The sequence below is a fragment of the Pantoea sp. GM_Pan_3 genome, from assembly GCF_026541045.1.
Lineage (GTDB): Bacteria > Pseudomonadota > Gammaproteobacteria > Enterobacterales > Enterobacteriaceae > Pantoea > Pantoea anthophila.
The window spans coordinates 794,449-1,025,134 of sequence record NZ_JALNVA010000001.1 but is presented as its reverse complement, the minus strand read 5'-3'; the positions used below and the strand labels follow the sequence as shown (position 1 = coordinate 1,025,134).

Below are 230,686 nucleotides of genomic sequence, written 5' to 3'. Positions count from 1 at the left end.
CCAGTGTGCGTTTGGCTTCCAGATCGATGGCGCGCAGTTCCGCTTTTTCCTGCCGGTAATATTGCACCAGCGGGATGTTACTCGGGCAGACATAGGCGCAGGCACCGCACTCAATGCAGTCATCGATATGGTGAGCGCGCGCTTTATCGTGATCGCCGCCCTGGCTGAACCAGTAGAGCTGCTGTGGCAGCAGCTTCGCCGGACAGGCATCGGCACAGGCTGAACAGCGAATGCAGGACTGCTCTTCGTCGTTGTTGCCCATCTCACTGGCAGAAGGCGCCAGAATACAGTTAGTAATCTTCACCACCGGCACATCCAGCGACGGCAGGGTAAAGCCCATCAGCGGACCGCCCATGATCACCATCTGGCGCGGCGCAGGGGTGAATCCCACCTGATGCAGCAGATGACTGATAGGCGTACCCAGACGGCTCCAGACGTTACGCGGCTGAGCAATCGCCTCACCGGTCAGGGTGACCACGCGTTCGGTAATCGGTTCGCCGTTGATAATGGCGCGCTTCACCGCCCACGCGGTGCCAACGTTCTGCATCAGCACGCCGATATCGGTTGAGCGCCCGCCGTGTGGCACTTCCTTGCCGGTCAGGATGCGGGTCAGCTGCTTGGCACCGCCCGAGGGGTATTTGGTCGGGATCACCCGGATTTGCAGATCTCGCTCACTGCCCAGCGCCTGCTTCAGGGCGGCAATCGCTTCGGGTTTGTTGTCTTCGATGCCGATCAGCACCCGCTCAGCCTGCAGCACCCAGCCGAGAATGCGACTGCCTTCCAGCACCTCGGCGGCATAATCCTGCATCAGGCGATCGTCCGCGGTGATGTAAGGCTCGCACTCTGCCGCATTGATAATCAGGGTTTTCACCCCGCGCAGGCCACCTTTCAGTTTCGTGGCGGTCGGGAAGCCCGCGCCACCCAGGCCCGCCACGCCCGCATCGTGAATGCGCTGCACGATATCGGCGCGCGGATGCTGGCGATAGTCAGGCAGGGGATCGAGCGGCACCCAGCGATCTTCGCCATCGGGCGTCATAAAGATGCAGAGTTCGGACAGACCGGAAGGATGCGCGGTCATGTGCTGGCCAATCGCATCAATCACCCCGGAGGTGGGCGCATGAACCGGCAGCATACGGCCGGTTCCAAACGTCAGCGGCTGACCGCGCAGCACCTTATCGCCAGGCGCCACGCAGATCTCGCCTTCATGGCCGATATGCTGTTTTAACGGAATAACGAAACGGTCCGGCAGGGGCAGTTCGCTCAGCGGCGTGCCGTTGGACTGGGTTTTCATTTCGGGCGGATGAATGCCGCCCTGAAAATCCCAGACCTTCTCTTTTTTCAGGAAGTTAAACAGATTAAGCATGAGTTTCTACCGGGATCACCCGTACAGGAATGGTATTCAAATCCCACTTCCAGTTAGCTGGCGTGGTGGCAACCGGACGCATTTCGATGCAGTCAGTCGGGCAGGGGGCGACACAGAGATCGCAGCCGGTGCAGACATCGCTCAGCACGGTGTGCATGGCGCGGGTGGCCCCGACAATCGCATCCACCGGACAGGCCTGAATACATTTGGTGCAGCCAATACAGTTGGCTTCATCAATAAAGGCCACGGTGCGCACCGGCTCTTTCGCCGTTTCGTCGCCATCGATGGGCTGCGGTTCAACGTTAAGCAGGGCCGCCAGCTTGAGCATGGTCTGCTCACCGCCCGGCGCGCACTTGTTGATCGCTTCACCGTTGTTTCCGACCGCATCGGCATAGGGACGGCAGCCAGGATAGCCGCACTGGCCGCACTGGCTCTGCGGCAGAACGGCATCAATCTGCTCAACAATGGGATCTTCTTCCACCTCAAAGCGGCGCGAGGCGTAACCCAGCAGGCCGCCGAACACCAGGCTCAGCGCACTCAGTACAGCAATAGCAATCCAGATCGCGGTCATCAGAATTTCACCAGCCCGCTGAAGCCCATAAAGGCCAGTGCCATCAGGCCTGCGGTAATCAGGGCGATGGAGTTACCTTTGAACGGGGCGGGAACATTGGCCAGCACCAGCCGCTCACGCATACCGGCGAACAGCACCATGACCAGCGAGAAGCCGATAGAGGCGCTGAAGCCATAGAGCGCGGCCTGCATAAAGGTGTGGTTGAGGTTGACGCTCAGCAGGGGCACGCCCAGCACCGCACAGTTGGTGGTAATCAGCGGCAGAAAGATCCCCAGCAGACGATAGAGCGACGGGCTGGTTTTACGCACCACCATCTCGGTGAACTGCACAACGACGGCGATCACCAGGATATAGGCCATGGTGCGCAGATAGACCAGATCCAGCGGCAGCAGGATCAGATGGTTGACCAGCCAGGCGCAGATCGAGGCCAGCGTGATCACGAAAGTCGTGGCGAGGCCCATGCCAATCGCCGTTTCCAGTTTTTTGGAAACGCCCATAAAGGGACAGAGGCCGAGAAACTTCACTAAAACGAAGTTATTTACCAGCACGGTGCCAACAAAGAGAAGCAGATAATCGGTCATTTTTTCGCCTGGGAGCCAGAAAGCGGCTTATTATCATTGATAGCGCGGCGTATCTCAACACCCGCGCCATCGGCAGAGCGGCAGACCGCACTCAGAATTAAATTCCTGACATAACTCACAGCGTTACGGCGCAATGAAGGTCGCTTTCACCCGTTTTGAACGTTTGAAATAGGGCGCGAAAACCGCCGCGGCCAGCAGCGATAACAGCAGCGTCTGCAGCGCACGGCTGTCGGCAACCGGCGTGAACGCAAAGGTTTTCAGCGCTAACAGCACCGTAATCAGCAGCCAGAGCAGGTAGTGACGCGGCAGGCGATGCGATCGCTTAAAGAATAGCCAGCTGATCCAGAGGCTGTAGGCCCAGACCGCCACGGCCGTAAGCAGGGAAATGGCCCAGTAGGAGAAGAGCGTGCTGCCGTGCGAAAACAGCGCCACACGCCATTCAGCATTGAACAGCGGGGTGAGATACATCGCCAGCACCAGAACGGTGGTTAACAGAGTCATTATCAGCCAGGCCAGCGGCAGCAAAAGCCAGCCGCCAATACGTGGCGCAGCAACCTGTTCATTCATCGGGAGTTATTCCTGTCTCGGAGAGTCGAAGCGCAGCAGGATAACATGTCCGGAAGGGCTCGCCCATCCGGACAGGTCAGGGGGTAAAAGAGCGGTTAACAGCAGAAAGTCAGACCACGTAACGCCACACTGTTTTCGGGACACAGCCGAGATCGTACAGGCGTCCGCCGGAGACCAGCTCAGCACGCCGGTGGTCGGCAGCCCGATACATGTTGATGATCTCGATATCATTCGTCAGTGAGTAGTTGAGGTGGTCGAAAAGCTTTTCCAGACTGTCTGAATTATTTACTTTGCGGAATTTAAGCAGGTAATCGTGCGCAGTCATCATTGCCATAACAGATAGAAGTAACAAAGGAGTGCTCAGTATAGGGGGCGGGCCTTGACTGTCCAGATCGGGCAGGTAAGAAAAGGTGAAAATCAGACTAACGCACCGTAAACGTAATGAAAATTCGTAGTTTTATTTTTTTACCACTGTCCACAGCCATTATCCCGTCTCTGGCTGCGCGTGAATGTTTCATCCTCAACGGCAGAACCGGCAAAAAACCGCTTTGCCTGCCACGATAAAAGCCGGTTTTTGCGCTCCCGGCGCGAATCGCCCGTCAGTGGCTTTTTTTCGCGGTTTTTACTGCAGCGTTATCCTGAACCTCTTCGCTGTCGTCAGAGAAACGTTTCGCTCCCGGACAGTGTCAGCAGGCGACTGTGCGGACAGTCACAAAACCTGTTTTTTGTTGCGGCTCAGCGTCATAACCCGTTTTGTACGCCTGGCTGTAATCGTTTCCAGCACCATTACACATAAGCGATTCTGTTTATTACAATTATTTAACCGCAAAGTTTTTATTTCTCAGCAGTTCTCTCCATAACGCCACGGCCAGCAACCCCCTCTCGTTACACGTAACTCCTTTAAATTGCTCTGTTTTGTGAGGCGCGTCGCCATTATGCACCCTTTTTTAGTCCAGGCTAAGCGTGCTCTCTACCCTAAACAGCAAACGCCCTTCAGAGGAATGAAAACTATGTGGAAACGTTTACTTCTGACCACGCTGGTCAGCGCCGCATTAACCGGCCCGGTGCTCGCGGCAGACATGACGGTCGGCTTCTCGCAGGTCGGTTCAGAATCTGGCTGGCGCTCGGCGGAAACCAATGTGGCGAAAAGCGAAGCGAAAAAACGCGGCATCACCCTGAAAATCGCCGACGGACAGCAGAAACAGGAAAATCAGATCAAGGCCGTACGTTCATTCATCGCGCAGGGCGTGGATGCCATCTTCATCGCGCCAGTGGTGCAGACGGGCTGGGAACCGGTGCTGGAAGAAGCCAAAGACGCCAAAATTCCGGTCTATCTGCTGGACCGGGCCATCGTCGTGAAAGACAAGTCGCTTTATCAGGCGGTGGTTACGGCGGATAACGTGCTGGAGGGCAAGCTGATTGGTGACTGGCTGGTGAAAACCGTCGGCGACAAGCAGTGTAACGTGGTTGAGCTGCAGGGCACCGTCGGGGCCAGCGTCGCGATCGATCGCAAGAAAGGCTTTGCTGAAGCGATCAGCAACCATCCAAACATTAAAGTGATCCGTTCTCAGTCCGGTGACTTTACCCGCAGTAAAGGTAAAGAGGTGATGGAGAGCTTCATCAAGGCGGAGAACAACGGCAAGAATATCTGCATGGTCTATGCGCACAACGATGATATGGCGATCGGTGCCATTCAGGCCATTAAAGAGGCAGGTCTGAAACCGGGCAAAGATATCCTGACCGGCTCGATTGACGGGGTGCCGGATATCTACAAAGCGATGCTGGCGGGTGAGGCAAATGCCAACGTGGAGCTGACGCCGAACATGGCTGGCCCGGCGTTTGATGCGCTGGAGAAATTCAAAAAAGATGGCACGCTGCCGCCAAAAGTGATCAAGACCGAGTCGAAACTGTTCCTGCCTGCTGACGCTGAGAAGGAGCTGGAGAGGAAAAAAGGCATGGGCTACTGATCCGCAGACCAGCCGCAGACCGCCCTGTGGGGCGGTTTTTTATGACCAGGCGGAGTGAGCAGAATGACCACGCAAAATGAAGCACCGCTGCTGTCCATCAGCGGCGTCAGCAAAGGGTTTCCCGGCGTCAAAGCGCTGAACAACGTCTCCTTCGATATCCGCAAAGGGGAGATCATGGCGCTGCTGGGTGAGAACGGTGCCGGTAAATCGACCCTGATCAAAGTGCTGACCGGCGTCTACAGCCGGGATGCCGGCACCATCATCCTGAATGGCGAGGCGATTACGCCGCACAACACCGCGCAGGCGCAGGAGATGGGCATCGGCACCGTCTATCAGGAAGTGAATATGCTGCCGAACATGTCGGTGGCGGATAACCTCTATATTGGCCGTGAACCACGGCGTTTCGGTATGATCGATCGCCGCCGGATGGTGCGTGATGCCGATGCACTGATGCGCAATTACGGTTTTTCGCTCGATGTCACCCGTCCGCTGGGCCACTATTCGGTGGCGATGCAGCAGATTATCGCGATCTGTCGGGCGGTCGATCTTTCGGCGCAGGTGCTGATCCTGGATGAGCCAACGGCCAGCCTGGACGCCAGCGAGGTGGAGATGCTTTTTACCCTGATGGCGCAGCTGAAAGCCCGCGGGATGAGCCTGATTTTTGTTACCCACTTTCTCGACCAGGTGTACCGCATTACCGATCGGATTACCGTGCTGCGCAACGGGCAGTTTATTGCCACCCGCGATACCGCCACGCTGCCGCAGATTGAGCTGATCAAGCTGATGCTGGGACGCGAACTGCTGGAGACGGCGCTGCAGCGGCAGGGCAGCACGCTGCGCAGCAATCAGCCGATCGTCTCGTTTGAAGATTACGGCAGAAAAGGCACCATTGAACCCTTTAACCTGGCGGTCCGCCCCGGCGAAGTGGTCGGGCTGGCGGGGCTGTTAGGATCCGGACGCACCGAAACCGCTGAAGTGCTGTTTGGCATCCGGCGCGCCGATCGCGGCACGGCGAAGATCAAAGGTAAAGTGCAGCGCATTACCAACCCGGCCAGAGCCTCACAGCTGGGAATGGGTTTTTGCCCGGAGGATCGTAAGACCGACGGGATTATTGGCGCGGCCTCGGTTCGCGAAAACATCATCCTGGCGTTGCAGGCGCAGCGTGGCTGGCTACGCCCGATTAAAAAACGCGAGCAGCAGGCGATTGCCGACCGTTTCATTAAAAGTCTGGGCATCCGCACACCGCACGCGGAGCAGCCGGTAGAGCTGTTATCGGGCGGCAACCAGCAGAAGGTGCTGCTGTCGCGCTGGCTGGTGACAAAACCGCAGTTTTTGATCCTCGACGAGCCGACGCGCGGCATTGATGTGGGCGCGCACGCCGAGATTATCCGTTTAATCGAATCCCTGTGCGCCGACGGTCTGGCGCTGCTGGTGATCTCCTCTGAACTCGAAGAGCTGGTGGGCTATGCCGATCGGGTGTTGATCATGCGCGATCTGAAGCAGGTGGCAGAAATCCCCCTGGAGCAGCTTTCGGTCGCGTCGATTGTCAATGCCATCGCTGACGGAGGAGTAAAACATGCTTGAGTCTCCTATGACTTCTGAAAAAACGCCGCGTCGCAAACTGAAGCTGCCGCAGGGGATGCCGCAGATTGCGGCGCTGCTGCTGGTGCTGTTGATTGACAGTCTGGTGGCGAATAACTTTTTTGCCGTGCATCTGCAGGAGGGTCGTCTGTTCGGCAGCCCGATCGATATCCTGAACCGCGCGGCGCCCGTCGCCTTGCTGGCGATTGGTATGACGCTGGTGATCGCAACCGGCGGCATCGATCTCTCCGTGGGTGCGGTGATGGCGATAGCCGGCGCAACCGCCGCGACGCTGACCGTAGCCGGTCACAGGGTGCCGTTTATCATCCTTGCCACATTGGGAACCGGGCTGGCCTGCGGCGTGTGGAACGGGGTGCTCGTGGCGTTGCTGCGCATCCAGCCGTTTGTCGCCACGCTGATCCTGATGGTGGCCGGACGGGGTATCGCCCAGTTGATTACCCAGGGGCAGATTGTGACCTTCGACAGCGACAGTCTGGGCTGGTTTGGCAACGGCGCGCTGTGGATGTTGCCGGTGCCGGTCTGGATTACGCTGGTGGTGGCGCTGGCGGTGTGGCTGCTGACGCGCAAGACCGCGCTGGGTCTGTTCATTGAAGCGGTCGGGATTAACCTGCGCGCGGCCCGCAATGCCGGGGTGACAGGCTGGCTGGTGGTGATGTCGACCTACGCGATCAGCGGTGTCTGTGCTGCCGTGGCGGGGCTGATTGTGGCGGCGGATATTCGCGGAGCGGATGCGAACAACGCCGGTTTATGGCTGGAGCTGGATGCGATTCTGGCCGTGGTGATCGGCGGAGCCTCGCTGATGGGCGGTCGCTTTAATCTGTTGCTGTCGCTGATTGGGGCGCTGATCATTCAGTCGATGAATACCGGGATTCTGCTCTCCGGTTTCCCGCCTGAGCTGAACCAGGTGGTGAAAGCGGTGGTGGTGATGTGCGTGCTGTTGCTGCAGTCACCGCGATTTATTGCGATGTTGAAACGGAGACGGCCGACATGATCAAACGTCATCTTCCGCTGATGATCACCTTGCTGGTGTTTGTGGCGGGTTACCTGTTTTGCCTGACGCAGTTTCCGGGCTTTGCCTCAACCCGGGTGATTTGCAACATTCTGACCGACAATGCGTTTCTGGGCATTATCGCGGTGGGAATGACCTTCGTGATTTTATCGGGGGGTATCGATCTGTCGGTCGGCGCAGTGATCGCCTTTACCGGCGTCTTTCTGGCGCGCGCAATTGGCGATTTTCATGTCAATCCGCTGCTGGCGTTTGCGCTGATTCTGGCGCTGGGGGCGCTGTTTGGTGCCATGATGGGCTGGCTGATCGATGCGCTGAAGATCCCGGCTTTTATTATTACGTTAGCAGGGATGTTTTTCCTGCGCGGATGCAGCTATCTGGTGTCCGAGAATTCGATTCCCATCGATCATCCGTTTTACACAACGCTGTCGGGTCTGGCGTGGAAAATACCGGGCGGTGGGCGCCTCAGTCTGCTGGCGGTGATTATGCTGCTGGTGGTGGTAGGCGGGATTATTCTGGCGCACCGCACCCGCTTTGGTAATCGGGTTTACGCCATCGGCGGCAATCTGACATCGGCGCAGCTGATGGGGGTGTCGACGCGCGCCACCACCATTAAGATCTATATGCTTTCCACCACGCTGGCCACGCTGGCCGGGATTGTGTTTTCGATCTATACCTCAGCAGGCTATGCGCTGGCCGGGCTGGGGGTAGAGCTGGATGCGATCGCGTCGGTAGTGATTGGCGGCACGCTGTTGTCAGGCGGTGTCGGCACGGTGTTAGGCACGCTGTTTGGTGTGTTAATTCAGGGGCTGATTCAGACATGGATAAATTTCGACGGCACGCTGAGTTCCTGGTGGACCAAAATCGCCATCGGGATTCTGCTGTTTGCCTTTATCGCCCTGCAGCGGTTACTGACGGTGATCTGGGATCGTCAGCAGAACGCGCCGGTTAAGCGATTGAGTTCCTGAGATGAGAGGGCGGTTCACAGGAGCCGCCCGTTACTGCGCAAGGTTAAGCACCATCACGGTCACCTCTTCTCCGGCTATGTGCCGCTGCTCCACCGCCTGCCATCCTGAACGCTGATAGTACGCCTGCTGATCGGGAGTATAGAGCCAGAGTTCACCGATCTGCTGTTGTCTGGCGCGTGCAATCGCCCGCTGAATCAGCGCCTTTGCCACGCCCTGGCCGCGGAATTTTTTGTCTGTCACAACCTCACCCAGCCAGTATTCCCTTGCCGCAATGTCATCCAGTTCATAACGAATAACGCTACAGGTCGCTGCCACTGTTTCGCCATCTGGCGAGGCAATGAGGGTAAATTCCGCTGAGGTTGTCTGGTTCCGTTGTAATAAACGCTCAAGGATGGAGGGCTGATGCGACCATGCAGGGAGGTGTGGCCATTCGGCGTGCAGCAGCTGTGCGGTTTGTCTGGCGTAGTCGGGATGCTGGTTCAGATCGGCAATTTGCATAGTGCTGGTATCTTTGTTTTGTAGGGCATTAAGGAATACAGGCTGTTGGCTTGAGGTGCAAGGTCAGGAAAGGTATGCCTGATCGCAAAGGATTCCCGCATCCATGCGGATCGGCCGCGCCATCCCTGGCGCGGACGCTTTGCTCTTCAGGCATACCATTCCTTCCCGGTCGGGCTTGATCATTGCTGAGAGAAACCCGTGCGGAATCATGCGGCGTGAGGGGATGACGGATAGCGAAGTTAAGTGTCCACCATATGATGTTTTGCTTAATCGCCAGATGAACCTGGTTTTTAAATATTCGCTCAGGAACTGAAAAAAGGAGGGAATGATGGGCAGTGGAGTAAAGCGTCCGCCGCATGGATGCGGCGGCCGAGCCTACAGGGATGTATTTACGGCGACTTTACGGAGCGCCCATTATTTCCGACTGAAAAGCACGGGATTGTGCGTTTGTTGCACAAAAAAGGTGTCGCTGTTGGTAGCAGGTGAAAGGTCAGGAAAGGTATGCCTGATCGCAAAGGGTTCCCGCATCCATGCGGATCGGCCGCGCCATCCCTGGCGCGGACGCTTTGCTCTTCAGGCATACCATTCCTTCCCGGTCGGGCTTAATCATTGCTGTAATAAAATCGATCGGAATGTGAGGCAGGAGGAACGGGTGGGAAGTGGATCTGATTCAGCGTTTTATTCACAGTTCTGTATTCACCGAGCGCTGAAATATTCGCTCAGGCGCTACAAAAAGGAGGGGATGGCGGGCAGTGGAGTAAAGCGTCCGCCGCATGGATGCGGCGGCCGAGCCTACAGGGAGGTATTTACGGCGACTTTACGGAACGCCCGTCATTCCCGACTGAATAGCACTATTTATTTAAAAGTGACGCAAAACTGATTTCTGCGTCACCCTTTTAATCACGCTGGTATCGCTGCTAATCACAACGAAAAGCAGCATGGCTATATCCCAGGGTGATTAACGTTTTAACCGGTAGTACGCCTCGTTCCAGCGCAGCGCGTCTTTAAACGCAGGCAGGCGGGTGTGCTCATCAATCACCAGCACCTCGATATCGTTCATCTCGCCGTACAGATACATGTCGTCGAGCGTCAGTGCCTGGCTGAACACCGTATGGTGCGCGCCACCCCCGAGAATCCACGCTTCGGATGCGGTCGCCAGTGAGGGCTGCGCTTTCCAGAGGGCACGGGCAACCGGCAATTTCGGCAGCGGTTTCGGCTGTTCAATCGCATCGACCACGTTCACCAGCAGACGGAAACGGTCGCCCATATCGATCACGCTGGCATTAATTGCACGACCGGCCGGGGTGGAGAAGATCATCCTCGCCGGGTCAGCTTTATTACCAATGCCCAGGAACTGCACATCGATCAGCGGCTTCTCTTCAATGGCGATTGACGGGCAGACCTCCAGCATGTGCGAGCCGAGCACCAGGTCGTTGCCGGGTGAGAAGTGATAGGTGTAATCCTCCATAAATGAGGTGCCACCTTTGCGATCGCCAGCCAGAACCTTGAAAATACGCAGCAGCGCAGCGGTCTTCCAGTCGCCTTCACCCGCAAAACCATACCCCTGACCCATCAAACGCTGCACCGCCAGACCCGGTAACTGGGTCATGCCATGCAGGGTCTGGAAGTTGGTGGTAAAAGCGTGGCAGCCTTCCGCTTCAAGGAACTGCTTCAGACCCAGCTCGATACGAGCCGCATCCAGCACGTTCTGACGCTTTTCACCACCGGCGGCGGCGACATCGGAAAAGCGGTAGAGGCTTTCATACTCGTCGATCAGCGCATTCACATCGCCATCGCTGACGCCATTGATCACCTCAACCAGATCGCCCACGCCCCAGCCATTCACCGAATAACCGAACTGAATCTGTGCGGCGACCTTATCGCCTTCGGTCACGGCCACTTCACGCATGTTGTCGCCAAAACGCGCCACTTTCAGCTGCTGACTTGCCTGCTTCGCCAGGGCTGCACGCATCCAGTTGCCCAGACGCTGCTGGCTGGCGCTATCCTGCCAGTGTCCGGTCACCACGCTGTGCTGCAGACCCATGCGGGCACCGATAAAACCGAACTCACGACCGCCGTGCGCCGTCTGGTTCAGGTTCATAAAATCCATGTCCATGCTGTCCCACGGGATCTCCGCATTGAACTGGGTGTGAAATTGCAGCAGAGGCTTATTCAGCACGCTCAGGCCGCCAATCCACATTTTGGCCGGAGAGAACGTGTGCAGCCAGGTAATGATGCCGGCGCACTGCTGGTCATAGTTAGCGTCGCGACACAGGGACAGCGCTTCATCCGGTGATTTCACCAGCGGCTTAAGCTCAAGGCGCAGCGGTAACCCGGACTGATTCAGGCCCTCGACGACCTGACGCGCATGCTGTTCAACCTGGCGTAACGTTTCCGGCCCGTAGAGGTGCTGCGTGCCGATGACAAACCACACGCTGTAGCTGTTTGACTGTTCCATAAAACCACTCCTTTACTTTGCGCCTACCTTAGTAGGCTAATTTATTTGTCAGTCTGAACCCGGGCAGTGCTCACACAGGCTGCTTTAGCAACCTGAACGCCCTGAAGTGCGGCCCTGAAGGGGCGAGCACAGCGAGTAATCATCACGTACTCCGTGTACGCCTGCTTGTTCCGCGCTGTCCGGGTACAGACTGCCTGCAACAATTACGCCTGCTGGTCCAGGCTCGTAGCGGAAGCGGGGCGGGCGGCGTACTGCGGTTCAGCCGTCACGCACCATTGTTGATAGCGTTGATAGAGTTGTTGATAGCGGGCGACACGCGCCGGATCGGGTTGCAGCGTGACGGCGATCGGGCTGGCCATCACCTGCTGCGCCTCGGCAACGCTGGCGTGAACACCGGCAGCGACGGCGGCGAAAATGGCCGCACCCAGCGCACAGCACTCATCAGAGGCGACAATATCCAGTGGCCGGTTCATCACGTCACAGCAGGCCTGCATAATCGCCGGAGATTTCCGCGCGATGCCGCCCAGCGTCAGAATGCTCTCGACGGGGATCTGCTGCTGCTCGAAGCACTCCATAATGGCGCGCGCACCAAATGCCGTCGCCGCGACCAGACCGCCAAACAGCGCCGGGGCATCGGTACCCAGATTCAGATCGGTAATCACCCCTTTCAGGCGCTGATTGGCATTCGGCGTGCGGCGACCGTTGAACCAGTCCAGCACCACCGGCAGATGGTCGAGCTGCGGATTAGCAGCCCAGGCATCGGTCAGATCTTTAATCAGACTCTTTTGCATCTCCGCCAGCTGAGGTTTCAGCTCAGGGTGACGCTCAGCCGCCTGTTGCAGCGGCCAGCCCAGTAACCGGCTGAACCAGGCGTAGATATCACCAAAGGCGGACTGACCCGCCTCCAGCCCAATCGCTCCCGGTATCACGCTGCCATCCACCTGACCACAGATGCCTTTAATATCGCGATCGCCGACCTTTTCGCTGTCAGCGATCAGGATGTCGCAGGTTGATGTGCCGATCACTTTCACCAGGGTGTAAGGTCTGGCACCGCCTCCGACCGCGCCCATATGGCAGTCAAACGCGCCACCGGAGAGCGTGACGGTCTGCGTCAGCCCCAGACGCTGCGCCCATTCCGGGCTGAGCGTGCCGACCGGCAGATCGGCGGTCCAGGTCTCAGTGAAGAGAGGCGAGTCCAGCTGTTGCGTTAACAGCGGGTCCAGCGCGTTAAGGAAATCAACATCCGGCAGGCCGTTCCAGTCGCCATGCCACAGGGCTTTATGCCCGGCTGCACAGCGGCCACGGCGCAGCCTGTCGGGCGCGGTCGTGCCGCTTAACAGGGCAGGCACCCAGTCGCACAGCTCCACCCAGGAGACCGCCGCGTCACGCACCGCCGCATCTTCCCGCGACACGTGCAGAATCTTTGCCCAGAACCATTCAGAGGAGTAGATGCCGCCGATATAGCGGCTGTAATCCGTGAAACGGCCGCTGTGACAGAGCTGATTGATCTCTTCCGCTTCTTCTATTGCAGTGTGATCTTTCCACAGCACAAACATCGCGTTGGGGTTGTCGGCGAACTCCGGGCGCAGCGCCAGTACATTGCCGTCGCGATCGATGGGCGCCGGAGTCGAACCGGTGCTGTCGACGCCAATGCCGACGACGGCGTTGCGCTGATCTTCGCTCAGGGCGTTCAGTACGCCGAGCAGCGCCTGCTCCATGGCGTCGATGTAATCCTGTGGATGGTGACGAAAACGATTGGTGTGCGGATCGCTGTACAGACCCTGCTGCCAGCGCGGGTAGCTGCACACCGCACTCTGCAGCTCGCTGCCGCTGTGACAATCGACGGCCAGCGCACGCACCGAATCACTACCAAAGTCCAGCCCAAGGGTGATGGCTCCAGCACGCATCGGAATCTCCTGTAGTTAGTTAACTCCTGTATCCTGGGTTCGGCGCGCCGGAACAGTTAGTCATGGCTGGCTGACAATATGCACTTTCCTGCCATCGGCAGTAATTTTGTGATCCATTGCAAAAGTTAAGCTCCGGTTAAATTTGCTGAATATATGGATCATTTTGTCGTGATTTTAAGATGTGATACCGCTCTACATTTTTCTCCGCCAATACCGCTAAAACTAGCCCAGCGTCTGGACAGGCTGACAACACATAGCAACCTAACGCACTGATTTATGGCTGTACCCTCAAAACAAGACCAACTGGTAGCGCTTACACCGATTCGTTATGAGCAGCGAAAAATAACCTGGTACCGGAGAGCATCATGCATAAATTCACTAAAGCATTCGCGGCCATCGGCCTGGCAGCGGTTATGTCACAATCCGCTATCGCCGAGACCATGAAGCTGGGTTTTTTAGTCAAGCAACCAGAAGAACCCTGGTTCCAGACGGAGTGGAAATTTGCCGATAAAGCCGGCAAAGATCTCGGCTTCGACGTCATCAAAATTGCCGTTCCGGATGGTGAAAAAACCCTGAATGCTATCGACAGCCTTGCCGCAAACGGCGCGAAAGGCTTCGTTATCTGTACGCCCGATCCCAAGCTGGGCTCCGCCATCATGGCGAAAGCGCGGGGCTACGGCCTGAAAGTCATTGCCGTGGACGATCAGTTTGTGACCGCCAAAGGCAAACCGATGGATACCGTGCCGCTGGTGATGATGGCCGCCACCAAAATCGGCGAACGTCAGGGGCAGGAGCTTTATAAAGAGATGCAGAAGCGCGGCTGGGATGTGAAAACCACCGGCGTGATGGCGATTACCGCCAACGAACTGGATACCGCACGCCGTCGTACCGGCGGATCGATGGACGCCATCAAAGCTGCGGGCTTCCCGGCCGCTCAGATCTATCAGGTTCCGACCAAATCCAACGACATCCCTGGCGCCTTTGACGCCGGTAACTCCCTGCTGGTGCAGCACCCTGAAGTCAAACACTGGCTGATTGTTGGCATGAACGACAACACCGTGCTGGGCGGCGTGCGCGCGACGGAAGGCCAGGGCTTTAAAGCGGCTGACGTCATCGGCATCGGTATCAACGGCGTGGATGCGGTCAGTGAACTGTCGAAAGACAAAGCGACCGGCTTCTACGGCTCGCTGCTGCCAAGTCCGGATATCCATGGTTATAAGAGCAGCCAGATGCTCTACAACTGGGTGAGCAAAGGCGAAGAGCCGGCGAAATTCACTGAGGTCACCGATGTGGTGCTGATCACCCGTGACAACTTCAAAACTGAACTGGCGAAAAAAGGACTGATGTAACCCTGAGCCTGCCAGGCGTTTCGCCGCCTGGCATCCTGCATAGCCTGCTTCACGTCGCCCGCCCGCACAGGCCGGCGACGTGCAAGAGTGAGGATAAACATGAACAGTGATTCAGCTTTTCTGTCGTTTCATGGCATCAGTAAAACCTTTCCTGGCGTGAAAGCGCTGCAGGATATCTCCTTCGACTGCCGGGGCGGTGAAGTCCATGCGCTGATGGGCGAGAACGGCGCAGGCAAATCGACGCTGTTAAAAATACTCAGCGGCAGTTATCAGCCGAGCGGCGGTGAGATTCGGATCAAAGGCCAGCCGATGAACTTTCAGCGCACTACCGATGCGCTGGATGCGGGCGTGGCCATTATTTACCAGGAGCTCCATCTGGTGCCGGAAATGAGTGTGGCGGAGAACATCTATCTCGGTCAGATCCCGCACAAACATGGACTGGTTAACCGCCGGCTGATGCGTTACGAAGCCGGCCTGCAACTGAAAAATCTCGGCATGGATATCGACCCCGATATGCCGCTGAAATATCTGTCGCTGGGACAGTGGCAGATGGTGGAGATTGCCAAAGCGCTGGCGCGCAACGCGCGCATTATCGCCTTTGATGAGCCGACCAGCTCCCTGTCGGCGCGTGAAATCGACAACCTGTTCCGCGTCATCCGCCAGCTCCGCCAGGAGGGCCGGGTGGTGCTCTATGTGTCGCATCGCATGGAGGAAATTTTTGCCCTCAGCGACGCCATCACCGTCTTTAAAGATGGCCGGTATGTGCGCACCTTTACGGATATGGCCAATACCCATCACGACGATCTGGTGCAGGCGATGGTGGGCCGTAACCTCGGCGATATCTATGGCTATGCGCCACGGCCTGTGGGGGCGGTGCGGCTGGAGCTGGATCGGGTCGAAGCGAAGGGCGTGCGGACACCGATTTCACTGAAAGTCCATGCCGGGGAAATTGTCGGGCTGTTTGGTCTGGTCGGCGCGGGACGCAGCGAACTGCTGAAAGGCTTGTTTGGCGGCACCCGTCTGCGCGGTGGTCAGGTGATCCTGGACGGCAAACCGCTGCCGCTGCGCGAGCCAATCGACGCCATCCGGGCGGGGATCATGCTCTGTCCGGAGGATCGCAAAGCCGAAGGCATCATCCCGGTGCACTCGGTGCGTGACAACATCAACATCAGCGCCCGTCGCCACAACCTGACCGCCGGATGCCTGATTAAAAATGGCTGGGAAAGCAAAAACGCCGACAGCCATATCCGCTCACTCAACATTAAAACGCCCAGCGCCGATCAGCTGATCATGAACCTTTCCGGCGGCAACCAGCAGAAGGCGATCCTGGGGCGCTGGCTCTCCGAGGAGATGAAAGTGATCCTGCTCGATGAGCCGACGCGCGGTATCGATGTCGGCGCCAAGCATGAAATCTACAACCTGATTTATCAGCTGGCGAACCGGGGCATTGCGGTGCTGTTCGCCTCCAGTGACCTGCCGGAGGTGATGGGCCTGGCCGACCGGATTGTGGTGATGCGCGAAGGTGCTATCGCCGGTGAACTGCTGCACGACGACGCCACGGAGCAGCAGACGCTGAGCCTGGCCATGCCCAAAACCACTCAAGCGGCCGCCGTGGCCTGACAGGAGATCATCATGGCTTCATCCACGACCTCAAATACGCCGCAGCCTGCATCACGCGGCGGCCTGCAGTTAGGTCGCATCTGGGACAACTTCGGCATGCTGGTGGTATTTGCACTGCTGTTTATTGTCTGTGCGATCTTTGTGCCGAACTTCGGCTCGTTTATCAATATGAAAGGCCTGGGCCTGGCGATGTCGATGTCGGGCATGGTCGCCTGCGGCATGCTCTTCTGCCTGGCTTCCGGCGATTTTGATCTCTCGGTCGCCTCGGTGATCGCCTGTGCAGGTGTGGTTACTGCGGTGGTGATCAACATGACCGAAAGCCTGTGGATTGGCGTTGCCGCCGGTCTGGTGCTCGGCATGATCACCGGCTTTATCAACGGCTTTGTGATTGCCCGTCTTAAAATCAATGCGCTGATCACCACGCTGGCCACCATGCAGATCGTGCGCGGTCTGGCCTACATCTTCTCTGACGGCAAGGCGGTCGGCATTGAAGATGAGCGCTTCTTTGAACTGGGCTTTGCGAACTGGTTTGGCGTGCCGGCCCCGATCTGGCTGACCCTGGCCACGATGCTGATCTTCGGCTTCCTGCTCAACAAAACCACCTTTGGTCGCAACACCCTGGCGATCGGTGGCAATGAAGAGGCGGCGCGGCTGGCGGGTGTGCCGGTGGTGCGGACCCGCATCATTATCTTTGTTCTCTCCGGCCTGGTGTCGGCGGCGGCGGGCATCATCCTGGCGTCGCGTATGACCAGCGGCCAGCCCATGACCTCCATCGGCTATGAGCTGGTGGTGATCTCCGCCTGTGTTCTGGGTGGCGTATCGCTGAAGGGCGGCATCGGTAAAATTTCCTACGTGGTGGCGGGCGTCCTGATCCTCGGCACCGTTGAGAATGCGATGAATTTACTGAATATCTCGCCATTCTCACAGTATGTGGTGCGCGGTCTGATACTGTTAGCTGCGGTGATATTCGACCGTTACAAACAGAAAAAAGCCTGATTGCGCGAGCCGTTGGCCCGCAGACGCTGACGCCTCTGCGGGCTATCTGAACAATAACAGACTGAGTGAGGACGCTATGTATCACCGTGAATTACCGGCCGGGCAGCAAAACCCCCTGTTGCCCGGCTATTCATTCAATGCCTGGCTGGTGGCAGGGCTGACGCCCATCACCGCAGAAGGACCGCTCGACTTCTTTATCGATCGTCCGCACGGCATGAAAGGTTACATTCTGAATCTCACCATTAAAGGAAAAGGGCGGGTATTTGATGGCGAGCGGGCCTTTGACTGCGAGCCCGGCGAAATGCTGCTGTTTCAGCCTAAGACCGCCCACTATTATGGCCGTGCACCGGACAGCCCGCAGTGGTTCCATCGCTGGGTTTACTTCCGTCCTCGCGCCTACTGGCACGACTGGCTGCGCTGGCAGGATGAGCAGGAGGGCGTCGGCCGCCTGCTGCTGCCGGAGTCGCTGCGCGGTGAGTTTGACCGCCTGTTTGCCAGTATCGAACAGACACATAACTCCGGCCGCCGCTTTGCTGAAGAGCTGGCGATGAACCTGCTGGAACGGCTGCTGCTGCGTGCGGTAGAAGAAGATCCGCGCAGCCATCAGTTAATCCGCGATCCGCGCGTCATTGAAGCCTGCCAGTATGTCACCAACCATCTCGCCAGCGAGGTCAGGATAGAGGAGGTGGCGCGCCACGTCTGTCTGTCACCGTCGCGGCTGGCGCACCTGTTCCGCGAGCAGATGGGCGTTAACCTGCTGCGCTGGCGTGAAGATCAGCGGGTCATCCGTGCAAAACTGCTGCTGCAGACCACCCAGGAGCCAATCGCTTCGGTTGGCCGTGAAGTGGGCTACGACGACCAGCTTTACTTCTCCCGGGTATTCCGCAAGCGGGTCGGCGTCAGTCCCAGCGATTTCCGCCGCCGCAATCAGGATGCACACGACAGTCTGGCCGCCCAGACCGCCTGGCCGCTGGCCCGAAGTGCTATCTCTTAGTTTTTTCGGGGAATTCCGCCTTGTTCTCACCTGGTTAATGGTCTTAAATCATTCAGGTTAGCGACAACGAGGAACCAAAATGAGCGATAAATTACGTGTTGGTCTGATCGGCTACGGCTTTGCCAGTAAAACGTTTCACGCCCCGCTGATCGCGGGAACGCCGGACGTTGAGCTGGCCGCCATCTCCAGTAGCGACGCCAGCAAAGTCCACGCCGACTGGCCCGCCGTTCAGGTCGTGTCCGATCCTCAGGCGCTGCTGGACGACCCGACCCTGCAGTTAATTGTGATTCCTACCCCGAACGACACGCATTTTCCACTGGCGAAAGCGGCGCTGAATGCCGGTAAGCATGTCGTCGTCGATAAGCCCTTTACCGTGACGTTGTCACAGGCGCGCGAGCTGGATGCGCTGGCGAAAGCCAAAGGGCTGCTGCTCTCCGTGTTCCACAACCGCCGCTGGGACAGCGACTTTCTGACGCTGAAATCCCTGCTGGAGGCAGGCACGCTGGGCGAGGTGCGCTACTTCGAGTCGCACTTTGACCGCTTCCGTCTGGAAGTGCGCAACCGCTGGCGCGAAATGAAAGGCGCAGGCAGCGGCATCTGGTATGACCTGGGGCCGCACCTGCTGGATCAGGCGCTGCAGCTGTTTGGTCCGCCAGTCGCCATCAACGTTGACCTGGCGGAGATGCGTCCGGGCGCGCAGACCACAGACTACTTCCACGCCACGCTGACCTATCCGCAGCGTCGGGTGGTGTTACACGCCAGCATGCTGGTGGCAGCGGAATCCGCCCGCTATACGGTTCACGGCACGCAAGGCAGTTACATCAAATATGGTCTGGACCCGCAGGAAGATCGTCTGAAGTCGGGGAACTTCCCGCCACAGGAGGATTGGGGCTACGACATGCGCGATGGCACCCTGACGCTGGTCGAGGGCGATTCTCTGACGGAAACCACCCAGCTGACTCAGCCGGGAAATTATCCGGCCTATTATGCGGGCATCCGGGATGCGATCGCCGGACGCGGAAACAATCCGGTCACCGCGGAAGAGGCGATTCAGGTGATGGAGTTGATCGAACTGGGTCTGCAATCCGCCGAGAAGCGCCAGACGATGTCGCTGAAGCGCGTCTGATTCGCAGCGTGTGACGCAGCACTGAAAACGGGCCGGATTTCCGGCCCGTTTTGTTAGCGGGAGCAACTGTGAGATCGAGACAGCGCAGGGAACAGGGTCAGATCGGAAAGTCGCAAAAGCCGCAATCCCTGGCTCGCTCGGCCCGCGCCGTCCTGGCGCGGGACGCTTTCCTCCTCTGCCCCTGTTTCCTGCGCGTTAAGCCTGTGCGTGTTTGTCATATTTTCCGGGAGTGGAGGGATGGCAGCAAAATAACGGGCCGGATTACCGGCCGGTTATTTATGGCTTACAGGCAGATTACTGCACGCGGGCGCGGATAGCCGCTTTCTCTGCTTCGCTGAGGAACGCAATCGTCAGACCGTTTTCCTGCGCCTGACGGATCTGTGCGGCGCTCAGTCCCGCTGCCGGGGCGGCATGATGATACTCGTGGGCGAGCTCAATCCCCTGAACCGCCGGGTCATCGGTGTTGATGGTCGCCAGAATGCCATGCTCCAGGAAGGTCTTCAGCGGATGCTGAGCCAGTGACGACACGGTGCTGGTCTGGATGTTGGAGGTCAGGCAGGATTCAATGCCGATATGATGCTCCGCGAGGAAATCCATCAGCGCGCGATCTTCAATGGCTTTCACGCCGTGGCCGATACGCTCCGCGCCCAGCTCACGAATAGCCTGCCAGATGCTCTCCGGGCCGGCCGCTTCACCGGCATGCACCGTGACGCGGAAACCGGCGTCGCGCGCCTGATTAAAGTGGCTCAGAAACTCACTGCCCGGGAAGCCCAGCTCATCACCCGCCAGATCGACCGCCGTGATGTGATCGCGATGGGCCAGCAGACCATCCAGTTCACTCAGGCAGGCCTCTTCGCCAAAGGTACGGCTCATGATGCCAATCAGGCGCACATCAACATCATGCTGCTGACGGCCTGCACGCACGCCGTCGATCACCGCTTCAACCACGCCGGCAATCGGCAGATTGTGGGTCATCGCCATATAGCCTGGCGAGAAGCGCAGTTCCGCATAATGAATGCCTGCACGGGCCGCATCTTCCACATTCTCCTGCGCAATCCGGCGGCAGGCATCCAGGTCGCCCAGCACTTTCACGCCCCAGTCGAGCTTTTGCAGAAAGCTCACCAGATCGGGTTCATTCTCGCCAACCTGCACATGCGGGCGCAGGGTCTCCAGCGTTGAGGCGGGCAGGGCAAGGTTAAACTGGCGGCCTAAATCGAGAATGGTTTGTGCACGAATGTTGCCATCAAGGTGGCGATGAATGTCAGTCAGAGGAATTTTAGAATCGATCATGGCGCACTCGCTGAGTTGTCGGTGAAGTGCAGAGCATTATAAAAATATCTTGCGCAACCACGCCAGTTATTTGCGCAACAGCGGCGCCGGATGCTGCTTAATTACGCACTACCGGCGTTAAACAGGGTGGCCGCGGCCTTCAGGCATAAAAAAGGCGACCCGAAGGTCGCCTCAGAGGGGCTCAGAAAATTACTGTGGCATCCCTTCGCTGGTTGGCATGCCCAGCATATAGCGGGAGAGGAACTGTTCCAGCGTCATCTTATCGCCGTTCATGTTCACCTGGCCGTTAGCGTACTGCAGGCTGGTCACGATATTGTTATCCTGCTGCTGAGTAAGACGGAACATCTGCCCCATGGCTGCCAGACCTTTCACCTGCTGATCGGCCAGCTTCTGCGCGTCATCCGCCTGATAACCTTCGGCCAGACCCACTTTATGCATGGTTTCAGTCGCCATTGGCATATTGATGGTCAGCTTGCTGTCCAGGGTTTTCAGCACCCGATCCACCATCGCGCTGAGACTCTGCGCTTCGCCGGTCACGGTCGACGGATCGTTGAAATTCGCCGTCAGGTTAAAGGTGCTCTCGCCTTTATCATTTTTCCAGCTCAGTGGCGCGATGCTGACAGAGGGCGAGCCCTTCAGCAGCAGGGGCAGATTGCTCATCAGAATCTGATGGACGCCCGCCTGATAACGCATCGGGTCCTCGGTAATCCCCGGCTGATTCAGTAACGTCTGCATCTGCGCATTGTAACGATCGGAGAAGGCTTTCACCGCCTGCGCATCAAACTGTGACAGCTTCATCTTCAGCGCCGCCTGACCAAAGTCCTGCTTCTGGAGCTGCACGCTTTCCACTTTATAGTCGATATTGCCGCCAATCTTGCCGTTGCTGTTATCGAAAGAGGAGCTGCCTTTCATCCTGTGAAGCGTCAGAGCGTCCTGACCGTTGATGCTGGCATTGACCTTCTCAATATCCACCGCCTGGTCACCAATCCGCACGCCTTCCGGGCTGAGGTGCGTATTCCCGCTCAGTTTCAGTCCATTGACGGTAAACAGAACCGGTTGGCCCATCTCATTTTTCGTGGTCAGTGCCAGGCTATCGACGTCACTGTCCAGCGAGACTTTATCGCCTTTGTTGTCCGCGCTGACATTAAAGGTTCCGCCATTGGTCGCCAGACGCTCACCGGTTTGTGCATTCTGATAATCCACGGGCAGTATGCGCAGCGCCGTATCGGTAGCACCGCTGTAGCCAATGCGGGTGTCTGCATTAATCAGCGACTTATTGCCGGTCAGCTCAAACAGCTTCTTCACCGCATCGGTGTTAGCCAGTTCGGTATGCACCGACGCCATGCTCGGGATCAGATTGAAGTGCTTAAGCTGAGCGAACGGGAAGGGGCCATGGTCGATGGTTTCATTCAGGATAACGCTCTGACCCGGCTTCAGCAGGGGATTATCTTCCGTCTGCGAGTCAGCCTGCACCACCAGGTTTACTTTACTGCTGAACACGCCGCGCTGGTAATCCTGATAGCTGATCTTCAGTCGGCTGTTTGGGGCATAAGCATTCAGCTGAGCATTGGCATTCTGTACCAGCTCATCCCTGTGACTTTCGATTTGCTTGCCGGTGAACCATGCCGCGCCTGTCCAGATCACGCCCAGTGCGATGATGACACCTACGGCAACATTAGTCTTTTTCATTGCTGATTCGTCCTTATCCTTGAGTCCGCTTATGCCGCAGGTTAACCCCGACGACCGAAGAAAAACGCCCGCAGGCGTTTAGCGCTAATAGATTGAAATAATAGCAGTTAACCGCGATGCCGTCAGCCGCTTCACCCCAACTCGTTAAATACCCGTGCCAGCCGGCCCGTTCCGGCGACCGTAACCGGCGATTCGCTGGCCGCAATAAAGCATGATTCGCCCGGCTTCAGGGTCAGCTGCTGCGCCTCGCTGGCGATCACGGCCTGACCTTCAATACAAAACAGCACCGCGGCGCTCTGCTGCGCCAGCGGCTGCGCTTCTGTACTCAGGGTATGAATGGCAAAGGCAAAATCTTCCACCGGGATTGGGAAGCGCAGCGCGTTACCCTGCTGCACCGGCTGGGTCAGCAGCGAGCTGGCAGGCTTCTCCTCAAATTTCAGGTTCGCCATCAGCTCAGTAATATCGATATATTTCGGGGTCAACCCGGCGCGTAATACGTTATCCGAGTTCGCCATCACCTCCAGCGCCACGCCGTTAAGATAGGCATGCGGGGTTTCGGCATAGAGGAACATCGCTTCGCCCGGCTGCAGGGTAATCACATTCAGCAGCAGCGGGGAAAACAGTCCGCTGTCGTCCGGGTATTCCGCCGCGATAACGCGGATGGTCTGCCAGGGCTCACCCTGTTGAGCATCAAGTGCGGATTTCAGCACGCCCAGCGCCAGCGATTTGGCATCCCCCTCCAGAGAGAGCAGCGTCCGGAAGAGGGTGGCCAGCGTCTCCCTGTCGGGATGCTGCAGGAAGTGGGCAATCTGCGGATGTGCGCCCGCCACCGGCTCCAGCAGGGAAACCATCTCCGTGATTGTACGAAAACCGTTCATCGCCTGAAACGGGGTCAGCGCATAGACCAGCTCCGGCTTATGGTTAGCATCTTTGTAATTGCGCTCGGCGGCCGTCAGTGGAATACCCGCCGCGTTCTCACGGGCAAAGCCCGCTTCCGCGGCGTGTTTGCTGGGATGAACCTGAATGGAGAGCGGCTGGTCAGCGCACAGCACCTTAAACAGGAAGGGTAACTCACCAAAACGCTGTGCCACCGCCTCGCCCAGCATGGCGTCAGGCGCAGCATTAATCACGTCGCGCAGCGAACGTTCGCGGCCCTGATCCATAACGGCAGAGGGACTTTTCGGATGTGCACCCATCCAGAGTTCCGCCATCGGCAGACCTTCAGGATTCGCGATACCGTAGAGCGCTGTCAGCGCCGTTTTACTGCCCCACGCGTAATTCTGCAGCGAGTTGTTCATTTTTTGCATCGTTTAACCCTTTCTTACGCGAAATGATTGCCGGTATTAAAGCAGAAACCGCCGGTAAAAATACATATCCAGCGCAAAAGGACGCTAAGCTCTGATAATGTTAAATTATTGTGTATTACTATCCTGAACGCCCTGGTGCCAGACGCGAAGCGCGGCCGGGCGGTCATTTTTAAAACCAAAGCTAAGGAGACGTATTCATGGCAGCCAACCGCATTGAGAAAGATTCAATGGGTCCCATCGACGTACCGGCAGACAAACTGTGGGGCGCGCAGACGCAGCGCTCGCTGGAACACTTTCGCATTTCAACAGAAAAGATGCCGACGGCACTGGTTCATGCTCTGGCGCTGACCAAGCGCGCCGCGGCGAGCGTTAACCGGGATCTGGGGCTGCTGCCTGCTGACCGCGCAGACGCGATTGTCAGCGCGGCAGATGAGGTACTGGCTGACAAACATGGTGATGAGTTCCCGCTGGCAATCTGGCAGACCGGGTCCGGCACCCAGACCAATATGAACATGAATGAAGTGCTGGCGAACCGCGCCAGTGAGATTCTCGGCGGGGAGCGGGGGATGTCGCGCCTGGTCCATCCCAATGATGATGTGAACAAGAGCCAGAGCTCCAACGACGTTTTCCCGACCGCCATGCACGTTGCCGCCGTGATCGCCCTGCGTGAACAACTGATCCCGCAGATCCACGTGCTGAAAGCTACCCTGAGCCAGAAGTCCGACGCCTTCAAAGATATCGTTAAGATTGGCCGTACCCATCTGCAGGATGCCACGCCGCTGACCCTGGGGCAGGAGATCTCGGGCTGGGTAGCGATGCTGGAGCACAACCTGAAGCATATCGAGCAGAGCATTCCGCACGTGGCAGAACTTGCTCTGGGCGGAACCGCCGTCGGCACCGGCCTCAACACGCACCCGGAATATGCGGTGCGCGTGGCGAAGGCGCTGGCCGAACTGACGCAGCAGCCGTTTGTTACGGCCCCTAACAAGTTTGAGGCACTGGCCACCTGTGATGCGCTGGTGCATGCGCACGGCGCGCTGAAAGGTCTGGCCGCGTCCCTGATGAAAATCGCCAACGACGTTCGCTGGCTCTCGTCCGGCCCGCGCTGCGGCATCGGGGAAATCGCTATTCCGGAAAATGAACCTGGCAGCTCAATCATGCCGGGCAAAGTGAACCCGACGCAGTGTGAAGCGATGACCATGCTCTGCTGTCAGGTGATGGGCAATGACGTCGCGATCAACATGGGCGGCGCATCCGGTAACTTCGAGCTGAACGTTTTCCGTCCGATGGTTATCCATAACTTCCTGCAGTCGATTCGCCTGCTGGCGGATGGCATGGACAGCTTCAACCATCACTGTGCGATCGGCATTGAACCGGTGCGCGAGCGGATCGATCAGCTGCTCAACGAGTCCCTGATGCTGGTGACCGCGCTCAATACCCATATCGGGTATGACAAAGCGGCCGAAATTGCCAAAAAGGCGCATAAAGAGGGGCTGACCCTGAAAGGCTCAGCGCTGAAGCTCGGCTATCTTACCGAAGAGGAGTTTGACGCCTGGGTGCGGCCGGAAGAGATGGTTGGCAGCATGAAGTCGTAACGTGATGCGCGATGAGGCCGGTTCGTTCCGGCCTCTCTGTTAAACCGGGCAGTCAACCCAGAGGTGCAGCCGGGGGATCAGCAGATTGAGCGGCTCAGCGGCCGGTTTATGACGATAGGTAATGTTATCGGCGTCATAGTTGAGCAACTCGCCCAGTACCGGAACCTGACTACGATCGCGGCAGATCACCAGAATCGGTGACGGGCAGGCCAGCTGAGTCTGCTTTTTCTCCTCTGCGCGCCAGACGCGCGCCACCGGCTGGACTTTCACCGGACGCTTGATCTTCAGGCGGGCTGAAGCGGGCAGGGCGCGCACGCTGGCCAGCTCCTCCTGCACTTTCTCAGCCCACTGTTCGCGCGACCACGGAGCCTGGGCGCGTCCCGCCTTCAGGCTTTTTTCCAGCTGGGCAATGACCTCTTCGCGCTTAAGATTTTTGATGATGTGTTTGTTGGCCCAGCCAAACCGCAGACTGTCCGGGGCGCTGAGCAGGGTGATGGTGCGATAGGCATTGAGGGTAATCAGCCCGCGCAGATGCTGGTGAACGAACTCGAAGCGCGCTTCACTCGGCAGGCCGGACTCCACCGTAATCAGCTGCTCCAGCCGGGCTTTCAGCTGGTTAATGAGATCGACCAGCGCGCCGATCTCCGCTTCCCGTTCTGCATCGCATTCAATGCAGAGGGCACCGGGCAGACGCACGGCGGCCTTGGTACTCAGTTGCTCTGACTGATGCTGCATAAAGAGGCGGCAGTAGTGGTCGAGCGCCATCTTCCGCGCGCTGTCGCCCAGATGCTGCTCAACGGCAATGCGGGTTATCGCGTCATGCTCGCGACCTTTCACCACCGGCGGCAGGCTGAAAACGCGGGCGATCAGCAGCGGCTGCGCTTCAATCTGCTCCCGCAGTTCACCCAGCGCCTGCTCCAGGTCGTTAACACATTGATGCATATCAGCCACTAAGTCGTAGCGCGTCATGATGAGCCTCCATAGTTACAACGTCCATAATGTGGCAGAAGCCTGCGGCAGTTGCAAGTGCATTATAGTTACAACATACTATAAATCTGTTATGCAAAAACGTGCGGACTGCCGGTCATCAGGTCAGAAGTGCGTGATGCATGCAGGCTGCCTGCGGAACATGATATAAAACGGTTTGCCTGCTAACGAAGAGAGTCGATGTGAATCAGAACATTAAACCGGGCATCGCCGCCATTTTTACCCTGGGCTGTGTGCAGATCCTTTCCTGGGGAGGCTCGTTCTACCTGATGGCGGTGATGGCAAATCCCATCGCGGCTGAGACAGGCTGGTCCCAGCAGTGGATTTACGGTGCGCTGTCGCTCGGGATTCTGGTGTCGGGCCTGCTGTCACCGCTGGCAGGCAGAATAATAGCCCGGACCGGTGGCCGTCGCCTGCTGGCACTCAGTGGGCTGGTAATGGCGGTGGGGCTGGTCATCATGGCGTTCAGCCACGCGTTGCCACTGTTTCTGTTTGCCTGGGTCATTATCGGCGTGGGTATGGCGATGGGCCTGTATGATGCACTGTTTGCCACGCTGGGCACCTGCTATGGCGGTCAGGCTCGGGCTGCCATCACCGGGATCACGCTGATTTCCGGTTTCTGCACCACGCTGGCCTGGCCGGGAACGGCTCTGCTTATCCACGGTTTTGGCTGGCGTGACGCCTCGCTTATCATTGCTGCGCTGATGGTGGCGTGCGTGCTGCCTGCTTATCTCTTTGCCTTGCCTGCCGGTCATCTCACCCGGTCATTAAAAAAGCGTCCGGCGCAGCCAGCCACGGCAGAGATCGCGCCAGCGCTGTTCTGGCTGCTCTGCGCCATTTTTACCCTGGCTTCGGTAATCATGACCGCCGTTTCCGTGGAGCTTATTACGCTGTTGCAGGCGAGTGGTCACACGCTGGCTTCGGCGCTGGCGATCAGCGCCGTGATCGGCCCGTGTCAGGTGGGCTCCCGTATTGTCGATGTTGCTTTTAAACGCAGCCATCCTATCCGTACCGCCTTTTTTTCTGTCGGGCTGGTGGCGCTGGGCCTGCTGTTGCTGGCATTAATGCCGCAGATGGCGCTGCTGAGTATGGTGCTTTATGGCGCAGGAAATGGCCTACGTGCCATCGTGCGTGGAACTTTACCGCTGGCGATGGTCAAACCAGAGTCTTACGCCATTGTGATGGGTAAGATGGCGCGCCCGGCATTGATGGGGCAGGCACTGACGCCGCTGATTGGCGGATATGTCTTTGAAAGCATGGGCGCAACGGCGACGCTGTGGTTGCTTTGCGGCCTGGCAATCTTTAACGTGGTACTGGTGATAGCGCTGAAGCAGCAGTTACCGGCGGCATCGACCCGTTCTGCGTGATGGCGTCCGGCTTCAGATTCCGCCGGTACAGGGCAGTGAACAGGCTAAGCAGCTTGTGCTATCGGGCCTTTGCCTTTGGTGAATACGTGCCTTGTGACTGCCGGTTTGCTTCAAAAAAGCAACAGTGTTTGTTATATTTATTGCTCATTGATTGTTCATTTATGCGGCAATAAAACAAGAAGATGCACCGCAACTCAGGATAAATAAATGCTTGATTACCGCTTCCCGACAGCTTTGCAAATGGTTCTGAGCGTAGCGATGGCGGAGCAAATGGGAAAACGCTCTACCAGCGCGATTCTGGCCTACGGGCTGGAAGCGAATCCCAGTTTCATACGAAAATTGATGGTCCCGCTGACCCGTGATGGCATTATTGTCTCCACGCTGGGCCGTACCGGCTCGATTCATCTGGGCCGTCCGGCTGCGGAGATTACCCTCAAGGATATCTATGTCTCTGTCATTGAGGATAAAAAAATCTGGGCTGCGCGTCCCGACGTCGCTCCGCGCTGTCTGGTCAGTGCTAACCTCTGCTGGTACTTTAAATCGATAGCCGATGAAGCCGAGCAGGCGTCACTGGATGTGCTGGCAAAACGCACCGTCGCCGATGCGCTGAATGAGCTGAAAAAGCGCGATACCAGTAACTGCACCGCCGTGCCGGAACCTGAACCCGAAGAGATTGACGATCTCTGCAAAAAAAGCCGCTGATGAGCGGCTTTTTTTATGGCTGTTTAAGAGACATTGCTAAGCTATTTTTCATCAGATCTGTCACTCAGCCACCTCTCTCCGTTAATCCCATCTTGACCTCTTGATTGATCGTAATAGAATGACTTCACTATATGAAGTCGCGGAGATCAGGATGAACGCCGCCGTCAAAAAATTACGGAAGAAACAGCGCGAAACACTGGAGCAGATTTTTCAAACGCCACCGCCGTCCGGCTTAAAATGGCAGGCAGTTGAGTCACTCATCAGGGCGCTGGATGGCGAGATTAAAGAGGGTAGTGGTTCACGGGTTCGCTTTCTTCTCAACGGAAAAATAGCGCGTTTTCATCGCCCACACCCCTCGCCAGACACGGATAAAGGCGCAGTTGTGAATCTGCGCGAATGGCTGGAAAGTATCGGAGTCGATCCCTATGAATAATCGTTCAAATTCATCAATCACTGTCGCCGGGCAACCTGCCGTCATCACCTATGTCCCTGAAATCAATATGTTCCGTGGGCGCTTTACTGGTCTGTCAGGCTACTGTGATTTTGTCTCAGACAGTGTGCAGGGTCTGCACAAAGAGGGTGAGATATCGCTGCGCGAATACCTGGAAGATTGCGCTGCCTCCGGCATCAATCCCTATGCGGAGCAGGAAAAAATTAAGACCTTCACGCTGCGCTACCCTGAATCGCTCGGCGTACGGCTGTCGCAGGCTGCGGCCCAGAATGAAACCTCGCTGAATGCCTTTATCATTGAAGCGCTCAACGAAAAATTAAAGCAGCGTTAACCGGCATGATGCCAGTCTCAGACAAAAAAAGGGGCGATCATCCGATCGCCCCTTTTAACATTGAGGGTTTACGCCGTCACGGTTTCGACATCACCTGACCGGCGCGTCACCAGCTTACGCAGGGCGACGTAGAACACCGGGGTCAGGAACAGGCCGAACAGCGTCACGCCGAGCATCCCGGAGAAGACGGTAATACCGGTCACGCCGCGCACCTCTGCGCCCGCGCCTTCACCCAGAATCAGCGGCACCGTACCGGCGATAAAGGCGATGGAGGTCATCACAATCGGACGCAGACGCAGACGACAGGCTTCCAGCGCCGCCTCTACAATGCCTTTGCCCTGAATCTCCAGCTCGCGCGCAAACTCGACAATCAGTATCGCGTTCTTACAGGCCAGCCCCATCAGCACCACCAGTCCGACCTGAACAAACACGTTGTTATCTCCACCGGTCAGCCGGACGCCAAACAGGGCAGAGAGCAGGGTCATCGGCACAATCAGAATCACCGCCAGCGGCAGCGTCCAGCTCTCATACAGTGCGGCCAGAACCAGGAAGGCCAGCAGTACCGCCATCGGGAAGACAATCAGTGCGGTATTGCCCTGCGTTGACTGCTGATAACTCAGGTCGGTCCACTCGATGTTCATGCCGTTAGGTAACAGCTGACCGGACATCGTTTCCAGCTGACGCATCGCCTGCGCTGAAGAGAGCACGCGCGGATCGGCATCGCCAATCAGATCGGCCGCCGGGTAGCCGTTGTAGCGGATCACCGGATCGGGGCCGTAGGTGGTGGTGATGTTGACCATGCTGCCAATCGGCACCATCTCTCCGCGGTCATTGCGGGTGCGCAGGTTAGCGATATCCTCGACGCTGTCGCGGAATTCGCCGTCGGCCTGCGCCATCACCCGCCAGGTGCGGCCAAAGCGGTTAAAGTCATTCACGTAGGAGGAGCCGAGATAGGTCTGCAGCGTGCTGAACAGCGCCGTCAGTGACACCCCCTGCGCTTTGGCTTTATCCCGATCCACCTGCACGTCCAGCTGTGGCACATTGGCCTGATAGGAGGAGATAGGGAAGTGCATCCCCGGCGTCTGCATGATGCTGCCCGACAGCGTATTAATCGCCGTCTGCAACGCACCGTAACCCAGACCCGCGCGGTCCTGCACATAGAGCGAATAGCCTGAGCCCTGACCCAGCCCCAGAATCGGCGGTGGCATAATCGAGAAGCCAAAGCCCTGCTGGATTTGGGCAATCTTCGCATTGATCTCCGCGTTAATCTCCGCCGCGGTGTGCTTACGCTCGCTGAACGGTTTCAGGCCGAAGAACACCGTGCCGCTGTTAGGCGTATTGGTGAACTGCAGGGCATTCAGGCCGGGGAACGCCACCGCATAGGCGACGCCTTCGGTCTGCATCCCGATTTCGCTCATCTTACGGATCACTTCATCGGTGCGCGCCAGCGAGGAGCCTTCCGGCATCTTCACGCCACCAATCAGGTAGAGCTTATCCTGAGTCGGAATAAAGCCGCCCGGCACGGTGTGGAACATAAATCCGGCACCGGCCAGCAGCAGCAGGTAAACCGCGAACACCGCGCCACGCCGACGCAGCGTCCGGCCAACCAGCGACTCATAGCCATGTGCGCTGCGCTGGAAGAAGCGGTTGAAGGGCCGGAACAGCCAGCCAAACAGCGCATCAATAATCCGCGTCAGCCGGTCTTTCGGCGCGTGGTGATCTTTCAGCAGCATCGCCGCCAGCGCCGGAGAGAGCGTCAGGGAGTTAATGGCGGAGATGACCGTGGAGATCGCGATGGTGGTAGCGAACTGCTTATAGAACTGCCCGGTCACGCCGGAGAGGAACGCCATCGGCACAAATACGGCACAGAGCACCAGCGCAATGGCGATAATCGGGCCGGAGACCTCACGCATCGCCTGATGGGCTGCCGCGCGCGGCGACAGGCCCATCTCGATGTTACGCTCAACGTTCTCCACCACCACAATGGCGTCATCCACCACGATCCCGATCGCCAGCACCAGCCCGAAAAGGCTCAGGGTATTGAGCGAGAAGCCGAGCAGATAGAGCACGCTGAATGTTCCGACCACCGACACCGGCACCGCCAGCAGGGGAATGATAGAGGCGCGCCAGGTCTGCAGGAACAGAATGACGACCAGCACCACCAGAATCACCGCTTCCAGCAGGGTCTGCACCACCGCTTTGATCGAGTCACGAACAAACACCGTCGGATCGTAAGGAGCCGCCCATTTCACATCATTGGGGAAACGGGTTGCCAGCTCATCCATTTTGGCGCGCACCGCATTGGAGAGATCGATAGCGTTGGCACCCGGAGCCTGGAAGATACCGATGCCGACCGCATCTTTGTTGTTCAGCTGTGAGCGCAGGGCGTAACTGCCGGACCCCATCTCAATACGCGCCACATCACGCAGGCGCACCAGCGAACCATCTTCTGAGGTTTTCAGGATAATGTCGCCAAACTGCTGTTCGCTCTCCAGCCGTCCCTGCGTGTTGATCGACAGCAGAAAATCGCTCTGCTTTTTCAGCGGCTCGGCGCCGAGCTGACCGGCAGAAACCTGCACGTTCTGCTCCTGCATCGCGGTCACTACGTCTGAGGCGGTTAAGCCACGCGCCGCCACCTTGTTCGGGTCCAGCCAGACGCGCATCGCATATTCGCCCGCGCCAAAAATCTGGATCTGACCGACGCCCGGCAGACGCGCCAGCTCATCTTTCACCTTCAGGGTGGCGTAGTTACGCAGGTAGAGTGAATCGTAGGTATTGTTGGGTGAGAACATGTGGACGACCAGCGTCAGGGTCGGCGACATCTTCTGGGTGGTGACACCCAGACGCCGCACATCTTCCGGCAGACGCGCTTCAGCCTGCGCGACGCGGTTCTGCACCTGAACCTGCGCCTGATCGGGATCGGTGCCGGGACGGAAGGTGACGGTCGTCACCAGCACGCCGTCAGAACCGGCCACAGATTTCATGTACATCATGTTTTCGACGCCGTTAATCGCCTCTTCCAGCGGCGTCGCCACGGAATCTGCAATCACTTTCGGGTTAGCACCGGGATACTCGGCGCGCACCTGCACGCTGGGTGGCACCACGTCGGGATATTCGCTGATCGGCAGCAGCGGGATAGCGATCACCCCGGTCACGAAGATCAGGATTGACAGCACCGCCGCAAAAATAGGCCGGTCGATAAAAAAGCGGGAAAAGTCCATAGCGGCCTCGAATTAGTGAGCGGCTGCCGCACGCATGGCGACCTGCTGAGCAGTGACCGGCATGCCGGGCATAAACACTTTCTGCAGTCCGGCGACGATCACCCGGTCGCCCGATTGCAGACCCGATTTGACGATGCGCAGACCTTCCACCATCGCGCCGGGCTGAATATCGCGCCGCTGAGCTTTGCCTTCCCCATCCACCACGTAGACATATTTGCGATCCTGGTCGGTCAGCACCGCCTTATCATCGATCAGCATGGCCTCGAACTGCGCGCTGCCTGGCAGACGCACGCGGGCAAACAGACCGGGCGTAAACTGACGCGCCTGATTGTCGAGCAGGGCGCGCATACGAATGGTGCCGGTGCTGGCGGTCAGCTGGTTATCCAGGAAATCGACCTTGCCCTGATGCGGGAAACCCTGATCGCCGACCAGCGCAATCTCAACCGGCAGCGCATGACGCTGCTGGCCCTGACGCGCCATCGCCTGATAGTGCAGGAAGGTGTTTTCATCGACGTCGAAATAGACATACATCTGCTGCTGCGATACCAGCGTGGTCAACACACTGGCGCTGTCACCGGCGGTCACCAGATTGCCGGGGGTGATCATGGCGCGGCTGGCGCGACCGTCAATCGGCGCGGTGACGCGGGTAAAGTCCAGGTTCAGCTGCGCCATATCGACAGCGGCTTCGGCGGCCAGTACATCCGCCTGCGCCTGACTGGCGGCAGCGCGACGCTGTTCCCACACCTCACGCGAAATCGCCTGGGTGCCAATCAGCTTCTCGCTGCGACCCGATTCGCTGCGCGCCAGACTCGCCTGGCTGCGCGCCCGGGCCAGCTCCGCGCGGGCCTGTTCCAGCGCCGCACGATAACTCCGGTCGTCGATGGTGAAGAGCACCTGACCTTTTTTAACCTCATCCCCTTCGCGGTAGTTCACTGACTCGATGTAGCCAGAGACGCGCGGACGCAGCTGTACGCTCTGCACCGCTTCAACGCGACCATTGAAGTTGTCCCACTGGCTCACCGGCTTGATGAGCACCGGCGCGGCGCTTACTTCAGGCGGTGGCGGCGGGGCGTTCTGCGCCACACCCTTATCACAGCCGCTAAGCAGGCTGATAAACATGACCATCCCTGACAGGGTCAACCCCTGACGAACCCGGTTCGTAATCATTGTTGTTATTCCGCGATAAATAGAAAAGACGACCTGCAGGCCAATATTTGCAACTTTTAAGATTGCAATTAATCGCAGGGAGTGTAGGCTTGCGTCGCGGGCAACTGCAAGAATAACAGATACACTTTATGTGCGGTTTAGCACGAGGCGATGAAAGCCTGAGCAATCCGGGAAAAACCCTGAAAAAAGTGCGGCATTTAATGTACCAATAAAACTTGCATTAAATGGCATAGTCAGCCACCCTTAAGTGTAACTGCAACTGATACTAATACTTTTCGCTACAGCGACAGGAGAGACTGGAATGATGAGTGACGCCTTTATTCACGATTTAATCGACTGGATTGATAACAACATCGAAGCACGTCTGGACCTGGATACCGTTTCAGAGCGCGCGGGCTACTCCAAGTGGCACCTGCAGCGCATGTTCAAAGAGCACACCGGCTATCCACTGGGTGAGTACATCCGTGTGAAGAAGCTGAAAAAGTCTGCCGATCGCCTGACCAGCACCGATGAACCGATTCTGAACGTCGCGATTTCCCTGGGCTTTGACTCTCAGCAGTCTTTCAACCGCAGCTTTAAACGCCAGTATGGTGTGGCACCGGGTGCATGGCGTCGTCACAGCGGTGATTCGCACGCTGCATAACTTCGCCAGGGCCAGCCTGTCTGGCCCGCGCTTTCCTCCGGGCGCAAAACTGGTATCATCTGCATCCTGTCGTCACGGATGCCATCATGTCAAAAAAACTCTGGATTGGACTTTTCTTTGTCCTCGCGGCCTGCTTTTACGGCCTTAAACCTTATCTCAACACCGTTTCTGCGCCGGCTCAGGCCGATATCGCCACCCTGACCGATGCCCACACCGTGGCGCGCTGGGTGCTGCAGCATCAGCAGTTACCGGACTACTACCTGACCAAAAACGAAGCGCGGCAACGCGGCTGGAATCCGGCCAAAGGTAACCTGTGTGAGGTTCTGCCTGGCAGGGCCATCGGCGGTGACCGTTTTGCTAACCGCGAAAAGCGGCTGCCCCCGCGTGCGGGTCGCCAGTGGTATGAAGCGGATGTGAATTACCGCTGCGGACATCGCGACGCCGATCGTCTGGTCTATTCCTCTGACGGGCTGGTGTTTCTCTCCACCGATCACTACCGCAGCTTCAGACAGGTGCCCTGATGCTTGAACTGAACTTTGATCTGCGCGAACTCACCACGCGCGCGGCTTTTTATCGCGAGTTTGCCGGGCAGAGCGGCTGTCCGCCGACCTTTGGTCATAACCTGGATGCGTTGTGGGACTGGCTGACGGGCGGCATGGCGCTGCCTGCCACACTGCGGTTGCAGCATTACGCGGCGCATCAGGCTGATTTAGCGCCGGTGCTGGCGCTGCTGGAAGAGGCGGCGCAGTCGCTGGAAGGCGAACTGCACCTGATCGTGGAGTAAGACGGCAACGGTTTTTATTGCCGTCTCAGTCTCAGGTCGGCCGGGAAACGGGGGCAGTCGCACAGAGGCGAACTGCACCCGATTATCGATTACGTGCGCAGCGGCTTCAGCAGCGCAATCAGCGCCTCACGGGCCGCAAGCGGCAGATCGCCACCGCCCGTATAGCCGTTGTTCTCAACGATCACCTGATTCAGTCCCACCAGCCAGTCGTAGATGTAATAGGCGGTGTGATTCGCCGGTGCCGCTGAGAGTCGGGTCAGGCGCTGACCGGCACCGAAGCTGACGCTGGGAGCGGGCGGGCGCGAGAAAATCACCTGGCCGCGGTTGACGCGGCTGGCGGGACGTTCTGATTCCGGGCGCTGTAAAAAGCCGAGCCAGGCCACAAAATCGCCCAGCACCGTCATCGCCCGCGTCACCTGCCGGTCGGCGCGGGATTCGTGCGTCACGCTTTGCGTGTCAGGTTCGTGCAGCGCCTGCTGCAGTTTTTGCGCAATATCGGTGCGGAACCCGGCGGTGATCAGCTCTTCTACCAGCCACTCCATCGTCGCCTTATCCACGTTAAGCAACGCCAGCAGGCTGCGGTTTTCCGGCAGCTGACGCAGGTGATCCAGCCACAGCAGCAGCACCTGGCGCGGAAACTGCTGGCTGCTGTGCAGGCTCTGACGCGGCTGAGCCGGTACGTCAGCGGGTGCGTCACTGAACAGGTCAAATTCAAACCCGATGCCGAACTGATTCTCCGGCGCCTGATGGGCCGGTTTGCTGCCCGGCAGGGTCGTCTGATTGAGCCACAGCTGACGCAGGGCTTCACGCGGCGGCTGCAGACGCTCCAGCAGCTCGCCATGCAGGCCGGTGCGATGCTGTAAACATTTCAGCAGCGTGTCGGCGATGTTCTGCTTGCGTGCCGCCTGTTCCGCGCTGGCACCCGCTTCGGTCCACGGCAGTAAACGCCGCTCTACGACGGTGTGCTGAATCTGCGCGAGCTGGGCCAGCAGCATGTCGCGGCGGGCGTCAGGCTGCATCTCATCCTGCAGCCAGCTCGCCATGCGATCGACCCCCGCGCGATCCAGGGCCAGCATGGAGCCCCAGTGCTGACCGGGCTGTCCCATCTGCCGCTGCACCGCCTCATCCACATTAATCTGCTGATGACGGGCGTCGAAGGGGGTGATGGCCCAGATGAGGCGCGGTTTCTCTGCGGCCTCCTGAGCAGGCTGCTGGCGCTGCCATTCGCGCAGCGTTTCGCTCACCCGATCCGCATCCTGACGCTGGCTGGCCGCCGTGCAGACCAGCAGCAGATCGATCGCCTGTCGCGCGGCATAAAAGCCCGGCAGCAGGGCGCGTTTCTGTTCCAGCAGCTGTGCGCGCAGCGGGTCCTGCTGCTGCAGGCGCTGACGATCTTCCTGGGTCGCCACATCGCTGGCGTGACCGGGCGCAGGCAGCTCCAGCATATCAGCATCATCATAGAGCGCGGTGCGCGGAGTGGAGCTCAGCGGCACCAGCACTTCCAGCGTCAGCAGGGCCAGCAGGCCCAGCGGGACGCGCTGGGCCTTGCCGATGCGGTTGCCGTTCAGCGGGCAGACTTCCACCGGCTGCTGCTGATCCTGTTCGCTGGCTGGCACAATCAGCTGCCCGGCAGGCAGCAGGGCGTTATCGACCAGCAGGCTCAAGGGGGCGAGCACCCGGCTGCTGTTACGCAGCTGATGGCGCAGATGCAGCAGCGTGCGCAGCATCTCGCTCAGCGCCGGTTCAGCGGGCCAGAGCAGGGAGAAAAGCTGCACCCGATCGTCGACGCTCAGCCAGGGCGCCAGTTCAACCGCCTGTGGCCAGAAGTGCCGATCCAGGCGCGCATCGTAGTGCGGACGGCGACGGCACCAGGACCAGAGCGTGACCAGCGCATCACTGTCCAGACCGGCCAGCGGCGAGGCGAGGCGATGGCGCTGCAGACGCTGCAGCCCGCTGTCGATCTGCGCCACGTCGGGTGTGCCCGCAGCAGAACAGGCGAGCATCAGACGGATAACTTCCGCGTCATTCAGCAGGGTCAGTTCAACCGGCCACTCAGTCGAGAGCGGCTCGCGCTGATGGCTGAAGCGGGTGGCGGTGGCAAAATCCAGGTTGCCGGGATTGACATGCTGGAACCAGTAGAGCTGTTTGTCGCCCATGCGGGTCACCAGCTGGCCCTGTGCATCGGCCACCATCTCGTTAAGCAGCCAGGCTTTGCCGGCCTGCGACTGACCAAACAGGGCCAGCGTCACCGGACGGGCGACCTGCTGAGCCAGCGCCTGGGTCTGCACGCGCGCCTGACGCAGTTGCAGCGTCAGCGTTTCCGCCTCCAGCGCCAGACGCGGCGACTGCTCACGGCTGTTCTCAATCCATTCCAGACTGTTGTTCAGGGCGTCCTGTAACAGGCCCAGACGTTTTGCCAGCGTCTGAGGCTGGCGGGGTTTCAGGGCTTTCATCGTTTACACACGCTCCCGCTGTCAATCCAGTATTGCGCATTGGCGTTGCCGGTCGCCGACAGGGTATTCAGCTTCAGACTCAACTGCTCCAGCGGCACTCGGGTGCCATCATCCAGCTGCGCATCGCTCAGCACCAGGTTTTCCGGGCCGGACGCACCGGGGCCGGCTTTGACCGCCAGGCGGATGCGCAGCACGCTTTCGCCCGCGACTTTACGCGCCAGCGTCGGGTCGTTCAGCGTCAGGCTGTAAAGCGGTGAGGCGGGCCAGCGATCGTTATCGAGCTGGCGGAAGCCCAGACAGACGTTACCCCGGATACGGAAACTGCGTTTCCGGTCCAGCGCAAAGCCGGGATCGTCGAGGTCAATGTCGCTGTAGCAGAGATTCTCATCCGTCAGGGCCTGGTTTTCATCCAGCATGCCCAGATAGCGGATGGTCGAGTAAGGTTCAAAATCGCCCGCGCGGAACCAGAAGCTGCTGAGACGCAGATCCAGCGCCAGCAGGCAGAGCATCGCGCCGACGGCGGCGGTCGATTTCGGGTTGTCGATGCGGCCATGCTTGTTAAACGGATACCAGTCGCTGGTGTGATAGCCTTCCAGTGACAGAATGCGGCTGCCCGGCAGCGGCTGCAGATGGCGCACCAGCGCCTGAATGCCAGGGAAGCGTGACGGACGCCCGGTCAGCAGCAGCACATCGCACTGGTAGAGCGAGACCACCTCACACATGGAGCGCAGCGCCGGGATGATGGCCATCCGGTGCTGCATAAACTCGCCGTGCAGCTGCGCGAGGCTCACGACCAGCGGCACCTGCAGCAGATCAAAGCGGCTGTTGCCGCCCAGCTCACGCTGGATCTCGCCGTTGACAAAGGCAAGTACCGCCTCGCCAGGCGTCTGCTCAACCAGTTCGCCGAACAGGGCGTTGATTTCCGCATGGCTCTCCAGCGGATCCCAGTTCTCATAGCGTTCCAGCACCGCCTGCGCCAGCGGAATAAACAGCTGCAGCGTAACCTGCTGACGCAGCGTGGCCTGACCGTCCATGCGGCTGTCGTGACCAAACAGCTTGTTCATCAGCGGTTCCGCCAGCGTCAGGCCCGCTTTCTGCAGGTGCTGCTGCAGCGCCGGTAAGATCCACAGCTGAATCACATCCAGCAGGATGTCATCGCCCGCCACCTTAAAGCCTTCGCGAAACAGCAGGCGCGGCGTGATTTTAACGTTGTTGCCCTGACCATCATCCAGACGATACTGGGTAATCGCCAGGTCGGTGGTGCCGCCGCCGATGTCAATCGAGGCGATGCGCAGGCTTTTACCTGGCAGTTCGCCCTCATCGCGCGGCCGATCGGGACGCGCCATGCTGCTGAAAAAGTCTTCAGCGCGACCGGCAAAGTTGACCTGCGTCTCATTGAACAGCCAGACCATCTGCCCACAGGTGGCTTCATCCCACTCCATCTGCACATCCGGCAGCGGTTTCGGGTTCTGACGCGAGACGGCCGGCGCCAGGTCATCCTCATCCGCGAGCCAGCCTTCGGCTTTCCAGACCAGCGCCAGCGCCTCCTGCATCCGGCGACGGAAGATTTCACGCTCCGGCTTGGGCATCGCGGACGGCAGCGTCAGGATCACATGGCGCAGCTGACGCGGCGCGTGACTCTGTGGCATACGCTGACGCTGAGCCGCGCTGTTCATCTGCATCAGCGCCTGAGCCAGCAGCTCACAGAGCATAAAGGTCATCAGCGAACTGCGGCTGTAGTGCGGTGAAAAGACCGGCAGACGATCGTCCGGCGCCAGCGTCGACAGCGGCTGGCCTTCATCGTTCAGCAGCGTGGTAAAGGGGGCACCATAAGCCAGCGGTTCCGCCTGCTCGCCCGGCGTGTTAAAGCGCCAGCCCGGCTGATAGCGTGCCTCATCCCACAGATAACGGCGCGGGCTGGAGAGGCCGGTGCTGCCTTCCAGTCCCGCACGCTGCAGGGCCAGACGGCTCGCCTCACGACCGACACGCGTCAGCGACGGCCACATAAACGCCTGTTCGCGCCCGCTCTCCAGCGAAAAGTTCGCTTTACCAAAGCGGGTTTCGGCAAATTCCAGACGGCTGTCAAACAGCTCGTTGTAGACCTGATGCGGCTGAGAAAGGTCGCGCAGCTGCAATTCATAGGTCTGCTTCAGGCCGTTGCTCTCTTCCGGGTGATCTTCCACCAGGATGCCGCAGGTGTGGGAGTTGCCCACATCAAGGATGATATCGACGTTAACCGCCGGGGTCTGCAGTGTGGCGGCCTGAATGTGGATCTCGCTGAGGTCGAGTTGCTGGCCCAGCAGCTCCAGCAGATTCAGGTAGTGCGCCTGATACTCAAATTCACGCAGCGCCTGTTTGATCGCCTGCTCGCGGCGGTCGCTGACGCGGTCGGTAAAGGATTCGCGCAGCCAGCCATCGACCCAGGTCAGATCGAGAAAGTCGCCCAGCTCGTAGTTGTGCCAGGCGAGGGCAAAGGTGACCCCATTCTGCGCATCCGCCGGGGTAAGGCCCAGCTGCTCGCCGCCATCCTCTTCCGCCACGCAGCGGGTATCAAAGGCAAGGGTAACGCGATGGGTATTGCCCGCCGCGTCCGGTGCGGGCAGGGCAACCAGACGCATCCGTGCCCAGTTTTCAGGGCCACCGATAAAACGACGTCCGCTGGCACAGCGCAGCATGGGCAGCGGCAGCCAGCAGGCTGACAGCAGCGACAGGGAGTCCGCCAGCGCGATATCGGATTCCGGGCGCACCACTTCGGCAGCACCACCATCTTCCGGATAGAGCAGGAACTTTCCGCTGTTGCCATCGACGTTCAGGCGCAGCAGCGGGCCGTTGGCCGTCTGGCGCACAAACTGACGGCGCGCCGGGGTATCTGAGAGTTGCAGGCCAAAATCCAGGAACTGCACGCCGCTGTTTTCAATCAGCGAAATTTTTTGTTTGTCATCGATCAGGGGAGCCAGCATCGTTATTTACTCTCACGCTTAATCGTCATCGGGAAGACCCGGTCTTCAGCAAACTGCGCTTCGCACTGCGCGGCGCCAATGCTGGCGTGGCAGACAAGCAGCGGCATACGGTAGCGCGAATTGTTCTGGCATTTCGCGGTGTAGCGGCTCTCAATCACCAGATTACCGGCGCTGGTCATGGCGGCGCTGACATCGGCTTTACAGCTGGTATTACCCTGAGTGACCTGCACGCTGCCTTTACCATTTTTAAACTGGAAGCGCATCACGGGTGGCTTACCGGTTGGCGTCGGCATCTGGTTGATGGTGACCCGCCAGCGGCCATCGATCACCTGCACCTGACCGTCACGCACCGCATCCGGCGTCACAATCAGATCGTCTGGCTTCGCCGGTACCGTCGGGGTCGCTTCACTGGCAAGGGTAGCAGACGCGGCGGCAGGCGGGGTCTCGGTGGTGCTGGCCGCTGACTGCGGCTGTGTGTCGGGGCGCGCTTCAGCCGTGGCCGTCACCGCTGGCGGGGTGAGGGTGGCCGGCGTCGTCACCGCGGGCGCGCTGGCGGCCTCGGTCGGTGCAGCAGCCACCGGAGGCTGGCTCGCCGTGACTGCCGGCGTGGCGGGAGCAGGCACCGTCGCCGGGGTCGCCGCTGGCTTCGCCGTTGCCACCGGGATGGACTCAGAGGGTTGACGATGCAGCAGCACGGCCACCATGACGGCGGCGGCAATCGCGACCGGTGGGAGCAGATACCAGACGCGGAAACGGCGACGCGCCGGGAGAGGCGCAACGGGCTGAGCGTCGACAGGCACAGCAGGCTGAGGTTCCGGTTCAGGCAGGATCTCAGGTTCCGGAACCGGTGGCGGCGCGAGGGTCTCCGGCTCTGCCACGACAGGCGCGGCAGGCAACACAGCCGGTGGCGGTTCAACCAGCGCCACCGGCAGATTCTCTTCCAGGGTATCACGCAGGCAGGCCAGCGCGTCATCGCGGCTGCGCGCCTGCGCGTCGACAAAGCCCCAGAACGTGATGACGGGTTTGCCATCGACCAGATAAACATACTGCTGGTCGGGAAATTGCAGGGTTTTGCTCAGCAGCGCGCCAAACAGGCGCATCGACGGGTTCTCTGCCGCGCGCGCGCGCGTACTGAGATCCTGCATATCCTGCTGGCAGGCGGTAAGGTGCTGCAGCGCCGCGCGACGCTCATGATCGCTGGCGCCCAGCCAGGATTTCACCCGGCCGCTGAAAGGGGCATACCAGTCGAGGCGGTCGCCCCGGTCGTTGGCCTGGGGAATGGCCAGGCAATCTGCCAGTGCGCTTTGACGGCGCAGGCGCAGGGTTTCACGAATTTGCAGTGCTGAGGCGTAGACCGGCTGGCCATTTTCACCTAATGCCAGAACTGCATCTAAATTACCGCTGCGCAGAAAAGTTTTTGCCACCTGTTGGGCCCTTATCGGTCGTTGTCTGAGGCAGAAAATCGCGTGTTATCGACGATTACGTTGATTTTACGCGGGGCAATGACAAATCAAACGGCAGAAAAGGGGCTAAATCCAGCGTTTTTTTCACTGGCTGGCGGAAAAACAACCGCCAGTTCAGTGAGATCAGCAGATTCAGGCGCGTCTGCGCACCAGCAGCAGATGGGCGACAATGCCGCCCACCAGGCCCCAGAAGGCCGGACCGATACCCAGAAGCGAGACGCCGGAAGCGGTGATCAGAAAAGTGATCAGCGCGCTGTCGCGTTCAGCAGGCTGTTCGAGCGCGCGCTGCAGGCTGCCGCCCAGCGTGGCAAGCAGAGCCAGTCCCGCCAGCGCTTCAATCAGTACTCCTGGCAGGGCGCTGAACAGCACGGCGATCAACGCCCCGGACGCACCCGCCAGCAGATAGAAAATCCCGGCCAGCACCGCCGCGCGCCAGCGTTGCTGCGGATCGGGGTCGACCTCATCACTCATGCAGATCGCCGCGGTAATGGCCGCCACACAGACGGAAAAACCGCCAAACGGTGATAACAGAAGCGCCGTCAGGCCAGTCCAGCTCATCAGGGCAGACACCGGCGCACGATAACCGTGCGCCTGTAAGGTCGCGATACCAGGAGCATTCTGCGACGCCATCGTGACCAGGAAATAGGGCACACCGATCCCCAGCAGGGTGGTCAGGGTAAAGTGCGGCATCACCGGTTCGGGCAGCATTACGCTTAAGGGCTGCGGCGGAAAGTGAATGGCGTGCTGCGCCAGCGCGACGGCGATACCGATCAGCAGGGTGACCAGAATGGCATAGCGGGCCAGCCAGCGGCGGGCCAGCAGCCAGGCGAGACACATGCTGCCGCAGAGGACAAAGTTGGTCTGCAAATCGGCAAATGTCTGCAGCCCGAAGCGCAGCAGAATCCCGGCCAGCATCGCCGCCGCCAGCGAGGCGGGAATGTGATTCATCAGTCGGGCAAACAGTCCGGTGACCCCGCACAGGACGATGAGAAGATTGGAGAACACAAAGACGCCCACCGCCTCGTTCAGCGAAATGCCATGAAAGCTGGTGGCCAGCAGCGCCGCGCCGGGTGTTGACCAGGCGGCCAGCACCGGCATGCGGTAGCGCAGCGACAATCCCAGCGAGGCGATCCCCATCGCGATGCCCAGAACGGAGAGCCAGCCGCCGATCTGCGCCGGTGTGGCGCCCGCCGCCTGAAACATCTGATAAATAATGGCGCCGCTGCTGCTGTAGCCCACCAGCACGGCGACAAAGCCGGAAACCACCATCGGCAGGGTAAAACGGGGATGTTCCACTCTTTTCATCATCGCTCTCTCTCACCCTCAGCGAAGGTGAATCTGTATTGTGCGTTATAGCGCACATGATTGCATGATACGCTATAACGCACAAGTGCTACACTGGCAGCATAACGTCAGCTCATTGACGAAAAATGCAGGAGAAAAAATGGCAGATTTTCAGCAACACCTGAGCGCCGCGCTCAGACAGTTGCGCCAGGCCAACGGCTGGAGCCTGACGCTCACGGCGGAGCGAACCGGCGTCAGTAAAGCGATGCTGGGGCAGATTGAGCGCGGCGAATCGAGTCCGACCGTGGCCACGCTGTGGAAGATCTCCACCGGTTTCAGCGTTCCCTTTTTCTTTTTTATCGACGGACGGGTGCTTCCCTCTGGCGCGCTCGCCGGGTTCAGCCAGGCCAACGCCGAGATGACGGTTCATCCGCTGCTGCCTTACGATCCGCAGCTGCGTTTTGATCTGCTGGCGGTTGAGCTGGCAGCGGGCGCGCAGAGCCAGTCGTCCCCCCATGAAGCGGGCTGTGTCGAGCAGGTGGTGGTGATTGAGGGCGAGCTGCTGCTGGGCGTCGGTGATATCTGGCGACGACTGGTGGCGGGAGAGGCGTTCCAGTTCAGGGCGGATGTGGCACACAGCTACCGTAATCCGCTGGCGACGCCACTGCGTTTTCACAGTCTGATCCACTATCTGCAGCGTCCGGACGTTACAAATTGATACCTGAGCAAACTACACAGTTTACCTTCGTATCTCTATACTTTCGCCTGGCTATGGAGACCGGCAATGAGCGATCTGACTGAATCGGCAGCCCTGCTGCGCATGCTGGTGGGTAAGCTGAGTCGCCGCCTGCGCGAATCGGCCCCACCCGGTGAGTTAACCTGGTCACAGGTGGCGGTACTGGGCCATCTGGTGCGGGACGGGGCGATGACGGTGACGCAGCTGGCCGCGGCGGAAGGCGTGCGCAGCCAGTCGATGGGTAGCAACGTTGCGGGGTTACTGGCGGCGGATCTGGTGACAGGGGAACCCGACCCGCACGATGGACGCAAGACCCGCTACCTGCCGACCGCGGCCAGCCTGGCGGTGATTGCTTCCAGCCGCGCGATGCGTGACGACTGGCTGGTACGGACGCTGGAGGCCCGGCTGACGCCGGCTGAACAGCAGCAACTGACCGATGTTCTCCCTTTACTGCAGCGACTCGCTGACCATTCACTTTAAGGATTTAATATGGCTGTAACCACACTTGATGCAAAAACGGCGCTGATTGTTATCGACCTGCAGCATGGCATTGTGGCGCTGCCACTGGTTCATGAGCCGCAGCCGGTGATCGAACGCTGTGCCGCGCTGGCGGCGGCATTCCGCCAGCATAATCTGCCGGTTGTGCTGGTTAACGTGGCCGGTGGTGCGCCAGGCCGCACTGAGCAGGCCCGTCACAGCGGTGAACTGCCTGCCGACTGGGCGACGCTGGTTCCGGCAATGACGCCGCAGCAGAATGACATCACCATCACCAAAAAGAGCTGGGGCGCGTTTCAGGCCACGGCGCTGCACGAGGAATTGCAGCAGCGCGGTATCACCCAGGTGGTGATCTGCGGGATCGCGACCAGTATCGGCGTGGAGTCCACGGCGCGACAGGCCTATGAGTCAGGTTACAACGTCACGCTGGCGACCGATGCGATGACCGATCTCAACATTGATACGCACAACAACAGCATCAATCTCATTTTCCCGCGCCTGGGTGAAACCGGCAGCAGTGAGGAGATTGTTGCGCTGCTGCCGCAGGCCTGATCTGACTGAGTATCAGGCATAAAAAGTCCTGCCACGGAGGGCAGGACAGGGATGGCTGAACGTGCCACCTTCAGTTAAAAGCTAAAACGGTAACCGGCATTGAGCTGGCGTTGATCAAAGCGCTGACCGGTCGTTAAATCGGCTTCCAGATAAAGATGATGTGCGGTGTCTATATCGGCACTGACTCCCAGTCCGTTGCGCAAGGCATTTCCGCTGAGATCCGCTTTCTCCGTTGAACCGTTCAGAGCATATTGCATGCTGGCAGAAAACTCGCGTTCCACGCCGGTTTTGAAATAGACATTGTAATTCGTTGCTCCACTTTTCTGACTGTATCCTGCCAGCGCGCCTGCCCGACCGTTAACGGAATGATAATCTTTAAACGCAATAACCAGACCGTTGCTGGCCCGGGTCTGCGACCCTTTCTGCCGGCCTGCGGTAATCTGAGCCTGAGGTTCGAGATAAAAGCCCTGGTCATCAGGAGAGAAGTGAAAACGCCTGCCCGCCTCAACGGAAAATGTGAATCCATTTGATTTGGCCTGACCGGAGACCGGATTCTGCTGGCTATCTTTCACCATGAACTGATTGCGGATGCGGTTGATCTTAACGACCTGATCAACGTAAAAACCGTTGTCAGCGACCCAGGTCAGATAGCCCCCCACATGTTCTGATTTGGCCGTACCATCGCCCCCGCGGTAGTGAGGTGAGGCGTGGGTGGTCCCCATAAACAGGCCGCCTGACACGTTTATATCGTCGGCCAGATGCTTATCTGCGCCAAACTGATAGCCGCTGTAGCCCATTTCAAAGTCACTCAGTCTGCCGCCTGAGAAGGCGTTCAGTTTACCGCCGAAGCCCCGCAGCCAGACATTCCCTTTCGCATGGTCCTGACGGATGTCGCCCAGTCGCTGAAACAGGGTTTGCGTTTCGACATAGTTCATCAGGTAACTAACATGCAGGAAATTACCGCCTGCATCTGCCGTGGTGGTAATCGGGGGCGCTGGCGTCGGTGCCGGTTCAGGTTCAGGTTCAGGTTCTGGTTCTGGCGCAGGCTGCGGAGCAGGGGCTGGCTCTGGTGCCGGATCCGGAGCAGGATCCGGAGCGGGTTCTGGTTCCGGTGCTGATGCGGCGCCGGAAGAGTAGAGTTCCCAGTTCGTGCCGGTTTTACGCACTGAGTAGAGATAGCCGCCCAGTTCAATATCTGATGCTGTGGTAAAATTTGCTATCCCGTCAGGAGTTTCTGCCACGGTTAATAACTCATGGCCTGTTGTCGCCAGACTGCCCTGATTAACAAATGACAATGTGAAGTCACCCTGGCTGCTGTTGGTGACAACCAGCTTATCGCCATGGTTATTAATGCCATCACCTTCACCTGCCAGATCAACACGCATATTAAAATTACCATTACCTGACAGATCGGCAACGGTTAAGGTGGAATAATCGGATGCAGAGATTGACCGGGTAAAATCAATCCGCCCCTTATTCATGTTTAACCGGTCCACATTTGAATTTGCGCTGACATACCAGTCACTTTTATTTAAGGTCGTATTCAGATACCCCTGATTGAGACCGTCGCTGATGGCTGCGCCTTCCCAGACCGAGCCGGGCTGCAGCGCTAAATCAACGAAGCCGCTGCGGGAATAAACGGATCCTGTCATATTCAGTTTGCCGTCGATATTAACCACGCCCTGTGCGTAACCTGCATTATATTGCGTGGCGATGGCGAACTGATCTGGCGAGGCCATGGTGATATCGATATTACCGGTCAGATTGATCTCGCCGCCTGTCATTGCGTAAAGCGCCGCTCTGGGAGTCACTGAACTACTGATGGAAACATTATTCGCCGAGATATGACCCGCGTTCAGCGCCCACAATGCCATGTTGGCGCTGGTAATATCTGTCTCATCAAGCGTAACAGAGGAGCCAGACGTCTGGGCAGAAGCGGCATAAGCACCGCCTGAATGAAGGCTGTTTCGCTGTTCTGCTGTTCCTTTGAAGTTAATGATTGCTGACGTGCCGCTGGCGACGATGCTGCCAGCCTGTGCTGACGTCACATGGCTGCCGGGACCAATATCAGCAACGCCATTCTGACGCACCTCAAGACCAACAGAGCCGCTTCCTGTCGCGTTAATGGTCAGATTATCAGCGGTAAGTTCACCAAAGTTCCAGATACCAAAGGCGTTCGCGCCAGTTGTCGTGATGGTGCTTCCGGATCCCAGATTCGCGAGCGAATCGGCCTGCAGATTGAGGCCATAAGCAGAATCGCCTGTCGTGTTGAGCGTCAGTTGATTTGCGGTCAGTGATGTGCGGCGGGATGACTCTCTCCCATTCAGGGCATGGACCCTGATAGCGTGGCTTCCTCTGCCCTGAGTCGATAGGGTGCTGCCACTCCCCAGGTCCACGCGGGTGCCCGCATTGCTGACGCTGAGGCCAAAACCACCGTCTCCTGTCAGATTCACCGTAAGGGCTTCCGCTTTCAGCGATGACGCTCCCCGAATCAGGATACCGGAAGCGGTAGCGGTTCCGGTCACATTGACAGTGGTTCCCGTCCCCAGATCGGCAGTAATATCCTGACCCGTAATATTAATGCCCAGGGCACTATTTCCACTGATATTGAGAGTAAGTCCTTCCGCAAACAGCTGGCTCTCATTCCCCCAGATGACTACGCCGCGTGCATAATTATCGGCATCAGTAACGTTTATAAAAGCGCGACGACCCAGATTAACAATTCCGGTCTGATTGTAGGGATTGACGACGCCATATAGCCCGCCTGAATAGGTGGCGTCTCCGGTCAGAATGTCGCCATCATTCAGGGTTATATTCGCCCCTGTCTGGCTTCCGATATTCTCACCCGCCACGTTACCGCTCATCATAAATCCTGTCAGTAACGCCAGCGGCGTTAAACGACTCATTATCTTGTTCATCAGCAAAACATTCCCTGTGTAGCACGAAAAATCAACGCGCACACAGAAAGATTAATTATTCAATGTGCGGCTAAGCAGATACGTTTGAGCTGAGGATAATTTATCAGGGAAGGCGTATTCTATTTTTGATTTATCCCAAATGTGCCCCGGTTTCTATTATCAAAAGAGGGTTCTGGTTACAATAATGTTACGGGGGTGGGTAAATAAGGGGCTTTTCTTATGAGTGCGGGCTTGTGTGGGTTATTAATTAACTAAGAAGGTTACGGATATTATTAATTGGCAATACAGGGTTGGGCGGTAATAAGTGGCTTTATAAAAGCCACTTATTAAATTAGTTAAATGCGTAACTCACCGTGAATCCAGCGCTGTAATTACGACCGGGCGCAGACTCGAAATAACGGCCATTACTCTCGTTCACAATCACCGACCTCACGTAATGCCGGTCAAACAGGTTATCGACCCGCCCAAACAGATCCAGCGTCCACGCGTCCAGTTTCCATTTATAGCCACTGTTCAGTGCGGCCACCGTGTAAGAGGGGGTGTTAACGCTGTTTTGATCTTCAGCGGCAATCTGGCTCAGGTAGCGCACTTCACTTCCCGCATAGAAGCCCTCTTCGGGCAGGTAGCCCAGGCCTGCGTAGGCCATGTTGCGGGCAATGCCCGGAATACGGTTGCCGTCACAGCTGTCACTGCCGCAGGCATTGCTGGGATAGCGCGCTGATTTTTGTGATATTGTACTGTGTTAATTGTGGGTGGCTTAACCACACATAATACTAGGCAACATTATGTCTTTGAGAAGTATCAATTACCTCTGTTTTCCTGGCGTATCTATCGAACGTGGATAGAACAAATTTCCTGCATGGACGTTCAATGATTATCCATGCTGCAAAAGAAGCCGCAAGGCTCAAAGCCCAGAAAATCAGGCATCCTAACCAGTAGCTTTCTCTGAATAACAACGATGGAGCATAGTTAGCAATACAGCGAGCAATGATTTCATGCGTCATATAAAGTGAAAAGCTCGCCTCCCCCAGCAGAACCATCCACTTGCAACCAACAAATCTCGATGGCATGCCTCTTCCAAATGCGAAAACTGTAATAATAACAGCAAATATTGGAGCAGCCAGGGGTTTTATTAACCAACTGCCTAACACATGACCATCAAAATTGCTTAAAACCAGGTGGGGTAATTTTGACAATGCAAAAATGCCCAACAGAATTGCCGCCACCTCTAACAATGTGAAAACATATACATTAACAATCACCCGGTTCTTTATTTTTAACCAGAATGCACAAGCCAGGATTCCGGTTAAAAATTCAGTCAGTCTGACTAATGGCAGTGTTCCTGATGCCCACAAGTTGGGCCCCATAAGAGGATCGCCATAACTGAGAATAGGGAAGTTCATCTTCTGCAAAACAATAACAATTGACAGGCCAATCGCAATACTCAGTGTCAGCTTTAAGTGCCAGTTATGTTTCAATTTATAAGTCAGGAATGGAAACAGCACATAAAAGAACAACTCGACCGATATGCTCCATGAGGGGCCATTGAGAGAAAAGAAATATTTTGCGTATGGAATCCATGCATGCATCAAAAAAAGATTTGTCAGAATTTTTAACCATGCTGATGACTCACCCGGATACCCCCACGGAGATGGGAATATGCATAGAACCACTAAAAGGCAGGCAATATGCAAAGGCCATATTCTGGCAATTCTCGCAACAATAAACCTTATGGACTCTTTTTTATCAGAGATATTATTGTGAGTGTAATAGAGAATAAATCCAGATAAAACGAAAAAGAAGGTAACACCTAAATCAGCATCAATGCGAGCATCAATACTCTTACTTAAAGGATACATCCATGCGGTGTGATGGAAGGCAACCAGTGCAGCAGCAATGAACCTCATGCCAGAAAGCGATTTTAAAAGTTCCCGCATCAAAGTATGTCCGTTAGGTTTGAAAATTTGACGGCATTGTAGATGAACAAATCATGACTTAGAATAAATTATTGAAATAATCGAACAATTATTTATCAAAGCATAACCGTTATTAAGTTTAACTTTTAACCTGTTTCATATTTGCATAGTTTGGGGCGGGTCATTCGACATCTGAATTTCAGAGAAAAGGTTTACGCGCGGGGCGGCCTGGCGCATATCGTCGCCGCTGACCACGCTCAGGGCCGCGGGGGTATCGAGTTCGTTGAGCCCCTGTTCTGACGGTGCGGCGGTGACGACCAGGGTCGCGTCGTTATCCGCCGCCAGCAGCGGCAGCGGCAGCATGGCGGGCAACATGACCAGCGTCATCTGACGCAGAGAAATTATTTTCATTATAAGTCGCCTGGAAAAGAGAAGAGGTATTGAACCAGATGGAATAATTGTCGCGTATGGTAAGGGTTTGCCCGGTTGGGGTACACCGTTTCGGGCTGGATTTTTTCTCTGTTTACCGCCAGGCTGAAACGCAACTTTACTGGTCACGGGCATCCACCGTTGTGGGGTGCCGTCAGATAACTCAAGGGAGTCAGCATGAAACAACCTGAAGTAGCGGTTCTGGGATTAGGCGCAATGGGGCACGCATTTGCCGCTAATCTGCTGAAGAAAGGCTTTACCGTGCACGGCTGGAATCGCACCCGCGCACGCGGCGAAGATTTGCTGGACGCGGGGTTGCAGCTGGCTGACTCGCCGGACGAGGCGGTGCGGCAGGCGGATGTCGTGATCGCCATGCTGGCGGACGGTGATACCACTGAGCAGGTGCTGCATCAGGTTAAGGAAGCCCTTAAACAGGGTGCAACGCTGTGCCAGATGGGCACCATCGGGGTGGAAAAAACGGACGCGCTGATCGCCTTTTTCGCAGAGACCCGTCCCGATCTGCTGTTTATTGATGCGCCGGTTTCCGGCACCAAGGCACCGGCCGAAAACGCACAGATTCTGGTGCTCGCCAGTGGCGATCAGAGCCGGGCGCAGGCGGCAGAAGCGGTGTTTGCCGCCATCGGTAAAGGTACGCAATGGCTGGGCGAAGCGGGTAAAAGCAGCCGTATGAAGCTGGTGATCAACAGCTGGCTGATTGGCATGATGCAGAGCCTGGCAGAGAGTACCCAACTGGCAGCGCAGTTCGGCTTCTCCACCGACGATCTCTGGCAGGTGCTGGAGGGCGGTCCGCTCGCAGCCCCTTATGCAAAAATGAAGCTGGAGATGATGGCCCGCGATGACTACACCCCGCAGATGCATCTGGTCTGGGCGCTGAAGGATGCCCGACTGGCGCTGGATGCTGCAGAAACGCCGCTGCCGGCGCTGGAAAATATTTCCCGGCTCTGGCAGCAGGCGGTTGATGAAGGACACGGTGAAGAGGATCTGGCGGTGATCTACCGCTATCTGAAGGCGCAATGAGCCAGCAGCCGGTTGACTTCAGCCATCGTCCGCTGGTGCCGCTGGCGCACGACTACCTGCACGGTGCCAGTGAGCCCTGGCACCACCATACCTGCGCACAGCTGATCCACACGCTGAGCGGCGTGGTGCGGGTGGAAACGGAGTATGGCAGCTGGATCGTGCCACCGAGCCGCGGCGTCTGGCTGCCCGCGTTTACCCGTCATGCGTTGCAGATTACCGGCAGCGTCGCGGCGCGCACGCTGTTTATCGATCCGCTGGCACGCGCCGATCTGCCCGCCAGCTGTCAGGTGGTGCAGATTTCGCCGTTGCTGCGTGAGCTGATTGTTACCGCACTCGCGCTGCCGGTGCATTACGAGGCAGGCAGCCGGGCTGAGCGGGTAATGGAGTTGATTCTGGATGAAATTCGCGGCATGGATGTGCTGCCGTTTGCGCTGCCGACGCCACACAGCGCCCGGCTTCAGGCGCTGTGTGAGCAGATCCAGCAGACCCCCGGCGAAAACTGGACGCTACTGCGCGCCAGTACCCACCTGAACGTCTCGGGCCGGACGCTGGCCCGCCATTTTATGCGCGAAACCGGATTGCAGTTCAGCGACTGGGTGCGACGCGCCCGGCTGGCGATCGCCCTGACGCGACTGGCGCAGGGCGATGCGGTGCTGCGGGTGGCGCTGGAGCTGGGCTATGAAAGCCCCAGCGCCTTCAGTGCGATGTTTCGTCGCCTGCTGGGCGTGTCACCGACGGACTACTTTCCGCCGCCAGAAAGCAGCCCGCCGCGCTGAGCAGTGCCTGCAGGGCCGCACGGGTTGTGTCGTTGTCGATGCTCACACCCCATGCCCGCACCCCACGCGCATCCACACAGCTGATATAGGCCACGGAACGGCTGTCACTGCGCCGCCCCAGCGTATGTTCATGATAATCCTCAATGGTCAGATGAAGATCGAACGCGCCAGCGAGGGCATTGACCGCCGCCGACAGCCAGCCATTGCCCCGGCCGGTGAGCGTCACGGGACGCTCCTGACAGCGGACGCTGGCGCGCATCTGCGTCTGTCCGGCGCTGTCGCTCTGGCTGTCAGCCTGCTCCAGGGTGATTGCCGGCTGCGTCACACCGTAGCGGCGGCAAAAGAGCTGCCACAGCGCGTAGTGCGTCATCTCGCCACCGTGCCGGTCTGTCTCCTGCTGCACACAGCGGCTGAAATCCTGCTGCAGGGCACGCGGCAGCTGTAAACCGTGATTCTGTTCCAGCAGCCAGGCGGCTCCGCTTTTGCCTGACTGGCTGTTGACACGGATCACCGCCTCATAGCTGCAGCCGATATCGGCCGGGTCAAGGGGCAGGTAGGGCATCTGCCACAGCGTCTCCTGCTGTTCGGCGCGAATGGCGAACCCTTTTTTGATCGCGTCCTGATGCGAACCGGAGAAGGCGGTGAAGACCAGCTCCCCCGCGTAGGGATGGCGGGGATGCACCGGCAACTGGTTGCAGCGGGTCACCACCTCAATCACCTCCTGCATTTTGCTGAAGTCGAGCTGCGGCGAAACGCCCTGCGTGTAGAGATTCAGCGCCAGCGTGACCAGATCGACATTGCCGGTGCGCTCGCCGTTGCCAAACAGGCAGCCTTCAACCCGGTCAGCGCCTGCCAGCAGAGCCAGCTCCGCGCAGGCGACGCCGGTACCGCGATCGTTATGCGGATGGACGCTGATACAGACGGCATCGCGGCGGCTGAAGTGGCGGCAGAAATACTCGATCTGATCGGCATAGACATTCGGCGTATTCACCTCCACCGTGGCGGGCAGGTTGATGATCATCGGCCGCGTGACATCAGGCTGCCAGACATCCGCCACCGCCTCGCAAATCTCCAGAACGAACGCCGGTTCGGTGAAACAGAACGTCTCGGGTGAATATTGAAAGGTCCAGTGGGTTGCTGGCTGTGCCTCGCATCCGGCGCGGATCTGCCGCGCGCCTGCGGTGGCGAGGGCGATAATCTCCGCTTTGCTCTGTTTAAAAACCCGTTCGCGAAACAGCGGCGCAGTGGCGTTATAGAGATGCACAATGGCGCGCGGCACCCCCAGCAGCGATTCGAAGGTGCGGGCGATCAGATCGGCGCGCGCCTGTGTCAGCACCTGCAGCGTTACATCCTGCGGAATGCGCTGCTGTTTAATCAGATCGCGAACGAAATCAAAATCTGTCTGCGATGCTGAGGGAAAGGCGACCTCAATCTCCCGGAAACCGCAGCGCAGCAGCAGATCCCAGAAGGCCATCTTGCGCTCGCGATCCATCGGCTCTGCCAGCGCCTGATTGCCATCGCGCAGATCGGTAGAGAGCCAGCGCGGTGCCTGAGTGAGCTGGCGTGAAGGCCACTGACGATCGGGCAGCGACATCAGCGGGGCGGGACGGTATTTATCAGCGGGTTGCGTCAGCATCGGGTTCTCCTTGTTTTTTTATCAGTCTGCCGCCAGCGCCTCTCCGCCGCGCGCGCAATGCTGACAACCTGATGCGCAAAAGTGACAACACACAGCAAGGTGAATATGCAAGCAGCGCTGTTCCGCCTGAAGACGCAGAAGGCTGAAAAGGGAAGGCTCTGAGTTGATGTCAGACAGGTGAGCAACAGGCGCTGTAGTCAAAGACGATGCCTACAGCGTGGGCTGGTAAGATTACGTCGGGATCAGTGACGTTCTCACCTGAGGACAATCAGAGTCAGAACAGCGAGCGCTGTGCCGAGATAGCAGATTCCTGCAAACATCCACAGACGCACTAACGAGATCATCCAGCGGCTGACAGTGAGTCTGTTTTCGCCGAAAAAGGAGTAAGCAGGACTCTCCTTGCTGAGGGAGGCTATTGGTTTATTCCTGCTGAGATTAATGAAAAATCTGCACACCTGATAGGCGCCAAAAAAACCGGCCATGTGATAGAACGAACAGGGTGGCGGAAACTGATATTTCTCCAGGAACAGGGAAATGAGTCTGTCATACGCTTTTCTGTTAAAAGCGTACAGAAAGAAAGAGACGAAGATCAGAAAGCTACCAGCCAGGCCAGAAATCAGCCCCGCTCTTGAGATATAAAACTCAGTCACCTGTTGACCCCAGTAAATAATCCACTGCTTTTTCGCCTGCCATACTGCCAACATAGCCCCCCATCAGCGAACCCACTGCCGCACATGCAACACCTCCCGCCCCAGCGGTTGCTATACCAATGGCCGTACACGCCGCTAACGCAGCAGAACCTCCCCATGCACCGGCATACATTGCACCACCCGTCCCGATTGCAAATTTTGTGTAATCTCTTACAGCAATTTTCCTGCATTCACCTTCTCGCCCTATTGAACACGCATTCACTACTTCATTACTAGTCCCGACGAAAGCAAATCCGATTCCTATGTATCCTCCCATCTTAAGGAAACGGGCTGCTCTTGCTGCATTGCCAACATAATACGAATATCCAGGTATCCCACCTAATCCAACGGTGGACCACTCATGCACAATAGAACGGCTAGAGAGGTTCAGTGCTCGCTTCATATTTTCATACTGTTGGAACTTCACAATATGTCGGGTGAGCGATTTTAATAGCGGTTTATTGACCAGCTCCTTTAATTGATTCAGCAACTTATTACGTTCCACAAAAAATTGCTGGCTGATTAACGTGCCCTGAGTACGAAATTGATTCTGATAGCTGGCTTCAATTTTTTTTAGTGTCTGCTCAATGGCACTGAAATACTTTTCTCCTGCATCGCCCGTGATTCCAAAAACTTTATCTCCGGCACCTGTTAGCGCAGCGATCATTCCGTAATGTTTGTGCATAAATCCGGCATCGTCGTTATCTACGCCTATAAGTGCTGAGTTGGTTTTATTTTTAGCCTGCCGAAGTGCTTTAAGCATCTGCATTGTTAAGTGATCAGGCGTGTCAGGATCGGCAACGATTAATATCTGGCCCGGTTTCAGATAGCGCGTATCCGCATTGTGTTTCATAAATAGACTTGCAGCCGGAGAGCGAACATCCCTGAAGAGTTCGCGTGCCTGATACTCGAGCGTGCCAGGCCTTTCCACAACACAATATCCGGGGGATAAGTTACGCACCATGCCTCCATTCTCCTTCATTATTAGTGCAAAAAGTAATAGCACTTCAGATTCCTGAAAACTAAAATAAAGATAAATAATTTTGCTGAGTTACACAAAACTTTTATAAATTGTTGTGGTACTGTTTTAGGCCGTTTTCTTCGCTTTATACATCAGAAACTGCTTTTAAATCTTATTCATAAACTGATGCTCTCCAGCATCCGCCTGATTCCTGAATGTCGCTGAAATTCAGATCGGCGCATAAGACATGTTCTCTGCACTCTATCCTGAAATATTCAGGACAACACCCTGCGTGCGCTCCGGTTTGATGAATCTGCCGGGCGGGGGTAGCATGATCGCCTGTTTCTCCGGGTGAACACTTATGCTGATTTTTGACGGTCACAACGACCTGCTGCTTAACCTCTGGCTGCACCATCGCGATGCGCCTGCGCAGGCGTTTTATCAGGGTATTGAACGGGGCCACCTCGATTTCCCGCGCATTCAGCAGGGCGGCTTTGGCGGCGGGCTGTTTGCGATTTTTGTGCCGCCGCAGGAGTACATTGCCCGCACCGTGCCAGCCCGTGCCGGTGAATCCTGGCAACCGCTTGAGATCATGTGGCAGCAGCTGCAGATCCTGCAGCAACTGGCCGATGAATCAGGGGGCCGGGCGCGTCTCTGCCGCAGCGTGGAGGAGATTGCAGAGTGCCGGGCGGCGGGTGTGCTGGCGATGGTGGCGCATATCGAAGGGGCCGATGCGCTGGATGAAGAGGGCGAACAGCTGCACGCCTTCTGGCAGGCGGGGGTGCGCAGCATCGGGCCGTTCTGGAATCTGCCTAACCGCTTTGGTCAGGGCGTCAGCGGCAGCTTCCCCGGCTCACCCGATACCGGGCCGGGGCTGACCCCGGCCGGTGAACGGCTGATCCAGCAGGCCAGCGCGCTCAATATGATGATCGACGTCTCTCACATGAATGAAAAGGCCTTCCGGGACACTGCCCGGATCGCCGCTGCGCCGCTGGTCGCCAGCCACTCTAACGCGCACGCCCTCTGCCCGCAGCCGCGCAATCTCACGGATGCGCAGCTGATGGCGATCCGCGACAGCGGGGGGCTGGTCGGCATCAACTTCGGCAACGCGTTTCTGCGGGCGGACGGTAAACGCGATGCCGACACGCCATTAACAGAAATTGTTAAGCATTGTGATCACCTGTTGAGGATAATGGGCAGCGACCATGTGGCCTTTGGCTCCGATTTCGATGGCATCACCCCGCCGGATGCGCTGGGGGATGTCAGCGGGATGCCGCGTCTGCTCGCGGCTTTCCGGGAAGCGGGCTATGATCAGACACTGACAGAGAAGCTGGCATGGGGAAACTGGCAGCGGGTTTTACGTCTGACCGGGCTGTGATAACAATTTCCTTACGTCCGGACTTGATCCCGACGCGCCATTGGCGCACCATCTGCCTGGAAATTGTGACAGTGCTCTCATTTAATCGCTGTCACGCTGATTCCAGGCAGCTAAATTACTGTTAATAAAGAGGATATAAATTATGTGGAAAAAACCAACCTTCGTTGATCTGCGTCTCGGTCTGGAAGTGACTCTCTACATCTCCAACCGTTAATCGTTATGCCCGCCTTCTGAGCGGGCATTTTTTCAACTTCTGGTTTTCCTCTATGTTTATCAAAATCCTCGGTTCGGCCGCGGGTGGCGGGTTTCCGCAGTGGAACTGCAACTGCGCCAACTGCCACGGCGTGCGAAACGGCACGATTCAGGCCAGCATGCGTACACAGTCGTCGATTATCCTCAGCGATAACGGCGAGGACTGGGTGCTGTGCAATGCCTCTCCCGATATCAGCCAACAGATCCTGCATACGCCCGAGCTGACACGCAAAGGGGTACTGCGCGGCACCGCGATAGGTGCCATTATCCTGACCGACAGTCAGATCGATCACACCACCGGGCTGCTCAGCCTGCGTGAAGGCTGTCCGCATCAGGTATGGTGCACCCCTGAGGTGCATGCCGACCTCAGCACCGGCTTCCCCATCTTTCCGATGCTCAGCCACTGGAACGGCGGCTTACAGCACCGGCCCATTGCGCCACTGACGCCGTTCAGCGTTGATGTCTGTCGCGATCTGGTGTTTACCGCGATTCCGATCATCAGTAACGCGCCGCCATACTCGCCCTATCGCGATCGGCCGCTGCCGGGTCACAACGTGGCGCTGTTTATCGAAAACCTCGTCAGCGGCCAGACGCTGCTCTATGCACCCGGTCTGGGAGAGCCTGATGACGTCATCCTGCCGTGGCTGCACAGGGCAGACTGCCTGCTGATTGACGGCACCGTCTGGCAGGATGATGAGCTGCTCGCCACCGGCGTAGGCCACAACACCGGCAAGGCGATGGGCCATCTGGCACTGGCAGAAGAGCAGGGGCTGATGGCGCTGCTGGCGTCGCTGCCGGCAAAACGCAAAATTCTGATCCACATTAACAACACCAATCCGATCCTTAACGAGCAGTCACCCCAGCGTCAGTTTCTGACAGAGCAGGGCATAGAGGTGAGCTGGGACGGAATGGCGATCCACCTTCAGGGCTAAATCATGCAGATCACCGAAACGCTGTCGCCACAGGCTTTTGAACAGGCTCTGCGCGACAAGGGTGCGTACTACCACATTTATCACCCCTATCACATTGCGATGCACAACGGTCAGGCGACCCGCGAGCAGATTCAGGGGTGGGTGGCCAACCGCTTCTATTACCAGACCACCATTCCGCTGAAAGATGCGGCGATCATGGCGAACTGTCCCGATCCGGCCACCCGGCGCAAATGGGTGCAGCGCATCCTTGACCATGACGGCAGTAATGGCGAAGAGGGCGGCATCGAAGCCTGGCTGCGGCTGGGCGAGGCCGTCGGTCTGACGCGTGAGGAACTGCTGTCGGAGCAACACGTGCTGCCCGGCGTGCGTTTTGCGGTGGATGCCTACATTAACTTTGCCCGCCGCGCCAACTGGCAGGAGGCTGCGTGCAGTTCACTGACCGAGTTGTTCGCACCGCAGATCCATCAGTCGCGCCTCGACAGCTGGCCGCAGCACTATCCATGGATCAAAGAAGAGGGCTACTTCTACTTCCGCAGCCGCCTGGGTCAGGCGAACCGCGATGTGGAACATGGCCTGGCGCTGGCGCTGGACTTTTTCACCACCGCAGAGAGCCAGAACCGCATGCTGGAAATTTTGCAGTTTAAGCTCGATATTTTATGGAGCATGCTGGATGCGATGACCATGGCTTACGAGCTGAAACGTCCGCCTTATCACACCGTCACTGACAAGGCGGCGTGGCACACCACCCGACTGGTATAACAGATGAATGAGAACTCGATTGCCGCGTTTCGTCGCGGCTACCGCATGCAGTGGGAAGCCGCCCAGGAGAGCCACGTCGTGCTCTATCCGGAAGGGATGGCGAAACTGAATGAAACCGCCGCCGCCATTCTTGAGCTGGTGGATGGCAAACAGGATATCGCCGCGATTATCGCGACGCTCGACAGCCGTTTCCCGGAAGCGGGCGGCGTGGGTGCAGACGTTTTAGAGTTCCTGCAGTCAGCCTATGAACAGAAGTGGATACAGTTCCGTGACCCCGCATAAACCTGGCGTAAATCCGCCGCTCTGGCTGCTGGCCGAGCTGACCTATCGCTGCCCGCTGCAGTGTCCTTACTGCTCGAATCCGCTCGACTTTGCGCAGCAGGAGAAGGAGCTGACGACGGCGCAGTGGATTGAGGTGTTTCGCCAGGCGCGCGCCATGGGCAGCGTGCAGCTCGGCTTTTCCGGCGGCGAGCCGCTGACCCGTAAAGATCTGCCGGAGCTGATTAAGGCCGCGCGCGATCTCGGCTTCTATACCAACCTCATTACTTCCGGCATCGGCCTGACAGAGAAAAAGCTGGATGCCTTCAGCGAGGCGGGTCTGGACCATATCCAGATCAGCTTCCAGGCGAGTGATGAAACCCTGAATGCCGCGCTGGCAGGCTCGAAAAAGGCGTTTCAGCAGAAGCTGGAGATGGCGAAGGCGGTGAAGGCCCACGGCTATCCGATGGTGCTCAACTTCGTGCTGCATCGCCACAACATCGATCAGATCGATAAAATTATCGACCTTTGTATTGAGCTGGAAGCGGATGACGTCGAGCTGGCGACCTGTCAGTTCTACGGCTGGGCGCAGCTGAACCGCGAGGGCCTGCTGCCTACCCGTGAGCAGATCGCTCAGGCGGAAGCGGTGGTAAACCGTTACCGTGAGCGCATGAGCGCCAGTGGCAGCCTGACCAATCTGCTGTTTGTGACCCCGGACTATTATGAAGAGCGGCCCAAGCCCTGCATGGGCGGCTGGGGTGCCATCTTCCTCAGCGTCACGCCGGAAGGCACTGCGCTGCCGTGTCACAGTGCGCGCCAGCTGCCGGTGGAGTTTCCGTCGGTGCTGACGCAGAGTCTGGACGATATCTGGTACAACTCGTTCGGTTTTAACCGCTATCGCGGTTTCGACTGGATGCCAGAGCCGTGCCGCTCCTGTGACGAGAAAGAGAAAGACTTCGGCGGCTGTCGCTGCCAGGCGTATATGCTGACCGGCAACGCCGACAACACCGACCCGGTCTGCAGCAAATCACCGCATCACGGAAAAATCCTCGAAGCCCGCCGCGAGGCGGATTGCAGCGACATCAGGATTGGTCAGCTGCAGTTCCGCAACCGCAGCAACTCACAGCTGATCTACAAAACCCGGAACCTCTTATGATAACGCGCGGCCTGACGATCAATGGCCTGACGATTGAGCTGGTGCATCACGCCGACGCCAGTCAGGCCGCGGCGCTGATTCAGGTGGCGGCAGGCAGCCACGACGAGCCTGACCGCTGGCCAGGCCTGGCGCATCTGCTTGAGCATCTGCTCTTCACCGGCAGCACCGGCTGGCCTGATGAGGGGCGGCTGATGAGCTGGATCCAGGCGCAGGGTGGCAGGGTTAACGCCACCACGCAGGCCCGCCGCAGCGCCTTCTTCTTTGAGGTTACGCCGTCGCTGCTGGCTGACGGGCTGCTGCGATTGCAGGATATGATTGCCCATCCGCTGCTCGACAATCAGGCGATCGGGCAGGAAGTGGCAGTGATCGACGCAGAGTATCAGCTGTTACAGCGCCATCAGCCGACACGCACGGAGGCGGCACTGCTGCACGCCGCCACATCACCCCCCGCATTCCGCCGCTTCCAGGCAGGGAGTCGCGCCACCTTTGGCGATGATCTCCCCGCTCTGCAGCGGGCGCTGCGCCAGTTCCACCAGCGCTATTACGTTTCCGGCAATATGCGGCTCTGGCTGCAGGGACCGCAGACGCTGGATGAGCTGGAGCAGCTGGCGCGGGATTTCGCCGCCGGGCTGCCGTCCGGTCGCGCGCAGCAGGATCTGTCGCCGCCCGGACTGACAGGTGAGGCTGTCTGGCAGCTGGCGGAGGGCGTACCCGCGGCGCTGTGGCGCAGCTGGCTGCTGGACAGTAGTGACGGTGTCACGTTATGGCGTGAGTTTCTGCTCGATGAAGCGCCCGGTTCACTGCTGGCGACGCTGCGCGAGCGGAAGCTGGCGGAGGCGCTGGATCTGCAATGGATCTATCAGGCCGATGACGCGCACTGGCTGGCCCTGAAGGTGGAGACCGATCAGCCTGAGCTGACAGACAGCGTGATCGATGACTATCTGGCCGCGCTGCACCAGACCACTGAACCGCAGCATCAGCACTATCAGCGGCTGGCACAGCAGCGTTTTGCCGCGCTCGCGCCGCTGGATCAGTTACGCCAGCGCGCCTTCGGCTTTGCGCCGGATGAGGCAGAGTCTGCGTTGCCGCTGCTGCTGGCGTCGTTCTGCCGCGCGCCGCAAAGCTGGCTGATCTGCTCGCCGCAACCGGCGGCGGAGAATCTTGTCACGCAGGGATTCAGCCTGGCGCTCTCCCCACGGAATGCGTTTCCCCGCACAAAGCCATCCCCGGCCTCATTCACCTTTTATCCGCTCAGCAGCGCTGCCACCGCTGAACCGCTGCCTGCCACAGCGGTAGCCTTACCGCATCATCAGCCTGACGACGGGGACGCTACGCTGATCCTGCGCCCGGAGTTCTGGACAACCTTTACGCCGGAGAGGGGCCTGGCGCTGGAAAAACGGCTGCGTCCGCTGTTTGCCGCGCTGCGCCATCAGGGCGGTCATGGGCGCTGGCAGGAAGTGGAGGGGGTGTGGCAACTGACGCTGCAGCTGCCGCCGGATGCGGCGGTGGCCGACAGGGCGCTCAGCCTGATTGTGCCTGCTCTCACGCCGCCTGCCGAATCCGGGCCGACTCCGCCTGCGGAGAGCATCGCCATTCGTGCGCTGCTGCAGCAGTTACCCTATGAGCTGGCGGTAAACGTAGCGCCCGGCAGCTGGCGGGCGGCACTGAAAGGGGGCAACGCGGCGCTGCACGCCCTGATCGCCCGGCGGCTGAGTGCGCTGTCGCTGCCGGTCAACCCGGCCGCGCCGCCGACGCGCATGACGCCCCGGACCGGTCTGACGCGTCTGCCCCATGCCAGCACCGATAATGCGCTGCTGCTGTTTATCCCGCTGCAGCAGAGTGAACAGCTGGCTGCGCTGCGGGCGCTGGCCCTGATCTACGAGCCGCGCTTTTTCCAGCGCTATCGGGTCGAACAGCCGGTGGGCTACGTGGTCAGCAGCCGCTATCTGCGCTGCGCCGACGAAGACGGGGTGCTGTTTGCGTTGCAGTCACCCGACTACAGCGCGCTCTCCCTGCTGCGCTACTGCCGCAACTTCCTGCGCTCGCTGACGCCGACGCTGGCCGAGTGCGATCTGGTGGCACTGAAAACCCGCCTGCTCAGCCGAGAAAGCGACCAGCCGCTGGCACGGCTGCGTCAGGAGAATGGCCTGGCCGAACCCGATGCGGCGCAGATCCAGGCGCTGGATCTCAGGGATCTGCAGCAGCTGCATCGCACGCTGATGCAGGATCGCCGCCGCTGCCGGGTGCTGTTCACGGACGGAGAACGGACGCAGGCCTGGCAGAGAGTTGCTGAATTTATTTGAAAATTACCGACAAATCTCTTCACTGTCTAAAACGGGAAATTTGCACCACACTTAGTGCACTTTTGTCCGCATAAGGAATTGACCGTGAAGAACTTCAAACGTATTGCACTGCCCCTGTTAGCCGCTGCGACCCTGTATGCTCCCCTGTCCCAGGCTGAGGCGATGCACTACCAGCTGAACCCTGAGCATACGTCCGTCATCGTTGCCTGGAACCACTTCGGCTTCTCCAACCCGACCGCGGATATCCCGGATGCCACCGGTACGCTGGTGTTTGACAAAGATCATCCGGAAGCTTCACGCGTTGACGTGACCCTGCCGGTCAGCAAAATCGACAGCCACGTTGCGGCACTGACGAAAGAATTCAAAGGCGCGGACTATTTCGATACCGCGAAATACCCGACGGCCACCTTCCACAGCACAAAAGTGGTCGCGAAAGGCGACAACAAATTTGATGTTGAAGGTAACCTGACCCTGAAAGGGATCACCAAACCGGTTACGCTGCACGCTACGCTGAACAAGCAGGGCGAGCATCCGATGGTGAAGAAGCAGGCGATTGGTTTTGATGCCACCGGCACCATCAAACGTTCTGACTTCAAACTGGATAAATATGTGCCAGCGGTCAGCGACGAGGTCACCCTGACCCTGTCTACCGAAGCCTACGCGAAGTAACAGGCTGGCGGCGCAGCCCGTGCGGCTGCGCCACGTTTCTCACGCTGTCAGCCAGCCCTGCAGGCTCTCCAGCGTGACAGAAGCCCCGCCACAGACGATAACCAGCACCTTCTCTTCCGGCTTAAAGCTAATCTTCCCGTCATAGAGCATCGACAGCGACACGCCACAGGCGGGTTCTGTCAGAACACGATGATCGTCCAGAAAGCGGCGACAGGCGTTCACGGCTTCATCATCGGTCACCACCATCCCCCGGACGTCTGAACGGCGCGCCACCGTAAACGCATTTTCACACACCTGGCTGGCCGCCAGCGTCGTGGCAATGCCGCTGACGCTCTCCAGCGTGACCCGCTCGCCCGCTTTCAGCGCGGCGTTAAGGGAGGCGGTTCCCTCTGTTTCCACCGCATAAACCGGAATATGGCCGAGCTGATGTTTTTCCAGTCCCTGCATCACGCCGGAGAGCAGGCTGCCACCGCCTGTCGACAGGATGACGGCATCCGGACGCAGCCCTTCGTCGATCACTTCATCCACCAGCGTACTGATGCCATCCCACAGCAGCGGGTTGTCAAAGGGGTGAATATAGATATTCTCCGCTGTCGCCAGCGACAGGGCATACGCATTCGCTTCACTCCAGACCTTGCCGTGGACGATGAGCCTGGCGCCTTCCTGTTCAATAAGCTGTCTGGCGCGCGCCGAGGTGGTTTCAGGCACCACCACCGTGACCGGCAGCCCCAGCCGGCGGCCACTGTGGGCCACGGCAATACCCGCATTGCCGCCGGAGGAGCTGATAAAGGCTTTTGCGCCCTGCGCGGCGTAATGGCGGCAGATGTGGGCCGCACTCCGGAGCTTAAATGATCCGGTCGGCTGCGCTGATTCCATTTTCAGCCAGACATGGCTCCCGCTGAGCTGACTGAGTGGCAGGGAGTAAATGAGCGGGGTGTGGATACTGATTTCCATGCGTCTTATCCTGGTCAAAGGCGTTGATGACAAACCGGCTGACTGTCAGGCCGGGGGTGCGGAAGAGCAGCGTCGGACAGAGGAGGCGTCCGCCTCGCCGAAGATAAGGCGCACGATTCTCCTTACAAATCATCATGCTTCTGCTGCATTTTCTGTCGGCTTTAATCGTTATACAGAAGAGTGTTACCTGTTCGCAACAGCGATGCTGAATCTGATTAACATGACGATGGGCAGGGGATATCGGCATCCTTTTATCCGCCGGCCGGCGGCGAAACCCGAAAAAATGAGGTGAAAGTCACAAATTCGCAACATCACTGTCTCGCCTGATTCCGGCTTTTTCCGCCGTTCTCCCCATCCCGCCAGCCCGCACGCTAACCCGATGATTTATATCGATTCGTCTCAGGCGTAATAAGTCGGAATAGCGTGATTCACATCACAAATCATGCGCCTCACAACCCGCTGTCAATATTCCGGCCAGTGAAAAACCGCTCATAAATGTGACCTCACCTGCAAAGTGCAACTCCGCTAACCGGAAGAATGACCCTCAGCAGATTCAGCCAGCGAGGAGAGGATGATGCGGATTGGAATGGTCATCAGTGGCGGCGATGTCACCGGGATTAATAATTTTGTTTTTCAGATTGGCCGTCTGACCCAGGCCGGGATGGTGATATTTGACGGCGGCATTCCCGGCCTGCTGGCCAATAACCACCGTGAAATCAGCCAGCGCGATCTGCTGGACTTCTCCATCGCCGCGATTCCGGTCATTCAGTCGGGACGCACCGAAAAAAAACTGGTGCAGAGCGAGTACGAGCTGATTGCACGCCAGCTGAAAAACGCCCGGATTGACGTATTGATTCTGGCGGGCGGTGACGGATCGCTGCAGTTTCTTCACATGCTCTCACAGAGCGGGGTGAACTGCTTTGGTGTCGGCATGACCATCGACAACGATGTTTTCGGCAGTGATTACACCCTGGGCTTTTCCACCGCCTGCGAGCAGGTCTTAAAAGAGGTGGCGAAGCTGCGTAATACCGGGCGCGCCTTACCGGGCCGGGTATTTATGGTGGAGCTGCTCGGCGGCTACTGCGGTGAATTGACCCTGCAGTCCGCGATTAAAGCCAACGCGGATATTGCGCTGATCCCGGAGTGCCAGATCCCGGTGCCGCAGCTGGCGCAGCGCATTACCCGGCGGCTGGAGCAGCAGAACAGCGTGGTGATTCTCTGTTCAGAAGGTTACACCCGGGAATATTCGCCCGGTTTTCAGGGCGCTATCGACACCTTAATCAAACAGCTTGAACCCCTGATTGGCGTTCGGATCCGTAAAACTATTCTCGGTTACGGACTGCGTAATGGTGACCCCACCTGCGAAGAGATTTATCAGGGCACCATTATGGCCAGTGAGGTGGTGCGTTGTATTCAGTCAGGCATGCGGAATAAAGCGGTCATTATTAACGGCAGCAATAAACCGATCCCGATTGATTTAATAAGCATGCAAAAACGCCTGGTCGATATTGACGGGCACTATTACAAACTCGCTAAACAACTCAACATCGTGTGAGGAGAAGAACATGCTGAAAATATTATGTGTCTGTGGTTGTGGATTAGGCTCCAGTTTTGCCATTGAGATGAGCGCAAAGGCCGTTTTAAAAAAACTGGAAATTGAGGCTGATATCGATCACACCACCATTTCAGAAGCGAATGCGTTTAAGTCAGATATGATCCTGACGCAAAAAGCCTTTGCCGATGTGTTAAATGCGGATGCCACACCAGAGCAGATTAAACGGGTCATTATTCTTAACCGGCTCACCGATAAAGCGGAAATAGAGCAGAAGATCCTGGCCTTTTTAAAAGAACGCAACCTCAAGGTCGCCGCCCATGAATAGTGTGATTGATTTTCTGGTCAAAGATCTGCTGGGACAGGCATCGATTCTGATCGCCTTTATTGCCCTTATCGGTCTGCTGCTGCAAAAAAAATCGGCAGGGAAGGTGATGGAAGGCACCTTTAAAACTCTGCTCGGATTTTTAATTATGATGGCGGGTATCAATATTATTGTCGGCACGCTGACCTTTCTGAATACCATCTTTACCCACGGCTTTGGCATGCGCGGTTATATCACCGATGTGGCCGCCATTGCCGGGCTGGCAAACCGTGAGCTGGGGTCGGAAGTGGCGCTGACGCTGCTGGCGATCTTTATCGTCAACATCATTATCGCGCGCCTGACGCCCTTTAAGTACATCTTCCTGACGGGACAGGCGCTGCTCTGGATGGCGACGATCGGCGCCGTCATCGGTTACAAAGCGGGACTGACCGGCCTGCCGCTGATCCTGACCGGCGGCATCTTCGGCGGCATCATGGCGGTCATCATGCCTGCGCTGGCGCAGCCGGTGGTGCGGCGCATTACCGAGTCGGATGATGTCGCGCTGGGTCACTTCTGCACCATTGGCTATCTGGTCACGGCTGCGGTCGCCAGAGTGGTCGGCAAAGGCTCCCGCTCAACCGAAGATCTGAAGCTGCCGGATAACTTTAAGTTTCTGCAGGACACCTATCTGTCGATGGCGCTGGTGATGGTGCCGATGTATCTGATCCCCGCCCTGGCCGCCGGTCCGGCCTTCATCGCTCAGTACAGCAACGGCATGAACTACCTGATGTACGCCTTTATGCAGTCGATTCAGTTTGTTGCCGGGGTGTTTGTGCTCTACAGCGGCGTTCGGCTGCTGCTTAACGAGCTGGTGCCTGCGTTCCGCGGTATCGCCATGCGCGTGGTGCCGGATGCGAAACCGGCGCTGGACTGTCCGGTGATGTTTCCTTACGCCCCTAATGCGGTGATTGTCGGCTTCCTCGCCACCACGCTCGGCTCCATCGTCGGCATGCTTCTCTTCCCGATGATGGGTCTGGCGATGATCCTGCCGGGCCTGCTGACCAACTTCTTTGCCGGGGGCACCGCCGGGGTCTTTGGTAACGCCATGGGCGGGCGGCGCGGCGCGATGATCGGCGGCTTTGTTCACGGCCTCTTTATCACGTTCCTGCCCGCCATCCTGGTGCCGATGCTGGAAAGCTACGGCTTCACTGGCGTGACCTTCAGCGATTCCGACGTCATCAGTACCGGACTGGTACTCGGCCACGCTTTCCAGAATAACTGGCTGTTCGTCGCCCTGTTTATTGCCTTTGTTACCGCGCTTGCCTGGTTTGTTAATGGCAAATCCACCCGACCTCACGAGGAAAAAATCCATGAAACTTTATAATTTCGCCGACCTGCTTCAGCTGGCTAAACAGCGTGACTTTAAAGCGGTGGGATCTTTTAATCTGCACTGTCTGGAGATGCTGCCCGCCTATTTTAAAGCGGCAGAGAAAACCAGCAGCCCGTTAATGATCCAGATCTCCACCGGTACGGCGAAATATCTCGGCCATAAGCTGCTGGTCGACGCCATTAAATCGCTGTCAGAGAGCACCGGCGTGCCGACGTGTCTGCATCTCGATCACTGCTCGGATCTGACGGCTATTCAGACGGCGATCGACGCCGGCTTCAGCTCTGTCATGTATGACGGCTCTCATCTGCCGATTGAGGAGAATATTGCCAACACCCGTCGGGTGATCGATATGGCGCGACCGCACAACGTCTCGGTCGAGGCGGAGCTGGGGGCGATTGGCGGCTCGGAGGATGGCAAAAGCCTGGAGATGGAGGCGATTGCCTTTACGCCGGTGGAGGATGCGCGTCGCTTCGTGGAGGAAACCGGCGTCGATATGCTGGCAATCTCCATCGGCACCGTGCACGGGCTTTACACCGGTAAGGCGCACATTCAGCATCAGCGTCTGGCCGATATTACGGCGGCCACCCGCACGCCGCTGGTTCTGCACGGCGGCACCGGGGTCAGCGATGAAGATATGCGGCTGGCGGTGAGCAGCGGGATTGAAAAGGTCAACGTCGGAACGGAAATGAACGTTCAGTGGGTGGCACAGTGCAAATCGACCTTTGAAAAAGGCAAGGTCAATGACAGCGTGCGTAATTTCCTGGTGCCGGCAAATGACGCGGTGACCAACGTGCTGGTGGAGAAGATGCAGTTATTCCGCTGATCGCCGGATCGGTTATCAGTCAGTCGTAACGTTTTTATTTTCATGCCTTAACTGAACCCCTGAAATAATCCGGGGCAGGAGAGCCTATGTTTGGATTTCTGAAAAAGTCACCGGCGGGTGAACCGGTCAGCCCGCAGCAGCAGGACCATCTGGCGGAACTCAGCCGCGGCAAAATAACGCAGCTGGAGCAGCAGCTGGCTATTAATCCGCGCGATGGCGCAACGCAAAAAGAATTAATGCTGGAATATAACCGGGCGTTAAGCTTATTTGCGAAAAGCCCTCGCTACCGCAATGAAATCGATGCGCTGTTTGTCAAAATAGATGAATTGCGCAATGTGGTTCGCCAGTCGATCTGAGGAGAGCGGATGACCATTAAGCAGTTATTACAGGAGGCCGACGCCATTCAGACCGGCATTGACGCCACGGACTGGCGTCAGGTTATCGCCCTGGCCGCGGCTCCGCTGGTCAGCGGCGGCTATCTTCACGCCTCCTATCCGGAGGCGGTGATTGCCAATACGCTGACGCATGGCGCGTACTATGTCTTTGAGGAGGGCATTGCCATTCCTCATGCGCGACCGGAAGCGGGGGTGATCCGCGACTGTTTCAGTCTGATCCTGCTGAAGGAACCGATCTCCTTTGCGGGCAGCGATAAGGCGGACATTGTGATCATGTTTGGTGCGCGCGACAGTAACGCGCACATCGAAGAGGGGATCCGGGCCATTGTGTCGCTGCTGGAGGATGAGGAGACGCTGGTCATGTTACGCCAGGCCAGCAGCGCAGCGGAGGTCATCGATATCTTATGACGCTGACAAATACGGTAAAACGGGTGGTGCTGGTGAACGGCATCCCGGCGTCGGGTAAAAGTACCCTGACGCAGGCGCTCTCTCACCATTTTGGCTGGCCGGTGCTGACGCTCGACGCGCTCAAAGAGCCGTTTATGCGCTGCTTTACTCCGGTCGACCGCGCGCGAAACCGGCAGCTGGGCTGCGCGGCCTACCAGGCGATCTGGAACATCGTTGGTCAGGCACCGGCCAGTCAGATCTGGCTGATCGACGCCTGGTTCGGGTTTCAGCCGCGTGCGCTGCTGGAGCAGGGGCTGAAACAGGCCGGCGTGGAGGAGGCGCTTGAGCTGTGGCTGAAGATTGATCCGGAGGTGGCGGTGGCGCGCTATCAGGCACGGCTGTCGCAGCGGCTGCCGGGACATCCCGGCGCCGAGTATCTGCCGGAGCTGCGCCAGCTGGCGCGTCAGGCCAGGCCGATGGCGCTGGGGCCGGTCTGTGAGACTGACGCCTGCGCCCGGGACGACACGGCCGTTATTCACTGGCTGCAACATCAGCTGACCAGAACCCGCTACACTTCAGCTCATCATGAGCGACGTGAGGAGCGGCAGGATGACATCACCCCCCTATCTGCAAACCGGTGAAAGCGCCGTGCTCTATGACGGCGTCTGTAAGCTGTGTAACGGCTGGGTCCAGTTTCTGCTGCGCCACCGGCTGGCGCGGCAGGTTCGTTTTGCCTCGGTGCAGAGCGAGCAGGGCAAGGCGCTGCTGCGCTGGGCCGGACTGCCGGAAGAGAAGATCAGCACCATTGTCTACATTAAAGGTGACCAGCACTGGCTGCGGGCGCAGGCGGTGTTCCGCGTTATGCAGCATCTCCCTCTGCCGTGGCGCGGGCTGGCGGTGCTGCGTCACTTCCCCGACACCCTCAGTAACTTTGCCTATGACCGCATCGCGTTAAACCGCTACAGGCTGTTTGGCCGTTACAGCAGTCAGCATGCGATTGTCCCCGATTATCCCGGACGTTTTCTGCATCAGGTTGATGCCCCGCGCTGAAGTGTGAAAGGTGGCTGTAGGCGGCACTGAGATCAATGATATCCTTAGGGTTATTGTTGCTGCCCATGACCACAGCACGCCTTTGCTGCCAGACAACGGATAGAGGGATGCATGCCGGTTAACTTCGATCTCAACGATCTCTACGCGTTTCGCGCGCTGGTGGAGTTTGGTAACTTTCGCCTGGCGGCGGAATCGATCTGTCTCTCCCAGTCGGCGCTGAGCCGCCGGATCGATAAACTGGAAACCACACTGGGGATCAAACTGTTTGAGCGCACCACGCGCCGCGTAACGCTGACGCTGAAAGGGCACGCGTTTGCGCAGCGCTCAGACAAGCTGCTGACAGACTTCGAAGAGGTGATGGCCGATCTCAGTGAGGTCAGCCTCGCCCGCACGGGGCTGATTACGGTCGCCTGCGTGCCGTCAGCGGCCTACTACTTCATGCCCAATATCATCCGGCTGTTTCAGGTGCGCTACCCCAGAGTGAGGGTGAAACTGATCGACAGCAGTGCGGCCAATGTCTATGACGCGGTGATTGGCGGGCAGGCGGATTTCGGCATCAGCTTCTCCAGCCGTTCGCAGCCGGATGTCCATTTTCAGCCGCTGAGGGAGGACCCTTACGTGGCGGCCTGTCGGCGCGATCATCCGATTGCCGGAAAAAAGAGTCTGAGCTGGCAGGCGTTTTATCAGTATGAGTGGATCGGGCTGGATAAGACCTCCGGTAATCGCAACCTGCTGGATCAGGCATTGCAGGCGATCGTGCCGGAGAAGCCCTGTGTCTGCGAAACCCGGCACGTCACGACCATGCTGGGAATGGTTGAGGCGGGGCTCGGCATTGCTGCCGTCCCCGCCATGTCGATGCCGGGTTACGATCACGCCCTGCTGACGGGCGTGCCGTTAACCGACCCGGAGGTGAAACGCACCATCGGTCTGCTGCGCAAAAATGGCCGGATGCTGTCGCATATCGCGGGCGAACTGGAAAACCTGATTACTGAACAGTATCAGCTTCTCTGACCGGTTTTGAGGCCGTCACGCTGTGCAGTCCGCTGGCCAGCACGGCCTTCTGGTTTTCCGGCGACGCGAGCCAGTGGAGCAGCTTACTCGCCTCATCCGGCTGCCCGGAGGTGCGCACCACGGCACCGGCAAAGCGGGTGGTGTATTGCAGCTTCGCCGGCAGCTCCCCAATAAAGGTGACGCCTGGCACGGGCAGTAACTCACTCACCTGCTGAAACCCGATACTGTATTTCCCGGCCGCCACCTCTGACGCCACCGGAATGCGCTCAACCTTCACGGCTTTATTCCTGACCTGCTCCTCAATGCCCAGCCGGCTGAAAAGCTGGCTGCTGACATATTTACCGCTGGCGCTGTCGGAATAGGCGATGGAATCGGCCTTCAGCAGGGTGGCGCGGAGTTCACTTTCGCTGCCGATCTTAACCGGCGTCGCCCCCTGTCTGATGACCGCACCGATGCGCGAGTCGGCGAGTTCTACCCGGGAACCCGGCAGCGTCTCGCCCTTTTTCTCCAGTCCGGTCAGCGCGTCGCCGACCATAATCACCACATCGGCCGGTTCACCGCGCGCCAGTCGCGCCGGGATCGCCTGTGGAGTCTTGCCCATCGACGGACCGGCAACCGTATGGAGGGTGATCCCTTCCTGCCGGGCGAAGCGGGGCGAGAGGGTATCCCAGGCCGCTTTAAACCCGCCGGAGATCATCACCGTCAGTTCTTTGGCCTGCGCACCGGCACTGCCCAGCAACAGGGGGATTAACAGTAAAGCAGATTTCATTCTCAGTTCCTCAGCTAAAGGTCTTACCGGCGTGGGATAACGCACGGCTGGTACGGCGATAGAGGTAGAGGGTGGCCAGCAGGGCGCAGACAGCCGCAAAGCTCATCCAGTAGCCGGGCGACGCTTTATCGCCGGTCAGCTCAATCAGGCCGGTGGACATCACAGGGGTAAAGCCGCCAAACAGAGCAGTCGCCAGGCTGTAGGCCAGTGAAAAGCCCGCGACGCGCACTTCAGCCGGCATGATTTCGGTCAGGGCCGGGATCATCGCACCGTTGTAGAGACCGTAGATCATCGAAAGCCACAGCAGCACGCCCAGCATCATTGAGAAGCCCGGGGCCGCCGCCAGCAGGCTCAGCGCCGGATAGCTGGTCGCCATCGCCAGCAGGGTCATCGCCACCAGGATCGGCTTGCGGCCAAAGCGGTCGGAGAGCGCGCCGCCGATCGGCAACCAGATAAAGTTCGATACCGCCACCAGTAACGTCACCAGCAGGCTGTCAGAGGCGCTGAGCAGCAGCACTTTCTTGCCAAAGGTCGGGGCGTAAACCGTGATCAGGTAAAACGCGGTGGTGGTCATCGCGACCATCAGCATGCCGGCAATCACGACCTGCCAGTTGGCGAGCAGAATACGGAACACCTGCTTCACTTCGGGATGGCTGCGACGATTGTTGAACTCCTGCGTCTCTTCCAGCTTGCGGCGCAGCACGAAAATAAACGGCACGATCAGACAGCCGAACAGGAAGGGAATACGCCAGCCCCACTCGCGGATTTCACTTTCTGCCAGTACGGCGTTGAGAATAAAGCCCATCGCGGCGGCGACCATAATGGCCACCTGCTGGCTGCCTGACTGCCAGCTGGTGTAGAAGCCTTTGCGGCCTGGCGTGGCGATCTCGGCCAGATAGACCGACACACCACCCAGCTCGGCACCGGCCGAGAAGCCCTGTAACAGGCGGCCGATCAGCACCAGCAGCGGCGCCCACAGGCCAATGCTCTGGTAGGAGGGGATCAGCACGATCAGAAAGGTGCCCGCCGCCATAATGGAGAGCGTAACGATCAGTCCCTTACGACGGCCGACCTTATCGATGTAGGCTCCCAGCACGACCGCGCCGATAGGGCGCATCAGGAAGCCAGCCCCAAAGACGGCAAAGGTCATCATCAGGGAGGCGAACTCACTGCTGGCCGGAAAGAAGGTGTGAGCGATATAGGTGGCATAGAAACCGAACAGGAAGAAATCGAACTGTTCGAGGAAGTTGCCAGAGGTCACACGGAAAATTGCGCCAATCCTGGCGCGGTGAGTCATGGGTGAGGTGGTCTGCATCAGAAGCTCCAGTAAGGTATGACGCTTTTTGCCGCGCCTGTGACTGAAGAGTGGATCAGCGCCCGGCGCTAAATAAGTGCAAAATGAGAATCAATTGATGTGTCAGCCGCATGATTGCCCGGCGTTATCAATTTAAAGGCTTACGATTCAGAAGGTTGGACAGCCGCGCGTTTTGACTGCTTCTGTTACCGGTGCTGGCGTGAGTTTGCGGAAATGTGACAGGATTCATAGGCGTGTTACAGATGCTGGCGGGGGTATGCGCCGGTTGTCGTGCCGCCAGAAGGGGTCTGGCGGCAGGAAAAAACGGTCAGGTCATGTTATGCGTTAACGCGGGGTGACACCGAAAACCTGTTGCAGATGGCGGAGCCCCGCCACGGTGAAAGCCACTTCCCGATAGCCTGCCTGCCGGGTCAGCCAGCCCTGCTGTTCAAAGCCGGTCAGCAGCGCGGCGCCCGCGTAGCCCCCGAGATGAAACTGCCGCTCACTCCAGTCCAGGCAGCCACAGCACGCTTTGCGCCGTCCGGGTTGTGACAGGTCAATCTGCAATGCCAGAAACTGCTGTCTGCCGTGAAGCGTGACCGCGCTGCCTTCGGGCGTGATCCAGCCCTGATGCACCAGTGAGGCATAGATCTGCACCGCAATCTCACCTGCCAGATGGTCATAACAGGTGCGGGCGGTGCGAAGCGCGCGTGGCGCTGTGCTCTCAGGGGCGGCAATCCGTTGCCACGACACGCCCATCATGTTCTCAATCAGCGTGGCGATATCACTGCCATTCAGCCGGTAATAACGGTGACGGCCCTGCGCCAGGCACACGATCAGCCCGCTATTCATCAGACGGGTCAGATGTGCGCTGGCGGTGGAGGGCGCGACATCCGTGACGGCACTGAGCTCCGTGGCCGTCCATGCGCGTCCATCCATCAGCGCTGACAGCATCCTGACCCGCGAGGGATCGGCCATCGCGGCGGCGACACCGGCAATGGCGTTTTCCAGCGCGTCACTGTCGTCGGGGGCATTATGGGGTTGCGGTGTTGCCATCGGAGGATACGGCCCATTCTGTAGTCAGCCCGGCGGCTGAGAGATTGTTGTCGGTGATCAGGATCAGCCGGTTAGCGTGGTCACTGTACTGCACCAGGATATTTATCCCGGCTGCGGCCAGGCGGGTGGTAATGGCACCCAGTTCGCCGGGACGCTGCTGAGGGAGCCGGCGGATAAGTGGAACATGAACGGCTTCAACCGCGATCCCTTCCGCTTCCAGCACCCTTCGGGCCCGTTCACCCTCTGCCACCAGAAAATGGGCGTGGCTCAGTGTGCCGGACGAGAACATGCCACCGCCTTCCAGTCCAATCCCCTGATCGCCCAGCAGCGTGGTAAGCCGGGAGAGCGTGCCCGGGCTATTCTGCAGGATCACATGAATGTCGAACATATTACATTTCTCCCGGGTTAAACGCATATTCTCTGACGAGGGTGACGATGCGCAGATGATAAGCGGCAAAAAGCGTCTCACGGCCTTCGCGCTGGGCAGCCTGATGGCACAGATTGCGCTTCCAGGCCCTGATCGACTCTTCATCGCGCCACCAGGAGAGTGAAAGGATTTTTTTCTCATCGGTCAGGCTCTGAAAACGCTCCAGAGAGATAAATCCCTCGTTTTCCATCAGCAGCGGTTTAAGGTCCGCCGCCAGCTGCCTGTAACGCATCTGGTGTTCCGGCAGGGCTTCAGCTTCAAATAGTACGGCAATCATTGCGCTTCTCCTTGGGGTTGATAGCCGGAAAATAGCGGGCGGGAGACGTTAATGCTTCGGCCGGAAACGAAATAAGCGCGGCTGCTCTGGTCGCGGATAGATGTGACAGACGCACGCATCCGGCATATCCGGATATTGCAGACAAGGGTCTGGCTGAATGAGATCGAGGTTTACGGGCGGGGAGGAGGCAGAGCGAACTGCGCCTGAACCCGGAGAGGAGTCAGGCGAGAAGCAGAGAGAGGAGCGCGGAGCGGGAACAAAAACGAGCAGACATCATTTCCGCGCCATCAGCATGGTCAGCAGTTCACGGCAGCACGCTTCTTCTTCGGCACTGTCTGCGGAGGCCAGATAGCGCAGCAGCTCCATGCAGCTTTTCTCCTTGCCCGCTTCCAGTAACTCTTCGATCAGGAAATTAAGTTTGTCCTGTTCAGAGGCGGCAAAAGAGGAGCTGAACCCGGTTTTGGCCGGGAGAGTGGGATTGACCGGCAGGGTCAGGGTGTTTTGCATCGGCATATTATTGTCCTGTTTCGGGTTAAAAAATGCACTGGTGTTGCTATTAAACTTATACAGCGATCCTTATTTTGTACAGAAATGGGATGGATTGATTTTTAACCTGGGCCTAAGCGCAGCGCGGGATGCAGAGGAAATCCCGGCTAATCATTCAGTTATCCGACAACCCTTTTCAGAAATTTTTTTCTCCGTTCAGACGTAAATCCACTCCACACGACGGCAAAAAACTTTTCATTCACGCTCTTCCCCTGATCGCTGATTTGAGTGATAGTAACGCCGCTTTACATTAATAATTCTCATTATCATCTGTGTGGGTTTTTACAATGAAAAAATGGTTTTTCGCACTGGGGATGCTCACGCTGTCAGGAATGGCGTCGGCCAAAATGATTACTGATGTCGCAGGCCGTCAGGTTGAGGTGCCGCAGGAGGCAAAGCGCATCATTCTGGGTGAGGGGCGTCAGATCTATCTGCTGGCAGCCTTTGACACCGACGCGCCCTTTAAGCGGGTCATCGGCTGGCGGGACGATCTCCACAAGGCCGACTGGGATGGCTATCAGGCTTATGAGAAACGCTATCCGCAAATCAGGAAACTGCCGACCTTCGGCGGGGCGAAAGATGGCACCTTTAACATTGAGCAGGCGTTAACCCTGAAGCCCGATCTGGTGCTGATGAATCTGGAATCGAAAGCGGCCACGGATGAAGGCAAGCTGACAGAAAAACTGCAGGCGGTCGGTGTGCCGGTGGTGTTTATCGATTTCCGTGAAGCGCCGATGGTGAACGCGGAGAAAAGTATCCGCATCATGGGCGAACTGGTGAACAAACCGGCGCGGGCGCAGGAGATCATCCAGTTCCGTCAGCAGCAGATTGAGCGGGTCACCTCGCGGCTGAAGAACTTTACCGGCTATCGCCCGAAAGTGATGATCGACCGCGCCGGTGGCTACAGCGATGAGTGCTGCATGTCGTTTGGTAATGAGAACTTCGGTCAGATGGTGGAGATAGCGGGCGGACGTAATATTGCCAGAGATCTTATCCCTGGCACCTTCGGCACCGTGAACCCGGAGCAGATCATCGCCAGTCAGCCCGATGTGGTGGTGGTCACCGGGGCCAACTGGAAGAACTACAATACCGTGGGCAAATGGGTCGGCGTCGGTCCGGGCGCCAATGTGACCGAGGCGACGGCGCGTCTGAAGGCGCTGATGATGCGCGATGCGTTTAAAACCCTGCCGGTGGCGCACAATGGCAACGTCCACGCGATCTGGCATCAGTTCTACGACAGTCCTTATCAGTTTGTGGCTATCCAGGCGCTGGCGAAGTGGCTGCATCCCGATCTGTTTGCCGATCTCGATCCCGACGCAACGTTCCGCGAATTTCATCAGAAGTTCCTGCCGCTGCCTTACCAGCCAGGCTACTGGGAGACGCTGCCCGCAGATAAACCCTGACTGACCGGCGATGACAGGGATGTCATCGCCAGCATTACACTTCCCGCCGAATAAACCCGCTCTTTCCCTTCAGATTTACTAATCTTTTACAGGCGCGGCCTCGTTTGCTCTGAGCAGCATGACGTGTCGTCGTCCGCATTCACGCTAAAAATGGAGAGAAACATGCGCAATACCTCGGGAAGATCGGCCTTTGCCGTGACGCTGTACGCTCTGCTGGAGCCGGTGCCGCTGGGCTTTTTTGTTGCGGCCTGGCTGTTCGACATTTTCTACAGTCAGACCTTTGTACAGTTCTGGACTGACGCCGCAGGCTGGCTGATTGCGCTGGGACTGATTCTGGCCATTGTGCCGCGACTCATCGCGCTGGTTTATCTGTTTCGCGGCAGTGACAGTGCGGAGAAGAGCCATTTCTGGCTCTGGCTGGTGGCGGTTGTGATCGCTGTCGTTAATGCGTTTATTCACAGCCGTGATGCCGCCGCGGTGATCCCGCTGGGCGTGACGCTTTCGACGCTGGTGGTGGCGCTGCTGCTGCTGGCGAATGTGCAACTTGCGTTACGTCAGCGTAGCGCTTAAGGAGGAGCCACCATGAAGATACCGCATAAAACGCTGCTCGCGCTGACCCTGGCAGCCCTGCTGGCAGGCTGTGATGATGGTGCACAAATCGACCCCCAGAAGCAGACCGGTCCGAATCCTGAACTGCCAAAGGCGAAGAGTTTCTTTATGCCGCCGATGCAGGTCCCGGAAGGCACGCCCTGGAAGGCGGGTGAGATGCCCAAAGTGGCTGACGGGCTGAAGATTGAAAAGATCGCTGACAATCTGCAGCATCCGCGTCAGGTCTATGTCCTGCCGAACGACGACGTGCTGGTGGCGGAATCAAACGGCCCGGCCAAACCGACGACCCGGCCGAAGCAGCTTATCATGGGCATCGTACAGAAAGCCTCAGGTAAGGGCGGTGCAGGCGGCAACCGGATTACGCTGCTGCGCAAGGTGAACGGCAAATGGGAGCAGCACCGTTTTATTGAGAATCTGCATTCCCCGTTTGGCATGCAGCTGATTGGCAACACGCTCTATGTCGCTAATGCGGACAGCCTGGTGAAGTTCCCGTATCGCGAAGGGGAAACCGAGATTCGCACCGCGCCGGAAGAGGTGACTGAACTGCCGGGCGGCCCGATTAACCACCACTGGACCAAGGCGCTGCTGGCCAGCCCCGATGGCAGCAAGCTCTATGTCGGGGTCGGTTCCAACAGTAACGTCACCGAGAATGGCATTGGCGCAGAGTATCGCCGTGCCGCGGTGCTGGAAGTGGATGCCGCCACCGGCGCCAGCCGCATCTTTGCCAGCGGGCTGCGCAATCCAACCGGCTTACAGTGGGAACCTCAGAGCGGCAAACTCTGGGCTATCGTCAATGAGCGTGATGAAATCGGCTCGGACCTGGTGCCCGACTACATGACCTCGGTGCAGGATAAAGGGTTCTACGGCTGGCCCTACAGCTACTTTGGTCAGCATGTTGATACCCGCGCCGAACCGCAGCGTCCCGATCTGGTGGCGAAGGCGATCAAACCCGATTACGCCCTGAGCTCACATGTCGCTCCGCTGGGTCTGCTCTTCTATGGCGCAGATAACATGCCGCAGTATCGTGGCGGTGCCTTTATCAGTGAACACGGCAGCTGGAACCGGACACCGCTGAATGGCTACAAAGTGGTGTGGGTGAAATTTGAGAACGGCAAACCGGTGGGGCAGCCGCAGACGGTGGTCTCGGGCTTCCTGACGGATGATCAAAAGCAGGTGCGGGGATTGCCGGTGGGTCTCGCCAGCGACAGAGAGGGGGGTGTGCTGATTGCGGATGACGCAGGGAACACCATCTGGCGGGTCAGCGCCGCCAGGTAACCCGGACGGGTCCGTTTTCCCTGCCGGAAAGCAGGCATAAAAAAAGGATTTGGCATCGCGCCAAATCCTTTATTTTTTTGTTCGCTACCCGGCTGGTAACCGCGCTGCGAACGGGGTGCTCAGCACTCTCCACAGAACAGATTGTAAAATGTGCGGCTAAGGATTTCAAGTTTCGCCAAAATACTGTATGTTTATACATGTGTTGAGTGTTGAGCCTCGCCTCATTGTCGACTGGCCGCTCCCAGGGGCACGGTTTTAAAATCCCGGCAGGTATCAGGTGGTGCTGGCCTGTGGCTTTAACCTTGAGTGCCGCTCAGCCCTCTCCACAAAGATGTGCTTAGGCGCCCGGCGGGTAGAGTCAAAGCCCTGGTTGCCGAACAGCGCGCTCCTGTAAAAGGAGAAGGAAAGTGATGGAACTGACTAAGCTGATTCTGGATCTCATCCGGGTCATCTTGCAGATCATCGTTGCCCTTATGCAACTGACCGGTCACGCAGGTTAACCGGAACTTGAAACAAGGCGGAGCTAACCACTCCGCCTTTTTTCTTTGTCAATTCTCTGTCATGCACAGCGGGTAAGGTGGGGCGACAAAAGCACGCCAGCGGGGCGTGGCTTACCTGACCGGAACGATTATGTCTCTTGCCGCCGTTATGCCTGCCCGGCTTGCGCACACCTGGATCGACGACAGTGTGCGGATGCGGGAAACCACCGTGGGACAGCAGTGTGAAATTCTGGCGCATAGCCTGCTGGAATACAGCGAGCTGGGTGACTTCTCCTATGTTGGCGAACACTGCTGCCTGGCGGATACCCGCGTGGGCCGCTTCTGCGCTATCGCGAATCAGGTGCGCATCGGCGCGCCGAATCATCCGATGGATCGCGCCTCACAGCACCGCTTTACCTACTGCCCGGAGTATTATCACGCCAGCGCCCGCCGCGATCAGGGCTTCTTTGCCGCCCGCCGGGCCGACCGGGTGGTGATAGGCAATGATGTCTGGATCGGGCATGGGGTGATTGTGCTGCCCGGCGTGACCGTCGGTGACGGTGCGGTGCTGGCGGCGGGCGCGGTGGTGACCAGAGATGTCGCCCCCTACAGCGTGGTGGGGGGCGTGCCGGCGCGTCCGTTGCGGATGCGCTTTACCCCTGCGATTGCCGCCCGCCTGCAGCGCATAGCCTGGTGGAACTGGCCGCTGGAGAAACTGCTGGCGAACCTGCCTGACTTTCAGCACGGCGATATCGACGCGTTCTGCCAGCGGCACGGAGAGTAGTCAGCCGCTTCGCACGCCGATCAGGCGCGCGACACGCGCGCCATAAAGCCCGACTGCCAGCCCGGCGACAATCAGCAGCAGCGCGACAATCTTCTGCGCAGAGACCGTCTCACCAAATATTGCCACGGAACCCAGAATACCGAACACCGGCACCAGCAGGGAGAGCGGCGCAACGGTAGAGACCGGGTAGTGCTTGAGCAGCCAGTTCCACACCCAGTAGCCGAACAGGGTATTGGGATAGACCTGGAAAAGAATCGACAGCAGCGCCCGCGTGTCCAGATGGCTGAACAGTACCTGATAGCCGCGGGTGCCGTTAACCAGGCCGTCGAGCAGAAACAGCGGTACGGGCGCGAAGGCGCTCGACCAGACCAGAAAGGCGAAGACCTGTTTTGTCCCCGCTCTCTTATTAATGATGTTGGCAACACTCCAGGCCAGCGCACCCGCCAGCACCAGCAGCATACCGGAAAAAGTCACTGACCCGTCGGTGATGAAAAAGATGCTGAGTAACCCTGCACAGGCCAGCAGACAACCGGCAATCTGATAGCGACTGAGCCGCTCGCGGAATACCCAGCCGCCGAGCAGCAGCGTGAAAAAGGCGCTGAACTGCAACAGCAGCGAGGCGATGCCCGCTGACAGCCCGGTCTTAATCCCCAGATTGACCACGCCCCACAGGCCGATCCCGAAAATCAGGCCATAGCTGATGAGATAGCGCCACGGCACATCCGGTCTCCGGATAAAGAACAGGGCAGGCAGGGCGCAGAGCGTAAAGCGGATGCCAGCCAGGATAAAGGGATCGATCGCGTGCAGCCCCAGTTTGATGACGGAAAAGTTAATGCCCCAGATGGCGGTGATCAGCACGGCGAGCAGCAGATGCGGGAGTTTCATGCGTGACGTGCTCCATACCAGCAGAGAAAGGCAGAGGCGCTGACTGCACCCCCCGCATAGCAGACGGCCTGCCATCCCCAGTGGGCGTAAAGCTGCGTGGCGGCAATCGCCCCCAGCGCACTGCCCAGCGAGTAAAAGCACATATAGGCACCGACCAGACGACTTGCGGCTTCGGGCCGGGCCGCGACGATCAGGCTCTGGTTTATCACATGCACCGTCTGTACGGCGAAGTCGAGCAGGATCACGCCAGCAATCAGGAACAGCAGGGAGCTCTGAAGCGCGGCTATCGGCAGCCAGGAGAGTGTCAGCAGCGCCAGGGCGAAGCCGGTCGCAGGCGGCCCCCATCCCCGGTCAGCCCATGCGCCCGCTCGGGACGCCGCCAGCGCACCGGCCAGACCCGCCAGTCCGAACATGCCGGTGGCGGTATGAGAGGGGGAAAGCTCCGTCAGCGGCAGCACCATCGAAGACCAGAGCATACTGAAGGCGGCAAAAATCAGCAGCGCCAGCAGACCGCGCCTGCGTAACAGCGGTTCCGTGAAGAGCAGCCGGAAAACCGACAGAAACCGCTGAGCAGAGGATGTGTGCTGCGGCGGGCGGGGTGTGGCCGGCAACGCTTTTGCCAGCACAAAGCTGAGCAGCAGGAGCAGCCCGGCCGCCGTCAGATAAACCGCCCGCCAGCCCGCCAGGTCGGCAATCATCCCGGCAACCAGTCGCGCGAGCAGGATGCCGATCACAATACCGCTGGTGACACTGCCCACCACCTGTCCGCGCTGCGCTGGCGAGGCGAGCAGGGCGGCCCACGCCACCATGACCTGCGTAACCACCGCCATTAATCCTACCAGCAGCATCGCCCAGAGCAGCGTCATCAGGTCGGGTGCACAGGCCGCGCCGGTTAACGCCAGCACGGAAAGCAGCAGCTGGGTGAGCACCATTTTTTTGCGGCTCACGCAGTCGCCCAGCGGCACCAGAAAAATCAGCCCGAGGGCGTAGCCCGCCTGGGTGGCCGTTACCACCGCACCCGTCGTGCCGGGGGAAACCTGCAGGCTGTCGGCTATCGATTCCAGCAGCGGCTGAGCGGAATAGACATTGGCGACGGCCAGAGCCGAGGTGAGGGAGAACAAAAAGATCATCCGTTGCGGGAGCGGCGGCGTCGCAGCGGCAGGCAAATCTGTCACCGTTGCAGAAACCCTGTCAGTCGAAAAAGTCATATCCTTGCCCTTGTGGTTTTTATTTGAAACCAGTGTGGCAGCATAATTATCAGTAGTGGTTTTTTTTTGCAACTTCTTTTCCGGATGACTAAGCTGGCATGATGGAATGAACAGAGTGAGAGATGAGAATGGCTAAACAGGACGCCCTGAGGACCAGTGAGTGTCCGGTCGCCAGAACGCTGGAGTCGATAGGGGAACGCTGGTGCATGATGATCGTGCGCGAGGCCTTTGATGATGTGCGCAGATTTGGCGACTTCCAGCGCAACCTGGGGCTGGCAAAGAATATCCTGGCGTCACGGCTGAAGCAGCTGGTGGAGATAGGGGTATTTGAAATTGTGCCAGCCTCTGATGGCAGCGCGTACCGGGAGTATATCCTGACCGAGCGCGGCCGCGCGTTGTTTCCGGTCGTGGTGGCGATGCGCCAGTGGGGGGAGCGTTATCTGTTTGAGAAGGGCGAAACGCACTCGGTGCTGCTGGATAATGCGCAAGGGAAACCGCTGCCGCGTCTGGAGGTTTACTCCTCGCAGGGGCAGAAGCTGGAACCTGCCGACTGCCATCGTCAGCGGGTCATCGCGGAAGGATAATCGACCTGGCGGACCTGTCGTTATCATCACATTTTCGAATGACAGGTTGCCTTGTAACTTTCCGGTGCGCATGACACCATCAATACATGTATAGACATGTATCTTCAACCGTCTTACTGACTGATCCCTTTTTAATCAACGCATCTCTCACTGTTCCAGCGAGGACTCTATGTCGGTCAAACCCTCTGTATCAGACTATCCAGGCGCAGAGAAACCGCGCCTGTCGGAAACCCGCTCGATTGATTACATTCCCTTGCAGGAGCGTCACGGTCATCCCTTCAGTCAGTTCACGCTCTGGTTTGGCGGCAATCTGCAGATTACGGCGATCGTGACGGGTGCGCTGGCTGTCGTACTGGGTGGCGATGTGGTGTGGTCGCTGGCCGGTTTACTGGTGGGTCAGATCTTAGGGGCGGGGATCATGGCCCTGCATGCGATTCAGGGACCGCGCCTGGGCTTACCGCAGATGATTACCAGCCGTATGCAGTTTGGCGTCTTTGGTGCCGTGATCCCGCTGGTGCTGGTCTGTATTATGTATGTGGGCTTTTCAGCCAGCGGGACGGTATTAGCGGGACAGGCGCTGGCCAGACTGATTCACGTCAGTAACGCCACCGGCATGGTGGTGTTCAGCGTCCTGATTGTGGTCATTGCGGTACTGGGTTATCGCGTCATCCATCAGCTGGGAAAACTGGCGAGCGTGATTGGCGTGGCAGCCTTTGCCTATCTCTTCATTACCCTGTTCACAACCCATGATTTATCGGCGGTGTGGCAGAACCGGCACTTTACCCCGGCAAATTTTCTGCTGGCGGTTTCGCTCTCTTCCTCCTGGCAAATCGCGTTCTGTCCCTACGTCTCCGACTATTCCCGCTATCTGCCCGCGCAGGTTTCCGCGAAGAGACTCTTCAGTGCCGTCTTTTTTGGCACCGTGCTGGGCACCCAGGCGTCGATGACGCTGGGGGTGATCGTGGCGGCGATTGCCGGCAGCGCGTTTTCAGGCAATGAGGTCGGCTACATTGTGAGTCTGGGCAGCACGGCCACGATGGCGATGGTGATCTATTTCGCGATCTGCTTTGGCAAGATCACCTTTACCACGCTGAATGCCTACGGCAGTTTCATGTCCCTGACCACCATTGTCTCTGGCTTTCGGCAGCAAACGACGCTGAGCCAGGGCGGGCGCATCCTGTTTGTGGTGCTGATGGTCACGCTGGCCTGCGTCATCGCTCTGCTCAGTGAACCGGCCTTCCTGAAATCCTTTACCCACTTCCTGCTCTTTCTGCTGGCGTTCTTTGTGCCCTGGAGCGCCATCAGCCTGACGGATTTCTACCTCATTACCAAAGGCCGCGTCGATATCCCGGCACTTTCCCGGCCCGAGGGACGATATGGTCGCTGGAACCTCACCGGCATCGTGGTCTACTTTCTGGGCGTGGCGGTGCAGTTGCCGTTTATTGACAACCCTTTGCACCATGGCTCACTGACGTGGATTTTTGCCGGCAATGATGTCTCCTGGATCATCGGCTGGTGTGTCACCGCACTGCTATGGCTCGTCGCCAGCCGCTGGGATCGCCGCGGCACGCCCTCTGCGGGATAAAAAAAGCCGCCCTGAGGGGGGCTTTTTTGACTGTCATGCTGAGATGGTGCGGGTGCGCCCCAGCGGCTGACCTGTCAGGCAGCAGAAACGTCCGCAGTGCCGCTCCCGGCGTCAGCCACCAGCGGTTTTTCCGGCTGCAGCAGCGTCATGGCCAGCATGCTGCCAAAGGCGATAAGCGCCGTCACGGTGAACATCGCGTTATAGCCGTAATACTCCGCCAGCCAGCCGCACAGCATCGGTGAGATAATCGCCGCCAGATTGGCAATCGCCAGCGTCATGCCGCTGAAGGTGCCTACCGAGGCTTTCGGGCTGACATCGATCACCACCGACCAGTAGACATTATTCACCAGCGCATTGAGTGCGTTGCCCAGGGTCATCAGCGCAATAATGCCGGCGGCCGACTGCATATAGGGGATCGCCATAAAGCAGCAGGCGGTGCCGCAGAGCGTCACGGCGGCGAACAGGTTGCGCGCCAGCCGCAGGTTATGGAACCGCGCCAGCAGCGCGTCGGCGATGCGACCGCCCAGCAGGACCGTCAGGCAGGCACCGCTCCATGGGATCATCGCCACGTACCACAGCGAGTGCAGATCGTAGTGGAAATTATCCTGCAGATATTTCGGCATCCAGGTCACCAGCGTGAAGGTGATGTAGAGGAAGGAGAAATAGCCCAGCGCGTTGCAGACCAGCGTCCGGCTGGTGAAAAAGCGCCACCAGGGCAGCGGCACACTGTCGGCCGCGCTGCGGCGCTGCCCGGCGTGGATCAGCGCGCGCTCGGCCGGATTGGTGGCGGCGCTCTTTTCCGGGCTGTCGCTGAAGGTCCGGGCAAACAGCGCCATCGCCAGCAGGGAAAAGACCCCCAGCAGAATAAACATCATGCGCCAGTCATGGGTCAGCAGCAGCAGGCCCACGGCGATTGGGGCGGTCAGCAGCGCGCCGACCTGGGTCGAGAGCAGGCCGATGCCCAGCGCAAAGCCACGCTCGTTGTCGGGTGCCCAGTGGGCAATCGCCTTGTTCATCAGCGCGTAGGCCGGGCCTTCGGAAAAGCCGAACAGAATGCGCAGGGCGGCAAAGCCCATAATGGCTGAGCCGCCAAACAGTGCCATACCCAGCTCACCCGCCCAGGCGGTGGCGATCTCCAGTAAAGACCAGAGTACGCCCGCCAGCAACCAGACTTTTTTGGTGCCGATGCGGTCAGCCAGAAACCCGCCGCACAGCGAACCAAACAGATAACCAAAGCCAAAGTAGCCCAGCACGGCGCCGAGCTGCACCTTACTGAAATGGTACTCCGCCGCAATGGCGTTGGCTGCAAAGGAGAGGGCGCCGCGATCGATGTAGTTAATCAGCGCGATCAGGAACAGCAGTGAAAATATGGTGTAACGGTAACGGCTGGGTGTCATCTCACTTCTCCTGATTGATAGTTTCAGGAGAGCTGAAGCAAAATTGATGCCGGAAAAGCGCATCGTCCGGCAAAGCCCGGCGGGCCGGGTAGCCCGCCCGCCACATCAGGCAGTGATCGCGCTAATTATTCGCCTGCGCATCAATGCAGTGCAGCCACTGCCTGCCGATGGGGAGCCTCAGGCCGCGTTATGGTGAGTCGTGCTGACGTGCGGCAGGGGAACCACGACCGCGACCACCGCGGCATCAGAACCCGGCTTTGCCGGTGGCATTTCGCCAACGTGCTGCAGGATCTGCTGCTGATAGGTTGCATCTTCCACGGTGGTCTGTTCACCCAGCAGTACGCCCGCCTCATTCACGTTTTTGCCTTCGACTTTCATTTTATGTGTGGCGCTGGCCAGCATCCACTCATATTCAATATCAACGTGTCCGCTATCAATACAGCGAATGCCGTGCTGACTTAAATCATAAGCCAGCACGGTAGCGGTCGGGCCTAATGAAATTAAGACCAGATCAAAGCTGACCGCCTGCGCTAATACCGTGTCAAAAAGACGATCGTAAACAGAAAAGGCATTACGGTTCAGCGTGGTAATACGTTTCACCTCCAGGGCACCATCCAGTAAATCGTTGCCTAATCCCAGACGCGTTCCGCTGCCTTCGACAATTAATACCCGGCGGCCCTTATAGAGCTGTTTAAATTTATCAAATATCGTCCGGGATAACTGTTTGCCTTTATAGTCGTGATAAGGGCGGGTCACGGAAGTATTTCCATAGCGGTACTGACTATTCAGCAGCGCGTCATAATGCCTGAAATAAAAGGATTTATGGAAGAACCAGAACAGGGCCGATCCACTGCGCATGTTACGGGTGGTGCGAAAGGCATCGGGCAGACAGATCAGACAGTTCGGGTTGGCCTGCGGCTCCTGCTGCAGCAGGGCCTTGAGCCGCGCAGAGAGGTTCGGATCAAAGGGCTGAAAGCCGATGTTTTTATACCAGGTCATCTCCAGTTCACCGTCACCATAACGGGCCAGCGATAATTGAGGATTACGCAATAACAGGTCAATCGTCTCTTCAATCGACATAACAGAATAACGTTTTACCCGCGCCTGGGCGGCAGGGTAACGAATCGCGGCGTGTATAAATTTAAACGGAAAACGAAGCTTGCGATAAATCGCATTCAATGCGGACATAATTACCTGCCTGAGTTATTGCTGCATGAAAAAAATCCTGCCTGCTGGCCGGATAAACTGGAAAGATAATGCTGATATATATCACAGATAAATTAAGCGGCAGGCTGCGGAAAGTCTGAAATCGTTTTCAGCGCCGGAATGCCTTCCTGCATTAATGTATTAATTATTGCTTTCCGGCCGGTTAAACAGGGCGGTGATAAATGTCTGTCCCGAATAAACGGGCGAAAAATAATTTCGCGCTGCGCCAGTCGGGGCTCGCTGGAAAATAAAAGATGCGGAACAGTCGCGTTGCCAGTTTCAGCAATAAGATTAAACCCTGAACAGGGATTAAAAAGCATTATGATTATTTGACACTCCTTTTAATTCAGCGATGACGCATAAGTGAGCGTTACTGAAGCCCGGCTTGTCTGATATTTCTCCACTTTTGAACAAAAGGTGCGATAACCTGCGGCCTGAGGTTAATTTATTGTGATGAATATCGCGTTATTGTCCCTTCCGGAAGCAGAAAAAGCGGCAATACCGGTCTGGATCGGGTGCGGTTAAATAAAATTCATTAATGATTTACGTCTGTACACGTTTTTACATATTTCATGTGTAAGTTAAAATCTCGTTGAAATTATGTTTCACGTTTAACGTTTCTGACGCCGCTAATGACCCGAGGAAGGATCATGATCAATAAAATAACCAGTATAATCATGGTGATATTTGCTATTGCCCTGATTTACATGGGAGGACAACTCCTGCTGGCAGGAGGCAGCGCATTTTATGCGCTGATGGGTGTAGGCGTACTGCTCAGCGCAGTTCTGCTGTGGATGAAAAAACGCAGCGCGCTGACGCTCTATGCGCTGCTGATGTGGATCACGCTGTTCTGGATTATCCGGGAAGTGGGCTTCGATAAATGGCAATGGATCCCGCGCGGGGATCTGTTCGGAGTGCTCGGCGTCTGGCTGGCGCTGCCCTGGGTAGTACGTCCTCTGTTTCAGGGACAGCGCCGCTTTCATCCTTTCCTGGGCGGCTCGGTTATTGTGATGCTGCTGCTGGTCGCCGGCCTCTGCTTCTACGATCCGCTGCCGCAGCAGGGGACCATCACGACAGCCCGTAACAGTTCTGTCGCCGGTGGCGCGGATGAGGAGTGGCGCGCCTATGGCGGGACAGCAGAGGGTCAGCGTTTTTCGGCGCTGAAACAGATCACCAAAGATAACGTGAAAAATCTGGAAGTGGCGTGGACCTATCACACCGGCGATCTGCGTCAGGAGGGCGATGCCACCGAGTACACCTTTGAAGCGACGCCGCTGAAAGCTAATGGCATGCTCTACTTCTGTACGCCGCACAACGAAGTGCATGCGCTTGACCCGGAAACCGGGGCGGTGAAATGGAAAGCCGTCCCGGATAAAAACCGCTCCTGGCTGCAGCAGCATCAGACCTGTCGCGGTGTGAGCTACTTCGATGCCGGTCAGCAGGCGCAGCAGGCGACGGAAAGGGCACCGGCCCTCTGCCGCAAGCGAATTTTTAACGCCACCACCGATGCCCGCCTGCGGGCGCTGGATGCCGACACCGGCAAACCCTGCGCTGACTTCGGCAACAACGGTGAGGTGGATCTGCGCGCTAACATGGGCGAGCTGCGTCCGCACGCACTGATGCAGACGGCCGCACCGCTGGTGGCCGGTAATCTGGTGATCGTGGGCGGTTCGGTGATGGATAACGGGTTCAACACCGGCAATCCGTCAGGTGTCATCCGTGCCTATGATGCGGTCACCGGGCGTCTGGTGTGGAACTTCGATCCGGCTAACCCGGAAAAGAGCGCGCCTGTTGCTGACGCGGTCATCTATCCGCAGGATACCCCGGTCGCCTGGGCAACCCTGAGTGCAGACCTGAAGAACGGTCTGGTCTACGTACCCTTTGGTAATGCTTCACCGGATGAAGTCGGCACGGCTCGCGATCCGGCCAGCAATACCGAGAAATTCCGTGATGCGCTGGTGGCGCTGGATCTGAAAACCGGTGCTTTCAGATGGCGTTATCAGAGCTCAAATCACGACCTCTGGGACCGCGATAATCCGTCGCAGCCCTCGCTGGTGGACATCAGCTATCAGGGCAAGCCACAACCGGCGGTGATCCTGCCGACCAAAACCGGCAACCTGTTTGTGCTGAACCGTCTGACCGGCGAGCCGGTTTATCCGGTTAAGCAGGTGAAGGTCTCCACGGACGGTATCCCGGGCGAGCAGTATGCGGCAACCCAGCCGGTTTCCGGCCTGAACTTCATTCCGCAGCCGCTGACGGAGAGCGCCATGTGGGGCATTACGCCGTTTGACCAGATGGCCTGCCGCATCACGTTCCGTGAGCTGCGCTATGATGGCAATCCGTGGACGCCGCCAACGGAGAAAGGATCGCTGATCTTCCCCGGCAACATCGGTGTCTTTAACTGGGGCTCTGTCGCTGTCGATCCGCAGCGTCAGATGCTGATAGCGACCCCGGTGCGTCTGGCCTACAAATACAACCTGATTAAACGCACGCCGGAAACGGAAACGCAGCGGACCTTCACCAAAGATGGCACGCCATACTGGAATGAGAACTTCCACGGTGACTACGCGATCCATATTCAGCAGATGGCTTCCGGGCTGGGCATTCCCTGCATTGCGCCGCCGTGGGGACGGATGGTGGGGGTGGATCTCACTACCGGTAAAACCGCGTGGCTGCGCCGCGTCGGCACCACCAAAAACCTGAAGACCAGTTTCCTGCCCGGCCGCTTCCCGCTGGGATTCCCGATGGGCATGGTGGCACACGGTGGGCCGCTGCTGACGGCGGGTGATCTGGTGTTCCACGGTGCGACGGCGGATAACTTCTTCCGGGCTTACGACAGTACCACCGGCGAACTGCTGTGGCAGACGGAGCTGAGTGCCGGTGCGCAGGCCACGCCATCAACCTTTATGGGTAAAGATGGCCGGCAGTATGTGGTGATTGCGGCGGGGGGGCATGGCTCGCTCGGCACCACGGCGGGCGACAGCGTGGTCGCTTTCCGCCTGAAGTAACCTCAGAGACTGAGCGCCATACGGGCGCTCAGTTTTTTTTACTTTTCTGTCCGCCCGATTCGCCCTCTCTCTCTGCATTACAACCCGTTGTATTACCTTTCTATTCTTCCAGCAAAACCTGCCTGACCGATGATACCGTATCGAAACTATTTCGTGACAGCGCTCGCGGTTTAGCGATTTGCCTGGCCTGTCCGACTTGCGCATTGAGCCGCGAAGCGTAGAGTAAACCATAACTTCACAACTAATCGTGAATATGAAAAGTACTTCACAATACGCACTCTGAAGGATTGACGCTCATGTCGGAACTGAAATTTGCTACCCGTCTTAACTCTTTCGCCTCGGGGGCGCACCTCTACTGGCCCGGCCAGCAGGGCAAGCCCTCGGTACTGCAGATGGTGGCCCGTGCAGGTAAGGTTAAAGGTCTGACGCATCTCGACCTTAACTATCCGCAGCATCTCACCAGCGACATTCCCACGCTGCGCCAGGCGATCAGCGATGCGGGTCTGGCGGTCAACGGGATGCAGATGCGCTGGGATGCGCCCCAGTTCAAAATTGGCGCGTTCACTCATCCTGACGCCAGAGTGCGTCGCGAAGCGATCGAGCTGACCAAACGCGGTATCGACGCCGGTCGGGAGTTTGGTTCCCGGCTGATGACGCTGTGGATGGGGCAGGACGGTTTCGATTACTGCTTTCAGGCGGACTATAAGAAGATCTGGGAGGATGCCGTCAGCGCGGTGCGTGAGGTGGCGGAGTACGCCCCGGATGTGGATGTCAGCATTGAATATAAGCCCAACGAGCCGCGCGCCTACAGCATCTTTCCCAACGCTACCACCTGTCTGCTGGCGGTGGAAGAGGCGGGCTGCGCCAATCTGGGGATTACTCTGGATTTTGCTCACGTGCTGTTTGCCAATGAGATCCCGGCCTTCGCCGCCGCGATGGTGGCACGCCGCTCGCGGCTGCTGGGGCTGGACCTGAATGATGGCTGGGGCAAACGCGACGACGGGCTGATGGTCGGCTCAGTCAATCCGCGCGCCACGCTGGAGTTTCTCTGGCAGATGCAGCGCGACGGCTACCGCGGTGCCTACTACTTCGATACGTTCCCGGATGCCAGCGGCCTTGACCCGATTCGGGAAGCGGAAAGCAATATCGCGACCGTCACCCGCTTGCTGAGGTTGTGTGACCAGCTGCATGGCAACGCGGCATTACTGGCGGCCATCGAGCGTCAGGATGCGGTTGCCTCCCAGCAGATCGTCAATGACATCATGCTGGCGCGATAACAGCCCGCTTCTGCGTAACCTGAGTCTGTAGAACAAAAAACGTTACCCACACCCTGAGAATAAAAAAATGAAAAAACGCCTGCTTGCTCTTATCGCCTCCTCACTGCTCTGCAGCACCGTCTATGCGGCAGACCTGGCCCCGTTGCAGTCAGATACGGAACCGGATCGTACCGACTGGACGCAGCTCGACAGCAAATATGGTGCCCTGCCAAAAGTCGACAAGGCGCTGAAGATTGGCGGGGTGTCAAAAACCCTGACCAATGAATACTGGCGCTCACTCGGCCAGGGCTACCAGAACGCAGCAAAGAAATATGGCATCACGGTGGCTTATCAGGCGGCGGCTAATGAAGACGATCAGCTTGGCCAGCTGTCGATTGCGGAAACCCTGATCTCGCAGGGCTTCAATGGCCTGCTGGTCTCGCCGCAGACCGACATTAACCTGCAGCCTGCGCTGGAGAGTGCCAGCAGTAAAAATATTCCGGTGGTCAACGTCAATGACGCTGTGATGCCGGATGCGCGCTACTACGTCGGCAACGTCCAGAAAGATAACGGCGTGCGGGTAGCAAAATGGTTTATTCAGCACCATCCGCAGGGCGGCAAAGTGGCGGTCATTGAAGGGCAGCCGGGGGTGTATGCCGCCGGTCAGCGAACCCGTGGATTCAAAGAGACGCTGGACAGCGCCGGGAAGTTCACCATTGTCGCCAGCGTGCCGGCAAACTGGAGTCGCGAGCAGGCCTTTAATGCCGCGTCGACCATTCTGCAGCAGCACCCTGATCTTATCGGCATCTACGCCAACAACGATACGATGGCGCTGGGCGTGGTGGAAGCGGTGCGTGCGCAGAACAAAGCGTCACAGGTGGCGATTTTTGGCACCGACGGCATTTCTGATGCTTACGCCTCGATTAAACGCGGTGAACTGACCGGCACGGTAGACAGCTTTCCGGTTCTTACCGGTGAAGTGGCAATGGACGTCATGATCCGTCTGATCAACGGTCAGAAGCTGTCGCGTGTGGTTTCAACGCCTCAGGCGCTGATTACCAAAGAGAATGTCGACGCGTTCTCAACCAAAGATAACGCGCGGTTGCGTCAGCTGCTGGTTCAGCAATAAGTCAGCGGGAGCGGGTATGGAACAGTTTCGCTTAATGATGCGCGGCATCAGTAAAAGTTACGGTAACGCCGCCGCGCTGCAGGATGTCGATTTTACGGTGCGGCCCGGCGAGGTGCATGCGCTGATCGGAGAAAATGGCGCGGGCAAGTCGACGCTGCTGAACATCCTCTCCGGCGTACGCGGTGCGGACAGCGGAGAGATCAGCGTCAACGGCAACCGGGTTCAGATCCGCAGCCCACTCAGCGCCCGGCAGGCCGGGATTGCGATGATCCATCAGGAGTTGCAGCACGTTCCGGAGCTCTCCGTCGCGCAGAACATGTTTCTGGGTCGCCCGATAACCTGCGCCGGAGGCTTATGGGTGAATAAAAAAGCGCAGCTGGCGCGGGCTGCGCTGATTCTGAAGACGCTGGATCCCACTATCGATCCCGATACGCCGATCCGGAATCTCAAAGTGTCGCAGCAGCAGATTGTTGAGATTGCCCGTGCGCTGCTGGACGACGCAAAAATCATCGCGATGGATGAGCCAACCTCCAGCCTGACGCCACGGGAGTTTGACCGTCTGGCCGAGCTGATTGGCGATCTGAAGTCGACGGGCGTTTCGCTGATCTACGTGTCGCACAAGATGAATGAGATTTTCCGGGTCTGCGACCGCGCGACCATTATGCGTGACGGTAAGCAGGTCGGCGTGGTCAATATCCGTGAGGAGAATGAAGAGAGCATCGTCGCGAAGATGGTCGGACGGAAGATCGACAAACTCCATCATCAGACGTTTGTCAGCGATCGCGAAGTGCTGCGGGTCGAGGATCTGACGCGCGGCAATGAGGTGGTTGGGGCGAACTTCAGCGTCCGGGCTGGCGAGGTGCTGGGGATCGCCGGGCTGGTCGGCGCGGGTCGCACTGAACTGCTGAAGCTGATTGCCGGTATTGACCGGCGCACGCGCGGCTCAGTGAGCGTCAACGGCAACCCGGTGCAGAACCACAACGTGCGCGCCGCCATTAAGGCGGGCATTGGCCTGGTGCCGGAAGATCGCAAAAAAGAGGGCATCATCAAAGAGCGGGCCGTGAAGATGAATATGGCGCTGCCATCGATGCACCGTTTCACGTTGGCGGGGCTGATGAACCAGGCCCGGCTCGATCGGGAAGCGCTGCGCGTAATGGGCGATCTGAAGCTGCGCCCGCTCGATATCGAAAAAACCATCGGCACGCTGAGCGGCGGTAATCAGCAAAAGGTGATCATCGGCCGCTGGGTGGCGGCGGACGCCAATGTGTTTCTGTTTGATGAGCCGACGCGTGGCATCGACATTGGCGCCAAGTCTGAGATCTATCATCTGATTGAAAAGCTGGCGCAGTCGGGCAAAGCCATTGTGGTGGTCTCATCAGAGATGACCGAGATTATGCGCATCTCAGACCGGGTGCTGGTGATGCGGGAAGGGCGGATCACCCGAGAGCTTACCGGCAGCGCCATCACCGAAGAGAACATTGCCCGTTATGCCATTAAAGAGAGCGACCAGCCTGCCTGACCGCTTACCTGACATTCACTAAGGTGATAACTATGACCACTCAGACCTCTACCGGGCCGGATACCCGTCCCGCGCTGCGGCTTAAATTTAACGTACGGGATGCCGGTACCTTAATCGGCTTACTGATTATCGTGGTGACATTTTCGTTTCTGTCGCCGGTCTTTTTCACACTGCCAAATCTGCTGAATATTCTGCAGCAGTCTTCGATCAACGCCCTGATTGCACTGGGCATGACGCTGGTGATCATCTCCGGCGGGATTGACCTTTCGGTCGGCCCCACCGCGGCTCTCTCGGCGGTGCTGGGGGCGACCCTGATGGCGTCAGGTATACCGGTGCCGCTGGCGATCCTCGCCACGCTGGGCGTCGGCGCGATGTGTGGTCTGTTCAGCGGGTCACTCATCGCTTATGCCGGGCTACAGCCGTTTATTGTGACACTGGGTGGCCTGTCGCTGTTCCGGGCCATTGCGCTGATCTCGACCGGCGGAAATCCGGTTTTCGGTATTCCGCTGGCGTTTCGCAGCCTGATCAACAGCACGATTTTAGGTATCCCGACCCCCATCGTGATTGTGGCGATCATCGCGCTGCTGCTGTGGACGGTCATGAATAAAACCCCGCTGGGGGAATATATTCTGGCGATTGGCGGCAACGAAGAGGCGGCACGGGTTGCCGGTGTGCCCGTGAAGCGCACCAAGGTGACGGTTTACATCTTCTCCGGCCTGCTGGCCTCACTGGCCGCGCTGATTCTGATTGGCCGCCTGGGTGCTGCCGAGCCAACCATCGGTAACCTGTGGGAGCTGGACGCTATCGCGGCGGCGGCCATTGGTGGGGCTTCACTGATGGGAGGGAAAGGGAGCATTTTCGGGACGCTGATTGGCGTGGTGATCCTCGGCGTGCTGCGTAATGGCTTGACCTTGCTGAATATTCAGGCCTTTTACCAATTGCTCGCTACCGGCCTTATTATTATCATAGCGATGTTGATTGACCGGGCGACCCGAGGCAGGTAATGAAGCAAGATCCGCGAGCCATTGGTGCTCAGATTCGTATGCGTTTGCCCCAGCTGACGCCGTTAGAACGTCGGGTGGCTGAGGCCATCATTGCCCGAACCGACATTACCGAGCAGTCATCCTTAAAAGAGATTGCGCAGGAGAATAATGTCTCTGAAGCGATGATCGTTAAGATCACCAAAAAGCTTAACTTCACCGGCTTCAGACATTTCAGAAGTGGTCTGATCTATTACAACCAGTCTGAAGTAGCGGGGCTGCATGCGGAAATTGAGCCGGATGATTCGTCGGAGCAGTTGCTGGCCAAAGTGTTCAGAACCTCAATCCAGGCGATTGAAGAGACCCTATCAATTCTGGATGTTTCTGAGTTCAATCGGGCGGCGGACATTATCTTTAAAGCGCGTCATATCGATCTCTATGCCGTTGGCGGTTCTGCCGCCGTCGCGCGGGATCTGTCACACAAGATGCTGAAGATAGGCATCAAGTCGACCGCCTATGATGACGCCCATATCATGCTGATGTCAGCCGCCGTGTTATCTGATGACGATGTGGTTATCGCCATCAGCCACTCGGGTGCAACACGCGCAGTGAACGATCCGGTCAAACTGGCGGGAAGAAATGGTGCGAAAGTGATCGCCATTACCAACTACGCCGAATCGCCGATCGCGCAGAGTGCGCATGTGGTCCTCAATTCAACCTCTCAGGGATCGCATCTGTTGGGTGAAAACGCCGCGTCACGCATCGCCCAGCTCAATATTCTGGACGCGCTGTTTGTCGCTATCGCCAAGAAAGATCTGAAGCGGGCGGAGAAGAACCTGATGAAAACCCAGCATGCGGTTCAGGATCTGCGGGAATTCTAGCTATGAGCAAAATTGCAGTCACCGGCAGTCTTCATTACGACATTATGCTGGACGCGCCTCATCGTCCGGAGAAAGGCGAAACGGTGATGGGCAGTGCCTGTCACTATAAGTCTGGCGGCAAGGGCGGAAATCAGGCGGTGGCGGCGGCCCGGGCGGGGGCTGCGGTGCGGTTCGCCGGTTCGGTGGGACGCGATCAGCAGGGCCAGTTTCTGCGGGACTTTCTGCAGCAGGCTGGCGTCGATTGCACGGCGGTGAGTGTGATCGAGGCGATACCTTCCGGCATGAGTGTCGCGATTACCGATGCCGAAGGGGATTACGGTGCCGTCGTGGTGTCCAATGCCAATCAGCACATTCCGCTGGAGACTTTCGAACAGCCAGGCTTCTGGCAGGATGTCTCACTGCTTGTGCTGCAAAACGAGGTGCCGGAAACGGTCAATCTTTGTGCGGCCCGGGCGGCGCAACAGCGAGGGATTAGGGTCTGCGTCAATGCCGCGCCCGCACGCCCCCTGTCGGCGGCGTTTGAAGCGTGTATCGACCTGCTGGTGGTCAATGCCATTGAAGCGCGCGATATGTGCGGGATAAGCGTACAGGATCTGACGTCAGCCCGCGCGGCCGCGGAGTCGCTGGCGGGACGCTTTGCCAGGGTGGTCGTGACCGCAGGGGAACACGGCGTCGCTTTCAGCGAGGCGGGAGAGACGCACACGCTGGTGGCGCAGAAGGTGACGCTGGTCAGCACCCATGGTGCCGGGGACTGTTTTGTCGGCGTGTTGTGTCAGCGTCTGAGCATCGGGGCAACGCTGAGAGAAGCGGCAGAAGAGGCTAACCGAGCGGCTGCCGAACACGTTTCCCGGCAGCCACACTGATCGAGACGTGTGCCACGTCACTGACGTGGCACACAAATTCCATCAGCCGCCGACCTTCACTACGGTCTTGCCGAAGTTTTTGCCGTTCAGCATATCGATAAACGCCTGTGGCGCGTTCTCCAATCCCTCAATCATGTGCTCGCGATAGTGGATCTTTTTGCTCTCCACCAGCGGCGTCATCGCCTTCAGGAACTCAGGGTAGCGGTCGCCGTAATCCTGGAAGATGATAAAGCCCTGCATACGGATACGACGTTTCAGGATACCCGCCATGATCAGGGAGGTTCTGTCCGGGCCTTCCGGCAGCTCGCGCTGGCTGTACGCCGACACCAGACCACAGACCGGTACACGCGCGGCGGTGTTCAGCAGCGGGAACACGGCATCAAAGACTTTACCGCCCACGTTTTCGAAATAGATATCGATGCCATCCGGGCAGGCGTTCTTCAGCTGCTCTTCAAAGTCAGCACTGTGGTGATCGAGGCAGGCATCAAAGCCCAGGGTTTCGATGGCATAACGGCATTTTTCTTCACCGCCCGCCACACCGACCACGCGACAGCCTTTCTGTTTCCCCAGTTGGCCCACCGTTGCGCCGACCGGACCGGTTGCGGCGGCGACCACCAGGGTTTCACCGGCTTTCGGCTGGCCGATGTCCATCAGGCCCATATAGGCGGTAAAGCCTGGCATACCGAGAATGCCCAGCGCCCAGGAAGGGTTGGGCAGGTTGTTGCCCAGCTTCGCGATCTCTTTGCCATCGGAAACGGCATACTCCTGCCAGCCATTCTGCGACAGGACCCAGTCGCCTTTCTGAAACTCGCTGTTTTTTGATTCAGCCACCTGACAGACGGTGCCGCCCACCATTGGCTGATCCAGCTCTGCTGGCGGGGCGTAGGATTTCCCCTCATCCATCCGGCCACGCATGTAGGGATCGAGCGACAGGTAGATCGTCTTCAGCAGAATTTCACCCTCTTTCAGTTCCGGCACGGGCTGCGCCACATGGCGGAAATTCTCTTTGGTCGGCTCGCCGTGTGGGCGTGAAGCCAGTAACCAGGCGTGATTCTGAGGCGCGTGTTCAGTCATATTGTCATCCTTTTATGGCCTGGCAATGCACAGGGCATCGCCGTATGAATACCGGAAAAGTGTAGATGACGGAGAGGGGAATGCCTTTAGCACGATGAGCGGCAGACCGTTCCCCTCACCAGCGATTGCAGCGTTGCGGGCAGAGTGACACAGCGTCTGTCAGGCGATGACGGCCCCTTGCCCGGACGGCGTGATATTCACATTCGCTTGCAAAATCGCGCCCTGATTAAACTGCTTCGCGCGATTCTGCAGCGCATCCGGGGCCACGGGACGGGCGGATGAGTGTGATAGAACTCAGTAAACAGAGAGGAGAGAGAACCATGCACATTCAGCACATGCGAATCGCACGGCCGGTTACCAGCCTGACAGAAATGTCTCAGCGCTATTGTCACGGGTTAGGATTGCAGAAAATTGGTGCCTTTACCGACCATGAGGGATTCAGTGGCGTGATGCTGGGCGCGCCGGGTCTGGCCTGGCATCTGGAATTTACACAGTCACTTACGCATCCCCTGACGCCGTCACCGTCGCAAGAGGATCTGCTGGTGCTTTACCTGCCACATCGGCCTGACTGGCTGGCCCGTTGCGCCGCGATGGATGAGGCAGGATTCCGGCGGGTGCCTTCTTTTAATCCTTACTGGGATCAGCAGGGCGTGACATTCAGTGACAATGATGGTTATCGTGTGGTGATTCAGCATGCAGCCTGGCATGTCGAAAGCTGATCTTTTAATGAAACGGAGTGTCCCCTGAACATACTTTGCTTCCACACTGCGGCCAGTAACATTGCGATTTTCGATGCTGCTGCTGACTCGCTGGCGCGTCACACCCCGCCGCTGAATCATCTGGTCATGCCTGCACTGCTGGCTGAGGCCGAAGAGCGCGGCGGGATGGACAGTGACTTACGTCTCAGGATGGCCCGGCTGATTGAGGGCGTGCTGCCGCAGTTTGATGCCATTCTGATCACCTGTTCGACGCTGGCCCCGGTAGCCGACGATTTCCCCGTGCAGGAAAGGGTCATGCGCACCGACAGAATGCTGGCGGAGGCGCTGCATCGCCAGGCGGGGCCTGCGGTGGCGCTCTGCGCGGCAGAATCGACCGTGGCGGCCACCCGGGCGCTGTTCTGTCAGCCCGGCACGCAGGTGAACACGGAGCTGGTGGCGGGGGCATGGGATGCCTTTAAGGCGGGTAACACGATCCGCTATTTTGACCTGATTGCGGCGGCGGCAGAACAGGCCTATCAGCAGGGCGCGGTGGCGGTGGCTCTGGCGCAAAGCTCAATGACGCCGGTGGCGCAGCGGTTTCCCGCCACGCAGCGTCCGCTCACCGGCCCCGATCTGGCGCTGCAGGCCTGCTACGATCTCAGATAACCGTGACACCCTGCCGGGTCAGCGCCTGCTGTAACGGCTCATCCGGCGGCGTTTCCACGACCAGGGTTGAGGCAAGCGACAACCCGCCAATGGCAAAGGGAGAGGCGGCGTTCAGCTTCTCTGCTGATGCCAGCACCACGGTTTCCGCTGCGCGTCCGGCCAGCGCCCGCTTCACCGTAGCCTCTTCGAAATTACCGGTGGTCAGTCCGGCAGCCGGGTGCACACCGGTGACACCCATAAAGAAGAGATCGGCGTTGATGCGACTTATCGACTCCAGCATCGCGGCGCCCACCGTCACCACGGAGTGTTTATAGAGCTGCCCGCCAATCAGGATAATCTCCACCTGCGCATGATCGACCAGCGCCAGTGCCACGCTGGGGCTGTGCGTCACGGCAGTAAAGCTCAGCGTCGGCGGTAAGCGTCGCACCAGTTCCGCGCTGGTGGTGCCGCCATCAATGAGCACGATCTGCCCCGGCTGGATCAGCGAAACCGCCTTTTGCGCGATCGCCTGCTTCGATGCGGTCTGCACGTTTTTGCGTGTTTCAAAGGTGCCCAGCGCGGCAGAGACCGGCAGGGCACCGCCATGCACCCGCTGCAGCAATCCCTCTGCCGCCAGCTCACGCAGGTCACGGCGGATAGAGTCCTCAGAAAGGCCGAACCGCTGGCTGAGATCGCGCGACTGCACCTGTTTTTCACGGGCGAGCAGCGCCAGTATTGTCTGTTTCCGCTGACTGGAAAGCATCGTTGTCCTCTGCATGATTTTTCTTGAATGTGCACGATTGTGCATGATAGCGTAAAGGCTGTCTATCACTCCCGGAGCCTGTCATGCCGCAAGCCTCTTCCCGTGTGCGTATCCTCAATGAGCAGTTGCTGTCAGATAACTGGTATACCCTGAAAAAATATACGTTCTCACTGCTGCGCCGCGATGGTCGCTGGCAGGAGCAGAGCCGTGAAGCCTATGACCGTGGTAACGGCGCGGCGATCCTGCTCTACAACCGTGAAAAACGCAGCGTGGTGCTGACCCGCCAGTTCCGTTTCCCCATCTTCCTCAATGGACACGATGGCTTCCTGATCGAGGCGGCGGCTGGCCTGCTGGATAACGCGTCGCCGGAAGCCCGGATTGTGGCAGAAGCCGAAGAGGAGACCGGATATCGGGTAACCCGGGTAGAGAAAGTGTTTGAAGCCTTTATGAGTCCCGGCTCCGTTACCGAGAAGCTCTATTTCTTTATTACCGAATATGGGGATCAGCCGCGTAGCGGTGAGGGCGGCGGCATCGAAGAGGAGGGCGAGGATATTGAGGTGCTGGAGCTTGGTTTCGACCAGGCGCTCAGGGCGATTGACCAGGGAGAAATCATGGATGCCAAGACCATCATGCTGCTGCAGCATCTGCGGCTGAAGGGCATTTTATAAGTTAACCGGCAGACCCCTGTATAAGCGGTCTGCCGGGAAAGGCTTATTGATCCTGGGTCAGAATGCCTTTTACGTCATGCGGTTCGGAGCGCAGATACTGAGGTGGCACCTGCACCTTGCCATCCAGCGCGGCGGCCGCATGCCATGGCCAGCGCGGGTCGTAGAGGATCCCGCGCGCCAGAGCCACCAGATCGGCTTCGCCCTGTTGCAGCAGATCCTCGGCCTGCTGTGGCTCAGTGATCAGGCCGACCGCGATCACCGGAACGGAAACCTGCTCACGGATATCGCGGGCAAACGGAACCTGGTAATTAGGGCCGACGCTGATTTTCTGATCTTCCGACAGTCCGCCGCTGGAGACATGGATATAGGCGCAGTTCAGAGCTTCCAGCTCACGCGAGAAGGCGATGGACTGGTTGATTTCCCAGCCGCCTTCGACCCAGTCCGTCGCGGAAATGCGAACGCCTACCGGCAGTGAGGCCGGAACCGCGTCACGAACCGCTTTGAACACTTCCAGCGGGAAGCGCATACGGTTCTCCAGCGATCCGCCATACTCATCGGTGCGCTGGTTCGAGAGCGGAGAGAGGAACTGATGCAGCAGATAGCCGTGCGCGGCATGCACTTCAATAAGATCCAGCCCCAGACGCTCTGCACGCAGGGCGCTCTCCACAAAGGCCTGCTTCACCCGGGTCAGGTCATCGGCGCTCATCGCGACCGGTTTGACTTCATCCGCGCTGTAGCTCACGGCTGATGGGGCAATGGTCTGCCAGCCGCCGGCATCCGGTGCAATCTGTTTGCCGCCTTCCCAGGGCACCGCGCACGACGCTTTGCGTCCGGCATGACCCAGCTGAATGCCCACCGGAATCGAGGAGTAGCGGCGCACATCCTCCAGCACCGTTTTCAGTGCGGCTTCATTCTCATCATTCCACAATCCGAGATCGCCGGGAGAGATGCGGCCAATGTCTTCTACCGCCGTGGCTTCGATAATCATCAGGCCTGCGCCGGAAAAAGAGAGCTGACCCAGGTGGATGCGGTGCCAGGCTGTAGCATTACCGGCTTCGGCTGAGTACTGGCACATCGGCGCAATCACAATGCGGTTATCCAGCGTAAGGTCGCCCAGTGAGACAGTGGAAAAAAGTTGGCTCATGTGATCTCCATGGTGTTATGACGAATGTGACAGGCAATAACTATAGCGGGGGATTGAGGAGACCGTGGGTAATGCAACGTGACATTTTGTGATTGTGTCCCGGCGTCGGGGAGCAGAAGACCCTGCTGCGACAGCCACAGGGTCTGAAGCGTAACGTTACACCTGCGCCATTCCGCCATCGACAAACAGTTCTGTCGCATTGATAAAGCTGGCGGCATCTGACGCCAGGAAGGCAACGGTTCTGGCCACCTCCTGCGGCTCACCCAGGCGACCCAGCGGTATCTGCGCAGCCAGCGCATCAAACAGGCCCTGACGCTGATCCTCACTGACCAGCCCGCCCAGGCCCGGAGTACGGACAGGGCCGGGACTCACCACATTCACCCGGATGCCGCGATCTTTCAGATCCAGCGCCCATGAACGTGCAAAGTTGCGCACGGCGGCTTTACTGGCGCTGTAGACACTGAAGGCCGCGGTACCCTGAGCCGAGGCGGTAGAGCCGGTAAGAATAACCGACGCGCCATCAACCAGCAGTGGCAGCGCTTTCTGAACCGTAAACAGCACGCCGCGTACGTTGGTGTCGAAGATACGATCGAAATGCGCCTCTGTGATCGCCCCCAGCGGCAGCATGTCGCCTCCGCCGGCGTTGGCGAACAGGATATCCAGATGGCCCGACTGTGACGCAATCCGGGCATACACGTCGTCGAGATCGTGCAGCTGTGACGCATCGGCCCGGATACCGGTGACCGTTCCACCGATGTCCGCGACGGCGGCATCCAGTTCCGCCTGACGGCGACCCGTAATAAAGACCTGCGCGCCCTGTGACGCCAGTTCCCGTGCGGTGGCCAGGCCAATTCCGCTTGTTCCGCCTGTGACCAGGGCAATTTTTCCTGCGAGTGATGCGCTCATAAAGTCGTCTCCGGAGTCGGTCAGTGAATGAGGATAAGCTTCCCGGTCAGCGTCGCTGCCGGACAGGGGGCCACTGTAAAAGAGCGGGATTGACGGATAAATCCGCTAAAATGAAAATGACTATCCACACGGGTGGACAATAGGGGCAGAGAATGGATCAGTTGCTGGCGATCAGAGCCTTTTCACGGGTGGTAGAGAGCGGTAGTTTTACCCGTGCCGCAGATACGCTGAACATGCCGAAAGCGACGGTGAGCAAGCTGGTGCAGGAGCTGGAGGCGCATCTCTCCGTCAGGCTTTTGCAGCGGACCACCCGGCGCGTGACCGTGACTGCGGAAGGGCGCGAATATTATGAGAAGGCGCTGCGTATTCTGCACGACCTTGAGGATGTGGATGCCTGTTTTAATGCACTGCGCAGTAAGCCACGCGGGCAGTTACGCATTGATGTCGGCGGTTCGACTGCCCGGGACGTTCTGATTCCGCTGCTGCCCGATTTCTTTGCCCGCTATCCTGACATTACGCTGGATCTCGGCGTTTCGGATCGTCCGATCGACCTGATCAGTGACAATGCTGACTGTGTGATCCGCGGCGGTCCGCTGATGGACTCCTCACTGATCGCCCGTCTGATTGGGCACGCCACGCTGATCACCTGTGCGACGCCCGCCTATCTGAAAGCCTTTGGCGTACCGGCCTATCCGGATGAACTGCGCAACGGTCACCGGCTGGTGAGCTATCTCTCTCCGCAGACCGGCAGGCCATTTCCGTTTCGGTTTGAACGTGACGGGGAAAAAATCGAAGTAACCAGTGCGCATCGCATTGGCGTCAATGAGAGCAACGGACATCTGGCTGCGGGGCTGGCCGGGCTGGGGATCATTCAGACGTTCAGCTATTCGCTGTCGTCGATTCTGCGGCAGGGTGAGATGGTGGAGATCCTGCGCGACTGGCGTCCTGCCGGGTATCCGTTTCATCTGGTTTATCCGCAGAACCGGCACGTCACGCAACGCCTGCGGGTGTTTATCGACTGGCTGGTGGCCTGTTTTCCGGCGCGGATAGCGGGAGAGGCCCAATCCGGCACCTGAATGACGGATTGGGCAGAATCAATCAGTTGCCGCGATAAGTTGAGTAACCAAACGGGCTCAGCAGCAGGGGGATATGGTAGTGCTCACCGCTGGCTTCCATGTTGAACTCCACCGGGATCTCCGGGAAGAAGGTTTTCTGGCTGCTCTTCTTATAAAAATCACCGGTTTTGAATACCACGCGATAGCTGCCGGCGCTGGCCGTTTTGTCCTGCGGGAACAGGGCGCTGATGCGGCCATTGTTATCCGTCACGCCAGAAGCCAGTTTCACCCAGTTATCCTGCTGCTTCTGATCCAGCTCGACTTCAATGCCCGCGGTGGGCTGACCGGTCTGCAGGTTGAGCACGTGTACGCTCAGTGGATTTTTCGCAGCGGCAGGCTGAGCGGCGACAGCAGATGCGCCAGAGGTCATCAGTAAGGTGGCAATCAGAGCCGTTGTCTTTTTCATCAATGTTTCCTTTATTGACTGTTGGAATGCGTGTTGTTGTGCTGAAGCGTAATCGGGCTGAGGCGAAAGGGACATTTAACGGCGCTAAATGTGAAATTTCCCAGAAGCGCATGCCTTTTAGTTACATCATACATGATCTCTTTCATTGCCTGAGTTGAGCTCTGTGCTGACATCGCTAATCAGGATGAAACGGCGGCCAGAAAGTATGTAAAAGGAGAGGGCAGCAGAACCGCAGGCCGGGAAAACAGTGACATAAAGCGTGACGGCGTCACAGAAACCCGTCAGGTGTCTGGGGGGCATTCTATTGAATGCTCCGGGATTGTAGCCCCTGGCGGGTGATAAAATCCAGCTGATTCAGAGGGATGAAAAGATTCAGGGCCATGCTCACCGAACGGCCCGTAAACCACGCGGTTTGCGTCATCGGGCCGGTATGCCTGCGCGACGCACGCTGAATGATTTGCCTGTCAGGGCGTCATCTGCGCCCGTTACTGAACTGGCCGTGAAACAGGATCCGTTGCCAGCAGAAGTAGCCAGGATGCATTTACCCAGGATCTTACCGGCATCATCAGCCGCAAAGTCACGTACACACGCCAGAAGCGCTGGCTTTCAGGGAAAGCCGTGAATGATGGGGATGGCTGTGAAAGAGGAATCATCCGGGGAGGCGGGTGTTTTTGGGACGATGCCAAGGCATTGATAAGGCTTCAGTGCAGGCAGCTCAAAATAGTGGAAGCAAAGAATCGCCTGATGTTAATCAGCAGACGTGCCGGAAGATGAATACGCGGAAAGTTATCGTCGCTAAGGGAACAGCCGGTATCGGGTTGACCGGGAATCATAATTGCCTCATCAGACGGGCAGGAACGAAGTTAGCAGCAGCACGGCAGGGAACGAGATAAAGCAGCCACAGCCGTTATCAGATATCTTATTTAACATAATATACATTATGCGCATCTTTATCATTATCAGGGTTGGGCTCCGCTGTTTACCTTCCGGCACCGATCCTGGCTGTTTTTTGCCTGGCCGTGAATCTCTGTGCAACTTAGCCTCATCTTCTCACCGCCATGCATCCGCTTTTCTGAATGCCTTGTGGTTTGCTGCGCATCCGTCCGGCATTCTCTTCGCAGCCTGATTCACTCGCTCTCTTCAGTGCCCGATGCCGAAGATATCACATCCGGCTTCATCTTTACGGCTAAGTGAAGGAATTGAGCGCTCGTGACATGTTGCGCGCTCAGCTTTTCAGTTCACTCCGCTTTGCTCTGAATTGGGCGTCCGGTCTGCACGTCTCTGCGCTTTGTTCGTTTAACGCCATCCGGCGGCTTTCCGCACTCCGCCAGAGACGTCGCTACGTGAAAATTAGCGCTCTTATCAGGGCTGACGGCCACAGAAATGCTGTAAATGCGTCTCCTGAACGCCTGCTTTTTACTCTCGCTCAGCGGCACCAACAACGCCTGCTCCTGTACACGTACGCGCATCGTCATGATAAAGCCTGCCGCATCGGCTGCGCCTGTTGATGACCTGCAGAGATTCAGTCAGAGACAATCGGTTTTGATAAGACGTTTACGGGAGACAAAGCAACATAACATCCCTGCTCTGTCTGTTCAGTAATCAGCCTTACTGGTTTATTAAAACCGGCCAGAGCAGCCAAACGTCAATGCGCGGCGATTATTTTATACAAAAGCTGAATAATCATTTCCTGCGTAAAATTAAATAGAGAATTAATGACAATGCTGAAAACAGAACAGATAACACGCGCTAAATTACTGATTTAGATCAATATTTTTAGCAGATGCGTCAATTAACATCTTTGTTACCAGGACTTTTCTTAATAAAAGGATTTCCTGAGCGATAAATAGTATTTTTGAGGTTCTGACTCAACAGGATTAGAAAAATAACCAACGGGTATTAATAAGAGGATTTGCATTAAGAGCGACAAAAACAGGTATTCCTCAACCACAATCCGGCGTCAAAAATATACAAAAAATGACACTGATCAAAATTCGTGCATATTTAGCTTTGCGTGCGGAATTTTTATTGATCAAAACAGCGTTATTTGCGAAATATTCCTAACAGACGTAAAAAAATCCAGGTCTCTCAGTACGACTGAGTGGGCGGCAGACGTTTTTGTCCCGAATTTTCAATCAATATTACGCCAGGCCACAGAGGAGGTGCGTTAAGAAAAATCCGAATGCAGGAAATAGCGGGTAATTTTCATCGCCTTGAAACGCGGAGATTTTTATCGATAAAATAAATACAACTCTCGCAACAGCACCAGAATATTATGATAAAGATAACCAGAGAGGAAATTCGCTGCGCCAGTTGTAAATATGGCTGTGATCTCGCCCATCGCGCATCAGACATTTATAACCGATGTCCGCTGCAAAAAATAACCACCTGGCCCGGAGGAAATCATTTTTTCTCTTCATCCCTGCTTAGCATGGTGGCGGGTAAATATGAAAGCATCTTTTGCCGGGGATGCATATTTGTTGACTTCTCAAGAGAGAATATCAGGTATTTTACCAACAGTAACTGGATTGAATATTTAAAAAACACCGGATTGATGCTGATTATCGTCAGCGATCGCTATATGCAATCCCTTGCCGCGTTCTGGCAAAAAGAAGACCTGCGTATCCAGACCGTTATTTATGCCGATCAGTCGCGTGAAGAGATAAGCCGTCAGATTAATGGCTGCTATTTCGGCCTGAAGGGCGACGTCAGAAAAAAAGTGAATGCGTTTAAACAGGATGAAGTTCAGTTCCTTGATCTGGCAGTGAATGGACTCTCACTGCCGATTATTGCCAGAGAAATGGGAGTTGAAATCAAGCGTGTTTATAACATCAAAGAGGCTATTCGCCGGAAAATGGGCATCAGCCTCAACCAATTGCTTTCCGTATAACGATGATAAAGGAGTATGACATGAACACCCATTTCAGAACGCTTAATCTTGCGGTGTTAATCAGTGCCGCGCTGGTTTCAGCCAGCGTCTCTGCGGCTTCTGATAACACCATTAACTTCCAGGGCGAAGTGACCACCGAAACCTGTTCGGTGTCGGTGAACGGTAACAACGCTTCACCTGTCGTTCTGCTGCCAACCGTGAGTACCTCTGACCTTGCGGCCTCAGGTGCGACAGCGGGAGAAACCCCCTTCACCGTAGGCGTGAGCGGCTGTACCGGTGACAGCACCAAGACCACGAAAATCTCCACGGTCTTCGTGGGCAATAACGTCAGCGCTGCCGGCAACCTGTCGAACACCGGCACCGCGAAAAACGTTGAGGTTCAGATCCTCGACCCGAAAGATACCGTCGTCGATCTGACCAGCGGTTACACCGGCAGCGGCGATATGACGCTTCAGGCAGGGGAAACCTCAGGCTCTGCCACCTACTCTGCCCGCTACTATGCATCAGGCACACCAACGGCCGGGACCGTGACCGCATCACTGCAATACGCCGTGACTTATCAGTAATCGTTTTCGTGCGTATCCGGTATCCCGGGTACGCACGCCACGCTTGAGATCTCTGACATGTATTCACGCATTGTGCTCTACCCCTCACTGTTCGTCATTTTCATTCTGTTGATGACGTTTATTTCGGATAAAGTCCAGGCGAGCGTCACGATTCTGGGTAGCCGTATTATTTATCCCGGCAATGCTCTCTCCGTCGATGTTCAGTTAAAGAACAACGATAATATTCCGTATGTTATTCAGGCCTGGTTTGATAATGGCAATATGGATTCGCAACCGGGCGATAAGAGTGACGTGCCTTTTATTATCACCCCTCCGTTATTCCGGATTCAGCCTCTGACCGGTCAGGTGCTGAGAATCCGCTTCACGCCAGAGACCTCTTTACCGCAGGATCGCGAAACGGTCTACTGGTTCAACTCCCTGCAAATTCCGCCCGCCAATATTCAGGGCGAGTCAGGCCGTAACAGTATCGTTTTAATGTTACGTAACCGCATGAAACTCTTCTACCGGCCTACGGCGATTGGTCAGCCGGGGGATATTTTCAGCGGAATAAAAATAACGGCGAAAAAAGAGGGCCTCGAAATCAATAACACCCAGCCCTGGTTTTTTTCGCTGACCGACGTAGCCATAAAAGCAGCAGACAAAAAAATAGCCTGCGACGCCGATATGATTGCGCCCTTCTCTAAAAAAATTGTCAGGTGCAAAGCGGCAACGCACGCGTTACCCGCGAACAGCGTGGTCTCTCTTTCAGCAATGAATGACCAGGGAGCGAAAGTCAGTGAAGATTATCCGCTTGCAGCCAGGTAATATCTGCACCCTTTTTTTACCTCTCTGTGCCTCCTTCACTTTTTCAACGTATGGACACGCTGAGGAATATTACTTTGATCCTTCACTGTTTAAAGGGTCGGCTTTTGGCCAGAACATCGAACAGTTTAATCATCAGACGATTGCCCCCGGCAGCTATTATGTCGACATTTATCTCAATAATAAGCTGATCAAAAGCGGTGTCACCCTCACCTTTTTATCAGCAGAAAAAGGTCAGCCCATTGAACCCTGCCTTCCCCTGAATGTGGCGGAATCACTGCGCCTTAAGTCACTGAATAAAACCGCAGCCAGCGAGCAATGCCAGCCTTTGCGTCACTGCTCCTCCGCGGCCAGCTGGCAATTTGATCAGTCATCACTGCGGCTGCAATTGACGATTCCGGATGCGGAGTTAATCCGTCTGCCTCGCGGAACCATCCCCGTTTCCGAGTGGGATAAAGGGATCACCGCCCTTTTCATCCGGCATAACACCAACTACAGCTGGACGGAAAATACTGCCTCCGGTTACCGATATCAGTATCTCTGGAGCGGTGTCACGGCGGGCACCAATATCGATAACTGGCAGCTGCGCCATCAGGGCAATCTGCGGGTTATCGACAATAACGTCACCGGCAGCGACGCGCGTTATACCACGGTCAGAACCTGGCTTCAGCGCCCCATCGAACCGCTGAACAGTGTGCTGACCGTTGGCGACAGCTACACAGAAAGTTCGCAGTTTGGCAGCCTGTCCTATAACGGGATTAAGCTGACAACGGATGAGAGGATGCGCCCGCAAAGCCGTCGGGGTTACGCGCCGGAGATCCGGGGCGTGGCCTCTTCCAGCGCGCGGGTTATCGTCAGGCAGCTCAATCGCGTTATTTATGAGACCAGCGTGGCTCCGGGACCTTTTGTCATTAACGATTTGTACAATACCCGCAGCCAGGGCGATCTCGACGTGGAGATTGTTGAAGCGAGTGGCAAAACGTCCTCGTTTACCGTCCCCTATGCCTCGGTGCCCGATTCGGTCAGGCCGGGTAACTGGCACTACTCCGTTGCCCTGGGACGGGTGCGGCAGTTCTACTCCGTCAATAACACCTTCTTTGAAGGATTGCTGCAGCGCGGTATCAGCAACCAGCTGACCGCGACGGCGGGTTCGCGCCTGGCTGAGGATTATCAGGCCTGGCTGCTTGGTGGTGTCTGGAGCTCTGCGGCGGGCGCCGTGGGACTGAATACCACCTTCTCGGATGCAAAGGTGGCACAGAACCAGACTGCCACGGGATGGCGCGCTGAACTGAGCTACAGCAAAACCTTTACCACCGGCACCAATGTGGTCCTGGCTGCCTATCGCTACTCAACCAGCGGTTATCGCGACCTGCAGGATGTGCTGGGCGTACGTCGCCAGCAGGATGGTGGCCTCCGCTACTACTCCGACACGCTGCATCAGCGTAATAACTTTTCTGTCACGCTGAGTCAGACAATGGCTGACTATGGCTTGATCAGCCTGAGTGCCAGCACAGCGGATTATTACAATAACCGCTCCCGCATTACCCAGCTTCAGCTCGGTTACAACAACAGCTGGCATAACATCAGTTACAGTCTCAACGTCGCCCGCCAGCGCACCACCTGGAGCAGCGATCGCTTCGGGCTGAGCCTGGACGAAGGCGATAATAGCTATCGGGAAAAGTACACCGAGAATACTGTTGCCCTGAATGTTTCCGTCCCGCTGAACTGGAGCAATCACAACGCTTCCGTGGCCTATAACTACAACCAGTCTAAAGAGACGCGCAATTCCACGCTCTCACTCACCGGTTCGTCGGGCGAGAACAATCAGCTCTCCTGGTCGCTATATGGCGGAACCGGGCAGACGCAGAATAGCGGCAGCCAGCGCGCCTCGTTTGGCGGAAACGTGCAGCAGAATACCCGCGTGGGCGGCGTCAGAGCGAACTATGGCCAGGGTGATAACTACCGTCAGGCGGGTCTGGGTCTGTCGGGCACGTTGCTGATCCATTCCGGCGGTATTACAGCCGGCCCCTATACCAGCGATACCTTTGCGCTGATTCATGCGGAAGGCGCTCAGGGCGCCAGCGTGCGTAACGGCCAGGGCGCGGTTATCGATCATGCGGGTTACGCCATCCTGCCTTCGCTCACGCCTTATCAGGCGAATACCGTCAGCCTGGATACCCGCTACATGAATAGCGATGCGGAATTAAGTGGCGGCAGCCAGCGCGTGGTGCCCTATGCCGGTTCCGTGACGCGGATTCATTTTGCCACCCTGCAGGGCAAGGCGGTGTTGATCGCGCTGAAGAGTGACGATCAGGACATTCCGCCGATGGGGAGTGAAGTCCGTGACGCGGATAATACCGTCATCGGCATTGTCGGTCAGGGCGGACAGGTCTATGCCCGCGTTCCGCATGACTCCGGCACCTTAAGGGTCAGCTGGCAAAATAAAGGGCATAAAACCTGCCTCGTTAATTATCAGATAACCGGACGCGTGAATGAGAATATCGTTCGCCTGGATGCCGTCTGCCGCAAGGGTGAATAGTGTGAGAATCGAAAAATTACTCCTGTATATCGTGTTACTGCTGCTTAATGTGCCCGCCTGGGCGAACTGCAGCGTGGTCACCTCCACCTCTTCGCTCTCTCAGAGCGCGATTGCGGCGGGCTACACCGCCGCCAGCTGGACCGGTGCCTGCGACACCTGTTCCGGGAATGTCGGGCTGCCGTCTGTGATCAGCATTAACAGCGGAAAGACCTTTCAGCCCTCCGGCACCCTGCTGGCCAGCTCAGTGGGGAGCTTTCTCTCCTCGGCCAGTAACGTTCCCTACTCGGCTAATCAGATTCTCTACCGCTGCGCCGTGGCGGATGCCGACAGCCTGTATGAGATGTACGCCACCAACGGCGACAGTCCCTATGCCGGGCAATACGTTACGTCTGAAGTGGACGGCGCTTATTATGATGTCGCCGCAAATGTCGCGGTCAGGCTGACTAACCTCTCAACCGGCGAATATTACAGCCGCTACTGGAAAGCGCGTCAGCTGACGGCCAGCGACTGGTATTCCGATGGCGCCTATATCTACATCCCGGCCAGCGCCTTCAGCAATGTGCTGTATGAGATGTTTAAAATTGACTCAACCCGCTATTACGCCAGCAACAGTAATCGCTACGTGGACACCTGGACACAGCCGCGGGGTTACATCGCTTTTAAAGGTCCGGGACTCGACACCAATAGCCTCCAGGTGGGCCAGGACAGCCTCTCTTACTGGTACGGCTGGTACCGTAACTGGCCGGCAGCGTGGAGCACCTACTCTAACGTCACTTATGTGCGCGGCGCACTGTGTGAAGTTCAGGATTATCCCTCGGTGGTACTGCTGCCTACCGTGAGCGTCAGCACCCTCGCGGCAGGCGGAAAAAGCCAGGCTCCGTTTACGATCTCCATTCAGTGCGAATCGGGCGCACTCTCCGGCACCGCCACGTCGACGACCACTTCGGCCAATGTCGCCATGGGCTTTCTGGTTAACCAGTCTAATGCGGTTATACAGGCGAGAAATCTGGGGCTGACCACCTCGGGCGGCGGGTTAACCTGGCTGCTGGATACCCATTATGGCAGCAGCACTGCCGCCTCCGGCGTCGGTATCAGAATTTATGACAGCAACAATACCCCCATCAATTTACTGCCGGACCGCGCCAGCACTGGCACCGGCAACAGCCGCGGCTGGTATGCCTACAAAGATTTAACCTCGCAGGTCTCCTCCGGAGGCAGTGATATCTACAGCGGTGATTTTACCGCCTCCCTTGAAGCCATCAGTGGGCAAACCCTTACAGCAGGAGCAGTAAATGCGCAATTACAGGTTGTGGTCAGTTTTCAGTAACCTCATTGTGTTATCTGGCGTTCTGCTCTCGTCCAGCGTCTGGGCAGTGGTCAACGTGGATAAGACCCGGATCGTGTTTAATCAGGCCGATCTGACGCAGTCGATTAACGTCGTCAACAGCGGCAACACCGAGACGTTTCTGCAACTCTGGACGGATGATGGTAACGTGACGCTGTCACCGGATGCCAGCATCACGCCCGTGCTTGTCTTGCCGCCAGTGGTAAAAATGGTTCCGGGCGAGATGCGATCGCTGCGCCTGATGCTGACCTCACGCGATGCGCTTCCCGCCGGTAAAGAGAGTCTCTTCTGGCTGAATATTTACCAGATTCCGGCGCTGAAAAAAGCGCCTGACGCAGCTGAACGCAGAGTCGTGCTGCCGCTGCGAATCCGGCTGAAGATTCTTATCCGGCCTGCGGGACTTCAGGCGCCTCAGGCGACCGACCCGGAAAAGCTTCGTTTCGCCGTCACGGGAGATAAAATCACGATAACCAACCCGACGCCCTGGTTTATGAGCCTGAACGTCAAACCTCAAGGTCAGGCAGCGATTAAAAACCTGATGATCGCCCCGCACGCGGAACTGCAGGCAGAGAGTCAGGCCGCTCTCTCTCACGGAACGGCGCTGAACTATACGGTGATCAACGACCAGGGCATTCCGGTTAACTACACCACGGCTTTTAAGTGAATGTTTTGCAGGACAATGGCGTCCCGGCACGCTAAAGTTGCCTGTTTCGGTTTGCAGGCTGGATGAGGGAAAATGAAACGTTTATTTGTTTACGGCACGCTCTGCCCTGGACGTGAAAATGCGCATATCCTGGAGAATATCGGCGGAGAGTGGCTCGCCGGTTCGGTCACGGGCACCTTCTATGAACGCGGCTGGGGGGCAGCGGCTGATTTTCCTGGCATTATTCTGGATGAGCACGGCCCGCAGGTGCCGGGTTTTCTCTTTACCTCCGATAAGCTGGCGGCTCACTGGCCGATGCTGGATGCGTTTGAGGAAGGCTATGATCGCGTCGAAGTGTGCGTTTCTACCCACGATAATCAGCAGCTCAGCGCCTGGATCTATCAGCTTCAGCCCCGTGAACAGTGCTGATACCCCCTGATCTGCAATTCGCGCCCTGCTTCCGGGCGCGATTCTGTCAGCCCGCTCTGTCTGATCCCGCCTCCCTTTTCTGTCAGACCTTACAAACAGGCATGATGTTGAATCTCAGTTATAGGAAGAGATCTAATGTATGATGTAACTAAAATAGATTGCCGTTAAGACCTGTTCCGGGCCACCAGCCTCTTCAGACCACCAGCCCGCGTTTCTACCCTTTCATTCCGGCCAGCGCTGATGCGGAAACAGCGAGACCCGGATGTTAAACAGGTGGATCAGGGGCGCGACGGCTTCACTCTCCTGCCGGGCCAGGGGCTCCAGACGCAGCAGCAGCAGATCAAGCTCCTCCAGCAAATCCTGATGCGGCGTTAACTGCAGTGATTTCATCTTGCGCTTCAGATAGAGCGCAAGCTCGTGAAACATCTGCCCGCTATCAATCCCATGCCGTTCCAGCACCTCGCGATAGCGCGCATAAAAGTCATAGCAGTTCGCCCCCAGCCAGGTTTCCGTAATCAGATAGCCCCCCACCACGATATCCGGCACCGGGTCGAGCCGTTTCCGCGGCAGAATGATATTCACCCTGTCGAGCATGCGTGCAATAAACTGCTGCCGTGACAGCAGCGTGGCGGCGTTACGCTCCACCATTTTGATAAACCCTAACAGATCGCGCAGGCCGCGCTGTACCGCTCTTCGCGCTATCCATGAAGGTCGTTTGTTGCGGATCAGCGCCGTCAGCACAACGGCAAACATAATCCCCACCATCGAAGAGATCGCCGCATTCAGGGTAACGATAAGATTGGGCACGAAGTGGTGACTCAGCCCGATAAAGCCGGGGATCTGAATCGCCACGCTCAGCCCGATCAGGTTGGTGGCCGGATTCGCAATCACCAGGCTCAGCAGCATCAGACCGGGCAGCAGACAGATCATCAGCGCCTGTAAGGTGTTCGCCTGCGGGATGAGAAAAGCGATGTAAAACAGGCTCACGACCAGCGCAATCATCACCCCTTTGACGAACAGCTTCATCGGCGTCACCGGCGAATCGACACCGGCAAAAAACGAACTGATAATCGCCGCCATCAGCGGTGCATTCGCCCCGTCGGCCCAGCCGCTGCCAATCCAGAACAGACTGGAGAGAAAGGTCGCCAGAAAAGCCGTCAGCGCCGACAGCCTCAACAGCCCTTTGTCGATATGGCGATGCTCACGGATATTACGGATAGCCGCTCCGTCGCCATGACTGTAGAGATCCCCGGCACGGGCGCTGACATTCTCATAGGCATCGGCAATGCGCACAAAGTTTGCCAGCCGCTCCAGCAGACCGATCAGCAGCAGGCTCTCCTCGGTCGCCAGTTCCCCTGCCCGCCACGACTGCTCCAGGCTGGCCTGCCCGGCATTGATCGCTTCACGCAGTCCGTTGATGTCATTGACGCGATCGTGATGCAGCCACAACAGAAACTGCTGAAACACATCGGTCACGCACGCTGGAAAACGAATGTTCAGCTCCGCCAGTACGCCCAGCCGTGACTCAATCGCGGTGAGCGTCGGCAGCAGATAGGTCAGATGCTGATACTGCACGCTGACCAGACGGATGACGTTACGCGCCGCCTCCCCCTCATAGACACAGTGGGTCAGCAGCGTTTCAACGTTCAGCGGATAACCCGCCATCTGAATCAGGATATCTTCCCGCTCCAGCGATTTGTTCTTTGCCATTCCGCTGATCAGCTCATCGCATAGCCTGCGCGCATTCTGAAACCAGAGATTCACGCTCTGACCGAGCAGATGATGCATCGACACCGGAAACACCAGCCGGTGAACCAGGGTGCTGCAGAGAATGCCGAGCGTGATCTCCTCAATACGTGAAATGACCGTATTGATAATGGCTGACGGCGTATCCACGTCGGGAAAGCCCATAATGGCGGCGCTATACCCGCCCAGCATAAAGATGTAGCTCTTGGGCGTGCGGTCATGCAGGGAGAGATAGAGGCAGACCGTTACCCACAGTGACACGCAGAGGCTGAACAGAACCGGCGACTGCACCGTTTCGGGGTAGATCAGCAGAATAAAGAGGCCCCCCAGCAGCGTACCCAGCAGACGAAACAGGGATTTCGACACGGTTGAGGCCGCATAGAGTTGTGAAGTCACAAAAACGGTCGTGAGCGCCCAGGCAGGTTTTTCAAAGTTAAGAAGCAGCGCCACAGAGAGTGCAATAAACGCGGCAAGAGAAGTTTTGCAGGCAAACAAAACCGCGTTTTTGGTAAACCATTTCATCGAATGAGAGCAACCAGGAGCTTTCTGAGGCGCGTATCCTGACAGATGCGCCTGCGTTTTACTCTCAGTTAACTTATACAAATTATTACCGGCCTGACGGGGCCGGTTTCAGGTGAGACAGGTCTGTTTCGGGCGGGATGAAAAGCGGTTAGCGACGCGTCAGCGCCAGACGGATGCCCAGCCCGATAAAGGTGGCACCCACCACCCGATCGAGCGCCTTCTGCAGGGTCTGATTCTTCGCAACGGCGCCGGCGGCACCGCCTGCCAGCAGGGCAAACAGCACATCCGTTATCAGGCCCGTCAGCGCATAGGCCAGACCCAGCAGCAGAAAGGAGACGGCATGATGATCGCCCTCCACCGTCACAAACTGAGGAAAGAAGGCGATGAAGAACAGCAGCACTTTGGGATTGGTTATCGAGGTAATAAAGCCGCGCAGCAGCAGCTGACGGGTTTCAGTCTGTGCGACCGCCTCCACTCCCTCCGGCCTGACGACGTGACGGACGCGGAACGTCGCCACGATCATCTTCGTCCCCAGATAGATCAGGTAGGCTGCGCCCGTATATTTAATGACGGTGAACAGCAGCGGCGAGGCCGCAATCAGCGCCGTTAAGCCCAGCGCACTGGCAACTGCATGCGTACAGATTCCCAGCGCCACGCCCGACGCCGAGAGAACACCGGCCTGTCGCCCCCGAGCCACACTTTGTCCGACAACATAAGCGAGATCGGGGCCCGGCGTAATGCAGAGCAGCACCACCGACGCCAGAAACAGCGGAAAGTGAACAATATCCAGCATGAAAACTCCTGACAGCAATAAGATTTAACCTTTCGTTAACTTATCAGCCCGGAGGCCCTTTTCCAAATGCCATCATCCTCTTACCGGTGTGCGCGCTCTCCATCACGTTCTGTGCCGTAACCGCTCCAGCATGATCAGTGAGTGACTGAAAATGGCGTCGGCGATGTGCTGCGGAAAATCGGCGGGCAGCGCATCCCGCACCGAAACCACCGCCTGGGGAAAGGCCCGGATAAAGAAGTCAAAAATCTCCTCCATACTGGCCGGATCAAAACTGACGCGCTTTGCCGTGGCGATAAAATGGCGCGGATAGATTTTGTCGATCGCCATCTTTTTACCTTTGGTGGCGCACAGCCCCATCGCCAGCTTCAGCGCCCGCTTGTTGAGGCCGGTGCCACCCAGTACCGGGTAGGCTGAGATGACGTCATAAAATGGCGTCAGCCGGTAACTGCCGCCGCGCTCAATAAACAGGGAGAAGTTTTTTGCATGGCCATCGGTTGCGCCGATCAGCCACTGGAAAACCTGAAACTGCATAAAGCGGTAGCGATCCGCTATCGCCTGGCTGGAGCCCATCAGCAGCTGCATGATCGTCTCTATGCCCGGCCCGCCGTCTGACTCATATTTAGTTGAGGATGGCATCCCCAGCGCCTGGCAGATATCCTCCTGCGGCAGCCGGATCAGCCGGGTCTTATCGCGGGACCAGCGCCGGTCAAACCGCTCCACCGCCAGCGCCCGCATCGCCCCGGCGCGGATAATGGTCGCCTGCGGCACCGCCATTCCCAGCGCCCGGGCCAGCGCCAGACAGAGATACTCATTCTCCACGCTTTCGCGCATATCCAGGGTGGCGGCAGGCTGCTTAATCTCCCCGATGGGCAGCTTGATGATGTGGGAGGTTGGCGTCGCCCCGGCCGGAATGCTCCAGCCCTCATCGGTCAGCAGCAGGGCCGTTTTCTCCTGCGCGCCGGCCACCGAGATGCGAAAATCGGTCTCTTCACGCAGCATCCCCAGCGGAATATCGGACTGATAGGCCGACAACACCTTTTCCAGCCGCGCCTCATCCAGCACCTCATAGCGTGCCTGCAGCGGCGGCAGCGGCATCTCCGGCGGCAGCAGCATGGTCGCGCCGACGCTGTCACGTCCCACCTCCTGCAGCAGATCAAACGGCTGGCGGGATTTTATCTGATAGCGCGCCACAATCCGGTCACGGATCGCCGGGCTGTCGGGCAGCAGGTTATCGAAAAAGTTAATCACGGCGGCGGAGGTGATCGGCCTGACCTGCAGCGGCATAGAGAGGGAAAGGGGACGCGCCAGCGGACTGCGCAGCCAGCCTGCATCATACTCAAACTCATGTGCGCCGTTTCGCTGCCGGGTCAGCACCCCCACCCGCTCGCCGTTCATCCAGGCCATCAGCTTCTGCATCACCAGTCATCCTCGTCATTGAGTGGCGCTGGCGCCGGTGCCGCTTTTTCCTGAACCTCCAGGCTCAGCTCCAGCGACTGCAGCAGCTTAAACAGCGTAGCCAGTGAGGTGCTGTCAGGTGCATTTTCAAAGTGAGAGATCGTTGCCTGCTTCAGGCCCACTTTTTTTGCCAGCTCACTCTGGGTCCAGCCGTTGCGCTGGCGGATAAGTTTCAGCCGGTTTGCCAGCTGAATCGGACTATATATCATGGGTGACTCCTTCTGGATCACAGAGGGTAAGCATAGCGCAGCCGTATTATCCCCGAAAGGGTATAAATGTGCTTTTATCCTCTTTAACGGATAAATTGCTTTTTATACCTTGCAGGGGATAAAGAGAGTTTTATCCCTTGTGGGGGATAATTCAGGACGCATAATCCACGGAGAAAAGAGGAAGAGAATGAGCAGATTCAGCATCACCCATCAGATCAGCGAGCAGGACCGCGAAGCATTACTGGCGGGACTCGGCGGGTACAACCGGCAGTTTATCCAGACTGAGAACTGGGGGCCGCTGTCGGTCATGCATCGCGACACGCAGGGGACATTACGGGGCGGGTTAATCGCGTCCCGCAAAGGAAACTGGCTCTGTATCGATTTTCTGTGGGTGGATGAGACGCTGCGGGGCAGCGGTCTGGGCAGTGAACTGCTCAGCGCGGCGGAACAGGCGGCGGTGGCGGACGGATGTCTCTGTGCGCTGGTGGATACGTTCAGCTTTCAGGCGCTACCGTTCTATCAGAAGCAGGGATATCAGCAGCAGATGTCCCTGCCCGACTTTCCGCAGACCGGCATGCAGCGTCACTATCTGACGAAGAGACTCCGGCCGGCATAACCACACCGATCCGCATCGCGCTGGCGTGACAGGGTCACAGACCGGCGATGCGGCGCAGGTCGGCTTCGGCACCGGGTGCCACGGCAAGAACCTGTGCACCGCGGGTAAGGCGGTCGCCTTCAGTATTAAACGGGTGATACCAGCCGCCCGCCTCTTTCACCAGGCAGTAGCCCGCCAGACAATCCCAGGCGTGCATATAGGGCTCGTAGTAACCCACCACCCGTCCGGCGGCCACCCATGCCAGCATCAGCGCGCCGGAACCCAGTCGGATAAAGTTACCGCCTGCCGTCAGCAATGCGGCCACGATCTCGCCAACCTGCTGCGGGGTCACGTGACTGTTCGCCCCGAATCCGGTGACGTGGTTTTGCAGCGTGCGCGCCGGATCGACGGCCAGACGGCGGCCGTTGAGCGTCGCGCCCTGCCCCAGCGCCGCGACGTAGCATTCATCATAGAGGGGGGCAAAGATCACCCCGATGACCGGCAGGTCGCCGCGCAGCACGGCCACCGAAACACACCAGTTTGGCATTCCGTTCAGAAACGGGCTGGTGCCATCGATAGGATCGACCACCCAGGTGTAGTCCGATGCTCCCGGCTGCAGACCGCTCTCCTCACCCAGAAAACCGTCATCGGGAAAGGCGGCGCGGAGATGGGCCGCGATCTGCTGCTCCACGTCACGGTCAGCAATCGAGACCACATCCTGCAGATCATATTTGGTTTCCACCACCAGCGTCTCGCGACGGTTAAAGTAGGAAAGCGCGGTCGCGCCGCCTTCACGGGCAACGGCCTCAGCGACAGCCAGACGCGCCATTATTTCATCATGTGATGCCATGCCAGCTCCTCAGTTTTAATCAGATTCGTGCGCGATCAGGGCCAGCCCCTGCGCCCTGAAGTTAACGCCAACCCTGGTGGCGAGCGGGAGACGCTGCTCCATCAGCGGATCGATAATGAACAGCGCGCCCAGTTCAGTGGCCACTTCATATTCGATATGGTCACCCAGCCAGGTGCTGTGGGTGATCTCCCCCTGCAGTGCCCCCTGTCCGTCGCCGGAGAGGGTCATGAAGCGGGGCCGCACCGCCAGCTGAGCCGGGCCGGTCCGCACTCCCGCACCGGGCAGCCGGAAGCGCTGCGTGCCGAGACGGACCAGCGCCTCTTCCGCGCCGGCCTGCTCTACCTCACAGGGCAGGATGTTCGCCTCCCCCATAAAGTCCGCGATAAAGACCGAACGGGGGGAATGGTAAAGCGTCTCCGGCGTCCCCTCCTGAGCAATATCCCCCTCTTTCATGACAATAATCTTATCGGAGACCGCCAGCGCCTCCTCCTGGTCATGGGTGACATAGACCGCAGTAAAGCCGAGCCGCTGCTGCAGATCGCGGATATCGGTGCGCACCTGACGGCGCAGACGCTCATCCAGGTTCGACAGCGGTTCATCGAGCAGCAGCACCTGCGGCTCCAGCACCAGCGCACGCGCCACCGCAATGCGCTGCTGCTGCCCGCCGGAAAGCTCCGAGGGCAGCCGCTGCCCCTGATTCTCCAGCCCCACCAGCTTCAGCCCCTCACGCGCCCGGTCCTGCGCCTCGCGCCGGTTCATGCCCGCGGCGCTCAGCCCATAGAGAATGTTGTCGAGGGCGTTCATGTGCGGAAACAGCGCGTAGGATTGAAACACCATCGCCACGTCCCGCGCGTTGGCGGGCAGATGGGTAACATCCTTACCGCCTATCAGGATGCGGCCCGCGTCAGGATGTTCCAGCCCGGCCAGCAGCCGCAGCGTGGTGGTCTTGCCGCAGCCGGAGGGCCCGAGCAGCGTCACCAGCGTGCCGGGCTCCACGGTGAGTGACAGATCCGGCACCGCACTGAAGCCGGCAAAACGTTTTGAGACATGGTCAAAAACCACCGATCCGGCCTGATGTGTCGTCATACGGTGCTCTCCTGAGTCAGGGTGGATGCAGAGGGAGTGGCGGCGAGGGCCGCCGGTCGGGTGACACGGCGCAGGCGGCGTTCGCCCACCAGCAGCTGGAAGAGACCAATAATCAGCAGCATCACCAGAATCAGGACCGAGGAGTAGGCAATGGCGACGCCATATTCACCGTTCTCCACCAGCCCGACAATGTACGAGGTCGCCATGTTGTACTGCGCGCTGACCAGGAAGATCACCGCGCTGATGGAGGTAATGGCACGCACAAAGGCGTACACCAGCGCCGCGCTGATGGCCGGTTTCAGCAGCGGCAGCACCACCTTGCGCAGGGTACGGAAACTGGTTGCGCCCAGCGTGAGTGACGCTTCATCCAGGCTTTTATCCAGCTGGCTCATCGCCGCAATGCCGCCACGCACCCCGACGGGCATGTTACGGAAGACAAAACAGGCAATCAGGATCATCGCGGTGCCGGTTATCTCCAGCGGCGGCAGGTTATAGGCCATGACATAGCTCACGCCGATAACCGTACCGGGAATGGCAAAACTCAGCATCAGCATGAACTCAAAGGTCTGCCGTCCGGCAAAGCGCTGACGCACGATCAGCCAGGCGGTCAGCAGCCCGACAATCGCCGTGAGGGGGGCCGCAATCAGGGCAATCTCCAGCGTCGTCCAGAAGGAGTTCCACGCCACGCCCTGCCACACCAGCTCCCCCTGAGTGAGGGTGACACGGAAGGCGCGGATGTAGTGATCCAGCGTCAGGCTGTTGTCGAGCCCCCAGGAGTGGACAAAGCCGCCGGTGAGGATCATGCCGTAGATCACCAGAGTAAAGAGCCCCCATGGGATCACCATCCCGTATACGCCAAATCTGACCGGACGCGGCAGCATGGCATGACGGCCGCCGTCGCCTTTCCCGGTGACGGTGGTAAAACTTTTCCCGGCAAGCCAGAGACGCTGCAGCAGAAAGGCCGCCAGCGTGAAGGCCAGCAGGATCATCGCCAGCACCGCCGCGCGGCTCGGGTCGTTTTGCGCGCCGACCACTGAAAAGAAGATCTCCGTAGAGAGCACGCCGTGACTGCCGCCCAGCACCATCGGATTGCCGAAGTCCGCCATGCTTTCGATAAAGCTGATCAGAAAGGCGTTGGCCAGCCCCGGAGCCATCAGCGGCAGCGACACGCGGGAGAAGGTCCGCCAGCGGCTGGCTCGCAGCGTCTGCGACGCCTCCTCCAGTGAGGGACTGACGCCCTCGACCACCCCGATCAGCACCAGGAAGGCCACCGGCGTAAACGAGAGCACCTGCGCAATCCAGATCCCGGTCAGCCCGTAGAGCCAGCGTCCCGGCGCAATGCCGAACAGCGACGCCAGCGATTCGGTGACGACGCCAGAGCGGCCAAACAGCAAAATCAGCGCCAGACCGATGACAAACGGTGGAGTGATAATCGGCAGAACGGTGAGCATCCGCAGCGCTTTCTTACACGGCAGTGCCGTGCGCGTCGCCGCCAGCGCAAACGCCAGCCCCAGCAGCGTCGAGCCGCTGGCCGTCATCAGCGCCAGTCCCAGCGTTCGCCAGGCCGTCCCGCAGTTGCCGCCGGTAAAACAGCCGAGGCTCCAGATGGCCGGGTCCTGCAGGCTGGCGATCAGCCCATCGGGTTTGAAGCTGCCATCGCTGTCCTGCACCGCGGCGACAAACAGGCTGAGCACCGGATAGAGCACGAAGGTGGTGACCAGCGCCACCAGCAGCACAATCGCCGCCACCACAAAGGCGTCGCCTTTCAGGACACCGCGCTCTGCCAGCGCAAAGGCAAAGATCAGCAGAAAAACGGTCAGCAGCAGTAAGGCTCCCGCGCCCATGGCGGGCTGTCCCTGAGCCAGCGGCCCGGTAAGGTGCTCCAGCCACAGCCAGTTCCAGCCGCTGAAACCAATGGCATGCCCCTCCAGCAGCAGAAACAGGATGCCGGAGACGCTGAACAGCAGCAGCAGCGTGCTGCGGGTCCGGCCGGGAGGCAGAAAGGCGCAGGCGGTAACGCCTCCCCACAGCGCCACGGCGACCAGAAGCCAGGGCTGCTGAGCGAGCTGCCACAGGGCCGGTGCGCTGTTCTCCTCCGCAGAACGAAAGAGCCAGTCACCCGCAAAGAATCCCTGCTCCAGGCTGTACCAGGGCAGCAGCGTCAGGGCCACGGCCCCCGCCAGCAGCGCGCCGGTTAAACGGCGATTGTGCGCATTCATACATCACCTCGATTGGAGAAGCGGACAACTGGCTGATGCCACCGCGGTTCGGCCCGTGCCCGGCGTCTGACGGCCGGGCCGTGCCACGCTTCAGTGCGCGCTGGCACCAATCTCTCTGTCCCAGCGCCCCAGCAGCGCCCTGCGTTTCGCCGAGTCGCCATAGGTTTTGAAGTCATAATCGATCAGGCGGATGTTCTCGAAACGCGGCGCATACTCGGAGATTTCCGCCTGACGGTTGGAGGGCAGCTGGAACGATTTCGCCTCTTTCATATGGGACTGCGCATCCGCACTCAGCGCCCAGTCATACCAGGCCCGGGCATTCGCCAGGTTGCGCGCCCCTTTGATAATCGACATGGAGCCAATCTCATAGCCGGTGCCTTCACAGGGGGCGACAGGTTTGATCGGGAAGCCTTCGACTTCCATCGCGACCGCATCGTGCATAAAGACAATCCCGACGGTGGTTTCACCGCGCGCTGCCGCTTTTACCGGTGCCGAGCCGGACTTGGTGTATTGCGAGATGTTGGCGTTGAGCTTCTTCAGGTAGGCATAGGCGTCATCTTCCCCCATGATCTGCACCAGCGTCGCCAGCGTGTTGTACGCCGTGCCGGAGGAGTTGGGGTTGGCGATCTGAATCTCGCCCTTAAAACCGGGATCAAGGAGATCCGCCCAGCAGGCAGGCACCTTCAGCTTTTTCTCCGCCAGCAGGCGGGTGTTGTAGCCCCAGCCCAGCGCACCGGCATAGACGCCAACGGTCCGGTAACCGGAAATCTCCGCCACCTTTTGTGACCAGGGCTGCTGCTGGTCAAGTAAAGGGGACTTGTAGGGCTGGCTCAGCCCCTCTTCTGCGGCCTGCATGTGCGGATCGCCGGTGCCCGCCCACCAGATATCGGTGCGGGGATTGCGCGCCTCGCTGCGGATTCGGGCATAGGCTTCACCGGCTGAGAGCCGCACCATGCTGAGCCGGATATCGGGATGAGACTGGCTGAACAGCGTGGTCATCTGTTCGCACACCACCACATCGGCGGAGCAGATCATATTAAGGCTGCCCGCCGCCGTGGCCGCAAACGGCACCACCGGGCAACTGACGATAACAGCAGCGAGCAGAGAGGAATAACGCATGGGATTCTCCTTGAGGCCGGATGATGAGGGCGTGCGCCAGCTTTTGCACATGTGTGCAAAGTAGTACGGCGACCCCGCCATGCTGTCAATTCACTTGTTGAGCAATTGTCAGTCGCTGTCACAAATTTGAAACATTCGCTGCCCTGTTATCTTTTGCACACCCTTGCATTTTCAGGCAGACTCAGTGCGGTCAACGGCAGGATGAGGAGAGAAGATGCAGCAGCCCAGGGCAGTGGTGAGTGCACAGGATGTGGCAGATCGGGCGGGCGTCTCGCGCTCGGCGGTCTCCCGCACCTTTACACCGGGGGCCAGCGTATCGGACGCCACCCGGCAGCGGGTAATGAAAGCGGCGGAAGAGCTGGGCTATCACGTCAATCATCTGGCGCGTGGCCTGGTACGAAACCGCAGCGGCATTGTCTGCCTGATCGCCTCTGAGGTGGATACGCCCTACCGTGCCAGCCTGGTGCGCTGGATGACCCAGTATCTGCAGGAAGCGGGCAAGGTGGCGATGCTGATTAACACCGACCGGTCGGATGAGCGGGTTTCCGCCGCGCTGCAGCAGGCGATCCATTTCCGCGCCGACGCCTCGATCATTCTCTCCGGCATGCCTGACAGTGGCATTACCCGGCTCTGCTACCGGCACGGTCAGCAGCTGGTGCTGATTAACCGCGACGACGCCCTGCCCGGCACGCTCAGCCTTAACCTTGACTCCCGTCCGGCGGCGGAGATGGCGGTTAACGCCTTTCTGCGCGCGAGCTGCAGCCGCATCGCCTTTGTGAATTCGCTGGCGGGAACGCCGAGCCTGCTGAAACGCGAAGCCGATTTTCTGACTGCGGCGCAGCAGGCCGGCATTGCCGTGCAGGTGGAACGGTTCGGCAGCACCTCCTATGAGAGCGGACAGATTCTGGCGCAGCGTCTGCTGACGCGCAGCGTCCGCCCGGATGCGGTCTGTTGCGCCACCGACCTGCTCGCCTGCGGCTTTATGGATGAGGCGCGTCACCGTTTTGCGCTGCGTATCCCGGAGGATCTCTGCATCATCGGACACGACAACATCGCGCAGTCGGGCTGGAGCGCCTACGACCTCACCACCTTTGCGCAGCCGGTAGAGCAGTTCGCCCGCGATGCGATTGACTGGCTGGTGGCGGCGGAGGCGCAACCGGAAACTCTCCTGCCTCGAACAGAACAGCCGCAGGCACGGAAAATATATCCGGTCGATGTGGTCTGGCGGGGATCGGTGCGCGGCGGATGAGCGCCATTCTTTATTTTCAGCCGGTACGTTATTTCTCAGCGAAATAATTGAGTACCGGTTTTACGCTTCGCTTTAAATAGCGCTCTCCTGCCCGGAAAAATATTCGGCCGCTTCGCCCCGCAATCGCGATTTCCTGTCTACGCTTTATCTGCATTATTAATTTACTCTGGTTTTATCTGCTCAATGAATCAGCAGTCAGATGTGACAAACATCACATTTGTGCCAGGCTTACAGTCTCAGATAACACTGTTCAAGGAGCATACAATGGCCACACCCACTAACAAGACGCTCGATCTGGATCACTTTCCTAAGCCTCCTTTTGAGGATCAGCCCCAGCAGGCGCCAGGCCTTGCCAGCAAAATGGTTCCGGTTCCCGATCACGGTGAAACCAGCTACCGTGGCACCGGTCGTCTGACCGGACGTAAAGCGCTGATCACCGGCGGCGACTCCGGGATTGGCCGTGCCGTTGCGATTGCTTATGCCCGTGAAGGCGCCGATGTGGTGATTAACTACCTGCCGGAAGAACAGCCGGATGCCGATGAAGTGGTTAAATTAATCGAAGCGGAAGGCCGTAAAGTTTTCGCTATTCCCGGTGACATTCGTTCAGAAGAATTCTGTCAGCAGCTGGTCAAAGAGGCGGCCGACAAATTAGGTGGTCTGGATATTCTGGTTAATAACGCCGGTCGTCAGCAATTTAATGAGTCCATTCGTACCCTGAGTACAGAAGATTTTGACGCGACGTTTAAAACCAACGTTTATGCAATGTTCTGGATCACCAAAGCGGCGCTGGAATATCTGCCACGCGGCGCATCCATTATTAACACCTCTTCAGTGCAGGCGTTTAAACCCAGCGATATCCTGCTGGACTATGCGCAGACCAAAGCGGCGATTGTGGCCTTTACCAAATCCCTGGCGAAACAGCTGGGCGGCGACGGCATCCGCGTCAACGCGGTAGCGCCGGGTCCATACTGGACCGCACTGCAATCCAGCGGCGGGCAGCCTATGGAGAAAGTGAAGCAGTTTGGTGCCGACTCTCCGATGGGCCGTCCGGGCCAGCCGGTTGAGATCGCCCCGCTCTACGTCACCCTGGCCTCGACCGAGAGCAGCTACTCCTCCGGTCAGGTCTGGTGTTCTGATGGCGGCACCGGCACCCTGTAATCCCCTTCTGGTGGCCGCGTAAAGCGGCCATTTTTTTGTCCTGCCTCTCTCCCCCTCCGAATCGTTGTGCCTGGTATAAGGAAAAAGAACATGGAAAACCCGGTTTTTCATTCGCCGGTCAGAAAAGAAGGTTTTGCGGGGCTGGGCGACTATGCCGCTATTGGTGAAGGCCGTTCGGTGGCGCTGATTGCGCCGGATGGCTCCATTGACTGGTGGTGTGCGCCCAATCTCGATGCGAAACCGCTGTTTGATCGCCTGCTGGACGCCGGGCTGGGCGGCTACTTTCAGGTCGTCCCGCGCGGCAGCTATCAGGTTACGCGACGCTATCGTGACAACAGCAACGTGCTGGAGACCCGCTTTGACACCGACAGCGGCGCCGTCCTGCTTACCGAATCGATCAACAGCACGCTGGCGGGCCGTCTGCCCTGGTGTGAGCTGGCCCGCCGCATCGAAGGCGTTGAGGGCGAGGTGGAGTTGCAGATCACGCTGCGCTTCGGCACCGCCGCTGAAACCCGTTCCCCCTGGGTGGCCGACAATGAGAAAGGCAAGGTGTTTCACATCGCCGAAACCATGGCGATGTTCCGAACCAGCGACGACATCACCATTACCGAACTGGATGATGAACAGGTCTGCGCCACGCTGCGTACCACCGCCGGTTCCCGCTCGCTCTGCGCCCTGCTGATCACCGAAAAGGAGCCGCTGGCCGTACCCCCGCTGGAGGCTATCGACCAGCGGATTGAAACCAGCCACACCGGCTGGACCAGCTGGGTGGAGAGCCTGAGTTATGACGGCAGCTACCCGGCGCTGGTCAGGCGCTCTGCCCTGTCGCTGAAGTTTCTCTGGTACTCCCCGACCGGCGCGCTGGCCGCCGCTGCCACCACGTCGCTGCCGGAGGGCATCGGCGGCGAGAAAAACTATGACTACCGCTACGCCTGGGTGCGGGACGCCTGCCTGATTATCAAAGCCTTTGTCTATCTCGGCGCGCTGGAAGATTGTAAGGCGGCCTTCTCCTGGCTGTCGCAGACCATCATCCGTCACGGCGTCAGGCTGCGCGCCTGCTATACCCTGAATGGCGATGAGGTGCCCGCCGAGCGTTATCCGCCCCTGAGCGGCTATCAGCATTCTCAGCCGGTGCGCATCGGCAACAATGCCCGCGATCAGCTGCAGCTCAGTATGTATGGCGATATGCTCATGACCGCGCAGCGCTTTATTGAAGCGGGTCACGTGCTGGATATCACCACCTCACGCCTGCTGGGCGACCTGGCGAACTGCTGCGCCGACAACTGGCGACAGAAAGATTGCGGCATCTGGGAGCTGCCGGAGCTGCAGCACTATACCCACTCCAAAATGGCCTGCTGGATAGCGCTGGATCGGGCGGTGGCGCTGGCGGAAAGTAAACATATCGAACCGACCTGGCTGGGCCGCTGGCAGCGGGAACGTGACCGCATCCGCGACTGGATTGAGTCGCACTGCTGGTCAGAAACGCAGCAGGCTTACCTCTTCTACGTCGGCAGTGATGCACGCCTGGACGCCTCGCTGGCGCTGGTGCACAGCTATGGCAATGCGGTTAATCCGCAGCGGATGCTCTCCACCTACCACGCTATCCGGCAGAAGCTGGGCGACGGCAGCGCCATGCTCTATCGCTACAGCGGCGTCAGGCAGGAGGAGAGTACCTTTCTCGCCTGCGCCTTCTGGCTGGTGGAAGCCTGGGCGGAAATGGGTGACACGGATCAGGCGGAACAGGCGATGCAGGAGATTCTGGCGACGCTGGACGGTCAGGGTAACGTCGATATCTTTAATGAGATGTATGACGTCCGCAGTCAGAGCTGGCGTGGCAACATGCCGCAGGGACTGAGTCATCTGGCGCTGATCTGCGCGGCACAGGCGCTATCGGAATCAAAAGGAGAGGTGTAAGAGAGGTATAGGGGCGACTATTGCAGCCGGAAGCGCGGGTCGAAGAAAAACGGCTCCACTACCGCTTTCGCAATGATGCCCGCCGCTGCCGGATGACGGGGATTGAACAGCGCATTCCACTCACCGGTCAGCGTGCTGGGTACTTTGAGTATCAGGCCGTTCTCCGGGCTGGCGAGCCACTCATCCCCGATCTGCCGGGTGGACGCGGGCGCAGGATCGGCCTGCCACTCATCCGGCAGCGCCGTCAGTGCCAGTTCGGTGATCAGGGACTTCGGCACGCTGATCGCGATCATGCTGTAGTCGCGTGACAGATCCTGAATGGTGAGATGCACCAGCGCCTCCAGCACGCAGAGCGCCCGGCTCGACCCCAGGTAGACACAGACCGATCCCACCGAATTCCAGCGCCCGCCATACGTCCGGGCGCCAAAACCATCAAAGGCGGTCATCGCATATTCACGCTTCACCAGGCGAAAAAAGGGAACCGCCATCAGGTGATGACACCGTGCTCGAGCTGGCCGATCAGGTTTATCACCGCTTCCGCCCCTGCCACCGTGGTGGTCATCTCCGCCGGTTTTTTTCCGCCCAGCGCTTTGGCGGGCGTTTCCAGCCACTGCACCAGACGCGCCCTGTCGTCACGGAACAGGTTGCTGGCGGCAGAGAGAACGCGAATCAGCATGTAGATGCGTCCGCTCTGGTCGGGCGAAAAGGTCTGCGCCGGATCTTTGACTTTGCGGTTGTAGGTGGTGCGATCGATGCCCGCCAGACGGCACAGCCACCCCTCGTCGAAGGTGGACAACGACGCGGTGCGTTTCAGCACGCCGCTGCTGAATCCTGTCGCGATACGCTGATGCGCATCCGGCAGGGTTTCCGGCAGGTTAAGGGCATGCAGCAGCGACGCGTGGCGGCGAGGCTGAGCGGGTGTGTAGATGGCGATGGACATAGCAGCCCTCCTGTTCATTTGATTTTTATTTTAGCGCAAATGAACAGAAGGCACCACCGCAAGTCCGGCGCGTATCCGTCGTTACTCTGCTGCGCCCTGCTCCAGCGCCTGCATAATCTGCCACGCCGCCCTGATGCGCAGCGGATTGGGGTAGCTCTTGTTGGCCAGCATCACAATGCCGGTGTTCTTCTCCGGGATAAACGCGATATAGGCACCAAACCCGTTGGTCGAACCGGTTTTATGCACCCAGCTGGCGCGTCGGGAGGGCCCGATCGGTTCCACGCGGGTCACCGGTTGCGGCTTCAGCGCCACGCCATTCTCACTGTCGGCGATCAGCGTGTCAGCACTGACGGGCCAGTCATAGATCTCCCAGCCCAGCCCCTGATAGAAACTGGCGGTTCTGAAGTAGCGCGACTGCGCCGTGCGGATGGCATTGCGCAGCACGGCATTGCCGGCAGAGAGGCCGTTTGGATCGCTGTTGGCCTGCATGAAGGTGAGCATGTCGCGAGCGGTCGATTTAACCCCATAGGCTTCGGCATCCAGCATGCCGGGGGAAACTCGCACCGGCTGGCCATTTTTGTAACCCCAGGCGTAGTTAATCATCATCGACGGCGGCACGGTAATAAAGGTGCGTGTCAGGCGCAGCGGCTGAAACAGCGATTTCACCATCGCCGCCTCAAAGTCCCCCTTCACCATCAGCGCGCCGAAGAGACCGATACTGGCGTTGGAGTACTGGCGAACCGTACCGGGTGCCGCCTGCGGTTGCCACTCCTGATAGAAGCGAAGCAGCGACGCCTGATCGGTGACCGCCTCCGGCAGTTGCAGCGGCAGCCCGCCCGCCGTGTAGGTCGCCAGGTGCAGCATCCGGACCGGACGCCACTGCGCCCCCGTCAGCTGCGGCCAGACCTTCTGCACCGGATCGTTCAGGCGGAGTTCACCGTTGCGGATCAGAATCCCCGCCAGGGTGCCGGTGAAGGTTTTACTCACCGAGCCCAGCTCAAACAGCGTGTTTTCTGTGACCCGGCGGCCCGAATCGGTGTCGGCCACGCCCGCATTCACAAACTGCGTCCGGCCTTTGTAAAGCACCGCCACCGACATACCGGGGATCGCCTGCTGCTCCATCAGCGGTTCAATCGCGGCTTTAACCAGAGAAGTGACCTGCTGTGAAGAGAGATCGGCGGCGACACAGCGGACAGAAAGCGAAAACAGAACAAAACAAAACAGAGACTTTTTCATTAGCAACGAAGAGGGTTCACCGGGTCAGATTATTTACACTGGTCAGCACATGCCTGCACGCAGATCTGCGCCTGCGTACTGCAGGCACCGCTGTCGCGGGTATTACAGTGGGAGCGTTCGACATAGCAGTTGGACTGACAGGCCGCCAGATCGCAGCGGGCCGCCGCAGGGGTCAGCTGAACCAGGGGGGCACGGGCCGGAAAAGGCGAAGCGGGCTGAGCGAAAGCGCTGCTGCCCAGTAATCCGGACAGCAGCAGCGTGATGATGCGTTTCATAAGAGTTCTCCTGTAGGACGCTGCCCCTAGTATGGCCAGTCTGGCGGGCAGCGTCAGGGAAATCTTATCAAATTGAGACCACAGGCGGGTGTTGGGTGGCATTTATTACGCCACGGGTGTAGATATCGTTCAGTCTGGCGATGTAACGCTGGGTATCATGCTGCTCTTTGATGCGCAGGATCGCCGCCTCGCCTTTCTCCTGCAGCCGTTCCGGCTGCTCAACGATCTCCAGCAGCGTCGCTTTCAGCCCCTCCACCAGCGACCGGCGCAGCTGCGATTTCTGCTCCGGCGTGGTGATGCTGTATTCGCGATCGGCGTTCAGCGGACTGGCGATGACCCAGCCCGCGCTGGCAGGATTGATCTCCGGCAGGGCCCGCACATTGCTGGTGATCACCGGACAGCCGTTAGCCTGCATCTCCAGCACGGAAAAGCCGTAGGTCTCCTGCCAGGTCGGCAACAGGCCGACGTCGCTCTCGCGGAACAGCTGCATCAGTTCACGGTTATCCATCCGCGCCTGATGCGTGAAACAGCGGTAACGCGCGATGCGGCTCTCGATGCCGCGATAAAAGGCGTCATCATCCTGAAACTGGCGATGGGCGACGTTGTGACGTTTGGTGAGTTCACCGATCAACTGCACGTCCAGCTGCGACTCCTCCAGGCTGCGCTCTTCAATCAGCTCACTGATCGCCAGCACCACTTCCGCTCCGCCTTTGCGATAAAACTCATTACCGGCAAAGACCAGCTTCAGCACACCCGGCTGGCGTGGCGTCTTATGCTGCACAAACAGCGTCTGGGGCGGATGCAGCACCAGCGTTTTCCGCCGGATTTTCTGCGCCTCATCCGGGCTGAACAGCTTCATCTGAATATTCAGCGTCGCGTCGGAGATCGCAATCAATCCGAGGCAGTTCTCTTTTAACAGATGAGGAATTAAGCGCTTCAGCTCCGGGTTATCCCGCTTGGCGACGCCGGGCACCGGCAGCACGCGCGGCAGCTCGGTTTCAAACGAGGCGACCCACTTCTGGTGGGTGATCGCAACTTCATTGAACAGATGGAGGATGTCAGCCCGTGAAGCGCCTGAAAACGGCACCGGCTGAAAGACGAAGGTTTTGTTTTTCTTAAGCAGGCGGGTCCGGAGGGGATTAATAAAATAGAACAGATTGCCTTTTTTCAGATTGATATATTCATTTGCCGGATTCACTAAAATGTTACGCTGCTCCGGATATTGATTATTCGTAATTCCAATTTTCATGCACGCTCTCCAGAGTCCTTGTATACGGCATCATCTATAGCATGCAGCTGCGGCTGTTTCGTCTGAGCAATATCCTAAAAAGGCCCGCGTGGCGCGGCCTCTCCGCTTTTGCTAATGATTGCTTACGGTGATAAAGCAGGCATAACAGCGGTCTTTTCCCTGTTTCGTAACACCTGTGTTTTTTTGTGTCAGGCTAACCCCTTGTTGAATATCCCGCTATTTATACGGGCAATAAACGGACCATTTGTTATGTGAATGTTTAATTATTTGTGAAAATTAATATCGCCTGAAATGACGCATATAGTTTAAAACTTTTAAACAAACGAAACAGAAAACGGACGGTTCTCCCCACGCGCTGATGATTACGCCAGGTGGTCAGCCCGCTGCCGATGAAACAAATGATACAGCGCACGCGCGCCTGCACCACGCTGACCCGCTGCTTTGCCACATCATGGTGCAGTTTCAGGTGTCAGGCCCTGCGCCATAAACGCCTTTTACACCCTCTAACCCAATGAATTAACGATAAATTATTAACGTGCACTCTGAATGCGCCGGTCTGGTACAAAAGTTGCAAAAACCTCTCTAAGCAGACAGGAGAGCATTATGAAAGCAATCGTGATTGGTGGCGGGATTGGCGGTATGAGCAGCGCCATTGCGCTGGAAAAAGCCGGAATAGAAGTTGAGGTGTTTGAAGCCGTGCAGGAGATGAAGCCGGTCGGCGCAGCGATCTCTATCTGGCCTAATGGCGTAAAGTGCCTGAATGCGCTGGGCATGAAAGAGCAACTGCGCGCACTCGGCGGCAACATGGCCTATATGGCCTATCACGACGGCGCAACCGGCGCGCCCCTGACCCGCTTCAGTATGGCCCCGCTGGTGCAGCAGGTCGGCGAATACCCCTGCCCGGTGGCGCGTGCTGAACTGCAGGCGATGCTGATTGATACCTTTGGCCGTGAACGGGTGCAGTTTGGCAAGCGGGTCATCCAGGTCGAAGAGACCGCAGAGGGCGTCATTGCCACCTTCACCGACAACAGTCAGGCACGGGGCGACTTTCTGATTGCCGCCGACGGCACACATTCAGTGGTGCGCGAGTATGTGCTGGAGCAGAAGCTGGAGCGTCGCTATGCCGGTTACGTTAACTGGAACGGACTGGTGACCATTGATGAACGCATCGCGCCTGCCGATCAGTGGACGACATTTGTCGGCGACGGCAAGCGGGTATCGCTGATGCCGGTCAGTGGCAACCGGTTCTACTTCTTCTTTGATGTGCCGCTGCCGAAAGGATTGCCGCAGGATCGCAGCACGGTGAAAGCCGATTTAACCGGCTATTTCCAGGGCTGGGCTGAGCCGGTTCAGCAGCTGATCGCGGCCATCAATCCTGAGACCACCAACCGGGTTGAGATCCATGACATCGAGCCGTTCAGCCGTTTTGTAAAAGGCCGCGTCGCCCTGCTCGGCGATGCGGCGCACAGCACCACCCCCGATATCGGTCAGGGCGGCTGCGCGGCGATGGAAGATGCGGTGGTGCTGGCCGCGACGCTGGCGTCTCACTCACTGGGGATCGAAGATGCGCTGCTGCGCTATCAGGCGCGACGGGTGGAACGGGTCAAAGATCTGGTGCTGAAAGCCCGTAAACGCTGCGAGGTGACCCACGCGCACGACCCGGCGATCACCGCGGCGTGGTATCAGTCACTGAAAAGCGAAACCGGCGAGCGGGTGCTGGCCGGTATGTGTGAAACCATCGAAGGTGGCCCGCTGGGCTGAGATCCTGAACCGGGCTGTCAGTGAGACAGCCCGTCACCTTACTCCTCCGCCAGACCGCGATTTTTCAGCATCGGCTCCAGCTGAGGCGCGGCGCCCCGCCAGCTTTCATACAGCGTTTTCAGATCGCTGCTGTTGCCCCGCGACAGAATTTTCTGCCGGAAGATCTCGCCGTTTTCCCGCGTCAGCCCGCCATGCTCCACAAACCACTGATAGCCATCGTCCGCCAGCATCTGCGTCCAGATATAGGCGTAATACCCGGCAGCATAGCCGCCGCCCCAGATGTGCTGGAAATAGCTGGAGCGATAGCGCGGAGGTACCGCCGCCAGCGCCAGGTTGTCGCTCTGCAGCGACTGCTGCTCAAATCCCGCCACGCTTTGCGGTGCGTTGTCCGGCGTCAGGCCGTGCCAGTGCTGATCCAGCAGGGCGGCAGCCAGCAGCTCGCTCATCTCATAGCCTTTGTTGAACTGAGCGGCGCGGACGATCTTCTCATGCAGCGCATCCGGCATCGCCTCCCCGGTCTGATAGTGACGGGCGTAGTGACGGAACAGTGACGGCTCGCTGGCCCAGTGCTCGTTAATCTGCGACGGGAATTCGACGAAATCGCGCGGGGTTTCGGTGCCTGAGAGACCCGGATAGCGCTGCGTGGCAAACAGGCCGTGCAGCGTATGACCAAATTCGTGGAACATCGTGATCACGTCATCCCAGCTCAGCAGCGCCGGCTCACCGGCAGGCGGTTTTGTGTAGTTGCAGACGTTGTAGATCACTGGTTTGCTGTCGAGCAGCGTCGACTGATTTACAAAATTACTCATCCAGGCGCCGCCGCCTTTACTGTCGCGCTTAAAGAAATCGGTGTAGAAGAGCGCCAGCGGGGTCTCATCAGCATCGAAAATCTCATAGACCTGCACATCCGGGTGATAAACCGGCAGATCCTGACGTGGCGTAAAACGGATGCCATAGAGCCGGGTTGCCGCCTCGAAGACGCCATTGTGCAGCACCGCGTTCAGCTCGAAATAGGGTTTGATCTGGCTTTCATCCAGATCGTAACGGGCACGCCGCACCTGTTCGGCATAAAAACGCCAGTCCCAGGCCTGCAGGAGAAAATCGCCCTGCTGCTGATCGATCGTCTGCTGTATCGCGGCGGCTTCCCGTTCCGCACGGGCGCGCGCGGCAGGCACGATGTTGCGCATAAAGGCCAGCGCCGCCTCAGGGGTTTTTGCCATCTGATCCTGCAGCTTCCAGGCGGCATAGCTGGTAAAGCCCAGCAGCCGGGCCTGCTCCGCCCTGACCTGCGCCAGCCGTAACACCAGCTCGCGGGTATCGTTGTCATCCCCTTTTTCCGTGCGCGTCACGCCCGCCTGAAACAGCGCTTCACGGGTCGCCCGATCGGAAAGACTCTGCAGCGCCGGTTGCTGCGTGGTGTTCTGCAGCACCAGCAGCCAGCTGTTTTCCAGCCCGCGCGCCCGCGCTTCCGCCTGCGCCACCGCGAGGTCGGCCGGGGAGAGCCCCGCCAGCTGCTGCGCATCCCGGACCACCAGACCGCCCGCCTGCGTCGCCGCCAGCAGTTTATTGGTGAAGCGGGTGCTGAGACGCGCCGCCTCCTGATTCAGCGTTTTGAGCTGCAGTTTCTGCGCCTCCGGCAGGTTAGCTCCCGCCAGCTGAAAGCGCTGCCAGACCACCTCGACCAGCCGCTTTGATTCGCTGTCCAGGCTGGCGCGCTGCAGATAGACAGCGTCAAGCCGGGAAAAGAGCGGCCGGTTGAGCATGATGTCATCGTTAAGTGCGGTGAGCTGCGGCGCAATCTCCTCATCCACCTGCTGCAGCAAGGGGCTGGTATGCGCGGAGGTCATGGCGCTGAACACCAGATTGACCCGGTTGAGCAGTTGTCCACTCTTCTCCAGCGCCTCATAGGTGTTGGAAAAGGTGGGAGCCTCGCTGTTATGGGCAATCGCATCGATCTCCCGACGCTTTTCCGCAATGCCCGCCTCAAGCGCGGGCAGGAAGTCCTGCTGCTGGATCTGATCAAAAGGGGGCGCCTGATAAGGCAGTGTGCTGACGCTGAAGAAGGGATTCTGACGGGCGTTCATGGTTCGCTCCTGATGGGCATCGCAAAGACCTTTCCTGACAGGTTGCGGCTGAGGCGACAACTCAGGCGATGCGCTGCTGATAGACGCTGATTATTTCACCTGCAATCGCCACGGCGATTTCGGCGGGCAGCTTGCCTTTGACGTCAGGCAGACCGATCGGACAGCGCAGCCGCGCCAGCGGTTCCGTGCCGACGCCACGGCCAGCGAGCCGGTAGCGAAAACGCTGGTTTTTCGTTTCTGAACCGATCACCCCGGCATAGGCAAAGTCGTTGCGTTTCAGCACCGCTTCGCACAGCGCAAAATCGAGCGGATGGTGGTGGGTCATGATAATGAAGTAGCTCCCGGCGGGAGCCTCCGCCACGCACTCGATCGGCTCCTCCGGCTGCTGGGTCACCACACCGGCAGGCACGTGGCCGAACTGACCGGGACGACTGTCGATCCAGTTGATGTGACAGGGTAACGTAGAGAGCAGGTTCACCAGCGCCTGGCCGACATGCCCGGCGCCGAACAGATAGATTTCCGGCTGCGCCTGCAGCAGAGGCTCAAACAGCAGTGTGGTTTTGCCGCCGCAGCACTGGCCCAGTCGTGCGCCCAGGCTGTACTCCTCGGTGTGGGGCGCGCCTGCCCCGCTCTGCAGCATCAGCCTGGCCTGGGCGATGCACTGAAACTCCAGATGACCGCCGCCAATGGTGAGGAAGCTCTCCTGCTGCGTCACCACCATTTTGCTGCCGCTGTCACGCGGCACCGAACCGTGCTCGCTGAGCACGGTGACCAGGACGCAGCTCTGCCGCTTCTCCCGCAGCTGATGCAGGACGCCTATCCAGTCATGGTAAATCATGTTCTGCTCCTGCCAGACGCTGCACGCCCCAGAAGATCCGCTCCGGCGTGGCAGGGGCATCCAGATGAGGGTGCTGCCGGTAGTCGGCGACGCTGGCAACCGCATCCTGCAGCGCACACCAGGCGGCAATGCCCAGCATAAACGGCGGCTCACCCACGGCTTTGGAGTGGAACACCGTATCCTTTGGATTCCTGCGGTTCTCCACCAGCGTGACCCTGAGATCGGCTGGCACATCACTGATGGCCGGAATTTTGTAGCTCGCCGGTCCATCGGTCAGCAGCTGACCTTTGTCGTTCCAGACCAGCTCTTCACAGGTGAGCCAGCCCACGCCCTGCACAAATCCCCCTTCCACCTGACCGATATCGATGGCCGGATTCAGCGAAGCCCCGACATCATGCAGGATGTCGGCACGCAGCAGGCGCGATTCACCGGTTAAAGTGTCGATCACCACCTCGCAGCAGGCAGCACCGTAGGCAAAGTAGTAGAACGGCTTACCGCGCCCCGCCAGCCGGTCGTAATGAATCCCCGGCACGCGGTAGTAGCCGGTGGCGGAGAGCGGCACCTGATTCAGCCACGCCAGCTTTGCCACCTCGGCGAAGGTGTAGTGCTTATCCCCGGCGCGCACCACGCCGTTGCGGAAACTCACCGCGCTGGCATCACAATCATGCAGCCTGCAGAGCATCTCCGTCATTCTGTCACGCAGGATCTCAGCGGCATTCTGCGCCGCTTTGCCGTTGAGATCCGCGCCGCTGGAGGCCGCGGTTGGCGAGGTGTTAGGCACTTTACCGGTGTCGGTGGCGGTGATCTGGATCTTATCGACCTCAATCTGCAGCACCTCGGCGACAATCTGGATCACTTTGGTGTTCAGTCCCTGGCCCATCTCGGTGCCGCCGTGGTTTAGCTGCACCGTGCCGTCGGTGTAAATCAGGATCAGGGCACCTGCCTGATTGAGAAAGCTGGAGGTAAAGGAGATGCCGAATTTCACCGGCGTCAGCGCCAGTCCGCGCTTCAGCAGCGGGCTGCGGGCGTTGAAGGCGCTGATCTCCGCCCGGCGCGCCTGATAGTCGCTGCTGGCCTCCAGCTGCGCCGTGATCTCATCCAGCAGATTGTCCTCTACCTGCTGGTGGTAATGAGTGATGTTGCGCTCCTGCTTGCCATAGTAGTTACGCTTGCGCAGTTCCAGCGGGTCCAGCCCGCGTTCCCGCGCGATGTGATCCATAATCTGCTCGATGGCCACCATTCCCTGCGGGCCGCCAAACCCGCGATAGGCGGTGTTAGAGGCAGTATTGGTGCGGCAGCGATAGCCGGTGATCCGCGCATCGCCAAGGTAATAGGCGTTATCGGCATGAAACATGGCACGATCGACAATCGATCCGCTGAGATCCAGTGAATAACCGCAGTTTCCCGCCAGATCGATTTTGATGCCGCACAGCCGGCCATCCTCCTCCACGCCCGCCTCATAACGCACAAAGAAGGGGTGACGTTTGCCGGTGACACGCATATCGTCGCGGCGGGAGAGCCGCATCTTCGCCGCCCGCCCGGTCTGACGGGCGACAATGGCGCAGAGGCAGGCCACACCGGCCGCCTGCGTCTCTTTGCCGCCAAAGCCGCCGCCCATACGCCGCATATCAATGGTCACCTGATTCAGGCTGATGCCCATCACCTCTGCCACCAGCTTCTGCACTTCGGTGGGGTTCTGCGTTGAGGAGAAGACCTGCAGCTGGTGATCTTCGCCGGGGATCACCATCGCCGTCTGGGTTTCCAGATAAAAATGCTCCTGTCCGCCGATGTGAAACGCGCCGCTGACCCGATGCGGCGCGCGTGCCAGCGCCGCTTCCACATCACCGCGCTGATGCACGTGCGGTTCCTGAACGAAACTGCGCTGCGCCAGCGCCTGCTCCACATCCAGCAGCGGTTCCAGCACCTCATAGTCAATTACTGCGGCGGCGGCACCGAGGCGGGCCGCCTCCGGCGACTCCGCCGCGACGGCGAGGACGATCTGCCCCAGATAGTCGACTTTGTCATGCGCCAGCAGCGGATCGCCCGGCTCCAGCGGCCCGACATCATTGATACCGGGAACGTCCTGCCAGGTTAACACGCTGACCACGCCCGGCACGGCGTAGCAGGGCTGCACGTCGATGCGCACAATCCGCGCATGTGCATGCTCGCTCAGGCGCGGACAGAGATGCAGCAGACCCGGCAACTCCGGCTTGTCGTCGATGAAGCGCGCTTCCCCGGAGACATGTTTTTCCGCACTTTCATGGCGGTTACTGCGGCCCACGCCGCTCTGCAGATCGGCGGCATACTGCGCCTTGATTACCGCTTCGTTGAGTTCAGGACGGTTATGAGACATAGCGGGTCACCTCGGTACAGGTTATTTCGCCGTTATAGCGATGAAGAAAGCGGCGCAGCAGGTTACGCGCCACCTGCAGCCGATAGGTGCTGCTGGCACGAAAATCGGAGAGCGGCTGGAAATCGTCGGCCAGTGCGGCCGCTGCACGTGACACCGTCACGGCATTAAGGGGCTGACCGATCAACGCCTGTTCACAGTGCTGTGCCCGCTGCGGCGTGGTCGCCATGCCGCCAAAGGCGACGCGGGCGTCGGTCACGATGCCCTGTTCGGTGTGCAGGTTAAAGGCAGCAAAGACCGCCGAGATATCGTCATCCAGCCGTTTGGAAACTTTCCAGGCGACAAAATCAGGTGACACCGTCACCTTATCGATACGAATCGCGCGGATAAACTCGCTTTTTTCCAGCCGGGTCTGCCGGTAGCCGGTAAAAAAGTCGTTCAGCGGCAGGCAGCGCTGCTGCTCGCCGCGTTGCAGTATCAGGCTGGCGTTCAGTGCCAGCAGCATGGGCGACGCGTCTCCGATTGGAGAGGCGTTGCCGATATTACCGCCCAGCGTGCCCTGCAGACGGATTTGCAGGGAGGCAAAGCGTTGCAGCATCTCGCTTACGCCAGGGATGCGGCTGGCCAGAAAATCGCTGACCTGTTGCAGCGACGCGCCTGCACCCAGCAGATAATGGTCATCAAATTCACTGCAGACCTTGAGCGCGGCAACCTGCTCCAGGGCGATGAGCAGCGGCAGCCTTTTATGCTGCTGGGTGATCTGCAGGCTGAGATCGGTGCCTCCGGCAATCAGTACCGCTTCGGGATGCGCCAGATAGATCTCCGCCAGCTGCGCCGGGGTTTTGGGCAGGAAGCAGCGCCGCCCCGCTGCGCCCGTCTCCTGCATCTCCGGGGTCGCCAGCGCTTCAAGACGCTGCACGGTCCCCGCGGCGCTGTGATCAAACTGATCCGTCACCGGCTGCGAACAGAGCTGCTCGGCGGCCGCCATGATGGGCCGGTAGCCGGTGCAGCGGCAGAGATTACCCGCCAGCGCGGTTTCCGCCTGATGACGATCCCAGCCCGTAGCATTTTTTTGCAGCGTGAACAGCGACATCACAAAGCCCGGCGTGCAGAAGCCGCACTGCGAGCCGTGGCAGTCAACCATCGCCTGCTGCGCTGGGTGAAGCGCCCGTCCGTGACGTAAATCTTCAACCGTGATCAGCTGTTTACCCTGCAGCGTGGAGACCAGGGTCAGACAGCTGTTGACCGTTTCATACTGCATCCTGCCATCCACTGCTTTGCCCAGGGTGACGCTGCAGGCGCCACAGTCGCCTGAGGCGCAGCCCTCTTTGGTGCCGGGCCGCTGCTGGCGGGTTCGCAGATAGTTAAGGATAGTGAGATTGGGGTCGAGCGCGGTTTCGCTGACCAGCTGGTTGTTGAGCAGAAACTGGATCATGCGGCTTGCTCCTGTGCGTCACGCTGCCAGACCGGACGACCGGCCACCCAGGTCTGGGCAATATTGCGGTCGTCGCCCAGCGTCATTAAGACAAAAAGTTTTTCCCAGATATCTTTGCTGTTGCCGATGCGCAGCTGCTGCAGGGCAGAAACCGCCGGATCGAGCACCACAAAATCCGCCTCTTTGCCGGTGTTGAAATTCCCGATGGCGTGGTCGAGATCGAGTGCCCGCGCCCCGCCCAGCGTCGCGTGATAAAAGGCTTCGGCGGCGCTGAGCCGGTAGTGCTGCAACTGGCCCACCTTGTAGGCTTCGCCCAGGGTCTGCAGCATGTTAAAGGTGGTGCCCGCGCCGACATCGGTGCCCACCCCCACCTTCACGCCCTGCTGCCAGCTGCGTTTCAGATTAAACAGGCCGCTGCCGAGGAACAGGTTAGAGGTGGGACAGAAGGCAATTGAGGAGTCGGTGTCGTGCATACACTGCCACTCCTTCTCTTCCAGATGCAGGCAGTGGGCAAACACGCTGCGGCGGCCGGTGAGCTGATGATGGTGGTACACATCCAGATAGCCGTCGCGTTCCGGAAAGAGTGCTTTAACCCAGGCCACCTCCTGCGGGTTTTCGCTGAGATGGGTGTGCAGCCAGGTGTCGGGAAACTCCTGACGCAGCTGCTGCACTTTTTCCAGCAGCTGCGGCGAAGAGGTCGGGGCAAAACGCGGCGTCAGCGCATAGCTCAGTCGGCCGCGCTGATGCCAGCGTTCAATCAGTGCCCGGGTCTGCTGATAGCTCTGTTCCGGGGTTTCCGTAAGGTTGTCGGGCGCATTGCGATCCATCATCACTTTCCCGGCAATCAGCCGCATGTTCAGCGCTTCGGCGGCGCTGAACAGCGCCTCGACCGACTGCGGGTGCACGGTACCAAAGACCAGCGCGCTGGTGGTGCCATTGGAGAGCAGCTGATGCAGGAAAAAGGCGGACATCCGGGCGGCATGATCCGGGCAGTGATACTGCGCCTCCACCGGGAATGTGTAGTGATTCAGCCACTCCAGCAGCTGTTCGCCAAAGGCACCGATCATCTCCGTCTGCGGATAGTGTATGTGGGTGTCCACAAAGCCCGGCACGATCAGCCGGCCGCGCAGGTCAGTAACCGGCAGACCCGCCAGCTTCGCCTCAGCCGTCTCCCAGCTCTCCAGACCGGCCACACGTCCGTCACGCAGCAGCAACACGCCATCCTCCAGATAGCGGGCCTGCGTCGCCAGATCGTCGGGATGCTCCACCACGCCGGTGAAGTCAAAGAAGCTGGCGCGTATCGCCGTGTCGGTTGCTGGGTGCATGCTGTTTCCTTTCTGAAAGTGCGATGAGGTGGTGCAGTTAACTCTCTGTTTAACTCTCTGCAACCTGTGTGCCAGATTTACCCTGATTTAAAATCGATAAATATCAGGTATTTATAGAAACTTCCGCCTGTTGCGCAACAAAATAGCCTGTTAAAATCATAGCAACCGTTTGCTTTCATGTCGCAATCGGTTGCGAAGCGCAATTGCCGATTCTGGCGGCGTGTCTGACGCACAGGCTGGCTGCTGCCCTGCCCCTTAACGGTGCAGTGCGCCCCGAAAAGGCGCAGGACGTTGCCCGTAAAAAGGGGTTTACCCCCCTGCCCGTTTTTCTGCGCGCAGAAGCCGAAATGGCATGCTATGGTGAAGCCATCGACGTTGAAAATGGCATAAGGAACAGTGAGATGATTATTTTTGTCACCGGTGCGACGGCCGGTTTTGGTGAAAGTATTACCCGCCGCTTTATCAAAAACGGGCACAAAGTGATCGCCAGCGGACGCCGCGCCGAACGCTTAAAAGCGCTGAAAGATGAGCTGGGTGAGAATCTCTACACCGTCCAGCTGGATGTGCGGAACCGCGCCGCCATCGAAGAAGCTGTGGCGCAGTTACCGGCGGCGTGGCGCGCTATCGATATCCTGGTGAACAACGCCGGTCTGGCGCTGGGCATAGAGCCCGCGCACAAAGCCAGTGTGGAAGACTGGGAAAACATGATCGATACCAACACGAAAGGCCTGGTCTATATGACCCGCGCCCTGCTGCCACAGATGGTCGAGCGTAACGTGGGCCATATCATCAATATCGGCTCGATTGCCGGTAGCTGGCCCTATGCCGGCGGCAACGTTTATGGGGCCACTAAGGCGTTTGTGCGGCAGTTCAGCCTGAACCTGCGCACCGATCTGCACGGCACCGCGCTGCGCGTGACCGATATCGAACCGGGGCTGGTGGGCGGCACCGAGTTCTCTAACGTCCGCTTTAAAGGTGATGATGACAAAGCCGGTCAGGTCTATGAGGGTGCCACCGCCCTGACCCCGGAAGATGTCACGGAAGCTGTTTACTGGGTGGCCACACTGCCAGCGCACGTCAATATCAATACGCTGGAGATGATGCCGGTCAGCCAGACGCTGGCGGGCCTGAAGGTGCACAAGCCTTAATCCTCTGTGCGCCAGCTCTCCCGGCTGGCGCTAGCCACGTCCCCAGCCCAGAACGATAATCAGCATGCCGCTGAACGCGATCAGTGCGCCACTCCAGTCCCAGACGCTCAGCTTCACGCCATCCACCACCCGCAGCCAGAGCAGCGCGGTGAGCACATAGACGCCCCCATACGCGGCATAGACCCGGCCGCTGGCGGCAGGATGCAGGGTCAGCAGCCAGACAAACAGCGCCAGGCTGGCCGCCGCCGGCAGTAACAGCCAGATCGGGCCGCCTTTTTTCAGCCATAACCACGGCAGAAAGCAGCCCGTGATCTCCGCCAGGGCGGTGATAAAAAACAGCAAGGCGGTTTTAATCAGCACCCATACCTCTCCTGAACTTAAACAAACCACGCACCACTGGTGAGCAAAGAAACGGCGATGATATACTACCCGGACCCGCTGCAACAGCCGTCCCGGATGGCGATGTTGGCGATAACGAAAGGATAGTCTGATGAAAAAAATGATCCCTGCTCTGCTTCTGGTTCTGCTGTCTGGTTCCGCCTTCACGGCGGGTGCGACCACCAACCGCCTGATCATCGAAGATGGCAGTTCTGCGCTGAGTAACGAAGCGGCTCGCCAGAATAAAGAGCAATGGAATGACACGCGGATGCTGCGCAACAAGGTGAACAGCCGCGTAGAAAAAGAGTTTGATAAAACCGACCGCGCGTTCGACACCCGCGACAAGTGCGAGCAGAGCCTCAATCTGAACGCCTACTGGGAGCCCAACACCCTGCGCTGTCTGGACCGCCGCTCAGGCCGCCCGGTCACTCCCTGAATTTGCGCTATAGTAATGACGGACGACTAACATAAGGAAGACGTGATGAAGCTACAGAGGGTTTTGTTCACCGCAGCGTTGTTCTCGCTGCCGCTGATGGCGCAGGCTTCCTGCGAATCGGTAAAAGCCGACATCAGTCAGAAAATTGTTCAGAACGGCGTGCCTGAATCGGGCTTCACTCTCGACATCGTCGCCAACGATCAGGTCGATCAGGCGGGCGGTCAGGTGGTCGGGCATTGTGAAAACGACAGCCAGAAGATTGTTTACAAGCGCACCGGCCGGGATGACGAGGCCAGCGTGCCTGCCAGTGCCGGCAGTTCTCAGGACGCACCTGCGCAGCAATAAACCTGTGTTAATCAGGGCGACGGTCTGTCGCCCTGCCGTTTACTCCGCCTGTTCCGGCCGCTGACGCGGCATCATCCACGCCACACCCAGCGCAAACAGCGCAATCACCAGCGCCACCACAAACACCCAGTGCAGTGAGGCGGCAATCGCCTGCACCATCTGCTGCAGCGCCTGTGGCGCCAGCTGCTGACGGCTGGGTTCAGACATAATCTGCTGCACCGGATCGGCCACCTGCGGCAGCCGCCACTGCAGATTGAGATTGAGCACCGCCCCCATGATCGCCGTGCCCACCGCCGAACCGATCATCCTGCTGAACATCACCGAGGCAGTACAGATGCCGCGAATCTGATAGTCCGCCTCGTTTTGCACGGAGACCAGAAACGTGGTGCTGGTCATCCCCATGCCGGTGCCAATCAGGAAGGCGGTAAAGCCCGCCTGATAGAGTGAGCTCGCGGGCTGAAGCAGCAGCAGTAAGGCGCTGCCGCTGACCAGCAGCAGCGCGCCGAGCTGGGCGGTAAAGCGATAGGAGGTCAGCAGCATCAGCCTGCCGCTCAGGGTACTGGCCAGCGGCCAGCCAATCGACATCATCGCCAGCGCGCTGCCCGCCTGTAACGGCGTGCCGCCCCTGATCCCCTGAATCCAGGTCGGCAGAAACGCACTGATCCCCATCATGGCCGCCCCGATAATCAGGTTGCCCGCATTACCGGCAATGATCAGCCGGCTGCGCCAGATCACCAGCGGAAACAGCGGTGCCGCGGCCCGCTGCTCGTGGCGTTTCAGCTGCCAGCCTGCCAGCAGTGAACAGAGCAGAAAAGGGATCAGCCAGTATCCGAGCAGCTCCGCCTGCAACAGCGCCACCAGCAGCGCGGAGACGCAGAGCATCAGCCAGCCGCTGCCCGCGAGGTTGAGGGGAGCCGATTTCTCCTCCTGCTGATGCGCCGGTAACCAGCGCGCCAGCATCAGCATGCTGATCAGGCCAATCGGCAGATTGACCCAGAAAATCACGGACCAGCTGAAGTGCTGCACCAGCCAGGCTCCGGTCAGCGGCCCGACGATGGCCGCCACTCCCCAGACGCTGGAGAGCCAGCCCTGAACGCTGGCGCGCTCGCGCGGCGAATAGATGTCCGCCACGATGGTGGAGCTGATCGGCATGATGGCCCCCGCCCCCAGCCCCTGAAACGCCCGGAAGAGGATCAGCCAGGTCATGGAGTGGGCGAAGCCACACAACACCGATCCGAGCAGGAAAAGGGAGGTGCCGGTAAAAAACATGGTTTTACGCCCCACCTTATCCGCCAGCCGGCCATAGAGCGGCACGCTGACCGCCTGCGTCAGCAGATAGATGGAGAAGACCCAGCCAAACTGCGAAAAACCGCCGAGGTCGGCAATGATGGTGGGCATGGCGGTGGCCACGATGGTGACTTCGATAGCCGCCATAAACATCGCCAGCATGCAGGCAATCAGTATCCAGTGGCGGTGTCCGGTCCGGAGTTGTGCACTTTCAGTCATAGGGTTCCTTTTTTATCAGCAAGGCTAGCTGAAAATCAGCCCGTGCAGTTTCCTGAACGTGCGCATTTCCTGCACCATCTGTGACGGTGTCACTAAAAGTCGATGAATTTTTTTTATTGACGCATCAGCCCAGTGGCTACGCGGCCTTAACACCATTTTAACCAGTTTCTCACTCGCCGGAGAAAGGCTGAAAAGCTGGCTTGCCGGGTAAAGGGCTGCTATAGCAGTAAAGCATCTTTCTCAGTGTTCACTGAAAAAGAGTAGGTAAATACGCATTTTGTCTACATTTTATCGCAGTTTCGGTTTTGGGTGCGGCGGCCTTTTTTGCTGCATCTGTCGGACTGTTTAGCGCTGTTATAACAATTGAGATCGTTATCAGGGAGATTCTCCTATGCAAAATGCTTCACTGGCCCGACGCGCCGGTCTGGCACTGCTTGCAGTGGTCGCAGTGATTGCGGTGCTGATCTGGGGCCTCGGCTGGGATCAGCTGGTCGCCCGTAAGGTCGACCTGCTTTATCTCGGGCAACAACACCTCTTCTTAGTGTTCTGGTCAATGCTGTTCGCCCTGCTGGTCGGTATTCCCAGCGGCATCCTGCTCAGTCGCCCGTTTGCCCGCCGCTGGGCCGAGTATGTGATGCAGATTTTCAACATCGGTAACACCCTGCCGCCGCTGGCGGTGCTGGCTCTGGCGATGGTCATTATCGGGATTGGCGACCGTCCGGCGCTGATAGCCCTGTTTCTGGCCTCGCTGCTGCCTATCGTCCGCAACACCTTCTCCGGCCTGAGCGCCGTTCCCCCGTCACTGATTGAAGCCGCCAACGGCATCGGTATGACTAAACTGCAGCGTCTGCGCCGGGTGGAGTTGCCGAATGCCCTGCCGGTGATCCTCTCCGGCGTGCGCATCGCAACGGCCATTAATGTCGGAACCGCCCCGCTGGCGTTCCTGATCGGGGCCAGCAGCTTCGGCGAGCTGATCTTCCCCGGCATCTATCTGAATGACTTTCCGACGCTGATCCTCGGCGCTGTTGCTACCGCACTGGTGGCACTGGTGCTGGATATGTTGCTGGCTGCACTGGGCCGCTTACTGAGCCCGCACGCGGCGGTCTGACCACAAGGAGCTTTGCAATGCTAACGCACTGGATAAAGAAGAGCGTGGTGGCGCTTACCGCGACGCTGCTGCTAAGCCAGACGGCACAGGCGGCTGCCCCGCTGGTGATGGCGACCAAGAGTTTCACCGAGCAGCATATTCTCTCCGCCATGACCGTACTGTGGCTGAAGAAGAAAGGCTTTGAGGTGGTGCCCAAACGGAATATTGCCACCACCATCGGCCGTAACGCGCTGCTGAATAAGCAGATCGATATGGTCTGGGAGTACACCGGGACTTCACTGATTATTTTCAACCACATCAGCCAGCCGATGTCGTCTCAGCAGGCCTATGAGACGGTGAAAAAACTGGATGCAAAACTGGGGCTGGTCTGGCTTGACCCGGCACCGATGAACAACACCTACGCCTTTGCCATGACCCGGAAACGGGCCGAAAAAGAGGGTATCAGCACGATGTCGCAGCTGGTCGCAAAGATTGAGCAGGTGCGGAAGACCGACCCGGACCATAACTGGCGACTCGGGCTGGACCTGGAGTTTTCAGGGCGTTCCGACGGCATGAAGCCGCTGCAGAAAACCTACGACCTGACGCTGGATCGCCCGCAGATCCGGCAGATGGACCCCGGCCTGGTCTATAACGCCATTCGCGACGGCTTTGTCGATGCCGGTCTGATCTACACCACCGATGGCCGGGTAAAAGGATTTGACCTGAAAGTGCTGGAAGATGATAAGCATTTCTTCCCCAGCTACAACGTGACGCCCGTGGTGCGTCAGGATGTGCTGGCGAGCCATCCGGGTCTGGACACCGCGCTCAATCAGCTCTCGGCGCAGATCACCGATGAGGCGATTACCGAGCTGAATAAGCGGGTCGACATCGATCACCAGTCGCCGGAGAAAGTGGCGCGTGATTTCCTTCAATCCAAAAACATGCTGTAAGGAGGCACTGTGGATACCCTTCACTACATCATGGATAACTGGAATACCCTGCTGACCCTGAGCTGGCAGCACAGCTGGCTGGTGCTGGTCGCGGTCGGACTGGCGATTGTCATTGGCGTGCCGCTCGGCATTCTGATTGTCCGGGTCCGCTGGCTGGCGGCCCCGATTCTCGGCATCGCCACCGTGGTGCTGACCATCCCGACCATTGCGCTATTTGGTCTGATGATCCCGCTCTTTTCACTGATCGGTCAGGGCATTGGTGCGCTGCCCGCCATCACCGCTGTGTTCCTCTATTCTCTGCTGCCGATTGTGCGCAACACGCACACCGCACTGGAGAACCTGCCGGGCGGTCTGCGTGAGGCGGGTCGTGGTATCGGTATGACCTTCTGGCAGCGTCTGCGCTGGGTGGAGATCCCGATGGCGCTGCCGGTCATTTTTGGCGGCATCCGCACCGCCGTGGTGATGAACGTCGGCGTCATGGCGATTGCCGCCGTGATTGGAGCCGGTGGCCTGGGCCAGCTGCTGCTGGATGGCATCAGCGGCAGTGATATTCGCATGTTAATTGCCGGGGCACTGATGATCTGTCTGCTGGCTATTTTTCTTGACTGGCTGCTGCACCGTTTGCAGCAGGCGCTGACTCCTAAGGGGATTCGATAATGATCACGCTGGAAAACCTGACGAAAACCTTTACCCAGAAAAACGGTACCACCAATAAAGCCGTCGATAACGTCAGTCTGCATGTGCCAGCCGGTGAGATGTGCGTCCTGCTGGGGCCATCGGGCTGCGGAAAAACCACTACCCTGAAGATGATTAACCGCCTTATCCCTGCCACCAGTGGCCGGATTCTGATCAATGGCGAAGATACCAGTACGCAGGATACCACCACCCTGCGTCGCAACATCGGCTATGTGATCCAGCAGATTGGACTGTTCCCGAACATGACCATCGAAGAGAACATTACCGTGGTGCCGCGCATGCTGGGCTGGGATAAGAAGCAGTGTCACGAGCGCGCGACCGAGCTGATGAGCATGGTGGCGCTGGACCCGACTAAATTCCTGCATCGCTATCCGCGAGAGATGTCCGGCGGTCAGCAGCAGCGCATCGGGGTGATTCGTGCGCTGGCGGCGGATCCACCGGTGCTGCTGATGGATGAGCCTTTCGGGGCGGTTGACCCGATTAACCGTGAAGTCATTCAGAACGAGTTTCTTGATATGCAGCGTCAGCTGAAGAAAACCGTGATGCTGGTGAGTCACGATATCGATGAGGCGCTGAAGCTCGGCGACCGGATTGCGGTGTTTGGTCAGGGTAAGATCGTGCAGTGCGCCAGCCCGGATGAGCTGCTGGCCACACCGGCGAATGATTTCGTCGGCTCGTTTGTCGGTCAGGACCGCACGCTGAAGCGCCTGCTGCTGGTGCAGGCGGGGGACGTCACCGATCAGCAGCCCACCATTACCGTGCGTCGTTCTACGCCGCTGGAGGAAGCCTTTGGCACCATGGATGAGAACGATATGCGCTCGATTACCGTGGTCGATGAGGATGGCAAACCGCTGGGCTTCGTGAAGCGTCGCGAGGCGCGCAACGTCAGCGGCCGCTGTGAAGAGCGCCTGCACACCTTTAAGGTAACCGGCAAAGCGGAAGAGAACCTGCGCGTGGTGCTGTCAAAGCTCTATGAACACAACACGGTCTGGATGCCGATTGTTGATGAGGAGGGTCGTTACAGCGGTGAGATTTCGCAGGATTATATCGCCGACTACCTGAGTTCAGGCCGCACGCGTCGTCGTCTGAATACGTAGACTCCTCTGTAGATGAAAGGGCCACACGGCCCTTTTTTGTTACCGTGGACAGGCCCGAATTAAACCGCAATAACGTTACTTAAGGCGAAGGGAACAGGGTCAGAAGAGGAAAGCGTCCCGCGCCAGGGATGGCGCGGGCCGGGCCTGTCATGGATGACATCTTTTGCGTCTTTCCGATCTGACCCTGTTCCCTGCGCAGGTGCGATCTTACAGCAAGCCGGGCCACAGGCTGGCAACCCGTCCCGCTGGCGGATTCCTCTCAGCCGGTCATCCCTCCGTCAGCGTCTCTGCCTCAACCTCTTCCACCGTCCGCGCCTCATCCGGCAGCACCAGATTCAGCACAATGGCCAGGATGCCACCGGTAGTGACTGCATGACCAAACAGGCTGCCGATCAGCGGCGGGAACTGCTTCAGCACGTCCGGCACCGCTTCCACACCCAGCCCGATGCCGAAGGCGATCGCGACGATCAGCATCTCGCGGCGACCAAGCGGTGTCTGGGTCATCACCCGGATACCGGCCGCAACCACGCTGCCAAACATCACTACGGTCGCGCCGCCCAGTACCGGCGGTGGGATCTGCTGCAGCAGGGAGCCAACCGCCGGAAAGAGCCCCAGCAGCGCCAGCATAATGCCCAGCAGCATCCCCACGTAGCGGCTGGCAACGCCGGTCATCTGGATGACGCCGTTATTCTGCGCGAAGGTGGTGTTAGGAAAGGCCGAGAAAACCGCGGCCAGCACGCAGCTCAGGCCATCGGCGACAATACCGCCCTGCAGCCGCTGCTGGAAAGGCTTACCGGTGATCGGCTGCTGTGAAATCAGACAGTTGGCCGTCAGATCGCCCACCGCTTCAATCACCGCGATGACAGATACCAGCGCGATAGGCAGAAAAATAGTCCAGTCGAAGGCGAAACCAAAGCGGAAAAAGGCCGGCAGCACCAGCCAGCTGCTCTCCGGCGCGGCCTTCAGCTGCAGATGGCCGGTTAACGCCGCCGCCACACACCCGATGGCGATACCCGCGACCACGGCAACCAGCCGCGCCCAGCGGTTTCGCGAGCGGTTCAGCGCAACAATCACCAGCAGCGTCAGCGCACCCAGCGCCAGATTTCCCGGCGCGCCAAAGTCCGTGGCATTGTGGCCACCCGCCCAGTCGGTGATGCTCACTTTGATCAGGCTGATACCAATCAGCGTAATCACGCTGCCGGTGACGACCGGCGTCAGCACCTTGCGCAGCGCGCCGACGCAGCGGCTGATCAGCACCGGGATCAGTGCCGCCACCAGGTTGCAGCCAAACAGCATCGCCAGAATCTCTTCAGGTGAACCGCCACGCCCCTTGATCATTAACCCACCCGACAGGATCACACCCAGAAACGCAAAGCTGGTGCCCTGCAGACAGATCATCCCGGCACCGACGCCATAAAAGCGCCGGGCCTGCATAAAGGTGCCCAGACCGGAAACAAACAGGGACATGCTGATCAGATAAGGAATATAGGCCTGCAGTCCCAGCACCGAACCGATAATCAGCGGCGGGGTAATAATGCCGACGACGCTGGCAAGCAGATGCTGCAGTGCGGCAAAGAATGCCGGTACGGGACCAATGCGGGCTTCAAGCCCATATAACAAACCTTTCTCGTGCGAGTGCGACATGGTGGTGCTCCAGCTCTGTGTGGTTAGCGGAGTTAATGCATTTTCTGCGCCATCACGTCGGGGATTCGCAGTTAACGATCCAGGTCATTCAAATATAAGCGGAAATAGTTACAGAAAACGGGTCGCGAGCATGAAACTTTAGGCTCACGACCCGCTCAGATGACTTGTTTTGTTTCAGTATCAGGCGATCTTTGCACTCACAGCGTGCAGATCGGGCTGCTCCAGCAGAGAAATATCGATCCAGGAGGTCAGATCGCGCTGTTCAGGACGGGGCAGATAAGGAAGCTCACCCAGCAGCGGTGCCGCAATCTTTTCACGCAGCACCTCAATGATGTCACTGTAGTGCGCCAGCCCCGGATTGACGCGGTTAGCCACCCAGCCTACCAGCGGCAGGCCATCGTGCGCGATGGCTTCCGCGGTCAGCAGCGCATGACTGATGCAGCCCGACTGGATACCCACCACCAGCACAACCGGCAGCTGCTGTTCTGCGACCCAGCGCGAGAGCGGACGTCCGTCGTTCATCAGACTGCGCCAGCCGCCGGTGCCCTCCACCACCACCCGATCGGCCTGCTGCGTCAGATGTGTCAGACCCTGAGTCAGCCGGGAATAGTCGATTATCTGGCTGGGATGGGTGCAGATCTCCTCCTCCTCAAACACCAGCGGATTAATCGCCTCATAAGGCAGGTCGATGGATGAAGCGCTTTGCAGAACCTGTGCATCTTTGTTACGCAGGCCATCAGCGGTTTTGACCGCGCAGCGCGCGACAGGCTTATAGCCGACGGCACTGACGTTGCTCTGAATAAAACATTGCAAAAGGGCGCGGGACACCACCGTTTTGCCTGTAGCTGTATCGGTGCCGGTAACAAATAGTCTGTTCACTCCACTTCTCCTCTCAAAGCGTTGCGGCTAATCGGTGATTAGCCCTGCTGCGAAACGGCATTTTAAGGAATCCAGAATGAGAACAGATTGCGTTAGCGCAAGTTCAGGCCCGCTTAACCTTGCAACAGTTTTACTAACAGGTGTCCGTTATAGAGAGCGTCTTTGATCAGCGCGGCGGCACCGAGTGTGCCCGGTTCGCTGAATTCGGTGGGGGCCAGCTGAATGCCTGCACTGTAGGCAGGCAGGGACTGCTGCAGAATTGTGTTGCTCACCGCCGGAAACAGCACCTCTGCCGCCGCATTCAGCGGAGAACCGATAAGAATATGTTGTGGATTAAAAATATTAACCATCATCGCCAGAATCCGGCCTGCATGATGACCGACGCTGGCGATGGTGTCGCGCGCCAGGCGATCGCCCGACAGGGCGGCCTCACATAATGATGACAGCGTCAGCTCCTGACGATTAAGCAGGCTGTCGGGCTGGGCCGCCAGACGCTGCGCCGCCAGCGCCAGCAGACTGCCGGTACTGGCGACCGTCTCCAGACAGCCGTGATTGCCACAGTAGCACTGCTGACCATAAGGATCGATTTGCGTATGGCCGATCTCGACCAGCGCCCGCCCCCGCTTATGCAGCAGCTGGCCGCCGCTGATCACCCCGGCTCCGACCGTTTCATCGATTACGATCTGAATCACATCCTGCGCGCCGCGCGAAGCGCCGAACAGCGACTCCGCCAGCGTCCAGGCGGAGATATCGTGCTGCACAAACACCGGTAATCCCGTGTGCGCCTCCAGCGCATCGCCCAGCGGCATATCGCGCACCTGATAGCCCGGCAGCCGATGCACCACACCTGACGCGGCGTTAATCAGCCCCGGCAGCGTGATGGCGATGGCCGTCAGACGCTCCAGCTTTTTCTGATGACGGATAAAGAAGGCATCCACCTGTTCAATCAGGGCGGTCAGCAGCGGCTGAGCGGATTCATCAGGCAGCGGCAGGCTCTCTTCGGCCAGCGCCTGACTGCTGAGATCGCGCAGCGTAAAGGTCATGGCACCGCGATGCAGACGAATGGCCAGATAGTGCCAGGCCTCCGTGTCCAGAATCAGCCCGATGGCCGGACGGCCACGACTGCCGGGTTCCTGAAACTCCGTCTCCTGCACCAGATGCGCGTCCAGCATTTCACGCACAATTTTTGTGATGCTGGCTGGCGCAAGCTGGGCACGGCGGGAAAGTTCGATACGCGAAATGGGACCATAACGGTCAATCAGCTGATATACGACACCTGCATTGGTCTGCTTGATCTGGTCAATATGGCCAGGTTGACTGTCCGGATTCACAACCCTCCTCCCGGTTATTTTCGCGCTTCTAAATAAACATGCGCCATGGTGAGGCAGATCAGGCAACAGCGTCAAATATTTGATTAGAAATGTGATTTATCGCACATATTGGCCTCTGTCAAAGCGTGCTTCCGGGCCGGTTTTCCCGCAGTAGCGCCATCATATTCGCCATCGGTGCGGTGATTTCGCGGCTGGCTGACCAGACCAGCCACAGCTCTGAAATGGCATCCTCTTCCGTCAGCGGCAGCCAGACCAGATCGGCCAGCTGCGCCCGGCGGAAGGAGGCGGGCAGGATGGAGACGCCAAGACCGGTTGCCACCAGCCCCAGAATGGTCATCGCTTCCCCCACTTCCTGCGTGATATAGGGCTGGATCTGATAGCGATGCAGCAGCGCCAGGATATCGCTGTAGAGCGCAGTTCCGCCTTGGGCATCAAAGAAGACGAAGGGTTCGGCGGCCAGCGCGGTAACGGAGATCGCGCCGGCATCGGCCAGCGGATGCGCTTTGTGCACCACCGCACACAGCGGCTCGCTCATCAGCAGCTGATGCGCGAGATCGGCGGGCAGCGGCGTGTTGCGCATTACGCCAAGATCGAGCCGCCCCTCATGCAGCGGGGCCAGCTGCTGGCGGGTATTAATTTCCTGCATCTGAATATGCACCTGCGGCCAGCGCTGGCGAAAGCGAAACAGCGCGTCGGAGACCACCGCGGTAAAAGGCGCCGAGGAGGTGAAACCGATTCGCAGCCCGCCCTCTTCTCCCCGGTGCAACCGGGCTGCCCGGTCGGCCGCCTGCTCAACCTGCAGCAGGATGGCGCGGGCATCGTTCAGCAATTGCTGTCCGGCAGCGGTCAGCTGAACGCTGCGGTTGGTCCGGTTAAAGAGTCGGGCGCCGGTTTCTGCCTCCATTTGCAGTATCTGCTGACTGAGTGGCGGCTGGGAGATGTTCAGCCGCCGGGCCGCGCGCCCGAAATGGAGCTCCTCGGCCACCGCAATAAAATAGCGCAGGTGACGCAACTCAATATTCATATCTGAAACGTCTCATTTAAGATTATTAATATATTAGACATCATAATGATGCCTGCCTAAGCTGACGACAGGTTTTTTTACTCTTAAAGGAAAGTGTGTGAGTCACTCAACAGAGGCCGCCGCGGTAAATGACGAGACGGGTTGTTTGCCTTCAGAACCGGTGGCTGCGTCAGGTTATATCCGTCGGGGTTCGCGGCAGTTTATGCGCGTGACGCTGGCGCTCTTCTCCGCCGGTCTGGCGACCTTTGCCCTGCTCTATTGTGTCCAGCCGATCCTGCCGGTGCTCTCGCATCAGTTTGGCATCTCACCGGCAACCAGCAGCCTGTCACTCTCTATCTCAACCGGCCTGATGGCGCTGGGCCTGCTGGTGACCGGGCCGCTTTCGGATGCTATCGGCCGCAAATCGGTGATGGTAACAGCCCTGATGCTGGCCGCCATCTGCACGCTGATCTCAGCCACCATGAGCAGCTGGCACGGCATTCTGATCATGCGGGCGCTGATGGGGCTGTCGCTCAGCGGGGTGGCGGCGGTGGGCATGACCTACCTCAGCGAGGAGATGGATGCGCGGGTCGTCGCTTTCTCTATGGGGCTGTATATCAGCGGAAACTCTATCGGCGGCATGAGCGGGCGTCTGCTGAGCGGTGTGCTGACCGACCTCTTCTCATGGCGGATCGCCGTGGCGGTAATTGGCCTGTTTTCGCTGGCTTCGGCGCTGATGTTCTGGAAGATCCTTCCCGCGTCACGTCATTTTCGTCCCATCACGCTGCGTCCGCGCAACCTGCTGATTAACTTCCGGCTGCACTGGCGCGATCCTGGCCTGCCCTGGCTGTTTGCCGAAGGGTTCCTGCTGATGGGTGCCTTTGTCACGCTGTTTAACTACATCGGCTACCGGCTGCTGGATGCCCCCTGGCATCTGAGTCAGGCCGTGGTCGGGTTGTTGTCGGTGGTCTATCTCACCGGCTCGTGGAGTTCGCCGAAAGCGGGTGCGCTGACCAGCCGGCTGGGACGGGGACCGGTGATGCTGGGTGCGACCGCCATTATGCTGCTGGGACTGCTGATCACGGCGTTCAACTCGCTCTGGCTTATCCTGCCGGGGATGATGCTGTTCACCGCCGGTTTCTTTGCCGCCCATGCGGTTGCCAGTGGCTGGATTGGCCCGCGCGCACGCCGGGCGCGCGGCCAGGCCTCATCGCTTTACCTGTTCAGCTACTACGTGGGTTCCAGCGTCGCCGGGACGCTGGGCGGTCTGTTCTGGCATAACTTTGGCTGGCACGGCATCACGCTGTTTATCAGCACCCTGCTGCTGCTGGCGTTGCTGGTGGCCTGGCATCTGCACCGCAAAAAGCTCTGATTTCCCTCTCTCTGCCAGGCCCGGATGGCCTCACCGGGCCTGGCAGCACAACACGCTGACTGTCGCTCATCCTCTTCGCTGAAAATCCCCCGCGAAAAAACCCCACAATTCCCGCTATAATCGGTTTTATTGAATCATTTCATCTGCTTTGCCTCTTAACACGGCAACAAGGAACGTCTGTGGCTCTCTACTACTACGTCAATAAACAATCGGGATATAACGATAATCATGTGGTGCATGCCGCTGGCTGCCCGCATCTTCCCGACATGGAAAACCGACTGTTTCTGGGCAGTTTTTATCACGTCAATGCCGCCATTCTTCAGGCAAAAAAATATTACGTGGGGGCTATCGGCTGTGAGAACTGCTGCCCGATTAATGCCAGCCACCTGCCGGAGACGCCGCTCAGCGTCGCTCAGAAACATACCCCGGGGTCACGCTAAGCTGTCGGAGGGTGTCGGCGTGAAATTTACTTACCGCTGCGCTAATTTGTTAAGCATCAGCGCCGTTTTCCGTTATGTTACTCTTCCTGACTCTTTTTGATGGAAAGCACGATGCGGGATAAGTTTGCGCGTTCTCAGATCGCCCTTCACTGGCTGACCTTTTTCCTGGTCGTAACAGCCTACGCCACCATTGAGCTGCGCGGCTTTGTGCAGCGCGGCTCCTGGCAGGGGTACGCCATGATCATCACCCACTTCAGCGCAGGTGCGACCGTTCTGGTGCTGATGATCGCCCGCCTGTTTCTGCGTACCCGTCATCGCACGCCGCCCATTACGCCAGCCGCGCCGCGCTGGCAGACCGGGGTGGCTCATCTGACGCATACCCTGATCTATGCCCTGTTTATCACCCTGCCGATCCTCGGCCTGTCGTCGCGCTATCTCAAGGGGCGGGAGTGGTGGCTGTTTGGCATCAGTATGCCGGTTGCATCGGAGCCCAATTTTGACCTAGCGGATATGCTGATCGACTGGCATGAAACCCTGGCACCGCTGGGATACTGGCTGATCGGGCTGCATGCGGCGGCGGCGCTGTTTCATCACTATCTGCTTAAAGACAATACCCTGCTGCGCATGATGCCGCCTCGCCGCGGTCAGTAATCTCATCCCGTCGCCCCTGAACGGGGCGATAAAAAAATTTCCGCCTTAAAAGCCGGTTATCAGGTTTCGCTTCCCGCTTTATTCACTACAATGGTCTGTAATTTGTGACGCAGGTCACTTTCGCTGGATGTCTGCCACATCCGAATTCGCTGTACTGACAGATTTGACACCTCATGCAACCAACAACTGTTTCACGTAAAACTGCCTGGCTACGCGTGGTCTTGCTGGCCATCGCGGCTTTTGTATTTAATACCACCGAATTTGTACCGGTGGGTCTCCTTTCGGACATCGCGGCTGACTTTTCCATGCAGACGGCGGATGTCGGGATCATGCTGACGATCTACGCCTGGGTGGTCGCGCTGCTGTCACTGCCGCTGATGCTGCTGACGCGCAACGTGGAGCGGCGACTGCTGCTGGGAGTGCTGTTTACGATCTTTATCGTCAGTCACGTCCTGTCGACCTTCGCCTGGGACTTTCGGTCGCTGATGGTTTCACGCGTCGGCATCGCCCTCTCTCACGCGGTGTTCTGGTCGATCACGGCTTCACTGGCTATTCGCGTGGCCCCGGCCGGAAAGAAAACGCAGGCGCTGAGTATGCTGGCGACCGGAACCGCACTGGCCATGGTGCTGGGGGTGCCGATTGGCCGCGTGGTGGGTCAGTATCTTGGCTGGCGAACCACCTTCGGCGCGATTGGCCTGTCGGCACTGGTGCTGATGATCATGCTGGTACGGATACTGCCGCGTCTGCCCAGTGAACACACCGGCTCGCTGAGCAGCGTGCCGATGCTGTTTCGTCGTCCGGCGCTGGTCAGCATGTATCTGCTGGTAACCATTGTGGTGACCGCGCACTACACCGCCTACAGCTACATCGAACCCTTTATGCAGAGCGTGGCGCAATCCAGCGGCAATTTTACCACCCTGCTGCTGCTGCTGTTTGGCTCTGCGGGTATTCTGGGCAGCGTACTGTTCAGCACCCTGGGCAATAAATTCCCTTCCGCGCTGCTGATTGCCGCGATTGCGCTGATCACCCTCTGCATGGGACTGCTGATCTTTGCTGCGGTTCGTCCGACGGCGATCGCTATCCTGTGTATCGTCTGGGGCATGGCGATGATGATGATTGGACTGGGTATGCAGGTGCGGGTGCTGTCTCTGGCGCCGGATGCAACGGATGTGGCAATGTCACTCATGTCCGGCATCTACAATATCGGCATAGGCGCAGGCGCGCTGCTGGGAAGCCAGGTCAGTCTCTATCTGAATATGTCGGAAGTCGGCAACGTCGGGGGGATGATCGGTCTGGTGGCGTTACTGTGGTGTGTCTATATTTTCCGCCGTTATCCTCAGCTTCGCAGTAATGGCTAAGACCGGCGCGGAGAGGATAAAAAAGGCTTCAGATAAGCAGGTTATCTGAAGCCTGTTTCTCTTATTTATAGAGAATGGCGGTGCCATGCAGGTTGTTGCTGCCAGAGGTCGAAGTGATGCGGAAAGACTTTGCACCCGCATCGCTGGCCTTTTCTGACAGTTGCTGCTCAAGCGAGGTCAGATTGCTGCTGCCCGTCGCGCTGATGACGCCCACGCGTTGCTGATCCAGTGGCGTGCTGCTCACCTGCTGCGCCGCCACGCTGGTGAACGAGAGGCCACTGAGCAGGGCCGCCGCCACTATCATGCTGATACGTTTCATAACGAACCCCTTCTTCATTTTCTGCCGGATGCCCGGTTACTGATAAATCACCGCCGTGCCGTGCAGTTTGTTCTGACCGCTGGTTGAGGTGATGCGGAACGATTTCGCACCGGCTTCATCCGCTTTGGCGTTGAGCTGCGCTTCGACTGAACTCAGGTTGGTGCCGCCCAGCACAGAGATGGTGCCGACAGGCTGCTGATTAGCCGGTTCGCTGGTAACCAGGTCAGCGGCAGACGCGCCAAAAGTCAGTGTGGTGAGTGCCAGAACAGCCAGGGTAGTTTTGATGGTTTTCATAATCTTCTCTCTTTTTCAGTGATCGTGTTCAGTGGGTCTGAAATCGGTTGTCGCTATTTAATTAACGACCGTTAAATAAATGATAGACCCCGATTAGGCTGTCCGTCAATATTTATTTAATGAGCGTTATTTTAATCGCGAAGTGGCGTGATTATGGGCTTCAGCCCCTTTTCTGACTTAACCATAGGGGCGATAAAACCGGGCTGGCGCACAAAATGGCAACCCCGGAGGACGGCCTGCCTCTCCGCCCTTGCACATTTTTATAATGATCGGTAATTTAATAGAGTGTTCCCCAGTCAGAGAGGATGTATGAGTCAGGTTCAGGATTGCGATACCCGGAAATGCCGTGGCCGTCCCAAAGTGTTCGATCGTGAAGCCGCGCTCGATAAGGCACTGACCCTGTTCTGGACCCACGGGTACGAAGGCACCTCGCTCGCCGATCTGGTGGCCGCAACCGGTGCTAAAGCGCCGACGCTCTATGCGGAGTTCGTCAATAAAGAGGGATTGTTCCGCGCCGCAATGGAGCGCTATGTTGAGAAATTCAGCGCCTGGCGTGATGCGGCCCTGGGCGATGACAAGCTGGCGGTCTCTGAGGCGGTTGAGGCCTATTTCCGCGCTACCGCGGCCTGCTTTACCGAACGCGATTCGCCCGGCGGCTGCTTCTTTATCTGCACCTCAAGCGCCCTGTCGGCGGCTTCCGCGGATATTGCGGCCATGCTGCAAGAGCAGCATCAGTCACAGGAGCAGGTTTTAAAGGATTTCCTCTGCTCGCGTCAGCAGCGTGGTGAACTGGGAGAGTCAGTGGACATTGCTGCGCTGTCGCGCTATCTGAGCTGTCTGCTTCAGGGCATGTCAGTGCGGGCGCGGGAAGGTGCGGAGCGCGCAGACCTGGAGAGTATTATTGATACGCTGATGGCGATGTGGCCTACCCTGACAGGATTGTGTCAGGCTCAGCGGTAAGATTCAGGGCGGGATTCCCGCCCTGTTGCACGTTCAGCTGAGAAAGAAGACCGGCCGGAGCGGCTGACTGACGGGACTGTTGTCCGCATGAGAGGGCATCAGATCCTTCATGGAGGCCCACCAGCGCTGACAGACCGCCGTTTGCGCCACCGCGTTCCAGCGCGCTTCCGATTCAATCTCCACGCTGGCAAAGAGCAGATGCCGCTCCTCATCCAGCCAGATGGCATAATTACGGGCACCATGTGCTTTCAGCGTTTCAGCCAGTTCGGGCCAGATGGGTGAGTGACGACGCTCATACTCCGCATGGCAATCCGGATTGACCTGCATCACAAAGGCTTTACGCAACATGGGCAGGCCCCGCATCCAGTGCCGGTTGCCAGGGCGTGACACCAAAACGTTTACCCAGCGCGACCAGCTGTTCTGTGGTGATGCTCTGACGTATCCCGCCCATCGACAGCACCTTAACCATCACTTCGGATGATTTCTCGGCGGTGTCAATCAGCCCAAACGTCTCATCGAGCGTCGGGCCGGTGCCAAAGACGCCGTGGAACGGCCACATCACCAGCGTGTGCGACTGCATCTCCGCCGCCGTCGCGGCGCCGATCTCATCGGTGCCGGGCACCATCCAGGGCAACACGCCCACGCCATCCGGGAAGACCACCAGACACTCGGTGCTCCCCTCCCACAGCAGGCGGGTAAAGCGCGCCGAATCCATCTCAACCACATAACTCAGGGCCATAAAGTGGGTGGCATGACAGTGCATAATCACCCGATCTCTGCCGCCGCTGACTGCCTTGCGCACCGCATGCGACTGAAAATGTGACGCCAGCTCGGAGGTCGGCAGCCCGCCATTGACCAGGCCCCAGTGAATTTTGCAGGAGAGCCCCTGGCTGTCGACCTGCAGCAGCGCCAGGCAGTCCGCGGGGTCCAGCTGAACGTTGCGCATAAATTTTCCCGACCCGGTCACCAGAAACCAGTCGTTTGCCAGCGCCGGGGCGGGCTGACTCAGCTCGAAACAGCGAGGCTCCTGGCAGAAATCAGCCCTGTAGGGACTCACCTCCTCCTCACTCAGCCGCAGGCTGACGTTGCCACCATTGCGTTCATCCCATCCCTTCAGCCACATGTCGCTGGTTGCCTTAACCATTCCCTTTACAAACTCTGAAGCAAGAATGCTTTGCATAATGAAATCCCTTAACGTTGGCTCAAAATCTGCTGTTCATAATGGCGCACATCACTTAACCAGCTGGCGTCAGCCGGAACGTCATGACGCAGGCACCAGGCTTCCCACACCGCCTGCCACGGCAGTGATTTCTGCTCTTCCAGCCAGACCAGCCGCGCGGTGTAATCTCCGCTATTCTCAGCCTGACGCAGACGATCGGTCGGCTCCAGCAGGGCGCGCAGCAGCGCCTTCTGGGTGTTGCGGGTGCCGATAACCCAGGCCGCAATCCGGTTGATCGACGCGTCAAAGAAATCGAGGCCGATATGCACTTTGTCTAACAGCCGGTGACGGACGATCTCACTGGCAATGGCCTGCGTTTCATCATCCAGCAGCACCACATGATCGCTGTCCCAGCGCACCGGACGGCTGACGTGCAGCAGCAGGCGCGGCACATAGAGCATGGCGGCGGAGATCTTGTCGGAGATCACCTCGGTAGGATGGAAATGACCCGCATCCAGGGTCAGTGCCGTCTGACGGCTGGCGGCGTAGCCGAGATAAAACTCATTTGATCCCACGGTGTAGCTCTCTGCGCCGATACCGAACAGCTTGCTCTCTACCGCATCGATGTGATGCTGCGGGTTGAGTTTTTCCGCAATGACCTCATCCAGGGCGCTCATCAGACGCTGACGCGGCGCCAGCCGATCGACGGTGATATCCTTCATGCCGTCCGGTACCCAGATGTTCATCACTGAGGGCGTGCCCAGCTGCTCACCAAAATGGGCGGAGATGCGGCGACTGGCTTTGCAGTGGTCGATCCAGAATTGGCGCACGGTTTGATCGCTGTGCGACAGCGTAAACCCGTCAGCACTGAGCGGATGTGAGAAGCAGCTGGGGTTAAAATCGAGCCCCACGCCCCGCTCTCTGGCCCATTCGACCCAGCGCGCGAAATGCGCCGGCTCAATAGCGTCCCGTTCAACCGGCCTGTCGCTCTCCAGATAAAGTGCGTGCAGATTCAGACGCTTGAGGCCGGGGATCAGCGACATCGCCTTATCGATATCACCGCGCAGTTCGCTGGCGTTGCGTGCACGTCCCGGATAGTTGCCGGTCGCCTGAATGCCGCCGGTGAGGGCGGCCTGCGGGTTTTCAAATCCCCGCACATCGTCGCCCTGCCAGCAGTGCATGGAAACCGGGATTGTGTCGAGCTGGCGAATAGCCTCTTCAGCATCAACCCCAATATCGGCATAGCGTTGTTTAGCCAGTTCAAAGGCCTGTTCTGTCTGCTTAGTCATAAGCGGGTTCCTCTGCGGGTTGACTCAGCGTCGCGAAGCGGGCCTGACTGGCCGCGAAGACGTCTGAAATGTGTGGTTCGAATGTTTCGAGGGGAAAGGTGTTCATCACGCAGTTGCGGAAATCGGCGACATCCGTCAGTTCGCCGAGGGCAATCAGCTGGCAGCCGACGTTACCCAGCGTGGAGGCCTCTACCGGCCCGGCCAGCACCGGAATCTCACAGGCATCCGCACAGAGCTGATTCAGAAAATGATTCTGGCTGCCACCGCCGACCACATGCAGCCGGGTGAAGGGCTTCCCGCGCAGCGCGGCGAGTTCGCTGATGACCTGACGGTAGAGCAGTGCCAGGCTGTCAAAAATGCAGCGGGCCAGCGCAGCGGCGGATTGCGGCACGGGCATGCCCTGCTCTGCGCAGGCTTTCTGAATCTCGCTGACCATGTTGTCAGGATTGATAAAGCGCGGATCGTTGGGGTTAATCAGCGAAAGACAGGCGGGCTGACGGGCGGTCTCAGCGATCAGCGCACAGAGGTCGTCAATCTGCCGTTCAGCACAGAGACGCTGCAGCAGCCATAAACCCATGATGTTTTTCAGGACGCGATAGCCTTCTGCGCCGCCTTCGTTGGTAATATTGGCGCGCAGTGCCGCCTCGCTCGCATAGGGTTGCAGGCTTTCAAAGCCCATCAGCGACCAGGTGCCGGAGCTGAGATAGGCGGCATCCTCCTGCAGCAGCGGCGTAGCCAGCACCGCGCTGGCGGTGTCGTGGGTGGCCACCGCAATGACCGGCACCGCCTCGCCCCGCTGACTCCGCCAGTGTCCCACTGTGTTGCCCGGCGCCTGCGGCTGACCGAACCAGCCTGCCTCAATCCCCGCCCAGCCGATTAAATCGCGATCCCACTCGCCGCTGTGAATATTGAGCATCTGGGTGGTGGTGGCGTTGGTGTACTCCCAGTTGAGGTTGCCGGTCAGGCGGAAGTGCAGGTAATCCGGGATCATCAGCGCATGTGCCACACGCGCCTGCCAGTCAGGCTGCTGCTGATGCAGGGCGCGCATCTGATAGAGCGTATTGAAAGGCAGAAACTGAATGCCGGTTTTTGCATAGATGGCGCTGTGGCCCAGCTCCTGCTGCGCCTGCGCCATCAGGCCGTGGGTGCGTGCATCACGATAGCTGACCGCTTCACCCACCGGCTCACCCTGCGCATCCAGCAGCACCATATCCACGCCCCAGGTGTCGATGCCGATACTGTCCGGCACGATCCCCTCCTCAACAGCCTGCTCCAGCCCGGCACGGATCGCCTGCTCCAGCATCGCCAGATCCCAGCAGTCATAACCGGCACGACGCAGACGCCGGTTTTCAAAACGGCGGATTTCACGCAGATCCAGCTGGCGCTGCGCGTCATCCCAGCGGGCGAGCATGACCCGGCCGCTGGATGCGCCGAGATCGATAGCAATGATATTTCGCCTGGTCATGATGGCTTTTCCCTGTGATTAAGTGGTCACAGAGTAAAAATCGGGTCGACTGAACACCTTCCCGGCAGTGCCAGCGGCCGGGGTGCCCTGGCAGACCTGCAAAGAATGTCGTGAGAGAGATCACAGAGGCAGCAGTAAGCACGATGTGACCCCTGCCGCAAATCTGTTAACTGCAGGGGATTTCTTGAAAAATCAGCAGGATTCCTGCTGAGACGTGCTGAAAATTCAAGGTAAGGTAACGGTGTCCTGATTAGACTGCGTTGCAGTTTTGTTAATCAGTGAGGGACGATCATGACTCTGTTGCACAGTGCGGATTTTTTTCCTGACGGCAATTACGCGATTGCGATTGAACCCCGCATCCCCCAGGCCCCCTTTCCGGAGCATCATCATGATTTTCATGAAATCGTTCTGGTTGAGCACGGCGCCGGGATTCATGTGTTCAATGGTCAGCCACAAGCGCTCTGCGCCGGCTGTGTCTGCTTTGTCCGCGATCACGATCGTCATCTTTATGAACAGACGGATAACCTCTGCCTGACCAACGTGCTCTATCGCAGCCCCGGCGCGTTCCGTTTTCTCTCCGGATTGCAGGCGCTGCTGCCGTGCGAACGGGATGGGGATTATCCTTCTCACTGGCGCATCAATCAGAAGGTGATGGCGCAGGCCCTGAGTGTGGCAGCGCAGATGCAGCAGCACGAGGCCTGGTCACTGGACAGGCAGGCGCGGCAGGAGCAGCTCTTTTTACAGCTGCTGGTGCTGTTACGTGAAGCCTGTCGTGATGGCGGTCGTCAGGATCAGGAGGCGCGTCTGCATCGCCTGCTGGACTGGCTGGCGGATCATTACAGTGATGAGATTGTCTGGGATGAACTGGCCGACCGTTTCTCTCTGTCGCTGCGAACGCTGCACCGACAGATGAAGCAGCAGACCGGCAGTACGCCGCAGCGTTATCTGAACCGTCTGCGCCTGTTACAGGCGCGTCACCTGCTGCGTCACAGCGATCTGCGCATTACCGACATCGCCTTCCAGTGTGGATTTGGAGACAGCAACCATTTCTCTACCCTGTTCAGGCGCGAATTTGGCTGCGCCCCGCGAGCGGAGCGCCAGCAGATGAGGTAAAGGAGCCGACTATGGCGTTGATACTCAGTCGTGATGACTATTTTCCCGCCCCCAGTTTACCGGTGGCGGTTGCTGAAAGGATGCCACAACCCTCTTTTCCGCCGCACCGACACGAGTTCAGCGAAATCGTCATCGTCTGGCGCGGTAATGGCCTGCACGTCCTCAACGATCGCCCCTGGCTCATCACCTGCGGCGACCTCTTTTTTATCCGCGACAGCGACTGCCATAGTTACGACAGCGTTAACGACCTGGTGCTGGATAACATCCTCTACTGCCGCGATCGCTTTGGTCTGGCGCTTGACTGGGATAGCCTGTTGCCGCCACAGGGCCCCGACGCCCCTGGCTGCTGGCGTCTGACTACGCGCGGTATGGGGCTGGCGCGCGGTGTGATCAGCCAGCTGGAGCGTGAAAGTCGCAAGAGCGATCCCCTGTCGGTTCAGCTCTCTGAAGCCCTGTTTCTGCAGCTGGTGCTGATTCTGCGGCGCCACGGCTACGCCGCCGATCGCCCCTGGGTTCTGCCGGAGGGGGAACAGCTCGATCTGCTGATGTCAGCGTTGCAGGGGACGATTTCCCGGCCGTTTGATCTGGCAGCGTTCTGCCAGCAAAACCAGCTGAGCGAACGGGCGCTGAAACAGCTTTTCCGTCAGCAGACCGGGATGACCATCGGCCATTACCTGCGTCAGTTACAGCTCTGTCAGGCAAAATATCTGCTGCGAACGCAGGCGTGCCTGATCAGCGAAGTGGCGGCCCGCTGCGGCTTTGATGACAGTAACTATTTTTCCGTGGTTTTCACCCGTGAAACCGGCCTGACACCCAGTGCCTGGCGTCAGCGATTTCTCCCCTCCGGGCCAGCGCTGAAAAGCGCCGAACCGGAATAACACGGCTCTGCAGAGCGGGCTCGTAAAGATCTGTTCCGTATCGCTGTGAGGGGGAGCCAGTACAGGGAACAGGGTCAGATCGGAAAGTCGCTTAAGCCATCCATGGCCGCTCGGCCCGCGCCGTCCCTGGCGCGGGACGCTTTCCTCCTCTGACCCTGTTCCCTGTACCCTGAATTTGTGCGTCGCGGCCTGATCCGCCCGTTCAGATGGAAACCTGGTGATTGGGCCTGTCAGACAGGCCCGTTCTCCTCCGCGCCGCAGGAAGCCTGCGGCTTACGCTGCCATACCCAGCCCAACGATGTTTGCCGCGATGATAATGACCACGCAGCCAATCGATAACACACTGACCGGGCGGCGTCCCGCTGACTTCCACTCTTTCAACAGCAGGCCTACCAGTCCCCCGCACAGCACATACAGGCTCATGTGCAGCATCCAGCTGACATAGTCATACTGCGGCGGGATTCGGGCGTGGCCCCAGGCGTAAAAGAAAAACTGCAGATACCACATGGTGCCGCCAAGCACGGCGAACGCGGTATTAGCAATAAGCAGCGGCCTGGCGACGGAAAAGTCCCTGCGAACTGACAGATCGGGTCGGGTAGCCAGCCGCCAGAAGCAGAAGCCCAGGTTCACCAGCGCCCCACCGCCCATGATGATCACATAGCTGGGTAACGCCACATAGAGCGGGTCGATCCCCAGATTCGCGGCGGCCTGATGCATCGGCTTCGCGGCATCCATCGCAAAGGACATCCCCGCCGAGAAGATGCCGCACATCACCGCCAGCAGCAAACCCTTTCTGAGATTAAACTCTTCGGCGTTGATCCCCAGCGCCCGCTCCTTCAGCAATCCGGCACGCGACACAATCCCGACGCCAGCCAGGGCCACCAGCACGCCCAGTAAGGTCAGCCGCCCCCCCGCAGAGGCAAATAACTCGCCAAAGCGCCCCTGCAGCAGCGGCGTCATCAGCGTGCCGACCACCAGCGTAATACCAATCGCGATGCCGATGCCCATCGACATGCCGAGATAGCGCATGGTCAGTCCGTAGTTGATATTACCGATGCCCCACATCGCGCCGAAGAGAAACACGGGTGTCAGCTGCGACAGCGTGAAGCTGCTGTAATAAGCCCGGAAGTCGGGCAGCAGAATGGCACTGACCGCCCACGGCAGGATCAGCCAGGAGATCAGGCCCCCCACCGACCACATGGTTTCCCAGGACCATCGTTTTACCTGCTTAAACGGCGCGTAGAAACACGCGGCGCTGGCAGCGCCGACAAAATGCCAGAAAATCCCCGCAATAATGGCACTGTTCATTGTTATTCCCCGGTTTGGTTGAGGTCTGTCGGAAAGCGCTCAGCTTCCGCTCAGCAGGCAGTCTACGGTTTGCATCGATTCCTCAGCCTTTGGATGAATGCCGGAAGCCCGCGCGGAGTGGCAATATTGACCCGATGCTGCTGTCAGGGATCACAATTCTGCAGTTGTCAGAGGCCGGGCTGCCTGAACAGGTAAGTGCCTTATAATTCACTGTTTTTCCCCTTTTTGCTGTGTGGCGCAGCACAATTCACGCGTCACTGCCATGCACGCTACCCGCGTGGCAGAGGCGCAAAGAAGCCTTTCATTCCCACCTGCAAGGTCGTATACACTGGGGAAAATTGATCGGTTCAGGGTTCAGGATGACGACTAAGTGGTTAACACTGTTTCTTTCGCAGGCAGTCAGCCGGGTGATGCTGGATGATATCCGCGCGATAGTGCCTGCTGAGGCGCTAAAGGTGTTTGTGAATGGCATGGATGAAGCCCACTACGCCACCATCGAATGTATACAGGCGGAGCAGCACTGCGCGCTGATCGCCTCCGCGATTGTGGTCTGGCGTCAGCTGGGGCATATCGAGCATATTCTGTATAAGAAGGGAGAGGTGTTAAGGGAGGAGACGGAGGCCACGCAGTTTCAGCTCTTTACGCTGCTGAAAACCCATCGCGCAGTGCTGCAGATCTCATGATAAGATTGCGCCCCCATAGTGCTGTTTGCAGCAGGTAGAGTATGAGAATTGGCATCCTGTTTCCGATCGCCATCATTGTGGCAGGCGTCGGCTTTCTGGCGTGGTTTATCGGCAGCGGTCTGGCCATGCCAGGCTCGTAACGGCTAAGGCAGCAGCGTGACGCGCGCTGCCCGTCGCCCGGCGTGGCCGACTGCGGGTCAAGGCTAGCGCAGCTGACTGTCTTTACTGCCCCGACGGTTATATAAACTGCTGGTCTGCTGCTGTTTATCGATTTTTTCCTGACAGGCTACGCAGTAGCGTACCCCTTTCAGCGCCTGGCGGCGGGCTTCAGGAATCGGCTCGCCACAGAGTTCACATTCGGTCGCGCTTTCGCCATGACCCAGCGACTGCCTCACCCGCTCGATGCCATCATTGACGGTGCTGTCAATCTGCTCCTGTACTGCGCCTTCTGACGCCCATCCGTTAGCCATGATACACCCCCTTTTTTTCATTACATTGCTTCTATAAATCTACAACATATTGACGTTTTTGCCGCAGAGCAGCGCACTATCTGTCACTGGCTGCCAGCCAGACGCCGCAACTGGCACTCAGCATAAGGTCACCCGCCCGCATCTGCTTCACCCTGCCATCACATTACTGCAACGTGTCGATAGCGGAGAGTTAAGTAAATGACAACACATCATCAACATTACATTAATGGCCAGTTTGTCGGTTCGCAGGGTGACCAGTGGATTGAGGTGATCAACCCGGCCACCGAGGCGTTGCTGTCACGCATCCCGCAGGGAAGTCGTGAGGACGCCCGTCTTGCCATCCACGCGGCAGAAGCCGCTCAGCCGGACTGGGAGGCGCTGCCTGCGGTAGAGCGTGGTCTCTGGCTGCATAAAATCGCCTCGGCCATCCGTGAGCGCGAACCGGAGCTGACGGCCACGATTGTGGCCGAAGGCGGAAAAACGCAGGGACTGGCGAAGACCGAAGTGCTGTTTACCGCCGACTATCTCGATTACATGGCGGAGTGGGCGCGGCGTTATGAAGGCGAAATCATCAACAGCGATCGACCCGGTGAGCATATCTTCCTGTTCAGAAAGGCGATTGGGGTGACAACCGGGATACTGCCGTGGAATTTTCCGTTCTTCCTGATCGCCCGTAAAGCCGCACCTGCCCTGATCACCGGCAACACCATCGTCATTAAACCCAGTGAGCTGACGCCAAACAATGCGGCGATCTTCGCCGATATTCTGCAGCAGACAGGCCTGCCCGCTGGGGTGATCAATATCGTCTATGGTTTCGGGCAGGACGTGGGCCAGGAGCTGGCGGCAAACCCGAAAGTCGGGCTGGTCAGCCTGACGGGTAGCGTCGGTGCAGGCATCGCCACCATGCAGGCCGCAGCACAGAACGTCACCAGCGTCTCCCTGGAGCTGGGCGGTAAGGCCCCGGCGATTGTCATGGCGGATGCTGACCTGGAGCTGGCCGTGCGCGCCATCGTCGCTTCGCGAATGATAAACAGCGGCCAGGTCTGTAACTGCGTTGAACGGCTCTATGTGCAGGAGGCGATTTATGACCGCTTTATCAACGCGCTCACGGCGGCTTTTCAGCAGGTGACCCTGGGTGACCCCGCCGAACAGAGCGATGTTGATATGGGGCCGCTGATCAGCGCTGCGGCACGCGATCGCGTTGAGCAGAAGGTGGCTGAGGCGGTCGCCGCAGGTGCCAGCGTGGTGCTGGGCGGCCGGCGCGCCGGCGAGAAAGGCTTTTTCTTCCAGCCCACGCTGCTGACCGGGGTTCGTCAGGAGATGCCGATTATGCAGGAGGAGATATTCGGGCCTGTGCTGCCGGTGATGAGCTTCAAAACGCTGGATGAGGCGATAGCCCTGGCAAACGACTGCCAGTATGGGCTGACCTCTTCCCTCTATACGCAGGATCTCAACACCACGCTCTACGCCCTGCGTAAGCTGAAGTTTGGCGAAACCTATGTTAACCGTGAAAATTTTGAGGCCATGCAGGGCTTTCATGCCGGATGGCGCAAATCGGGCATTGGCGGTGCCGATGGTAAACATGGTCTGGAGGCCTATCTGCAGACCCATGTCGCCTATCTGCAGGGCCATTAACAAAACGGGCCGCACAGGCGGCCCGCTTAATCTTTCTGTTCGCGACTCACTGACTGATGTCGACCGGATAGAAGATGTGTTTGCCAAAGGGATCGACCTGATAGCCGCTGACCGATTTGCGCACGGGCTCGAAGATCGTCGAGTGCGCAATCATCACCGCGGGCATCTGATCATGCATCATCTGCTGCGCCTGCAGATAGAGTGCGGTGCGTTTGCCCTGATCCGGTTCGGCACGCGCTTCGGTAATTAACTTTTCAAATGGCTGATAGCACCATTTCGACGAGTTAGACCCGCCCTGTGCCGACGTGCAGCTGTAAAGCGGGCCAAAGAAGTTATCCGGATCGCCGGTCGCAGTGGTCCAGCCCATGAGTGCTGCCTGATGCTCGCCGCTGCGTACCCGTTTCAGGTATTCGCCCCACTCGTAGCTGACGATGCTGGCTTTGATGCCGACTTTGGCCCAGTCCGCCTGAATCATCTCCGCCATGCGGCGCGCGTTAGGGTTATAGGGGCGCTGCACCGGCATCGCCCAGAGCGCGATCTCCGTGCCCGGTTTGACCCCCGCCTGCTGCAACAGGACTTTGGCCTGCTCTGGATCGTAGTCGTAATCTTTCAGATCTTTGTCGGCGCTCCAGACGCCCGGCGGCAGGATATTTTTTGCGACCGTGCCGGTGCCTTTGAAAATCGCCTCAATGATGGCCGGTTTGTTAATGGCCATCGCCAGCGCCTGGCGCACTTTGACATTGTCGGTGGGAGCTTTAGTGGTGTTAAACGCCAGGAAACCGGTGTTCAGTCCCGCCTTCTGTTCCAGGGTGATGTCGGGGTTAGCGCGCATCTTCTCCAGATCGGCGGGATTAGGGAACGGCATTACCTGACACTCGTTCTTCTCCAGTTTGGCATAGCGCACGGAAGCATCCGGCGTAATGCTGAACACCAGCCGATCAATCTTCGCCTTGCCCTGCCAGTAGTCCGGAAACGCCTTGTAGAGAATGCGTGAATCCTTCTGATACTGCACCAGCTCAAACGGGCCGGTACCAATCGGATTCATATCCACCTTCTCCGGCGTCCCCGCCTTCAGCATGGCATCGGCATATTCGGCTGAGTGGATCGAGGCGAAATACCAGGCGAGATCGGCCAGAAACGGCGCTTCAGGATGTGAGAGCGTAAAGCGGACGGTGTGATCATCCACCCGGTCGATGCTTTTGATCAGGGTAGAGAGTTCCAGACTTTCAAAGTTCGAGTAGGTGCCGCCAGAGACGTTGTGGTAGGGGTTTTTCGGGTCCATCTGGCGCATAAACGAGAAAATTACATCATCGGCGTTAAAGTCGCGGCTGGGTTTAAACGCCTTATTACTCTGAAACTTTACGTTCTGCCGCAGATGGAAGGTATAAACCTTGCCGTCAGGGCTGATCTCCCAGCGTTCAGCCAGACTGGGCACCAGCTCGGTGGTGCCGGGGGTGAAGTCCACCAGCCGGTTGAACACCGGCACGGCGCTGGCATCCACACTGGTCCCGGAGGTGTAGAGCTGAGGATTGAAGTTTTCTGGCGAACCTTCAGAGCAGTAAACCAGGGTTCTGGCGTTCACGCTGCCAGCCAGCGCGACGCCTGCCGTCATCAGCGCTAAGGTGGCTATCTTTGTTTTCATTATCATCCTCGCTTTGTATTGACTTCTGGTGGGCACAATATCTAAATGAATCATTCAGATGCTTCATTGATAGCACGATTCGGCACCATAGCGAACCCTGCCTGTAGCTGACTAATAAGGAATAGTGATGACAGACAAACCTGAGTCGCAGCTCACCGAACGTTTTTTCCGTTACCTCGCCGTCAGCAGCCAGAGCGATGCCAAATCCACCACCCTGCCCAGCACACCGAGCCAGCACGCCATGGCTGCCCTGCTGGCGGAGGAGCTGCGTGCGCTGGGACTGGATCAGGTGGTGGTGGATGAACATGCCACCGTGACCGCCGTGAAGCGCGGCAACCGCCCTGACGCGCCACGCATCGGCTTTATTACCCATATCGACACCGTTGATGTCGGTCTCTCGCCCGATATCCATCCGCAGATCCTCATCTGGCAGGACGAAGATCTCTGTCTCAACGCACAGCAGGATATCTGGCTGCGCCGCGATGAACATCCGGAGATCGCGCCCTACATCGGTGAGCCGGTGATTTTCAGCGACGGCACCAGCGTGCTGGGCGCAGACAACAAAGCCGCCGTGGCTGTGGTGATGACGCTGATGGCAAACCTCAGCGGCGACCATGGCGATATCGTGGTGGCCTTTGTGCCGGATGAGGAGATCGGCCTGCGCGGGGCGAAAGCGCTGGATCTGGAAACGCGCTTTAACGTGGACTTTGCCTGGACCATCGACTGCTGTGAACTGGGCGAAGTGGTCTATGAGAACTTCAATGGCGCCGCCGCAGAAATCGTGTTTACCGGCGTGCCGGCGCATCCGATGTCGGGCAAAGGGGTGCTGGTAAATCCCCTGCTGATGGCGCACGACTATATCAGCCTGTTTGACCGCCAGCAGACCCCGGAGCATACCGAAGGACGTGAAGGCTATATCTGGTTTAACGAGATTCAGGCTAACGCCAGCCGGGCGACCCTGAAAGCCTCCATCCGCGATTTTGACCTGACCCGCTTTGCGGCACGCAAAGAGCAGTTAGAAGCGGCAGCCAGGGATATTGCGGCGCGTTACCCAACCGGTGAGGTCAGCATCACCATCAGTGATATCTACAGCAACATCAGCAATGCGCTGGGTGAGGATCGGCGGGCGATCGATCTGATCTTCACGGCTTTTGCCGCGCTGGAGATTGAACCCAAAGTGATCCCGATGCGCGGAGGAACGGACGGCGCGGCCCTCTCAGCCAAAGGCTTGCTGACGCCGAACTTCTTTACCGGCGCGCATAATTTCCATTCGCGCTTTGAGTTTCTGCCCATCTCTTCGTTTGTGAAGTCTTATCAGGTCGCGGAGAAACTCTGCCATCTGGCGGCAGAGTAAACCGCAAAGTCGGGCGCATTTCGCGCCCGATTAAGGTCAGGGTTTCGCGCTGACATCAATGCCAGGGAAATATTTTTCCGCCAGCTTTTTAATGGTGCCATCGCTCTGCACTTTGGCAATTGCCGCATCCAGCGACTGTTTCAGCTGGGTGTCATCCTTACGCAGTCCGTAGCCGATGCCGGAGCCTAGAATCGCGTCATCCTCGACCGGTTTGCCGACAAAGCCGAAACCTTTGCCCTGTGGCTTATCGAGAAAGCCGGACTGACCGGCAGCAGACATCACCAGCGTGCCGTCAAGACGCCCCGCGACCATGTCGTTGTAAACCTGGTTCTGATCCTGATAAGAGGTCACCGTCACGCCCTGCGGCTCCCAGTGCTTCTTCGCGTAAGTTTCCTGAATGGACCCCTGCAGAACCCCGATATTTTTGCCTTTCAGACCGTCAGCGGTCGGGGCCAGATTCTCGCCGATCTTCGCCACTAACATCGTCGGAATACGGTAGATGGGCTGGGTAAAGGCGATGCTTCTGGCGCGCGCTTCAGTAATGTTCATCGCCGAGTTAATCGCGTCGAACTTCTTCGCCTGCAGCGCCGGGATCAGCGCATCAAAGCTGCTCTCGACCCAGTGGCAGGTAAATTTGCCCGCCTGACAGATTGCATTGCCCAGCTCAATATCAAAGCCTTCGAGTTCACCCTTCGCGTTGCGGCTTTCAAACGGGGGATATTGTGACTCCACGCCGTAACGTAAATCCTGTGCCAGTGCCTGTAGCGATGTCATCATGCCCAGAGCGAGGAAAAGCGCGTTCAGTTTCTTCATTATTAGCCCCGAAAAGTATTATTTACCCGTTTCCCCAGCTTCACGCTGTCGCGTGATTCAGCAGGAAAACGCACTCAGCGCTGCTGCGCCAGCTTCCAGCGTCGCCTCGTCCTTTGCAAAAGAGAGACGAATCAGTTTGTTGTCTGTGCCATCCATATAAAACGCCGACAGCGGAATGGTCGCCACGCCGTGATCGACGATAAGACGTTTTACCATTTCACTGTCGGGTTCGTCACTGAAATGTCCGTAGCTGGCGAGCATAAAGAACGAACCGGCGCTCGGCAGCAGCCTGAAGGGCGAATCCTGCATCAGCGCAATCAGCCGGTCGCGTTTCTGCTGATAGAATGCGCTGAGCGACAGATAATGATCCGGTGTCTGCAGATAGTGTGCGAAGCCCACCTGCATCGGCGTATCGGCGGCGTACATCATGAACTGATGCACTTTAACCAGTTCGCTCATCAGCGCCGCCGGGGCCAGACAGTAGCCCACCCGCCAGCCGGTCACGTGAAAGGTCTTGCCAAACGAGGAGACGATGACGCTGCGCGCAGCCAGCTCCGGATGCGTCGCCATCCCGCAGTGCGGGCGGCCATCAAACAGAATGTGCTCGTAAACCTCATCCGAGAGCACCACGATGTCTGTGTTGCGGATTAAGGCTGCCAGCTGGTTCAGATCCTCAGACGTCAGCACCTGTGCGCTGGGGTTGTGTGGCGTATTGATGATGATCATGCGGGTGCGCGGCGTAATCGCAGCCCGTAACGCCTCCCAGTCGATTGCAAAGGAAGGCACCGCCAGCTTCAGCCCGACCGGCTTTCCGCCCTGCAACCGGACGACTGGCGCATAGCTGTCGAAGGCTGGCTCAAAGAAGATCACCTCATCCCCCTGATGCACCAGCGCGGTGATCGCCATATAGATCCCCTGACTGGCGCTGCCGGTGATCAGCACTTCGCTGGCGGGATCGTATTTCGCGCCATAAAGCGCCTCGACTTTCGTGGCGAGCGCATCACGCAGGGCGGGCAGCCCCATCATGGGAGCATACTGATTGTGCCCCTCCTCCATCGCGCGGCTGACGGAGGCGACCAGCGCCGGGTCACAGGGAAAACCAGGTGCGCCCTGCGACAGGTTAATCGCCTGATGCTGCGCTGACAGCTGGCCAATCACGCTAAAAATAGTGGTGCCGACATCCGGCAGTTTTGAGTGAACAGCAACAGGCGTTGTCAGGGACATACTCTCTCCATCAGAAACATAGCCGGTCTGATCCGGTAAAAAACTATTCAACGGGCTGCGGCTTGAGTCGGCAAGCGAAATGTCGTCATAATAGCCATGACAAAAATGCATAGCTGAGGTTTATCGTGTCGCGCTCATCGCTGCCGCTTAATGCCATCCACGCTTTTCTGGTGACCGCCCGCCATCTCAACCTGACCCACGCGGCGGGTGAACTCTGTCTGACTCAGGGGGCCGTGAGCCGCAAAATTGCCGCGCTGGAGCAGTGGCTGGGGGTAACGCTGTTTGACCGTCATGCCCGCGGGCTGCGGCTGACCGCCCAGGGCAGCGCGCTGCTGCCGGAACTGCGTCAGGGATTTGAGATGATGGTGCAGGCCAGCGAGAAGGTGCGGCGCACGCAGGTCAGCATTCTGCTGAAAGCGCCGAGCTGCGCGATGCGCTGGCTGGTTCCCCGGCTGATCGCGCTGGAGCAGCAGCGGCCGGAACTGCATGTGGCGCTGACCACCACGCTGGATCACGCAGCCCGGCTGGGAAACTTTGATGCGGCGATTGTGTATGGCAAGCCACAGCCCGACGGGATCACCCTGTTCAGCGAGTCACTGACACCGGTCATGGCGGCGGTTCAGCCCGCACCAGACGACCTGGCGGCGCTGGAGACGATGACGTTTCTGCATCCCACAGAGGACAAACGTGACTGGCAGTGCTGGCTGGCGGCGCAGCAGGTGACGCTGAAGATGCCGCGCAATCAGCATTTTTCCACCATGGACTTAGCGATCAGCGCGGCGATTCAAGGATTTGGGGTAGCGATTGCCGACAGCAATCTGGTGGAGAGTGATATCGCCAGCGGCAGGCTGATTAAGCCGTTCGCTGGCGAGGTGAAAACCGGCGCCGTTTACAGTTTACTTCAACGGGCGCCGCAGGATGCGCCACCCTTCCTGGCGGAACTGGTGGCGTGGCTGTGCCGGGATCAGAAGGTGACCCAGTCGCCATTATCCACAGGTTTAGCCTGAGCCACGCTCAGCGCTGACGCTTTCGGCGCGGTGGGCTTGTGGCTGATGACCGGCGCAGGCTGGCTGGTGCCGGAAAGGCGGAATTTCGATACCGACGCCTGGAGCGCTTCCGTCTGCAGGGCGAGCGCACTGGCCGCCGCAGAGACCTCTTCGACCAGTGAGGCGTTCTGCTGGGTCACGCTGTCCATTTCGGTCACTGCCGTGCCAACCTGAGAGATGCCCTTGCTCTGCTCTTCCGAGGCAGAGGCGATCTGTTTCATGATGGCATCCACATCCTGCACCGATTTCAGGATGTTGTTCATGGTGCCACCCGTGGTGCTGACCAGTTCGGCGCCTTTATCCACCCGCTGAACCGACTCTTCGATCAGCGTGGCGATCTCTTTGGCAGCGTTAGCACTGCGCTGGGCAAGACTCCGCACCTCTGAAGCCACCACCGCAAATCCGCGCCCCTGTTCCCCGGCACGCGCCGCTTCAACCGCGGCGTTGAGGGCCAGAATGTTGGTCTGGAAGGCGATACCGTTAATCACGTTGGTGATCTCAGCAATTTTCTTCGAGCTGCCGGAGATGCCATCCATGGTGCTGATCACTTCACTCACCAGCTGACCACCACGCTGCGCTGTCGTGGTCGCGGTCTCGGCCAGCAGGCTGGCCTGACGCGCATTGTCGGCGTTGAATTTCACGGTCGCCGTCAGTTCCTCCATGCTGGCCGCAGTCTGTTCCAGCGCTGAGGCCTGCTCTTCGGTACGGGAAGAGAGATCGTTGTTTCCGGCAGAGATCTCCGCCGCGCCACGGGAGATATTTTCCGTGCCGTTGCGAATCGCACTGACCGCTTCGCGCAGGCTGTCCTGCATCGCACCCAACAGCGGCACCAGCTTACCGACGCAGTTGCGGCCAAAATCGGTCACCGGCTGGCTCAGATCGCCCGTGGCAATGACCGCGAAGTGCGTGCGGATGCTCTCCAGCGGACGCACCAGCATCGCCACCAGATAGCGATCGGTAAACAGCAGAATCAGCAGGCCGATGATCACCGCAATGGTGATAATCGTCTTGGTAATGGAGGTGAGATGATCGACCTCCACGCGGGTGGTATCGAGTTTTTCAGCCGCACCCTGGTTGAATTTGTCGGCACTCACGCCAAAGGCGCGGCTCAGCGGCGGGGTAACGTTGTTCGCCTGCTGGCGATAGGCATCCGGCGACGCCTGACGGGCCAGCTGCAGCTGCGGGGTCACGCCTTCGTCCAGCAGTTTCTGCCAGCTCTGAATCACGCTATCCACCACCTCCGGGTTCATCGGGCCCGGTGCCAGCTGCTTAAAGCGCGCCAGTTGCTGCGTCATGCTGTCCAGCGCCTGCTGCACCGGGGCATAGGCTTCATCCGTTAATGTTTTACCGGCAGCTTTACCTTCCATAACGCGCGACAGGCGCGTCACGACGCGGAAATATTGATCGTTCCCTTTGCTCAGAACCGTCATCTGTTCAACCAGATGACGGTCAACATCGTTGCCTTCGCTCAGCGCGCCAAGCGAGTGGATGCTATAGAGCCCGACGCCGCTCCAGAGTAAGCAGAACAGTCCCAGAATGGAGAGCATCACTGCTCTGATGGTAAAATTTTTAAGCATTCCCATACCAAAATCCTATACACGTTGACCCGCGAGTGTCGGGCATAGGAGGTTTATCGGCATGGAATTGTGAAGATGTAACTGTTTTGTTACCTAATATTTTACAGCGTCCGGATGTCAGATTTCGGTTAAAAATACGCTTCATCAATCAGTTAGGATTAAAAAAGCAGATTTTTTCCATTCGCTTTATTTAATGGTTAGCGAGCTAATCATTAAATCCCCACTAAAGCCTGACCATGCGCGTCATCAGTAACCGGAAGAGGCGCAGGCGGGCACGCATAAAGTTTCGCTTCAGCTTCAGGGCGTGCTGGCGGTCGTCACCAAGTGACATTGTCACGTCATTGCCGGGGTGCCACGCGGGCCAGACTACCTCACCGTCCAGCTGATGCGTATATTCCGTGGCGTCGCGGGCAAACCTGAACCAGTAGTCGCTGACCTGCGCCGCAAACGCCCTGTCCGCCTCACTGAACGGCCGGGCTTCGTCGGGATCGGGCATCTGACTCAGCGTATCCAGCACATACGGCACTTCATTACCGTGCCAGGCACCATGGGGATAGAGGTCGCGGGCGTGCTCAGAGACATAATCAAACCAGTAGCGCCAGCCCGGCATGCCGACACGATACTGCGCCCGCATCACCAGCCACGGCATCAGGCTGAAGGCCATATCGCGCGCCACGGCTCGTCCCAGCAGTCGGTCGTCATGGATGTCATACATCCATTTAAGTGTCCGGTAGGCCAGCCGGTTTTTGTCACGCAACTGATGCAGCACGGCAGTGGCATCCACACCAAAATAGTCCAGCACGCTGGCCTCATCACTGTTGCTGCCCGCCATCAGCGGCAGACGGTGCTGTTTAGCCGCCAGGAAGGTTTTCAGCATCGGCTCGGGCAGAACGGCGTCCCCGGCAATCGGCACCGGCGGGATCGCCAGCGTCCCCTCCAGCGACCAGAAGGCATCGGCAGGCAGCGCGCGCAACTGCTCTGCGGTGACATCAGACGGCAGGCCAAAGTGTCGTGCCACCGCCACACCCTGCTGACGCGCCTTTTTCAGCGGGGTATCAGGCAGGCTGTAGGCGCTCTGGACAATGCCCTTGTGAAACAACCCTTCTGCCAGCGGCGAACAGCAGAGTGACAGCACGCTGCGCGCGCCGGCCGATTCACCGAACAGGGTCACATTGCGACGATCGCCGCCAAAAGCGGGAATATTGCGCTGAACCCACTGCAGGGCGGCGATCTGGTCGAGCAGACCAAAATTGTTCACCGTGCCGGCAACAGGGTATTCCGCATCCAGCGCGGGATGAGAGAAGAAGCCGAGATGGCCCAGCCGGTAGTTCAGGGTCACCACCACTGCGCCACGTGACGCCAGGGGTTTGCCGTTATAGGGGGCCAGTCCGCCTGCGCCAATGGTAAAGCCACCGCCGTGCAGCCAGACCATCACCGGTAGCGGTCGGGCGGGCTCCACATCGGGTGTCCAGACGTTAAGATAGAGGCAGTCTTCACTGAACTCGCCGGGATTGCCTCCGCCGACAGCCTCACACCAGGCCCGATTCTGCCAGCCGGAGGCACCAAACTGTGTCGCGTCACGCACCTGCTGCCAGGGTGTGACCGGCTGGGGTGGCCGCCAGCGTAACGCGCCCACGGGCGGTGCTGCATAAGGTATGCCTTTGAATACGAAAAGGTCATCGTCCATGCTTCCACGTAACTCCCCTTCGGCAGTCATGATCCTCAGACCTGTTTCGTTTTTCATTCCTGATTCCCTGTTTACTCGTTCCTCCATTATTTGCAGGCCCGTCTGCATTGTCCAGGTTCAGGCGGGATTTGCAGAATATGCTGAACAACGCCCGGCAGCCCTCATCATGCTCAGCAGCCAGTTGCGGGAGTCAGGGGCGGTTTCCGATTAATTCTGTTTATCTTTAAAATGGCGGGAGAGTGAGGTGACCGCACAGCGCTGAGGGGGGACTGACGGTTTTCCCCGCCAGCGGGCGCGCCGGACCCCCTGATGGCATTAATCAATCGGGGTAATCACAGCGCTAAACCTGTGCAGGCCGGTAAAGCGAGGATTTGCGCTTTACCGGCACGGGTCAGCAGACAACGTGAATCTGCGCTGGATCTATGCCGGGCGTAACCCACACTGCGCCAGCGAGCGATGCTGGCGCGCTTCGTAAAGCGCCATCTCATCCAGCACCTCACAGCCCAGCGCCGCCTCAAAGGCCTGTCGGCTCGCCTGTCCCGCAGAACGCACCTGCGCCTGGTCCCCCAGGTTAGACTGAAAGATCCCCGCCGCACTGACCGGCAGAAAATCCTCATAGACGATGGGATCGGCCACCACCCGGCCCTGGGCAATCAGCGTTTCCAGGGATTCACCCTGAGCGGGCGGTGTCATCATGCCCTTTTCACTCAGGCGATAATGGAACCAGGCCAGCCCCTGCTGACGCAGCGTCGTCTCATCGTCGGGGAAGTCACGGAAAATCGCGGCCAGGTGCTGCTGATGCTGCTCGTTATCCTGACCGCTGCCCGCCTCACTCAGCAGCCGGTCGTAGAGCGCCCGGCCTTTCGGCGTCAGCGCAACGCCTCGCTGCTCAATTTCCCCGAAGCGCGCAGTGTGGGTGCCCGGATGTCCATCCTGAAAGATGATCGCTTCTTCAAGCGCCCTGAAGCTGGTCTGACGCAGCAGGATCGGCACCTGACGACGTGGCGGCCCCTCGATCAGCGTTTTCGGATCGATGCCGCGCGACGGCATCAGCTGCTGGACACGGTCGATATCCAGCGTGCGCGGCGTAAGATGGTTGATGTGGCAGCCGGGAAAGCAGACCACATCGGCGATCAGGCGATGCTGCTGATTAAGCGCCTGATAGGTCTGACTGTCGACAGGGCTGTGAGCGTGCCAGCGAAACGTTTCCAGCGCTTCGGTAACAAAGGCCTCCGCCTGGTCGGCGGTGAAGCCGCCCTGCTCCTGATGCACCCGCAGCAGCGCCCGGCAGCGGGGAGTAAAAATGTCACGCGCGGCCAGAATCGTTGTCGCCTTCTCGCGCAGCGCGGGATCGTCGATCAGTTCAGGACGCAACAGTGAGGTGAAAACCCGGAAGGGATTGCGACGCAGCGCCGCGTCATCGACCGGTCGGAACGCGGTGGAGTGAACCGGCACGCCTGCCTGAGAGAGATCGTAATAGCCCACCGGGGACATGCCCATGACCGCAAACAGCTGGCGCAGCGTGGCGAGTTCATCCGCCGTCCCGACCCGAATGGCACCGTGACGCTCAATATTGAGCCGGTCAATCTCATCTGCGGCCGTAAGGCGATCTTTCAGCGCACAGTCTGCGTCCAGCGTGCGTTCGTTGACGGTGGCGACCAGCTGCATCAGCGTGCCGTACTGCGGCACCTCCTGCTGATACATCGCTGACATCGCCTGAGAGAAACGGGTACGGATGCGATCCGCACTGAGAAAGTTTTCCATCTTATCCACCTGACACCGTGAGCGTTGCAGCTAATGTAATGCAACGCGCCGGTCTCAGCGGAAAAAATCACGAATCTGTGATCGGCTTAAAGCCGTAACGGTTTTTCAGCAGCAGCATCAGGGTGGTGATCACCGCCGGTATCGCCAGCAGCAGAAAGATCACGCTGAACGACCAGCCCAGAGACATCATCTCTGCTCCCACGAAAGCACTCAGGATCGCCCCGACGCGACCCACAGCATGCATCCAGCTGGAGCCGGTGGCGCGGGCATGGGTGGGATAGTAGCTGGCAGATAACGCATTCATCCCGGTGTTGGCCCCGTTAAAGCAAAAGCCACTGCAAAAGGCGATAGCGCTCATCATACCGACTTCGGCCGGTGAGAAGCCCAGGGCGACAATAAACAGGCCGCCACAGCCGTAGATCGCCGCCAGCGCCAGATTGGCGTTGAAACGATCCATCATCCAGCCCGCAAAGAGCGATCCGAGGGTCCCACCCGCCTGATACATCGCAGTAATGATCGCCGCTTCGGTGACCGACATACCCAGGGTGTTGACCAGTGAGGGCAGCCAGCTGCCAATCAGGTAGACCATGAACAGGCCCATAAAATAGCCGCCCCACAGCATCACGCTGCCAAACAGATAGCGGCGCGAAAGCACGGTACCGATTGCGCCACGCACCGGCACGCTGGCTTCCGGTGCGTGAAAGGCGCAGTCGGGTGCGGTTTTGCCCGGCAGCATCCGCTCCAGGATGGCGTGAATGCGTGCAGCCGGCGCGCCACGACCGATCAGAAATCGCACCGACTCCGGCAGACCACGGATCAGAAAAGGGAGCACCAGCAGCGGCAGGATACCGCCCAGCAGCAGGACCGAATGCCAGTCATAGCGGGGCAACAGCCAGGAGGCGGCAAAACCGCCGCTGGCCGCGCCGAAGGTGAAACCGCAGAAGACCACGGTGATAATGAAGGCGCGACGACGTTCGGGCGCATACTCCGCGACCAGAGTGCCAACGTTCGGCATCGCGGCCCCCAGTCCCAGCCCGGTCAGAAAGCGAAACAGCATCATCTGTTCGATGTTCTGAGAAAAGGCGGTTGCCAGCGTCCAGAGACCAAAAAAGAAGACGCTGAAGATAATCATCATGCGCCGGCCATAACGGTCAGCAAGCGGCCCTGCCACCATCGCACCCAGTGCCAGGCCGATCAGTGCGGCGCTGATGACGCCCCCCAGCTGATGATTGCTCACGCCCCAGGCTGCTTTCAGCGTTGGCGCGATAAATCCCATAATCGCAATGTCCATGCCATCGAGTGCCACCACGATAAAACAGAGTGCAATAAGCCGCTTTTGCCAGTGGCTGAGCCCCTGCTGGTTGATAAGCTGGCGGACATCTACCGCCTCGACGCTGGTCAATGGACACTCCTCGGGAGTAACGGGATCGGACATCAGTTTAAGTAAAAAAAACGGCGCTTATGATAGCCCATCGTTAACCTTAAGCGGTCAGATTTTTATCGGGTGATGAGAATTCTTCAGTTTCAGCGCGGTAAGTGCCTGATATTACACTGGCGGGTGATGGGCGGCGACGGCGAGAGGGATGGCATAAGTCAGTCAGATCAGTCATTTAACTAAAGAAAGGCCAGATTTACCCTTTTTGTTAAATAAAATTTGCAGCAAAGTTAACAGATTTCATTTTAAAGTATTGCTTAATGTTGGCCATTCTCATTAAGTTTACGCTATGGACAAAAATATCCTTTTCAATCAGCGCATTCGCTTGCGCCACCTTCACACCTTTGTTGCGGTTGCGCAGCAAGGCACGCTTGGACGGGCGGCAGAGACCCTCAGCCTGAGTCAGCCCGCCCTCTCAAAGACCCTGAACGAGCTGGAGGAGCTGACGGGTGCCCGCCTCTTTGAACGCGGGCGGCTGGGCGCGCAGCTGACCACCATGGGAGAGCAGTTTCTGACCCATGCGGTTCGGGTGCTGGACGCCCTGAACCATGCCGGACAGAGTTTCAATGAGCAGCCCGGTGATGCCCCGGCCATTATCAGGCTGGGGGCGCTCACCACGGCGGCGATGGGCATGCTGCCACGTATCCTGGATCGTTTTCATCAGCTGCAACCCAATACCACCATTCAGGTGGCGACGCTGCATAACAACGTCCTGCTGGCTGGCCTGCGCGGCGGCGAGTTCGATATCGGTATCGGCCGTATGGCTGACAGCGACATGATGACCGGTCTCACCTACGAATTGCTGTTTCTGGAGTCCCTGAAGCTGGTGGTGAGGCCGGAACATCCCCTCTTAAGTGACAATGTCACCTTATCCCGGGCGATGCAGTGGCCGGTGGTGATCTCACCGGAAGGCACCGCCCCGCGCCGCATCGCGCAGCAGATGCTTGATGAACAGGGCTGCACGCTGCCGCCCCACTGTATTGAAACCTCCTCCACCTCACTGGCGCGTCAGCTGGCGCTGCGCTACGACTACATCTGGTTTGTGCCCTCCGGGGCCATCAAGGAGGACCTCAGCCACAATGCCGTCTGTGCCCTGCCGATTCACTCCTCCGGACCGGGTGAACCGGTCGGTATCATCACCCGCACCGGCGCGGAACTGAGCCTGAGTGCCGAAGTGTTAATGTCGACCATCCGTAAATTTCACAGCTAGCGGCTGCGTTTGGCATGCCGCTCGCGGTTTTCCAGCCGCGCCTTGTCTGTTTTCCGCAGCCCGACATAGAGCGCCCCGGCGCCACCGTGCCGGGTCTGCGCCACACAGAAAGTCTGAACGTCATCGAACTGCTGCAGCCACCGCGCCAGATAGCTGCGCACGATATTGGCGTGCGATTCATCATCGCGGCCCTTGCCGTGGATGATCAGCAGATTGCGTAAACCCAGCTTGTGCGCCTGCATCATAAAGTTAAACAGCGCCTGACGGCAGGTTTCGACCGGTTGCCGCAGCAGGTTGAGACTGGCATCCAGCTTATACTCCCCTCTGCGCAGCTTATCGACGATGCCCTGCTGAATGCCGTCGGCTTTATACTCCAGCGGCGTATTGAGCGGAATAATCTCCAGATCGCCCCGGGTGAGAAAGTTCTCCAGCACCGACTCATCGGGTGCTTTGCGTGGCGCTTTGGTTGAGGGGGATTTAAGCCACAGGGTTGTGGTGGTGTCTTTCAGCGGCGTGACATCACCCATGGCATCCCGAAACAGATCGTTATCATCAAGGTTCATGGTTTTCTCACACCTGATTAAAATTGATAGCGTACAAAAACAGGTCTTACCCGATAGCGTAGCAAAAGGTGTAAACACCGGGCCAGCCCACTTTTCTGATTATGACTGGCCGCAGGTTTTCGGGTAACGGATCAAATAAACGGAAACTTTTCGTGACACTTTTGCCGCGCGCCGTTCTGAGAAGCCCGTCACATCTGCGTTTAGCGATGTGTGAATCATCCCTGGTTTTTGTAAGTGTAAAACTGCTCGGATGAGTTCCCTTCAGCTCAAAAAATGTTAAAATTGACCCCAGTCAATAATCGTCGAGCGAACCATTATGATCCCTGAAAAACGCAGCATTCGTCGTATTCAGTCGGGCGGTTGTGCCATTCACTGCCAGGATTGCAGCATCAGTCAGCTCTGCATCCCCTTCACGCTAAATGAACATGAGCTGGATCAGCTCGACAACATCATTGAGCGTAAAAAACCAATTCAGAAAGGGCAAACGCTTTTCAAAGCGGGTGACGAACTGAAGTCACTGTACGCCATCCGTTCCGGCACGATCAAAAGCTACACCATTACTGAGCAGGGTGATGAGCAGATAACCGGCTTCCATCTGGCGGGTGATTTAGTCGGCTTTGATGCCATTATGGGTGCCAGCCATCCCAGCTTTGCGCAGGCGCTGGAAACTGCCATGGTCTGTGAAATTCCTTTTGAGACCCTGGATGACCTGTCAGGCAAAATGCCCGCCCTGCGTCAGCAGATGATGCGTCTGATGAGCGGTGAAATCAAAGGCGACCAGGATATGATCCTGCTGCTCTCCAAGAAAAACGCAGAGGAGCGCCTGGCGGCCTTTATCTGGAACCTCTCCCGCCGCTTCGGCCAGCGCGGCTTCTCACAGCGTGAATTTCGCCTCACAATGACGCGTGGCGACATCGGTAATTATCTGGGCCTGACGGTGGAAACGATCAGCCGTCTGCTGGGCCGATTCCAGAAGTCCGGTATGCTGGCGGTGAAAGGCAAATATATCACCATTGAGAACCACGCCCTGCTGGAAGAGTTAGCAGGTCAGAGCCATCAGGCCGCCTGATCCGCCGCCGGATCAATAAATCTTATTTTGTTGATCCGGCAGTAACTTTTTCACTTCTTCCCCTGTGCAACATAGGCTATCTTTATTCCAGTCGCTCTGGTTTAAGGAGAACGCCTCATGTCCCAGTACCAAAATATTCTGGTCGCCATTGATGCCCAGCAAGACGATCAGCCCGCGCTGCGACGTGCGGTCTATCTGAATCAACGTATTGGCGGGAGAATCAAAGCCTTTCTGCCTATCTATGACTTTTCCTATGAGATGACCACCCTGCTGTCGCCGGACGAACGCGCCTCCATGCGTCAGGGCGTCATCAGCCAGCGCACCGAATGGATTCGTGAACAGGCCCGCGCCTATCTGGATGCCGGTGTCGAAATCGACATCAAGGTTATCTGGCATAACCGCCCCTATGAAGCGATTATTCAGGAAGTGCTCGCCCATCAGCATGACCTTGTGCTGAAAATGGCTCACCAGCATGACCGCCTGGAGTCCGTGATTTTCACCCCCACCGACTGGCATCTGCTGCGCAAATGCCCCTGCCCGGTCTGGATGGTGAAAGATCAGCCCTGGCCGGAGGGCGGTAAAGCTATCGTCGCCGTCAATCTTGCCAGCGAAGAGCCGCATCATGATGGCCTGAATCAGAAGCTGATTCGTGAAACGGTGAAGCTGGCGGAAAAGGTCAACCAGACCGAGGTGCACCTGGTCGGCGCCTACCCGATTACGCCGATCAACATCGCGATTGAGCTGCCTGATTTCGACCCCAGCGTCTATAACGACGCCATCCGCGGTCAGCATCTGGTGGCCATGAAAGCGTTGCGGCAGAAGTTTTCTATTGGTGAAGAGTTCACCCACGTTGCCAAAGGGCTGCCTGAAGAGGTTATCCCGGATCTGGCTTCGCATCTGGGAGCCGGTGTGGTGGTGCTGGGCACCATCGGACGCACCGGACTTTCGGCTGCATTCCTGGGTAATACCGCGGAACAGGTGATCGATCACCTGCGCTGCGATCTGCTGGCGATTAAGCCAGACGATTTCAAATCGCCGATTGATCTGGATGATGAAGAGGATGAGGAGGATTAAACCTCCGCAAAAAAAGGGGCGGCTGATTAGCCGCCCCTTTTCTGTTACAGCGCTTTGATAATCGCTTCGACGCTGGCTTTGGCATCGCCAAACAGCATCTGACTGTTCTCTTTGAAGAACAGCGGATTCTGCACCCCGGCATAGCCGGTGTTCATGGAACGTTTGAAGACCACCACGTTGTGTGCTTTCCACACCTCCAGCACCGGCATGCCGGCAATCGGGCTGCGGGGATCATCCTGCGCCGCCGGGTTCACCGTGTCATTCGCGCCGATAACCAGCACCGTATCGGTTTCACTGAAGTCATCGTTGATCTCATCCATCTCCAGCACCACGTCATAGGGCACTTTGGCCTCTGCCAGCAGCACGTTCATGTGTCCTGGCAGGCGGCCCGCCACCGGATGAATACCGAAACGCACCCGGATGCCGAGTGCACGCAGTCGGGCGGTCAGATCCGCTACCGGATACTGGGCCTGTGCCACCGCCATGCCGTAGCCTGGCGTGATAATCACCGACGCAGAGGACTTCAGCATCTCAGCCGTCTCTTCAGGAGAGATCTCGCGATGTTCTCCTGCTTCCTGACTCTCATCGCCGCTGCTGGCTTCGGTGCCAAAGCCGCCCGCAATCACGCTGATGAACGAACGGTTCATCGCTTTACACATGATGTAGGAGAGGATCGCACCGGATGAGCCCACCAGCGCACCGGTCACGATCAGCAGGTCATTGCTGAGCATAAAACCGGCCGCGGCCGCAGCCCAGCCTGAGTAAGAGTTAAGCATCGACACCACAACCGGCATATCTGCACCGCCAATGGAGGCAACCAGATGCCAGCCAAAGGCCAGCGCAATGATCGTCATCAGCAGAAGGGCAAACACCTGAGCCGCGGTGCTGCTGGTGTCAACAAACCAGAGCAGCAGCAGGAAGGAGACGACCAGCGCCAGCAGATTGAGCTTATGACGGTGGGGCAGCGTCAGCGGTCGTGAGGAGATTTTGCCGCACAGCTTGCCAAACGCCACCAGTGAGCCGGTAAAGGTAACGGCACCGATAAAGATCCCGATAAAGACTTCGCTGAGATGGATATTTTCCATCGCGGCCGGCAGGCCTGGCGCATGGTCGATATAGCTGTTAAGCCCGACCAGCACCGCGGCCAGACCCACAAAGCTGTGCAGAATCGCCACCAGCTCTGGCATTTCGGTCATTTCGACTTTTTTTGCCAGGCGAATGCCGATTGCACCGCCAATTACCATCGCCAGCAGGATCCAGGCCACATTGCCGCTGTCCGGGCCGAAGATGGTTGCGACAAGGGCAAGCGCCATCCCGCTGATGCCGAAAATGTTGCCCCGTTTAGCGGTCTCATGACGCGAAAGACCGGCAAGACTACAGATGAACAGAATGGCAGCCACAATATAGGCTGCAGTGACTAATCCGCCAGACATGAATTACCCCTTACGAAACATTTTCAGCATGCGCTGCGTGACGGTGAAGCCACCAAAGATATTGATGCTGGCAATCAGCACGGCAATAAAGGAGATGAAGGTGACCCAGCCACCGTGCCCCATCTGCAAAACCGCTCCGATGACGATGATGCCGGAGATGGCGTTGGTCACGGACATCAGCGGGGTATGCAGCGCATGGCTGACGTTCCAGACCACGTAGTAGCCAACCACGCAGGAGAGCGCGAACACGGTAAAATGGGAGAGGAACTCTGCCGGTGCCACGCTGGCCAGCCAGCCAAACAGCACTATCGCCAGAGCCATCAGCAGCGCGGTGCGCCACGGCGAGGCCGGTTTTGCTTCCGGTTTCTCTGCGAGTTTTGCGGCAGCAGGTCTGGCCTGAGGGGCAGCAGAGACCTGAATCGGGGGCGCGGGCCAGGTGATTTCGCCGTTGCGCACCACCGTCACGCCCCGCACCACCACATCCTCAAAATCGACCTGGATTTCGCCATTTTTCTCTTTGCAGAGCAGCCTGAGCAGGTTGACCAGATTGGTGCCGTACAGCTGGGAGGACTGCGTCGCCAGCCGGCTGGGCAGATCGGTATAGCCGATAATTTTCACGCCATTCGGTGTCACGGTCACCTGGTCGGCGACGGTCAGCGCACAGTTGCCGCCGGTCTGCGCTGCCAGATCCACTATCACACTGCCCGGCTTCATGCTGGCGATCATCTCTTCGGTGATCAGTTTCGGAGCCGGTTTGCCTGGGATGAGCGCGGTGGTGACAATGATGTCCACCTCTCTGGCCTGGCTGGCGAACAGCGCCATCTCCGCTTTGATAAAGGCGTCGGACATGACTCTGGCATAGCCATCCCCACTGCCCGCCTCCTCTTCAAAATCGAGTTCGAGGAATTCGGCGCCCATACTCTGCACCTGCTCTTTGACTTCGGGACGGGTATCAAAGGCCCGGACGATGGCGCCCAGGCTGCCCGCCGCGCCTATCGCAGCCAGTCCCGCCACGCCAGCTCCAATCACCATCACTTTTGCCGGTGGCACTTTACCTGCCGCGGTAATCTGACCGGTAAAGAAGCGGCCAAATTCATGTGCCGCCTCGACGATAGCGCGATAACCGGCGATGTTGGCCATCGAGCTCAGGGCATCCAGCGACTGCGCGCGCGAAATACGCGGCACCGAATCCATCGCCATCACCGTCACCTGACGGGCAGCCAGCTTTTCCAGCAGCGCCGGATTCTGGGCGGGCCAGATAAAACTGACCAGCGTGCTGCCTGCACGGGTCAGCGCAATTTCGTCGTCATCGGGTGCGTTTACCTTCATGACGATATCGGCCTGCCAGACCTGCTGACGGTCGCTGAGGGTGGCACCCGCAGCAAGGTAACTTTCGTCATCAAAACTGGCGCGTTTACCGGCGTCGTGCTCAAGCGTGACGCTGAAACCCAGCTTGATCAGTTGTTCCACGGTCTTTGGCGTGGCTGCCACGCGCGACTCGTTTGGCAACCTTTCCTTGGGTATTCCAATTAACATAGTGTTTCCTTTCATCGGTTAAAGGATGATGGCCCGAATCCGCACCACGACAGCGCAGCCGAAACGCGGTTTCAGCTGCTTATAGTCGAAATGCAGATATTTCAAAGTGTTTATAACCTACTTAAATTGTGACGCCTGATCCACAGCGGTTACCGCAGATGGAGACATTCACCTGATTATTCAGTATTCGCTTTGAAATCCTGCATTATTACGCTATTAAAACGCGCCATCAGCAGATAATCTGCTATGAAAATTGCGCTCCGGACGAATTAATCAACAATAAAAACCCTTAATTAACAATGCATTAACTGTTATAGCGCTAAGTGTTACCGTTTTTAGTGGTAACAGCCCCCAGAAATGACGCCTTAAACGCATTTCATGACAGTCAGATGAAAAACAGGGAGGTGAATAACGCGATATCGCGCAAAAAATCGCTGCGACAGTCTGTTTATAACATGCAATAATCAGCGGCTAATCTGTTATACATCAAGAGTCCAGCACGTTTTCGTACTCATTTTTGCGTAAGGCGAAGGATTATTTTTATGAAGCTGAAGAACACTATTCTGGCGTCCACTCTGTTGTCCCTGCTGGCAGCTAATGCATTCGCTGCGCAGGAGTTAACGCCAGAAAAAGCGGCCGCGTTGAAGCCATTCGAACGTATTAATATCACCGGCCGTTTCAACGCAATTGGCGACGCAGCCGATGCGGTCTCTAAGCGTGCAGATGAGATGGGCGCTGCTTCTTTCTACATTCAGGGGATCAACGACAGCAACGGCAATAGCGGCAACTGGCGTGTCACTGCCGACCTCTACAAGGCTGATGCCCCGGCCGCTTCCGAAACCACCCAATACCGTCGCTTTAACGGCGTCAACGAACTGCCAAAGGCTGAAGCTTATAAGCTCGAACCTTTCGACACCGTTTCCGTCAGCGGCTTCTTTGCCAGCCAGCCTGATGTCAACGATGCGATTTCAAAAGCGGCTAAAGAGAAAGGCGCCGCCTCATTCTTTATTGTTCGTCAGATTGACGCCAACAGCGGCGGCAACCAGTACATCACAGCCTACGTCTATAAAGCGGATGCTAAAGCGCGTGTGGTTCAGACGCCGAACGCGATTCCTGCCGACTCAGAAGCGGGTAAAGCTGCACTGGCTGCGGGTGGCGCAGCGGCCGCTCAGGTTGAAATCCCTGGCGTCGCCTCCTCTGAGACACCAAGCAATAAAGTGGGCCGCTTCTTCGAAACCCAGAGCTCAACCGGCAAGCGTTACACGGTCAATCTGCCAAACGGCAAATCCGTGCAGGAAGTGAACGCGATTACGGCCGCGCAGATGCAGCCGTTCGACACCGTGACGTTTACCGGTCACTTCGGTTCCCCTACAGAGGTTTCTGAAGAAGTGGCGAAGCGTGCGTCTGATAAAGGTGCGAAGTTCTATCACGTGACCCGTCAGTGGCAGAACCAGAGTGGCGGTAACCTGACCGTCACCGCTGACCTGTTTAAGTAATCTCTTCAGGGCGGCGCCCGCCGCCCTGCTGTTTGCATAATTCCTGCGCGGATTTGCATAGTCACGCATTGCCATCCCCCGCCACACTCCGTAAAATCTGCCGCCTGTTTTGCCGGAGTTTGTCCCTGTTTTCTGCCGCGAGTCTGCGATAACCCAGCGATGAAATCCGATTTATCCAGCCATATATGCTAGCGGGAAGGTTGTTTTGGAGAAAAAATTAGGTCTCGGTGCGCTGACGGCGCTGGTACTCAGTTCCATGCTGGGTGCCGGCGTGTTCAGTCTGCCGCAAAATATGGCTGCGGTGGCGGGTCCGGCGGCGCTGCTGCTGGGCTGGCTGATTACCGGCGTCGGCATCATCTTTCTGTCGCTGGCGATGCTGCTGCTGACCCGCCTGAAACCTGAACTCGACGGCGGCATCTTCACCTACGCCCGCGCCGGGTTCGGTGAACTGACAGGCTTCTGCTCCGCCTGGGGCTACTGGCTCTGTGCTGTCATCGCCAACGTCTCCTATCTGGTGATCGTCTTCTCCGCCCTGAGCTTTTTCACGGATACCCCGGATCGGGTGATCTTTGGGGATGGCAACACCTGGCAGGCGATGCTGGGGGCCTCGGTGCTGCTGTGGCTGGTTCACTGGCTGGTACTGCGCGGGGTACAGACTGCGGCCAGTATCAATCTGATGGCGACGCTGGGCAAACTGGTGCCGCTGCTGCTGTTTATCGTGCTGGCGGTGATGGCGTTTAACTACGATCGCTTCCGCGTTGACTTTTCCGGCGTCACCTTGGGGCAACCCCTGTGGGAGCAGGTCAAGCAGACGATGCTGATCACTCTGTGGGTCTTTATCGGGGTTGAGGGTGCCGTGGTGGTTTCTGCCCGCGCACGTCAGAAAAAAGATGTGGGACGCGCCACCCTGCTGGCGGTACTGGCCGCCCTGCTGGTTTATCTGCTGGTGACGCTGCTGTCGCTGGGCGTGGTGCCCCGTGCCGAACTGGCCGGGATGCGCAACCCCTCCATGGCAGGACTGATGACGCGACTGATGGGACACTGGGGCGATGCGGTGATTGCCATCGGCCTGATCATCTCCGTCTGCGGCGCCTATCTGAGCTGGACGATTATGGCTGCCGAAGTGCCGCTGATTGCCGCGCAGCAGGGTGCCTTTCCACGCAGCATTGCCCGGCAAAACCGCCACAACGCGCCCGCTGCCTCACTGTGGCTGACTAACGGCAGTATTCAGGTCTGCCTGATTCTGATCGCCGTGACCGGCGCGGATTACAACAACCTGCTGACCATCGCCTCGGAGATGATTCTGGTGCCCTATCTGCTGGTGGGGTTGTATCTGATCAAAGTCGTGCGGGGACAGCACAAGCCGCTGGCAATGGCGATCGGTCTCGGTGCCAGCCTGTATGGCATCTGGCTGCTTTATGCCTCAGGCCCCCTGCATCTGATGATGTCGGTGGTGCTCTATACGCCGGGCCTGCTGCTGTTTCTCTTTGCCCGCCGGGGAGGCCGCGCAGCGTCTGCGCTGACCGCACCGGAGCGGATTGTGATGGGATTACTGATTGCGGCCATGCTGCCCGCCGTGTGGCAGCTGACGAAATAGCGCGGAAGGTGCGCTTAGTGTGACTGCACCGGAATCGACACACACAGCAGGTCATCCTGCTGTGTGAGATTCAGCGGCTTGGCATATTCATGATGAATGGCATCCAGCTGCTCCGCCGACAGCGGATAAGGGAGCTGGATATCAAAGCGGCTGATCTGCTGCTGTTCCGCGAGAGTGACCAGGCGCGCGATGTTAATTTCGTCACTCACCTGGGTAGAAATGATTTGTAATGCTAATTCTTTTAACGGGTCGTCACTGCCCTGTAAGCGGTGTGCTGATTTCCGTGTCACCATGCCAAATATCGGCATCACGCCATAAATCGCATCGACAAAGCTCCAGCGTTTTTTGCAGGAAGCGGAAAGAAAGTCACTGTAATTGAAGCAGATGCGGTCAGGGTATATGGCTGATGCCAGCTCTTTATCAGACACACTAATGCTCCTCATAATAATCAACGATATCCCAAACCTGGCGCAAAAAGGCCGCGCTAATGATTGCACATTTTGCCGGTTATATACCAGCAAGCTAAGGATATTTCGTGCGGTAGCGTAGAGCTCAGGACCAGGAAAAGATATGCTTTCGTCCATCCCTGTCTCTGCTTTGTAAACTATGAACAAAATTGTTTATGTAGAAGATGAACCCGAAGTGGGTTCACTGATTGCGGCCTATCTGGGCCGTCATGACATTGAAGTGATTGTTGAGACGCGCGGCGACCGCGCTGAAGCGGTGATTGCCGAGCAGCAACCCGATCTGGTGATGCTGGATATCATGCTGCCCGGCAAGGATGGCATGACGATCTGCCGTGATTTACGGGCCAACTGGCAGGGGCCCATTGTGCTGCTCACCTCACTCGACAGCGACATGAATCATATTCTGGCGCTGGAGATGGGCGCGCAGGATTACATCCTGAAGACCACGCCACCCGCGGTCCTGCTCGCCCGTCTGCGCCTGCATCTGCGTCAGTCTCAGCAGACGCAGCCGGAAGATGCGCCCGCCATTCCTGCCGCGAACCGTATGCTGCGTTTCGGCTCGCTGACCATCGATGCCCTGAATAGACAGGTGACGCTGTTTGACGAACAGATCGCCCTCTCTACGGCCGATTTTGACCTGCTCTGGGTCCTCGCCAGCCATGCCGGTCAGACGCTTAACCGCGATGCGCTGCTGAAAACCCTGCGCGGCGTCAGCTATGACGGTCTGGATCGCAGCATCGACGTAGCCATTTCCCGCCTGCGCAAAAAGCTGCACGACAGCGCCACCGAGCCGTTTCGTATCAAGACCATCCGCAACAAAGGCTACCTGTTTGCGCCTCAGGCCTGGGATACCCGCGTCCTATGAGAAAGCTTTTTATTCAGTTCTATCTGCTGCTGTTTGTCTGCTTTCTGGTGATGGCGCTGCTGGTGGGACTGGTCTATAAGTTCACCGCCGAGCGCGCAGGCCGACAGTCGATGAATGACCTGATGGCCAGCTCGCTCTATCTGATCCGCAGCGAACTGCGGGAGATCCCGCCGCGCGACTGGAACAAAACCATTAAGAGCCTCGATCTTGGCCTCTCGTTTGACCTGCATATTGAGCCGATGAACAAATTCCAGCTCGATGAGACCAATATGCGCCGCCTGCACGCCGGTGAGATTGTGGCGCTCGACGACCAGTACACCTTTTTGCAGCATATCCCGCGCAGCCACTACGTGCTGTCGGTGGGGCCTATCCCCTATCTGTTCTATCTGCATCAGATGCGGCTGCTCGATATTGCCCTGCTGGTCTTTATCGGCATGTCACTGGCGCTGCCGGTGTTTATCTGGCTGCGCCCCCACTGGCAGGAGATGCAGCGGCTGGAAAAAGCGGCTCAGCGCTTTGGTCGCGGTGAGCTGGATGTGCGCACCCATTTTGACAGCACCTCCAGCCTGTTCCGGCTCGGTATCGCCTTTAACCAGATGGCGGAAAACATCAACACCCTGGTCGCCAGTAAGAAGCAGCTGATCGACGGGATCGCCCATGAGCTGCGGACGCCGCTGGTGCGTCTGCGCTACCGGCTGGAGATGAGCGATAACCTCACGGACGCCGAACGGGTGGCGCTGAACCGCGACATCGGCCAGCTCGAAAGCCTGATTGAGGAGCTGCTGACCTATGCGCGGCTGGATCGGCCACGCGTGGACCTCAATCTGAAGTCGCAGGATCTCGCCAGCTGGCTGCGCGAGCGCCTCGATGACTTCCGCACCATCAATCCCGATGTCCGGATCGATCTCGACCTACCGCAGCGTGAAAATATCGGGATTTCTGACAGCCGCCTGATGGAGCGGGTGCTGGATAATCTGGTCAATAATGCGCTGCGTTATGCGCAGCAGCGACTGCGAGTGAGCTTATGGTTCGACGGCGCAACCGGCTGCCTGCAGGTGGAGGATGATGGTCCGGGCATTCCGCCAGAAGAGCGGGAACGGGTCTTCGAACCTTTTGTCCGGCTCGATCCGAGCCGCGATCGCGCCACGGGTGGCTGCGGACTGGGGCTGGCGATTGTCCACTCTATTGCGCAGGCGCTGAGCGGCCAGGTCACCATTGAGGCCAGCCCGCTGGGCGGAGCCAGCGTTCGCTTTTGCTGGCCGGTTGATCTACCCTTGCGGGAAATTCCGCTGCGTTAAACACTACAAGGAGTCTCACGTGACCTCAGCGTATCAGCACCTTAGCGCGACCTTCCAGCGCCTCTCCCGTTTCAGCCATGTCACGGCCATCGCCGGCTGTGATATGCAGACCACGATGCCGCCAGGCGGCAGTCAGGCGCGGGGTGAAGCCCTGGCCGAGATGAGCGTTCTGCAGCATCAGATCCTGACGGCTCCCCAGGTCGGAGAGTGGCTGAAGGCCGCAGAGCAGGCGTCGCTGAACGATGTTGAGCGGGCCAATCTTCATGAAATGCAGCGTGCTTACCAGCAGGCCAGCCTGCTGCCTGACGACTTTGTGGAAGCCAAATCGATTGCCGGTTCGGTGTGTGAACATGCGTGGCGCACTCAGCGCCCGGCTAACGACTGGCAGGGCTTTGCCACCAACCTGAAAGAGGTGGTGCGCCTGAGCCGCGAAGAGGCGCAGCGACGCGCCGATGCCAGCGGCTGCTCGCGATACGATGCCCTGCTCGATCTCTATGAACCGGGCATGACCCGCGCCAGGCTGGATGCGACGTTTGGCGAACTGAAAAGCTGGCTGCCCGATCTGTTACAGCAGGTTGTGGAGAAGCAGGCACAACAGCCGATCGTCACGCCGCAGGGGCCGTTCGCCGTGCCTGCGCAGCGCCAGCTCGGGCTGAGCATCATGGAAACGCTGGGCTTCGACTTCAATCATGGTCGCCTGGATATCAGCGCGCATCCTTTCTGCGGCGGCGTGCCAGAAGATGTACGCATTACCACCCGTTACAATGAGGCTGAGTTTCTCAGCGCCATGATGGGTGTGATCCATGAAACCGGCCACGCCCGCTATGAGCAGAATCTGCCGCAGCAGTGGCGGGGGCAGCCGGTGGCGCTGGCGCGTTCCACTGCCATCCACGAGTCACAAAGCCTGTTCATGGAGATGCAGCTCGGCCGCAGCCGCGAATTTTTGCAGCGCATTCTGCCGACCATTATCGCCACCTTTGGCGACCAGCCTGCCCTGCAGGCGGATAATTTCATCCGTCTGACCCAGCAGGTGAAGCCGGGCCTGATCCGGGTGGACGCCGATGAGCTGAGCTACCCGGCTCATGTCATTCTGCGCTACGAAATCGAACAGGCGCTGATTGAAGGGGAGATTGAGGTTGAGGATATTCCGGCGCTGTGGGATGAGAAGATGATGCAGTCGCTGGGTCTGGATACCCGCGGCAACTACCGCGATGGCTGTATGCAGGATATTCACTGGACCGATGGCGCGTTTGGCTACTTCCCCACCTACACGCTGGGCGCGATGTACGCCGCGCAACTGTTCCGCGCCGTCCAGACCGCCATTCCTCAGCTCAGCAAACTGATTCAGCACGGCGAACTGCAGCCGGTATTCGACTGGCTGCAACAGAACATCTGGCAGCATGGCAGTCGCTTCTCCACCGACCAGCTGCTGATCAATGCGACAGGCGAAGCGCTGAACCCGGCTTATTTCCGCCAGCATCTTGAACAGCGTTATCTGAAGAACTGACCCTCAGGGCGGCCATCACGCCGCCCTTTCCCCCTTTGTACAATCGGTTACACGCCGATACCAAACACCCACGGACAGGCTTTGTTGATTTCCCTATAGTCTCTTCACCGGCCCCGCAGTGGGCTACACATGAAAAAAGAGTCCGAGGGATTTGCAATGAAAAAATTATTTGCACTGGTTGTCGCCGCTGCTATGGGTATGTCTTCTGTTGCTTTCGCTGCTGAAACCACAGCTGCGCCAGCCGCTGCGCCAGCCGCAACAGCGACCACCACAACCACCGCAGCTGCACCGGCTAAAACCGTTCACAAAACTGCACACAAGAAACACCATAAAGCAGCACAGAAAGCCCAGGCTGCTAAAAAGACTCACCACAAAAAAGCGGTGAAAAAAGATGCTGCTCAGAAAGCGCAGGCAGCAAAAAAAGTTCACCACAAGAAAGCGGTAAAACCTGCTGCCCAGAAAGCGCAGGCAGCTAAAAAAGTTCACCACAAAAAAGCCACTCAGCCCGCTGCACAGAAAGCCCAGGCTGCGAAAAAAGTTCATCACAAGAAAGCGGTAAAACCTGCTCAGAAAGCGCAGGCTGCTAAGAAAGTTCACCACAAGAAAGCAGTAAAACCTGCTCAGAAAGCGCAGGCAGCTAAGAAAGTTCACCACAAGAAAGTTGTTAAATCAGCGGCTAAATAAGATCGCCCTCAGGCGCACAGCCACGCGATAATGCTTAAAAACACCCGGTTCTGCCGGGTGTTTCTTTACTGGAGTGGATGAAATGGTGCGTCGCTATCGCTTCGAAATTATTCTGCTTGTGATGATCCTGTGTGGCATTGTTGCTGCCAGCTTCTTTATTTAACTGCTGTAGCGTACTGATTAACCGATAAAACTCCCTTTTTTAACGCTCACCGACTATAGTTACCGTTCTTACGTGATAACAATAACGTCTATTTTCTCGCCATTGAGATTTCTATGCGCCTGGCTACCTTGTTAATGGTTGGACTTTTCAGCTTTGCCACGACGGTTCATGCCGATGATGACGATGATTCGCCGACACCGGCTGAAATTAAGATGCTGTTCTTCGGCAAGGATCATCGCCAGGCAATCACGGATATCACCGCTGCTCCCTGGGATGCGATTGGTCAGCTCGAAACAGAAAGCGGTAACCTCTGTACAGCCACGCTCATCTCTCCCCATCTGGCGCTGACGGCCGGACACTGTCTGCTCGCCCCGCCGGGTAACTTTGATAAGCCGGTTGCGCTGCGTTTTATGGCCAGCGACAAAGGCTGGCGCTATGAACTGCATGACATTGATGCGCGGGTTGAGCCCTCGCTGGCCTCCAAGTTAAAGGCGGATGGTGAAGGCTGGATCGTGCCGAGCAGTGCGGCCCCGTATGACTATGGCATTGTGATATTACGCAATCCACCGTCGGCCATTACCCCTATCCCGCTGTTTGAGGGTTCGCGCAGCGACCTGACGGCCGCCCTCAAGCTGACCGGTCGTAAAGTGACGCAGGCGGGCTATCCGGCCGATCACCTGGATACCCTCTATTCCCACAGCAACTGTCTGATTACCGGCTGGGCGCAGCGCGCCGTGCTGTCACATCAGTGCGACACCCTACCCGGCGACAGCGGTTCACCGCTGCTGCTCAACAGCGACAAAGGCTGGCAGCTGATTGCGGTGCAGAGCTCCGCGCCCGCGGCAAAGGATCGCTATCTGGCGGACAACCGCGCGATTGCGGTCACCTCATTTAAAGATAAGCTGGAATCCCTCGCGCAGTAATTGCGTGCAGCCTGAGCGGCTGTCGGGTGCGCACGCTCCGTGCGCACCCGGCTTTCAGCCCGCTATCTGCTCCATCGTCTGCAGAATACGCTTATCCGAGATCGGATAAGGCGTACCCAGCTGCTGAGCAAAGTAGCTGATGCGCAGCTCTTCAATCATCCAGCGAATGCTGAGCACCTCTTCATCATCCTGACGCTGCGGCGGCAGCTTGTTGCGCCACGCCTGGTACGCCTGTTCCACCGCCTGAACTTTCAGCATCCGCGCCCGATCGCTGTGCGGATCGGCAGGCAGTTTCTCCAGTCGCCGCTCGATGCCCTGCAGATAACGCAGCGTGTCGGCCAGTCGCTGCCAGCCGTTGCCGGTGACAAAGCCCCGATAGACCAGTCCGTTTAACTGCGCTTTGATATCGGACAGCGCCAGCGCCATGGTCATATCCACCCGGCCTTTCAGCCGTTTATTGATGTTAAAGACCGCCGTCAGAATCTGCTCTACCTGCTTAGCTATCGTCACTACGGTCTCATTAAGCTCCCCGCGGACTTTGTCACGCAGCTGCTCAAACGAGGCCTGCTCCCAGGCAGGGCCGCCCGCTTCCCCCATCAGTTTATCGATGCCGCAGGCGATGCAGTCGTCGATCAGCTCCAGCACTTTGCCATAGGGGTTAAAGTAGAGTCCGAGTTTGGCCTTGTTCGGTAACTTCTCGTGCAGATACTTCACCGGCGACGGCACATTGAGCAGCAGCAGGCGACGCTGGCCGCGCCACATCATTTTTTGCTGCTCCTGCTCGCTGTCAAACAGGCGGATCGCGACGCTCTCTTTTTCATCCACCAGCGCAGGCCAGGCTTTCACCTGGTAACTGCCGCGCTTCTGTTCATAGCTGCGAGGCAGTTCGCCAAAGCTCCAGAGATGCAGCCCGCTCTGTTCCAGCCCGTCATCGGCCACTTTCGACAGCGTCTCCTGCACCTTGTCTTTCAGCCGGGACTTGAGCGCGGTGAGGTCCTTGCCTTCCAGCAGTTTACGATTGTGCTCGTCGACTACCCGGAAGGTCATTTTCAGATGATCGGGAACCTGATCCCACTGCCAGTTCTCCCGCTCCAGCGTAACGCCGGTCATGCGGCGAAACTCGCGCGCCAGCGCATCTGCCAGCGGCATCTCCATCGCCGTCACCCTTCCCAGAAACGCCTCGGCGTAGTTAGGAGCAGGCACCAGATGGCGGCGCAGCGGTTTCGGCAGCGACTTAATCAGCGCAATAATCAGCTCACGGCGCACGCCGGGGATCTGCCATTCAAAGCCGCTATCCTCAACCTGATTCAGCAACGGCAGCGGAATATGGACCGTCACACCATCGGCATCTGCGCCTGGCTCGAACTGGTAACTCAGCTTCAGTTTCAGGTTGCCCTGATGCCAGAAGTTGGGATAGTCGAGCTGACTGACCTTATCCGCGCCCTCTTTGATCAGCATCTGCCTGTCGAAGTTGAGCAGATCGGCGTTATCGCGGCTGGCCCGTTTCCACCAGCTGTCAAAATGTCTGGCCGAGACCACCTCTTTGCCGATGCGCTGGTCATAAAAAGCAAACAGCGTTTCGTCATCGACCAGAATGTCGCGGCGACGGGATTTATGCTCCAGATCTTCCACTTCGCTGCGCAGTTTCTGATTGGCGCGGAAGAAAGCGTGACGCGTCTGCCAGTCGCCCTCAACCAGGGCGTGACGGATAAAGAGTTCGCGGCTCAGGGTGGGATCGATGCTGCCGTAGTTGACCTTGCGCGCGGCAACAATCGGCAGGCCATAGAGCGTGACCTTCTCGGTTGCCATCACCGCCCCCTGCGATTTCTCCCAGTGCGGTTCGCTGTAGCTGCGCTTCGTCAGATGCTGCGCCAGCGGTTCAATCCACTCCGGCTCAATGCGCCCCGCCGTCCGCCCCCAGAGGCGGCTGGTTTCGACCAGCTCTGCCACCATGGTCCACTTCGGCGGCTTCTTAAACAGCCCGGAGCCGGGGAAGATGGCGAAGCGGGTATTGCGCGCGCCGGTATACTCCTGCTTGTCGGCATCTTTCTGTCCGATGTGCGACAGCAGACCGCTCAACAGCGCACAGTGAACCTGCTGTAACGGGGCCGGTTCGCTGTTGACCGGAATACCCAGTTCGCGCACCACCTGCCGCAGCTGGGTGTAGATATCCTGCCACTCCCGCACGCGCAGATAGTTGAGAAAGTCGCTTTTGCACTGGCGTCGGAACAGGTTGCCGGACAGGGCTTTCTGCTGCTCCGCCAGATAGTTCCACAGATTGACATAGGCCAGGAAGTCGGAATCTTTGTCAGCAAAGCGCCGGTGTTTTTCATCAGAGGCCTGCTTCTTCTCTGCCGGACGCTCGCGTGGGTCCTGAATCGACAGGCCCGCAGTGATGATCATCACTTCGCGCACACAGCCCAGCCGCTGCGCCTCCAGCACCATTCGCGCCAGGCGCGGATCGACCGGCAACTGCGCCAGCTGTCGCCCGGAGCCGGTGAGGGTGTAGTGACCCGTCTCTTCATTCAGCGTCAGCGCGCCCAGCTCTTCCAGCAGGCGGATACCATCCTGAATATTGCGCTTATCGGGCGCTTCCACAAAGGGGAACGCCGCGATATCGCCCAGCCCCAGCGAGGTCATCTGCAGGATCACCGACGCCAGGTTGGTGCGCAGAATTTCGGGGTCAGTAAAGGCCGGACGACTCAGGAAATCCTCTTCCGAGTAGAGGCGGATACAGATACCGTCGGAAACACGTCCGCATCGTCCTTTACGCTGATTGGCCGAGGCCTGAGAAATCGGCTCAATCGGCAGACGCTGCACTTTGGTGCGGAAGCTGTAGCGGCTGATACGCGCGGTGCCGGGGTCAATCACATATTTGATGCCGGGCACCGTCAGCGAAGTTTCCGCCACGTTGGTGGCCAGCACGATGCGGCGGCCACTGTGTGACTGAAACACCCGGTTCTGTTCGGCGTTCGACAGTCGCGCATACAGCGGCAGCACTTCAGTGTGCGGCAGGTCGCGTTTATTCAGCGCGTCTGCGGTATCGCGGATTTCGCGCTCGCCGCTCATGAAGATCAGAATATCGCCCCGGCTCTCCTGTCCGAGTTCATCGACGGCATCAAAGATCGCCTGCAGCTGGTCGCGGTCGCCATCCTCCGCCTCTTCAACCACCGGCCGGTAGCGCACTTCCACCGGGAAGGTGCGGCCGGAGACTTCGATAACCGGCGCATTGTTGAAATGCCGCGAGAAACGCTGCGGGTCGATGGTCGCAGAGGTGATGATCACCTTGAGATCGGGACGCCGCGGCAGCAGCTCACGCAGATAACCGAGCAGGAAGTCGATATTCAGGCTGCGCTCGTGCGCTTCGTCGATGATGATGGTGTCATATTGCATCAGCAGGCGATCCTGCTGGATCTCCGCCAGCAGAATCCCATCGGTCATCAGCTTGACCTGGGTCAGCTCGCTGACCTGGTCATTAAACCGCACTTTATAGCCGACACAGCCGCCGGGCGAGGTGTTCAGCTCATCGGCGATGCGATTGGCCACGGTGCGTGCCGCCAGGCGACGGGGCTGGGTGTGACCAATCAATCCGGTCACGCCGCGCCCCAGCGCCAGACAGATTTTCGGCAGCTGCGTGGTTTTGCCGGAACCGGTTTCCCCGGCCACAATCACGACCTGGTGATCGCGAATCGCGTCAGCGATATCCTGCTGTTTCTGGCTGACAGGCAGATTGTCCGGGAAGGTGATGGCTGGCGTCGCCGCGCGCCGCTGGGCGACACGCTGTTCAGCGGCGAAAACGTCCTGCTCCAGCTCGCGGGCTATGCCCTGTTGTGCCTCGGGGCTTTTGACTTTTCTGGCCCCCTGCAGACGGCGCTGCAGCCGCTGGCGATCGCGAAGCATTAAGCCGTCGAGCCTGGCCCGGAGCGCGGTCAGTGGAGACGTATCGGGAGATGACATAATAGTGACGTACCTTACTCAGACAGTGTCGCTGCAGAAACAGCGCCCTGGACGCCGGGATAACCAGCTGATTCAGTGAAAATAATTGCGCGCATAATAGCACATTCTGAACTGTTCCGGGGACGTGCCCCGGTTACGCTTATTCAATAAATTCGAACATAGCTCTCGAAATATTGCGCTTTCACCGCGCCATTGATAACCGTAGAGTGTAAACCATTGAGCGGAAACCCTTCCGCGTTACAGACAGGAAATCACCATGAGCAAAGTTTTAGTTCTGAAATCAAGCATCCTCGCAGGCTACTCACAATCAGGCCAGCTTGCTGACTTCTACGTTGAACAGGCAAAAGCCCAGGGTAAAGACGTGACCGTTCGTGATCTGGCGGCAAACCCGATTCCGGTTCTGGATGGTGAACTGGTCGGTGCTATGCGTCCTTCTGACACGCCGCTGTCTCCGCGCCAACAGGAAGCGCTGGATCTCTCCAACGCGCTGATTGAAGAACTGCAGGCCCATGACGAAGTGGTTATTGCGGCACCGATGTACAATTTCAACATCCCGACCCAGCTGAAAAACTATTTCGACCTGATTGCCCGTGCAGGCGTGACGTTCCGCTACACCGAAGCAGGCCCGGAAGGTCTGGTTAAAGGGAAAAAAGCGGTTGTGATCACCAGCCGTGGCGGGATTCACAAAGACACCCCGACCGATCTGCTGACGCCATACGTTAAGCTGTTCCTGGGCTTCATCGGCATCACTGACGTTGAGTTCGTATTTGCTGAAGGTATCGCCTACGGTCCTGAAGTGGCCAGCAAAGCGACCGCTGAAGCGAAAGACGCGATCAAACAGATCGTCACCGCTTAAAAGTTGCTCATCTCAGGATGAGACGCACAATCAACCGGGCCACGCGCCCGGTTTTTTTTGCGGCTTACGGCGTGCCTGGAGCCTCTTTTCTCAGCCACTGACCGTTAATGCCGCGCACATATTCCCCCACCGCCGCCCGGCTCACCAGTTTCTGCCCGGCAATGCTGGCGATATCCGCCGTGGAGAGATTGTTCTGTTCTGCCAGCCGCTGATATTGCTGATGCCGTCCGGCGTTGATGCGCTGCACCAGTGCCTGGGTTTCGCTGTCTCCGGCGCGCGCCGCGAGGTAGCCGGAGAGCGTTTCGCCCACCAGCCCCGACTGCCGGGCCTGATCCAGCGTCAGCGCCCAGGCGGGCTGCATCATCATCAGCGCGAGTAGCAGCGCCGCGCTTTTGCGTCTCATACGTGCTCTCCTCAGAACAGACCGCTCTGGTTTTTCAGTAACGCTTCCACGTCTTTATCCACCTTGATGTGGATCTCATGCTCAATTTTTACGTTCATATTGATGGTGATGGGATCTTTGGGTGCCGTAACCTCAATGCGCGGCACGCAGCCGATGCTCAGCAGTCCGGCTGCCAGAACCAGTAGTGCCCTCAGGCTCATGGTGAAGTGTCCTTGTTCGATGGCAAAGTCGCGTGTTGTTCCAGCCAGGATTGCAAATTATCGCCAAAGCGCAGGCTGCGCCAGAGCTGAAACAGATTTTCCTGATGATGGTAGTTAAGATTCACCGTCTGACGACGGTTGCTGAAACGGCTGACGCCCTGCACCTCTGCCGTCATGCTCAGGTCGCCGAGGTTATCCAGATTAATCGTCGCCCAGCTGCGGGAGATCTCCATATAGCGAAGCCAGTCCAGCGCCGCGCCGGTGGCGACGTTATTACGGGTAATGGCATCCGCCATATCGTTGTCCAGCCGGAAAGTCAGAGGGCCGCTGTTGGCTATCCACCCTTTCTCGACCAGCCAGCGGGGATTATTGAGCCACAGCGGCAGTTCACCGTTAACCCGTCCCGACATGGCGAACTGCTTAGGCTTCAGTGCGGTCACCAGCTCGCTGAGGCTGATTTGACGCAGCGTTACCCGCGCAGGCTCATGCTGTGGCATCTGCAATGCGGGCAGCGTAATCTGCCCGCCGAGGAGTTCCAGACTGACATCCTGCAACCTCAGCGGCGCGGCTTCGCTCCACGGCCAGCTGCCCTGCAGATCGGCACGGATATTCTGCATCGCAAACTGGTTTTTTACCTCGGCAATGCGCAGGGAAACCGGGCCATGCTGACCAAACTGCCACTGCCCGGCCCTGAAGCGAAAGGGCAGTGAGAAGTCGATACCATTGATCTGGCTGTCCGGCGTCCAGACGCTGCCCTGCTTCACCGACCAGTGTCCACCGGCCTGAAAACCCTGCTCGGGGGCAGCGGAAAAGGCGAACTGCGCCTGCAGCTGACCATCCTGAATCTGCATTTTCATGTCCGGGCTGATTAACGGCTGAAACACCCGGAGCGACTGTGACGGCCACCAGGCCTGACCACGCAGCCGTTCGCCATCCCAGCGACCATTGACCCGCAGCGGGCCAATCCTGCCGGCATTCAGGCTGCCCCGCCAGATAAAGTCGCCGGGGTCACGGCCTTTCGCCTCGAAATCGAGCGTAGAATCAGCCAGCCTGCCGCCATAGCTGAACCGGGTCTCGCCCGCCTGCAGCCGGAAGTGGCCATTAAACGCCGGGTGGGCCGCATCGCGATGCCAGTTAACGGGTTCAGTGAGCGTCAGACGCGGACTGGCGACGTTGACACTGCCGTAGGCCAGCTGATTAAAACCGGTGGAGAGTGTATCCAGATGGATCAGCGTATCGTGCCAGCCGCCCGTGCCTTTGACATCCCAGCGTGCCTGAAGCGGCAGCATCTCGCCTCCGCCCCAGTAGCGCCAGTTCCATTCGCCCTTATCAGGCCAGAAGTCGCTGGCACGCCCATCGAGATGCAGCCGGAAACGGCCAAAACTGGCATCGTGCGCGTTAAGAATCGCCTGCAGACGGCCATCAATTCCCTGCGATGAGAGGCGCACGCCCGCCAGCGGCCAGCGCGCCTCGTCCACCTCCAGCGTGGAGAGCAGGCGGCCCCGAAGGCGCAGCAGCGATTTAGGCTGGAGTTGCAGCTGAGGATCGAGGAGTGACCCGCTGAGCACGCCCGGAATGGAGCCGTAGAGTTGCAGATCCGCCAGCTTACTTTCGCCGGTCAGCTGAAACGGCAGATGGCTCTCTGTCAGGCTGAGGTGGCCGGGGCCGAAACCCAGTACAACGTTGCCCTTGCCGCCGCGCCCCCGGGTCAGCAGATTGAGGCGTCCGCTGATCTGGCTCTGTTCAAGCCCCGACTGCCAGTTCTCCAGCGTCAGGTTAATAAAGCCGGAGAGCGGCTGGGCGGCGAACGGCCAGTAATATTCCCCCTTCTCAATCTGAATCTGGTCGCGACTGATCTGCCAGGGCAGACGCAGAAGCGGGCGATCCTGGTCCGCCGTCGTTGCGACTAATACGCCCTGCTGCTGCTGCCAGTTGAGGCTGAGCTGAAGCGGATACGGCAGCGCAGCCAGCGCCAGTTGTCCGGCCACCTCGCCATTTACCGGCAGGTCACTGGCAAAGGTGGGAAGTTTAAGATGACCCTTGAGAGTGATGGGTTCAGAGAGTGCAGGATGGGTCAGCGTCAGATGGTCGACTGCCAGCTGCTGACCGGTCAGCGTTGCCGCCAGCTGCAGATTGTCACCCCGATAAGTCAGCCGCTGGCGATCTTTTTCCAGCGTGAGATCCAGTGCACCCGCGTAGGTCTGCCACGGGGCCACCGTCAGCTTATCCAGATGGACATCGGCACCCGGCAGCATTGCCTGCCATTCGGCCAGCGTTCTGGGCGAACCGGGATTGTCGTCGTCCGCCGGCAGTTTTTGCAGACAGGCGCTGTCCAGCGTCAGCGCGGACGCGTTAAGTTTCCAGCGCGACTGATGCCAGCCCAGCGAGACGGCTTCAACCGTTGCCAGCGTACAGTCGCCCGCCAGATAACGAATTTCTGGCAACCACAGGCCTCCCTCCCGCCAGCGCGGTGCGCCAGACAGCTCAATGCGGGTCTCCTGCGGCAGCCAGATCCCGACCAGCCGGGGCAGCCACTGTGTCACTGTTAACATCAGGCCGAGCAGCAGCAGAATCAGCGCCAGAACAGCCGCCAGCCGCCGCCGGACTCTCCGTGGCATAAAAGCCATAATCCTTTTCCTCACCCTATCCTGACCATGATGATGGCATGTAAATTGCGCGAGGTGAAGGTCTGGCCCGGACGCATTTCAGCGGTTTCAGCAAAGTCCGTCAGAAAACGTTATCCTTGGTCTATCACCTCTGCAGGAGCACAACGATGAAGATCGCGGTTTACAGCACCAAGCATTACGATCAGAAATACCTTGAGCAGGTCAATCAGCAGTTCGGCTTTGAACTGGTGTTCTTCGACTTTTTACTCACTGAAAGCACCGCAAAAACGGCAGTGGATTGCGATGCGGTCTGCATCTTTGTCAATGATGATGGCAGCCGACCGGTGCTGGAAGAGCTGGCCGCGCTGGGTGTGAAGTATATCGCGCTGCGCTGTGCCGGTTTTAATAATGTCGATCTGGACGCTGCAAAAGAGCTGGGCCTGGAGGTGGTGCGTGTGCCCGCCTATTCTCCGGAAGCGGTCGCGGAGCATGCTATCGGCCTGATGATGACGCTGAACCGCCGTATTCATCGTGCCTATCAGCGCACCCGTGACGCGAACTTTTCACTCGACGGCCTGACCGGCTTTAACATGCATAACAAAACGGCGGGCGTGATAGGCACCGGTAAAATCGGCATTGCGACCATGCGCATCCTGAAAGGCTTTGGCATGCGGCTGCTGGCGTTTGATCCCTGGCCGAGCGAGCAGGCGCTGGAACTTGGCGCGGAGTATGTCGATCTGAAGACGCTGTTTGCGGAGTCGCACGTTATTACGCTGCACTGCCCGCTGACGCCGGAAAATCACCATCTGCTCAACGCCGAGGCGTTCAGCCAGATGCGTGACGGCGTCATGATTATCAATACCAGCCGCGGTGGCCTGATCGATTCACAGGCGGCGATTGATGCGCTGAAGCAGCAGAAGATTGGCGCGCTCGGCATGGATGTTTATGAGAACGAACGCGACCTGTTCTTTGAAGATAAGTCGAATGATGTGATTCAGGACGATGTCTTCCGCCGTCTGTCGGCGTGCCATAACGTGCTCTTCACCGGCCATCAGGCGTTTTTAACCGCCGAGGCCCTGACCGCCATTTCTGAAACCACATTAAGCAATCTCAGTCAGCTCGATCGCGGTGAAAACTGCCCGAACCGACTCTCCGTCTGAGGGTGCGGGCCGGAGCAATCCGGCCTGTCTATCAGCGCGCGCAGTGCCCGCCGATCAGCGCCTGCTCATCACAACGACGCCCGTTCACTAACTGACACATCCCCACCCGGGATCCATCCAGCTGATGCGAAAAAGCCAGGGTTCCGCCTGCATTTTCACAGGTGCTTTCTGCCAGAGAAGACATCACCACGCGGGGCTGAACATGGGCGGCGGTGGCTTGTTGCGGTGGCTCGTTATCATCACTGTGGCTGCTGCAGGCAGAGAGGAATAACGCGGCACCGGCCAGCAAAAAGGTGGCTGCTTTCATCAGTCGGACTCCGGGAATTGGGATAATAGGCTGGCTCAGCATATGTCAGGCAGCACAAGGGGTCGAGAGGTGAAACAGCTTTTTACAAATTTCTGCGGCGTGTTTTGCAAGCAGAATTATCTTGTTTACCTGGTAACACTGAACTGTCACCCTTTTCCGGCCCCCCTTATTTCGGAGTAGAGCCATGTTAATGGATATGTTAATTCGCATTGCGCTGGCCGGTATTCTAGGCGGCCTCATCGGCCTGGAGCGGCAGATGCGGGCCAAAGAAGCCGGACTTCGCACCCACATCCTGGTCGGGATCGGCAGTGCGATGTTCATGCTGGTGTCGAAATATGGCTTTGCCGATATGCTGAACAGTGACCATGTTGCGCTGGACCCCAGCCGTATTGCGGCGCAGGTGGTCAGCGGCATGGGCTTCCTGGGCGCGGGTACCATCATGATCCAGAAGCAGGTAGTGAAAGGCTTAACCACGGCGGCCGGTTTATGGGTAACCGCAGCGATTGGCCTGGTCATCGGCAGCGGCATGTATGAGATCGGCATCTATGGCACCGTGCTGGCGCTGGTCGTGCTGGAAGTGTTCCGCCGTCTGAGCCACGTTTTAATCGGTAAACACCATACCCTGCTGGTTTTCCTGAAGCCGAAGAGTGTGCCGCTGGTGCTGCTGGTGATGCAGCGGGAAGGCATCCGCTACGGCAACGTGACGGTGATTAATCGCGATCAGGAAAGCGGACTGTGTGAACTCAGCGTGCAGGTTACGCTGTCGCGCAGGTCAAATGACGCGCATCTTTACGATAAGGTGATGGAGATTAAAGGGGTGCAGTCGCTGGAGATGATGTGAGCATCTCTCCTGTCTCACCGGGCCGGTGCGCCAGCCCGGTGGGTTTCATACCCTGAAAATGTCGGCGCAGACGATGGCGCTCCCCTTGCCTGCTGCCGACGTTGTTAACAGCCTGATCCACTGTCACCCTTCAGAATGACCATCCCCTGACCTGACACATGGAGCCGGTCAGAAATTAATGACATAATCCGGTATTATTTATCAGCGAAATGATGACAGCCGGAGACCAATGCGCCCTGACTCTGACCCTGCAGACAATGCCCTGTCCGCGACCGCACGTAAAAGCAACTGGCGCGGGCTAAGCCTGCTGACGGTTATCCTGATCGCGGCTGCGGTGGCGATTATCATGATTCTGGACCATCGCAACTCGGTGAATAATGCGCTTGAAACCGGACAATGTCTGGCTGAGGAAGGCGCTGAAAACATTCTTGGCGTACTCAGGCATTTTTTACACCATGCCTATCGCTGGATCTTTAAAGCCTGCGGCTAATTAAACTCAGTGCAGCAGAAAATGGAGTAAGCCATGCCGGTTCAGCAGCAGCAGAACGCCACCATACATTACGGCGACATAACAGATTAAAAAAAGCAGCAGCGTCATGAAAAATTTCACACCAGACTTTTTTATTTTGTGATCGTTATCCGGCTTTCTCATCGCGGTTAATCACCACTCCTTTTTTTAACCTTATTGCACAGCGGGATATTAAACGGTTCCTTTGTTCCGCTGTATTGCCGAAATGTGCGAAACAACGCGCCGAATGTCTGTCTGTTGATTTTACGTTGGATAAACCCCAGCCCGGCGACGTTATGCTTTTTCATCCGGGTGGACACGTTCTCAACAAACAAACAACTGATTGTTTACTCTCTCTTTTTCCAGAGAATAAAGTGCAGTCTGAAATTAACAGAGCGTTCGATTCAGGCCATTAATCCAGCCTGTCGATGAAGCTGATTATAATCTTTTCCGCTCAACACAGATTAAACCGCGTGCGACTTTCAGATCACTCCGTTTAATCTGTCCCAGCCTGACTCACGCAGAACGCCCGATTTAAAAAGCAAAATATTTAAATTTGATATGGGTCAAATTTCACTCCCGATATAATAGTGCCTGTTTATGTCTGATTGATCTTTACCTGCTCATGCTGGTTAATTTGCTGAACCGGTGGCGTCAATGAAATATCTGTTAATCCTCCCCTTCATTTTTATGATCGCAGGCTGCGCGACAAAGAACGATAACGCGCGAACCGCGACTGACCAGGCTTCATCCCCCTCCTGCTCCTCGCACAGTGATGAAATCGACTGTCAGTGGAAAGAGGTCCCCGCCAGCTGAGGAGGTAACGCTGACTTTTCTCCTCCGCATGCGCCACTGCGAAATGCTGCAACATCCCTTTCTCTCCCCGTTTGCCTTTACGCAACGTGCGGAAGGTGAACTCTGGCGTCTTAATCCGTGGATTACTTCACTCCGGCACTGGCATTCGCGGCAACAATCCGTACCATACGCTGCATATTCGTGACACCGCAGAGAAGTGGCTGGCTGAATGCGCACGTTGATTTGCCCTCAGGCTACGCTTTCTGGTTTTAGAGATAGGTAAAAATGCAAGATAATCAAACGGTTGACAAGAAAGAACAGTACAACCTCAATAAACTGCAGAAACGCCTGCGCCGTCATGTCGGCGAAGCCATTGCAGATTTCAATATGATCGAAGAAGGTGACCGCATCATGGTCTGCCTGTCGGGCGGAAAAGACAGCTATACCATGCTGGAAATTCTGCGCAGTCTGCAAAAAAGCGCCCCGGTCAGTTTCAGCCTGATTGCCGTTAACCTGGACCAGAAGCAGCCTGGCTTCCCTGAGCATATCCTCCCGGCCTATCTGGAGTCTCAGGGGGTGGAGTACCGGATTATCGAAGAAGATACCTACTCCATCGTCAAAGAGAAGATTCCGGAAGGGAAAACCACCTGCTCTCTCTGCTCACGCCTGCGCCGTGGCATTCTGTACCGCGTTGCCACGGAGCTGGGCTGCACGAAAATTGCGCTGGGCCACCACCGCGATGACATTCTGCAGACGCTGTTCCTCAACATGTTCTATGGCGGGAAAATGAAAGGCATGCCACCGAAGCTGATGAGCGACGATGGCAAGCAGATTGTGATCCGCCCGCTGGCCTACTGCCGTGAAAAAGATATCATCCGCTTCTCGGAAGCGCGTCAGTTCCCGATTATCCCCTGCAACCTCTGCGGTTCTCAGCCAAACCTGCAGCGTCAGGTGGTAGCCGATATGCTGCGTGACTGGGATAAGCGCTACCCGGGCCGTATCGAAACGATGTTCAGTGCAATGCAGAATGTCGTGCCGTCGCACCTCGCCGATGTCAATCTGTTCGACTTCAAAGGCATCAAACATGGCGATGCGGTGGTGGACGGGGGCGATATCGCCTTTGACCGCGAAACGCTGCCGTTACAGCCGGCAGGCTGGCGGCTCGATGATGAGGATGCCCCTGTCACAGGCGCACGTCTGGATGTGCTTCAGATTAAGTAAGTGCCGCATAAACAGAAGGGCGTGCTGCTGGCAGCACGCCCTTTTTTTATATGTTGCGGTGTGGCGGTGGATCCATTATCGGCGGAAACTCCGGATCCGTCGGCGGATCGGGCTGAGGTTGCGGATGGGGGATCGGGTCAGGAATCGGGGTCGGATCCGTGGGGATCGGCTCGCTGTTATAAATCGCGCTCATGCCGTACTCCTTTTCTTGCGAATGGACTTTAAGCTTAGGTAAGGAACGGCGTTCCAGCCAGCCAGGCAAAAAAAAGCCGGCGCACTGGCCGGCATGTTTCGAATTAAATGTGCTATGCATTAATTCTAAATCAGGAAGTAAGACAATATGGAGCGCAACGCCCATCGCTTGACGTTGCATTCACCTGCGGGAGAGAGTTTGCGTCAACGGCGACATCGGGTTCTTGATATCGATCAGCTTTTGCCGCCTTTCCTCGAATTTCAGCGCCTGGGCTGAGATGGTCCCTCCCCGTCGCGCTACAGCCAGTGCCGTTTACGCAGATAACCGGCGACGCCGACAGCCAGAACCACCAGCAGCAGGCAGAAAATGGAAAAGCCGTATCGCCATTCTCCGCCCGGAATGCCGCCGAGGTTTACGCCGAACAGACCGGTCAGGAAGGTGGCCGGCAGGAAGATCATCGCCATGACTGACATGGTATAAGTGCGCCGGTTCATCGATTCGGCCATGGCAGAGGCAACCTCGTCGGCCAGAATGGCGGTTCGCGCCACGCCAGCATCCAGGTCATCCAGCCCGCGTCCCAGCCTGTCGGCAATCTCCTGCATCCGACGCCGCTCGTTGTCATCCATCCAGGCCAGTTTTTCGCTCGCCAGCCGGGCATAGACATCGCGCTGCGGGGCCATATAGCGCCGCATCACAATCAGCTGTTTGCGCAGCAGACCCAGCTCACCCCGCGCGGGCATCCGCTGATCCAGCAGCGCATCCTCCAGCTCAATGATTTTGTCATGCAACTCTTCGATAAATTCGCTGGTGTGATCGGTCAGGGCATCACAGACATCGACCAGCCAGCTGCCGCAATCGATCGGGCCGTTGCCGTTCTGCAGGTCGGTCAGCACTTCATCCACGGCAGAGACTTTGCGCCGGCGGGTCGAAACAATCAGCTTGTCGTTGATAAAGACCCGCATCACGACCAGCTGGTCACGGCGCGCGTCGCTGTTGTGGTTAACGCTGCGCAGCACAATCATGAAGCCATCACCCAGACGGCTGACGCGCGGACGCATACTGTCACCCGCCAGGGCATCACGGACGGCATCGGGAATTTGAGGCGTCGACTGCAGCCACTCTGCGCTTTTACGATGGGTGTAGTTCAGATGCAGCCAGCAGGGCTGCTCGCACTGAATCACCTCATCTTCCGCGATCGGAATCATGCCGCCTTTGCCATCAAGCTGGCAGGAAATGATGGCGTCTGAAACCTGCAATGCTTTTCCTTCAATTACGTCCACACCGTCCCCTCACTATCAAAATCAATACGATACAGTCTAGCGTGGCGGCGATGAGTTGCAATCTCCGGGCTGTGTAGAAAGATGTCAGCCGGTGGCCGGATGAACAGCCACCGGAGGCTTAATGTTTCTCGATCCAGAGCTCGCGGCTGTAGGCGACATCTTCAGGGTTGGTGATGGGATACCCTTTGACCCAGGGTTTAATCAGGCGGCCATTGGTGTACTGATAGATCGGGGCGATGGGTGCCTGATCCGCCAGAATCTGTTCCGCGCGGTTGTAATCGCTGCTGCGCGCCTCGTCACTGGTCTCGCGACTCGCTTTGGCCAGCACGGCATCGTAATCCGCGTTGCTGAAGCGGGGAATGTTGCTGCTGTTGCCGGAGGTCAGCAGATTCAGGAAGGTGGACGGCTCATTGTAATCGCCGACCCAGGATGCCCGGATCACATCGAAGTTGCCGCTGTTACGACTGTCGATGTAGGTTTTCCACTCCTGATTTTCCAGCGAGACATCCACGCCAAGGTTCTTTTTCCACATAGACGCCACCGCGATAGCAATCTTCTGATGGCTCTCCGAGGTGTTATAAAGCAGCTTAAGCCTGAGCGGTTTACCCGGGCCATAGCCCGCTGAGGTGAGCAGTGCTTTTGCCTGTGCGTTGAGATTGTTCTGGTCATGTTGCTGCAGGAATGAAGGCAGCGGCCTGAAGCCAGCGGTGACATCCGGGGTAAAGTGCCATGCGGGTTTTTCACCGGTTCCCAGCACTTTTTCCGCAATAATCCGGCGATCAATAGACCAGGAGAGCGCTTTGCGCACCCGCGCATCAGCCGTCGGCCCCTTCTGCGTATTAAACGCATAGTAATAGGTGCCCAGCTGGTCAGGCGTGTAGACCTCACCCGGCAGACTTTTCTTCAGCAGACCATACATCTCTTTAGGAAAAGATTCGGTGATATCGATGTCGTTGGCGCGATAACGCTTGGTGGCACTCGACTCTTCGTTGATCGGAACAAACGTCACCCGGGTCAAAACCGAATGGGCATCATCCCAGTAGTGCGGATTGCGCGTCAGGACAATTTTCTCATTTACCACGCGCTCGCTGAGCTGATAGGCCCCGTTGCCGACCAGTTTACCGGGCGCGGTCCAGCTGTCGCCCTGCTGCGCCAGGGTCTTCTGCGGCACCGGAAAGAGCGCCACGTTAGCCACCAGCGCCGGGAACCACGGCACCGGACGATCCAGCGTGACCTTCAGGCGGCTGTTATCCTGCGCCACCACGCCCAGCTTATCCGGTGTCATCTGACCTTTGGCGATCGCCGCCGCATTCTCAATACCGCTCAAGGCGGCGAACGAGGCCGAAGGTGAACTGTTTTCAGGGTCGACAAGGCGCTGCCAGCTGTAAACAAAATCCTGCGCGGTGACCGGCTCGCCATTCGACCAGCGTGCGTTGTTGCGCAGCGTGAAGATCCAGGTTTTGTTGTCGCTGCTGCTCCAGCTCTGTGCCACGCCCGGTACGATTTTGCCGTGCGCATCCTGATTGGTGAGGCCTTCAAAGAGATCGCGAATGACCTGAATCTCTGGCAGGCCGACCGCTTTAAGCGGATCGAGCGAAGCGGGTTCATCCTTGATATGACGCACGATCTGCTGCTGCTCAGCCAGCTGCGCGCCAGCGGGTGGATTCGCCGCGAGGGCGGGTGTGAAGAGGCTGCTCAGACTGATGGCGGCCAGCGTCATGCGAAAGGTTTTAACCATAATCACTCCTTTACCCCAAAGAAGCGCTGCACGACGCCGATCGCGATGCAGCTTGTGCAGGGCACTTTAACGCAAATCGCTGATGGATAAATAACTATTTTCCGCCTTCTGCTTTTCCGCTACTTTTAATAAAACCCTTCGAGGAAATCATTATGTCGCCACTTCATCCGCGCCCGCTGCGTGGCAAGCTGGACGTTCCGTATCAGCAGTATGGTCGCTCACTCCTGGGCGCACCGCTGCTCTGGTTTCCGGCTCCGCTGGGCGATTCGGAGAGCGGGCTGATCCTGGCAGGCACCCATGGGGATGAGAATGCGGCTATCGCCACGCTCTCCGCCGCATTGCGGACGCTGCCCGATGGCATGCGGCGGCATCATGTGGTGTTAGCGGTTAATCCAGACGGCTGTCAGCTGGGGTTGCGCGCGAATGCCAGTGGCGTGGATCTCAATCGTAACTTTCCGGCCGCAAACTGGCAGTCGGGCGATACCGTTTATCGCTGGAACAGCGCCGCCGATGCGCGCGATGTGGCGCTCTCAACCGGCAATCATCCCGCCTCAGAACCGGAAACCCAGGCGCTCTGCGCCCTGATTCATCAGATCAAACCTCGCTGGATCGTCTCCTGGCATGAGCCGCTGGGGTGCATTGATGACCCGCATCAGTCAGAGATAGGCGGCTGGCTAGCCGATCATACCGGCCTCCCCCGCGTCACCAGCGTCGGATATGACACTCCCGGCTCCTTCGGCAGCTGGTGCAAAGATCTCAGCCTGCCCTGCGTGACCGCGGAACTGCCGGTAATCTCCGTGGATGAAGCGACGGAAGTCTACCTTGAGGTGATGGTTAACCTGCTGCGCTGGCAGCAATGAGCAACTGACCGTTCCGCACGTTAATCGGTGGTTCGGCATCCACCGCCAGCCAGGTCGGGCCATCAAGATCGGCAAAACGGGTCTGCGGCACCAGAGGCAGTGCGGCGCGTATCGCCCGCGAGGTGCAGAGCATGCAGCCAAGCATGACCGCAAAGCCCTGCTGCTGCGCCGCTTCGGCCAGCGCCAGCGCTTCGGTCAGCCCGCCAGCCTTATCCAGCTTGATATTGACCATCTCATAACGGCCGCGCAGCGCCGGCAGGCTGTCACGCGTGTGACAGCTCTCATCGGCACAGATCGGCAGGGGATGAATAAAGTTTTCCAGCGCCGCATCTTCACCGGCGGGCAGCGGCTGCTCCAGCATCGCCACGTCAATATCGGCCAGCAGCTGACAGCGCGCCGCCAGCCCCTCTGCATGCCAGGATTCGTTCGCATCGACAATCAGAGTGGCTTCCGGCACCGCTGCGCGGATCGCCATCAGCCGCTCGGTAATGAAATTATCATCCAGCTTAATTTTCAGTAGCGTGGCACCATGCTGCCAAAGCGCCAGCGCGCTGCTGGCCATCGCTGCCGGTGTGTCGATGCTCACCGTCTGGGCGGTCACCACCTCCGGGGGCGCGGTGACGCCATTCAGCTGCCACAGGCTGCTTTTCTGCTGATGAACGGCGAGATCCCACAGCGCGCTGTCGATGGCGTTACGTGCGGCACCGGCGGGCAGCGCCTGCTGCAGTGCCTCACGCGTCATGCCCTGCTGCAGCGCGGGCAGCAGAGAGGCGATCTGCGCCAGTACAGAGGCCTCGGTTTCGCCGTAGCGGGCATAAGGCGTCGCCTCACCCACCCCCTTGACGCCCGCCTCTTCAATCTCAACCACCACCACCTTCGCTTCGGTTCGGGTTCCACGGGCAATGACAAACGGGGTATGCAACGGCCAAGCTTCGGGATAACTTTTTACCGTTCTCATTTCCACTCCAGAATGAAAGATGCAGTGGCAGACCGCCACAGAGATTTCGACAATTGAACTCGTAAACCCTTAACATTTATGTCATAAACAACGGCTAAGTTTAGCCTTTTTGTATCAGCGCTTTTTTATCATCAAAAGGAATCACTATGTCTCAGACTGTTCATTTTCAGGGTAATGCCGTCCCGGTTGCAGGTCAGTTCCCTCAGGCGGGCGATAAAGCCAAAGCGTTCACCCTGGTGGCGAAGAACCTGGTTAACGTTGCGCTCTCTGAGTATGCAGGAAAACGCAAAATTCTGAACATTTTCCCGAGTGTGGATACCGGCGTGTGTGCGTCATCAGTGCGTAAATTCAATCAGGCAGCCAGCGAACTGAATAACACCGTGGTGTTATGTATCTCTGCTGACCTGCCGTTTGCCCAGTCGCGCTTTTGTGGCGCAGAGAACCTGAGCAACGTGGTGACCCTGTCGACGCTGCGCGGCTCAGAGTTTAAGTATGATTATGGCGTGGAAATTGCCGATGGTGCGCTGGAAGGGCTGACCGCGCGTGCGGTGGTGGTGCTGGATGAGAATGATAAAGTGCTTTACAGCCAGCTGGTGGATGAAATCACCAACGAACCTGATTATGACGCAGCGCTGGCCGCGCTGAAGTAATAAAAAAAGCGGATAACCAGGTTATCCGCTTTTTCCCTTTCGCGCATAGCCTATTCGCTGTCGCTGCGCTTCTGCCCCAGACCATATTCCCGCAGCTTATTGGCAATCGCCGTGTGCGACACGCCGAGCCGTTTTGCCAGTTTTCGGGTGCTGGGATAGGAGAGGTAAAGCCGCGTCAGGATTGAGCGCTCGAAACGGCTGGTGATTTGATCCAGCGTTCCTTCCAGTGCCTCATCACCCAGCGACACATCCAGCGCCTGCTCAGGCAGTATGATGTCCTGAGGACGCAGTTCGTAACCCTCCAGCTGGGTTAACGCCCGGTAAAGCGCATTCTTTAACTGACGTACGTTGCCCGGCCAGGCATAGCGGGTCAGAAACGCGTTGAGCTGCGGAGAGAGGCGTGGACGTGCCATCCCCTGCTCATCCGCAAAGCGGGCAACAAACATCTCGGTCAGCGGCAGAATATCCTGCGGACGGTCGCGCAGAGGCGGCAACTGCAGCGTCAGGACGTTGAGACGATAGAAGAGATCTTCGCGGAACTCTCCGCGCTGTACCAGCTCAATCAGGTTCTTCTGCGTGGCGCAGATCACCCGCACATTCACATGCACTTCATGCTCTTCACCGACGCGGCGGAAGGTGCCGTCATTGAGAAAACGCAACAGTTTGGTCTGCATTCTCGGCGACATCTCACCGATTTCATCCAGCAGCACCGAGCCGCCGTTCGCCTGTTCGAAAAAGCCCTTCTTGCCTTCAAGCGCATTAGGATAGGCGCCGGCAGCATGTCCAAACAGCTCGCTTTCCGCAACGTCGTCAGGCAGTGAAGCGCAGTTCAGCGCCAGGAAAGGATTTTTGCCGCGGGCGCTGCGCAGATGGCAGGCGCGCGCGAGCATGTCTTTCCCGGTGCCGGTGTCGCCCACAATCAGCAACGGCGCATCCAGCATCGCCAGCTTGCGGGCCTGATCCACCACCTGCCGCATTTTCGGCGTCACGGCAATGATGTGATCAAACTCCGAATCGTCTGTGACCACCAGATTCTGCAGCTGACGGCCCATGCGGGCGGTCGACTTCAGCATCACCATCGCGCCGACCGGCCGGTCGCTCTGGCCCTCTTCACCCGGCAGATAGATGGGACGCGCTTCCATCAGAAAATCCCGGCCCTCAATAACGACATGCTGCGCCTGCGCTTCCACCCGATCGCTCTCGAGCCAGCGCATAAAGTTAAAGCCGGTGATCAGATGACCGGCGCTGAAATTGCGCATCTTCTCTTCATCGAGATTGAAGAGGTTCTGTGCCGCCGGATTAGCTAACTCAACCTTACTTTTCAGATCGACAGAGAACACGGGATCGGGCATCGCCACCAGCAGCGCACTCAGCGCACGGTGTTCCCGCTCAGAAGGCATGTACGTGACAGTGCGCACATCTGTCACGCCGGGCGTACGCCGGATTTCAGCCATCAGATTGCTGAAGGCATCAAATTCCAGTGCAGCAAAGTTGAGATAGATGCGCCCAATCGCCGTAATTTCGATACCGCGTAAATCAATATTGCGTGCCACCAGCAGGTCGAGCAGTTCACGCGTCAGACCGATACGGTCCTGACAGAACACTTCCAGACGCATTGCGTTCGCCTTAATCAGGTTCAGATGGTTCAATGATACGCTAAGTCGCGCACTGGCAGAAAGGACTCTGTCAGGAAAAGTTGACACTTCTGGCGTGGATGATGGCGTTTTGTACTGCGCGGGAAAATGATACGGGCGATAAGTAATGGCAGGGTGCGGTCCTTCACATGAGAGGGGACATTTCGTCGTTTCATCAGGCTGCGAGGAATAATAGAGGGGGGTCTCTGCCGATTGAATAAGCATGAAGGCGGCCTGGCCGCCTTCATGCTTGCAGACGCGCTTCAGGAGGATTTGTTGTTGCCCTTCTGCAGCGCCTCTTTCATCTGTCCCAGCAGCTCACGCCGGAAATCGCCCAGCCGGGGCTTATCCTGCTCCAGCCAGGGCAGCGGACGGCAAAGCTCCATCGCTTTCACACCCAGACGTGCGGTCAGTAAACCGGCACCAATGCCCTGCGCGGCACGCGTTGAAAGCCGGGCGGCGATATCCTGCGACATCCAGTCCATCCCCACTTCCCGTACCAGCTCTGACGCCCCGGCAAAAGCCATGTTAAGCAGCACCAGACGGAACAGGCGGATACGGCTGAAATAGCCCAGCTCGATGCCGTAGATGGCGGCGATGCGGTTGACCAGCCGCAGATTGCGCCAGGCGATAAACGCCATATCAACCAGCGCCAGCGGGCTGACCGCAATCATCAGGGTGGACTCGGCTGCATGGCGACTGATTTCACGCCGCGCCTGGCGATCCAGCACCGGCTGCACCAGCTGCGCATAGAGACGGACAATCTCACTGTCGTTCTGGGTTTCATGCAGGGATGCGTGCCAGCGCTGCAAAGCCGGATGCGCCTGGTCAAGTTCCGCCTGCTGCGCCAGCTTTTCACAGAAGGCCCGGCCTTTGCCGATGCCATGACTGTGCAGCAGTTCACGCCCGACATCGCGCTCTTCAGCGCGCTGACGTAGCTGATAGAGACGACGCCACTCCGTGGTCAGGGCACCCACCCCCGCCAGGACGATCAGGCCACCAGCTACACCGCTGCCCAGTGAGAACCAGTCGCGGGCCAGCCAGGCGTCATGGGTCCACTGCACGCCCTGGGCAATGACGCTGACGCCAAACAGCAGTGCGCCAGCAGTCACCAGTTTACGCCAAAGGCTGCGCTTCGGTTTCAGCGCGGCCTCCACTGCCCGTTCGCCTGCGCCCTCATCTTCAACGGCGACATCTTCATCCTGTACTGCCAGAAAGGCGGCATCGGCCTCTGCATCAAAGGCGTGTGCCGGGCGCAGTGGCGTGGCGCGGCTCTCCTCCAGCGGACGGGCAAAATCGATACGCGGCTTCAGCGGATCACTCATCGCAATTTATCTCCCAACAAAAATTCCAGCGCGGCATCCATGCGGATATGAGGCAGCGGACGATCGACGTCGAGCTGCTGCGGGCGGAATTGTTCAAACTGAAAACCCTGCTGCTGCCAGAAGGCATTGCCGGGCAGACGTGGCGGAACGTCGCCAGGATAGACGGTCAGCGGCTCGCCATTATCCAGCCGGTTGCCGCGCAGTGCCGGGATCTTTTCGCCACGGTGATCGACCAGCCCGCTCTGCGTCGCCTGAACCGAAGCCAGTCCGATGCATTCCATCGTGATCCCTTCAAACGCCGCGTTCTGCCAGGCATCCTGCACCAGCTGCTGTAACAGCGAAACCATATTGCCATGCTGATCGCTGGTGATGTGATCGGCCTTGGTGGCAGCAAACAGCAATTTATCAATTACCGGCGAGAAGAGCCGGCGAAACAGCGTGCGCTGGCCGTAATGAAAACTCTGCATCAGCTGCGTCAGGGCCAGACGCATGTCGTTAAACGCCTGCGGCCCGCTGTTCAGCGGTTGCAGGCAGTCAACCAGAACAATCTGGCGGTCGAAACGCAGAAAATGGTTCTTATAGAAGCCTTTCACGACATGCTGACAGTAGTAGTTAAACCGCTGCTGCAACATGCCGAAGTTACTGCTCTTGTCCGCCTGGGCCAGCTTCGTCAGCCGGGCCTCATCGGTGGTCGGCCAGGGGAAGAACTGCAGCGCAGGCGCGCCCGCCATATCACCGGGCAGGACAAAGCGGCCGGGCTGAATAAAGTGTAAGCCTTCGGCTTTACAGCGGTGCAGATAGTCGGTCCAGGCGGCGGCGATTTCAGCCAGCCGGGTTTCATCGGCGGGTGCCAGCGGGTCCAGGTTCTCGCAGAGGGCGCGCCACGGCGCGGCCCACTCCGCGCGGTCGCCCTGCAACAGTCCGTTCATCTGCCGGGACCAGGCGAGGTAGTCCTGCGCCAGCATCGGCAGATCCAGCAACCACTCACCAGGATAATCAACAATTTCCAGATAGAGGGTCGCGGTCTCTTTCAGGTGGCGCAGCAGGGAATCGCTGGGACGGTAACGCAGCGCCAGACGCATTTCGCTGACGCCACGGGTGGGCACAGGCCAGGCGGGTGGCGTGCCGTAGAGCTGTGCCAGCCCTTCGTCGTAGGTAAAGCGTGCGGTGCCCATATCGCGCTGCGGCACCCGCTTGACACCTAACAGACGCTCATCCCGCACAACGGAAAACAGCGGCAAACGAGCGCCGCTGTGAACGGTTAACAGCTGGTTAACCAGAGAAGTGATAAAGGCGGTTTTACCGCTGCGGCTTAATCCGGTGACCGCCAGACGAAGATGGCGATCGACGCCGCGGTTCATTAACGCCAGTAGTTCAGTTTGCAGTCTTTTCATCTTTCTCCCTGATGAAGCGCGACGCAACCCGATTCATCACCCGCTTCAGCAGTGGCTCCAGCGCCACGGCCAGAAGCAGACGTAACGGGCGTCGCGCTACCGATTTCACCGCCCAGCCCGTCACACCGGCCGGACCATAGGTAACAGCATTGATAATGATGAATCTGGCCGCCGACTTCAATGCAGGTGCCGCGCGGTGACGGAACATTGTGGATCGCGAAAAAGACATAACACCTCCATTGCGTGAACGAACGGGCCTGAAACGGCCCGGTACAGGCGGTTTCAGATCTGGCGGAAGCGGCTGCGTACGCTGAACGTTTCAGACGTTACGTAGCGTTCCACATCGCGCACGCTGCGTTCATCACGCTGCAGTGCGCTTTCCAGCTGGTCCAGCAGTTCGCTGGCGCTGGGCGGGCGTTCTCCTTCTGAGGCCGAGGCAGGCTTCTCATCCAGCACAAACCCCAGCACAAAGTAGGCGATAATCGTAAAAACAAACAGACCAAAGAACAGGGATAACACCACGATGATCCGCAGCAGGCGAACCGGGATGTCGAGATACTCGGCCAGCCCTGCACAGACCCCCATCAGCTTTCCTTCGTCTGGCTTACGCCATAACTTACGGCCTTTCATCATGGCTGCCTCCAGTTAGGATGCTCTGCGTCCAGAATCGCTTCCAGCGCGTCAATCCGTTCGCGCATCCGTTGCGCATCCTGGGTCACACGCTGCAGGCGCTGAAGTTCGCTTTGCGACAGTTCCGAACCGCCGTTGCGTTTGTTGCTGTAATGCAGCCATAACCAGATGGGTGCCACGAACAGCACGAAAATCGTCAGCGGTATGGCGAGAAAAAGTGCGCTCATTGACTCTCCTTAATCACTTTTTGCAACGTCGAAGGTTACTCACTGCGGTTCATTTTGGCTTTCAGCGCGTTAAGCTGCTGGCTGATCTCATCGTCCGCTTTCAGATCGGTAAACTGCTGGTCCAGGGTTTTGGTTTTACTAAAGCCGTGACTTTCCGCTTCCGCTTCCATGTGATCAATACGGCGTTCAAAGGATTCAAAACGCGCCATCGCTTCATCGATTTTACCGCTGTCCAGCTGACGACGCACATCACGTGACGACGACGCCGCCTGATGACGCAGCGTTAAGGCCTGCTGACGGGCGCGCGTTTCGCTCAGCTTTTTCTCCAGCTCGCCAATTTCGCCCTTCATGCGTTCCAGCGTCTCTTCAACATGAGTGACTTCCTGCTTCAGCGAGGCGATAAGGTCGGTCAGCTTCTGTTTTTCAATCAGCGCAGCGCGGGCCAGGTCGTCTTTATCTTTGCGCAGCGCCAGCTCGGCTTTTTCCTGCCACTCCGCCTGCTGAATCTCCGCCTGCTCAATACGACGGGTCAGCTGTTTCTTCTCTGCCAGCGCCCGCGCAGAGGTAGAACGCACTTCGACTAAGGTGTCTTCCATTTCCTGAATCATCAGCCGCACCAGTTTCTGTGGATCTTCCGCACGCTCCAGCAGCGAATTGATATTGGCATTCACGATGTCGGCGAAACGAGAAAAAATACCCATAATGATGTTCCTCTTTTAAAAGTCTTAAACAGTGTTGCCCTGCCTGATTAATACAAGATGCGTGCCAATTTTACATCCAATTGATTTTAATCATCTTTTAAATTTTACACCCTCTCCCGGCTGCTTTAAGATAGTCAAAATGATTAACGGGTAGCGAAATTCATCATGACCGGAACTAATGATAATCTTCTCGGTGAGTCGAACAATTTTCTGGAGGTGCTGGAGCAGGTTTCTAAACTCGCCCCGCTGGAGAAACCCGTTCTGGTTATTGGCGAGCGCGGAACCGGTAAAGAGCTGATCGCCAGCCGGTTACACTATCTTTCCGATCGCTGGCAGGGGCCATTTATCTCGCTGAACTGCGCCGCCCTTAACGAGAATCTGCTGGATTCGGAACTGTTCGGCCATGAGGCGGGCGCGTTTACCGGCGCGCAGAAGCGTCATCTTGGGCGTTTTGAACGGGCCGATGGCGGCACACTGTTTCTGGATGAGCTGGCAACCGCACCCATGCTGGTGCAGGAGAAACTGCTGCGGGTGATTGAGTATGGTCAGCTGGAGCGGGTCGGCGGCAACCACTCCCTGCAGGTCAATGTACGTCTGGTCTGCGCCACCAACGAAGATCTCCCTGCGCTGGCGGCAGCGGGCAAATTCCGCGCCGATCTGCTGGATCGTCTGGCTTTCGATGTGGTGCAGTTGCCGCCACTGCGTGAACGCCGCAGCGATATTCTGGTGATGGCCGGACATTTTGCCATCCAGATGTGCCGGGAGCTGGGGCTGTTACTCTTCCCCGGCTTTACGGCCCGCGCGCAGCAGACGCTGCTCGATTACCACTGGCCCGGCAACGTGCGTGAACTGAAAAATGTGGTGGAGCGCTCGGTCTACCGGCATAACAGCAGCGAGCAGCCGCTGGATAACATCATTATCAATCCCTTCGCTTCGCGCCAGCAACCGGTCGCCAGAATGCCGTTAAACCCAGCTGCGGATAGCGCTGCGCTGCCCGGACTGCCGCTGGATCTGCGACAGTGGCAAAACCAGCAGGAGCGGGATCTGGTAGAGGCGAGTCTGCAACAGGCACGCTACAACCAGCGCCGCGCTGCCGGTCTGCTGGGCGTCACCTACCACCAGCTGCGCGCAATGATGAAAAAGCACGATATCAAAGCCGAGAACTGATCCGCCTGCTGCACGGCGGGTTGTTGCACAGGGGCAAAGCCGGGTTCCCTATCCTGCTTTCTTTCCTACACGGGCTGCGTCAGGCAAAAAAAAAGCCCGCCATCAGGCGGGCAACAATACTGGAAGCAATGTGAGCAATGTCGTGCTCCTCTTCGGCAGAGCCACCGTCGAAGTGCATATGAATAATAATAATTCTTATTATCATCTGTAAAGATGTAATTGAGAATATTTCTCATTACCCCACCTTCTGTGCGCCCTTTTGCCCCGCAGAGGATGAAAATCAGGCTGACGGCGGTTGCAGGTTTTGGGACAACGCCCGCTTTGCGATACACTCTGTTCAATGCCTCAAAATCGTTGAGTTCTATGTCAAAACTACTAAGTTCGCTGTTGCTCAGCCTCAGCGTGTTGAGTGCCCCTGCATGGTCAGCACCGGCGGGTGATATCCGCCAGTCCGGCTTTGTCTACTGCGTCAGCGGCACGCTGAACACCTTTAATCCGCAGATGGCCAGCAGCGGGCTGACGGTGGATACCCTGGCGGCTCAGCTTTATGACCGGCTGCTGGATGTCGACCCGTATACCTACCGGCTGAAACCCGATCTGGCCTCCAGCTGGGAAGTGCGCGATAACGGCGCGACCTACCGCTTTCACCTGCGGAGTGGCGTCGCGTTCCAGCAGACGAATCAGTTCCGCCCCACCCGCACCCTCAATGCTGACGATGTGGTCTTCAGCTTCGCCCGCATGTTTGATCGCCATCACCCGTGGCATAACGTGAATGGCGGCAACTACCCCTACTTTGACAGCCTGCAGTTCGCCGATTCTGTTCAGAGCGTGAAGAAGATCGATAACCGGACAGTCGAGTTCCGTCTCAACAGCCCGGACGCGTCATTCCTGTGGCACATGGCCACGCACTATGCGCCGATCCTCTCGAAAGAGTATGCTGACCAGCTGACGGCGCAGGGGCATCAGGAGGAGCTGGACCGGCAGCCGGTGGGCACCGGCCCTTATCAGCTCAGCGAATATCGCACCGGCCAGTACATCCGTCTGGCGCGCAATCCGCATTACTGGAAAGGCGTGCCCCGTCTGCAACAGGCGGTCATCGATCTCGGTTCCGGCGGCACCGGGCGACTCTCTAAACTGTTAACCGGTGAGTGTGACGTGCTGGCCTACCCGGCCGCCAGTCAGCTCAGTATCCTGCGCGATGACCCGCGCCTGCGGATGACGCTGCGCCCTGGCATGAACATCGCCTATCTGGCCTTCAATACCCGCAAGCCGCCGCTGGACCGGCCTGAGGTGCGGCATGCGCTGGCGCTGGCGATCAACAACGAACGCCTGATGGAGTCCATCTATTACGGCACGGCCGAAACGGCCGCGTCGATATTGCCGCGCGCCTCCTGGGCGTATGACAATGATGCGCGCATCACTGGCTATGACCCGGCGAAGTCGCGCGAAGCGCTGGCCGCGCTGGGCATCAGCGATCTGCATCTGCGGCTGGTGGTGCCTGCAGCGTCACAATCCTGGAATCCCAGCCCGCTGAAAACGGCTGAACTGTTGCAGGCGGATCTGGCCCAGGTGGGTGTCCGGCTGACGATTGTGCCGGTGGAGGGGCGCTTTCAGGAGGCGCAGCTGATGGCGATGAATCACGATCTGACCCTCTCTGGCTGGGCCACTGACAGTAATGACCCGGACAGCTTCTTCCGTCCGCTGCTCAGCTGCGCGGCTATTCGCTCCCAGACCAATTACGCGCACTGGTGCTCACCCGCCTTTGATGAAACGCTGCAGAATGCTCTGCTGTCGCAGCAGCTCTCTGGCCGCATCGACAGCTATGACAAAGCGCAGCAGATTCTGGCGCAGGAGCTGCCGGTGCTGCCGCTGGCCTCCTCGCTGCGTCTGCAGGCATTCCGCCATGATATTAAAGGGCTGGTGCTGAGTCCGTTTGGCAACGCCTCGTTTGCCGGGGTTTATCGTGAAAGCGATAAGGAAAAGTAAGTGATTATCTATCTTCTGCGGCGTCTGCTGCTGCTGGTCATTACCCTGTTTCTGCTGTCGCTGGTCAGCTTCAGCCTGAGCTACTTTACCCCCAACGCCCCGCTGGAAGGCGCTGCGCTTTCGGACGCCTGGTGGTTCTGGTTTAAAGGAATGCTGCAGTTCGACTTTGGCGTCTCCAGCACCAACGGTCAGGAGATTGGCCTGCAGCTGCGCGAGGTGTTCCCGGCGACGATGGAGCTCTGCATCCTGGCGTTTCTGTTCGCGCTGCTGGTAGGGATCCCGCTGGGGATCTGCGCCGGGGTGATGCGCAATAAATGGCAGGATAAAACCATCAGTGCGCTGGCGCTGTTCGGCTTCTCCGCGCCGATTTTCTGGCTGGCGCTGCTGTTCACGCTTTTCTTCTCGCTGACGCTCGGCTGGCTGCCGGTGTCGGGTCGCCACGATCTGCTCTACCCGGTGCAGAATATCACGGGCTTTGCGCTGATCGATGCCTGGCTGAGTCCTTCGCCCTGGCGTCACGAGATGATCATCAGCGCGCTGACCCACCTGATTCTGCCGGTGCTGGTGCTGGCGATGGCCCCCACCACAGAGGTGATCCGCCTGCTGCGCAACAGCACCAGCGACGTGATGGATAAAAATTATATTAAAGCAGCCGCTACCCGGGGGCTTTCGCGCTTTACGGTGATCCGCCGGCACGTGCTGCATAACGCCCTGCCGCCGGTCATCCCGCGTCTGGGGCTGCAGTTTTCCACCATGCTGACGCTGGCGATGATTACCGAGATGGTGTTCAACTGGCCCGGACTGGGCCGCTGGCTGATCAATGCGATTCGTCAGCAGGATTATGCGGCTATCTCCGCCGGGGTGATGGTGATTGGCGGGCTGGTGATCCTGGTCAACGTCATCTCTGATGTGATTGGCGCGGCAATGAATCCGCTGAAACATAAGGAATGGTATGCCCTTAGATAATATCTATGCCGAGAAACGCCTGCCCAGCGCGTTTCGTCAGAGCTGGCACCATTTCTACGGCAATCCGATTTCGATGGTCGGGTTGTATGGCTTTGGCGCCCTGCTGCTGCTCTGCCTGTTCGGCGGGCTGATCGCGCCTTACGGCATCGATCAGCAGTTCCTGGGGTATCAGCTGCTGCCGCCGTCGTGGTCACGCTATGGCGACGTCTCCTTTTTCCTCGGCACCGACGATCTTGGGCGGGATGTGCTGAGCCGCCTGCTGAGCGGTGCAGGCCCGACCGTAGGGTCAGCGATGCTGGTCACGCTGTTCGCCACGCTGGGCGCGCTGATACTGGGCGTGCTGGCCGGCATGACCCACGGCATCCGCTCGGCGGTAATGAATCATGTACTGGATACGCTGCTCTCTATTCCTTCGCTGCTGCTGGCGATCATTGTCGTGGCTTTTCTCGGGCCGCGACTGGAGCATGCGCTGCTGGCGGTCTGGCTGGCGCTGATGCCTCGCCTGGTGCGCGAGATATACAGTGCGGTGCATGATGAACTGGAAAAAGAGTATGTGGTCGCCGCGCGTCTGGACGGGGCCAGCGGCCGCAACATCCTGCGCTACGCCATTATGCCGAACATTCTGCCGCTGCTGATCACGGAGATCACCCGTGCGCTTTCGATGGCGATTCTGGACATCGCCGCACTCGGCTTTCTTGACCTGGGCGCGCAGCTGCCCTCACCCGAGTGGGGGGCGATGCTGGGCGACTCGCTGGAGCTGATCTACGTGGCCCCCTGGACCGTGATGCTGCCGGGCGTGGCGCTGATGGTCAGCGTATTGATTGTTAACCTGCTCGGTGACGGCATCCGTCGCGCCGTCGAAGCGGGAGTGGAATAGATGCCGTTACTCGATATCCGTAATCTCACCATCGAATTTATGACCGCTGACGGACCGGTCAAAGCGGTGGACCGCGTAAACCTGACGCTGGGCGAAGGGGAAATCCGCGGTCTGGTCGGGGAGTCCGGCTCAGGCAAAAGTCTGGTGGCAAAGGCCATCTGCGGCGTAACCAATGACAACTGGCGCGTGACCGCAGACCGTATGGTGTTTGATGATGTGGATCTGCTGCGCCTGACGCCGCGCGAGCGCCGCCGTATTATCGGGCATAACGTCTCGATGATTTTTCAGGAGCCGCAATCCTGTCTCGATCCCTCTGAAAGTATCGGTCGTCAGCTGATGCAGGTGATCCCGCGCTGGACGTATAAAGGGCCGTGGCTGAAACGCTTCTGGTTCTGGCGCAAAACCCGTGCCATCGAGCTGCTGCATCGCGTCGGTATTAAAGACCACAAAGATATCATGCGCAGCTTCCCCTATGAGCTCACCGAAGGCGAGTGCCAGAAAGTGATGATCGCCATTGCGCTGGCGAATCAGCCGCGTCTGCTGATCGCGGATGAACCCACCAACGCCATGGAGCCAACCACGCAGGCGCAGATTTTCCGCCTGCTGAGCCGCCTGAATCAGAATAACAACACCACCATTCTGCTGATCAGTCATGACTTGCGCACCATGAGCCAGTGGGCGGATCGGATTAACGTGATGTACTGCGGCCAGACGGTAGAAACCGCGCAGAGCGACGATCTGATGAGCACACCGCATCACCCCTATACCCAGGCGCTGATTCGGGCGATGCCCGATTTCGGGCGTGCGCTGCCGCACAAGAGTCGTCTCAACACCCTCTCCGGGGCGATCCCTTCGCTGGAGAGCCTGCCGATAGGCTGCCGGCTGGGGCCGCGTTGTCCTTACGCCCAGCGCAAATGTATTGAAACGCCAAGGCTGACCGGCAGTAAAACGCATCTTTATGCCTGCCATTTCCCGCTCAATATGGAGGGCCAGTAACATGGAAACCCTGCTGGAAGTGCGCAACCTGAGTAAAACGTTTCGCTATCGCACCGGTTTGTTCCGCCGTCAGCATGTCGAGGCGGTGAAATCGGTGAGCTTTACCCTGCGTGAAAGGCAGACGCTGGCCATCATCGGTGAGAACGGATCAGGAAAATCCACCCTGGCGAAAATGCTCAGCGGCATGGTCGCGCCGACGGAGGGTGAGATTCTGATTGACGATCATCCGCTGACCTTCGGCGATTATGGCTACCGCAGTCAGCGCATCCGCATGATTTTTCAGGACCCCTCCACCTCCCTGAATCCGCGCCAGCGCATCAGTCAGATTCTTGATTTTCCGCTGCGGCTCAACACCGATCTCAATGCGGAAGCGCGCGAGAAGCGCATCATCGCAACCCTGCGGCAGGTGGGATTACTGCGCGATCACGCCGGCTATTATCCCCATATGCTGGCACCCGGTCAGAAGCAGCGTCTGGGTCTGGCCCGTGCGCTGATCCTGCAGCCCAAAGTGATCGTGGCCGATGAAGCGCTGGCCTCGCTGGATATGACCATGCGCTCTCAGCTGGTGAATCTGATGCTGGAGCTGCAGGAAAAACACGGTATCTCCTACATTTATGTGACGCAGCATCTGGGTATGATGAAACATATCAGCGACAAGGTGCTGGTGATGCATCAGGGCGAAGTGGTCGAGCGCGGCGGCACCGCGGATGTGCTGGCCTCGCCGCTGCACGATCTGACCCGACGCCTGATCAGCAGCCACTTCGGCGAAGCGCTGAGTGCCGAAGCCTGGCGACGCGAACGCTGATTTTGCTGCCCGTCGCGGAAATTGCGGGCCGGTTTACCTGATTTATGAGAGACGTGCTAGAATCCGCACGTCGATTAACGTCGGTCGCTTACTTTTTAATCATGCGGCCGCCAACAACAATGACCATAAGGATTACAGCTATGGGTTTTCTTTCCGGTAAGCGCATTCTGATTACTGGCGTTGCCAGTAAACTTTCCATCGCCTACGGTATTGCACAGGCGATGCACAAACAGGGCGCAGAACTGGCTTTCACCTACCAGAACGACAAGTTAAAAGGTCGTGTGGAAGAGTTTGCTAAAGATTTGGGTTCAGACATCGTGCTGCCATGTGACGTCGCAGAAGATGAGAGCATCAAATCTCTGTTCACTGAACTGGCAAAAACCTGGCCGAAATTTGACGGTTTCGTTCACTCTATCGGCTTCGCGCCTGGCGACCAGCTGGATGGCGACTATGTGAACGCCGTTACCCGTGAAGGCTTTAAAATCGCGCATGACATCAGTGCTTACAGCTTCGTTGCGATGGCGAAAGAGTGCCGTGAGATGCTGAATCCAGGCTCCGGTCTGCTGACCCTCTCTTACCTGGGTGCTGAGCGCGCGATCCCGAACTACAACGTGATGGGTCTGGCGAAAGCGTCCCTGGAAGCGAACGTGCGTTACATGGCAAACGCCATGGGCCCGGAAGGCGTGCGTGTTAACGCCGTCTCTGCAGGTCCAATCCGCACCCTGGCCGCCTCAGGCATCAAAGATTTCCGTAAGATGCTGGCGCATTGCGAAGCGGTCACCCCGATTCGCCGTACCGTCACCATCGAAGATGTCGGCAACTCTGCCGCGTTCCTCTGCTCTGATCTGGCAGGCGGCATCACCGGTGAAGTCGTTCACGTTGATGGCGGCTTCAGCATCGCCGCAATGAACGAACTGGAACTGAAATAAGTTCCCTGAGGGCGAGCCTGGCTCGCCCTCTTTTTATGCCCCCGCCCCGCCTCACTCCCTGATTTTTCTGCCGTTATAGCGTAACGCTATTAATTATCACCGATCATTCTTTTGCCCCGGACCGGCCATCAGCGACGATAAGCCTGCCCTTCGGTTTATGCACATTTTCAGATTCTGCCGCCTGCATACCGAACCCGAATCTGCAAAAGGATTGATCATGGAACAACGCCGCTATCCGGGCCATAACCACTGGTTTTACGAGAGCCAGACCAGTCCACGAACCTCTCAGGCCGCGCCGCTGGTGCCCGAGGCCGCCCATATCGATGACCGCTTTCTGCTGGGCTGCCACGCCGATCACGCCGGGATGCACTCTCTGTTGCGCTCGCAGCAGCCCGCCCTGCTGGCTGCACGCGATCTGGCGCAGCTGCTGTTTCCCGATCGGGTGACCACGTCGCTCACCCATACGTTAACGCTCTACGACCGCCTCAGCACCGCGCTGACCGTCGCGCAGGTGGCGGGGATCCAGCGGTTGTGTAACCACTACTCTGCCCGCCTGAATCCGCTGCCAGGCCCCGACTCTTCACGCGAGAGTAACAACCGCCTGACCCAGATCACGCAGTACGCCCGTCAGCTGGCGATGCAGCCTGAGCTGATCAACGGCAGCGCCATTACCGCACTGGATGGGGTTGGCCTGACCGAGCCCGATATCGTGACGCTGAATCAGGTGATCGGGTTTGTCAGTTATCAGG

The 230,686-nt window shown here is 58.2% G+C and carries 212 protein-coding genes and 2 pseudogenes (2 of these 214 running past the window's edge); 113 read left to right on the top strand and 101 right to left on the bottom strand.

All coding sequences use genetic code 11. The features are described 5' to 3' along the window. From rsxC to ydgT, 5 genes are all read right to left on the bottom strand, one after another. Positions 1-1,363, bottom strand: the 5' portion of a protein-coding gene (gene rsxC / locus OXR04_RS04845; protein WP_267395030.1) for an electron transport complex subunit RsxC. The gene continues 1,130 nt to the left of window position 1, outside the view; 1,363 of the gene's 2,493 nt are visible here — the first part of the coding sequence; it begins with the start codon at positions 1,361-1,363; its stop codon lies off the left edge, out of view. After that, positions 1,356-1,934 carry an electron transport complex subunit RsxB gene (rsxB, locus tag OXR04_RS04840; protein ID WP_009090345.1) on the bottom strand — a complete coding sequence of 193 codons (579 nt, stop codon included), beginning with the start codon at positions 1,932-1,934 and terminating at the stop codon, positions 1,356-1,358. Before rsxB ends, rsxC begins: the two co-directional genes overlap by 8 nt. After that, positions 1,934-2,515 carry an electron transport complex subunit RsxA gene (rsxA, locus tag OXR04_RS04835; protein WP_003853423.1) on the bottom strand — a complete coding sequence of 194 codons (582 nt, stop codon included), beginning with the start codon at positions 2,513-2,515 and terminating at the stop codon, positions 1,934-1,936. Before rsxA ends, rsxB begins: the two co-directional genes overlap by 1 nt. A 123-nt stretch (positions 2,516-2,638) precedes the next feature. Next, positions 2,639-3,082, bottom strand: a complete 444-nt coding sequence (locus OXR04_RS04830; RefSeq protein ID WP_009090340.1) for a DUF2569 domain-containing protein — start codon at positions 3,080-3,082, stop codon at positions 2,639-2,641. Between the two features lie 109 nt (positions 3,083-3,191). After that, complete coding sequence (gene ydgT, locus OXR04_RS04825) at positions 3,192-3,407, bottom strand: transcription modulator YdgT (RefSeq protein WP_046101771.1); 216 nt, start codon at positions 3,405-3,407, stop codon at positions 3,192-3,194. Positions 3,408-4,092: 685 nt separating this feature from the next. On the opposite strand from ydgT, the gene ytfQ reads away from it, so the two are divergent. The 4 genes from ytfQ to yjfF all read left to right on the top strand — a co-directional run bounded on the left by ytfQ (position 4,093) and on the right by yjfF (position 8,625). Next, positions 4,093-5,049 (top strand): galactofuranose ABC transporter, galactofuranose-binding protein YtfQ, encoded by a 957-nt coding sequence (ytfQ, locus tag OXR04_RS04820; RefSeq protein WP_046101772.1) that lies wholly within the window; start codon positions 4,093-4,095, stop codon positions 5,047-5,049. Positions 5,050-5,112: 63 nt separating this feature from the next. After that, complete coding sequence (locus OXR04_RS04815) at positions 5,113-6,633, top strand: sugar ABC transporter ATP-binding protein (RefSeq protein ID WP_267369373.1); 1,521 nt, start codon at positions 5,113-5,115, stop codon at positions 6,631-6,633. Beyond that, positions 6,626-7,642, top strand: a complete 1,017-nt coding sequence (gene ytfT / locus OXR04_RS04810; protein WP_267369372.1) for a galactofuranose ABC transporter, ATP-binding protein YtfT — start codon at positions 6,626-6,628, stop codon at positions 7,640-7,642. Before OXR04_RS04815 ends, ytfT begins: the two co-directional genes overlap by 8 nt. Continuing rightward, positions 7,639-8,625 carry a galactofuranose ABC transporter, permease protein YjfF gene (gene yjfF / locus OXR04_RS04805; RefSeq protein ID WP_009090334.1) on the top strand — a complete coding sequence of 329 codons (987 nt, stop codon included), beginning with the start codon at positions 7,639-7,641 and terminating at the stop codon, positions 8,623-8,625. Before ytfT ends, yjfF begins: the two co-directional genes overlap by 4 nt. A 30-nt stretch (positions 8,626-8,655) precedes the next feature. Here the strand turns inward: yjfF and OXR04_RS04800 are convergent, their stop codons facing one another. The 3 genes from OXR04_RS04800 to OXR04_RS04790 all read right to left on the bottom strand — a co-directional run bounded on the left by OXR04_RS04800 (position 8,656) and on the right by OXR04_RS04790 (position 13,488). Then, positions 8,656-9,123, bottom strand: coding sequence for a GNAT family N-acetyltransferase (locus tag OXR04_RS04800; RefSeq protein WP_267369371.1), 468 nt, complete (start codon positions 9,121-9,123; stop codon positions 8,656-8,658). Between the two features lie 958 nt (positions 9,124-10,081). Next, on the bottom strand, positions 10,082-11,581 hold the full coding sequence (araA, locus tag OXR04_RS04795; RefSeq protein WP_009090330.1) for an L-arabinose isomerase: 1,500 nt from the start codon (positions 11,579-11,581) through the stop codon (positions 10,082-10,084). A gap of 203 nt (positions 11,582-11,784) precedes the next feature. Beyond that, positions 11,785-13,488, bottom strand: a complete 1,704-nt coding sequence (locus OXR04_RS04790) for a ribulokinase (RefSeq protein WP_265135981.1) — start codon at positions 13,486-13,488, stop codon at positions 11,785-11,787. Positions 13,489-13,853: 365 nt separating this feature from the next. Here OXR04_RS04790 and OXR04_RS04785 point away from each other — a divergent pair, with 365 nt between their 5' ends. The 5 genes from OXR04_RS04785 (at position 13,854) to OXR04_RS04765 (ending at position 19,573) form a co-directional block, all read left to right on the top strand. Further along, positions 13,854-14,837 carry an arabinose ABC transporter substrate-binding protein gene (locus OXR04_RS04785; RefSeq protein ID WP_009090326.1) on the top strand — a complete coding sequence of 328 codons (984 nt, stop codon included), beginning with the start codon at positions 13,854-13,856 and terminating at the stop codon, positions 14,835-14,837. Between the two features lie 99 nt (positions 14,838-14,936). Then, positions 14,937-16,457 (top strand): L-arabinose ABC transporter ATP-binding protein AraG, encoded by a 1,521-nt coding sequence (gene araG, locus OXR04_RS04780; RefSeq protein ID WP_267369370.1) that lies wholly within the window; start codon positions 14,937-14,939, stop codon positions 16,455-16,457. Positions 16,458-16,469: 12 nt separating this feature from the next. Beyond that, positions 16,470-17,453, top strand: coding sequence for an L-arabinose ABC transporter permease AraH (gene araH, locus OXR04_RS04775; protein WP_009090322.1), 984 nt, complete (start codon positions 16,470-16,472; stop codon positions 17,451-17,453). A 76-nt stretch (positions 17,454-17,529) separates the two neighbouring features. Further along, complete coding sequence (araC, locus tag OXR04_RS04770; protein ID WP_009090320.1) at positions 17,530-18,447, top strand: arabinose operon transcriptional regulator AraC; 918 nt, start codon at positions 17,530-17,532, stop codon at positions 18,445-18,447. 79 nt (positions 18,448-18,526) lie between these two features. Further along, positions 18,527-19,573: an oxidoreductase gene (locus OXR04_RS04765; protein WP_267369369.1), complete on the top strand. Its 1,047-nt coding sequence runs from the start codon at positions 18,527-18,529 to the stop codon at positions 19,571-19,573. A gap of 294 nt (positions 19,574-19,867) precedes the next feature. Here the strand turns inward: OXR04_RS04765 and add are convergent, their stop codons facing one another. The 3 genes from add to manA all read right to left on the bottom strand — a co-directional run bounded on the left by add (position 19,868) and on the right by manA (position 23,859). Next, positions 19,868-20,863: an adenosine deaminase gene (gene add, locus OXR04_RS04760; protein ID WP_046101778.1), complete on the bottom strand. Its 996-nt coding sequence runs from the start codon at positions 20,861-20,863 to the stop codon at positions 19,868-19,870. A 189-nt stretch (positions 20,864-21,052) separates the two neighbouring features. After that, positions 21,053-22,552 (bottom strand): YdgA family protein, encoded by a 1,500-nt coding sequence (locus OXR04_RS04755; RefSeq protein WP_046101779.1) that lies wholly within the window; start codon positions 22,550-22,552, stop codon positions 21,053-21,055. Positions 22,553-22,683: 131 nt separating this feature from the next. Then, the gene (gene manA, locus OXR04_RS04750; protein WP_267369368.1) at positions 22,684-23,859 is read right to left on the bottom strand and encodes a mannose-6-phosphate isomerase; all 1,176 of its coding nucleotides are present in this window, start codon (positions 23,857-23,859) and stop codon (positions 22,684-22,686) included. Positions 23,860-24,056: 197 nt separating this feature from the next. Between manA and fumC the strand changes: the two genes are divergently transcribed. Continuing rightward, positions 24,057-25,454 (top strand): class II fumarate hydratase, encoded by a 1,398-nt coding sequence (gene fumC, locus OXR04_RS04745; protein WP_009090312.1) that lies wholly within the window; start codon positions 24,057-24,059, stop codon positions 25,452-25,454. 39 nt (positions 25,455-25,493) lie between these two features. Here the strand turns inward: fumC and tus are convergent, their stop codons facing one another. Further along, on the bottom strand, positions 25,494-26,423 hold the full coding sequence (tus, locus tag OXR04_RS04740) for a DNA replication terminus site-binding protein (protein ID WP_009090311.1): 930 nt from the start codon (positions 26,421-26,423) through the stop codon (positions 25,494-25,496). Between the two features lie 200 nt (positions 26,424-26,623). On the opposite strand from tus, the gene OXR04_RS04735 reads away from it, so the two are divergent. The 4 genes from OXR04_RS04735 (at position 26,624) to OXR04_RS04720 (ending at position 29,292) form a co-directional block, all read left to right on the top strand. Further along, a complete protein-coding gene (locus OXR04_RS04735; RefSeq protein WP_267369367.1) occupies positions 26,624-27,808 on the top strand; it encodes an MFS transporter in 1,185 nt (394 codons plus the stop codon). 207 nt (positions 27,809-28,015) lie between these two features. Beyond that, positions 28,016-28,510: an Rrf2 family transcriptional regulator gene (locus OXR04_RS04730; RefSeq protein ID WP_046101782.1), complete on the top strand. Its 495-nt coding sequence runs from the start codon at positions 28,016-28,018 to the stop codon at positions 28,508-28,510. 151 nt (positions 28,511-28,661) lie between these two features. Next, on the top strand, positions 28,662-28,943 hold the full coding sequence (locus tag OXR04_RS04725) for a type II toxin-antitoxin system HicA family toxin (protein WP_267369366.1): 282 nt from the start codon (positions 28,662-28,664) through the stop codon (positions 28,941-28,943). Then, on the top strand, positions 28,936-29,292 hold the full coding sequence (locus OXR04_RS04720; protein WP_009090304.1) for a type II toxin-antitoxin system HicB family antitoxin: 357 nt from the start codon (positions 28,936-28,938) through the stop codon (positions 29,290-29,292). The genes OXR04_RS04725 and OXR04_RS04720 overlap by 8 nt, the downstream gene beginning before the upstream one ends. Before the next feature lie 68 nt (positions 29,293-29,360). On the opposite strand, the gene oqxB is transcribed toward OXR04_RS04720, so the two are convergent. Together oqxB and OXR04_RS04710 are read right to left on the bottom strand one after the other, a co-directional pair. Then, the gene (oqxB, locus tag OXR04_RS04715) at positions 29,361-32,513 is read right to left on the bottom strand and encodes a multidrug efflux RND transporter permease subunit OqxB (RefSeq protein WP_267369365.1); all 3,153 of its coding nucleotides are present in this window, start codon (positions 32,511-32,513) and stop codon (positions 29,361-29,363) included. Positions 32,514-32,525: 12 nt separating this feature from the next. Continuing rightward, positions 32,526-33,680 (bottom strand): efflux RND transporter periplasmic adaptor subunit, encoded by a 1,155-nt coding sequence (locus tag OXR04_RS04710; RefSeq protein ID WP_033736255.1) that lies wholly within the window; start codon positions 33,678-33,680, stop codon positions 32,526-32,528. 301 nt (positions 33,681-33,981) lie between these two features. Between OXR04_RS04710 and OXR04_RS04705 the strand changes: the two genes are divergently transcribed. The 3 genes from OXR04_RS04705 (at position 33,982) to OXR04_RS04695 (ending at position 35,107) form a co-directional block, all read left to right on the top strand. Then, entirely contained in the window at positions 33,982-34,323 is a 342-nt protein-coding gene (locus OXR04_RS04705; RefSeq protein ID WP_009090299.1) for a helix-turn-helix domain-containing protein, read from the top strand. An 86-nt stretch (positions 34,324-34,409) separates the two neighbouring features. Further along, a complete protein-coding gene (locus OXR04_RS04700; protein ID WP_009090297.1) occupies positions 34,410-34,844 on the top strand; it encodes a ribonuclease domain-containing protein in 435 nt (144 codons plus the stop codon). Beyond that, positions 34,844-35,107, top strand: coding sequence for a barstar family protein (locus OXR04_RS04695; protein WP_009090295.1), 264 nt, complete (start codon positions 34,844-34,846; stop codon positions 35,105-35,107). Before OXR04_RS04700 ends, OXR04_RS04695 begins: the two co-directional genes overlap by 1 nt. A gap of 89 nt (positions 35,108-35,196) precedes the next feature. Here the strand turns inward: OXR04_RS04695 and OXR04_RS04690 are convergent, their stop codons facing one another. From OXR04_RS04690 to OXR04_RS04675, 4 genes are all read right to left on the bottom strand, one after another. Next, positions 35,197-37,560: a virulence factor SrfC family protein gene (locus OXR04_RS04690; RefSeq protein WP_267369364.1), complete on the bottom strand. Its 2,364-nt coding sequence runs from the start codon at positions 37,558-37,560 to the stop codon at positions 35,197-35,199. After that, positions 37,557-40,520: a virulence factor SrfB gene (locus tag OXR04_RS04685; RefSeq protein WP_267369363.1), complete on the bottom strand. Its 2,964-nt coding sequence runs from the start codon at positions 40,518-40,520 to the stop codon at positions 37,557-37,559. Before OXR04_RS04685 ends, OXR04_RS04690 begins: the two co-directional genes overlap by 4 nt. Before the next feature lie 2 nt (positions 40,521-40,522). Continuing rightward, positions 40,523-41,944 carry an SrfA family protein gene (locus OXR04_RS04680; RefSeq protein ID WP_267369362.1) on the bottom strand — a complete coding sequence of 474 codons (1,422 nt, stop codon included), beginning with the start codon at positions 41,942-41,944 and terminating at the stop codon, positions 40,523-40,525. A 171-nt stretch (positions 41,945-42,115) separates the two neighbouring features. Beyond that, entirely contained in the window at positions 42,116-43,291 is a 1,176-nt protein-coding gene (locus OXR04_RS04675) for a benzoate/H(+) symporter BenE family transporter (RefSeq protein WP_154928145.1), read from the bottom strand. A gap of 136 nt (positions 43,292-43,427) precedes the next feature. Here OXR04_RS04675 and OXR04_RS04670 point away from each other — a divergent pair, with 136 nt between their 5' ends. From OXR04_RS04670 to OXR04_RS04660, 3 genes are all read left to right on the top strand, one after another. Then, complete coding sequence (locus OXR04_RS04670; RefSeq protein WP_267369361.1) at positions 43,428-43,985, top strand: helix-turn-helix domain-containing protein; 558 nt, start codon at positions 43,428-43,430, stop codon at positions 43,983-43,985. 66 nt (positions 43,986-44,051) lie between these two features. Next, positions 44,052-44,483, top strand: a complete 432-nt coding sequence (locus OXR04_RS04665; protein WP_267369360.1) for a MarR family winged helix-turn-helix transcriptional regulator — start codon at positions 44,052-44,054, stop codon at positions 44,481-44,483. 9 nt (positions 44,484-44,492) lie between these two features. Beyond that, entirely contained in the window at positions 44,493-45,050 is a 558-nt protein-coding gene (locus OXR04_RS04660; RefSeq protein ID WP_009090283.1) for an isochorismatase family protein, read from the top strand. 74 nt (positions 45,051-45,124) lie between these two features. Here the strand turns inward: OXR04_RS04660 and OXR04_RS04655 are convergent, their stop codons facing one another. From OXR04_RS04655 to OXR04_RS04640, 4 genes and pseudogenes are all read right to left on the bottom strand, one after another. Then, positions 45,125-47,956 carry an autotransporter outer membrane beta-barrel domain-containing protein gene (locus OXR04_RS04655; protein ID WP_267369359.1) on the bottom strand — a complete coding sequence of 944 codons (2,832 nt, stop codon included), beginning with the start codon at positions 47,954-47,956 and terminating at the stop codon, positions 45,125-45,127. A 343-nt stretch (positions 47,957-48,299) separates the two neighbouring features. After that, a pseudogene (locus tag OXR04_RS04650) lies at positions 48,300-48,686 on the bottom strand (TonB-dependent receptor); the annotation flags it as partial. A gap of 55 nt (positions 48,687-48,741) precedes the next feature. After that, entirely contained in the window at positions 48,742-49,905 is a 1,164-nt protein-coding gene (locus OXR04_RS04645) for an acyltransferase (protein WP_267369358.1), read from the bottom strand. Positions 49,906-50,043: 138 nt separating this feature from the next. Then, positions 50,044-50,295, bottom strand: a pseudogene (locus tag OXR04_RS04640) (hypothetical protein); the annotation flags it as partial. A 195-nt stretch (positions 50,296-50,490) separates the two neighbouring features. On the opposite strand from OXR04_RS04640, the gene OXR04_RS04635 reads away from it, so the two are divergent. Next, positions 50,491-51,351: an NAD(P)-dependent oxidoreductase gene (locus tag OXR04_RS04635; protein ID WP_267369357.1), complete on the top strand. Its 861-nt coding sequence runs from the start codon at positions 50,491-50,493 to the stop codon at positions 51,349-51,351. Further along, positions 51,348-52,127, top strand: a complete 780-nt coding sequence (locus tag OXR04_RS04630; protein ID WP_140028517.1) for a helix-turn-helix transcriptional regulator — start codon at positions 51,348-51,350, stop codon at positions 52,125-52,127. The genes OXR04_RS04635 and OXR04_RS04630 overlap by 4 nt, the downstream gene beginning before the upstream one ends. Here the strand turns inward: OXR04_RS04630 and leuA are convergent. The 3 genes from leuA to OXR04_RS04615 all read right to left on the bottom strand — a co-directional run bounded on the left by leuA (position 52,048) and on the right by OXR04_RS04615 (position 55,416). Beyond that, the gene (leuA, locus tag OXR04_RS04625; protein WP_267369356.1) at positions 52,048-53,763 is read right to left on the bottom strand and encodes a 2-isopropylmalate synthase; all 1,716 of its coding nucleotides are present in this window, start codon (positions 53,761-53,763) and stop codon (positions 52,048-52,050) included. The two genes, OXR04_RS04630 and leuA, sit on opposite strands and share 80 nt — an antisense overlap. 254 nt (positions 53,764-54,017) lie before the next feature. Then, positions 54,018-54,413, bottom strand: coding sequence for a hypothetical protein (locus tag OXR04_RS04620; RefSeq protein WP_052722464.1), 396 nt, complete (start codon positions 54,411-54,413; stop codon positions 54,018-54,020). Further along, positions 54,406-55,416, bottom strand: coding sequence for a hypothetical protein (locus OXR04_RS04615; RefSeq protein ID WP_267369355.1), 1,011 nt, complete (start codon positions 55,414-55,416; stop codon positions 54,406-54,408). Before OXR04_RS04615 ends, OXR04_RS04620 begins: the two co-directional genes overlap by 8 nt. 358 nt (positions 55,417-55,774) lie before the next feature. Here OXR04_RS04615 and OXR04_RS04610 point away from each other — a divergent pair, with 358 nt between their 5' ends. The 8 genes from OXR04_RS04610 to OXR04_RS04575 all read left to right on the top strand — a co-directional run bounded on the left by OXR04_RS04610 (position 55,775) and on the right by OXR04_RS04575 (position 63,120). Further along, positions 55,775-56,791 carry a dipeptidase gene (locus tag OXR04_RS04610; RefSeq protein WP_267369354.1) on the top strand — a complete coding sequence of 339 codons (1,017 nt, stop codon included), beginning with the start codon at positions 55,775-55,777 and terminating at the stop codon, positions 56,789-56,791. 142 nt (positions 56,792-56,933) lie between these two features. Next, the gene (pqqA, locus tag OXR04_RS04605) at positions 56,934-57,005 is read left to right on the top strand and encodes a pyrroloquinoline quinone precursor peptide PqqA (protein WP_009090272.1); all 72 of its coding nucleotides are present in this window, start codon (positions 56,934-56,936) and stop codon (positions 57,003-57,005) included. 52 nt (positions 57,006-57,057) lie between these two features. Then, entirely contained in the window at positions 57,058-57,975 is a 918-nt protein-coding gene (gene pqqB, locus OXR04_RS04600; RefSeq protein ID WP_267369353.1) for a pyrroloquinoline quinone biosynthesis protein PqqB, read from the top strand. A gap of 3 nt (positions 57,976-57,978) precedes the next feature. Then, positions 57,979-58,734: a pyrroloquinoline-quinone synthase PqqC gene (pqqC, locus tag OXR04_RS04595; RefSeq protein WP_009090267.1), complete on the top strand. Its 756-nt coding sequence runs from the start codon at positions 57,979-57,981 to the stop codon at positions 58,732-58,734. Positions 58,735-58,737: 3 nt separating this feature from the next. Next, positions 58,738-59,016: a pyrroloquinoline quinone biosynthesis peptide chaperone PqqD gene (gene pqqD, locus OXR04_RS04590; protein WP_046101796.1), complete on the top strand. Its 279-nt coding sequence runs from the start codon at positions 58,738-58,740 to the stop codon at positions 59,014-59,016. After that, the gene (gene pqqE / locus OXR04_RS04585) at positions 59,003-60,148 is read left to right on the top strand and encodes a pyrroloquinoline quinone biosynthesis protein PqqE (protein ID WP_267369352.1); all 1,146 of its coding nucleotides are present in this window, start codon (positions 59,003-59,005) and stop codon (positions 60,146-60,148) included. The genes pqqD and pqqE overlap by 14 nt, the downstream gene beginning before the upstream one ends. Further along, entirely contained in the window at positions 60,145-62,451 is a 2,307-nt protein-coding gene (gene pqqF / locus OXR04_RS04580) for a pyrroloquinoline quinone biosynthesis protein PqqF (protein WP_267369351.1), read from the top strand. The genes pqqE and pqqF overlap by 4 nt, the downstream gene beginning before the upstream one ends. Before the next feature lie 84 nt (positions 62,452-62,535). Beyond that, positions 62,536-63,120 carry a YceI family protein gene (locus OXR04_RS04575; RefSeq protein ID WP_046101799.1) on the top strand — a complete coding sequence of 195 codons (585 nt, stop codon included), beginning with the start codon at positions 62,536-62,538 and terminating at the stop codon, positions 63,118-63,120. Positions 63,121-63,159: 39 nt separating this feature from the next. Here OXR04_RS04575 and OXR04_RS04570 read toward each other — a convergent pair whose 3' ends face one another. After that, on the bottom strand, positions 63,160-64,074 hold the full coding sequence (locus tag OXR04_RS04570; protein WP_267369350.1) for a pyridoxal-phosphate dependent enzyme: 915 nt from the start codon (positions 64,072-64,074) through the stop codon (positions 63,160-63,162). Here OXR04_RS04570 and OXR04_RS04565 point away from each other — a divergent pair. From OXR04_RS04565 to OXR04_RS04520, 10 genes are all read left to right on the top strand, one after another. Further along, positions 64,073-64,366, top strand: coding sequence for a hypothetical protein (locus OXR04_RS04565; RefSeq protein ID WP_265135883.1), 294 nt, complete (start codon positions 64,073-64,075; stop codon positions 64,364-64,366). The two genes, OXR04_RS04570 and OXR04_RS04565, sit on opposite strands and share 2 nt — an antisense overlap. Before the next feature lie 282 nt (positions 64,367-64,648). Next, positions 64,649-65,629, top strand: a complete 981-nt coding sequence (locus OXR04_RS04560) for a 6-phosphofructokinase (RefSeq protein WP_058958230.1) — start codon at positions 64,649-64,651, stop codon at positions 65,627-65,629. Between the two features lie 10 nt (positions 65,630-65,639). Continuing rightward, positions 65,640-65,954, top strand: a complete 315-nt coding sequence (locus OXR04_RS04555; protein WP_009090254.1) for a PTS sugar transporter subunit IIB — start codon at positions 65,640-65,642, stop codon at positions 65,952-65,954. Continuing rightward, the gene (locus OXR04_RS04550) at positions 65,947-67,314 is read left to right on the top strand and encodes a PTS sugar transporter subunit IIC (protein WP_009090252.1); all 1,368 of its coding nucleotides are present in this window, start codon (positions 65,947-65,949) and stop codon (positions 67,312-67,314) included. Before OXR04_RS04555 ends, OXR04_RS04550 begins: the two co-directional genes overlap by 8 nt. Then, positions 67,301-68,143, top strand: a complete 843-nt coding sequence (locus OXR04_RS04545) for a class II fructose-bisphosphate aldolase (RefSeq protein WP_009090250.1) — start codon at positions 67,301-67,303, stop codon at positions 68,141-68,143. Before OXR04_RS04550 ends, OXR04_RS04545 begins: the two co-directional genes overlap by 14 nt. An 86-nt stretch (positions 68,144-68,229) precedes the next feature. Beyond that, positions 68,230-68,499, top strand: coding sequence for a hypothetical protein (locus tag OXR04_RS04540; protein WP_009090249.1), 270 nt, complete (start codon positions 68,230-68,232; stop codon positions 68,497-68,499). A 9-nt stretch (positions 68,500-68,508) separates the two neighbouring features. After that, positions 68,509-68,946: a PTS sugar transporter subunit IIA gene (locus tag OXR04_RS04535; RefSeq protein ID WP_267369346.1), complete on the top strand. Its 438-nt coding sequence runs from the start codon at positions 68,509-68,511 to the stop codon at positions 68,944-68,946. Further along, on the top strand, positions 68,943-69,566 hold the full coding sequence (locus OXR04_RS04530; protein WP_046101807.1) for an AAA family ATPase: 624 nt from the start codon (positions 68,943-68,945) through the stop codon (positions 69,564-69,566). The genes OXR04_RS04535 and OXR04_RS04530 overlap by 4 nt, the downstream gene beginning before the upstream one ends. Then, positions 69,535-69,975 carry a thiol-disulfide oxidoreductase DCC family protein gene (locus tag OXR04_RS04525; RefSeq protein WP_046101808.1) on the top strand — a complete coding sequence of 147 codons (441 nt, stop codon included), beginning with the start codon at positions 69,535-69,537 and terminating at the stop codon, positions 69,973-69,975. Before OXR04_RS04530 ends, OXR04_RS04525 begins: the two co-directional genes overlap by 32 nt. A 111-nt stretch (positions 69,976-70,086) precedes the next feature. After that, positions 70,087-70,986 carry a LysR family transcriptional regulator gene (locus tag OXR04_RS04520; protein WP_009090241.1) on the top strand — a complete coding sequence of 300 codons (900 nt, stop codon included), beginning with the start codon at positions 70,087-70,089 and terminating at the stop codon, positions 70,984-70,986. Here the strand turns inward: OXR04_RS04520 and OXR04_RS04515 are convergent. From OXR04_RS04515 to OXR04_RS04490, 6 genes are all read right to left on the bottom strand, one after another. Continuing rightward, positions 70,961-71,755: a substrate-binding domain-containing protein gene (locus OXR04_RS04515; protein ID WP_267369344.1), complete on the bottom strand. Its 795-nt coding sequence runs from the start codon at positions 71,753-71,755 to the stop codon at positions 70,961-70,963. The two genes, OXR04_RS04520 and OXR04_RS04515, sit on opposite strands and share 26 nt — an antisense overlap. 10 nt (positions 71,756-71,765) lie before the next feature. Further along, complete coding sequence (locus OXR04_RS04510) at positions 71,766-73,073, bottom strand: MFS transporter (RefSeq protein WP_276047101.1); 1,308 nt, start codon at positions 73,071-73,073, stop codon at positions 71,766-71,768. Between the two features lie 321 nt (positions 73,074-73,394). After that, complete coding sequence (locus OXR04_RS04505) at positions 73,395-74,105, bottom strand: winged helix-turn-helix domain-containing protein (protein ID WP_009090238.1); 711 nt, start codon at positions 74,103-74,105, stop codon at positions 73,395-73,397. Further along, positions 74,083-74,493 (bottom strand): amino acid-binding protein, encoded by a 411-nt coding sequence (locus OXR04_RS04500; RefSeq protein ID WP_009090237.1) that lies wholly within the window; start codon positions 74,491-74,493, stop codon positions 74,083-74,085. Before OXR04_RS04500 ends, OXR04_RS04505 begins: the two co-directional genes overlap by 23 nt. Position 74,494: 1 nt before the next feature. Next, positions 74,495-74,809 carry an antibiotic biosynthesis monooxygenase gene (locus OXR04_RS04495; RefSeq protein ID WP_111208434.1) on the bottom strand — a complete coding sequence of 105 codons (315 nt, stop codon included), beginning with the start codon at positions 74,807-74,809 and terminating at the stop codon, positions 74,495-74,497. 273 nt (positions 74,810-75,082) lie between these two features. Continuing rightward, entirely contained in the window at positions 75,083-75,322 is a 240-nt protein-coding gene (locus tag OXR04_RS04490; RefSeq protein ID WP_140925336.1) for a hypothetical protein, read from the bottom strand. A gap of 320 nt (positions 75,323-75,642) precedes the next feature. On the opposite strand from OXR04_RS04490, the gene OXR04_RS04485 reads away from it, so the two are divergent. The 4 genes from OXR04_RS04485 (at position 75,643) to OXR04_RS04470 (ending at position 79,905) form a co-directional block, all read left to right on the top strand. Continuing rightward, positions 75,643-76,758 (top strand): ABC transporter substrate-binding protein, encoded by a 1,116-nt coding sequence (locus OXR04_RS04485; RefSeq protein ID WP_267369342.1) that lies wholly within the window; start codon positions 75,643-75,645, stop codon positions 76,756-76,758. 162 nt (positions 76,759-76,920) lie between these two features. Next, positions 76,921-77,328, top strand: a complete 408-nt coding sequence (locus tag OXR04_RS04480) for a DUF2231 domain-containing protein (RefSeq protein ID WP_009090233.1) — start codon at positions 76,921-76,923, stop codon at positions 77,326-77,328. Between the two features lie 12 nt (positions 77,329-77,340). After that, the gene (locus OXR04_RS04475; protein WP_046101813.1) at positions 77,341-78,642 is read left to right on the top strand and encodes a sorbosone dehydrogenase family protein; all 1,302 of its coding nucleotides are present in this window, start codon (positions 77,341-77,343) and stop codon (positions 78,640-78,642) included. 630 nt (positions 78,643-79,272) lie between these two features. Then, positions 79,273-79,905, top strand: coding sequence for a DapH/DapD/GlmU-related protein (locus OXR04_RS04470; protein WP_058958222.1), 633 nt, complete (start codon positions 79,273-79,275; stop codon positions 79,903-79,905). Here OXR04_RS04470 and OXR04_RS04465 read toward each other — a convergent pair whose 3' ends face one another. Together OXR04_RS04465 and OXR04_RS04460 are read right to left on the bottom strand one after the other, a co-directional pair. Further along, entirely contained in the window at positions 79,906-80,790 is an 885-nt protein-coding gene (locus tag OXR04_RS04465) for an EamA family transporter (RefSeq protein WP_267369341.1), read from the bottom strand. Beyond that, a complete protein-coding gene (locus OXR04_RS04460; protein ID WP_267369558.1) occupies positions 80,787-81,920 on the bottom strand; it encodes an MFS transporter in 1,134 nt (377 codons plus the stop codon). Before OXR04_RS04460 ends, OXR04_RS04465 begins: the two co-directional genes overlap by 4 nt. A gap of 206 nt (positions 81,921-82,126) precedes the next feature. Between OXR04_RS04460 and OXR04_RS04455 the strand changes: the two genes are divergently transcribed. Both OXR04_RS04455 and OXR04_RS04450 read left to right on the top strand, forming a co-directional pair. Continuing rightward, entirely contained in the window at positions 82,127-82,582 is a 456-nt protein-coding gene (locus OXR04_RS04455) for a helix-turn-helix domain-containing protein (protein ID WP_267369339.1), read from the top strand. 169 nt (positions 82,583-82,751) lie between these two features. Continuing rightward, positions 82,752-84,167, top strand: a complete 1,416-nt coding sequence (locus OXR04_RS04450; protein WP_267369338.1) for a cytosine permease — start codon at positions 82,752-82,754, stop codon at positions 84,165-84,167. A 74-nt stretch (positions 84,168-84,241) separates the two neighbouring features. On the opposite strand, the gene OXR04_RS04445 is transcribed toward OXR04_RS04450, so the two are convergent. From OXR04_RS04445 to OXR04_RS04435, 3 genes are all read right to left on the bottom strand, one after another. Next, positions 84,242-85,564 carry an MFS transporter gene (locus OXR04_RS04445; RefSeq protein WP_009090229.1) on the bottom strand — a complete coding sequence of 441 codons (1,323 nt, stop codon included), beginning with the start codon at positions 85,562-85,564 and terminating at the stop codon, positions 84,242-84,244. Between the two features lie 177 nt (positions 85,565-85,741). Further along, positions 85,742-86,752: a GT-D fold domain-containing glycosyltransferase gene (locus OXR04_RS04440; RefSeq protein WP_267369337.1), complete on the bottom strand. Its 1,011-nt coding sequence runs from the start codon at positions 86,750-86,752 to the stop codon at positions 85,742-85,744. A gap of 92 nt (positions 86,753-86,844) precedes the next feature. Then, positions 86,845-87,090: a hypothetical protein gene (locus OXR04_RS04435; RefSeq protein WP_267369336.1), complete on the bottom strand. Its 246-nt coding sequence runs from the start codon at positions 87,088-87,090 to the stop codon at positions 86,845-86,847. 330 nt (positions 87,091-87,420) lie between these two features. Between OXR04_RS04435 and OXR04_RS04430 the strand changes: the two genes are divergently transcribed. The 7 genes from OXR04_RS04430 (at position 87,421) to OXR04_RS04400 (ending at position 96,406) form a co-directional block, all read left to right on the top strand. Then, positions 87,421-89,778 carry a membrane-bound PQQ-dependent dehydrogenase, glucose/quinate/shikimate family gene (locus tag OXR04_RS04430; RefSeq protein ID WP_267369335.1) on the top strand — a complete coding sequence of 786 codons (2,358 nt, stop codon included), beginning with the start codon at positions 87,421-87,423 and terminating at the stop codon, positions 89,776-89,778. Between the two features lie 296 nt (positions 89,779-90,074). Further along, positions 90,075-91,055 carry a TIM barrel protein gene (locus OXR04_RS04425; RefSeq protein ID WP_058958215.1) on the top strand — a complete coding sequence of 327 codons (981 nt, stop codon included), beginning with the start codon at positions 90,075-90,077 and terminating at the stop codon, positions 91,053-91,055. A gap of 67 nt (positions 91,056-91,122) precedes the next feature. Next, a complete protein-coding gene (locus tag OXR04_RS04420; RefSeq protein ID WP_009090224.1) occupies positions 91,123-92,163 on the top strand; it encodes a substrate-binding domain-containing protein in 1,041 nt (346 codons plus the stop codon). 16 nt (positions 92,164-92,179) lie between these two features. After that, positions 92,180-93,682: a sugar ABC transporter ATP-binding protein gene (locus OXR04_RS04415; RefSeq protein ID WP_267369334.1), complete on the top strand. Its 1,503-nt coding sequence runs from the start codon at positions 92,180-92,182 to the stop codon at positions 93,680-93,682. Positions 93,683-93,714: 32 nt separating this feature from the next. Continuing rightward, positions 93,715-94,686, top strand: a complete 972-nt coding sequence (locus OXR04_RS04410) for an ABC transporter permease (protein WP_009090222.1) — start codon at positions 93,715-93,717, stop codon at positions 94,684-94,686. Beyond that, the gene (locus OXR04_RS04405; protein ID WP_009090221.1) at positions 94,686-95,543 is read left to right on the top strand and encodes a MurR/RpiR family transcriptional regulator; all 858 of its coding nucleotides are present in this window, start codon (positions 94,686-94,688) and stop codon (positions 95,541-95,543) included. Before OXR04_RS04410 ends, OXR04_RS04405 begins: the two co-directional genes overlap by 1 nt. A gap of 2 nt (positions 95,544-95,545) precedes the next feature. After that, complete coding sequence (locus OXR04_RS04400) at positions 95,546-96,406, top strand: PfkB family carbohydrate kinase (RefSeq protein ID WP_009090220.1); 861 nt, start codon at positions 95,546-95,548, stop codon at positions 96,404-96,406. A 42-nt stretch (positions 96,407-96,448) separates the two neighbouring features. Here the strand turns inward: OXR04_RS04400 and OXR04_RS04395 are convergent, their stop codons facing one another. Beyond that, positions 96,449-97,480, bottom strand: coding sequence for an NADP-dependent oxidoreductase (locus OXR04_RS04395; protein WP_154928165.1), 1,032 nt, complete (start codon positions 97,478-97,480; stop codon positions 96,449-96,451). Positions 97,481-97,800: 320 nt separating this feature from the next. Between OXR04_RS04395 and OXR04_RS04390 the strand changes: the two genes are divergently transcribed. Beyond that, positions 97,801-98,199, top strand: a complete 399-nt coding sequence (locus tag OXR04_RS04390) for a VOC family protein (protein WP_154928166.1) — start codon at positions 97,801-97,803, stop codon at positions 98,197-98,199. A gap of 126 nt (positions 98,200-98,325) precedes the next feature. Continuing rightward, complete coding sequence (locus tag OXR04_RS04385; protein ID WP_267369333.1) at positions 98,326-98,844, top strand: glutamate racemase; 519 nt, start codon at positions 98,326-98,328, stop codon at positions 98,842-98,844. On the opposite strand, the gene OXR04_RS04380 is transcribed toward OXR04_RS04385, so the two are convergent. Beyond that, positions 98,837-99,586: a DeoR/GlpR family DNA-binding transcription regulator gene (locus OXR04_RS04380; protein ID WP_267369557.1), complete on the bottom strand. Its 750-nt coding sequence runs from the start codon at positions 99,584-99,586 to the stop codon at positions 98,837-98,839. The genes OXR04_RS04385 and OXR04_RS04380 overlap by 8 nt on opposite strands. 83 nt (positions 99,587-99,669) lie before the next feature. Here OXR04_RS04380 and OXR04_RS04375 point away from each other — a divergent pair, with 83 nt between their 5' ends. Then, positions 99,670-100,254 carry an NUDIX domain-containing protein gene (locus tag OXR04_RS04375; protein ID WP_267369332.1) on the top strand — a complete coding sequence of 195 codons (585 nt, stop codon included), beginning with the start codon at positions 99,670-99,672 and terminating at the stop codon, positions 100,252-100,254. Positions 100,255-100,297: 43 nt separating this feature from the next. Here the strand turns inward: OXR04_RS04375 and OXR04_RS04370 are convergent, their stop codons facing one another. Together OXR04_RS04370 and OXR04_RS04365 are read right to left on the bottom strand one after the other, a co-directional pair. After that, positions 100,298-101,398 carry an NADH:flavin oxidoreductase/NADH oxidase gene (locus OXR04_RS04370; RefSeq protein WP_058958208.1) on the bottom strand — a complete coding sequence of 367 codons (1,101 nt, stop codon included), beginning with the start codon at positions 101,396-101,398 and terminating at the stop codon, positions 100,298-100,300. A gap of 156 nt (positions 101,399-101,554) precedes the next feature. Continuing rightward, complete coding sequence (locus OXR04_RS04365) at positions 101,555-102,304, bottom strand: SDR family oxidoreductase (RefSeq protein WP_267369331.1); 750 nt, start codon at positions 102,302-102,304, stop codon at positions 101,555-101,557. 152 nt (positions 102,305-102,456) lie between these two features. On the opposite strand from OXR04_RS04365, the gene OXR04_RS04360 reads away from it, so the two are divergent. Further along, positions 102,457-103,380, top strand: coding sequence for a LysR family transcriptional regulator (locus tag OXR04_RS04360; protein WP_046101829.1), 924 nt, complete (start codon positions 102,457-102,459; stop codon positions 103,378-103,380). 22 nt (positions 103,381-103,402) lie between these two features. On the opposite strand, the gene uraH is transcribed toward OXR04_RS04360, so the two are convergent. Next, positions 103,403-103,825: a hydroxyisourate hydrolase gene (gene uraH, locus OXR04_RS04355; RefSeq protein WP_111208419.1), complete on the bottom strand. Its 423-nt coding sequence runs from the start codon at positions 103,823-103,825 to the stop codon at positions 103,403-103,405. Positions 103,826-106,100: 2,275 nt separating this feature from the next. Here uraH and OXR04_RS04350 point away from each other — a divergent pair. From OXR04_RS04350 to OXR04_RS04320, 7 genes are all read left to right on the top strand, one after another. Further along, positions 106,101-106,715: a LuxR family transcriptional regulator gene (locus OXR04_RS04350; RefSeq protein ID WP_230200881.1), complete on the top strand. Its 615-nt coding sequence runs from the start codon at positions 106,101-106,103 to the stop codon at positions 106,713-106,715. Between the two features lie 20 nt (positions 106,716-106,735). Further along, positions 106,736-107,281, top strand: coding sequence for a fimbrial protein (locus OXR04_RS04345; protein WP_009090205.1), 546 nt, complete (start codon positions 106,736-106,738; stop codon positions 107,279-107,281). Between the two features lie 57 nt (positions 107,282-107,338). Continuing rightward, positions 107,339-108,085, top strand: coding sequence for a fimbria/pilus periplasmic chaperone (locus tag OXR04_RS04340; protein WP_267369330.1), 747 nt, complete (start codon positions 107,339-107,341; stop codon positions 108,083-108,085). Between the two features lies 1 nt (position 108,086). Next, positions 108,087-110,621, top strand: a complete 2,535-nt coding sequence (locus OXR04_RS04335) for a fimbrial outer membrane usher protein (protein WP_267369555.1) — start codon at positions 108,087-108,089, stop codon at positions 110,619-110,621. Then, complete coding sequence (gene stbD / locus OXR04_RS04330) at positions 110,596-111,948, top strand: fimbrial usher protein StbD (RefSeq protein WP_267369553.1); 1,353 nt, start codon at positions 110,596-110,598, stop codon at positions 111,946-111,948. Before OXR04_RS04335 ends, stbD begins: the two co-directional genes overlap by 26 nt. Continuing rightward, entirely contained in the window at positions 111,914-112,630 is a 717-nt protein-coding gene (locus OXR04_RS04325) for a fimbrial assembly chaperone (RefSeq protein ID WP_267369329.1), read from the top strand. The genes stbD and OXR04_RS04325 overlap by 35 nt, the downstream gene beginning before the upstream one ends. A gap of 72 nt (positions 112,631-112,702) precedes the next feature. Beyond that, positions 112,703-113,038: a gamma-glutamylcyclotransferase family protein gene (locus tag OXR04_RS04320; RefSeq protein ID WP_140028550.1), complete on the top strand. Its 336-nt coding sequence runs from the start codon at positions 112,703-112,705 to the stop codon at positions 113,036-113,038. 222 nt (positions 113,039-113,260) lie between these two features. Here OXR04_RS04320 and OXR04_RS04315 read toward each other — a convergent pair whose 3' ends face one another. From OXR04_RS04315 to hipB, 4 genes are all read right to left on the bottom strand, one after another. Continuing rightward, on the bottom strand, positions 113,261-115,306 hold the full coding sequence (locus tag OXR04_RS04315; RefSeq protein ID WP_267369327.1) for an FUSC family protein: 2,046 nt from the start codon (positions 115,304-115,306) through the stop codon (positions 113,261-113,263). Between the two features lie 148 nt (positions 115,307-115,454). After that, on the bottom strand, positions 115,455-116,099 hold the full coding sequence (locus tag OXR04_RS04310) for a LysE family translocator (protein WP_267369326.1): 645 nt from the start codon (positions 116,097-116,099) through the stop codon (positions 115,455-115,457). 102 nt (positions 116,100-116,201) lie between these two features. Next, positions 116,202-117,515: a type II toxin-antitoxin system HipA family toxin gene (locus OXR04_RS04305; protein WP_267369325.1), complete on the bottom strand. Its 1,314-nt coding sequence runs from the start codon at positions 117,513-117,515 to the stop codon at positions 116,202-116,204. Then, entirely contained in the window at positions 117,515-117,763 is a 249-nt protein-coding gene (hipB, locus tag OXR04_RS04300) for a type II toxin-antitoxin system antitoxin HipB (RefSeq protein WP_009090189.1), read from the bottom strand. Before hipB ends, OXR04_RS04305 begins: the two co-directional genes overlap by 1 nt. 187 nt (positions 117,764-117,950) lie before the next feature. Here hipB and OXR04_RS04295 point away from each other — a divergent pair, with 187 nt between their 5' ends. Then, a complete protein-coding gene (locus OXR04_RS04295) occupies positions 117,951-118,379 on the top strand; it encodes a GNAT family N-acetyltransferase (RefSeq protein ID WP_265135817.1) in 429 nt (142 codons plus the stop codon). A gap of 34 nt (positions 118,380-118,413) precedes the next feature. On the opposite strand, the gene OXR04_RS04290 is transcribed toward OXR04_RS04295, so the two are convergent. From OXR04_RS04290 to OXR04_RS04275, 4 genes are all read right to left on the bottom strand, one after another. Beyond that, positions 118,414-119,208, bottom strand: coding sequence for an inositol monophosphatase family protein (locus OXR04_RS04290; protein ID WP_009090185.1), 795 nt, complete (start codon positions 119,206-119,208; stop codon positions 118,414-118,416). Positions 119,209-119,223: 15 nt separating this feature from the next. Continuing rightward, a complete protein-coding gene (locus OXR04_RS04285; RefSeq protein WP_140925380.1) occupies positions 119,224-120,294 on the bottom strand; it encodes an ABC transporter ATP-binding protein in 1,071 nt (356 codons plus the stop codon). Beyond that, on the bottom strand, positions 120,291-122,513 hold the full coding sequence (locus OXR04_RS04280; protein WP_267369324.1) for an iron ABC transporter permease: 2,223 nt from the start codon (positions 122,511-122,513) through the stop codon (positions 120,291-120,293). Before OXR04_RS04280 ends, OXR04_RS04285 begins: the two co-directional genes overlap by 4 nt. Before the next feature lie 90 nt (positions 122,514-122,603). Beyond that, the gene (locus OXR04_RS04275) at positions 122,604-123,632 is read right to left on the bottom strand and encodes an ABC transporter substrate-binding protein (protein WP_267369323.1); all 1,029 of its coding nucleotides are present in this window, start codon (positions 123,630-123,632) and stop codon (positions 122,604-122,606) included. Between the two features lie 214 nt (positions 123,633-123,846). On the opposite strand from OXR04_RS04275, the gene OXR04_RS04270 reads away from it, so the two are divergent. From OXR04_RS04270 to OXR04_RS04260, 3 genes are all read left to right on the top strand, one after another. Further along, positions 123,847-124,881, top strand: coding sequence for a LacI family DNA-binding transcriptional regulator (locus OXR04_RS04270; protein ID WP_267369322.1), 1,035 nt, complete (start codon positions 123,847-123,849; stop codon positions 124,879-124,881). A gap of 264 nt (positions 124,882-125,145) precedes the next feature. Continuing rightward, positions 125,146-126,039 carry an SDR family oxidoreductase gene (locus tag OXR04_RS04265; protein ID WP_009090177.1) on the top strand — a complete coding sequence of 298 codons (894 nt, stop codon included), beginning with the start codon at positions 125,146-125,148 and terminating at the stop codon, positions 126,037-126,039. A 90-nt stretch (positions 126,040-126,129) separates the two neighbouring features. Continuing rightward, positions 126,130-127,953, top strand: a complete 1,824-nt coding sequence (locus OXR04_RS04260; protein WP_265135801.1) for a glycoside hydrolase family 15 protein — start codon at positions 126,130-126,132, stop codon at positions 127,951-127,953. Positions 127,954-127,970: 17 nt separating this feature from the next. Here OXR04_RS04260 and OXR04_RS04255 read toward each other — a convergent pair whose 3' ends face one another. The 5 genes from OXR04_RS04255 to OXR04_RS04235 form a co-directional block, all read right to left on the bottom strand. Beyond that, a complete protein-coding gene (locus OXR04_RS04255) occupies positions 127,971-128,441 on the bottom strand; it encodes an RES family NAD+ phosphorylase (protein WP_267369321.1) in 471 nt (156 codons plus the stop codon). Beyond that, the gene (locus OXR04_RS04250) at positions 128,441-128,893 is read right to left on the bottom strand and encodes an antitoxin Xre/MbcA/ParS toxin-binding domain-containing protein (protein ID WP_009090172.1); all 453 of its coding nucleotides are present in this window, start codon (positions 128,891-128,893) and stop codon (positions 128,441-128,443) included. Before OXR04_RS04250 ends, OXR04_RS04255 begins: the two co-directional genes overlap by 1 nt. An 81-nt stretch (positions 128,894-128,974) precedes the next feature. Continuing rightward, complete coding sequence (ampC, locus tag OXR04_RS04245) at positions 128,975-130,129, bottom strand: class C beta-lactamase (RefSeq protein ID WP_267369320.1); 1,155 nt, start codon at positions 130,127-130,129, stop codon at positions 128,975-128,977. Between the two features lie 29 nt (positions 130,130-130,158). Next, positions 130,159-130,404, bottom strand: a complete 246-nt coding sequence (locus OXR04_RS04240; RefSeq protein ID WP_009090169.1) for a hypothetical protein — start codon at positions 130,402-130,404, stop codon at positions 130,159-130,161. A 67-nt stretch (positions 130,405-130,471) separates the two neighbouring features. After that, positions 130,472-131,653 carry a glycosyltransferase family 4 protein gene (locus OXR04_RS04235; RefSeq protein ID WP_267369319.1) on the bottom strand — a complete coding sequence of 394 codons (1,182 nt, stop codon included), beginning with the start codon at positions 131,651-131,653 and terminating at the stop codon, positions 130,472-130,474. 603 nt (positions 131,654-132,256) lie between these two features. On the opposite strand from OXR04_RS04235, the gene hpxO reads away from it, so the two are divergent. Next, entirely contained in the window at positions 132,257-133,414 is a 1,158-nt protein-coding gene (hpxO, locus tag OXR04_RS04230) for an FAD-dependent urate hydroxylase HpxO (RefSeq protein ID WP_058957933.1), read from the top strand. Between the two features lie 38 nt (positions 133,415-133,452). Here the strand turns inward: hpxO and dcp are convergent, their stop codons facing one another. The 5 genes from dcp to guaD all read right to left on the bottom strand — a co-directional run bounded on the left by dcp (position 133,453) and on the right by guaD (position 141,446). Beyond that, complete coding sequence (dcp, locus tag OXR04_RS04225) at positions 133,453-135,498, bottom strand: peptidyl-dipeptidase Dcp (protein WP_267369318.1); 2,046 nt, start codon at positions 135,496-135,498, stop codon at positions 133,453-133,455. 61 nt (positions 135,499-135,559) lie between these two features. Continuing rightward, positions 135,560-136,336, bottom strand: a complete 777-nt coding sequence (gene xdhC / locus OXR04_RS04220) for a xanthine dehydrogenase accessory protein XdhC (protein ID WP_267369317.1) — start codon at positions 136,334-136,336, stop codon at positions 135,560-135,562. Further along, positions 136,323-138,689: a xanthine dehydrogenase molybdopterin binding subunit gene (gene xdhB / locus OXR04_RS04215; RefSeq protein WP_267369316.1), complete on the bottom strand. Its 2,367-nt coding sequence runs from the start codon at positions 138,687-138,689 to the stop codon at positions 136,323-136,325. The genes xdhC and xdhB overlap by 14 nt, the downstream gene beginning before the upstream one ends. Then, a complete protein-coding gene (gene xdhA / locus OXR04_RS04210) occupies positions 138,679-140,121 on the bottom strand; it encodes a xanthine dehydrogenase small subunit (RefSeq protein WP_267369315.1) in 1,443 nt (480 codons plus the stop codon). The genes xdhB and xdhA overlap by 11 nt, the downstream gene beginning before the upstream one ends. Then, positions 140,118-141,446 (bottom strand): guanine deaminase, encoded by a 1,329-nt coding sequence (gene guaD / locus OXR04_RS04205; protein WP_267369314.1) that lies wholly within the window; start codon positions 141,444-141,446, stop codon positions 140,118-140,120. The genes xdhA and guaD overlap by 4 nt, the downstream gene beginning before the upstream one ends. A 401-nt stretch (positions 141,447-141,847) precedes the next feature. Between guaD and ydfG the strand changes: the two genes are divergently transcribed. After that, positions 141,848-142,594, top strand: coding sequence for a bifunctional NADP-dependent 3-hydroxy acid dehydrogenase/3-hydroxypropionate dehydrogenase YdfG (gene ydfG / locus OXR04_RS04200; RefSeq protein WP_009090152.1), 747 nt, complete (start codon positions 141,848-141,850; stop codon positions 142,592-142,594). Between the two features lie 30 nt (positions 142,595-142,624). Here ydfG and OXR04_RS04195 read toward each other — a convergent pair whose 3' ends face one another. Next, entirely contained in the window at positions 142,625-142,951 is a 327-nt protein-coding gene (locus tag OXR04_RS04195) for a YnfA family protein (RefSeq protein ID WP_058957952.1), read from the bottom strand. Positions 142,952-143,084: 133 nt separating this feature from the next. Here OXR04_RS04195 and OXR04_RS04190 point away from each other — a divergent pair, with 133 nt between their 5' ends. Further along, positions 143,085-143,408 carry a DUF1283 family protein gene (locus OXR04_RS04190; protein WP_058957929.1) on the top strand — a complete coding sequence of 108 codons (324 nt, stop codon included), beginning with the start codon at positions 143,085-143,087 and terminating at the stop codon, positions 143,406-143,408. 45 nt (positions 143,409-143,453) lie between these two features. Next, positions 143,454-143,753 (top strand): DUF1161 domain-containing protein, encoded by a 300-nt coding sequence (locus tag OXR04_RS04185; RefSeq protein WP_009090146.1) that lies wholly within the window; start codon positions 143,454-143,456, stop codon positions 143,751-143,753. A 39-nt stretch (positions 143,754-143,792) separates the two neighbouring features. On the opposite strand, the gene OXR04_RS04180 is transcribed toward OXR04_RS04185, so the two are convergent. Then, positions 143,793-145,259, bottom strand: a complete 1,467-nt coding sequence (locus OXR04_RS04180; RefSeq protein ID WP_267369313.1) for an MDR family MFS transporter — start codon at positions 145,257-145,259, stop codon at positions 143,793-143,795. Positions 145,260-145,650: 391 nt separating this feature from the next. Here OXR04_RS04180 and OXR04_RS04175 point away from each other — a divergent pair, with 391 nt between their 5' ends. Genes OXR04_RS04175 through osmV form a run of 4 tightly spaced genes read left to right on the top strand, consistent with a single transcriptional unit; the run spans position 145,651 to position 149,089 of the window. Then, positions 145,651-146,367 (top strand): ABC transporter permease, encoded by a 717-nt coding sequence (locus OXR04_RS04175; protein ID WP_009090143.1) that lies wholly within the window; start codon positions 145,651-145,653, stop codon positions 146,365-146,367. Between the two features lie 17 nt (positions 146,368-146,384). Beyond that, positions 146,385-147,296, top strand: coding sequence for a glycine betaine ABC transporter substrate-binding protein (locus OXR04_RS04170; protein ID WP_267369312.1), 912 nt, complete (start codon positions 146,385-146,387; stop codon positions 147,294-147,296). A gap of 9 nt (positions 147,297-147,305) precedes the next feature. After that, on the top strand, positions 147,306-147,953 hold the full coding sequence (gene osmW / locus OXR04_RS04165) for an osmoprotectant ABC transporter permease OsmW (protein WP_058957927.1): 648 nt from the start codon (positions 147,306-147,308) through the stop codon (positions 147,951-147,953). Continuing rightward, positions 147,953-149,089 carry an osmoprotectant ABC transporter ATP-binding protein OsmV gene (gene osmV, locus OXR04_RS04160; protein WP_009090137.1) on the top strand — a complete coding sequence of 379 codons (1,137 nt, stop codon included), beginning with the start codon at positions 147,953-147,955 and terminating at the stop codon, positions 149,087-149,089. Before osmW ends, osmV begins: the two co-directional genes overlap by 1 nt. Positions 149,090-149,356: 267 nt before the next feature. On the opposite strand, the gene OXR04_RS04155 is transcribed toward osmV, so the two are convergent. The 4 genes from OXR04_RS04155 to OXR04_RS04140 all read right to left on the bottom strand — a co-directional run bounded on the left by OXR04_RS04155 (position 149,357) and on the right by OXR04_RS04140 (position 153,967). Continuing rightward, complete coding sequence (locus OXR04_RS04155) at positions 149,357-150,733, bottom strand: nucleobase:cation symporter-2 family protein (protein WP_009090135.1); 1,377 nt, start codon at positions 150,731-150,733, stop codon at positions 149,357-149,359. Between the two features lie 180 nt (positions 150,734-150,913). Beyond that, the gene (bioD, locus tag OXR04_RS04150; RefSeq protein WP_058957925.1) at positions 150,914-151,612 is read right to left on the bottom strand and encodes a dethiobiotin synthase; all 699 of its coding nucleotides are present in this window, start codon (positions 151,610-151,612) and stop codon (positions 150,914-150,916) included. A 113-nt stretch (positions 151,613-151,725) separates the two neighbouring features. Then, entirely contained in the window at positions 151,726-152,943 is a 1,218-nt protein-coding gene (locus OXR04_RS04145; RefSeq protein ID WP_009090132.1) for an ROK family protein, read from the bottom strand. A gap of 118 nt (positions 152,944-153,061) precedes the next feature. Beyond that, entirely contained in the window at positions 153,062-153,967 is a 906-nt protein-coding gene (locus OXR04_RS04140) for a LysR family transcriptional regulator (RefSeq protein WP_267369311.1), read from the bottom strand. A 97-nt stretch (positions 153,968-154,064) separates the two neighbouring features. On the opposite strand from OXR04_RS04140, the gene OXR04_RS04135 reads away from it, so the two are divergent. From OXR04_RS04135 to OXR04_RS04120, 4 genes are all read left to right on the top strand, one after another. Then, on the top strand, positions 154,065-155,318 hold the full coding sequence (locus OXR04_RS04135) for an MFS transporter (protein ID WP_267369310.1): 1,254 nt from the start codon (positions 154,065-154,067) through the stop codon (positions 155,316-155,318). A 179-nt stretch (positions 155,319-155,497) separates the two neighbouring features. Continuing rightward, positions 155,498-155,758: a hypothetical protein gene (locus tag OXR04_RS04130; RefSeq protein WP_009090129.1), complete on the top strand. Its 261-nt coding sequence runs from the start codon at positions 155,498-155,500 to the stop codon at positions 155,756-155,758. 111 nt (positions 155,759-155,869) lie between these two features. After that, the gene (gene cybB / locus OXR04_RS04125) at positions 155,870-156,409 is read left to right on the top strand and encodes a cytochrome b561 (protein WP_267369309.1); all 540 of its coding nucleotides are present in this window, start codon (positions 155,870-155,872) and stop codon (positions 156,407-156,409) included. Between the two features lie 173 nt (positions 156,410-156,582). Then, positions 156,583-157,767, top strand: coding sequence for a sugar transporter (locus OXR04_RS04120; protein ID WP_009090127.1), 1,185 nt, complete (start codon positions 156,583-156,585; stop codon positions 157,765-157,767). Between the two features lie 61 nt (positions 157,768-157,828). Here OXR04_RS04120 and OXR04_RS04115 read toward each other — a convergent pair whose 3' ends face one another. Together OXR04_RS04115 and OXR04_RS04110 are read right to left on the bottom strand one after the other, a co-directional pair. After that, entirely contained in the window at positions 157,829-158,086 is a 258-nt protein-coding gene (locus tag OXR04_RS04115; protein WP_046101861.1) for a DUF1471 domain-containing protein, read from the bottom strand. A gap of 36 nt (positions 158,087-158,122) precedes the next feature. Continuing rightward, positions 158,123-158,380 carry a DUF1471 domain-containing protein gene (locus OXR04_RS04110; protein ID WP_009090125.1) on the bottom strand — a complete coding sequence of 86 codons (258 nt, stop codon included), beginning with the start codon at positions 158,378-158,380 and terminating at the stop codon, positions 158,123-158,125. Between the two features lie 309 nt (positions 158,381-158,689). Here OXR04_RS04110 and OXR04_RS04105 point away from each other — a divergent pair, with 309 nt between their 5' ends. Next, positions 158,690-159,340 (top strand): TetR/AcrR family transcriptional regulator, encoded by a 651-nt coding sequence (locus OXR04_RS04105; protein WP_009090124.1) that lies wholly within the window; start codon positions 158,690-158,692, stop codon positions 159,338-159,340. A 33-nt stretch (positions 159,341-159,373) separates the two neighbouring features. Here the strand turns inward: OXR04_RS04105 and rhaM are convergent, their stop codons facing one another. Genes rhaM through rhaB form a run of 4 tightly spaced genes read right to left on the bottom strand, consistent with a single transcriptional unit; the run spans position 159,374 to position 163,253 of the window. Beyond that, positions 159,374-159,688, bottom strand: a complete 315-nt coding sequence (gene rhaM / locus OXR04_RS04100; protein ID WP_058957921.1) for an L-rhamnose mutarotase — start codon at positions 159,686-159,688, stop codon at positions 159,374-159,376. Then, a complete protein-coding gene (gene rhaD, locus OXR04_RS04095) occupies positions 159,678-160,520 on the bottom strand; it encodes a rhamnulose-1-phosphate aldolase (RefSeq protein ID WP_267369308.1) in 843 nt (280 codons plus the stop codon). Before rhaD ends, rhaM begins: the two co-directional genes overlap by 11 nt. 11 nt (positions 160,521-160,531) lie before the next feature. After that, positions 160,532-161,788: an L-rhamnose isomerase gene (locus tag OXR04_RS04090; RefSeq protein ID WP_267369307.1), complete on the bottom strand. Its 1,257-nt coding sequence runs from the start codon at positions 161,786-161,788 to the stop codon at positions 160,532-160,534. Beyond that, positions 161,781-163,253, bottom strand: coding sequence for a rhamnulokinase (rhaB, locus tag OXR04_RS04085; protein WP_267369306.1), 1,473 nt, complete (start codon positions 163,251-163,253; stop codon positions 161,781-161,783). Before rhaB ends, OXR04_RS04090 begins: the two co-directional genes overlap by 8 nt. Positions 163,254-163,544: 291 nt before the next feature. Here rhaB and rhaS point away from each other — a divergent pair, with 291 nt between their 5' ends. Beyond that, complete coding sequence (gene rhaS, locus OXR04_RS04080; protein WP_265139250.1) at positions 163,545-164,366, top strand: HTH-type transcriptional activator RhaS; 822 nt, start codon at positions 163,545-163,547, stop codon at positions 164,364-164,366. An 11-nt stretch (positions 164,367-164,377) separates the two neighbouring features. After that, complete coding sequence (rhaR, locus tag OXR04_RS04075) at positions 164,378-165,244, top strand: HTH-type transcriptional activator RhaR (RefSeq protein WP_267369305.1); 867 nt, start codon at positions 164,378-164,380, stop codon at positions 165,242-165,244. 273 nt (positions 165,245-165,517) lie between these two features. On the opposite strand, the gene rhaT is transcribed toward rhaR, so the two are convergent. Further along, on the bottom strand, positions 165,518-166,552 hold the full coding sequence (gene rhaT / locus OXR04_RS04070; RefSeq protein WP_009090114.1) for an L-rhamnose/proton symporter RhaT: 1,035 nt from the start codon (positions 166,550-166,552) through the stop codon (positions 165,518-165,520). Positions 166,553-166,911: 359 nt separating this feature from the next. On the opposite strand from rhaT, the gene OXR04_RS04065 reads away from it, so the two are divergent. Both OXR04_RS04065 and OXR04_RS04060 read left to right on the top strand, forming a co-directional pair. Further along, entirely contained in the window at positions 166,912-167,235 is a 324-nt protein-coding gene (locus OXR04_RS04065) for a hypothetical protein (RefSeq protein ID WP_058957917.1), read from the top strand. Positions 167,236-167,276: 41 nt separating this feature from the next. Beyond that, the gene (locus OXR04_RS04060; protein ID WP_008925225.1) at positions 167,277-167,375 is read left to right on the top strand and encodes a YoaK family small membrane protein; all 99 of its coding nucleotides are present in this window, start codon (positions 167,277-167,279) and stop codon (positions 167,373-167,375) included. A 63-nt stretch (positions 167,376-167,438) separates the two neighbouring features. Here OXR04_RS04060 and OXR04_RS04055 read toward each other — a convergent pair whose 3' ends face one another. Then, positions 167,439-167,705 (bottom strand): DksA/TraR family C4-type zinc finger protein, encoded by a 267-nt coding sequence (locus OXR04_RS04055; protein WP_009090111.1) that lies wholly within the window; start codon positions 167,703-167,705, stop codon positions 167,439-167,441. A gap of 198 nt (positions 167,706-167,903) precedes the next feature. Between OXR04_RS04055 and aldA the strand changes: the two genes are divergently transcribed. Beyond that, positions 167,904-169,340 carry an aldehyde dehydrogenase gene (gene aldA / locus OXR04_RS04050; RefSeq protein ID WP_265139247.1) on the top strand — a complete coding sequence of 479 codons (1,437 nt, stop codon included), beginning with the start codon at positions 167,904-167,906 and terminating at the stop codon, positions 169,338-169,340. Positions 169,341-169,386: 46 nt separating this feature from the next. Here aldA and OXR04_RS04045 read toward each other — a convergent pair whose 3' ends face one another. Further along, entirely contained in the window at positions 169,387-170,982 is a 1,596-nt protein-coding gene (locus OXR04_RS04045) for an ABC transporter substrate-binding protein (RefSeq protein ID WP_009090108.1), read from the bottom strand. A gap of 127 nt (positions 170,983-171,109) precedes the next feature. On the opposite strand from OXR04_RS04045, the gene pepT reads away from it, so the two are divergent. Next, positions 171,110-172,336: a peptidase T gene (gene pepT, locus OXR04_RS04040; RefSeq protein WP_267369304.1), complete on the top strand. Its 1,227-nt coding sequence runs from the start codon at positions 171,110-171,112 to the stop codon at positions 172,334-172,336. A 36-nt stretch (positions 172,337-172,372) separates the two neighbouring features. On the opposite strand, the gene OXR04_RS04035 is transcribed toward pepT, so the two are convergent. Together OXR04_RS04035 and OXR04_RS04030 are read right to left on the bottom strand one after the other, a co-directional pair. Beyond that, on the bottom strand, positions 172,373-173,149 hold the full coding sequence (locus OXR04_RS04035; protein WP_267369303.1) for a transporter substrate-binding domain-containing protein: 777 nt from the start codon (positions 173,147-173,149) through the stop codon (positions 172,373-172,375). A gap of 57 nt (positions 173,150-173,206) precedes the next feature. Beyond that, positions 173,207-174,373: a methionine aminotransferase gene (locus OXR04_RS04030; RefSeq protein ID WP_267369302.1), complete on the bottom strand. Its 1,167-nt coding sequence runs from the start codon at positions 174,371-174,373 to the stop codon at positions 173,207-173,209. 125 nt (positions 174,374-174,498) lie between these two features. Between OXR04_RS04030 and OXR04_RS04025 the strand changes: the two genes are divergently transcribed. After that, positions 174,499-175,380: a LysR family transcriptional regulator gene (locus OXR04_RS04025; protein ID WP_267369301.1), complete on the top strand. Its 882-nt coding sequence runs from the start codon at positions 174,499-174,501 to the stop codon at positions 175,378-175,380. On the opposite strand, the gene OXR04_RS04020 is transcribed toward OXR04_RS04025, so the two are convergent. The 4 genes from OXR04_RS04020 to OXR04_RS04005 form a co-directional block, all read right to left on the bottom strand. Further along, positions 175,338-177,002: a methyl-accepting chemotaxis protein gene (locus tag OXR04_RS04020; RefSeq protein ID WP_267369300.1), complete on the bottom strand. Its 1,665-nt coding sequence runs from the start codon at positions 177,000-177,002 to the stop codon at positions 175,338-175,340. The two genes, OXR04_RS04025 and OXR04_RS04020, sit on opposite strands and share 43 nt — an antisense overlap. A 217-nt stretch (positions 177,003-177,219) precedes the next feature. Beyond that, positions 177,220-178,740 (bottom strand): carboxylesterase/lipase family protein, encoded by a 1,521-nt coding sequence (locus OXR04_RS04015; RefSeq protein ID WP_111207616.1) that lies wholly within the window; start codon positions 178,738-178,740, stop codon positions 177,220-177,222. Between the two features lie 363 nt (positions 178,741-179,103). Beyond that, positions 179,104-180,447 (bottom strand): VOC family protein, encoded by a 1,344-nt coding sequence (locus tag OXR04_RS04010; RefSeq protein WP_058958406.1) that lies wholly within the window; start codon positions 180,445-180,447, stop codon positions 179,104-179,106. Positions 180,448-180,514: 67 nt separating this feature from the next. Beyond that, a complete protein-coding gene (locus OXR04_RS04005; RefSeq protein WP_046101878.1) occupies positions 180,515-181,849 on the bottom strand; it encodes an aromatic acid/H+ symport family MFS transporter in 1,335 nt (444 codons plus the stop codon). A 322-nt stretch (positions 181,850-182,171) separates the two neighbouring features. Here OXR04_RS04005 and OXR04_RS04000 point away from each other — a divergent pair, with 322 nt between their 5' ends. Next, on the top strand, positions 182,172-183,092 hold the full coding sequence (locus OXR04_RS04000; protein WP_009090092.1) for a LysR substrate-binding domain-containing protein: 921 nt from the start codon (positions 182,172-182,174) through the stop codon (positions 183,090-183,092). On the opposite strand, the gene smrA is transcribed toward OXR04_RS04000, so the two are convergent. Further along, positions 183,089-183,655: a DNA endonuclease SmrA gene (gene smrA, locus OXR04_RS03995; protein WP_009090089.1), complete on the bottom strand. Its 567-nt coding sequence runs from the start codon at positions 183,653-183,655 to the stop codon at positions 183,089-183,091. The two genes, OXR04_RS04000 and smrA, sit on opposite strands and share 4 nt — an antisense overlap. Before the next feature lie 316 nt (positions 183,656-183,971). On the opposite strand from smrA, the gene OXR04_RS03990 reads away from it, so the two are divergent. After that, positions 183,972-184,724 carry an FNR family transcription factor gene (locus OXR04_RS03990; RefSeq protein ID WP_009090088.1) on the top strand — a complete coding sequence of 251 codons (753 nt, stop codon included), beginning with the start codon at positions 183,972-183,974 and terminating at the stop codon, positions 184,722-184,724. 117 nt (positions 184,725-184,841) lie between these two features. Continuing rightward, entirely contained in the window at positions 184,842-185,798 is a 957-nt protein-coding gene (uspE, locus tag OXR04_RS03985; protein ID WP_046101879.1) for a universal stress protein UspE, read from the top strand. A gap of 44 nt (positions 185,799-185,842) precedes the next feature. Here the strand turns inward: uspE and pntB are convergent, their stop codons facing one another. Beyond that, a complete protein-coding gene (gene pntB, locus OXR04_RS03980) occupies positions 185,843-187,231 on the bottom strand; it encodes a Re/Si-specific NAD(P)(+) transhydrogenase subunit beta (RefSeq protein WP_267369299.1) in 1,389 nt (462 codons plus the stop codon). A gap of 3 nt (positions 187,232-187,234) precedes the next feature. After that, positions 187,235-188,767, bottom strand: coding sequence for a Re/Si-specific NAD(P)(+) transhydrogenase subunit alpha (gene pntA, locus OXR04_RS03975; protein ID WP_267369298.1), 1,533 nt, complete (start codon positions 188,765-188,767; stop codon positions 187,235-187,237). A 542-nt stretch (positions 188,768-189,309) separates the two neighbouring features. Between pntA and ydgH the strand changes: the two genes are divergently transcribed. Together ydgH and OXR04_RS03965 are read left to right on the top strand one after the other, a co-directional pair. After that, a complete protein-coding gene (gene ydgH, locus OXR04_RS03970) occupies positions 189,310-190,263 on the top strand; it encodes a DUF1471 family protein YdgH (protein ID WP_046101882.1) in 954 nt (317 codons plus the stop codon). Between the two features lie 205 nt (positions 190,264-190,468). Continuing rightward, positions 190,469-191,860 (top strand): basic amino acid/polyamine antiporter, encoded by a 1,392-nt coding sequence (locus OXR04_RS03965; protein WP_140028587.1) that lies wholly within the window; start codon positions 190,469-190,471, stop codon positions 191,858-191,860. 14 nt (positions 191,861-191,874) lie between these two features. Here OXR04_RS03965 and OXR04_RS03960 read toward each other — a convergent pair whose 3' ends face one another. Continuing rightward, positions 191,875-192,288, bottom strand: a complete 414-nt coding sequence (locus OXR04_RS03960; RefSeq protein ID WP_111207611.1) for a hypothetical protein — start codon at positions 192,286-192,288, stop codon at positions 191,875-191,877. A 178-nt stretch (positions 192,289-192,466) separates the two neighbouring features. Here OXR04_RS03960 and rstA point away from each other — a divergent pair, with 178 nt between their 5' ends. The 5 genes from rstA to OXR04_RS03935 all read left to right on the top strand — a co-directional run bounded on the left by rstA (position 192,467) and on the right by OXR04_RS03935 (position 197,767). Further along, complete coding sequence (gene rstA / locus OXR04_RS03955) at positions 192,467-193,192, top strand: two-component system response regulator RstA (RefSeq protein WP_009090075.1); 726 nt, start codon at positions 192,467-192,469, stop codon at positions 193,190-193,192. Next, complete coding sequence (gene rstB, locus OXR04_RS03950; RefSeq protein WP_009090073.1) at positions 193,189-194,490, top strand: two-component system sensor histidine kinase RstB; 1,302 nt, start codon at positions 193,189-193,191, stop codon at positions 194,488-194,490. The genes rstA and rstB overlap by 4 nt, the downstream gene beginning before the upstream one ends. 19 nt (positions 194,491-194,509) lie before the next feature. Next, positions 194,510-195,997 carry a carboxypeptidase M32 gene (locus OXR04_RS03945; protein WP_267369297.1) on the top strand — a complete coding sequence of 496 codons (1,488 nt, stop codon included), beginning with the start codon at positions 194,510-194,512 and terminating at the stop codon, positions 195,995-195,997. Between the two features lie 156 nt (positions 195,998-196,153). After that, positions 196,154-196,681, top strand: a complete 528-nt coding sequence (gene asr / locus OXR04_RS03940) for an acid resistance repetitive basic protein Asr (RefSeq protein WP_009090070.1) — start codon at positions 196,154-196,156, stop codon at positions 196,679-196,681. A 276-nt stretch (positions 196,682-196,957) separates the two neighbouring features. Then, the gene (locus OXR04_RS03935) at positions 196,958-197,767 is read left to right on the top strand and encodes a serine protease (RefSeq protein WP_009090066.1); all 810 of its coding nucleotides are present in this window, start codon (positions 196,958-196,960) and stop codon (positions 197,765-197,767) included. Between the two features lie 54 nt (positions 197,768-197,821). On the opposite strand, the gene hrpA is transcribed toward OXR04_RS03935, so the two are convergent. Beyond that, positions 197,822-201,724 carry an ATP-dependent RNA helicase HrpA gene (gene hrpA / locus OXR04_RS03930; protein WP_267369296.1) on the bottom strand — a complete coding sequence of 1,301 codons (3,903 nt, stop codon included), beginning with the start codon at positions 201,722-201,724 and terminating at the stop codon, positions 197,822-197,824. A gap of 256 nt (positions 201,725-201,980) precedes the next feature. Between hrpA and OXR04_RS03925 the strand changes: the two genes are divergently transcribed. Continuing rightward, positions 201,981-202,580, top strand: coding sequence for an FMN-dependent NADH-azoreductase (locus tag OXR04_RS03925; RefSeq protein WP_009090062.1), 600 nt, complete (start codon positions 201,981-201,983; stop codon positions 202,578-202,580). Between the two features lie 64 nt (positions 202,581-202,644). Here the strand turns inward: OXR04_RS03925 and OXR04_RS03920 are convergent, their stop codons facing one another. Genes OXR04_RS03920 through OXR04_RS03910 form a run of 3 tightly spaced genes read right to left on the bottom strand, consistent with a single transcriptional unit; the run spans position 202,645 to position 205,810 of the window. After that, positions 202,645-202,983, bottom strand: a complete 339-nt coding sequence (locus OXR04_RS03920) for a YdbL family protein (protein ID WP_009090060.1) — start codon at positions 202,981-202,983, stop codon at positions 202,645-202,647. 11 nt (positions 202,984-202,994) lie between these two features. After that, the gene (locus tag OXR04_RS03915) at positions 202,995-203,183 is read right to left on the bottom strand and encodes a YnbE family lipoprotein (protein ID WP_009090058.1); all 189 of its coding nucleotides are present in this window, start codon (positions 203,181-203,183) and stop codon (positions 202,995-202,997) included. Next, entirely contained in the window at positions 203,180-205,810 is a 2,631-nt protein-coding gene (locus tag OXR04_RS03910; RefSeq protein WP_276046974.1) for a YdbH family protein, read from the bottom strand. The genes OXR04_RS03915 and OXR04_RS03910 overlap by 4 nt, the downstream gene beginning before the upstream one ends. 146 nt (positions 205,811-205,956) lie before the next feature. On the opposite strand from OXR04_RS03910, the gene OXR04_RS03905 reads away from it, so the two are divergent. Then, positions 205,957-206,949 (top strand): 2-hydroxyacid dehydrogenase, encoded by a 993-nt coding sequence (locus OXR04_RS03905; protein ID WP_009090054.1) that lies wholly within the window; start codon positions 205,957-205,959, stop codon positions 206,947-206,949. Between the two features lie 31 nt (positions 206,950-206,980). Here the strand turns inward: OXR04_RS03905 and OXR04_RS03900 are convergent, their stop codons facing one another. Next, positions 206,981-207,256, bottom strand: a complete 276-nt coding sequence (locus OXR04_RS03900; protein ID WP_009090053.1) for a DUF333 domain-containing protein — start codon at positions 207,254-207,256, stop codon at positions 206,981-206,983. Positions 207,257-207,440: 184 nt separating this feature from the next. Between OXR04_RS03900 and OXR04_RS03895 the strand changes: the two genes are divergently transcribed. From OXR04_RS03895 to ttcA, 3 genes are all read left to right on the top strand, one after another. Beyond that, on the top strand, positions 207,441-208,097 hold the full coding sequence (locus OXR04_RS03895) for an MgtC/SapB family protein (RefSeq protein WP_033736241.1): 657 nt from the start codon (positions 207,441-207,443) through the stop codon (positions 208,095-208,097). Positions 208,098-208,326: 229 nt separating this feature from the next. After that, on the top strand, positions 208,327-208,587 hold the full coding sequence (locus OXR04_RS03890) for a hypothetical protein (RefSeq protein WP_009090049.1): 261 nt from the start codon (positions 208,327-208,329) through the stop codon (positions 208,585-208,587). A gap of 1,098 nt (positions 208,588-209,685) precedes the next feature. Next, complete coding sequence (gene ttcA, locus OXR04_RS03885; protein WP_009090046.1) at positions 209,686-210,621, top strand: tRNA 2-thiocytidine(32) synthetase TtcA; 936 nt, start codon at positions 209,686-209,688, stop codon at positions 210,619-210,621. Between the two features lie 46 nt (positions 210,622-210,667). On the opposite strand, the gene OXR04_RS21545 is transcribed toward ttcA, so the two are convergent. From OXR04_RS21545 to OXR04_RS03870, 3 genes are all read right to left on the bottom strand, one after another. Then, on the bottom strand, positions 210,668-210,814 hold the full coding sequence (locus OXR04_RS21545) for a hypothetical protein (RefSeq protein WP_009090044.1): 147 nt from the start codon (positions 210,812-210,814) through the stop codon (positions 210,668-210,670). A 296-nt stretch (positions 210,815-211,110) separates the two neighbouring features. After that, positions 211,111-212,094: a zinc transporter ZntB gene (gene zntB / locus OXR04_RS03875; RefSeq protein WP_009090042.1), complete on the bottom strand. Its 984-nt coding sequence runs from the start codon at positions 212,092-212,094 to the stop codon at positions 211,111-211,113. A 118-nt stretch (positions 212,095-212,212) separates the two neighbouring features. Beyond that, positions 212,213-213,832: a peptide ABC transporter substrate-binding protein gene (locus OXR04_RS03870; protein ID WP_267369295.1), complete on the bottom strand. Its 1,620-nt coding sequence runs from the start codon at positions 213,830-213,832 to the stop codon at positions 212,213-212,215. Positions 213,833-213,984: 152 nt separating this feature from the next. On the opposite strand from OXR04_RS03870, the gene mpaA reads away from it, so the two are divergent. Beyond that, positions 213,985-214,692, top strand: coding sequence for a murein tripeptide amidase MpaA (mpaA, locus tag OXR04_RS03865; protein ID WP_058957867.1), 708 nt, complete (start codon positions 213,985-213,987; stop codon positions 214,690-214,692). Here mpaA and ycjG read toward each other — a convergent pair. Continuing rightward, on the bottom strand, positions 214,667-215,650 hold the full coding sequence (gene ycjG, locus OXR04_RS03860) for an L-Ala-D/L-Glu epimerase (RefSeq protein WP_267369294.1): 984 nt from the start codon (positions 215,648-215,650) through the stop codon (positions 214,667-214,669). The two genes, mpaA and ycjG, sit on opposite strands and share 26 nt — an antisense overlap. A 146-nt stretch (positions 215,651-215,796) precedes the next feature. Here ycjG and tpx point away from each other — a divergent pair, with 146 nt between their 5' ends. Further along, entirely contained in the window at positions 215,797-216,300 is a 504-nt protein-coding gene (gene tpx / locus OXR04_RS03855; protein WP_046101893.1) for a thiol peroxidase, read from the top strand. A gap of 50 nt (positions 216,301-216,350) precedes the next feature. Here tpx and tyrR read toward each other — a convergent pair whose 3' ends face one another. From tyrR to pspA, 7 genes are all read right to left on the bottom strand, one after another. Continuing rightward, positions 216,351-217,916 carry a transcriptional regulator TyrR gene (tyrR, locus tag OXR04_RS03850; RefSeq protein ID WP_046101894.1) on the bottom strand — a complete coding sequence of 522 codons (1,566 nt, stop codon included), beginning with the start codon at positions 217,914-217,916 and terminating at the stop codon, positions 216,351-216,353. A gap of 281 nt (positions 217,917-218,197) precedes the next feature. Continuing rightward, the gene (locus OXR04_RS03845; protein WP_267369293.1) at positions 218,198-219,259 is read right to left on the bottom strand and encodes a YcjF family protein; all 1,062 of its coding nucleotides are present in this window, start codon (positions 219,257-219,259) and stop codon (positions 218,198-218,200) included. Beyond that, on the bottom strand, positions 219,256-220,653 hold the full coding sequence (locus tag OXR04_RS03840) for a YcjX family protein (RefSeq protein ID WP_267369292.1): 1,398 nt from the start codon (positions 220,651-220,653) through the stop codon (positions 219,256-219,258). Before OXR04_RS03840 ends, OXR04_RS03845 begins: the two co-directional genes overlap by 4 nt. Beyond that, positions 220,634-220,882 (bottom strand): phage shock protein PspD, encoded by a 249-nt coding sequence (gene pspD, locus OXR04_RS03835; RefSeq protein WP_009090024.1) that lies wholly within the window; start codon positions 220,880-220,882, stop codon positions 220,634-220,636. Before pspD ends, OXR04_RS03840 begins: the two co-directional genes overlap by 20 nt. 53 nt (positions 220,883-220,935) lie before the next feature. Then, a complete protein-coding gene (pspC, locus tag OXR04_RS03830; RefSeq protein WP_267369291.1) occupies positions 220,936-221,286 on the bottom strand; it encodes an envelope stress response membrane protein PspC in 351 nt (116 codons plus the stop codon). Then, positions 221,283-221,510 carry an envelope stress response membrane protein PspB gene (gene pspB / locus OXR04_RS03825; RefSeq protein WP_009090021.1) on the bottom strand — a complete coding sequence of 76 codons (228 nt, stop codon included), beginning with the start codon at positions 221,508-221,510 and terminating at the stop codon, positions 221,283-221,285. Before pspB ends, pspC begins: the two co-directional genes overlap by 4 nt. 35 nt (positions 221,511-221,545) lie before the next feature. Continuing rightward, on the bottom strand, positions 221,546-222,211 hold the full coding sequence (gene pspA, locus OXR04_RS03820) for a phage shock protein PspA (RefSeq protein ID WP_267369290.1): 666 nt from the start codon (positions 222,209-222,211) through the stop codon (positions 221,546-221,548). A 165-nt stretch (positions 222,212-222,376) separates the two neighbouring features. Here pspA and pspF point away from each other — a divergent pair, with 165 nt between their 5' ends. The 8 genes from pspF to OXR04_RS03780 all read left to right on the top strand — a co-directional run. Continuing rightward, on the top strand, positions 222,377-223,378 hold the full coding sequence (gene pspF, locus OXR04_RS03815) for a phage shock protein operon transcriptional activator (RefSeq protein ID WP_046101896.1): 1,002 nt from the start codon (positions 222,377-222,379) through the stop codon (positions 223,376-223,378). A 363-nt stretch (positions 223,379-223,741) separates the two neighbouring features. Further along, entirely contained in the window at positions 223,742-225,364 is a 1,623-nt protein-coding gene (gene sapA, locus OXR04_RS03810) for an ABC transporter substrate-binding protein SapA (protein WP_009090014.1), read from the top strand. Beyond that, a complete protein-coding gene (gene sapB / locus OXR04_RS03805; protein ID WP_009090012.1) occupies positions 225,365-226,330 on the top strand; it encodes a putrescine export ABC transporter permease SapB in 966 nt (321 codons plus the stop codon). Continuing rightward, positions 226,317-227,207: a putrescine export ABC transporter permease SapC gene (sapC, locus tag OXR04_RS03800; RefSeq protein ID WP_009090011.1), complete on the top strand. Its 891-nt coding sequence runs from the start codon at positions 226,317-226,319 to the stop codon at positions 227,205-227,207. The genes sapB and sapC overlap by 14 nt, the downstream gene beginning before the upstream one ends. Further along, positions 227,208-228,203, top strand: coding sequence for a putrescine export ABC transporter ATP-binding protein SapD (gene sapD / locus OXR04_RS03795; RefSeq protein ID WP_009090009.1), 996 nt, complete (start codon positions 227,208-227,210; stop codon positions 228,201-228,203). It begins immediately after the preceding gene. Position 228,204: 1 nt separating this feature from the next. Then, entirely contained in the window at positions 228,205-229,008 is an 804-nt protein-coding gene (gene sapF, locus OXR04_RS03790) for a putrescine export ABC transporter ATP-binding protein SapF (protein ID WP_009090008.1), read from the top strand. A gap of 140 nt (positions 229,009-229,148) precedes the next feature. Then, entirely contained in the window at positions 229,149-229,937 is a 789-nt protein-coding gene (gene fabI / locus OXR04_RS03785) for an enoyl-ACP reductase FabI (RefSeq protein ID WP_009090006.1), read from the top strand. A gap of 217 nt (positions 229,938-230,154) precedes the next feature. After that, positions 230,155-230,686: the beginning of an oxidoreductase gene (locus tag OXR04_RS03780; RefSeq protein ID WP_267369289.1), read on the top strand. Its footprint extends 581 nt past the window's final position; only the first 532 of its 1,113 coding nucleotides appear in the window; the start codon lies at positions 230,155-230,157; its stop codon lies off the right edge, out of view.

Coding starts and splice junctions, on each gene's coding strand:
- tus (WP_009090311.1), bottom strand. CDS start 26,423: ATGACGCGCTACGACTTAGTGGCTGATATGCATCAATGTGTTAACGAC.
- OXR04_RS04545 (WP_009090250.1), top strand. CDS start 67,301: ATGAAACTTTATAATTTCGCCGACCTGCTTCAGCTGGCTAAACAGCGT.
- OXR04_RS04000 (WP_009090092.1), top strand. CDS start 182,172: ATGGACAAAAATATCCTTTTCAATCAGCGCATTCGCTTGCGCCACCTT.
- OXR04_RS04305 (WP_267369325.1), bottom strand. CDS start 117,515: ATGCAGAAGCTGATGGCCTGGATGAACGGCGAGCGGGTGGGGGTGCTG.
- rsxA (WP_003853423.1), bottom strand. CDS start 2,515: ATGACCGATTATCTGCTTCTCTTTGTTGGCACCGTGCTGGTAAATAAC.
- OXR04_RS04110 (WP_009090125.1), bottom strand. CDS start 158,380: ATGAAAACCATCAAAACTACCCTGGCTGTTCTGGCACTCACCACACTG.
- OXR04_RS03935 (WP_009090066.1), top strand. CDS start 196,958: ATGCGCCTGGCTACCTTGTTAATGGTTGGACTTTTCAGCTTTGCCACG.
- OXR04_RS04490 (WP_140925336.1), bottom strand. CDS start 75,322: ATGCCGATGCAAAACACCCTGACCCTGCCGGTCAATCCCACTCTCCCG.
- OXR04_RS04260 (WP_265135801.1), top strand. CDS start 126,130: ATGGAAAACCCGGTTTTTCATTCGCCGGTCAGAAAAGAAGGTTTTGCG.
- ycjG (WP_267369294.1), bottom strand. CDS start 215,650: ATGAGAACGGTAAAAAGTTATCCCGAAGCTTGGCCGTTGCATACCCCG.
- OXR04_RS04395 (WP_154928165.1), bottom strand. CDS start 97,480: ATGACTGAACACGCGCCTCAGAATCACGCCTGGTTACTGGCTTCACGC.
- OXR04_RS04180 (WP_267369313.1), bottom strand. CDS start 145,259: ATGACTGAAAGTGCACAACTCCGGACCGGACACCGCCACTGGATACTG.
- OXR04_RS03900 (WP_009090053.1), bottom strand. CDS start 207,256: ATGAAAGCAGCCACCTTTTTGCTGGCCGGTGCCGCGTTATTCCTCTCT.
- ydgT (WP_046101771.1), bottom strand. CDS start 3,407: ATGACTGCGCACGATTACCTGCTTAAATTCCGCAAAGTAAATAATTCA.
- osmV (WP_009090137.1), top strand. CDS start 147,953: ATGATCACGCTGGAAAACCTGACGAAAACCTTTACCCAGAAAAACGGT.
- OXR04_RS04485 (WP_267369342.1), top strand. CDS start 75,643: ATGAAAAAATGGTTTTTCGCACTGGGGATGCTCACGCTGTCAGGAATG.
- OXR04_RS04295 (WP_265135817.1), top strand. CDS start 117,951: ATGAGCAGATTCAGCATCACCCATCAGATCAGCGAGCAGGACCGCGAA.
- OXR04_RS03910 (WP_276046974.1), bottom strand. CDS start 205,810: ATGGCTTTTATGCCACGGAGAGTCCGGCGGCGGCTGGCGGCTGTTCTG.
- oqxB (WP_267369365.1), bottom strand. CDS start 32,513: ATGGACTTTTCCCGCTTTTTTATCGACCGGCCTATTTTTGCGGCGGTG.
- OXR04_RS04035 (WP_267369303.1), bottom strand. CDS start 173,149: ATGAAGAAACTGAACGCGCTTTTCCTCGCTCTGGGCATGATGACATCG.
- pspC (WP_267369291.1), bottom strand. CDS start 221,286: ATGATGAAAGGCCGTAAGTTATGGCGTAAGCCAGACGAAGGAAAGCTG.
- OXR04_RS04755 (WP_046101779.1), bottom strand. CDS start 22,552: ATGAAAAAGACTAATGTTGCCGTAGGTGTCATCATCGCACTGGGCGTG.
- OXR04_RS04280 (WP_267369324.1), bottom strand. CDS start 122,513: ATGAATGCGCACAATCGCCGTTTAACCGGCGCGCTGCTGGCGGGGGCC.
- rhaT (WP_009090114.1), bottom strand. CDS start 166,552: ATGAACAGTGCCATTATTGCGGGGATTTTCTGGCATTTTGTCGGCGCT.
- OXR04_RS04060 (WP_008925225.1), top strand. CDS start 167,277: ATGAGAATTGGCATCCTGTTTCCGATCGCCATCATTGTGGCAGGCGTC.
- leuA (WP_267369356.1), bottom strand. CDS start 53,763: ATGCTGACGCAACCCGCTGATAAATACCGTCCCGCCCCGCTGATGTCG.
- OXR04_RS04785 (WP_009090326.1), top strand. CDS start 13,854: ATGCATAAATTCACTAAAGCATTCGCGGCCATCGGCCTGGCAGCGGTT.
- OXR04_RS04320 (WP_140028550.1), top strand. CDS start 112,703: ATGAAACGTTTATTTGTTTACGGCACGCTCTGCCCTGGACGTGAAAAT.
- OXR04_RS04090 (WP_267369307.1), bottom strand. CDS start 161,788: ATGACTAAGCAGACAGAACAGGCCTTTGAACTGGCTAAACAACGCTAT.
- stbD (WP_267369553.1), top strand. CDS start 110,596: ATGCCGTCTGCCGCAAGGGTGAATAGTGTGAGAATCGAAAAATTACTC.
- aldA (WP_265139247.1), top strand. CDS start 167,904: ATGACAACACATCATCAACATTACATTAATGGCCAGTTTGTCGGTTCG.
- OXR04_RS04015 (WP_111207616.1), bottom strand. CDS start 178,740: ATGAAAAACGAAACAGGTCTGAGGATCATGACTGCCGAAGGGGAGTTA.
- OXR04_RS04170 (WP_267369312.1), top strand. CDS start 146,385: ATGCTAACGCACTGGATAAAGAAGAGCGTGGTGGCGCTTACCGCGACG.
- OXR04_RS04415 (WP_267369334.1), top strand. CDS start 92,180: ATGGAACAGTTTCGCTTAATGATGCGCGGCATCAGTAAAAGTTACGGT.
- ytfQ (WP_046101772.1), top strand. CDS start 4,093: ATGTGGAAACGTTTACTTCTGACCACGCTGGTCAGCGCCGCATTAACC.
- OXR04_RS03920 (WP_009090060.1), bottom strand. CDS start 202,983: ATGAGACGCAAAAGCGCGGCGCTGCTACTCGCGCTGATGATGATGCAG.
- manA (WP_267369368.1), bottom strand. CDS start 23,859: ATGCAAAAAATGAACAACTCGCTGCAGAATTACGCGTGGGGCAGTAAA.
- rhaM (WP_058957921.1), bottom strand. CDS start 159,688: ATGTTGCGTAAAGCCTTTGTGATGCAGGTCAATCCGGATTGCCATGCG.
- OXR04_RS04435 (WP_267369336.1), bottom strand. CDS start 87,090: ATGCTTTTTAATCCCTGTTCAGGGTTTAATCTTATTGCTGAAACTGGC.
- pepT (WP_267369304.1), top strand. CDS start 171,110: ATGACAGACAAACCTGAGTCGCAGCTCACCGAACGTTTTTTCCGTTAC.
- uspE (WP_046101879.1), top strand. CDS start 184,842: ATGTCCCAGTACCAAAATATTCTGGTCGCCATTGATGCCCAGCAAGAC.
- mpaA (WP_058957867.1), top strand. CDS start 213,985: ATGTCGCCACTTCATCCGCGCCCGCTGCGTGGCAAGCTGGACGTTCCG.
- OXR04_RS04800 (WP_267369371.1), bottom strand. CDS start 9,123: ATGCAAATTGCCGATCTGAACCAGCATCCCGACTACGCCAGACAAACC.
- add (WP_046101778.1), bottom strand. CDS start 20,863: ATGATCGATTCTAAAATTCCTCTGACTGACATTCATCGCCACCTTGAT.
- xdhA (WP_267369315.1), bottom strand. CDS start 140,121: ATGATCCAGTTTCTGCTCAACAACCAGCTGGTCAGCGAAACCGCGCTC.
- fumC (WP_009090312.1), top strand. CDS start 24,057: ATGGCAGCCAACCGCATTGAGAAAGATTCAATGGGTCCCATCGACGTA.
- OXR04_RS04530 (WP_046101807.1), top strand. CDS start 68,943: ATGACGCTGACAAATACGGTAAAACGGGTGGTGCTGGTGAACGGCATC.
- OXR04_RS04250 (WP_009090172.1), bottom strand. CDS start 128,893: ATGTCCATCGCCATCTACACACCCGCTCAGCCTCGCCGCCACGCGTCG.
- OXR04_RS04360 (WP_046101829.1), top strand. CDS start 102,457: ATGGATCAGTTGCTGGCGATCAGAGCCTTTTCACGGGTGGTAGAGAGC.
- OXR04_RS04660 (WP_009090283.1), top strand. CDS start 44,493: ATGGCTGTAACCACACTTGATGCAAAAACGGCGCTGATTGTTATCGAC.
- guaD (WP_267369314.1), bottom strand. CDS start 141,446: ATGCACCCAGCAACCGACACGGCGATACGCGCCAGCTTCTTTGACTTC.
- pqqF (WP_267369351.1), top strand. CDS start 60,145: ATGATAACGCGCGGCCTGACGATCAATGGCCTGACGATTGAGCTGGTG.
- OXR04_RS04190 (WP_058957929.1), top strand. CDS start 143,085: ATGAAAAAAATGATCCCTGCTCTGCTTCTGGTTCTGCTGTCTGGTTCC.
- OXR04_RS04350 (WP_230200881.1), top strand. CDS start 106,101: ATGATAAAGATAACCAGAGAGGAAATTCGCTGCGCCAGTTGTAAATAT.
- OXR04_RS04520 (WP_009090241.1), top strand. CDS start 70,087: ATGCCGGTTAACTTCGATCTCAACGATCTCTACGCGTTTCGCGCGCTG.
- OXR04_RS04685 (WP_267369363.1), bottom strand. CDS start 40,520: ATGCTGGCTCCCCTGATCGATGACAAACAAAAAATTTCGCTGATTGAA.
- OXR04_RS04140 (WP_267369311.1), bottom strand. CDS start 153,967: ATGAATATTGAGTTGCGTCACCTGCGCTATTTTATTGCGGTGGCCGAG.
- OXR04_RS04310 (WP_267369326.1), bottom strand. CDS start 116,099: ATGCTGGATATTGTTCACTTTCCGCTGTTTCTGGCGTCGGTGGTGCTG.
- sapC (WP_009090011.1), top strand. CDS start 226,317: ATGCCCTTAGATAATATCTATGCCGAGAAACGCCTGCCCAGCGCGTTT.
- OXR04_RS04475 (WP_046101813.1), top strand. CDS start 77,341: ATGAAGATACCGCATAAAACGCTGCTCGCGCTGACCCTGGCAGCCCTG.
- OXR04_RS04465 (WP_267369341.1), bottom strand. CDS start 80,790: ATGAAACTCCCGCATCTGCTGCTCGCCGTGCTGATCACCGCCATCTGG.
- OXR04_RS04440 (WP_267369337.1), bottom strand. CDS start 86,752: ATGTCCGCATTGAATGCGATTTATCGCAAGCTTCGTTTTCCGTTTAAA.
- OXR04_RS04705 (WP_009090299.1), top strand. CDS start 33,982: ATGATGAGTGACGCCTTTATTCACGATTTAATCGACTGGATTGATAAC.
- hpxO (WP_058957933.1), top strand. CDS start 132,257: ATGAAAGCAATCGTGATTGGTGGCGGGATTGGCGGTATGAGCAGCGCC.
- OXR04_RS04380 (WP_267369557.1), bottom strand. CDS start 99,586: ATGCTTTCCAGTCAGCGGAAACAGACAATACTGGCGCTGCTCGCCCGT.
- OXR04_RS04645 (WP_267369358.1), bottom strand. CDS start 49,905: ATGCGGGAACTTTTAAAATCGCTTTCTGGCATGAGGTTCATTGCTGCT.
- rstB (WP_009090073.1), top strand. CDS start 193,189: ATGAGAAAGCTTTTTATTCAGTTCTATCTGCTGCTGTTTGTCTGCTTT.
- OXR04_RS03840 (WP_267369292.1), bottom strand. CDS start 220,653: ATGAAAAGACTGCAAACTGAACTACTGGCGTTAATGAACCGCGGCGTC.
- OXR04_RS04535 (WP_267369346.1), top strand. CDS start 68,509: ATGACCATTAAGCAGTTATTACAGGAGGCCGACGCCATTCAGACCGGC.
- ampC (WP_267369320.1), bottom strand. CDS start 130,129: ATGAAAAAGTCTCTGTTTTGTTTTGTTCTGTTTTCGCTTTCTGTCCGC.
- OXR04_RS04500 (WP_009090237.1), bottom strand. CDS start 74,493: ATGTTCGACATTCATGTGATCCTGCAGAATAGCCCGGGCACGCTCTCC.
- OXR04_RS04285 (WP_140925380.1), bottom strand. CDS start 120,294: ATGACGACACATCAGGCCGGATCGGTGGTTTTTGACCATGTCTCAAAA.
- rhaR (WP_267369305.1), top strand. CDS start 164,378: ATGGCGTTGATACTCAGTCGTGATGACTATTTTCCCGCCCCCAGTTTA.
- OXR04_RS04425 (WP_058958215.1), top strand. CDS start 90,075: ATGTCGGAACTGAAATTTGCTACCCGTCTTAACTCTTTCGCCTCGGGG.
- rhaB (WP_267369306.1), bottom strand. CDS start 163,253: ATGACCAGGCGAAATATCATTGCTATCGATCTCGGCGCATCCAGCGGC.
- OXR04_RS04365 (WP_267369331.1), bottom strand. CDS start 102,304: ATGAGCGCATCACTCGCAGGAAAAATTGCCCTGGTCACAGGCGGAACA.
- rstA (WP_009090075.1), top strand. CDS start 192,467: ATGAACAAAATTGTTTATGTAGAAGATGAACCCGAAGTGGGTTCACTG.
- pqqD (WP_046101796.1), top strand. CDS start 58,738: ATGAATGAGAACTCGATTGCCGCGTTTCGTCGCGGCTACCGCATGCAG.
- OXR04_RS04505 (WP_009090238.1), bottom strand. CDS start 74,105: ATGGCAACACCGCAACCCCATAATGCCCCCGACGACAGTGACGCGCTG.
- pqqB (WP_267369353.1), top strand. CDS start 57,058: ATGTTTATCAAAATCCTCGGTTCGGCCGCGGGTGGCGGGTTTCCGCAG.
- OXR04_RS04730 (WP_046101782.1), top strand. CDS start 28,016: ATGCTTGATTACCGCTTCCCGACAGCTTTGCAAATGGTTCTGAGCGTA.
- OXR04_RS03845 (WP_267369293.1), bottom strand. CDS start 219,259: ATGAGTGATCCGCTGAAGCCGCGTATCGATTTTGCCCGTCCGCTGGAG.
- OXR04_RS04010 (WP_058958406.1), bottom strand. CDS start 180,447: ATGGAAAACTTTCTCAGTGCGGATCGCATCCGTACCCGTTTCTCTCAG.
- OXR04_RS04390 (WP_154928166.1), top strand. CDS start 97,801: ATGCACATTCAGCACATGCGAATCGCACGGCCGGTTACCAGCCTGACA.
- OXR04_RS04235 (WP_267369319.1), bottom strand. CDS start 131,653: ATGAAAATTGGAATTACGAATAATCAATATCCGGAGCAGCGTAACATT.
- OXR04_RS04175 (WP_009090143.1), top strand. CDS start 145,651: ATGCAAAATGCTTCACTGGCCCGACGCGCCGGTCTGGCACTGCTTGCA.
- OXR04_RS04570 (WP_267369350.1), bottom strand. CDS start 64,074: ATGGAAATCAGTATCCACACCCCGCTCATTTACTCCCTGCCACTCAGT.
- ydgH (WP_046101882.1), top strand. CDS start 189,310: ATGAAGCTGAAGAACACTATTCTGGCGTCCACTCTGTTGTCCCTGCTG.
- sapA (WP_009090014.1), top strand. CDS start 223,742: ATGTCAAAACTACTAAGTTCGCTGTTGCTCAGCCTCAGCGTGTTGAGT.
- OXR04_RS04065 (WP_058957917.1), top strand. CDS start 166,912: ATGACGACTAAGTGGTTAACACTGTTTCTTTCGCAGGCAGTCAGCCGG.
- pspD (WP_009090024.1), bottom strand. CDS start 220,882: ATGTCTTTTTCGCGATCCACAATGTTCCGTCACCGCGCGGCACCTGCA.
- OXR04_RS04275 (WP_267369323.1), bottom strand. CDS start 123,632: ATGCGTTATTCCTCTCTGCTCGCTGCTGTTATCGTCAGTTGCCCGGTG.
- rhaS (WP_265139250.1), top strand. CDS start 163,545: ATGACTCTGTTGCACAGTGCGGATTTTTTTCCTGACGGCAATTACGCG.
- OXR04_RS04155 (WP_009090135.1), bottom strand. CDS start 150,733: ATGTCGCACTCGCACGAGAAAGGTTTGTTATATGGGCTTGAAGCCCGC.
- OXR04_RS04720 (WP_009090304.1), top strand. CDS start 28,936: ATGAATAATCGTTCAAATTCATCAATCACTGTCGCCGGGCAACCTGCC.
- cybB (WP_267369309.1), top strand. CDS start 155,870: ATGCGGGATAAGTTTGCGCGTTCTCAGATCGCCCTTCACTGGCTGACC.
- OXR04_RS04185 (WP_009090146.1), top strand. CDS start 143,454: ATGAAGCTACAGAGGGTTTTGTTCACCGCAGCGTTGTTCTCGCTGCCG.
- pntA (WP_267369298.1), bottom strand. CDS start 188,767: ATGTTAATTGGAATACCCAAGGAAAGGTTGCCAAACGAGTCGCGCGTG.
- OXR04_RS04115 (WP_046101861.1), bottom strand. CDS start 158,086: ATGAAACGTATCAGCATGATAGTGGCGGCGGCCCTGCTCAGTGGCCTC.
- OXR04_RS04055 (WP_009090111.1), bottom strand. CDS start 167,705: ATGGCTAACGGATGGGCGTCAGAAGGCGCAGTACAGGAGCAGATTGAC.
- OXR04_RS04470 (WP_058958222.1), top strand. CDS start 79,273: ATGTCTCTTGCCGCCGTTATGCCTGCCCGGCTTGCGCACACCTGGATC.
- asr (WP_009090070.1), top strand. CDS start 196,154: ATGAAAAAATTATTTGCACTGGTTGTCGCCGCTGCTATGGGTATGTCT.
- OXR04_RS04675 (WP_154928145.1), bottom strand. CDS start 43,291: ATGATGAAAAGAGTGGAACATCCCCGTTTTACCCTGCCGATGGTGGTT.
- OXR04_RS04615 (WP_267369355.1), bottom strand. CDS start 55,416: ATGGTGCGTAACTTATCCCCCGGATATTGTGTTGTGGAAAGGCCTGGC.
- OXR04_RS03990 (WP_009090088.1), top strand. CDS start 183,972: ATGATCCCTGAAAAACGCAGCATTCGTCGTATTCAGTCGGGCGGTTGT.
- OXR04_RS04725 (WP_267369366.1), top strand. CDS start 28,662: ATGAACGCCGCCGTCAAAAAATTACGGAAGAAACAGCGCGAAACACTG.
- OXR04_RS04560 (WP_058958230.1), top strand. CDS start 64,649: ATGCGGATTGGAATGGTCATCAGTGGCGGCGATGTCACCGGGATTAAT.
- OXR04_RS04020 (WP_267369300.1), bottom strand. CDS start 177,002: ATGGGAATGCTTAAAAATTTTACCATCAGAGCAGTGATGCTCTCCATT.
- tyrR (WP_046101894.1), bottom strand. CDS start 217,916: ATGCGTCTGGAAGTGTTCTGTCAGGACCGTATCGGTCTGACGCGTGAA.
- OXR04_RS04120 (WP_009090127.1), top strand. CDS start 156,583: ATGCAACCAACAACTGTTTCACGTAAAACTGCCTGGCTACGCGTGGTC.
- OXR04_RS03895 (WP_033736241.1), top strand. CDS start 207,441: ATGTTAATGGATATGTTAATTCGCATTGCGCTGGCCGGTATTCTAGGC.
- OXR04_RS04030 (WP_267369302.1), bottom strand. CDS start 174,373: ATGTCCCTGACAACGCCTGTTGCTGTTCACTCAAAACTGCCGGATGTC.
- smrA (WP_009090089.1), bottom strand. CDS start 183,655: ATGAACCTTGATGATAACGATCTGTTTCGGGATGCCATGGGTGATGTC.
- OXR04_RS04325 (WP_267369329.1), top strand. CDS start 111,914: ATGCGCAATTACAGGTTGTGGTCAGTTTTCAGTAACCTCATTGTGTTA.
- hipB (WP_009090189.1), bottom strand. CDS start 117,763: ATGATATATAGTCCGATTCAGCTGGCAAACCGGCTGAAACTTATCCGC.
- OXR04_RS04105 (WP_009090124.1), top strand. CDS start 158,690: ATGAGTCAGGTTCAGGATTGCGATACCCGGAAATGCCGTGGCCGTCCC.
- OXR04_RS04375 (WP_267369332.1), top strand. CDS start 99,670: ATGCCGCAAGCCTCTTCCCGTGTGCGTATCCTCAATGAGCAGTTGCTG.
- tpx (WP_046101893.1), top strand. CDS start 215,797: ATGTCTCAGACTGTTCATTTTCAGGGTAATGCCGTCCCGGTTGCAGGT.
- OXR04_RS04695 (WP_009090295.1), top strand. CDS start 34,844: ATGCTTGAACTGAACTTTGATCTGCGCGAACTCACCACGCGCGCGGCT.
- OXR04_RS04405 (WP_009090221.1), top strand. CDS start 94,686: ATGAAGCAAGATCCGCGAGCCATTGGTGCTCAGATTCGTATGCGTTTG.
- OXR04_RS04450 (WP_267369338.1), top strand. CDS start 82,752: ATGTCGGTCAAACCCTCTGTATCAGACTATCCAGGCGCAGAGAAACCG.
- hrpA (WP_267369296.1), bottom strand. CDS start 201,724: ATGTCATCTCCCGATACGTCTCCACTGACCGCGCTCCGGGCCAGGCTC.
- OXR04_RS04455 (WP_267369339.1), top strand. CDS start 82,127: ATGGCTAAACAGGACGCCCTGAGGACCAGTGAGTGTCCGGTCGCCAGA.
- OXR04_RS04340 (WP_267369330.1), top strand. CDS start 107,339: ATGTATTCACGCATTGTGCTCTACCCCTCACTGTTCGTCATTTTCATT.
- OXR04_RS04345 (WP_009090205.1), top strand. CDS start 106,736: ATGAACACCCATTTCAGAACGCTTAATCTTGCGGTGTTAATCAGTGCC.
- OXR04_RS04045 (WP_009090108.1), bottom strand. CDS start 170,982: ATGAAAACAAAGATAGCCACCTTAGCGCTGATGACGGCAGGCGTCGCG.
- OXR04_RS03915 (WP_009090058.1), bottom strand. CDS start 203,183: ATGAGCCTGAGGGCACTACTGGTTCTGGCAGCCGGACTGCTGAGCATC.
- OXR04_RS04270 (WP_267369322.1), top strand. CDS start 123,847: ATGCAGCAGCCCAGGGCAGTGGTGAGTGCACAGGATGTGGCAGATCGG.
- OXR04_RS04240 (WP_009090169.1), bottom strand. CDS start 130,404: ATGAAACGCATCATCACGCTGCTGCTGTCCGGATTACTGGGCAGCAGC.
- OXR04_RS04710 (WP_033736255.1), bottom strand. CDS start 33,680: ATGATTACGAACCGGGTTCGTCAGGGGTTGACCCTGTCAGGGATGGTC.
- OXR04_RS04555 (WP_009090254.1), top strand. CDS start 65,640: ATGCTGAAAATATTATGTGTCTGTGGTTGTGGATTAGGCTCCAGTTTT.
- pspB (WP_009090021.1), bottom strand. CDS start 221,510: ATGAGCGCACTTTTTCTCGCCATACCGCTGACGATTTTCGTGCTGTTC.
- OXR04_RS04550 (WP_009090252.1), top strand. CDS start 65,947: ATGAATAGTGTGATTGATTTTCTGGTCAAAGATCTGCTGGGACAGGCA.
- OXR04_RS04385 (WP_267369333.1), top strand. CDS start 98,326: ATGCCTGCACTGCTGGCTGAGGCCGAAGAGCGCGGCGGGATGGACAGT.
- sapF (WP_009090008.1), top strand. CDS start 228,205: ATGGAAACCCTGCTGGAAGTGCGCAACCTGAGTAAAACGTTTCGCTAT.
- OXR04_RS21545 (WP_009090044.1), bottom strand. CDS start 210,814: ATGAGCGCGATTTATAACAGCGAGCCGATCCCCACGGATCCGACCCCG.
- sapD (WP_009090009.1), top strand. CDS start 227,208: ATGCCGTTACTCGATATCCGTAATCTCACCATCGAATTTATGACCGCT.
- OXR04_RS04565 (WP_265135883.1), top strand. CDS start 64,073: ATGCGTCTTATCCTGGTCAAAGGCGTTGATGACAAACCGGCTGACTGT.
- OXR04_RS04635 (WP_267369357.1), top strand. CDS start 50,491: ATGAAACAACCTGAAGTAGCGGTTCTGGGATTAGGCGCAATGGGGCAC.
- OXR04_RS04690 (WP_267369364.1), bottom strand. CDS start 37,560: ATGAAAGCCCTGAAACCCCGCCAGCCTCAGACGCTGGCAAAACGTCTG.
- araG (WP_267369370.1), top strand. CDS start 14,937: ATGAACAGTGATTCAGCTTTTCTGTCGTTTCATGGCATCAGTAAAACC.
- ytfT (WP_267369372.1), top strand. CDS start 6,626: ATGCTTGAGTCTCCTATGACTTCTGAAAAAACGCCGCGTCGCAAACTG.
- OXR04_RS04255 (WP_267369321.1), bottom strand. CDS start 128,441: ATGGCGGTTCCCTTTTTTCGCCTGGTGAAGCGTGAATATGCGATGACC.
- pspF (WP_046101896.1), top strand. CDS start 222,377: ATGACCGGAACTAATGATAATCTTCTCGGTGAGTCGAACAATTTTCTG.
- OXR04_RS03905 (WP_009090054.1), top strand. CDS start 205,957: ATGAAGATCGCGGTTTACAGCACCAAGCATTACGATCAGAAATACCTT.
- OXR04_RS03890 (WP_009090049.1), top strand. CDS start 208,327: ATGCGCCCTGACTCTGACCCTGCAGACAATGCCCTGTCCGCGACCGCA.
- OXR04_RS03925 (WP_009090062.1), top strand. CDS start 201,981: ATGAGCAAAGTTTTAGTTCTGAAATCAAGCATCCTCGCAGGCTACTCA.
- xdhC (WP_267369317.1), bottom strand. CDS start 136,336: ATGATTTACCATGACTGGATAGGCGTCCTGCATCAGCTGCGGGAGAAG.
- OXR04_RS04790 (WP_265135981.1), bottom strand. CDS start 13,488: ATGCGTGCTGGAGCCATCACCCTTGGGCTGGACTTTGGTAGTGATTCG.
- OXR04_RS04480 (WP_009090233.1), top strand. CDS start 76,921: ATGCGCAATACCTCGGGAAGATCGGCCTTTGCCGTGACGCTGTACGCT.
- rsxB (WP_009090345.1), bottom strand. CDS start 1,934: ATGACCGCGATCTGGATTGCTATTGCTGTACTGAGTGCGCTGAGCCTG.
- OXR04_RS04430 (WP_267369335.1), top strand. CDS start 87,421: ATGATCAATAAAATAACCAGTATAATCATGGTGATATTTGCTATTGCC.
- pntB (WP_267369299.1), bottom strand. CDS start 187,231: ATGTCTGGCGGATTAGTCACTGCAGCCTATATTGTGGCTGCCATTCTG.
- OXR04_RS04445 (WP_009090229.1), bottom strand. CDS start 85,564: ATGACACCCAGCCGTTACCGTTACACCATATTTTCACTGCTGTTCCTG.
- fabI (WP_009090006.1), top strand. CDS start 229,149: ATGGGTTTTCTTTCCGGTAAGCGCATTCTGATTACTGGCGTTGCCAGT.
- OXR04_RS04265 (WP_009090177.1), top strand. CDS start 125,146: ATGGCCACACCCACTAACAAGACGCTCGATCTGGATCACTTTCCTAAG.
- araA (WP_009090330.1), bottom strand. CDS start 11,581: ATGGAACAGTCAAACAGCTACAGCGTGTGGTTTGTCATCGGCACGCAG.
- OXR04_RS04655 (WP_267369359.1), bottom strand. CDS start 47,956: ATGAGTCGTTTAACGCCGCTGGCGTTACTGACAGGATTTATGATGAGC.
- rhaD (WP_267369308.1), bottom strand. CDS start 160,520: ATGCAAAGCATTCTTGCTTCAGAGTTTGTAAAGGGAATGGTTAAGGCA.
- OXR04_RS04765 (WP_267369369.1), top strand. CDS start 18,527: ATGAGCGATAAATTACGTGTTGGTCTGATCGGCTACGGCTTTGCCAGT.
- OXR04_RS04370 (WP_058958208.1), bottom strand. CDS start 101,398: ATGAGCCAACTTTTTTCCACTGTCTCACTGGGCGACCTTACGCTGGAT.
- OXR04_RS04400 (WP_009090220.1), top strand. CDS start 95,546: ATGAGCAAAATTGCAGTCACCGGCAGTCTTCATTACGACATTATGCTG.
- OXR04_RS04540 (WP_009090249.1), top strand. CDS start 68,230: ATGTTTGGATTTCTGAAAAAGTCACCGGCGGGTGAACCGGTCAGCCCG.
- uraH (WP_111208419.1), bottom strand. CDS start 103,825: ATGAAAAAGACAACGGCTCTGATTGCCACCTTACTGATGACCTCTGGC.
- OXR04_RS04410 (WP_009090222.1), top strand. CDS start 93,715: ATGACCACTCAGACCTCTACCGGGCCGGATACCCGTCCCGCGCTGCGG.
- OXR04_RS04495 (WP_111208434.1), bottom strand. CDS start 74,809: ATGATTGCCGTACTATTTGAAGCTGAAGCCCTGCCGGAACACCAGATG.
- OXR04_RS04290 (WP_009090185.1), bottom strand. CDS start 119,208: ATGGCATCACATGATGAAATAATGGCGCGTCTGGCTGTCGCTGAGGCC.
- OXR04_RS04670 (WP_267369361.1), top strand. CDS start 43,428: ATGGCAGATTTTCAGCAACACCTGAGCGCCGCGCTCAGACAGTTGCGC.
- yjfF (WP_009090334.1), top strand. CDS start 7,639: ATGATCAAACGTCATCTTCCGCTGATGATCACCTTGCTGGTGTTTGTG.
- araH (WP_009090322.1), top strand. CDS start 16,470: ATGGCTTCATCCACGACCTCAAATACGCCGCAGCCTGCATCACGCGGC.
- OXR04_RS04630 (WP_140028517.1), top strand. CDS start 51,348: ATGAGCCAGCAGCCGGTTGACTTCAGCCATCGTCCGCTGGTGCCGCTG.
- OXR04_RS04665 (WP_267369360.1), top strand. CDS start 44,052: ATGAGCGATCTGACTGAATCGGCAGCCCTGCTGCGCATGCTGGTGGGT.
- OXR04_RS04830 (WP_009090340.1), bottom strand. CDS start 3,082: ATGAATGAACAGGTTGCTGCGCCACGTATTGGCGGCTGGCTTTTGCTG.
- OXR04_RS04525 (WP_046101808.1), top strand. CDS start 69,535: ATGACATCACCCCCCTATCTGCAAACCGGTGAAAGCGCCGTGCTCTAT.
- OXR04_RS04700 (WP_009090297.1), top strand. CDS start 34,410: ATGTCAAAAAAACTCTGGATTGGACTTTTCTTTGTCCTCGCGGCCTGC.
- OXR04_RS04610 (WP_267369354.1), top strand. CDS start 55,775: ATGCTGATTTTTGACGGTCACAACGACCTGCTGCTTAACCTCTGGCTG.
- OXR04_RS04515 (WP_267369344.1), bottom strand. CDS start 71,755: ATGAAATCTGCTTTACTGTTAATCCCCCTGTTGCTGGGCAGTGCCGGT.
- OXR04_RS04815 (WP_267369373.1), top strand. CDS start 5,113: ATGACCACGCAAAATGAAGCACCGCTGCTGTCCATCAGCGGCGTCAGC.
- ydfG (WP_009090152.1), top strand. CDS start 141,848: ATGATTATTTTTGTCACCGGTGCGACGGCCGGTTTTGGTGAAAGTATT.
- pqqC (WP_009090267.1), top strand. CDS start 57,979: ATGCAGATCACCGAAACGCTGTCGCCACAGGCTTTTGAACAGGCTCTG.
- ttcA (WP_009090046.1), top strand. CDS start 209,686: ATGCAAGATAATCAAACGGTTGACAAGAAAGAACAGTACAACCTCAAT.
- OXR04_RS04460 (WP_267369558.1), bottom strand. CDS start 81,920: ATGATCTTTTTGTTCTCCCTCACCTCGGCTCTGGCCGTCGCCAATGTC.
- OXR04_RS04315 (WP_267369327.1), bottom strand. CDS start 115,306: ATGAAATGGTTTACCAAAAACGCGGTTTTGTTTGCCTGCAAAACTTCT.
- OXR04_RS04420 (WP_009090224.1), top strand. CDS start 91,123: ATGAAAAAACGCCTGCTTGCTCTTATCGCCTCCTCACTGCTCTGCAGC.
- OXR04_RS03870 (WP_267369295.1), bottom strand. CDS start 213,832: ATGGTTAAAACCTTTCGCATGACGCTGGCCGCCATCAGTCTGAGCAGC.
- dcp (WP_267369318.1), bottom strand. CDS start 135,498: ATGAACGCCCGTCAGAATCCCTTCTTCAGCGTCAGCACACTGCCTTAT.
- pspA (WP_267369290.1), bottom strand. CDS start 222,211: ATGGGTATTTTTTCTCGTTTCGCCGACATCGTGAATGCCAATATCAAT.
- araC (WP_009090320.1), top strand. CDS start 17,530: ATGTATCACCGTGAATTACCGGCCGGGCAGCAAAACCCCCTGTTGCCC.
- xdhB (WP_267369316.1), bottom strand. CDS start 138,689: ATGTCTCATAACCGTCCTGAACTCAACGAAGCGGTAATCAAGGCGCAG.